The organism is Rhodococcus sp. IEGM 1318, from assembly GCF_033142465.1.
In the GTDB taxonomy this organism is placed as follows: domain Bacteria; phylum Actinomycetota; class Actinomycetes; order Mycobacteriales; family Mycobacteriaceae; genus Rhodococcus_F; species Rhodococcus_F qingshengii_B.
On sequence record NZ_JAWLSC010000011.1, the window covers coordinates 1 to 230,686 of the forward strand.

A 230,686-nucleotide genomic window follows, 5' to 3' on the forward strand; every position below is an offset into this window, starting at 1 on the left:
CCCCGGCCGTGTTGGCCGCGCGGGTGGGTGCGGGGAACCCGAACGTTTCGGCGTCCTCCCCCAGGCACGGCCCGGGGTGGGTGTGGTCGGCGTCGGCGGTGCCGTAGGGGTTGCCGCCGAGGGGGTCGGGGGTGGCGGGGTGGGGGGAGGGGGCGTCGCGGTGCGGGGCCGGCGTGGGGGGGGCGCGGGCTGGGGGTAGTGCGTGGGCGGGGGGGCGACCCCGCCGGGCCCGGGGGGGGGTGGGCCCCACAACCTCGGGGGTGGGCGCGTTTGTACCCCGCGGGGGTTAAACAACGGCGCACAGCAGCTAGTTGTTCGGCACATCCGCGACCTTGATGTCGAAGTTCGCACTTTCACCGTCAACGCTGGTCACGGTGGCTGTGACGTCGTATTCGGTGCCCTGCTCGGTCAGGATGCAGGTGATCGTCGCGCCGACTTCGGCGTCGAGGTTTTCCGGACACGTCACGTCGTCGGGTGGCTCGCCGATCTTCTCCGCGAGTTGAGTGGAGATCTGACTTGCGACTTCGGACTTGTCCACTTGCGGCGTCCCGACGCTTGCCGAGCAAGCTCCCGTGGCCAATGCCACCGAGAGCAAGACGATTCCCACTGTAGGCCTCTTTGTCATGTGAACTCCCAGGGTGCGCCGGTGCTCGATGCTGCCAACTCTGGGATTACCGCATTTGAGACTGTTCAACCGAATTGCTCGACGCAGTTTTGCGAGGTCAGCGTCGGCGGACCGTCAAGTTGAAGCCTTCGGGCATCAGGGTGAGCCGTTCGGCCACCTTCAGTTCGTAATCCGGATCGGCTTCGATCGTGTATTTCTGCAAGATGGTGCCCAATACGAGGACCGCTTCGTGAATAGCGAATTGTCTTCCGATGCAGGCACGTTCACCCGTTCCGAACGGCTTGTACACGTGTGCCGGCCTGGCCTTGATGTTGGCCGGCAGGAAACGATCCGGATCGAAAGCCTCGGGATCGTTGCCCCACACGGGATCGCGATGAAGTGACGGGATGAGCACGAGCATCCAATCGCCCTTCTTCATCGGATACTTCCCGACGAGCGTGGTGTCTTCGAGTGCCGCGCGGCCGTATGCCGGTGCTGTCGGCCACAGACGCAACGATTCGTCGAGGACGCGTCGCACGTATCGAAGTTTCGCGATCTTCTCGAAGGCGGGCTCCTCGCCCTCCCAGACCTTGTCGACCTCGGCTTGCGCCTTGGTCAGCACGTCAGGGTTTCGTGACAGGTAGTACAGCGCGAACGACAATGCGCCGGAGGTGGTTTCGTGTCCCGCGACGAGGAAGGTCACGACCTGATGGCGGATGTTCAGTTCGTCGATACGGTTGGGATCGTTTTCGCGTGCCGCCCGCAGCATCAGCTCGAGTAGGTCTTCCGGCCCCGGTTCGGTACTTGTCCGCCTGACGCGGATTACCTCGTCGACCACCTCGGCCATGTACGCCTTGCGGACCTCGTCACGTTGATCGGCGCGACGTGCGAGGACTCGACCCAGGGCAGTGGACTTCAAGAACGTCGTGCGTTGTGAATGGGAGAGAGCGCCGACCATCGCCTTGACGAATGGGTGCTGCTCTTCACGTTCGAAAGAGTCGAACGAGTAGCTGAATCCCGTGCGTCCGATGGTCTCCAACGTCAGCTTGGTCATGTCTGCGGAGACGTCGATGGGGGAGTCACTTTCACGACTGTCCCAATGGTCGACCAACTCGCCGGCCACGTCGAGCATGGTGCGGTGGTACGAGCGCATCGCAGTCTGGCTGAACGCCGGTGCCAGGAGATTGTGCGCCTTGCCCCAGTTGGGCTCGTGGTTGTACGCCGTGAACAGTCCGTCGCCGCCGATTCCGCGGAGCGCTTTGACCCCGGGTGCGAGGTGTTTCGCGAACCGGGACTCGTCGGACAGTTCTGCCACCATGTCCGCGCCCGAGGCGAAGACGAAGCGATTGCCCAGGACGTTTCTTTCGAAGATCGGGCCGAGTTCACGGCCGATGCTTACGGAGTTCTGCAGTGGCGTCCGGATATTGATCCCGAGGACGTCGCCTAGGACTGGCAGGCGCCACGCCGGATGCGGGATCCGAGCATCGGTCGTCGCCTCTGGAGTGGTGTCGACGCTCATGGTGTGTCCCCCGGGTGATATCGCTTACTGAATTGATGTCTAGTACGCAAAGTACGCCTTACTGAATCGGTGTCAAGTAGTAATCTGACTTGCCTATGGTCGCACCACGAAAACGCCTGGACCGAGAGCAGCGGCGCACGCAGTTGCTCGACATCGGCGCGCAACTTTTTGCCGATCGCTCGTACGAGGACGTGTGGATCGAAGAGGTTGCCGAGATTGCAGGCGTCTCGCGCGGGTTGATGTACCACTATTTTCCGACCAAGCGAGACTTCTTCTCCGCAATCGTCGAGCGCGAATCGCAACACCTGCTCGAGGTGACCGCGCCGGACGCGACGCTACCGGTGCGTGAACAGGTGGCGGCCGGGTTGGATGCTTACTTCGCGTACGTGAAGTCCCACAGCAGGGGAGTGCGCGCCATCAACGTCGGGACGCTCTCAGCAGAGGCCGGTATCCGAGCGATCGTCGAACGGGAACTCGAACAGCAACAGATTCGGATCCTCGACGCACTCGGATTCGAGGGCGAAGAAAGACAGATCGCCGCCGTCGCGGTGCGGGGATGGATCGCATTCGTCCGGGCCGTGTGTCTCGACTGGCTCGACCAACCTTCCATACCGCACGAGGATTTGAGGGTGATCTGTCTGCGGACCCTCTCCGGAGCGTTGGGCATCGACCTCGAAACGTGAAATGACGACCGCGCGGGAGCGGCCGGCATTTCTACGAATAAATCCGACTAGTCGAGCGTCGGATAGAGATCGTCCCAGCCCTTGACTACGTACATGTTGTTGTACATGGACCCGCAGTACGTACTGCCGTGCAGAACGGTGACGTTCCTGGCCTGCACAGCCGGAAGTCGTTGCCACAACTTATTGTCCGAGAGTTGATCGAAGGTGGTGTCACTGCTGTCGGTGACGGAAACCATGAACGCGTCGAAATCGCGAAGGCGATCCATCTCCTCGATGCTCAGTCGCCCCTGATTGACTGTAGAACAGACTCGCGAGGGTCTTTCCCGCGATCGCCGAAGCGTGTCGAGAGCGAATGCCGGTGATCAGAGCGTCGTAGTCGGTGATCAGGCGATCCGTGGTGGGTGCTCGACCCAGCCAATCGGAGAGGGCGCGTGAGATTCTCTCGCCACGTCTGCTTCGATTCGGTCGTCAGGACGGGAGCGATGGCTTGGAGCTTTGCAGCAGGCCAGTACTCGTTGTCGGCGTTGACGCAGATGATGAGATCGGGTGCCCAGTCCGAGGATCTGCCCCAGATTGGGCTTGTCGCTGAGGTATTCGGCCGATCCGTCGATGGGAACCCACTCAGTGGCGGGCGAGATGTTGTAGTTCCAGGGCTATGGCGAGGTCGGTGCGGGCGTCGACGGTCAAGACACGCTTGAGGTTTGTCGGTATGTCGTAAGTTCCCAACGGTGTGGTGACGGTGCGCATTTGAGCGTCGTCAGATGCACCCTAACCGTCGCTGGAACTGCAGGACGACAGAATCGTTGCTACTGCTGCCATCCCGGCTCCGATGCCGAATTGGCGCCGGGTCAGTGCGTTGACTAGCTCTTGCCAGGTGCGTTCGTCCAGCACGGTAGGTGTGGTGGTCAGCATTTTTCGATCCCCTTCGGTCTGAGTCCGTATCGATCGCAGGGTCGGCGATACCAGATCACCTATATCGAAAACCGCCTGATGTTAGTCGATTTCGGCCATTGTCCGTGGCTTCCGGGTGATCATTGCGCCGAAGGCGGCGGCGAGCGGGAACATCAGAACGCCGTACACCGCAGCCGGTACTGCCAATTGCACATTGTCGAGGAGGCTGACGGCTATGGTGATCGCCAACGTGCTGTTGTGGATGCCGATTTCCATGGAACTGGCGATGGCTTGTCGGTCCTCGATGCCGAGTATCCGGGGAACGACGTAGCCGACCGAAAGGCTCAGCAGACAGAACAACGCAGCGACGGCGCCGATGTCAACGAGATAGTCCGCGATGTTCTCGCGTTCGGATACAACCGTTCCGACAATCACCAGTGCCAGAACCACCGCAGATCCGATGCGGACGGGCTTGTCCATGCGCTCGGCAAAGGTGCTCGAGCGCAATCGAACCCACATTCCGAGGGCGACAGGAATCAGTACGACGGCAAAGACCTGAAGTACCTTCGTGAACTGCAGTCCGAGGGTGCCGTCCGCGTCTTCGGGTTCGAAGTAACCCAGCGCGAAGTTGGTGATCAGCGGAAGGGTCACCACCGCAATCACCGAATTGACCGCAGTCAGTGTCACATTGAGAGCAACATCGCCGCGGAACAGATGGCTGAACAGGTTTGCCGTCGTGCCGCCCGGTGATGCGGCGAGAAGCATCATGCCGACGGCGAGCAGTGGGTCGAGGTCGAACAACGTGACCAAGCCGAAGGCCGCGGCTGGGAGCAACAACAACTGGCAGATCAGGGCGATCGAAACGGCCTTCGGCGCTTTGGCCACGCGGGCAAAATCTCCGACCGTCAGGGAAAGCCCGAGGCCGAACATGATGATGGCGAGTGCGGCGGGTAGGCCGACGGAGGTGAGTGCAGAGTCCATGAGTTAGTGGCTACTTCCAGTCACTGGGGGAATTTCACTGAAACTACCGTGATGCCCGGATCTGCGTGGCAGTTTGGATACATTGGTGTATCGAACCGTGACGGCGTCGGTGAGCAGGGTTATCGTCGAATTATGTGCCGAAACATCACTGAACTTCGTGGACTCGAGCCTGCTGCTACGCCGGAGGAGATCGAGGCAGCCTCTCGCCAATACGTACGTAAGGTGAGCGGAGTAGCCAAGGTGTCCGACGCGAACCGAGACGCCTTCGAACAGGCGGTGCGTGAGGTGACCGAAACGACGACGCGCCTGCTCAGCGCCCTGCCGCCTCGTAGACAGCCACCTCAGACCGTCCCGCCGTTGCGTCGTCCGGAAGTGCAGGCTCGGATCGCTGCTCGTTCCTCCTGACCCGAGTGGATCTCACAGATATCGACGCATGGGACGTCGAACCGTTGGATCAGCTGTCAGCTGGGCTGGAGGGCGTTCTGGTCGCCCATCGTGTCCGCGACATCCGTCGACGGCTGGATGCGCTACGCAAAGAGGCCGTCGCCGACGACTTGCATATTCGTCAGGACGGAACCGTCTCTGCGGTTGCGCCCATCGCCGACGGTCACCCGCTCCACCTGCACGCCCGGTTGCTCGAGGTCGCAGTTCGAGAACTGATCGGTGAGGCGCTGCTGGTCAGCGCGGATCTTCATCATGCGTTGTCTCTGCGGTCTCAGGTCGGCACAGACCTCCGTGACAAAGCTGTGCGAGTGGGGGAGGAGTGGCGAGCGTTCAGCCCTGATCGGCAGCGTCAGATGTTGCGTCATGCACCCGGCCTGATCGCCAACCTCGACGGAATTCCTGCTGCGGTTCGCAGTCCCGTCAATCTCGATCGAATTCAATCGGAACGAGCACGGCTGCAGGACGATTCAGTCCGAATCTCGCAAGAACTTCACCGCGAGTTCTTCGGCGGCAGACTGAGTAACACGGGGGCGGGCCAGTGGTACGCCGAACGCAAACTCGAGGATTTGGACGCGCTCGACGAGTTGTTTCGCGCCGAGCCTTGTCGACGGTTACTGCTCATGGACATGCGCTCGGGTGAACGCGGCTTCGCTGCAATCGCGATCGGTGATCCGGATACCGCGGATCACATCTCCGTGACGATTCCCGGACTGAACACCAACGTCAAGGACTCGATGCGCGGAATGGTCGGCGAGGCAACACGATTACGAGCCGAGGCGATGCGCCAACTCGAACTGGCCGGTCGAAAGGAAAGCGTGGCCACCATCGCCTGGATCGGATACGACGCGCCACAGGTGATCGGGCCGGGAAAGTTCGACATCGGTCGGGCCAGCTTCGACGTCAGTCGATCGTCCAAAGCAGGCATAGCCGCCGACGCATTGGGCAGCTTCTTTCACGGTCTTCGTGCTGCGTCGGTCAACGAACGCGTCCACATCACAGCGCTGGGCCATTCCTACGGATCGCTCGCGACTTCTCTTGCGCTGCAGCGCGGAGCAAGCGCAGCAGTCGACGACGTGGTGTTCTACGGTTCACCCGGAGTGCGGGCCAAGGTGGAGTCAGACCTCGGTATCGCCGACCGTCATGTTTACGTCATGAAAGCGGAAGGTGACAGCATCGCGGGGTTCGGCCGTTTCGGCGGCGATCCCACGCGTACCGAGTTCCATCGGTTGTCCACGGCCGAAGGGTTCACCCCGGACGGAGTGAAGCACGAGCGGGCGTTCGGGCATGCGGAGTACGCGAGGACCGGGGACAACGGCGAACTGCGGATGTCGGGTTACAACCTCGCGGTTGTGGTTGCCGGACTTCCGGAGCTGGCCGTCATCGCCTGACCTGCTGCCTTACAGTGGCACTCATGCGCCTGAGGCACTCGGCCAGGGGGTTGGTCGTTGACGACCAGTCCCGTCTTTTGCTCTACCGATTCATCGCACCCGGGGGCGGGCTGACGGTCTGGTGTCCTCCGGGCGGAGGCTTGGAAGGAGACGAAACCCCGCCCGAGGCGCTCGCGCGCGAATTGGACGAGGAGATCGGCTTGCGTGACTACGGCGCCGCCACCCATGTGTGGCGTGAGGAGATCCATGATCTGACGATATTGCCGGGTTGGGACGGTGCGATCAACGACTACTTCCTCGTGCCGGTAGCGGCCGCATTCGAGCCCTGTGGGTCGTTGGGGCGCGAAGCGCTGGCCGCCGAGCTGGTCGAGCACTTCGAGTGGTGGAGCGTTGACCGCCTTCTGTCACACAATGGTCGAGAAGTGTTCGGGCCACGCGATTTACCCGACCGGTTTGCACGCCTGGTCAAGGATGGATCACCGAGTTCGCTGGAACAGTTTGTTCGGGCACCATGAGGGCCGCGAGGCATCGCCTTATTCGAGCATTTCGCCATCGAAACATGGCTAAACTGGGGTTATGGAGCACTACGTGCGCAAGGAGCCCATCCCGTACGCGTCTACGGCGGCGCCGGTCACTTCGGGCAGCCGGGTCCGACGGATGCTCCAACGATGGTGGATGCGGCTTCGTAGGTTGATGGGTGACAGCAAGGCCAGCCGGTACACCTCGCTCGCGCCGCGGCATCCTGATGGATCACGCACTGACGTAACTTCTTTCAACAGCAGTGGCAACGGAAGATAACTGTCGGTTGAAGTGCCGCTGCCCGGTGATCGTCGGATTCGACGAACACCGGGCAGCGACGCTTTACGTGAGCTGGAATCAGCGGAGGTACTGTCCGCAGACCGGCCACGCGCCGGCGCCCTGACCGGCGAGGACGTTTTCCGCGACGCGGACCTGTTCTGCCTGGCTGGCGTTGGCTGCACTGCCCGCTCCGCCGTAGGCCTCCCATGTGCTCTGGCTGAACTGGAGTCCGCCGTAGTAGCCGTTTCCGGTGTTCGCGGCCCAGTTGCCCGAAGATTCGCATTCTGCGACACCCGACCAGTCGTGGGTGGCTGCGGACGCGGTGCCGGCGCTCAGTCCGAGGGCTCCGGCTGCGAGGGCTCCGGCTGCGGCGACAGAGGCAAGGGCACGGGTAACGGTGGTCTTGGTCATTTGGGTAAATCCTCTCGAGTCACGCCGGCGGAGGACGGTGACCGTCTCAGCTCCGCTCCCACCACTAGGAAAGTTGTCGAATCCGAACCGCGGGGTGGGACTGGCGGTGGCGATTCGGTAATGCCCGGTTGATCGGGCTGTCACCAACCATAGGAGACGATTACGGATTGGTCACGGGTCGGCGTGTCGACACATGTTTGTGCAACAGAAATGCATCAAAGAGTGTTTTCCCAGGTCGTGCGGCGATATGTCACCTCGCTCGGCGTTACATAATCGAGATAGAGTGTGATGCAAGTCACCGATAAAGGGCCGTAAAGGCGTCGAAATGCAGCGAATGTGTCGCCCGATTGGCTCGCTTTGCCGACTTTTCGACCCCGGCTTTGGTCGCGCTGGAGCCCAAATCGAGGCTTGATGTGTTATCGACCGACCGACCCGGTTTACCTGTGGGGCAGCAGAATTGATACGAGTATCGCGTTGCCGGCTCTACGATCAGACGAGATTCTTGCTCGCCTTGATCCGACGACGGATGTCGTGCATCTGAATGGTGTTGCCGGCCTGACGGATGGAGCGTGGGATGAACCTGTTGACGAACGACACGAAGATGAAGAGGTGCTCGAATCGACGGCGGTCGTCTTCGGTCCACTCGAGGTCGAGTTGGTCGCGGTAGATCGGCGGAAGGAATCCGACCGTCAGGAACCGCAACAAGTTTCGGAACACCAGGCGTATCGGCCAGGCGATCATTTGTAGATTGACCAGGTCGATCAGATATTGCTTGGTGCGTTCGTCGATGACGACGCGTTCGCAACCGAGGTTCCAGTAGCGCTCGAAGTCTGCGCGGGTGGCCGGCCACATCTCTTCGGTGACCTGCAGTGTTGTTCCCAAAGTTGACGCGGACTGATAGAACGATTCCGCCTGCTCTTCGGACATCTTGCCGTGCAACAACTGATGGCTGTCTTCGAAACCGATGAACAGGCAAGCGGCAACCCATAATTGGAGTTCGCGATTGAAGGCGTTGTATTTGACCGGGCTGTTTGAATCCGACTGCACATGTCGGTGCACCGAGTTCACGGCCTCGCGGTAGGCCTTTCGCTCTTCCTCGTTGCCCAGGATCGCGACGGTGAGGTACTGCGTTGTGGTCCGTGCGCGCTTCCATGGATGCGCGGTCAGAGCACCCGATTCGACCTTGCTTTCCATGACGCCGCACGCCACCTCGGGCCAACCGAGTTGCAGGATGACGTTGGCAGCGGCTCCGGCGAACGACCAGAAATCGAGTGCGTCGGTGATGTGCGGGGGTTTGCGGGCCCACCGCTTACGCTCGGCCGTGATGGTGATGCGTGTCCGATCGGTGCGAAGCGACGACTCGGACCTTCCCGAATCCAGGTAGTGAGTGGGCATCGATCCTCCTCCGTGCGCGGTGAATTACTTGGTCTCGACGTTGCTCACGAGCCAGCGGTCGTCCGAACGAACCAACGACACGACCATCCGGTACTTCTGTGTATTACCCTCTGGCGCAGCAATGTTCTTGGCCTGCTGGTCGACGAAGACAAGCACCTTCGCCGACGAATCTTCCAGTGACTCGATGCCGACGTCTGTTGCCGTCGCACTCGCCTGACCTTGACCTCCAGCGACAACCTCGCGCAGTGAATCCACCATCGTTCGGTAGGTGCCGGCAAACTCGTCGGTCGACATCGAGGCGATGGTGTCCTTGTTGGCGTCCAAGTTCTGATAATCGAAGGAGGACATGATGGTCGAGTAGTCCCGCGCGGTGTCCAAAGCCTCCTGCCGCAGCGTGTCTTTCTGATTCGCCGAGTACATCTGGAATCCGAGCACCACCAATGCTGCGATCAGTGCTACCGCCAATAGCGAGATCAGTGCGTTGCGAGGCTCTTTCAGCCGACGAAAGAACGACGGGGGAGTCGGATGTTCGGCCACCTCGGTTTCTGCTTCGTCGAGGAGTGCGCTCTCACCGTGTGCCATTTCCCAGTCCTTCCAACATCAATCTCCAGTAGTTCAAGGCGTCGACTCCGGTCGGAATCAGAATCGGATCCGCGACGACCGGCGGACCGATCGGCGTGCCGGGGACCGTCGAGTTCTGCAATCCAAGGTCGTTCGGCCGCGGAGCATTCTGTGCTCCGCGTTGGACCAGGTCGTCGGCGGGTGGGCAGTACATCGCCAGACTCGGACTGGTGGGGGAGAGATCGCCTACCTCTCGTCTGGGGGTGTCGTAGTTGCACACCGGCCCCTGCGTGGCCACCAAGGCGAAATCAGCTCGATCGCCTTTGACGATGGATGCCAGCTTGGCGAGACCTTCGGGGATCGTGACGAGTCCGGTCTCCAGGGCATCCCTGCGGTCGGAGATGATCGGAGCGACCGTGACGAGATTGGCCAGCACCGCTCCGAAAGTGTTGTGGTACTTGTCGAACAACTGCTGGGCGCTACTGAGGGCGGCGGGTGAATGATCGGTGAGATAAATCAGTACCGGGGCGTTGGACTCGAGTTGTTCGGTGAAGTTCTTCGCTGCCGCCATTCCTCGGACGAACGAATCCGATTGTGTCGCCATGGAGTCCATCAGCCTGGAGGTTCGCGACAGCAGCGCGGCGAGTTCGGCCGACTGGTCGTTCAACTGCGCAGACATGATCCCGCCGTTGTCGATCATCGTCGCCAAGCTCGGGCCGAGCCCGTTGAACGAATTCCCCAGTTCGGTCCCGATGTCGCTGATCGCCTGCGGATCAATACCTTCCAGGACGCCGGACGCCTGAAGCATCAACTGGCTCATCTGAACTGGCTGCTGATCTGCGGGCATGGCGATCTCGCCGCCATCCCGAAGATACGGGCCGTGGTCTGTGTTGGGGTAGATGTCGACATTCTGAATTCCGGCTGCGGTCCCCATCGTCACCTTGGCGACGCTGTCGGTAGGTATCTCGGTGTTGTCGTTGAGCGAGAGTTCCACCCGAGCCGAGCGGGTGCCTGCGTCGAGTTCGACTTCACTCACTTTCCCCACCTGTACACCGCGATACGTGACGACTGTGCCCTTGGTCAGTCCGAAGGCGTCGGACATGTTGGCGTGCAGCCGGATTTGCCCACCAAAACCCTGAGGGCCGACCACGTAGACGATTCCGAAAGGGATGACCACAGCAGCGATCAGAGCGAACAGGACAAGTTGAACAAGCGCAAGGCGACTCAACGCGAACCTCCCTGAAGTAGATCGGTGAGAGTTCCCGCCGGTGCGATCGATTGTCCGGCCATACCGCCGGTCCAGAGCTTGTCGATTGTTCCCGGAATATCCAGGGCGCCGTCGAAAACGAGGTAGTCACCTTGGACTGCACTGGTGAAGTTCTCGAGCAACCCGTTCATGTTCGCCAGCGTCTGACCGATCTCCGAGTTGAACGAATCCAGAGTCCCCACAACGGTCGACGCATCGTGCAGCATCGTGTCCAGCCCGTTGGGTGAGGAATCGAGAATGGTGTTTGCGTTGGTGGCGAGCTGAACGGTCGAGTTCAAGAGGCTCGCAATCTGATCCTTCTGCCCGACGAGAATCGACACCACCTGTGGAACGGAATCGAGGTAGTTGTCGACGACTTCTTGTTGCCCGGCCAACTGCGAGGAGACCCGGGCAGCGAGGTCGACGGCCTCGTCGAACTCGCTTCGGTGACTGCTTGCCTCTGCCATGAGCGAGGTCAGGGTATCGGTCAGAGAACGCACTTCACCTGAGCGCCCGGAAAACGCGGTGTTCAGTTCGCGTACGACGGTATCGAGTTGATCGATGCCGCTCCCGGTCAGAACCGTACCGAGGGTGGCAAGTGCACTTTCGACCTGCGGACCGATCTCGGTGCGAGACTCCGGAATTGTATCGCCGTCGCTCAGCGTAGAACCGGACGGAACCTCTGGCAGCAGCAGCCGAATGAACGGGTTTCCCAGTGCGGACGGGAGTTCGACGGAGGCCTCGACGTTGTCCGGCAACTGCGTCGCAGCGTCCAGACTCAGTGTCACGTCGGCTCCGACGACGTCGGCTGACAGTGCGGATACTCGACCGATGACTTTCTGGCCGCTGCGGACGTCTGCTCCCAACACCAGGCCGTCAGCGCCGGCCAGTTGTAGCGACACGGTGTACGCGTCACCGTCGGCCGAACGACCCAGCGGAAGGTCCTGAATGCCTGCGCTGCAGCCGCCGAAGGCGAACACAGCCGCACAACCCATACCGATGATCGCGACGCCGGCGACTATCCGAACCGATTGCCTCGTCAATTGCCACCTCCGGGGACGGCGCCGCCGGAAATCGCGGAGGCGATGCCGAGCGGATCAGAAGTGCTGAGGGGGAAGGAAATCGGATTCGTGAATCCGGCACCGGTGCAGATGGGCAGCTTGTACGCGTCGCACAGTGGCTTGGCGACGGCGAACTGAGTCAGTGCAGTCGAGACATTGAGCCGAATGCGTCCGCGCTGATCAGGGCCGATAGTTTGGGAGAGGTTCTGCATCATCAACGGCACCAAGTCCATGAACTCGGCGAGGTCAGGTTGTTTGGCAGCCAGAGTGTCACCGAGAACTCGCACGTTGTCGGCTATGGCACCGACATCGTCGCCGTGAGTTGTCATGAAGCTGTTCAGTTGATCGAAGACGACCTGCAGATCCTGCAGCGGTTGGGAGATGTCCATGTTCTGGCTCGCCCACTGATCGCCCAGTTCGCCGAGGTCACCGACAAGCTCGTCCAAGCTGACCTGCCGTGTGTCCAACGCACCCATCAAGGTGTTGAGATTGTCGACAAGTGCACCGATGTCTTCCGACCGAGCGCCGACAACTCCGGTGGCCGTGCTGAGGTTGCGAATGGCTGTGTTGAATTGATCGCCCTGACCCTGCCACCCGGCGGCGCTGCGGCTCACTAGATCGCCGAGATTGCCACCGTCCCCGGCAAATGCGTCGGCCAAGCTGCTGACGCTTCCCATCAGCCCGTCGAAATCTATGGGGGAGTAGGCACGTTCGATCGGAATCTGGTCGCCGTCTTTGAGCGTCTCTCCGCCGGTGTAAGCCGGACCGAGTTCTATGTGGCGATCGCTGATCACCGACGGATTGAGGACATAGGCCGAGGCGTCGGCGGGCAAATCGACGGAGTTGGGCATCGACATCGCTACTCGAACAGATGTTCCGCGAGGTTCCACTGACGTGACCGTCCCGACGCCGACCCCGAGGACGGTGACCTTACTTCCCTCGTAAATCCCGCCGACGTAGCTGAAATCGGCGTAGACAGTCTTGGACTGATCGGTTCGTCCGAAGATGTACCAACCGGGCAGGGCGATCGCCAGGGTCACGACCAGCATGGCAGTGACGGCTTTTCGTGTATTCACTTGCAGCCCTCCATGATGCCGAGCGCGCAGAGCAGATTGTCCGGGATCACGGCTGCCGGGGCGTTGACGTCGGTCCAATTGCCGGTGCCGGTGGAGTCGGTGACCGAACGCAGAGCGGACGGAAGGCGAGTCAACAGCAGGTCGATTTGATCGGCGTTGTTCTTCAGCGTGGTGGTGACTGCGACGAGGTTGTCGGTCATCGCCCCGAACTCGTCCTGACGGTCTGTGAACGTCGTCGAGAGCTTCGAGATGATGATTGTCAGGTTGTCGACCAACTGAGTCAGCGCGTCCTTGCGGACGGCCAGAGTACGCACGATCGTCTGAGCATTGGCAGCAGTGCCGACTATCGAATCGGTTTGTGCCACCGCCATGTCCGACAGCTCGCGGGACATGGTGAGGATCTGGTCGATCTGTTCACCGTTCTGCGCGAAAGCTGCCGAGGCTCCGCTGATTCCGGCCAGAGCCCGCCCGACTTGATCGGAATCCGTTGGAATCACCTGCGAAAGGGTGTTCATCATGGACTCCATCGCCTGTAGGTCGACGCCGGAGGCCGCGTTGGTGGCGTCACTGCTGACGTCGTCGAGGCTGTACGGCACGGTTGTGTGGGAGAGCGGAATGACCCGCTCGTCGGAGTCGTCGACCACTCCGGCCGGCACGATCTCGAGGTAGCGCTTGCCCAGAACCGTCTTGAGCCTGACCGTCGCGGTGCTCTGGTTTCCCAATGGCTGATCCTTGTCCAGGCGGAAGTTGACGACCACGTGGTCGCCGGCAAGGTCGATCGAATCCACTCGGCCCGCGGGAACCCCGGCCACGTAAACCGGATCGGTGTCGGAAAGCCCGCTGGCATTTGCCAACTCCGCGGTGTATGCCGACGTGCGTACGTTGTACCAGAGTTTCGGAATGCCCAAGGCGGCGCCGAGTCCCACCACCAGAACGAAGATTCCGAGACTACCCAGGGTGAGAGCGGTGCCGCTACCGCTGCGACGGCGATCCCCTTTGAACAGGAAGAGCATGATGCCGACGAACACGTCGATCAGCTTGACCAAGAACATCATGAGCACACCGGCGAATATGTCGGACCGAAGATGTTGGCTTCCATGTCGCCTGCCTTCAGAGTGAAATTGCACAGATACAAGCTGATGAAACTTCCGTAACTTCCGATCCGGTTGGCGGCGTCCGCGAACTGGGGAAGGTTGGCGAGAAGTCTGTTGAACTCGTCGGTGCTCGCAATCCAACTCCCGGTGACACTTTCGAGTTGTTGCACGGTCTGACCGAATGCGCCGTTCGACCCGGCCATGATCTGAGCCAACGACGAGACAGTTCGGTTTCCCTGATCCAAGAGCGAGACCAGTTGATCGTTCTGCCCGACGACGGAAGTACTCAGACTGTTCAAACCGTCCAGCAGACCCACCAATTCGGGTTGACGCTCGTCGACGGAGGTGAGAAGAGTGTTCATGTTCGTGAGTAGTTGTGCGAAGACGTCCTGACGGTCGACCAGGCCGGAACTCATGGTCGCGATCTGGTCAAGCAGGGTGGTCATTGCCTGGCCCTGGCCGTTGAAGGTTTCGACAAAACTTCGTGTGAGCGTATTCACCTGCTCGGGTTGCAGCGCGGCGAACAACGGTTTGAACCCGTTCATCAGGGCCGTCAAGTTGATCGGCGGTGTTGTCTGCGCCAGCGGTATCGTGTCTCCTGGTTCGAGCTGTCGTGCGGATACCGTTGCCTCGCTGTCGTCCTGGGTCAGTGCCAGATATCGAGCACCGAGCATGTCGCCGTAGCGCACGGCGGCACGGACATCCGACTCGAGGGAATATTGCGACTCGATTTCGACGTCGACGATCGCCTTGCTCGTCCCGCCTCCGTTGTCGGCAAACGCAACCGAGTCCACGCGGCCGATACGCACACCCGACATGGTGACCGGGTTGCCCGGGTTGAGTCCTTCGACGTCGGTGAACTCGAACGAGTACGAATCAGTGCTTCCGCGAACCGGGACCGACAACGTGTTTGCCACGAACGAAGCACAGGCGACGCCGGTGATGCAGAAGAGTGACAACCGAATGACCTGGCCAGGACGAACCTTCACGGGACGGTCACCTCGTTACCTCTGACCATCGGCCCCAACATCAGTGTTGTCGCCGGGTTGGGGGCGTCCGACTGCTCCGGCGAGCCGCCGAGTAATTGATCTTCGAGGAAACGCAGGGTGGCGGCTTCGGCTTCGCCGCCAACGATTGGGGCACTGACGGGTTGTGAAGGCGTCAGGTTGGAGCCGGAACACTGTGCTCCGTACGAGTTCCCGTACTGCGGGCAATCATCACCTGTGTACGGGAGCGGTTCGGCGAACGTGGCAACTGCTGTGATGTCGAACTTTCCGGTGGCGAAGACTCGCGCACCGGAGGCGCCGAACGTGCTGGCATTGGCAAGAGTGGAACGCAGTCCCTCGGGATTTGCCGCGGTTGTTGCGAGTATCTTTCCGGCAGAATCGATCACGGTGATGATGTTGCTGTTGTTCTCTGCGACAAAATCGTCGACGGTGGCGGCGAAGACTGCGGCCGCGCCGATCGAGGTCTCGAGATTCGCTCTGTTGGCGACCATGCTGTTCGAGACCGATGTGGCGGCTGCCAAGGTATCGAGAATGTCGGGGGTTGCGCGGTCCAATGCGTCGATGACAGATCGGAATTCCGGAGTGGATTGCAGGAATTGGTGTGCAGCGGGAGCCAGTACTCCGGAAGCAGCACTGAGATTGTCTATCGTGGTGCCTATTTCGGCCCCGTTTCCGTCCAGGGCTTGGCCGAGAGCGGTCAGAGCCGTTTGAAGCTTCTCGGGTTGCATTGCTGTGAGGACTCCGACCAACTTGGTGTACACGTCATAGAGGGCGACCGCCTCGGGTCCGTCGTCCATGCGGATCTCGTCTCCGTCCGCGAGAGTTGTTCGGCCCTGCGGCGCCGGGTTGTCCACGAGTTGCATGTAGATGTCACCGAAGAACGTGCGCGGAACAACGCGAGCCATCACGTCGGCGGGAATCTTCGATGCATCCTCAGTCTGTATCTGTAGTTGCACCACGGATTCTGCGGTGCCTGATTCGATTTCGCCGATTCGGCCGATGTTGACCCCGTGATACCGGACCGGTGCCTCGCCGCTGATCAGGCCCGCCGTGGCTGGAACAGCCACGAATACGTCGGTGCTCTGCTCGAGGTTTCCGGATCCACGCAGCACCATAGTCACTGCCGCTACGACGGCCACCACGACGGCGATCGCGCCACGCAGTGCGTAGACGATCTTCGTGCGTGTAGTGAGTCTGTCCACGGTTCAGACGCCCATTCCCGGGATCTGGGGCACGAGGCCCCACAGCGCGAAAGTCATCAGTACGTCGAGGATTCCGATCGCGAGGATCGCAGTCCGGAGCGCGCGCCCGGCCGCTTGCCCGACGCCGGCTGGACCGCCGGATGCGTAGTAGCCGTACGCGCAGTGAACCAGCGCGACAACAGCGGCGAACACCACGGCCTTGAGGCCCGAGTACAGGAGATCCTGCGGCGAGATCGCCAGATGGAAGAAGTAGTCGTAGGTACCTGCCGACGCGCCGTTGAAGAACACGACGACCAGTCGGGTCGAGAGGTAGCTGGCCAAGAGTCCGATCATGTAGATCGGGATGACGCAGATCATGGCAGCGATCACCCGCGTACCGGCGAGGAACGGGATCGATCGGATCGCCATCGAGTCCAGGGCGTCGATCTCGTCGGAGATACGCATGGCCCCGATCTGGGCAGTGAAACCCGTTCCGACTTTGGCTGCCAACGCGATAGCGACGACAACAGGTGCAAGTTCGCGTGTGTTGGCAACCGCGGACAGCATGCCCGAGAGCGAAGTCATGCCGACAAGTTCGAGACCGCGATGTGTCTCCACACCCAGCATCATCGCGGCTGCAAGAGACATCGCGAACACGATGCCGATAGTGCCGCCGCCGGACAACAGCGAGTTCGTTCCGAAGCTGACTTCGCTGATCTGTCCGAGCACGTGTTTGCGGTACTTGGTGAGAGCAAAGGGGATCGAGGCGATGGTGCGGATGTAAAAGGTGACATGCTGACCGAGCGACACCAAGCCGTCGCCTGCGGTCCGCAACGGTCTGCCGGCCTGCCGCGCTCGGATCCGGAGATCGACGAGTGACATCAGAATTCACCGACTGCCGGCACGATCACGGTATACAGCGCGGACAACACAGTGTTCACGATGAAGACGAGCGCGAAAGCGATGACGACGGCTTCGTTGACTGCGTCGGCAACGCCGCGTGGGCCACCTTTTGCATGGAGACCTTTGAAGGTGGCGACCAAAGTCGAAGCGAGACCGAAGATCGCAGCCTTCACCAAGGCCATGACGAAGTCGGAAGATCGCCCGTACTGACTGAACGTTGCCATGAACGTTCCGGCCGGAAGGTGCTGGACGTAGATGTGGTACAGGTAGCACGCGATCACACCGCCGAAGGTGACCATCGAACAGAGTGCAAGGGAGACGATCACTGCTGCAACCAATCTCGGTGCGACCAGGCGCTCGATCACGTCGATGCCCATCACTTCCATGGCGTCGATCTCTTCCCGGATCTTTCGTGAACCCAAATCCGTGCAGATCGCCGATCCGGCGACACCGGCTATCATCAATGCGCACACCAATGCCGCGGCTTGACCGACGATGATGAAAGCCACGACTGCCCCGGAATAGCCACCAGCGCCGATCCTGCCTGCCAGTTCGCCGACCGACACGGCGATGAAGACACCGATCGGAATCATGAGAAGCAACGATGGGCCGGTGCTGACGCGGCCGATGAACAGGGTCTGAGTAACCGTCTCGTGCAACGAGAGTCGTCTGCGGAGGATTGCCGTGAACAGGCCGAAGATTGCCTGAACCGAGAATCCGATCAAATAGCCCCCCTGTAACGCTACGTCTCGTACCGGGCCCTTCGCGGCTGGTAGCTCGTACGTCATCTAATTGAATTCCTTTGCAGATCAACAGTGTTCGGCACGGAGTTCGAACTGTTCGAGCGCTGGCGGTCGAGCGAACTGCCTGTGAAGCATCTCACACATATATGTGTCCAAGCAAGCATTATGTGAACCGAAATTCTCGTCGGGTTGCCTGTAGTGTTGATCGAGTTTCCGCTTTTGACGTGGAAGTATCGGGACCGTTCATGTCACCACCCCGTGTATGTTTACGGATATTCCGAATCTGTCAGTCGGATTGCTTCGCGGCCGTAGGGACTGCGCTTCGAGCGGTGACACTACCCATTGTCGGCGGCTTCGGGCAACGTTTTGTTAACCGAAATTCTCGGTGAGGGGCTCGTTGGCTGGCGTCAGGGCGAAGTTGTATGTCGTGATCGAACGGCGTTTCACCAGCTGTTATCTGGCGGCAGAAACGCAATGTGCTGAAAAATGTGTGTGAATCCTCGGAATCATGCTTATGCTGATTCTCGTCTGCTGGACAGGCGGATCAAGGTACTTCGAGCGTGAAGGCTGGAGAGTGGGTAGACGGTGAGCCCGAGCGAGCAGTTCGTCGACGCGCAGTCGTCGAGTGGGATTGTTCGGCAGGCGAGGTCCGATTCCGTCAAGAGGCGCCCGAAGGATCGCAAGGCGCAGATCTCGGCAGCGGCGGCAATCGCGTTCAGTGAGCGCGGATATCCAGCTGTCAGTGTCGATGACATCGCGTCGGCTGTGGGTATTTCGGGTTCGGCGCTCTATCGGCACTTTCCGAACAAGTACGCGATGTTCCGCCACGCGGCGTTGGAGTTGACCGAAGCGCTCGCCAGTGCCCTGGACGTCGTCTCGGTTGCGCCTGCATCGACCGACGCGCAGCGGTTGCGCGAAGATCTGATTGCAGTGATAAGAACGACAATTCGCAATCGGCGTACGGCCGGAATCTATCGGTGGGAGAGCCGGTTTCTCGATGCCGCCGATCGGAAATCCGTTCGAGCGCAAGCCAGTGCGGTCAATCGCCGGGTAGCCCGGCATCTTTCGCGCTCCGATCCGGCAATGACGGCGCGTGAAAAGACCCTCGTCGTGGCAGCGATGTTCAGCGTGATCGGCAGCATCACCGTCCATAATCTCTTACTGCCCCAGCGGGTGATGGAGCAGGTTCTGCTCGAGGCGTGTCTGGCGATAGATCACGGCGAGGGCGCAACCACCGCGAGCCGCCTGGAGCAGTCCTCGTTGCCCAGAACGGTGACCACGAACAAACGCGAACGTCTGCTGCAGGAAGCCGTGCGACTCTTCGACTCTCGCGGGTATCACGACGTCAGCATCGAAGAGATCGCTGCGGCCGCCGGCTTGAACGCCTCCGGTATGTACCGCTACTTTCCCAGCAAGGCCGAGCTTCTCGGCGCCGTATTCTATCGAGCCGCAGATCGCTTGGACTTGGCTACTGCAGCGGTGTTCGATTCCGCTGACTCACACGAAGAAGCGCTCCGGTCATTGTCGGCGATGTACGTGGAATTGTCGTTCGCACAGCACGAATTGATGTCGGTCTACTTCTCCGAGATGAACAACCTTCTGCCGAGTCATCGAAGCGATCTGAAGAATCGCCAGAAGCTTTACGTGGTCGAATGGGCGCGGGTACTCCGCGAAATCCGGCCTGAACTGTCGGCGGTAGAGGCGAAGTTCGTGGTTCATGCTGCGCTCAACCTGGTTCCGGACGTCGGCCGCATGATGAAATTCGACGCTGCCGCGGAGAACGCGGCCAGGTTGCAGATGTTCATGTCGGCAGTACTGTTCGGCCGTCAGGCCGCCTCGACCGTGTCCACGCGCCGCGGGACATCGGCTTCCTGAAACGTGTCGGTGGGTGTGCGTAGTCTGGCCCACTATGAGCGAAGTCGTGTCACTGGCAGCTGCCCGTCGCATAGCGCTTGCCGCTCAGGGATTCGGCAAATCGCATCCCACGACGGTCACGCGTCGCAATCTGGTCGGCGTGATGGACCGGTTGCAGGTGCTGCAGATCGACTCGGTCAATGTCTTCGAGCGCAGTCACTACCTGCCGGTTTACGCTCGGTTGGGGGCGTACGACAAATCCAGACTCGATCAGCTCGCCTTCGCCCCCGGCTCGGGTTACCTCGAATACTGGGGCCACGAAGCTACGTTCCTGCCGGTGGACATGTGGCCGCTGTTCCGCTGGCGGATGGACCAGTTTCGCGCCAAGGCGTTGAGCGACAAGGGCGGATGGGCTTCCGATCGGAGTGTCTTCCTCGATTGGTTGCGGCAGGAGCTGCGCGACAACGGTCCGATGGCGGCGAGCGAGATCGAACACGAGGCGAACACACGACGCGGTCCGTGGTGGGGGTGGTCCGATGTGAAGGTCGGGCTCGAGACGCTGTTCCGTTGGGGCGAAGTGGTCTCGGCGGGGCGCGCTGGTTTCGAGCGTCGTTACGGCCTGGCCGAGCAGTTGCTTGAACCCGAGATACTCGACGCACGGGTCGAGCGGTCGGAGGCGATACGCGAGCTGGTGCTGCGGGGAGTGAGGGCACATGGTCTGGGCACACTCGACGACATCGCCGACTACTTTCGTCTGCCCAGCGCAGAAGCACGAACCGCGTTGCAGGAACTCGAAGAGGCCGGGAGTGTGCGCCGGGCATACGTCGACGGCTGGGAGCGTCGAGGTAAAGCACGGGAAGTGTGGATCGATCCACAAGCGAAGCGTCCCAGGTCCATCCGTGCGGAAGCGTTGTTATCCCCCTTCGATCCGGTAGTGTGGGCACGCGATCGAGCGTTGCGGCTCTTCGACTTTCACTACCGGATCGAGATCTACACTCCAGCCCACAAGCGAGTTCACGGGTACTACGTGCTCCCGGTCCTGATCGACGACAATATCTGTGCCCGAGTCGATCTGAAGAACGACCGTCAGAACCGTCGGCTGCTGGTGCGCGCCGCGTGGGCCGAACCCACCGCGGATGCCGACACTGCTCCCCGGTTGGCGGAACTCCTTCGCAGAACTGCCCATTGGCAGGGCTGCGAGACCATCGAGGTGGAGAACAAAGGCACGCTGTCTCGGGAGCTGTCCGCTGCCCTTGCGTGAGCCGTCGAGGCCGCGAGGGCGAGTGTCATTCGGGAACGGTTATGCGCCCGTCGACTGCGGCTCTGTTGATGGACTTTCTCAACTCGGAGCAGCTTCCGGATCGAATGCTCGTCGGTGCGACGTGTTCGCAGTACTCCAAACATGTGGTTCGAGAATCTGATCGCCACTGAGTCGACGTGTGATGCCAGCTGTTCTTCTCCACGAGGACGTACGTTCCACACCGCTCACAGTCCAGCGGTTCCATGGTCATTGCGGCGCTCCGGCAGCGGCCTTGCGTGCAAGGTTGTCCGCAACTTCCTGCTTCCACACCTCGACGGGTTTGCTTGTGTCCATTTCGAATTCGAAGCGATCGACCATCTCGGGCGTGACGTCGGCGACGTCGACGTAGAACTGTTCGTACCAGCGTCGTAGTTGATAGACCGGACCGTCCTCGGTGCAGAGCAGCGGGTTGTCGATGCGAGTCTTGTTCTTCCAGATCTCGATGTCCTGCTCGAACCCGACGCCGATGTAACCGATCATCGCGTCAACGGTTTGGTCCGCTATTCCGGCGGGAAGTTCGTCGGTCTTCTTGACGGTGATGCCGTACATCAGGACGAACTTGTTCGGGCTGATCGGGTAGTGGCAGTTGATCAAAACCGAATCCACCTTGAACGTTTCGTACTGGTACACCAGATCGTCGACCATGAAAGACGGCCCGTGATAGGCGGCCACCGAGAGGTTCGAGACCAACTTCGGCACGTCGGGGTCGGTCCAGGTCACGATGTCGTCGCGGTTGATGCCACTTTGCTCCTGGATCGCGACATGCCCTTCGAAGACGTTCTTGAAATAGGTGGGGAACGAGAAGTGCACGTAGAAGAAATGCGCCATGTCGACGACGTTGTCGACGATTTCTCGGCAGTTCGTATCGATGACTATCGACTTCCACACCCAATCGGTCCACTCGTGCTCCGCAGACTTGATGATCGGAATGGCGACCTCGGCAGGAGGCGGATTGCCTTCGGGGTCGTGCCAGACGAAGAGCAGGTCATCCTGTTCGAGCGTGGTCCAGGCGCGGGTTTTGGCAAGCGGAGGGACCCGCCGGGCATAGGGAATCGCCGTGCACTTTCCGTTGCCTCCCCAGCGCCAGTCGTGGAACGGGCACGCGATCGAATCTCCCTTGATCGTGCCCTGACTGAGATCTCCACCCATGTGCCGGCAGTACGCGTCGAGGACCTTCACCTCGCCCTGGCTGTCGGCGAATACGACAAGCTTGGTGCCGAAGGCCTCGATCGGATGTGGATTTCCGTCGTGAAAATCGTTCGCGAGCCCGAGGCAGTGCCAGCCGCGGGCAAACCGCTCAGGGGTAACGCCTTCGTCGATGACGCGGAATTCGTCGACTTCGCCCAGGTCCATTGTGGTCACAACGCCGTCCTCTGTTCAGGGGTCTGTCCGTGCCACTGTGGCGACGAGTGAGCTCAGGTTCAACGGGCGCAACCGGTGATCGGTATAGGTGCAGGTGGCAGTGACCAGGCGGGTTCGTCTCCCGCACGGTGGGAAATGCCCTGGCGGAGCGCGCCGACTGAGCCCAGATTGGCAGTCGGCAGCGAACACATCGCCCAGCGGTGCCCGCTCGACGGACGGATCACCGGAACGGAGACATCCATGTTGGTCGGACCGATCACCGAAGAGCCCATACCCATGTCAACTCTCGACAGACTGGCGATGGTGATGGATTGCTTTCGTGACACACCTCGACTGACGCTGGGGGAGGTGGCTCGTCGAACCGGAATTCCGCGGTCGTCCGTGCACAGGATGCTTCTGAAGCTTGTGAGAATGGACTGGCTTCGACGAGAAGGGCTCGAGTGCGAAGTAGGAGACAAGCTCGGTGACCTCGGGGCAATTTCGTTGTATCGAAACAAGTTCGAGAGAGTGGTGGTGCCGTTGTTGTACAACCTGCACCTCGTCACGGATCAGGCTGTCCATCTCGGAGTCCTCGAGGGAAGCAACGTGCGCTACGTCCAGAAGATCGGCAGCCGGGCGATACCCGAACTCCAGACAGGCGTCGGCACTCGAATTCCTGCACGGTCCTCGGCCATAGGCAAAGCGCTCTTGGCGGCGGGTCGCCGTTCGCCACTCGCGCAGCCTTCTGGAATTGCTCACCGTCAGCGCGGCGTCGTATTCGGCACGTGTACTTCGGGACTCGGCTGTATCGGAGTGCGGGTTGGTGCACTGGGAGGGGCCGAAGTCGGTCTGTCGATCAGTGGCCCACTGGTTCGAGGCAAGATCGACGATCGGCACGTTGCACCCGTGCAGATGGCCGCCGTGGCAATCTCCCAGTATTTCGAGGTGCCGGACCGTCGTCGCCGGCAGACCTGGTAGTGCCCCGCAACGCACAGAGTGCGCCTCCCTCGACTACGCGTAAAGCGCAGTGGGGGAGACGCACTCGGGCAAAGCTGTGTCAGCGAAGAGCTGCAAGCGCGTCGATACGCTTGGCCGCGTCCTCCATGATGTTCTCGATCAGTTCCTTGCAGCTAGGCAGATCGTTGATCATTCCGACAACCTGACCCGAGGCAAGCACGCCGGCCTCCGTGTTGCCCTCGACCAGACCGGCCTTCAGCAACATCGGAGTATTCGCTGCCATGATGATCTGCATCAGCGTGCGGTCGCCTGACCGTTTCATCGCGAGGCCGTCCTTGGCGAGCGTCGACCACTTCATACCCGTCATTGCCTTGAACTTGGTGGCGTTCTTGGCAGCAGCGATCAAACCGGTTGCATAGCTGGAACCTTCGAGGCTGTTGACCAGGTCGGTGTTGAGCACACGATGAGGCATGCCGTCGACCTTGCGTGAGACCGTCGTATCCGTCAGTCCTCGCTTGAGGTATTCCTGCTTGACGGAGTCCGGCACCGAAGAGTCGCTGGTGAGAAGGAATCGCGTCCCCATAGCGACACCGGCAGCGCCGTACGCCAACGCTGCGGCCAGCCCGCGGCCGTCGAAGAATCCGCCACCGGCGATGACCGGAATATCGACCGCGTCGAGAACCGAGGGGAGAAGCAATGTCGTTGCCACACCGCCGGTGTGACCACCACCTTCGCCGCCTTGGACGATGACGGCGTCCGCGCCCCAAGATGCAACCTTGACCGCATGCTTCGCGGCACCGATCGACGGTACGACGACGATGCCGTGGTCCTTGAGCTTGGCGATCAGTTCCTTCTTGGGAGCCAAGGCAAACGACGCGACCTTGACGCCCTCACGGATCAGCAGGTCCGCGCGCTGCGGCGCGTCGGTGGCGTCGGCACGCATGTTGACGCCGAACGGCTTGTCCGTGAGCTGCTTCGTCTTCTTGATCGCGTGCTCGAGCTCGTCGTACGTCATTGTGGCCGAAGCCAGAATGCCGAGACCACCTGCGTTAGCCGTCGCCGACGTCAGCGCGGGCCCGGAAACCCAGCCCATGCCGGTCTGCACGATCGGGTAGTCGACGCCGACCAGTTCGGTCAGTGCGGTCTTCAGGGTGGGTGTCATGCCGAGACCTCACGGTCCCGGAGGTTGCGCGGGTCGAGGGTCTCGCGGATGAGGTGGAGTTCTTCGGCGGTGGGGTCACGGGTGATACCGGCCTCGTCGAGTCCGGCAACCTCGAACGAGGTGTTCTCGGCGACCTCTTCTGCCGTGACGCCGGGGTGAAGACTCAACGCGCGGAACGTGTTTCCCGGACCGCCGAAGTCGAAGACCCCGAGGTTGGTGACGACGCGGGGTATGTTCAGGTACTTGTATGCGGGGTTCTCGGGATCGATCTGGTCGTATCCGACACCGCACACCACGTCGACCTTGTCGACGAATACTCGCTTGGAGTGCTTGGGGACGAAGTAGCTCGTCGCATGGTTGATGGTGTTACCCGGGGCGCCGCGCACACCGAACATCTGACGCTTTGGCTGTTGAAGCGGGCCGAAAGCGGAGAGGTTCTGGTTGCCGTGGCGATCGAGCTGATTGGCACCCATCACAACGTGGCGACGACCGGAAGCGACGACGTCGAACACCTTGCGGAAAGGCATCCAACCTTCGACGGGGCCCTTCGTTCCGACTGCCGGAGTGTCCTCGAGGATGAGGGCTTCACCGTCGGTGATGAGCAGGTCGGGTTCGGTGGTGAGCCGAGCCAGGCGAGCGCCGATGGTGGACGACGTCGACATCGGACTGGCCATGATTTCGCCTGCACCGGAGAAGATTTCAGCGCAAGCCAGAACTACGTACTCTGCGCGGGTGACGGTGGATTCGCTCATGACGCCTGCTCCTCTGCAAACTTCTTTACTGCGGCTTGGTAGTCCTCTTCGCTGCCGGAGAGGAAGGTGTCGACGAACGCCTGCCACGACTCGGGGGTCTTGGCGGCCTCGGCGTAATGACGCTGGAACTTCTCGTCACGGCCGTAGCTTTCGCCGGCCAACGTGAAGTGCGCACCGTTCGGGGCCTCGACGACGGCGTCGACCATCATGCGGTTGAGCAGAAGATTCTGCAGTGGAACGGATTTGACCAGTTCCTCGGTCTCGACGATGCGCTCGACCGAGACGTAACGCTTTTCGGCGGCCATGCAGTACAGGTCGTCGAAGTACGGGTCGACGCCGTTGTAGGCAGCATTGCCGTGCTTGTCACCGAGATTGAGGTGGACGAACGACGCATCGAGGTTGAGCGCAGGCATCGCGATCAAGGTCTCGGAACGGCCGTCGGCCTCGGGGTACGGGGAGGTGACGGTCTTGAGTTCGTCGCCCCAGAAGTTGCGGACGTCCGAGCCCAGGCCGGCGCGGATCGGGAGGAAGGGGAGACGGGCGGCAGCGGCTTCGAGGCCGCACTTGACCATTCCTTCGTCCATCTCGCGCACTTCGATCTCACCGGCGGTGCGCGCCTTGGCAAACCACGGATCGTAGAACGGCGCGGAGTCCAGGGACACGAAGCCGTAGTACGCCTTCTTGACCTTGCCGGCCGAGCACAGGAGTCCGAGATCCGGTCCGCCGTAAGTGACCACGGTCAGGTCCTTGATGTCCGAACGCAGAATTGCACGCACGAAGGCCATCGGCTTGCGGCGAGATCCCCAGCCGCCCAAGCCGATCGTCATTCCGCTGCGGAGTTCGCCGACTACCTCGTCGAGCGACTTCGTCTTGTCACGCTTGCTAGCCATGTTTTTCTCAGCCTTCCTTCTGGGTTGCGTTCTCGCGCGGCTTGCCGGTGGCGACGAACTCGTCGCGGTGCTCGTCGGACACACCGAGGAGGTTGAGTTCGAAGGTGTAGCCCTGCTCGAGGCGGTAGCTACCCTTGACGTCGACCGGGTCGATGCCGTTGATGGCTTCCTTGGCGCACCGGATAATGCGGGTGTCCTTCGCGGCGATCTTCGCGGCGATCTCGCGAGCGCACTCGTCGAGCTTCTCGCGCGGGACCACGTCGTAGACGCTGCCGAACTGCTTGAGTGTGTGGGCGTCGACGCTCTGCGCCGTGTAGTACAACGTGCGCATCATGTGTTGCGGCACCAGGCGCGAGAGGTGTGTGGCAGCGCCGAGTGCGCCACGGTCGACCTCGGGAAGGGAGAAGATCGCGTCGTCGGAAGCGACGATCACGTCCGCGTTCCCGACCAATCCGATGCCGCCGCCGACGCAGAATCCGTTGACCGCCACGACGACGGGGACAGCGCAGTCATAGACGGCAGCGAAGGCTGCGGCACAACCGCGGTTGGCGGCGACCAGTGCGTCGAATCCCTCGGTGGCCTGCATCTCCTTGATGTCGACGCCGGCGTTGAAGCCGCGTCCCTCGGCTCGCAGGATCACCACGTGCGTGTTGAGATCCTTGCCCGCGTCGAGGATGGCGTCGGCAAGCTCGAACCATCCCTTGGACGGGATTGCATTGACCGGCGCGTAGTCGATGGTGACCGTGGTGATGCCGGTTCCGTCGGAAGAGGTGCTGATGCCCATTTCGGGATTCCTTACGTCTGTGTACCAAACCAAGCGATTGCTTGGTAAGTTAGCACACAAGCGGAGCCGACAAGCCCGAGCAGAGTGCAATAGGAGACAAAAATGAGTGGATTGGTCGACGGACGCGTAGTCATCATCACCGGGGCAGGTCGAGGTATCGGACGTGCGCATGCGTTGGCGTTTGCTGCTGAGGGCGCCAAGGTCGTCGTCAACGACATTGGTGCGGGTGCCGACGGTTCCGAGACCGGCGAAAGTCCGGCCGAGCAGGTTGTCGCGGAGATCATCGCTGCGGGTGGCCAGGCAGTGGTCAACGGAGACGACGTCGCCGACTGGGCGGGTGCCGAAAATCTGATCAAGACCGCGATCGACACCTTCGGTGGTCTGGACGTACTCGTCAACAACGCAGGCTTCCTGCGTGACCGCATGCTCGTCGGCATGAGCGAAGGCGAGTGGGACGCGGTAATCCGTGTGCACCTCAAGGGGCATTTCGCGCCATTGCGTCACGCTGCTGCCTACTGGCGCGGCGAATCCAAGGCCGGCAAGACTGTGGACGCACGCATCATCAACACCAGTTCGGGTGCAGGACTGCAGGGTTCGATCGGCCAGGGCAACTACGCCGCGGCGAAGGCCGGCATCGCCGAGATGACCATCCAGGCCGCCGCCGAGCTCAAGAACTACGGCGTCAGTGTCAACGCGATCGCGCCTGCTGCGCGCACGCGCATGACCGTCGGTGCCGGCGGGGCGATGGCTGAGTCGATGGCGGCTCCAGAAGAGGGCTTCGACGCCATGGCTCCCGAGAACATCTCGCCGCTGGTCGTCTGGCTCGGAAGCACCGAGTCCAAGGACGTCACGGGCCGGGTATTCGAGGTAGAGGGCGGAAAGATCACCGTCGCGGAAGGCTGGCGTCACGGCCCGAGCGAGGACAAAGGTGACCGTTGGGACCCGAAGGAGATCGGGCCCGTCGTGGCAACGCTGTTGGAGAAGGCGGAGATTCCGACGCCGGTGTACGGGGCGTAGGGCCTTCGGCCCTGTGCGCCTTTTTGGTAGTGGGCACTACCGAAAAGGCGCACAGGGGCGTGCCGCCTACGCGGGCGCCCGAACCACCAATACAGTGCCGGGGAACTCTGCTGCGAGCTCGCGCCGGGAATGCTTCACGCAGGCGGTGCCGTACCCCTTCTTGCGGGACTCGGGTGCAATCCAGATCGCGACGTTGACCTCTTGGCCGTCGAGTTCGCCGAATACCAGGCCGACGCTCGTCGGGTTGTCGCCGGAGACGTCCTCGGCGACGAACCAGGCAGCGCTCTCGTCGTCGATGCGGCCGAGGCCACCTGTGCGCTCGGCTTCGATTCGATCCTCGCTCCACGGCTTGCCGTCTTCGTCGAGCTGCTCGCCCGAGCGAATCGTGAACAGCGACTTGTCTTCTGCGCTGTCGCTGAACGGACGCAGGCTGAAGTTCTGCCCACTGCTCGCGGGGCGATCAAGCGTCGTCCATTCGAGAGTTGCGTCGAGATTCTCCAGCTCGCCCTGGATGCGATCGCGTGCGGCCTTGGTGAGCGCACTGAACTTGAGGCTCAGAACTGCTTCGGCATTTGCTTCCGACGTGCCGAGGAGTTCCGCGACGGTGGTCAGTGCCTCCTGGTGGTCCTTGCTGTCGACCACTGCATCCAACACCTCGTGGCGACGCTCCAGCGCACGCACGAGTGCGGAAGTGATCTCGCGTCGGTCCAGGATTTGATCTTGAATATGCGTCGTCATATATGCGACTCCTTGCTGTGTTCGAGGCTCTGTCGAAACGCCGTGCGGACCGTACGAGTCAATAGTGCTCCAACTCGCCCGTTATGGCACGTGTTCAGCCTCCGGTGCGGCGAACGAGTCGTTCGTAGCGCTGGCGGGCAGCTTGAGTACTGCCGAGCCCGAGTCCGAAGGCAATGTCCTGCCAGGTCATGCCCCGTTCACGGGCAATTCCGAGGAACAGTGCTTCCAGCTGTTCCATTTCGGCTCGGGCCTTGGGAATCAGAGTCAACGCAGCCATGACGTCGGCGTCGTCGACTTCGGGTTCGTTCACCTCGGGTGTGTCGGTGCCGCCGGCAAGACGAGCCACGACGCGAACCGCGCCGTAGGGCTCGAGCATCTCCGGATGCGATTGCCGCGCGCGCTGGCTTTGGGTCGCGCCGTGGCGCTCGCTGATCCGAAAGAGTCCGGCGTACTCGCGATGTGAGCGTTCGCGGCCGGAATCGATCGGTCTGAACTGGTCATCGGTCATGAAACCAGGGTGGCACGAGCCCGGATCAATGTAAACGTTTTGTTGTAAACAAATTGTTTATTTTGTCAGTGGCTCACACACGATGACGGGAATGACGCGGTCCGTCCAGGCCTGATAGTTGTCGAAATCCGGATACATCGCGGTCAACTTCGGCCACAGCCGAGCGCGCTCGTCCTCGGTTGCAACGCGGGCTTTCATCGAGCGGATCCGAGACTTGATCTGCACCGTCACCACCGGATCCGCCTTGATGTTGAGGTACCACATCGGATTCTTCGGAAGACCGCCTTGCGACGCCACCAGAATCACGTCGTCGCCGTCCTCGAGGAACAGCAATGGACTGATTCGCTCCTCGCCGGATTTGCGACCGGTAGTGGTGAGCAGGCAGATCGGCAGCCCGCGTGGGAACGCGCTGCCGACCCGCCACTTGCTACCCAGCCTCCCGTCGGTGGCGCGATACATGGCGACGTTTGCCTTCGACATCCATTTGATGAACTTGACCGTCACCGGGGCGTCGAGTCCCTTGGGTTTTGCTGGGGGAGTAGTCATCTCAGATTCGCTCGATGATAGTTCCGGTGGCCAGCGCGCCGCCGGCGCACATCGTGATCAGAGCCGTCGAGCCGTTGCGACGCTCCAGTTCGTGCAGTGCGGTGGTGATCAGTCGAGAGCCCGTGCTGCCGACCGGATGGCCCAGAGCGAGTGCGCCGCCGTTGACGTTGACGTTGTCGAAGTCAGGTTCGTGGACCTGGGCCCAGGACAGTGCGACGGATGCGAATGCTTCGTTGATCTCGAACAGGTCGAGGTCGCCGATCTTCATTCCACTCTTCTCCAGAACGCGGCTGGTTGCCTGCACCGGTCCGTCGAGGTGGAACTCCGGTTCCGAGCCGACCAGGGCCTGAGCGATGATGCGGGCGCGTGGCTTCAATCCGAGCGCGCGAGCCTTGTCCTCGTCCATGAGCAGGACTGCGGCCGCACCGTCGGAGATCTGGGAAGACGTTCCGGCCGTGTGAATTCCGCCTTCGAGGACGGGCTTCAGCCGGGCAAGGGACTCGGCCGTCGTATCGCGCAGGCCCTGATCGCGATTGACGAGCTTGGTCTCGCCCGTGAGGTTTCCTTCCTTGTCGACCTGGGGCGCCGAGAGTTCGAGTACCTCTCGGTCGAAACGCCCTTCCTCCCAAGCCTGCTTGGCCAGTGCCTGCGAGCGGACACCGAGAGCTTCGACGTCGTCGCGAGTCAGTCCGCGTCGGCGCGCGATGCGTTCTGCAGCCTCGAACTGGTTGGGCATGTCGATGTCCCACGTAGCCGGCCGACGCGGTCCGGCCTGGTCACCCACGTTGGCGCCGAGGGGAACCTGGCTCATCGCTTCGATGCCGCAGGCGATGCCGGCATCGATGGCGCCGGTGGCGATCAGTCCGGCGATCAGATGGTTCGCCTGCTGGGCCGAACCGCACTGGCAGTCCACGGTCGTCGCCCCCGTCTGCCACGGCAGACCGGCGTGCAACCAAGCAGTGCGCGTGATGTTGTTGGACTGAGCGCCGGCCTGGGTGACGCAGCCGCCGATCACCTGCTCGATCAACAACGGGTCGATTCCCGACCGGTCGAGAACTCCCTTTTGTGCAGCTCCGAGGAGTTCGGCGGCGTGCAGACCGGCGAGCCAACCTCCGCGCTTGCCGATCGGTGTACGGACAGCCTCGACGATTACTGGTGTGCCCACAGCGGGCTCCTTTCCTTGTAGTGAAAAAGTAGAACAGGTTCTCTGCGGGAAGCAAGACCTGCCGACGTTTCCTTTCCTAGTAAGCAGGCTTGTGTTTCAATGAGAGTAGAACGTGTTACACATCACGGATCCCCATCACCCCTGTGATGAAAAGGCTTAGGGCAGGAGACATCAGTGGCACAGCCCGCATTCCCCGAGGGAATCGACTTCACGGACCCCGACATCTACGCGGAACGTATGCCGTTCGAGGAGTTCGCCGAACTCCGGAAGACGGCCCCCGTGTGGTGGAATCCGCAGCCCCCGGAAATCGGCGGATTCCAGGACGAGGGCTTCTGGGTGGTCACCCGTCATGAAGAGGTCAAGGAGGTCTCGCAGCGAAGCGACATCTTCTCGACTCACGAGAACACTGCGATTCCTCGCTTCGCTGACGACATCCCGCGTGAGAACGTCGAGATGCAGCGCTTCATCCTCATCAACAAGGACGCCCCGGAGCACACCAAGCTTCGCAAGCTGGTTTCGCGTGGATTCACCCCGCGAGCTATCAACAGCCTGCGCGAAGAACTGACCGAGCGCGCCGAAAAGATCGTCACGACTGCGGCTGCCGGTGGTGCCGGAGACTTCGTGGTTCAGGTCGCGTCCGAACTTCCGTTGCAGGCAATCGCCGAGCTTCTCGGTGTGCCGCAGGAAGATCGAATGAAGCTCTTCGACTGGTCCAACCAGATGACGTCGTACGACGACCCCGAGTTCGACATCGACCCGCAGGCAGCGTCGATGGAGATTCTGGGATACGCGTACCAGATGGCGGATCAGCGCAAGAAGTGTCCCGCCGATGACATCGTCACCAAGCTCATCGAAGCTGACATCGACGGAAATGAGCTCTCCCCAGAGGAATTCGGCTTCTTCGTGATTCTGCTTGCGGTCGCGGGTAACGAGACCACTCGTAATGCCATCACACACGGCATGGTTGCCTTCCTCGACAATCCCGACCAGTGGGAGCTGTACAAGAAGGAACGTCCGAAGACTGCGGCCGACGAGATCGTTCGTTGGGCCACCCCGGTGACGTCTTTCCAGCGCACCGCGCTCGAAGACACCGAACTCGGCGGACAGAAGATCAAGAAGGGCGATCGCGTCGTGATGATGTACGCGTCGGCCAACTTCGACGAAGACGTCTTCGAGAACCCCACGAAGTTCGACATCATGCGTGACCCCAACCCGCACCTCGGATTCGGTGGCACCGGTGCGCACTTCTGCATCGGCGCCAACCTGGCTCGTCTCGAAATCGATCTGATATTCAACGCGATCGCCGATCACCTACCCGACATCACCAGGCTCGGCGATCCCCGTCGCCTGCGCTCGGGCTGGCTCAACGGCATCAAAGAGTTTCAGGTTGATTACAAGACATCGGGCTGCCCGGTCAAACACTGATCCGGACATATACTGACCTGATAACCGGCGAGTAGGTTCTGTGTAGCTTTTCGGGAGTTGCCTCTGCACTCTCGAACACGCAGAACTACAGTAGACGTTCCGGGGGGCCACTAGTTGGCAACCTGGAACTGCGGCGGCGTCTGCGGGATCCCTCATCTCCCGTAGGCGCCGCCGTTTGTAGTTCAGCCGCCGTATGGTTTGGTGATCGCTTCGAGAAAGTGGCCCGACGGGTCGAGGAAGTAGACCCCACGCCCACCGTCGTTGGTGTTGAATCCGGTACTCGACTGGCGCGGATCGGCCCAGTGATCAAGTTTCAAGGCTTGTATGCGCTGGTAGATGCCGTCGAAGTCGTCTTCGGAGACGAGGAAAGCGTAGTGCTGAGACGGCACCTCCACGCCCTCTTCCACTTGCGCGAAGTCCAACGTCACGCCGTGATCGAGTTCCACGCCGAGAAAGTAGCCGGCTTCGACAGGGCCCGGTAGACCGAACATGTGAGTGAAGAACCACGCCGACTCTTGTCGGTCTTTTGCGGCGATGATGGTGTGATTGAACGAAATGGTCATAAGTGACCCCTTGCAGTACGACGCCTCCATGCCTGACGCAGTCCGTCATCGACACGCGACGTTGGAAACCAGGAAACCATTCCGAGGTTCTCGGTGCAAGTACCACTGCCGAATTCGATTGCGACGAGAGCGGCCCCGGTCACTGACCGGGGCCGCTCTCGTATTGGGGTTCTCAGGCTTTGCGTGCGGTCTTCATCGCGCGGTCCACTTCCCAGAATGCTCGAAGCGACGCGATCTTGCCGTCGTCGTTCACCCGGTAGACGAACACACCCTCGGCGTCGATGATCGAGCCGCCGATGGTCGTACGGATCTTGCCGATGTTGACGTTCTCGTTGCCGCACACCAGGGAATCGTCGATCAGAAATTCGAGCTTGTCCGCGTTGGCGATCGTCATGTCGTAGAACTTCGAGATCGCCTCGCGCCCGTGATGCCCCTTGCCGTCCGGGTCGAAGCCCGACGGCCCGACCGGATCCTCCACCCAACCGTCCTCGGCGAAGAGGTCCAGCCAGGCTTCCTTGTTCTTGCCACTCGCTGCGGCGCGCGAAGCGCTACCCGCGACGCGAGCGGGGTGTTCGTCAGTCATCGCGGCTCCTCAGTTGATGTACTGCTCGGCGAACTTGCGCATCGAATCTTGCTTTGCCTCCAGTGGGGCATCGAATCCGATTCCGTCGAAAACCCAAGGCACGGTGATGATGTCCGTGACACCGGCGTCTTCGAGTTCGGCGTAGCCGTCCTTGCCGAAACGATCGATGCATACCGTCTGGATTTCGAACGGCTCGTTCTCGCGGCCGTACTCGGCACGCAGTTCACGCAGTCGTGCGATGACACCGACCAGATCGTCGAACTTGATCATTGCCGACGTCCACCCGTCGCCGACGCGCGCAGCACGCTTGAGCGCCACCTCGGTGTGGCCGCCGACGTAGAACGGAACCGGCTTGGTGGGAGCCGGACTCATCTGCAGGCGATCGAAATCGAAGAACTCGCCGTGATACTCGACCATGCCGCCGCCCAGAATCAGTTTGAGGACGTCGATCATCTCGTCCACTCGGGCGCCGCGACGCTTGTACGGCGCGCCGCACCACTCGAACTCTTCCGGAGCCCAACCGATTCCGACACCGAAGCCGAAACGGTTGTTCGTCAGTGCCGCTACTGATCCGACCTGCCGCGCGAGCAGGACCGGATTGCGGCTACCGAGCTTGAGTACCTGGGTGTAGAACTCGATCTTCTCGGTCACCGCGCCCATCGCGGCCGCGGCGATCAGCGGATCGACCCAGGGGGTCTCGGCGTTCCACATCCGAGACCCGTCCGGGGTGTACGGGTAATCCGCCGCCTGCGTTTCCATGAAGAACAGTGAATCGGGGAGAGCGATCGACGAAAAGCCGCATTCCTCGGCCGTTTTGGCGATGCCGGCTAACTGGTCCAAGGGGTTCATGGCAACCCCGACGGTGTACTTCATCTTCGGCCTCTTCCTGATCGGCGTGTGTGCTGCTGTTACGTGGTGGGACGTTCGGAGCCGACGACCCACATCGAGAAGTACTGCGAGCCACCGCCGTAGGCATGGCCGAGGGCCTTGCGAGCATCGGCCACCTGGTGATCGCCGGCGCGGTGCATGACCTGCATCGCCGACTCGGCAAAACGGATCATGCCCGAGGCACCGATCGGGTTGGAGGAGAGAACACCACCCGAGGCATTGACCGGGAGCTTGCCGCCGATCGCGGTTTCGCCCGCCTCGGTCAGCTTCCAGCCCTGGCCTTCCTCCGCGAAGCCGAGGTTCTCGAGCCACATCGGCTCGAACCACGAGAACGGGACATAGATTTCGGCGCAGTCGATCTCGTTCAGCGGATCGGTGATTCCCGCTGACTTCCACAGTGCTGCTGCGGCGTCACGGCCGGCTTGCGGATTGACCTGATCGCGTCCGGCATAGAAGGTCGGCTCGGTGCGCATGGCGGTCGCGTGGATCCACGCGACCGAACGACCCTCGGCCTCGACCTGTGCGGCCGCTTCCTCGTTGCCGATCACCAAAGCGCACGCGCCGTCCGAGGACGGGCAGGTCTCGTCGTAGCGGATCGGGTCCCAGAGCATCTGAGATGCCTGCACCGATTCGAGAGTGATGTCCGGCTGCCGCAAGTGCGCATAGGGATTAAGGCTGCCGTTGAGTCGATCCTTCACCGCGACGAGGTAGCCGATGTGCTCCGGTGCGCCCGATCGCCGAATGTACGAACGGACGTGCGGGGCGAAGTACCCACCGGCACCGGCGCCGACGGGCATGTTGAACGGAACCGGTACGGACAGCGCCCACATTGCGTTCGACTCGGACTGCTTCTCCCAGGAAACTGTCAGAACCCGCTTGTGGACTCCGGATTTGACCAGGCTCGAGGCGACGATAGCCGTCGAACCGCCCACCGAGCCGGCTGTGTGAACACGCAGCAACGGCTTTCCGTTGGCGCCCAGTGCATCCGACATGGCGAGTTCGGGCATCATCGAACCCTCGAACAAGTCGGGGGCCTTTCCGATGACGACGGCGTCGATGTCGTCCCAGCCGACGTTGGCGTCGAGCATCGCGGCGTCGATGGCTTCACGGACCAAGCCCGCCATCGAGACGTCGTGGCGCTTTGCGACGTAGTGAGTTTGGCCGGTGCCGAGCACGGCCGTGAGTTGAGGCGTTCCGGCCATCAGTTCCGTCCCTCCAAGACTGCTACCAGGTTCTGCTGCAGCACAGGGCCGCTTGTTGCATGGGCCAGAGCGCGATTCGCCTGACCGTCGAAGATTGCCTTGGCGGCGTGGCCGATTCGTTCCAGACCACCGGCGAACAGTGGGTTGCCGCTGAGCGGACCGCCGGACGGGTTGATCGTGGTGGCGTCGGTCAGGCCGATCGCTTCCTTCAAGATCAATTCCTGGTGAGTGAACGGTGCGTGCAGTTCGGCGACGTCGATGTTGCCGACCTCGCCGCCCGTTGCCGCCTTGGCTGCCGACGTAGTGGACGGCGACGTGGTCAGGTCACGTGCACCCAGGTTGGGGGAGTCGATGCGATGCTCGAGTCCGGTGATCCACGCCGGCCGCTCGCAGAGATCGCGGGCGCGGTTACCCGAGGCCAGGACGATTGCTGCCGCGCCGTCGGTAATAGGCGCACAATCGTGTGCGCGCAACGGATCTGCGAGGAAGGGGCTGGCGAGAAGTGCCTCGATGTCGACCTCGCCCGCGAGCTGAGCCTTCGGATTGCTCAGCGCGTGACGACGGCTGCGAGCGGCAACCTCCGCCATGTCCTCTTGCGTCCACTTACCCGCGTCGAGTCCGAGCCGGGCTTGAAGTCCGGCGATCGAGACGGAGTCTGGCCACAGCGGCGTCACGAGGTACGGATCGAGTTGCATGGACAGGATCTTGCGCAGGTGCCCGGCGGAGGACTTGCCGAAGCCGTACACCAGCGCGGTCTCGACCTCGCCGGTCAAGATCTTGATCCACGCTTCGTAGAAGGCCCACGCAGCGTCCATCTCGACGTGAGATTCGTTGATGGGCGGGACTGCTCCGATTGAGTCTATGGCCGAGATGAAGGAAAATGCTCGCCCGGCCAGGTAATCGGAAGATCCGGAGCACCAGAAGCCGATGTCGGACTTGGTGATTCCCAGATCGCTGTAGAGCTGCTGGAAGCACGGGACGAGCATCTCGACACCGTTGGTGGTGCCGTTGGTTTCGCGGACGTGGGGTGCCTGAGCAAAGCCCACGACTGCGATGTCTGCAGAAGTCATTTCAGGAGCCTCACAGGTGGTGTTGGAAGGTGGAGTACTCGGCGTCGGGTTCACCTGTCGGCCGGAAGTATTCGATGTTCTCGAGGGTGTAACCCCACTCTTCGCGAGGCTTCCACTTGGCTTCGACACGCATGCCCATCCGTACGTCCGCGGCATCACATTCGAGAATCAAGTGCAGGAACGGAATATCGGCCCCGTCGAGGAGCACGTAGGCGGCCACGTAGGGCGGTTTGATTCGCTGCCCGAGGAACGGGACGTTGACGATGCAGAAGGTGGTGACAATTCCCTTGTCCGGCAGTTCGATCTGCTCGCTCGTCGGCTTCCCGTTGGTGGGATTCGCGCCGCGTGGTGGGATGTAGATCTTGTCTTCGGGTCCGCTGCGACCACCGATAAGCTTGCCTTCTGCGAGACCACGGAGGTAGAAGCTCTCCTCGGCCGAAGCGGAATGCATGAAGTGCAGGTCGACAGGCGTCGTGATCATGGTGACAGGATCGGCGCTGGAATCGACTGTCGCGATTCCGTTTTCGCTCTCACCTGGTTCGAAGCACTCGATGTCCTTGATCTGCCCGATCCGCTCCGACGCCCAGCGAGCACGAACCCGCAGGCCGGTGCTGATGTCGTCGGGGGAGTCGACGTCGACTGCGTGGAGCATCGACGTGTCCGCGCCGTCGAGCTTGATCAGGGCCCACGCGAAAGGCTTCGTCAGTGGTTGACCCTCGATGGGTTCGGGCATCCACGTCCAACTCACGACCGTTCCGCCGTCGGAGACCCCGGCGAAGTCGGTCAGTGGTTCGGCCGTGTCCGGATCGAATTCCGGTGGCGGCACGAAGACACGACCGTTCGACCCGCGTGCGCCGATCACCTTGCGATCACGCAGGGCAGTCACGAACGCGCCGATGGTCGGTCCCGTCGATCTGGTGTAGTCGAAATGGAGATTCAATGGTGCGCTCAGGGGCTTGTCGGCCACCCCGCTCTTTCCGATGGTCACAAGATCGAGTAGAACAGGTTCTAGAGATTGTGGCAAGAGTCACTTCTGATCACCGGCAATGTGGAGGCCTGCGATGAAGCTTGGGTTGCAACTCGGATACTGGGGCGCACAGCCGCCGGCAAACGCCCCGGAACTGATCGAGGCCGCAGAAGGCGCGGGATTCGACGCGGTCTTCGCGGCGGAGTCCTGGGGATCGGACGCATTCACCCCGCTCGCCTGGTGGGGATCTCGGACCGAGAACGTCCGGCTCGGTACTTCCGTCGTACAGATTTCGGCGCGAACACCGACCAGCTGTGCCATGCACGCGCTCACTCTCGATCACCTCAACGGTGGGCGAACGATCCTCGGGCTCGGCGTATCCGGACCGCAGGTCGTCGAAGGTTGGTACGGCCAGCCGTTCGAGAAGCCGCTCGCGCGCACCCGCGAATACGTTTCGATCGTGCGCCAGGTTCTCGCCCGTGAAGCGCCCGTCACCAGTCCCGGCCCCCACTACCCTCTGCCGTATGCGGGACCGGGCAGTTCGGGACTTGGCAAGCCGCTCAAGCCCATTACGCACCCGCTGCGTGCGGACATCCCGATCTGGCTCGGCGCTGAAGGGCCGAAGAACGTCGCGCTCGCTGGTGAAATCGCCGACGGCTGGCTGGCGATCTACTACACCCCGCGCCTGGCCCCGATGTACAACAAGTGGCTCGACGAAGGCTTTGCTCGAGCCGGGGCCCGTCGCAGTCGCGAAGACTTCGAGGTGGCCGCCACGTGCCAGGTCATCGTGACTGACGATCGCGCCGCTGCCATCGCCGCTCTCAAGCCGATGACCGCCCTCTACGTCGGCGGAATGGGCGCCCCGGAGTTGAACTTTCACGCGCAGGTCTACAAGCGGATGGGCTACGAGAAGGAGGTCGACGAGATCGGTCGCCTCTTCATGTCGGGTCGCAAGGACGAAGCTGCTGCCGTCGTCCCCGACGAGATGGTCACCGAGACCATGATCATCGGCAACGTCGACGAGGTGCGCGCAGACGTGAAGCGTTGGGAGGAAGCCGGAGTCACGATGCTGCTGGTGACTTGCCGCGACGCCGACCACGTGCATGAGCTCGCGGCCGCGGTGGGTGGTTGAGCGGGACCCCGCCTCTTTCGAGCGGGAGGCCCCCCTTTTTCGAGCGAACGGCACGTTCAGCGCATCTGAGGCGCTCAACGCGCCTTTCGCTCGCCGAAAGTTATCCACAAGGCCGCCAAAACCCCAGGTCGCCGCCGAAGCCCGCGCTGCTACTCGAGTCATGCTGCAACCATGCGGCGAGGAACGTGGGGCGATGATCTGGACGCGATCTACCGCGTCAGTCGAAGCGGAGTGATCCGAACGGCCGAGTTGGCGCGATTGGGCGTGTCAAACTCCGCCGTGCACAGCCGGTGTCGAGTGGGCGGACCCTGGCAGCGCATATTGCCAGGAGTCATCCTGCTCCGAAATGGTCAACCCACGCCACGTCAACGATCGATCGCTGCGCTCATGTTGTGCGGTGACGAGTCCCTGCTGACCGGGCGATCTGCCATGGCGGAGTACGGATATCGAACGCACTCCGGGGATGTGCAGGTGCTCATCCCCCTCGACCGTCGAGTTCAATCGGTTGGGTTCGTCACGGTGGAGCGCACTATTCGACTGCCCGAGCCGGAGATTCGCAACGGTCTGCGCTGTGCCCCGCTGCCGCGGGCGCTACTCGACGCTGCGAGGCGGTGCAAGTCCCTCGATCCCACACGGGCACTCATTGCCGAGGTCGTTCAGCGCGGCGACGTCTCGGTGCGCGAACTTGCGAAGGAACTCGAGGCGGGTAGCAGTCGGGGTTCCGCGCTACCTCGGGTCGTGTTGCGCGAAGTGAACGCGAACGTCCACTCGGTTCCGGAGGTTCACGCGCGAAAACTGTGGCAGCGGAGCGGACTGCCGGAAATGTTGTTCAACTATGAGATCCGGGATGCGAAGGGAGACTTCGTCGCAATTCCGGACGGATGGATCGATTCGGTTGCCTTCGCGTGGGACATCGACTCTTTGGAATGGCATGCCGCGCCGACGGACTACAAGCGCACGGTGGAACGCCGGACGCGTATGCAGAATGCGGGCATCATCGTGTTGCCGACGGTGCCCAGTGCACTGCGAACGGACCCTGATCGCGTGATCGAGGACCTTCGTGCGCACTACAGATTGGCGCAATCACGTCCCCGGCCGCAGGTGTTCGCGAGGTCGAGGTGGGCGAAAATGGACGAAACCGGCTGAGTGAAAGTGCCTTTCGGTGCACTGAAGGCGCCGAAAGGTACGTTCGCTCGAAAAGGGGGTGGGTTAGACGCCCTTGAACTGGGGCGCTCGCTTCTCTCCGAACGCCCGCGGGCCCTCCTTGGCGTCCGCGCTCATGAACACCTTCATGCCCAGCTGCGCGTCGATCTGGAAGGCCTCTTCCTCGTGCATGCCCTCGGTGTCGCGGATGGTCTTGAGAATCGCCTGCACGGCGAGGGGGCCGTTTGCACTGATCAGGTCCGCGAGCTCCAGCGCCTTGTCGAGGGCCTGACCGTCCGGGACGACGTGGCCGATGAGCCCGATCTCCTTGGCCTCCGGAGCCTTGATGTGACGGCCGGTGAGCAGGATGTCCGCTGCGATCGTGTACGGAATCTGGCGCACCAGACGCACCGCGGATCCGCCGAGTGGGAAGAGCCCCCACTTGGCTTCGGAGACGCCGAACTTGGCGCTCTCACCCGCGACACGGATGTCGGTTCCCTGCAGGATTTCGGTTCCGCCGGCGATGGCTGCACCCTCGACGGCGGCGATGAGCGGCTTGGTCAACCGGCGACCCTTGAGGAGGCCTTCGATCTTGGACATGTCGACGCCGCCGCCGGCGAAGGAATCTCCCGGCGGCTTGGCGGACATGTTCTTGAGGTCGGCGCCGGCGCAGAAGTCGCCGCCCGCCCCGGTGAGGATGGCGACGCGGATCTCGGGGTCGTTGTCGACCTGGTCCCAGGCATCGACCATGATCGCCATCATCTCGCCGGTGATGGCGTTCTTACGCTCGGGGCGGTTCATGGTCACGATGAGGACGTGACCGCGCTTCTCCACGAGGCAATGCGGCGCGGTTTCCGAAATGTCTGATTTTTCGGTCGTCGAAGTGGACACTGATGGCTCCTGGCAGGTCTGTGAGCTGGCTCTCAAATTGGGTCTTGCCAGAAACGGTAACACGTTCTACTTTGATCTCGTGGCCCTTAACATCGCAGACTTCGTAGAGCACGCAATCGACCTCGTTCCGGACCGCGTTGCGCTGGTCTCGGACAATCGCGAGTCGACTTATGCGCAGTTGGAGGACCGGGCGAATCGCCTCGGTCACTACCTGCGTGAACATGGCGTTCAACCGGGTGACAAGGTCGGTATTTACTGCCGGAACGTCATCGAGGCGATCGAGGCCATGGTCGCCGTTTTCAAAATCCGGGCGGTGATGGTCAACATCAACTACCGGTACGTCGAGAACGAGTTGCAGTACATCTTCGACAACTCCGACATGGTTGCGCTCATTCACGAGCGCCGCTACTCGGACAAGGTCGCGAACGTCCTGCCGAACACTCCCAAGGTCAAGTCCGTCATCGTGGTCGAGGACGGCACCGATCTGGACTTCAGCGCTTTCGGCATCGGCTACGAGGACGCGCTCGCACAGAGTTCGGGTGAGCGCGATTTCGAAGATCGCAGCAACGACGACATCTTCATGCTCTACACCGGTGGCACGACCGGTAGCCCCAAGGGCGTCATGTGGCGTCACGAGGACTGGTGGCGTGTGCTCGGCGGCGGCATCAACTTCGTCACCGGAGTCCCGGTCGAGGACGAGTACGAGATGGCGAAGGTCGGCGCTGCCAACCCGAGCATGATCCGCTACCCGATCCCCCCGATGATTCACGGCGGCTCCCAGTCGGCGGTGTTCCACAGCCTCTTCGGCGGCGGAACCTGTTTGATGCACCCGGAGTTCGACGCCCACGAGGTGTGGCAGAACATCGACAAGCACAAGGTCAACCTGATCTTCATCACGGGCGATGCAATGGGCCGCCCGATGCTCGACGCACTGATTGCCGGGAACCCGGAGACCGGTGAGCCGTACGATCTTTCGACGCTCTACGTGATGGCCAGCAGTGCTGCCCTCTTCTCGCCGAGCATCCAGGAGCAGTTCCTCGAACTGCTGCCCAACCGCCTGTTGACCGACTCCATCGGTGCGTCCGAGACCGGCTTCGGCGGACTGGCAGTATTGAGCAAGGGGCAGAAGCACACCGGCGGTCCGACGGTCAAGATCGACGCCTCCACAACGGTTCTCGACGACGACGGTAACGAGGTCGAGCCCGGTTCGGGCAAGCGCGGCATGCTCGCTCGCAGGGGCAACATCCCGCTCGGTTACTACAAGGACGAGGTCAAGACGGCCGAAACCTTCCGCACGATCAACGGTGTTCGTTACTCGATCCCCGGCGACTACGCGCAGGTCGAAGCCGACGGCACGGTCACGATGCTCGGCCGCGGTTCGGTGTCCATCAACAGCGGCGGCGAGAAGGTGTACCCGGAAGAGGTCGAGGGCGCTCTGAAGGCGCACCCGGACATCTTCGACGTGCTGGTGGTCGGTATCCCCGACGACCGGTTCGGTCAGCGAGTTGCCGCAGTGGTTCAGGTACGCGAAGGCACGTCGCCGACGCTGCACGACATCGCCACCGCAGCGCGCAAAGAGATTGCCGGATACAAGGTTCCGCGCAGCGTGTGGTTCGTGGACCAGATCAAGCGCAATCCGGCAGGCAAGCCCGACTACCGCTGGGCGAAAGCCGAGACGGAATCGCGCGAGGCTGACGATCACAACGGAAACGGCGCTCCTGTGGCGTCACCGGCAGAAAGCGTGGAAGCCTGATGCGTTCGGATCTCGCCGACAAGTTCGGCATCGAATACCCGATCTTCGGATTCACTCCTTCCGAGCACGTCGCGGCCGCCATCAGTCGCGCAGGCGGTCTGGGCGTTCTCGGTTGCGTCCGGTTCAACGACCCGGAAGAGCTCGAAGCCGCACTGACGTGGATGGACGAGAACACCGACGGTAAGCCGTACGGCGTCGACATCGTCATGCCGGCCAAGGTGCCGACCGAGGGCGGCGCCGTCGACCTCGACAAGCTGATTCCGGAGGAGCACCGCGCCTTCGTCAACCGCACGCTCGACGAACTGGGTGTGCCGCCGCTTTCCGACGACGTCGAGCATGCAACCGGCGTACTGGGATGGCTTCACTCGGTGGCGCGGTCACACGTCGATGTTGCTCTGGGACACCGGATCGCGTTGATTGCGAACGCGCTGGGATCGCCGCCGAAGGACGTCATCGATCAGGCGCACGAGAAGGGCGTGCCGGTAGCAGCGCTGGCCGGCGCCGTCGAGCATGCACGTCGTCACGTCGCGAACGGCGTCGACATCGTGATTGCTCAGGGCTACGAGGCCGGCGGTCACACCGGCGAGATTGCGTCGATGGTTCTGGTTCCGGAAATCGTTGATGCACTAGGTGATTCGGCTGCCGTGCTGGCTGCCGGCGGTATCGGCAGCGGCCGTCAGGTGGCTGCTGCACTCGCGCTCGGTGCGTCCGGAGTGTGGATGGGCTCGTACTGGCTCACCACGTCCGAATACAAACTCGGCAGTGCGTCGGGCGAAGGCCCGTCCGCTATTCAGCGTGCACTGTTGGGCGCGACGTCGGCCGACACCGTACGTTCGCGCATCTACTCGGGTAAGCCCGCTCGGTTGCTCAAGACCAAGTGGACGGAAGCCTGGTCGAACCCGGGAGCGCCGGCGCCCTTGCCGATGCCGCTGCAGAACCTACTGGTCAGTGATGCTCATCAGAGAATCGCTGCATCGGAGAACCCGGAAGTTGTGGCAATGCCCGTCGGTCAGATCGTGGGACGGATGAACGAGATCCGCCCGGTCGCCGAGGTCATGGCAGAGCTGGTGTCAGGGTTCGAGGACGCGCGAACCCGACTGGATTCGATGAAGTAGTAGATGACACGTGCGTATGCCCTCGGCCGAGTTTCGGTCGAGGGCATACGCCGTTTCAGCCGGCGAGGTCGTCGGGTCCGACGCTGTCCGACAACCATTCTCCGCGGCTGAGAACACCGTCGTCGCGGCGGCGTGCGATCACGAAAATGACCAGGGCGGCGGCGAGGACAACTGCGAGAACGCGCGAAGGCGTCAGATTCGGGTTCTTCATACCCGTAATTTTGCCGGAAGAACGGGCGCAATGGTGAGGCAGCGGAGCAAAATCACGGTGTTTCGGAACTGAGGTGCTGTGAAATTGCTGCGCTTCGGCAGCATGAAGGCCGGCGTTTCGCTCGCGTAGGCCACCGATGTGCACGTTGAGAGTGTGCGCCGCCTCGACTGGGCCCTGGCAGCGGTGTGCCCGGGATCGGTCCTCCAACTGCATCCACATGCGAGCGGGGTGATCGACGACGCGGCGGCATCACAGTTTCGGCTCACCGAGTTCTACGAGACGGTGTCGGCGCACAAACCGCTTGCTCAGCACTACTGAGATATTGGGACTAGACGGGCTCTCGCGTCTTTTCGAGTCCGAGTGCCATTTCGGGAGTGAGTAATTGGAAGTCGGATTCTCCGCGCCGTCGGATCCACACCGGGTCGGAGGTGTTCCAGCGTTCGGCGCTCTGCGTTCGAGTGACCACCTTGAACGTCGCCGTTCTCGGGAACTCACTGCACACTCGGATCAAGGTCGGCTTCTGCTTCGGCCCGAGTTCCGGCCGGGAATCGATGTATTCGGCGACGGCTACCGGGTCGAAGTTGTCGACATCGCCGACCGGAATCACCGACGCCATGACGCGGTCGCCGACGTCGCTGTCGGGGACTGCGTACACGGACACCTGCGCGAAGCCCGGGTAACCGACCAGGGAGCGTTCGATGGGTGCGGCGCCGATGTTCTCGCCGTCCACTCGCAGCCAACCGGAACTGCGCCCCGCGAAGTAGACGTAACCGTCGACGTCGGTGTACGCCAGATCGCCACTCCAGTACTGGCCGTTGCGCATTCGCTCGGCGTCGGCTTCCGGGTTCTTGTAGTACCCGGCAAACGTGCCTGGACCGGTGACATTGACCAGTTCACCAGTTGCCTCGTCGGCGTTGGTGATCCGGCCGTCGGCGTCGAAGACGGCAGGCGGGCAGGGTGCTCCGGTCTCGGGATCGAGGATCTTGACGCCGTCCGGGAGCAGTCCGAGGGCACCGGTCCGCGGAACCGGCGCGGCGGAGATCGAAATGCCGCCCTCGGTGGAACCGAATCCGTCGATGACGCGGGCGTCGAAACGTCGGACGAAGGTGGCGATGGCGGGAGCCGAACCCTCGTTGCCGTACATGATCTTCAAGGTGTTGTCCCGCTCGTTCGGCACCTCGGGGGTGGACGCGATGAAGGACAACGGCTTTCCGACGTAGTTGGAGTACGTGATTCCGTACTTGTGAACGTCGGGCAGAAAACCCGAAGCGGAGAACTTGCGTCGCATGGCAATTCCCGCACGAGCGTGCAGCGCGACCGTCCACGCCGCCATCATGGCGTTGGAATGGAACATGGGCATCGCCATGTAGACGACGTCGTCGGCGCCGAGCCCGAAACGATCGGCAAGCATGACTCCGGGAGAGGCCAACTTGTGGTGCGTGCACCGAACCGCTTTGGGATCACCGCTTGTTCCGGAAGTGAAAATGAGCATCAACAGATCGTCGGGCTGCGCCGTCGACGCGTAGGCCGGCGTATCGGCGAAGGGCGCCAACAACTCCGTCCAGGCCGGAGAATCCACGTTGATCACCCGGACATCGCGGAGATCGACGTCGTCGAGTAGGTGTGCCTGGTTGTTCTCGGTGAAGATCACCTGGCAGTCGGAGAGCGCAATGTCTCGCGCCAGTGCCGGTCCGCGCCTGGTCGTGTTCAGTCCGGCTGCAACCGAACCCGAGAACGATGCCGCGCCGAGCAGTAGTGAGAACTCGGGGACGTTCTCCATCAGAAGACCGAAATGCCTGGGGCTCGTTCGATCGAGCAGCGTGTCCAGCAGCGCTGCTCGATCGAACGAGCCTTGAACGTGCTCGCGCCAGGTGATGACCTGGTCCTCGAAACGGATACCGCGGTCGTCGATCTCGCTGACTCCGAGGAGTAGATCGGAAACAGTGGGGCTCTGACTCATAGCTGCATCATCATCGATTCGTCTCGGACCAGGTCATGGATTTCCACTCGGTGGGACGCACTCAGGCAGGAACTGCGGCAAGTACCTTGCCGAGCGCGCGAAGCTGATCTGTTGCGTTGCCGAGCAGGAACTCGTGATGCTTGGCCGCGAGGAAGTAGCGGTGAACCGGATGGTCCTCGTCCAGACCTACACCGCCGTGAACGTGAACCGCAGTGTGCCCGACGCGGTGTCCCGCATCTGCAGCCCAGAACTTGGCCGTCTGTACAGCGCCGTCGGACGGAAGTCCTTCGCTCAGACGCCACGCGGCAGCCCACAGAGTCAGACGAACGCCCTTGACGTCGATGTATCCGTCTGCGAGGCGCTGGGCCACGGCCTGGAAACTACCGATCGGACGACCGAACTGCACACGCTCGGTGGCATATTCGGCGGTCAGCTTCAACGCTTGATCGAGCACCCCGTACTGGTAGGCGCTCGAACCGAGCTGAATTCGCTCGACGATCCACGCCGCGATGTCCGATCCCTGGGCAACCGAGCCGAGAACACGATCGGCCGGGATCTGCACCGAATCGAATTCGACGAGACCCGCACTCGAGAAATCTGTGGTCGATTGCCTGGTAATGCTCACGCCCGCGTCCGACGGTTCGACGAGGAAGACCGCGACACCGTCCTCGGTGATGGCGGGGACGAGGAACAGATCTGCGAGCGGCGCACTGTCGACGGTGATCTTCGCGCCGTCGATGCGCCAACCGTCGGCGGTCTTCTCGGCACGCGTGACGGGGTGGGCCGGGTCGTCGTTGTATTCCTCGGCGAGGGCCGCGGTGAGTATCTTCTCGCCGGCGGCGGCAGCGCTCGCCCATTCGTCTCGCTGTTGGTCCGAGCCGAATTCCGCTATCGCTGCGGCGGATCCGACGATGGACGTCAAGAACGGAACGGCTGCAACACCGCGTCCGAGTTCGGCCAGGATGCTGCACTGCTCGAGGACACCGAATCCGTCTCCGCCGACCGACTCCGGAAGGGCCGCACCGAGGACGCCGGCCGAGGCCAGAGCGTTCCACAAGATGGCGTCGAAGCGGTCTTCCGCGGCGTCGAGTTCACGAAGGCGATCGTTGGTGACCAGTTCGGTGACGACGGATCGTGTCAGTCCGGACAGGTCCTGCTGGGCCTCGGTAAGGGTGAATTCCATGATCGTTGGTCCTTATCGCTTCGATGCGGGAAGCCGCAGAGCTGTCATGCCGATGATGTCGCGTTGCACTTCGTTGGTACCGCCGCCGAACGTCAGGATCAGCGAAGAACGATGCATGCGTTCGATGCGTCCGCGTAGAAGAGCGCCGGGGGAGTTCTGCCTGATCGTGGCGGAAGATCCCAGAATCTCCATGAGCAAGCGGTAAGCCTCGGTGGCGAATTCGGTACCGAACACCTTGTTGGCCGACGCCGCTTCGGGACCAGGAGCGTGATCGGTTGCGGAGGCGATTTCCCAGTTCATCAACTTCAGGTACTCGGCCTTGGCGTGCACACGCGCCAGATTGATCTGCACCCATTCCTGGTCGATCATGCGTCGGCCGTCGGGCAGCTTGGTGTTCTGTGCCCACTCGCGGACCTCACGCTGCGCGGTCAGAATCGGTCCGGCCGAGGTGAGGGCAACGCGCTCGTGGTTGAGCTGATTGGTGATCAGTGCCCAGCCGCCGTGTTCCTGACCCACAATCGACGACGCCGGGACGCGTACGTCCTGGTAGTAGGTGGCGCTGGTGTCGGGACCGGCCATGGTGTGAACCGGGGTGTAGGAGAAGCCTTCTGCCGTGGTGGGGACGATCAGCATGCTGATTCCCTTGTGCTTCTTGGCTTCCGGATCGGTTCGGCACGCCAACCACACGTAGTCGGCGTACTGGATCAGGCTGGTCCACATCTTCTGCCCGTTGACGACGTAATCGTCGCCGTCGCGGACGGCCGACGTGCGCAGTGACGCCAGGTCGGTACCGGCCTCGGGCTCGGAGTACCCGATCGCGAAGTGGAGCTCACCTCGGGAGATCTTGGGCAGGAAAAACGCCTTCTGCTCGTCCGTGCCGAAATGCATGATTGTGGGCGCTACGGAGTTGATCGTCAGGAACGGCACGGGCGCCCCGGCGATGGCAGCTTCGTCGGTGAAGATCAGCTGGTCCATCGCGGAGCGTTCCTGTCCGCCGTACTCTTTCGGCCAACCCAGGGTGAGCCAGCCGTCCTGGCCCATCTGCGCGACGACTTCGCGGTACACATTGCCTTCGCCGTACTCACCCGTCGTGGCGGCGAGTGCTTCACGCCGTTCGGGAGTCATGAGTTGTGCGAAGTAGGCACGCAACTCCTCCTGGAGCTGTTGCTGCTCAGGGGTGTAGGTGATGTGCATGGTTACCTCTCCATAGAGATACGAATCAAAGCGTCAACCATTCGATTGACACGGGTTCTATCGATGCGTACATCGGCGACAAGGGGCGCCTTCGCTGTGTCCAGCGGATCGTTCGACGTCCGTTCTCGGGACTTTTTCGAATCATTGCACACGACTGAAACAGGTTCTAGTGTTATCGCCAGGAACGGTGTGCGGCACAGCCCTGCGGCACTCGTTTCGTATCCGTGTTCGTGCCAGTAGTTGTGAGTAGAGAAGAGGAATCGCCATGGAGGTCAGGGTTGATCTGGACCGTTGCGAGGCAAACGGTGTGTGCGTCGGGATCGCCCCCGATATTTTCGACCTCGACGACAACGAGGAGCTCGTGATCAGTTCCGTACGTCCGCCGGAGGATCGCTGGGAAGATGTCCGTTCCGCGATCGCTCAGTGCCCGCGTGCGGCGCTGACCGAACATCCGTGACGATGGTTGCCCAAAACAAGAACACGTTCTAAAGTTGCGAACTCGTGGGTCACGGCAATCGAGCCGGGTAACTCGACACACGACCGCAAAGAACCGGGAGAGCGCTTCGATGAATGCTGTGAACAGCCCAGAAACCAGTCTCGAAGGCAAGGTCGCCATCGTGACCGGTGCCGGATCGGGGCTCGGAAAGTTCGAGGCCATCGGTCTGGCGAAGGCCGGTGCGTCGTTGGTCGTCAACGATCTGGCCCCGAACGAGGCCGTCGAAGCAACACTCGAGGAGATCCGGGGCCTCGGCGCCAAGGTCGAATTCGTGGCAGGCAACGTCGGTGAGCGTTCTACTGCCGACGCACTGATGGAAGCAGCGCAGGGGCAGTTCGGCAGTGTCGACATCGTCGTCAACAATGCCGGCGTCGTGCGTGACCGGATGCTGTTCAACATGTCCGACGAAGACTGGGATCTGGTACTCGAGGTTCACCTTCGAGGCCATTTCCTCTTGTGCCGCAACGCCGCTGCCTACTGGCGGGCGAAATCGAAGGAAGCCGGTGCGCCGGTGTACGGGCGCATCGTCAACACCTCTTCGGAGGCGGGCCTCCTCGGACCGGAAGGGCAGCCCAACTACGGCGCTGCAAAAGCCGGAATCACGGCGCTGACGTTGTCGGCCGCACGTGGGCTCTCGCGCTACGGCGTTCGTGCCAACGCGATCTGCCCGCGGGCGAGGACGTCGATGACCGAAGGCGTGTTCGGTGACGCACCGACCGACGGTATCGATCCGCTCTCACCCGAGCACGTGGCGTCGCTCGTTTCGTACCTGGCATCACCGGCGGCCGACGCCGTCAACGGTCAGGTATTCGTGGTGTACGGCCCGATGGTTGCGCTGATGGCGGCGCCCGTCGTCGAGCAGAGGTTCGACGCAGACGGCGATTCCTGGTCTCCGGAAGCGCTGTCCGCGGTGATGGGAGACTACTTCGCAGGCCGTGACCCGGCAAAGATGTTCTCGGCGTCAGCGGCCCTGCGAGCGCTGGGCTGATTGGTGCGTGCGACACGTAGGACCGTTGTTCATACTTAGGCGGGTCTACGTGTCCACTTCCTGGTAGAAATAGCGTGTTCACGAGTCGGTGAGCGCGGTAATTCGCCTGCGTTACGTAAAGAGACCAACGGTCTCGAAAAAACTGGACTGTGTTCCAATTTTGCATTCCTGTGAATGATGCGATATTCGATCGACGTGCCCGGACAAGGCTGTCGCGATAATGGGTCTCGATCCGACACCGAGAAGCGCTGATCATTCAAAAGTATTAACTTCCAGTATATTTCGGCGAAAATTCCACCGAAAAGGGATGCTTCCCATGGTCCGAATACTCGGGTTTCGGATCGGCGCCCTGAGGCTACTTCTTAGAGTTGGACACTTGTTTTTGACAGGTGAACACGTTCTAGTTAATATGACCTGAGTCACAAGCTGTCGGGGGCTGGACTATGAGAACAGACAGTACTGCGGCAACCAAGGACGAGGAGGGCGAATGGTAGACCTCGTCGAGGTGCCATTACGAGCGGTCGGTGGCTTCTTTCAGATGTCCGCCCAAACCTTGAGGGCAGTCTTCTCCCGCCCATTCCAGCGGCAAGAGTTCATCGATCAGGCCTGGTTCGTGGCCCGAGTCTCGATGGTGCCGACGGTGCTGGTCGCAATCCCGTTCACGGTGCTGGTCAGCTTCACCATCAACATTCTCTTGCGTGAGATCGGTGCAGCCGACCTCAGTGGTGCCGGAGCTGCCCTCGGTACCGTCACACAGGTCGGCCCCATTGTTACCGTGCTGATCGTCGCCGGCGCCGGCGCGACCGCCATCTGCGCGGACCTCTCGGCCCGAACCATTCGCGAAGAGATCGACGCGATGAAGGTGCTCGGTATCAATCCGATCCACCGGTTGGTCGTTCCCCGGGTGCTCGCGTCGACGGGAGTGGCGCTGCTCCTCAACGGACTTGTCTGCACCATCGGCATCCTCGGCGGTTTCGTCTTCTCCGTGTTCATCCAGGACGTGAACCCCGGCGCCTTCGTCAACGGCATCACGCTGCTCACCGGATTCGGTGAGCTCATGCTCTCCATGGTCAAAGCAGGACTGTTCGGCATGATCGCCGGCCTGGTTGCGGCCTACCTCGGACTCAACGTCAAGGGCGGCGCCAAGAGCGTCGGTGACGCGGTCAACCAGACCGTCGTGTTCGCGTTCATGGCGCTCTTCGTCGTCAACGTGCTCATCACGACCATCGGTATCAAGTTGACGGCCGGATGAGGCACACGGCAGCTGGAGAGATCGAAGTGGACAGAACGACAAACGACGGACGGGAGGAGATCTGATGGCGTTGGCCGCAGCGGGACGCTTCCCGCGCACACGTCGACAGATCGGATCGATCTCTCGCGGTATCGACAGCATCGGTGATCAAGCGCTGTTCTTCGCGAAGGCTCTCGGCCACGCTCCCAAAGCGCTGATGCGCTATCCGCGTGAAACTCTGCGACTGATCGCCGAGATCAGCATGGGTACAGGGGCGCTCGCCGTCATCGGTGGCACCGTCGTGATCGTCGGCTTCCTGACACTGTTCACCGGTGGAACCATCGCCGTTCAGGGCTACAGCTCGCTGGGCAACATCGGTGTGGAAGCACTGACGGGCTTCTTCGCCGCCTTCATCAACGTTCGCATCGCGGCGCCGGTCATCGCCGGAATCGGCCTCGCCGCGACCATCGGCGCCGGTTCCACCGCGCAGCTCGGTGCAATGCGTGTCTCGGAAGAGATCGACGCGCTGGAGACGATGGCGATCCCGTCGATTCCGTATCTGGTCAGCACCCGCGTCATGGCAGGCATGATCGCGATCATCCCGCTGTACTCACTGGCGGTGATCGCGTCGTTCGTCGCCAGCCGCTTTGCGACGGTGTTCCTCTACAACCAGTCCGGCGGCGTGTACGACCACTACTTCACGACCTTCCTGATACCCACGGACATACTGTGGTCGTTCGCCCAGGCGATAGTCATGGCCCTGGCCGTCATGCTGATCCACACCTACTACGGCTTCAACGCAACCGGTGGCCCGGTGGGCGTCGGCGTCGCGGTGGGTAACGCAGTGCGCGCCTCGTTGATCGCGGTCGTCACGGTCACCCTGCTCATCTCACTCGCCATCTACGGCGGGTCCGGCAACTTCAACCTGTCGGGATAGGCGGGCAAGCGATGACCGTACCCAGATGGCACAAGAAGTTGGCCGCAGCCGGCCTGGTCCTTGGACTCGTGGCGATCGTTGCCGTTGCCCTGACCATGTTCTCGGGTGGGTTCACCAAGAGCACGCCCATCACCGTGACGTCCACGCGTGCCGGCCTGGTCATGGAACCGAACGCCAAGGTGAAGCTGCGCGGAGTGCAGGTCGGCCGCGTCGAATCGATCTCACTCGTCGGCGACCAGGCAAACCTGAAGTTGGCGATGGATCCGGGCCAGATATCGAAGATTCCGTCGAACGCCCGGGTGGAAATCAAGACCACCACGGTGTTCGGTGCGAAGTACGTCAACATCGTGATTCCCGACGATGCCTCGACCCAGCCGATCCAAGAGGGCGCCGTCATCGCTTCGGACAGCGTCACCGTCGAATTCAACAGTGTCTTCGAACATCTTTCGGACGTACTCGCGAAGATCGAACCGGAAAAGCTCAACGCCACACTCGGCGCGATCTCCACCGCACTCAACGGACGCGGCGAGTCGCTGGGTGAGGTTCTCGAGCTCGGTGACACCTATCTGAAGAAGATGAATCCGGTTCTGCCGCAGCTCCAGGAAGACTTGGTCGGCGCCGCCGATGTCACCAACCTGTACGCCGACGTGGCACCGGATCTGATGCGCATCCTCGACAACGCCACCGCGACAAGCGGATCGATCGTGGCGGAGCAGGCAAACCTCGACCTGCTGTTGCTGAACGTCACCGGCCTCGCGGACACCGGCAACGCGTTGTTGACCGACAACGAGCAGAACCTGACCACCGCCCTCGACACTCTGACCGCGACGACGACCCTGCTCGACAAGTACTCGTCGGGTCTGACGTGCTTCATCGTCGGGTTGAACGACGGCCGGATCAAGTTCGAGCCACTGGCCGGCACCGGGGACAAAGCGGCACTGATGCTGAGTGCGAGCTTCATGTACGGCGCCGAGGCGTACCAGAACCCGCAATCTCTCCCCAAGGTCGCGGCCTCCGGTGGACCCAATTGTTATGGTCTGCCCGAATTCGATCCGAAGGTTGACGGGCATGCCCCGTTCGCAGTCACCAACACCGGCAACGTGCCTTTCGTTCCCAACACCGAACTGCGCGTAACCGTGCCGACCATTTTCCAGTATCTCTTCGGTGACTCCTACGAGCAGGAAGACGGGAAGTGATGAGACCGACCACGGTCAAGCTGCTGATTTTCACCGTCGTCATGGCGGTCATCTTCGCCGGACTGGCGATCGTCTTCAGTCAGGTGCGCTTCAGCAGCAGCAACGGATTTCACGCCACCTTCTCGGATGTATCGGGACTCAAGTCCGGCGACAAGGTACGTATCGCCGGTGTTCCGGTCGGGTCGGTGACCGGAGTGTCCATCGGTGACTCCAACCAGGCTGAGGTCGAGTTCGACGTCGACACCCAGTACTCGCTGATGAAGAGCACCAAAGCGACTGTGCGCTACGAGAACCTGGTGGGCGATCGCTACATGGAACTGCTCGAGGGCGCCGGTTCCACCGAGACGCTGCCGTCGGGCGGATCCATTCCGGTCGACCAGACCTCACCCGCTCTCGATCTTGACCTACTGCTCGGGGGGTTCAAGCCCCTGCTGCGCTCACTCGATCCCCAGCAGGTCAACGACCTCTCCGGGGCCTTGCTCCAGGTACTCCAAGGCCAGGGCGGAACGCTGGTTTCACTTCTGGGAAACACCAGTTCGTTCACCAATACGCTGGCGGACCGAGATCAGCTGATCGGGGACGTCATCACCAACCTCAACGACGTACTCGGCACGATCAACGACAAGGGTGATCAGTTCTCCACCACGATCGATCAGCTCCAGCAGTTGGTCAGCGGATTGGCGAAGGACAGTGGCCCGATCGGTAACTCGATCACCGAGATCGCAGGCGCGACCGGAGATCTCGCGTCGTTGCTGCAGGCGACACGTCCGGACATCCAGACCCTGATCGGAGAGACAAACCGAACGATGACGCAGCTGGACCTCGGCAAGGACGACATCAACACCGCTCTCGGTCGTCTGCCGTCCGACTACCGGAAGCTGATCCGAGTGGGCACGTACGGAGCGTTCTTCCAGTTCTATCTGTGCGCCAATACTTTCAAGTTCTCCGGACCTGACGGAACGACGATCATCTTGCCCACGGCAGTCCAGGACACGGGAAGGTGCGCAAAAGTCTCATGACCCCTACCCGTGAACGCAATCCGGTACAGATCGGTGTCATCGGTCTCGTCCTGGCGGTGGCAACCGTCGGTGCCACGCTTCAATACGATCAACTCCAGTTCATCAACGGCGGCATTCGCTACTCGGCGTACTTCCAAGATGCCGGCGGGCTGGTCGCCGGCGACAACGTGACCATGGCCGGCGTGAATGTCGGCAAGGTCAGCGACGTCGAACTCGACGACCAGAAGGTACTGGTCACTTTCACCGTTCAGGACGGTGTCGCCCTGGGCGAGCAGACAGCTGCCGACATCAAGACCAACACGGTTCTCGGGCGAAAGTCGTTGGCGGTACGGCCGGAAGGATCCGGACTGTTGCGTACGGATACGCCGATTCCGATCGAACGCACCAACTCCCCGTACTCGCTCAACGACGCGCTCGGCGACCTCGGGACCACGGTGTCCGAACTCGACACGGAACAGATCAACGATTCGCTCAACGCGATCTCGGACACGCTGGCCGATACTCCGCCGGAACTTCGCACCGCATTGGACGGAATGACGAGGCTCTCGCAGAGCATCAACTCGCGCGACGAAAGTCTGCTCCAATTGCTCTCGCGGGCCGAAGATGTCACCAAGATCCTCGCCGACAGAAGCGGTCAGATCGATTCGTTGCTGGTCGACGGCAACAAGCTGTTTGCCGAACTGAGCCTACGGCGTGACGCGATCAGCGAACTGATCGTCAACACCGGAGCAGTCTCACGCCAACTGTCAGCGCTGGTGCAGGAGAACGAGGCCCAGATGGGGCCGACTCTCGAGAAACTGAATTCCGTCGCCGAGGTGCTTCAGCAGAACAAGGACAACATCGCCGGGGCGCTCGACGGCCTCGGACCGTACATCACCGCGCTCGGTGAGACCGTGGCCAGCGGCCCGTTCTTCGATGCCTTCATCATCAACATTCTGCCGAGCAACTGGTGGAAGACCCTGGTGGACACCAGCGTTGCGCCCGAGCAGGTGCCGGGCGACCTGGAAGACTTCTTCCCCGGTCTTCCGCCGACGATCAGGGGGCCGGGAGAATGACCGAGACATTGGATTCACGGGACTCACAGGGCTCCACCAACTCGCGCAAGAAGTGGGTGCTGATCGGAGCGGGTGTGCTGGTCGCGCTGCTCGTGGCGGGTGCGGCCTACCTCTTCATCCCCGGCCTGGGCAAGACCAAGATCTCCGCGCACTTCGTCTCGACCACCGGTCTCTACGAGGGCGACGTCGTGCGAGTGCTCGGTGTCAACGTCGGCGAGGTGACCAAGATCGAACCGCGTGATCGAGACACCTACGTCGAGATGAAGATCGATTCGAGCGTGGACGTTCCGGCAGATGCCAAGGCGCTCATCGTTGCTCAAAGCCTGGTGTCCGCACGCTTCGTGCAATTGACCCCGGTGTACTCCGGCGGGGAACAGATGACCAACGGCGGCGAGATCCCGATCGAGCGCACCGCCGTACCGGTGGAGTGGGACGAGATCAAGACCGAGCTCACCAAACTGTCGGACGCACTCGGACCGGAAGGTCTGGACGATCAGGGCTCCCTCGGACGATTCATCGACACCGTGGGAACGAATCTCGACGGCAACGGCGAGTCCATTCGGTCGACGCTGCGCGAACTCTCGGCCACGATGCACACGCTGTCCGAAGGCCGGACCGATTTGTTCTCCACCATTCGGAACCTGCAGGCGTTCGTCACTGCATTGTCCTCGAGCAACGAGCAGATCGTGCAGTTCAGTGGTCATCTCGCTTCGGTGACAAGCGTTCTCGCGAGCAGTTCCGACGAGTTGGGCTCCGCACTCAGCGATCTTGACCTGGCTGTGGGCGACGTTCAGCGGTTCGTCAAGGACAACAGCGAGGGACTGAGCGAATCGGTCGCGCGTCTGGCCGATGCCACCCAGGTACTGACGGACAAGCGCCCCGAGATCGAGCAGGTTCTGCACTCCGGACCGACGTCGCTGGCCAACTTCTACCAGATCTACAAGCCGGCGCAGGGCAGCATGACCGGCGCAATTGCACTGAGTAACTTCAAGAATCCGATCCAGTGGATCTGCGGTTCCATCGAAGGCATCGACAGTGGTAACTCCCAGAACAGTGCCGATCTGTGCAAGCAATACCTCGGACCGGTGCTCAGCACGATGATCGGCAACTACCCCGGTTTCCTGTTCAACCCGGTCGCGGGCGTGCAGGCTTTCCCGGATCAGATCGTCTACACCGAGCCGGGATTGGAAGCGGCAAGTCAGAATCAGCCGGAAACCGTCGCAGGACCGATGTCAGGTGCTCCCATGACGAGTGTTCCCAAGGATCTCGCCGAACTCTTCAACATGGGCGGAGGGAACTGATGCGAGTAGCTCGCAAGACTACGGTTGCCGTGTTGGCCACGGCAGTGGCACTCGGCGCCAGCGGTTGTGAATGGAACGGTCTCAACTCTGTGCCGATGCCAGGAACTCAGGGCCGGGGCGAAGGCGCATACGAGGTCCAGATCGAGATGCCGAACGTGACTACGCTGTCGCAGAATTCGCCCGTCCGGGTGGATGACGTCGCAGTGGGAAGCGTCTCGAACATCGAGGTTCAAGGCTGGCACGCTCTGGTGACGGTGTCACTCAACCCCGAGGTTCAGTTGCCGGCCAATGCGACGGCAAAAATCGGTCAGACCAGCTTGCTCGGCTCACAGCACATCGAGTTGGCGCCGCCGGTCGGGGAGGAGCCCGAGGGCCGACTCGAAGCCGGTGACGTGATTCCGATCGAGCGGGCAGGCGCTTTCCCGACGACGGAACAGACGCTGTCGTCGCTGTCGGTGGTGCTCAACGGCGGCGGTCTCGCTCAGGTGCAAGACATCACGAAGGAACTCAACGCCGCTCTCGGTGGGCGCGAAGATTCCGTTCGCGACCTCCTGCCTCAGCTCGATCAGCTGGTCGGCAGCCTGGACAAGCAACGAGGCGACATCGTTTCGGCGATGGAGGGACTCGATCGACTGTCCTCGACGGTCGAGGCCCAGCGTGACACCCTGAACAAAGCACTCGAAGGAATTCCGCCGGCACTCGAGGTTCTTGTCGCTCAGCGTCAGGACATCACCAACGCCTTGACCTCACTCGGTGGTCTCAGCGAGGTGGCGAGTCGCGTCATCCAGGAGAGCGGTGACGATTTCGCGACCAATGTTCGAGCGCTGTCGCCGACTCTGAAAGCCTTGGCGGATTCGGGTAATGCCCTCACCCAGGTTCTCGGAGTCCTCTTGACGTTCCCGTTCCCACAGAACGGAATCGACAACGTCATTCGCGGTGACTACGCCAACCTGGCGATGACCATCGACATCTCGCTGCCCCGACTCGACGCGAACTTCCTCACCGGAACTCCGTTGGCCGGAACGCTCTCCGGACCGGAAGGCGTGTTGGGCAAGCAGGCGGGGCTGGCCGGACAGACCGGCAACCCGTTGAGCGATCCGCTCAAGCCTGCCGTACCGCCCGCACAGGCCCCTGCCGGACAGGCACCCGCAGACCAGGCTCCGGCGACGGATCCGAATACCATTCAGATTCCGGGACTCCCGCCGATCAACATTCCAGGACTTCCTCAGGGGGCACCGGCACCATGATGCTCACAAAGTTCGTCCGCATCCAGCTCACCATCTTCGCCGTCTTGACGGTCGTCGGATTGATCGTGATGGCCACCCAGTACGTGCGTGTTCCCGCGATGGTCGGTATCGGCCGATACGACGTCACCGTCGAATTGCCCGCCACCGGTGGACTGTACAAGAACTCGAACGTCACCTACCGCGGTCAGACCATCGGCGTCGTGAACGCGGTGGAGTTGTCGGAGACGGGCGTGAATGCGCGTCTCTCCCTCGAGAGCGGCGTCAAGGTGCCCTCGGACGTCGACGCAGCAGTCAAGAGCGTGTCGGCGATCGGCGAGCAGTTTGTCGATCTGATTCCGCACACCGACAGTTCCGGTTCGATCGTGGTGGACGGTCATCTCGAGAACGGATCGGTGATTCCCGAAGACCGAACCAGCATCCCGCAGGATGTCGGCGCGATGCTCGACCAGGCAGATATGTTGCTGCAGAGCATTTCCGACACCAAACTCAAGACCGTCATCGACGAATCCTTCAAGGCGTTCAACGGTGCCGGCCCGGATCTGCAGAAGCTGATCGACTCGGCTCGGCTGTTCGTCGAGGAAGCGAACAACAATTCCGACGCGACCAAGACGCTGATCGAGCAGGCCGGTCCGCTCCTGGACACTCAGGTGGTCAGCAGCGACGCCATCCGTTCCTGGACAAGCAATCTGGTGACGTTCACCGACCAGCTCCGAGCCAGCGACCCAGATCTGCGTGCCATCATCCAGAAGGGGCCGGCTGCAGCAGCGGAGGCGAATACACTCCTGCAAGACTTGCAGCCGACATTGCCGATTCTTCTGGCGAACCTGGTGTCCGTCGGACAGGTCGGCGTGATCTACAACAACGCGATTGAGCAGATTCTGGTCATCTACCCGCCACTGGCCGCTGCGCTGGTCACGGTGGCCGGCTCCGGTCCGGCTGCGGACGGTGCGCTGGTGGACTTCCACATGGAGGTCAACGACCCGCCGCCGTGCACAACGGGATTCCTGCCCGGAGACCAGTGGCGCAGTCCGAAGGACGAATCACCGATCGAGACGCCGTCAGACCTCTTCTGTCAGGTTGCCCAGGATTCGCCGATCGCGGTGCGCGGCGCGAGAAACCTTCCCTGCGAGGAGTATCCGGGACGTCGTGCGCCGACGGTCGAGCAGTGCCGTTCCGGCTACGTACCGATGGGCACCAACCCGCAATCCGGGCCTCCGGAACCGATAACCGCGACCCCGAGCTCGTACACGTCGACGCCTTCGGTCTCGGCGCGTCGGTACGATCCGATTACAGGCAAGTACATCGGGCCGGACGGAAGGACGTACTCGCAACCGAACCTCGGTGGCGGCGACGTCAGTCTCGAACAGTTCATGAAGGGTCAGCAGGGTTGATGACAGACGAAGATCCACAGGCCGGGCAGCGGGTGCGCCGTCGCGCTTCGCGCAGCGCCGGACCCACGGGTGCGGATGCAGACGCTGCCGCGGTAGTAGTGCCCACCGAAAAGAAGCCGGCCGAACAGGAGACAGCCGAACAGAAGCCGGCTGAACAGAAGCCGGCTGAACAGAAGACAGCCGAACAGAAGCCGGCTGAACAGAAGTCGGCGGTCCCAGTTTCTCTGGGCAAGACCGACACTCCACCTGAGAAGGTCGTCAGCAGTGGCTCGGAAACCGCCACGGCCGGCGAAACTTTCACCACGCCTGCTCGTTCGAAGCCCAAGGCCGGGCTGGTAGTCGGGATCGCCGTTGCTTCGGTGATCGCCATTGCTCTTGCTGCCCTGACAGTGTTTCTCCTCGTCGATCGAAACAAGGCGTCCAATGCCGACGAGGACCGAGCGCGCTACGTGGCCGGAGCCCGGACCACCGCACTGAATCTGACGACCCTGCATGCGGATACAGCGGCCGCCGACCTCGACAAGTTCCTCGCCGGCACCACCGACGAGTTCAAGTCGCAGTTCGACGGTCGTAAGGATTCGTTTGTCGACGTCCTCGGGCAGGCCGGAGTTCAGACCGACGGTGAGGTGCTCGAGGCCGGGTTCGAGAAGTCAGACGGCGATTGCGGGACTTCCCTTGTCGCGGTGCGAGCAATGCAGAAGAACGGTGACGAAGCGCCCGCCGAACGCAACTACCGACTCCGAATCACCATGTGCGACGTCGACGGGCAGTTACTTGCCTCGAATGTGGAGTTTGTGCCATGACCCCAGAAGAAGTCCCAGAGACGGCCAAGCAGAAGACCGAGGCCACCGGGGTTTCGCCGAATCCCAAGCGCGTCTCACCGCTCGCCATCGTTCTGTGTGTGATCAGTGCAGTGGCCATCGCGTTGGCGGCAGTGTCGGCGTATCTCTACTTCGGCCCGGACGGAACGCGTGACACCGCAGCAATCGATCAGACCAGAGACGAAGTGGCGCAGGCTTCTTCCGATCAGGCGGTAGCGATGTTCCAGTACGACTACAACAACGTCGACCAGCAGTTGCATGCGGCCACAGATGGTTTGACGGGTGATTTCCAGGGCACGTTCACCAATCTGATCGAATCGGTGATCATTCCTGGCGCCAAGGAAAAGTCGCTGACCGTTCAGGTGGTCGTGCAGGGCGCCGCGGTTCTCGACGCCGAGGCCGACAGTGCGACGACGATGCTGTTCCTCAATCAGATCACCACGTCTTCGGAGTCGCCCGAAGCCGTTGCCAGTGGCAGTCGCGTCAAGATGAGTCTGGAGAAGCAGGACGGGCGTTGGCTCGTGAACAACGTCCAACCCTTCTGATCAAACACACGCCGGACGTGAAACAGGCTGGAGCCGAGGAGTTTTAATCTCCTCGGCTTCAGCCTGTTGCATGCTTGACCTCAGTGCTCTCCAGATTCGGCCGGGGCGATCAGCGCCGGGCCTGCTGCGCCGCCGTGCGCGAGAGCGTCGAGGAACGAACGTGCCCAGCGGTCGACGTCGTGCGTCAGGACCTGACGACGCAACGCGCGCATGTGGCGTCGGCCGTCCTCTCGCGGTTGATTGAGGGCCTTCTCCATCGAATCCTTGACGTCGTCGAGGTCGTGAGGATTGCACAGGAATGCCTGGCGGAGTTCTGCTGCAGCACCGGTGAATTCGCTGAGCAGCAATGCGCCACCCAGATCACTGCGGCAGGCGACGTATTCCTTCGCGACCAGGTTCATGCCGTCGCGAAGCGGCGTGACCAGCATGAGGTCGGCAGCGACGAAGAACGCGACGAGTTCGTCGCGTGGGATCGGCCGATGGATGTAATGGACGACGGGGCGGCCGACTTCGCTGAACTCGCCGTTGATTCGGGAGACCTTCTGCTCGATGTCTCCGCGCATCTGTACGTAGCTTTCGACGCGTTCGCGGCTCGGGGTCGCCAACTGCACCATGACGGTGTCGGCGGGATCGATGCGCTTCTCCATGAGAAGTTCGTGGAGGGCGGCGAGCCTGACGTCGATGCCCTTGGTGTAGTCGAGGCGGTCGACACCCAGCATGATGTGCTTGGGGTTTCCGAGTTCTTTGCGAATCTGCTTGGCGCGGTCCCGAATTGCCTTGGTGCGTGAGAGTTCGTCGAGCTTGCCGGAATCGATGGAGATGGGGAAGGCGCCGACGCGGACGCTGCGGAAACCTACTTGCACCACACCGAGTTTGGAACGCACGCCGACGGTTCCGCGTGAAGTCTGCTGCCCGGCAAGGCGTCTCGCCAGGAAAAGGAAGTTCTGTGCGCCGCCGGGAAGATGGAAGCCGATGAGGTCGGCGCCCAGGAGACCTTCGACGATCTCGGTGCGCCACGGCATCTGCATGAACAGCTCGACCGGGGGAAACGGAATGTGCAGGAAGAAACCGATGGTGAGGTCGGGGCGAAGCATCCGCAGCATCTTCGGTACCAACTGCAGCTGGTAGTCCTGGATCCAGACGGTCGCGCCCTGTGCCGCTGCCTTGGAAGTGGCTTCGGCGAACCGCCGGTTCACCTCGACGTAGGCGTTCCACCATTCGCGGTGATACTCGGGTTTGACGATGACGTCGTGATAGAGCGGCCAGAGGGTGGCGTTGGAGAATCCCTCGTAGTACTCGTTGATCTCCTCGGCGCTCAGCGGCACGGGGTAGAGCTCGAGTCCGTCTTCGACGATCGGGTCTAGGTCTGCGTCTGGGACGCCGGCCCAGCCCACCCAGGCGCCCTGATTGCTGCGCAGGATCGGCTCGAGGGCGGTGACCAGTCCACCGGGGCTTCTCTTCCAACGGGTGGTGCCGTCGGGAAGTCGTTCCAAGTCGACGGGCAGGCGGTTAGCTACGACGACGAACTCGGCCTGCCCGGACACGGTGTCACCGGTCGAAGAAGCAGGTGCGCTGTCAGAAAGGGTTGAACTGGTCGAATCCGGACTGACAGGCACGTGGTTCCTTCTCGGTCGGTGAGGGAAAGATTCAGTCGAGCTTGGCGGCGGGGGAGATACCGAGCATCGAGAGCAGCATCCTGCACTCGTCGGCATCTTCCGCGTAGGCAGCGACAACGCGCTGCGCCATGCGCGCTGTTTCCTCGGCGACGGTCTCGATTTCCTCGTCCGCGATCTCGGTTTCCACGGTCGTGTTCTCAGCCATCATGTTCCTCTCGTGCTTGCCTGCACGGCGCAAGCAATGATTCTTACTCGCGACTCTATGAGAACTGGGCGTGTCGACGCTAGTTGCTCATGTATTAGGGTCGACTTACTTATCTGCGTACTTAACTTTATCGCTTCCATCGATGCTTGGAGTTCCATGAGTTCGACCCCCTCGAGTGTGACCGTCGACTCGGACGAGCCGGAGAGTGGCAAACACAGCGGTGCTGCGATTTTGCGACGCGTCCTGGTCCGCAACCGTGGCCCACTCACTATCGGCACGGCCCTGGTCTGTCTGCACCAACTCACCGAGACTGCGGTGCCGATCTCCATCGGTGTGATCATCGACCGTGCAGTGGAGACTTCGGACACCACGGCCTTGATCGTCTCGATCCTCGGTCTCGCGGCTCTGTTTCTCGTTCTGACGGCCGCGTGGCGTTTCGGCGCCCGGTTCATCGTCACCGCGATGCAGCAGGAGGCTCATCGTCTCCGGCTCGAGGTGGCGCACCGCGTCCTCGACCCGCGTGGGGTGCGTACTGATCTGCGATCGGGTGAATTGCTGACGGTTTCCACCTCGGACGCCGAGCAGACTTCGTGGATCGCCGACATCGTCCCGCGCGCCGCGGCGGCCCTGACCGCTGCGGTGGCGTCGGCGGTGGCGTTGGTGTGGATCGATCTGTGGCTGGGACTGGCCGTTCTGATCGGTACTCCGGTCATTCTCGGTCTGCTGCAACTGGCGGCGCCGCTCATCACGTCGCGGGCCTCCGGTCAGCAGGCGTCGATCGCTCGGGCGTCGGCGATGGCTACGGATCTGGTCAGTGGACTGCGTCCGCTGCGCGGTATCGGGGGCGAGAAGACCGCGTCGGCGCGCTACCGTACGGTCAGCCGTCAGGCGCTCGCTTCGACGATCGGCACGGCGAAGGCAACCGGTATCTACACCGGCGTTGCCGCGACCATCAGTGCGTTGCTCGCCGTCGGTGTTGCCGGATTCGCGGGATACTTCGCGTTGCAGGGCCGGATCACGGTCGGTGAACTGATCACCGTGGTGGGGCTTGCGCAGTTCATCATCGAACCACTCGGATTACTCGCGTCGATTCCCGGATACTTCGCGGTGGCGCGCGCGTCGTCGGATCGTCTGGCACTGGTCTTGGACGCGGAGCCGTTACGGGGAGCGGGTTCGCAGACCGAGCTCGAAGGTACCGACCTGACCCTCGACGCCGTCGAGTACAAATCCCTCAAGGGCATCGATCTGCACCTGCCTGCCGGAGAACTGCTGGGCGTCGTGGCTTATCAACCGCAGGACGCCGACGCTCTTGTCGCTGTCCTGTCCGGTCAGCTGGCGCAGGACGCGTATCGCGGAGTGGTTCGGGTGGGCGGAATCAGCCTGTCCGACATGGACTTGCGATTGGCACGCCGCACGGTGCTGGTGGAGCCGCACATCACCGATCTGTTCTCCGGATCGCTCGCGTCGAACGTGACCGCGGGCGCCGGTGATGCTGCTGCTCTCGACATCCAGAGCGCTCTGGTGGCGTCGGCAGCGGCGGATGTCGTCGACGCACATCCAGACGGTCTCGACCTCGAAGTGACCGATCGGGGCGCGAGTTTGTCGGGAGGCCAGCGGCAACGCGTCGCCCTCGCGCGCGCCTTGGTGGCACAGGCACCCGTAATGGTCCTGCACGATCCGACGACGGCGGTAGACGCGGTGACCGAGGCGTCGATCGCCGAAGGAATCGCTGAACTGCGGCACGAGGGTGCCGGAGGCATCCACACGACGGTATTGATCACCAGCAGCCCGGCCTTGCTGGCCGTGACGGATCGAGTGATCGTGTTGAACGACGGAGTGATCGCCTCGACGGGCACACATTCCGAACTCTCTCGCGGCGACGCGAACTACCGAGGAGCGGTGCTGCGGTGACGGCCACGGACAGGACAACCGATATGCCGGCGGCGGAGAAGGTGACCGAGCGCGAGTTGTTGCCGATCGCGAGTGGTCGCCAGACCTGGAAGTGGTTGCGGGCAGCGCTGGCCGAATACCGGATGCAGAGCCTGCTGGTCCTGATCGTCGCGGCTTCGGCGTCGGCGATGGCATTGGTGCCGATATACGTCTTCGGTGTCCTGGTCGACCGGGTCCGGGACAACGCGCCCACGTCGACGATCGTCGGGGTGGTCGTGATCATCGCCGCCGCAGCAGTCGTCGGCGGTGTGTTCACCGGTGTGGCCGCCTATCTGATCAAGCGACTCGGTGAGACGATCCTGGCGGACCTGCGTGAGCGAACCGTGGACCGGGCATTGAGCCTGCCGATCCAGACCGTCGAGAAGGTCGGCAAGGGCGATCTGCTCTCACGCGTCGGCGACGACGTGTCGGTGATCGCGAAGGCTGTGTCCGACGTGGTTCCCGGCATGATCGCGGCGGTTCTGCTCGTGGCTCTGAGCATGGTGACCATGCTGGGACTTGACTGGCGGCTCGGCCTCGCCGGAATGGTCGCGCTGCCGATGTACGCGCTGGCACTCAAGTGGTACCTGCCACGATCAGCTCCCGTTTACGCTGCCGAGCGGGTAGCGATGGGCGCTCGTTCACAAGCGCTGATCAGCAGTCTCCAGGGGGCCAAGACTGTCCGCGCGTACAGCCTCGAGAAGGAACATCTGGGTCAGATCGATGCAGCGTCGGCAAAAGCGCGTGATCTGGCCGTCGGAGTGTTCGGCCTGTTCACGAGATTCGCCGGGCGCGGTAACCGCGCCGAATTCGTGGGCCTGTCCATGATCCTCGTCGTCGGATTCCTGCTGGTTCGTGAGGACGTCGTGACAGTCGGTCAGACAACGACGGCTGCGCTGCTGTTCCATCGCCTGTTCAACCCGATCGGCTCGCTGCTCTACACCTTCGACGAAGTGCAGTCCGCCGGCGCCAGCCTCGCGAGATTGGTCGGCGTTGTCGAGATCCCCGAAACGGAAGGTTCGACGGATACGGGTTCCGTTCCGACCGACGGCTCCCTTCATCTGGACGACATCCGGCACGGCTACGACGGTGGCCATGAGGTACTCCACGGAGTGACGCTCAGCCTGCGAGCGGGGGAGCGGGTGGCGCTCGTCGGTTCGACCGGAGCCGGAAAGACGACGCTTGCTGCGATCGCCGCCGGTTCGATCACTCCGACGTCGGGGCGGGTGTCGATCGGCGGCGTCCCGCTTTCCGACCTCGATGACCTACGACGCCACATCGCGATCGTGAGTCAGGAGGTCCACGTCTTTGCCGGACCCCTGATCGAGGATCTGAGATTGGCCGCTCCCGAATCCTCGGACGAGGACGTAGCCGCTGCGCTGCGGACCGTCGGCGCGTACGAGTGGGTTGATGCTCTCGACGAGGGAATGCTGACCGTCGTGGGCGAGGGCGGGCACGAGATGACGGCGGCGCAGGCACAGCAGTTGGCCTTGGCGAGACTGGTATTGGCCGACCCTGCCGTCGCTGTACTGGACGAAGCGACAGCGGAGGCGGGCAGCGCCGGAGCGCGGGAACTGGAAGCGACTGCCGAAGCCGCTACCGATGGCCGCACCACTCTGGTTGTCGCACACCGGCTTACCCAAGCCGCGGGCGCCGACCGAGTGATCGTGCTCGAACACGGGCAGATCGTAGAAGAAGGCCCGCACCGCGAACTGGTGTCCGCGGGCGGGCGTTACGCGCAACTGTGGGCGGCCTGGGAGGGTCGCGACTGAGGGCGTTCAGACGATCAGGTGAGGTACCCGCCGCCGTGGGGGAAGAACTCGGCGGCGGTGTACTCGCTGCCGTCGTCGAGTCGGATGCGCTCGATCCGCAGTCCCTTGTTCTTGCCCGACCACGCGTCGGGGCCCGCGACGATCACCATGCCGTCGTCTTCCTGGATGAACACTCGGCCGGGGGTTCCGCCGTAGTGCCCGCGTGAGACGGACGCCTTCAGGATGCGGATGCGCTGGCCTTTGAACTCCGCGAAAGCGTTGGGGTACGGATCGGACTGTGCCCGGACGAAACGCTCGATGACCTCGGCCGGCCAGGACCAGTCGACGTGGCTGTCCTGCGGTGCACGCTTGTGGAAGAAGGTGGCCTGCGAGCGGTCTTGCGGCGTCCAGTCGGTCCGCCCGGAGGCGATCAGATCCAGGGCGTCGAGTGTGATGGGGCCGATCATGTCGATCGTGCGGTGGAACAGATCGGTGACGGTGTCCGCGGGGCCGACCGTCGTCGATCGCTGCAGGACGATGTCGCCCGCGTCGAGTTCCTCGTCCATCAGGTGCGCCGTGAGGCCGACTTCTTCTTCACCGTTGATCAAGGCCCAGATGAGCGGGGAGAAGCCCGTGTACTTGGGCAGCAGCGAATCGTGGATGTTGAGGGTGCCGTACTTGGGTGCGTCGAAGACCTCCGCGGGCAGCCAGGTGCGCCAATTGTTGGCGACGATGATGTCGGGAGCAGCTTCGGCCAGCGCGGCCTTGAAGGCGTCGTCAGGCTTGTTCGCCACGTGAACGGGTACACCGTTCTCGGACGCCAGATCTGCAACCGAGTCCGCCCACATCTGTTCGTAGACGTGTTCGCTCTTCGGGTGTGTGATTGCCAGTACGACCTCGTGATCGGAGTCGATCAAGGCCTGCAGGGTACGGTGGCCCCAGGTTTGGTATCCGAGCGTAGCGACTCTCAACGGGGGTCCTCCTGGACGAGCATGGGCTGGGGTTGGCGGTCACACGACCGCCCATCAGCTTAGGCTATCCAACCAAAATTGTTGATCATACGTACGAGGAGGAAGGCTGACATGACGGTCGCCACAATCAACGGAATCCCCATCAATTACCAGGTCAAGGGTGATGGAGATCTGGTGGTGCTCATCATGGGGACCGGTAGCCCCGGCCGCGTCTGGGATCTGCACCAGACTCCGGCATTGGTGGCCGCCGGCTATCGCGTCGCCACCTTCGACAACCGCGGAATCGCCCCGTCGGGTGAGAGCCTCGGCGGCATCACGATGTCCGACATGGTTGCGGACACCGCCGGGCTGATCGAGCATCTCGGCGGCGGCCCGGCCCATGTCATCGGCACCTCGATGGGCGCCCGGGTCGCGCAGGAACTGACGCTCGCCAGGCCGGATCTGGTTCGCAAAGCAGTGTTCCTCGCCGGCCACGCTCGGATGGATCATTTCCAACAGGTCCTGACCGAGGGTGAGCGCCAGTTGTTCGACAGCGGCGTCGCCCTGCCGGCCAAGTACCGTGCCGCAGTGACGGCAGTGATGAACCTCTCGCCGGCCACGCTGGCCGACGATCACTCCGCGCGTGACTGGATGGACATCTTCGAGTTCACCGGCGGCGCAACGTCACCGGGTGTTCGCGCACAGCTCGGCATGGACCGCGCTTTCGATCGACGTAACGAGTACAAGTCGATCATGCGCCCGTGCCTGTCCGTCGCTTTCGCCGACGACCGCATGATCCCGCCTTACCTCTCCCGCGAGGTGGCGGACTGTATCGCGACGGCGTCGTACGAGGAGATTCCCGACGCCGGGCACTACGGATACCTCGAGCGTCCGGAGGCCGTGAACAAGGTGCTGATCGACTTCCTGGCGAAGTAGTTCTTTCGTAGTTCTTTCGCACACGAGAAAGGGCCTGACCCGCTACCTGCGGGTCAGGCCCTTCCTCTTGTTTCATGCCAGTGCCAGGAACAGCTTCTCGAGTTCGGCCTCGGTCATCGGTTCCTGACCTTCGGCGCTTTCGCCGGTGAGGCATTCACGCAGCCCCGACGCGACGATCTTGAACCCTGCTCGGTCCAGCGCTTTGGACACGGCTGCGAGCTGCGTGACGACGTCCTTGCAGTCGCGGCCGTTCTCGATCATCGAGATGACCCCGGCAAGTTGGCCGTGAGCGCGCCGCAGTCTGTTCAATACGAGCGAAATGCTCTCTTCGTCGCCGGTCATGGTGGCCCCTTCTCGAGTGTTCGTACTGCGACCGAGGGTACCCCTGGGGGCATGTCAGTGTTTGATCCAGTGCTCGATCCGACTGTGGTGTCAGATGATCGAGGTGACTGCCGCGCGCAACTTGACGGCTGCGTCGGCCGCCACGGACTCCAGGCCTGGTTCGTCGGAAACCTGAACCATGAGAGCGGGATTCATCGCTTCGACGAAGAACGAGTTCTCGGTAGTCGTATCTTCGCGGACGACGACGTTGCACGGCAACAGGAGGCCGATCTGACGATCCACCGAGACTGCCCGATGGGCCAATGGCGGATTGCAGGCACCCAGGATCAGGTACTTTTCCATGTCCTCGTCCAGCTTCGCCTTGAGTGTTGCCTGCATGTCGATCTCGGTCAGGATCCCGAAGCCCTGCTCGGCGAGCGCGGCACGCGTGCGGGTGACGACCTCGTCGAAAGTTCCGGTGACCTTGGTTGCAATCGCGATCGGTTCTGTGGGAGTTGTCATTGCCCGCTCCTCGTTGTGGCTGTCGGTGTCGTTGCTGTCGATGTCGCTGCCATCGATTTCTCTTGCCTTCATCATACCCCTGGGGGTATGAATACAACAGTGATGTCGGGTACACGGTCAGCCATGCGAGAAGCTGATCTTCGGCAGGATGCGTCGTAGCCATGCTGGTGCCCACCAGGCTGCCCGGCCGGTGAGACGCAGGAGTGCTGGCAGGAGCACCAAGCGCACGAGCACTGCGTCCAGGAGCACAGCTACACCGAGGATGATCCCCATTTCCTTGGGCGGCAACGGGTCTGCGAGCGCGAAAGTGAAGAAGACCGCAACCATCACCGCTGCCGCCGCCGCGATGACCCGACCCGAATGCGCGAGGCCGTCGATGTGTGCGATCTCGGGGTCACCTGTCCGTTCGTAGTGCTCCTTGGCGCTCGAGAGCAGGAAGACGGTGTAGTCCATCGCGATGGCAAAGATCATGGCGAAGAAGAAGACCGGACCCCATCCGTTCAGAAATCCCTGGGGATCGAAACCGAGCAGACCGGATCCGTGACCGTCCTGGAAGATCAGCTTCGCGATTCCGAACGCGGCCCCAGTGGACAGTAGGCTGACCAGCGTGCCGATCAAGGCGATCAGAGGTGCCTGAAGAGCGATCAGCAGCAACAGGAATCCGAGCGTCAGTATCACGACCACGACGATGGGCAGGTAGTCGTTCAACGCCTGCTGAAGGTCGAGATTTTCGGCCGGAGCGCCGCCGACGAGTGCTGATTCCGGCAGCTGCGACCGAAGGTCCGCAAGGATGGTTTCCATCGCAGGATCCGACGGGTCGACAGTGGGAACTGCTTGCAGCATAACCAGATCGGATCCGTCGGCTGCTTGCTGCGCCGGCGTGACCATGGCCACGCCGTCAACGTTCATGGCAACACGCGAGGTGTCTGCTGCATCGTCTGTGGACGTGACGATCTGCAACATTCCGGGAGCGCCGTCACCGAATTGCTGCTGCACCAGTTCGTAGCCCTGGCGAACCGGGGCGTCCTCGGGAACCACGGCGATGGAGGGCATTGCCACCTTCAGCCCGAAGACCGGAACGACGAGTGCGATCAGGATGAGCAGGGCGCCGACGCCGAAAGGCCACGGGTACTTGTGCAGCAGCGACGCCCAGGTTGCGAACATCGGGGAGCGGTGCTGCTGGCGCTTTGCGTACGGTAGCGAACCGCCGTTGACCTTGGCGCCGATCCTGCCGAGCACGGCGGGTAGCAGGGTGAGGGTTGCGGCGAGAACGAAGATCACGGCGAGCATGATGCCGACAGCCATCGTCCGTACGGCGGGGGCCGGAACGAGAAGAACCGCAGACAGGCTGACCAGAACTGTGAGGCCGGAGAGGACGATTGCTTTGCCGGCGGTGTCCATCGTCTGGGCCACGGCGGCCCGCGGATCCGGATCGGTTCGCAGTGCTTCTCGGAACCTGGCGACGAGGAAGAGTGCGTAGTCGATACCGAGCGCGAGGGCGAACATCATCGCGAAGTTCATGGCCCACACGGAAATCGGCGTGATCTCGTTGAGGATCACGAGCCCGCCCGCCGAAGCGACCAGGCCCGCAAGGGTCAGCAGCAGCGGGAGTCCCGCGGCAACCAGGGAGCCGAAGGCCAACACCATGATCGCGAGAGTGACGGGCCACGACATCATTTCGGCCTTGATCATCGCTTCGTGATTGGCCTTGTTGAAATCGCTCCACAACGCCGACGCGCCGGTGGGGTACACCTCGATCGTGTCCGTGGACAGTGCCGTGAGTTTCTTGCCGAGTTCGTCTACCGCGCGCACCATGTCGTCGGTATTCGCATTGGCGCCCGCGATCATGATGCCGGTATGTCCGTCCGGGCTGATGGTCATGCCGGGCTGTGGGACGATCACTTCGCCGAAACGAGGGTCCGCGGCAAACAGTTCGGTTGCCGCGGCCAGTGTCTGCTGCATCGACGGATCGGCGATGTCCAGAGAATTCGAGTGAACGACCACCTGCACTGCGGCGGAGGAGTTTCCGCCGAAATGCTGCTCGGCCAACTCGCGAACCTGCACCGACTCGGATCCGTTTGCCTGCCAACCAGCTCCTGCCAAGGATGTGAAGGCACTCGGCGCTGCGGCGCCGAGTGCAACCAGCGCGATCAACCAGACGCCGACGACGAGACGGGTGTGCGCCGCCATCGATCGACCGAGTCGCGCGAGTATGCCGTCGGTTCGGGCGGGTGGGTCCGCGGTGACAGTTCTGGTCGCTGACATCTTCACTCCTGATACGGGTGGGGGTATTCCTGACCGTCACTTCTATACCCCTAGGGGTATCTGTTTGTCACTTTTGAAGGTTCTCTATGCTGCTGGGGGCACCGTCTGATCAATGACGGTGGAACGAACTTCGGTGATACGGATATGGGGAGAGCGATCGTGGACGCACACGACTGGGACGAGCGATACCGAGCGGTGACGGAGCCATGGGGAGTGGACCCGGCGGGAACCGTCGCAACAAGAATTGCCGACCTGAGGCCGGGTACCGCGATCGATCTGGCCTGCGGCGACGGCCGTCACGCGCGGTGGATGGCCGGGCAGGGTTGGTCGGTGACCGCGGTTGACTACTCGTCGGTGGCGATCGATCTGGCACGGGCGAGTGACCGGGACAAGGCCGTCGACTGGCGGGTCGGAGATGCGACCACGTGGCAACCGGAAGGTTCGGTCGACCTGGTGTTGGTCAGCTTCCTTCACCTCGAGGTCGACGAGTTGGCCGAAACGCTGAAGCGCGTCGGGCAATGGTTGACTCCAGGCGGACGCGTCCTCTATCTGGGGCATTCCATCGAGAACTTCCACCGTGGTGTGGGCGGCCCACCCGAACCGACCATTCTGCCCGGTATTTCCGATCTCGCCCGCGCAGCGGAGGGATCGAGGGTCTACGCTCTCGAACATGTCGTTCGGCCGCAGGACGGCAGGACGGCAATCGACGTTCTGCTCGAATTCGGTCCGTGGGACCAGGTCTGACCAGGCGGAGAGCGCGCCTTCACGTTCCTGGGTAGCCTACCCTAAACTGGCGAGGGTGTTCGTCGTTCGATGAGCATGAACGACGATGATCGGATTCTCGATGTCTGACCACTCTCAGGTAGCTCACCCAGCGGTATCGGGCGGTGCCGATCTGGATGCAGCGCTCCCGGCGACGGCCGCTCAGCGTGAGGTGTGGGTTGCTCAGAACGTCGATCCGAGCAGTCCGGTGTACAACATCGGACTTGTCGTCGAGGTCGACGGGACGATCGACGTCGACCGCGCGGCAGCGGCGATCAAGGCCTCTGTCGGACGTGTCGAAGCGCTGTTCGTGCACTTTCGGGTGGATGCCGACAACAGGCTGATTCAGGTGCCGATTCCGGAGGCGCGCTGGGAAGTGGAAGTACTCGACCTTCGGGGCGAGCCGAATCCCGATTCGGCTGCGCAATTGTGGATGGACACCGACATGGCTCGGGTCTTCGGGGCGGACGATCTGCTCTTCCGTCAGACACTTCTGCTGACCGCTGACGACCGAGTCATCTGGTACCAGCGCTATCACCACAGTGTGGTCGACGGGTACGGCATCTCGCTCATCGTCGCCGACGTCGCCGAACGATACGACGATCCGAATCTCGAGACTTCTGCGCCGCTATGGCCACTCGATGCGGTGGTTGCGGCCGATCTGGAATATCGAAACTCTCCACGGTTCCTGCTCGACCGTCAGTACTGGGTGGAGCGAGTTGAAGCAGGACCGGAAGCGACGCGGATTCTGCATGGGCAGGTCGATGATTCGCTGCCGCCGATCTCGGCGATGCTCACGCTCGATGCCGATCGTGCAGCACAGCTCTATCGCTATGCGGGTGAGGCCGGGATTCGACGAACTCGCCTGCCCATGGCCGCGCTGATCGCGTACATTGCACGCGCTACCGGACAACACGACGTTGTCGTCTCGGTACCGATGGCCGCTCGAGTGGGCCGCGACATGCGTCGCACTCCCTCGATGGCGTCGACGATTCTGCCGCTGAGTATTCGAGTCGAGCGCTCGGAAACCATCGGTCAGTTGGCAACTCGTCTCGACACCGCCCTGATCTCGATTCTCAAGCACGGTCGGTACCGGGGCGAGGATCTCGCTCGCGACATTCGGACGATCGATCCCGACCGCCAGGTCTTCGGTCCCGGCATCAACTCGATGATGTTCGAGCACACTCTCACCTTCGGCGGTTGCCCGGTGCGCGTGCGTAATTCGGTAACGGGGCGGGTCGGCGACCTGGAACTGAGTGTGCGCGGCGGTCAGGACGGGGAGCCGATCGAAATCGACGTCCGCGCGCCGGCCGGATTCGACCGCGAACTGGCTGATCACACCGCCAGAATCGAACAGTTCCTCGATCGGTTCGTGGCCGAGTCGCAGCTTCCGGTCTCGGCACTCGACCCCATGGCTCCGGCCGAGCGAGAACTCGTGCTCCACGGGTGGAACGACACTGCAGAGCCGCAGCCCGTCACGACGGTGCCGGATTTGTTGCGCAGCAGCTTCTCTGCCGACCGGGGCGCTGTCGCCGTGGTCGACGGCGACGTCCGGCTGACATACGGCGAACTCGAATCTCGGGTATCGCAGCTCGCCGCGCACCTGGTCTCTCGCGGTGTGGAAACCGAAACCTTTGTGGCGATCGGGCTTCCGAGATCCGCCGAGATGGTGGTGGGGTTGTTGGCCGTCATGTGCGCTGGTGGCGCCTTCGTGCCACTGGATCCGTCGTGGCCCGCAGAGCGCCGCGAATCGGTACTCGCCGATGCCGGTGCCACACTGGTGCTCACCTCCGACGGTGCCGACGACTCCGTTCCGGTCGATCTCTCCGCGTGGGCGTACGAGGACGGGCCTTCGTGCCTGTCCGAGGTCATGACACCCGACGTTCGTATTCACGGTGCCCAACTGGCGTACGTCATCTTCACGTCCGGTTCAACCGGTCGTCCAAAGGGCGCCATGATCCGCCACGAGGCAATCTGTGCAAGGTTGCTGTGGCAGCGGGAGCGGATTCTCGGGTTCGGGTCCGGCGATGCTTCGCTGTTCAAAGCTCCACTCTCGTTCGATATCTCGATCAACGAGATCCTGCTCCCGCTTGTATCCGGCGGTCGATTGGTGATCGCGAAGCCCGAGGGGGAACGCGACCCGCAATACCTGCTCGACCTTATCGCCGGAGAATCGGTCACCTTCGTCTACCTGGTTTCGTCGATGCTCGACATCCTTCTGGACCTGGCGAACGGGAGCGATCAGCTCGATTCGGTGAAGCATGTGTGGTGCGGCGGTGAGGTTCTCACGCCTGAACTCTTCGATCGGTTCCGCGCCCAACTGTCCACGACGCTGTATCACGGCTACGGGCCGGCGGAAGCGACCATCGGTGTCTCCCATGTGATCTACCGCGAAGACGCGGAACGAATCGTCACATCCATCGGGCGCCCGAACCCCAACACTCGCCTGTACGTGTTGGACGGCGACCTGCAGCCGGTTCCGGTCGGCACGGGCGGCGAACTCTACGCGGCGGGCTTCCTGCTGGGACGCGGATACGTGGGTGCGACGGCATTGACCGCGTCTCGTTTTGTCGCGGATCCCTTTGTTTCCGGCGATCTGGCCGGATCCCGGATGTATCGCACCGGTGACTTGGCCAGATGGACCGCAGACGGCACCCTCGACTTCCTCGGACGCACGGACAACCAGGTGAAGATCCGTGGCATGCGTCTCGAACTCGAGGATGTCGAAGCCGCCGTGATCTCGCACCCCGGAGTGCGTCACGTGGCAGTTCTGGTGCGTCAAGCACCCACAGGCGCAAAGTATCTCGCCGCCTACGTGAGTGCAGCGTCGGGGACGAACCTCGCAATCGACTCGCGGGACATTCGCGAGTGGGCGGCGAGCAAGCTGCCCGACTACATGGTCCCGACCACCGTCACCGTCCTCGCGGAGTTTCCGCTCACGGCCAACGGCAAGCTCGATCGCCGCGCACTTCCCGAGCCCGATCTCGCCGAACTGAGTGCGCATGTCGCCGCGAGAAACGAAGTCGAACAACAATTCTGCACGTTGATCGCGTCGGCTGTCGGCCTCGATTCGGTCGGCGTGACCGACGACTTCTTTGCACTGGGCGGCGACAGCATCGTCGCGATCTCACTCGTGACCGCGGCTCGTGCTGCCGGTTTGTCGATCAGTCCTCGCGAGGTGTTCCAACTGCGCACCGCCGAGGCTATGGCGCGTGCCCAGTCCGGCCGAACGACTGAGATCGTCGACCACGCGGACCAACCGATCGGCCACGTAGCCACGACGCCGATTGCCGCCAGGGCCCTCGGGACGCCGGATGTAGTACGAACCTTCCACCAGCGAGCGCTGATTCAGACCCCGTCAGCCTTGACTGCCGAGCATGTCCAGGCGGCGCTCGACGCCCTGGTGGCGCGCCACGATGCACTTCGTGCGACGTTGACTTCCGAAGGAACGCTGCTTGTTCCGGAGACAAACGACGCGGCTGTGGTCTTCGAGACCTGCGCACTACCGGCGCCACTTGAAGAATGCGGAGTGTTGATCCTCGCCGAGACCGAGCGAGCTGTCGGCCGTCTGAATCCGGCCGGCGGCACGATGGTCAGCGCTGTTCTGTTCCGCCCTGTGACCGGTCCCGGACGGCTGTTGCTTGTCATCCACCACGCGGTGGTCGACGGCGTCTCGTGGCGCATCATCCTCGAGGACCTCGCGCGCGCCGGCATCGCAGCGATGAATGGCGACGAACCCGCACTCGCTCCGGTCGGCACGTCGGTGCGAAGGTACGCCGAACTCGTCTCGGAGGCGGTCGGAGCCGGGCGACTGGACTCGGAAATCGAGTTCTGGGACTCGGTGACGTCCGCACAAGGGGCATCTCTCGGCCGTCGGGCACTCGACCCGGCAGTTGACCTCGCGCGCACCGCTGCGGCGCGATCGATCACCCTACCTCCAGAATTTGCAGATCGGTTGTTGGGCAGTGTCCCACGGGCGTTCGGGGCCGATGTGAGCGAAGTGCTGGTCACCGCACTTGCCGTGGCGCTGACCCGTTGGAGCGGGGCCGGATTGGTGACGATCGACCTGGAAGGGCACGGACGCGACGAAGGCATCGTTCGCGGCGACGGCGCTGCGCATGTGGACCTGACACGAACTGTCGGTTGGTTCACCACGGTGTTCCCGGTTGCGCTCGAGATCGGTACAGCCGCTGCGGATCTCGACGCGACCGACGATCTGGCGGGGGTTCTCAAGAGCGTCAAGGAGCAACTTCGACGGGTCCCGAACGCCGGCTTCGGGTACGGAGCATTGCGATACCTCGGCAGCTCGGATCAGTTGGGTAGCGTCGCAGCGCCTGAGGTAGTGCTCAACTATCTGGGACGCACTGCCGCAGCGGAGGGGGACTGGTTCCCGGTGTCGGTGGACGGTGCTGCCGATCCGTCCATGCCGTTGGGACACGCGTTGTCTGTCGACGTCGTAGCCGAGGACGCCGCCGGTGGGCCACGACTGCGAGCCACCCTGACCTGGGCGTCGAACATCTTCCTGCGTAGCGACATCGACAGGTTTGCGCGGCTGTGGCTGGACTCGCTCAAGGCCGTGTCCGGGCTTGCAGCCTTTGGCGGAGCCACACCCTCGGACTACCCTCTGGTGGCGCTCACTCAGGCAGATGTGGACGAGTTGCCGAAGGCTGAAGAGATTCTCCCACTCACTCCGCTGCAGGAAGGGATCTATTTCCATTCGGCGTTTGCAGATCCGGGGGCGGATCAGTATGTCGTGCAACAGGTTGTGGAGCTGTCCGGAGCGGTGGACAGTGCGGCGCTGCACCGTGCGCTGCAATCCGTCGTCGATCGGCATGAGGCACTGCGCACCGGATTTTCAGTCCTGGGTGACGGCCGGGTGGTGCAGGTGGTGCACCCGAGCGTCGTCGTGGAGATGGCAGTAGTCGAGGTGGCCGGCGCCGATGTGGATGAACTGCTCTCCGCCGACCGTGCGCGTGGGTTCGACCTCGCGCAACCGCCACTCGTCCGTTACACGCTTGTCCGTGTATCTTCGGAGAAGTACCTTCTGCTGCAGTCGATTCACCACGCGGTTGCAGACGGATGGTCGGTCCCGGTGATGCTGCGGGAACTGATGGCGTTGTACGGCGTCGGAGATTCCGGCGTCGTGCTCCCGAGTCCGGCGCCGTACCGCAGCTATCTCGAATGGCTGGCCGGTCACGATCACGAGACGTCGGCCGCAGTCTGGGAGAAAGCGCTGAACTCTCCCGGTCCCGCCATCGAACTACCCGCCCCGAGCACCGGCAGCAGCGGGATTCACGCTACCCGAGTCGAACTGACCGACAGCGATACTCGTGCACTGACGACCAACGGACGCTCACACGGCCTTACGCTGAGCACACTTGTGCATGGCGCCTGGGGATTGGTTCTCGGCCGAATGGCCGGCCGAACGGACGTGCTGTTCGGCTCGACCGTATCGGGGCGCGGCGGCGACTTACCCGGTATCGAGACCATGGTGGGCTTGTTCATCAACACAGTGCCGGCCCGATTGCGCTTCGACCCGGCAGAGCCTGCCTCGCAAGCACTTTCTCGTTGGCAGAATGAACAGTCGGAGCTACTCGACCATCAGTACGTGGGGCTGCCCGAACTGCGACGGACCGGCGGACTGGAGCAGAACTTCGAATCGCTGGTCGTGTTCGAGAACTATCCCCTCGGTGACACGGCAATCGCTGATCCGACAGATTCTTTGCGACTGACGGGAATTCGATTCGACGAGCGACCGGCCTACCCACTGACGCTGATCGTCGTTCCAGGCGATCGGTTGGCGTTGGAGCTGAAGTACGACGCCGCTCAGGTGGACGGCAACGCTGCGCAGGCGCTGGCCGAAGCTCTTGCAGTCGTGCTCGCAGAGCTTTCCCGCGATCTCGAACAGGTGATCGGCCGGATCGCGCTGGCACCCGCCCAGCCGGGGAGTGTCGGTATGGTCTTGGACCAGCCGCGTGCAACGCTGACCGAGCTGCTGCGGGATCAGGCTGAGCGTGCGCCCGAAGCCACCGCTGTGATCTTCCGCGACGAGGTATTGACCTACGCTGAACTTCACTCTCGCGCCGATCGTTTTGCGCGTCTGTTGCGCGAACGGGGCGTCGGACGCGAATCGTTGGTGGCCGTTGCCCTGCCGCGCTCGATCGAATTGATGGTCGCGATACTCGGCATCGGAAAGGCCGGGGGAGCATACGTTCCCCTCGACACCGGCTACCCGGCGGAGCGGCTGACGTACATGCTGGGTGACGCCGATCCTGTGTGCGTCGTGGTGTCGGAAGATTCTTCACTCGATTCGGGTTCGGTTCCGCGGGTGACGGTATCGGAGTCGGCGCAGTTCCCCGCCGATCCGCTGAGTGTCCCAGGATCGCCCGCGGATGCCGCGTACATGATTTACACCTCGGGTTCGACCGGTCGTCCCAAAGGCGTTGTGGTCACCAACGAGGGTGTGGTCAACCGATTGCTCTGGGCACAGCAGATACGTCCGCTGGACGTCTCCGACCGGATGCTCCAGAAGACCCCGTCGAGTTTCGACGTCTCCGTTCCCGAATTCTTCTGGCCGTTCCTGGTGGGGGCAACTCTCGTGATGGCCGAGCCGGACGGGCACAAGGACCCTGGCTATCTGTCCGACGTCATCGTCGAACATTCCGTGACCCGAGTGCATTTTGTTCCGTCGATGCTTGAAGTGTTTCTCGCGGAGCCGAAAGCAGCACTGTGCTCTTCGCTCGAGATCGTCAACTGCAGCGGTGAGGCGCTGCCCGTTCACGTTGCACGCAAGGTAGCCGAGATCCTGCCGAATACTCTGGTGGACAACCTCTACGGCCCCACCGAGGCTGCCGTCGACGTCAGTTGGCAGCCGTCGGTGCAGGAAACTCCGGCCGATGCCGTCAGCGTCCCGATCGGCGTACCCGCCGCCAACACCGGACTGTTCGTTCTCGATCCGTACCTGCAGAACGTCCCGGCCGGTGCCACCGGTGAGCTGTACCTGGCGGGGCCACAACTGGCGCGTGGTTACCACGGACGTGGGGGACTGACCTCCGAAAGATTCGTGGCGAACCCGTACGGACATGCAGGCTCGCGGATGTACCGGACCGGTGACATCGTGTGTTGGAATGCCGACGGCGTTCTCGAGTATCTCGGCCGTGTCGACGAGCAGGTGAAGGTTCGTGGATTCCGAATCGAACTCGGCGAAATCGAAGCGCAATTGGCGCTGTGCCCCGGAGTCACGGCAAGTGCCGTGATCGTCCGAACCGACGGTCCGAGCAACCGCGCACAAGTGGTCGCCTACCTGGTCGGAGATGCTGATGATGTTGCGGTTCGAGCTCAGTTGTTGTCAGTGCTACCGGAGTTCATGGTGCCCAGCGCCTTCGTGCGGCTCGAGTCACTGCCGCTGAGCCCGAGTGGCAAGCTCGACCGAAAAGCGCTACCTGCACCGGATTTCGCGGCACAGATAGGCGAAACGGTGGGAGGTGTCTCTTCAGGTGTTGCAGACCTCCTCGCCGGGCATTTCGCGACGGTTCTCGGCCTGCCTCGAGTCGGGGTGCGCGACGACTTCTTCACTCTAGGCGGCGACAGTATCCTGGCGATCCGACTGGTCAACCTGGCTCGTCGTGATTCGGTAGTACTGACCCCGCGTCAGATCTTCGAATTGCGCACTCCTGTTGCGATCGCCGCAGCAGTGGGTGATGTTGTCACTTCGGATGCCACCGTCACGGCCGACATCGGCGTGGGTGAGCTGGTTCCGCTGCCTGTGGTTCACCGCTTGTCCGAATGGGCGGGTGGTACCGATCGCTTCAACCAGGCAGTTCTGATCCACTCTCCGGCAACATCTCTCGAATCGATCACCGACGCATTGCAAGCCGTGCTCGATCACCACGACGGACTCCGCCAAACCTTGATCCGTCATGACCGCGGCATGTGGTCGGCACGGGTCGAGGAACCCGGTAGTGTCCGGGCAGCGGACGTCGTCGAACGAGTCGACGCTCGGGGGCTGGGCAATTCCGAGTTGCGAACGCTCATTGCGGAGCACTCGGAAGCAGCGACCCGCCGATTGGATCCGTCTGCAGGGCGGATGATCTCGGTGGTCTGGTTCGATTGTGGCGCTGAGAATCTGGGCCGACTCGCGATAGTGGCACACCACCTGGTCGTGGATGGAGTTTCTTGGGCGACCTTGCTCGAGGATCTCGCGATGGCCTGGGTGGCAGTCGAAGCCGGAGAGCCTACCGCACTGGATGCCGTCGGAACTTCGCTGCGTACCTTCTCCCGTACGGTGGCCGAACACGCATACAGCGCTCATCGATTTGCCGAACTCGATCACTGGTTGACCGTGACCGCTCCGGGCGCGCAGTTGATACCCGGTGTCGAGGGCTATGCCGTTGTATCCGGAGGTTCGAGGCGCACGGTCACGGTTGACGGAGCAATCTCCGAGGCGGCACTTGGATCGGTTGCGGCACTGGTGGGTGCCGAAGGAACTGATGTTCTGTTGGCCGCGTTGGCGATGTCCGTCGATCGCTGGCGGCGTTCTACCGGCCGCAGTGAGCGCGAACTTCTGGTCGATCTGGAAAGGCACGGCCGCGAGGAATTGGTACCGGGAACCGATCTGTCGCGAACAGTCGGCTGGTTCACCACCATCGCGCCTATGCGACTGCACGCCGGAACCGATCCGGTAGCCACACTGCGCGAGGTGAAGGAGAGCCTGCGAAGTGCGCCCGACGGCGGCATCGGCTACGGGATGTTGCGGTACGTGAATGCCCGCACGGCAACGACATTGGCGGGGCGCTCCGAATCTCAGATCCTGTTCAATTATCTCGGACGTACGACGACAGCTGGATCGACAGCATGGTCCCTGGCCGCCGAATCCGAAGCCATGTCCACCGATCCCGACGCAGACATGGGAGGCCCGTACCGGCTGATCGTCAATGTCGTCAGTGTGGATTCGGAGCTTCGCGCCGACTTCGCCTGGGCAAGTGAAGATTTGTCCGAGGAGGACGCGCAGTCACTCTCCGACGGCTGGGTTTCGGCCCTCGGCGATCTGGCGGCTGCGGCCGCGCGTCACGCCGGGCCTCCCATTCTGACCCCGTCCGATGTGACGTTGCTCGACCTGAGTCAGACCGAGATCGACGCGATCGCCGATGCGAGTCCGGCAGGTGTCAGCAGCATCCTCCCGCTCTCACCCTTGCAGGAGGGCCTGTACTTCCAGGCGGGATACTCAGGCAGCAGTGACAGCGCTGGCGGGGACATCTACACGGCTCAGTTCTCGATGGACTTCGGGCACACGCTCGACGTAGACAGGTTGACTGCGGCCGCCCGGACACTTCAACGACGAAATCCCACCCTGCGTGCGGGATTCGTGAGCGAAGGCCTGAACGAGCCGGTGCAGTTCTTCAGTGCGGGACTCGACGTTCCGGTTGCCGTCCACGATCTCCGTGAACTGGACGACTCGACTGCTCGTGAGCGCGCCGACGGCATTGCTGCCCAAGACAGAGTGACTCCATTCGACCTGACCGCGCCGCCGCTGTGGCGTATGAGTGTGCTGCATCTGCCCGGCGGCCAGGATCGTCTGGTGATCAACAGGCAGTTCCTGCTGTGGGACGGCTGGTCCAACGGCCTTGTCGTCAGTCAGCTTCTGGCGCTTTACGATACCGGCGGTGACGACAGCGCATTCAGCGAACCCGAGGGGTCGTTCGAGACGTACCTCGCCTGGTTGGCCGGCCGCGACGGAGCTGCCGCCGACGAGGCGTGGCGCGGAGCGCTGGCAGGACTCGAGGAGCCGACGCTTGTTGCCGTGGCGGCGCCAGGCGCCGAACGTCAGCTTCCAGATCGCCGTGATGTGGTTCTGTCGGAATCGCTTTCGCGTGCATTGCGTGAGCGCGCTGCCGCGTCCGGGGTTACGTTCAACACGGTACTGAATGCAGCGTTGGCCCTGGTGCTGGCGTCGGCCACCGGTCGACCGGACGTCGTCTTCGGCTCCACCGTTGCCGGAAGGCCTCCCGAAGTGCCGGGAATCGACACCGTGGTGGGCATGTTCCTCAACACGGTTCCCGTTCGGCTGCAATTGAATCCGAACGAGAGCGTCGAGGGGCTGTTGCGTCGCACGCAGGCGGGTCGTCTCTCGCTGATGCCGTACGACTATCTCGGCTTGGCCTCGATCCAACGTGTTTCCGAGCATCGTCAACTGTTCGACGTGCTGATAGTCCTGCAGAACTTCGTGGACGAGAAGCAAGTAGACGCGCTCAATGCCGCCCACGACGTCAGCGGCAGCGACAGCATCGATCACACGCACTATCCGCTGACCGTCGTGGTCACACCGGGCACCACCGTCAACGTCAAGTTCGAGTTCCATCCACATCTGGTGACGGCACGTCGAGCCGAGGACCTGCTCGGTCACTTCGTCGACCTGCTGCGGAGTTGGTCGCAGGACATGACAGGTTCGGTCGTTGCGACACCGGTTCCCGCAGTGGCACAACAGACGCAGGGCCGAGAGTTGCCGGACCGCACCATTGCCGACCTGTTCGAAGAGGTGGCGTCGACGCAACCGAACGACACGGCACTCGTGTTCGGGAAGCGCCGGATGACCTACGCCGATCTCGACGGCGAGATCAACCGGATGGCGCGGTTGCTGATCAACTGCGGTGCCGGCCCGGAAAAGATTGTCGCTCTTGGCCTACCACGTTCGGTGGACATGGTCGTCGCGCTCTTCGCGGTATTGCGCACGGGTGCTGCCTACCTACCCCTCGAACTCGACCATCCGGCCGAACGGTTGGCCGTGATGATCGACGACGCGGATCCTGTCGTGTTGCTGACAACCGTTGCCGCCTCACCGAGGTTCGAAGGTGCGGACGTCCGCACTATCGTGATCGACGAACCCGATACAGCAGCAAGGAGACTGACGATCTCGGCGCGGGCACTCTCCGCGTCGGAACTCGGAGCATTCGCCCCGGGGACACCGCATCGACTCGACCACCCCGCGTACGTCATCTACACCTCCGGTTCGACCGGCAAGCCCAAGGGCGTGGTCACCGGTTACCGCGGCCTGACGAACATGCAGTTCAACCACCGCGAGGCGATCTTCGAACCGGTGATCGCCGCGGCGGGCCGACGCCTGCGGATCGCGCACACCGTGTCCTTCGCCTTCGACATGTCATGGGAGGAACTTCTGTGGCTCGTGGAAGGCCACGAGGTGCACATCTGCGACGAGGACCTGCGTCGTGATGCCGAGGCGTTGGTTGCGTACTGCGACGCACAGGACATCGACGTCGTCAACGTGACGCCGACCTACGCGACGCACCTGATCGACAGCGGACTTCTCGACGACGGTGTGGGACAACACCGTCCGCCGCTTGTCCTGCTCGGGGGTGAAGCCGTTCCGGATTCGGTGTGGAACCGGCTGCGCGACACCGAAGGAACCGTGGGCTACAACCTCTACGGACCGACGGAATACACGATCAACACTCTCGGCGGCGGAACGTCCGACAGCGACACCCCGACCGTCGGAAAGCCGATCTGGAACACCACCGCGCACATTCTCGACAGCTGGCTGCGACCGGTCCCCGACGGAGTTGCCGGCGAACTGTACATTGCCGGAGCCGGTTTGGCTCGCGGCTACCTCGGACGCTTCGCGCTCACGTCCGAGCGCTTCGTCGCCGATCCGGCTGGGACCGGAGAACGTATGTACCGCACCGGTGACTTGGTGCGGCGACGCGGTGACGGCAACCTTGACTTCCTCGGCCGCACCGACGATCAGGTGAAGATCAGAGGTCACCGGATCGAGCCGAGCGAAATCGTCTCCGTTCTCGAATCCGACGAACACGTGCGGCAAGCAGCGGTGGTGGTCGACGTCGGGGCGGGTGGAGTCAAGAGACTCGTCGGCTACGTGACACCGATGCGCCTCGGCGTCGCGCACGACTACCGCGCGCGAGCTCGGGTTCTCCTGCCCGACTACATGGTTCCGGCCGTGGTCGTCGAGGTGGAGACATTGCCGATGACCGTCAACGGAAAGCTCGACGTCAAGGCGCTACCCACGGCCGATTCGGTGCTGGGGGAGCGCAGTGGGGTAGCGATCGCGCCCCGAAACCATACGGAAGAGGTCCTCTGCGAACTCTTCTCCGACGTGCTGGACGTCGACGGTATCGGTGTCGACGACAACTTCTTCGACCTCGGTGGTCACTCGCTTCTGGCCACCAAACTGATCAGTCGAGCTCGGATCGCCATTCCCAACGCTCTGACCATGCGTGATCTCTTCGAAGCACCGACGGTCGCGGAACTCGCGGAACGTATTGCGGCCGAGCAGGGATCGACGCGACCGGTGCTGGTCGCGAAGCCGCGACCGGACCACCTCCCCCTTTCTGCCGCTCAACAGCGATTGTGGCTGATCGGACAGATGGAGGAGAACTCCGCGGCCTACAACTTCCCGATCGTGCTCCGCTTGGACGGTGCACTGGACGCGGACGTCTTCGCCGCGGCGCTGGACGATGTGGTCGAACGACACGAATCCTTGCGTACGGTGTTCCGGTTGGTCGACGGAACGCCGGAACAGATAATTCTCGAATCGGCGACGGTTCCGGTCGAGACAGTTCATTCAGGAGAAGCCGGCGTCGCCGGTGAGGTTGCAGCGGCGGTGGGCCGTCCGTTCGACCTTGCGAACGAGATTCCGATTCGCGCCCGTCTGATCCGAGTCGACGGTGCCGTAATCGTCGTGATCGTCCTGCATCACATCACAACGGACGAATGGTCCGATCGACCGTTCCTTCGGGATCTGATGTCTGCCTACTCCTCTCGGATTCAGGGCGAGGAGCCAGCTTTCGAACCACTTCCGGTGCAGTACGCGGATTACACCCTGTGGCAAAGGGAATTACTCGGCAGCGCCGACGATCCGTCGAGCGTCCTGAGCACGCAGTTGGACTTCTGGGCGAAGAGTTTGGACGGCGCCCCCGAAGAACTGTTGCTTCCCGCCGATCGGAGTCGACCAGCCAGACCGAGTTTCTCCGGTGGGGCAGTGGTGACACGGTTGGGCATGGAGACAACTGCTGCATTGCGGAATCTGGCGCGCGAGAGCCAGAGTTCGATGTTCATGGTCCTGCACGCGGCGTCGGCGGCGTTGCTGACTGCGCTCGGAGCGGGTGAGGACCTTCCCCTCGGCGCTCCGGTAGCCGGACGTAGTGAACAGGGGCTCGACGACTTGGTCGGCTTCTTCGTCAATACCATTGTGCTGCGCACGGATACGTCGGGTAACCCGACGTTCCGGGAGTTGGTGGATCGCGTTCGGGAGGGAGATCTCGAGGCCTTCGCCAACGCCGACGTTCCGTTCGAAACTGTGGTGGAACGCCTCAATCCGTCGCGCACCCTGGCACGCAACCCGCTGTTCCAGGTCATGGTCGGCTATCACAGCCGCGAGGAGACGGGCGGGGATCCGTTCGAACTCGAGGAGTACACGGCCAAGTTCGATCTGGTGTTCAACTTCACCGAGTACCTGGGCGACGAAGGCTGCATCGACGTCCGGCTCGAATACGGCAGTGACCTCTTCGATCGCGAAACCGCACAGCGAATTTCGAACCGATTGGAATCGGTGATCTCTGCAGTCGTGGAATCGGCCGACATCGAGATCGGTGACATCGACATCTTCTTGCCAGGCGAACTCGAACAGGTTGTCACCGCGTTCAACGACACCGCCGTCGACGTGCCGGAAGAGACGTTCTACGACGCTTTCGCGCGTGGAGTCGCTGCTACGCCCGAGGCGATTGCGGTGCGCGACGAAGCGGGGCAGGCCACGTACCACGAACTCTCCGAGCAGTGTGATCGGATAGCCGGTGTGCTGTATCGGCGCGGGGTCTCGGTCGAAGACGTGGTGGGACTTGCCGTCCCGCGCTCGGTGGAGATGGTCGCGTCGGTCCTCGCCGTGCTCAAGCTGGGGGCAGCGTATCTACCCCTGGATTTGAGTCACCCGAGCGAGCGCATCACGTACATGCTCACCGATTCTCGCGCCTCGGTACTGCTGTCCACCTCCGAGGAGAGTTCTCGAATCGAGGATGTGGTCGGCGTCGAGCGAATCCTCCTGGACGATCCGCTGATCCGCGCAGAACTGGACGAGGCATCGATCGTGGAAACTCCCCGGCCACCAGTTGGCGTCAGCCACGCTGCCTACGTCATCTACACCTCGGGTTCGACCGGCAAGCCGAAGGGAGCCGTGCTGTCCCACGACGGTATTCCGAGTCTTGTTGCCACAGCTGAGGTTCGGATGCGACTGGTACCGGGTTCGGTGGTGATGCAGTTCGCTTCGGTCGGCTTCGACGTCGCGGTATTCGAGCTGGCGATGGCTCTGTGCACGAGCAGCACCCTGGTGATCGTGCCGCAGAGCGCCCGGGTTGCCGGCCCGGCGCTGACCGATTTCATGACGAACAATCGTGTCACCCACGCGATCATCCCGCCCTCGTTGCTGGCAGCCCTGCCGGCAGGATGTGAAGTACCGCAAGGCTGCACCGTGTTGGTCGGAACCGAGACGGTACCGCCGGAGCTGATCGGGCGATGGGCAGAGCGGCTGAATTTGCTTGCCGCGTACGGACTCACCGAAGCCACGGTGAACAACACACTGTGGCAGGCGGAGCCAGGTTGGAACGGCGCCGTGCCCATCGGAATCCCCGACCCCAACGAACAGGCGTACGTGCTCGACGATCAACTGCGTCCGGTTCCGCCGGGGGTATCCGGCGAGCTGTACATCGCGGGCCGCGGCCTGGCCAGAGGGTACCTGGGCCGATTCGATCTGACGGCACAGAGATTCATCGCAGATCCCTTCGGCGCGGGCGATCGCATGTACCGCACCGGGGACCGCGCGCGGTGGCGTTCGGACGGGAACATCGACTTCCTCGGCCGCGTGGACGATCAGGTCAAGATACGTGGTTTCCGAATCGAGTTGGGTGAAATCATCGGAGCTCTCAGTGCCCATCCGTCGGTGAAGCAGGCGACGGTCGTCGCGGATCGGCAGGGCGAAATCACGCGCCTGGTCGGGTACGTGTCACCGGAACCCGGTGTTGTCGTCGACACGACGGCAGTACGGAACCTCGCGGCAGTGTCGTTGCCCGACTACATGGTTCCGACCATGGTTGTCGCCCTTGACGGTCCGCTGCCGTTGACGCCCAACGGAAAGCTCGACCGCAAGGCGCTGCCCGCCCCGGACTGGTCGGAGCTGGCGGGTGATGTTGCTCCTCGCACCGCAGTGGAGTCCACGGTCGCGGCTGCCTTCGCGGAGATACTGCAACTCCCGAGCGTCGGAGTCCACGACAGTTTCTTCGAACTCGGTGGGCATTCGATGGCATCGATGAAACTGGTCGGTCGCATTCGCGAAGCGTTCGGCGTGGACGTCAGTATCCGAGACGTATTCGACGCGCCGAGTGTTGCGGAGTTGGCGGCCGTCGTTGCGCGTTCGGAAGGTGGGCGCCCGATCCTGGCGCCGGCGGTGAAACGTCCGGAGACGATGGGTCTGTCTGCGCCGCAACGTCGTCAGTGGGAGTTGTTCCGCGCGGCAGGCGAGCACCCGCAAGCAAGCCACGCTCTGGCGCTGAACCTGAGATCGAAGATCGATCCGGAAATTCTCGGACACGCTTTGGACGATGTGACGTCGCGGCACGAACCCCTGCGGACCACCTTCGTCGAGGTCGACGGCATCGTCGTGGCAAGAGAATCGGTGCGACCGACTGTCGATGTGGTCGATGTCGGCACCGGGGACGTTGGCCGAGTGGTGTTCGAACTGGCTCAACTTCCGATGGATCTGCGTGAACAATCGCCGTTGCGGGTGCATCTGGTGCTCGGTGAAGACGGCTCTCGGACACTGCTTCTCGTCATGCACTACATCGCTGTCGACGAGTGGTCCGTTGTGCCCTTGCTGGGAGATCTGGTCTCGGCTTATGCAGCCAGGTCGCAGGGAGATCAACCGATCTGGGACGAGTTGGCGTTGACGTACGCCGACTACACCGTGTGGTCCGACGAACTGTTGGGAGACCCCCTGGACGGCACCAGCCGTGCGTCGAAGCAACTTGCGTATTGGCAGGATGTGCTCGACGGAATACCGACCAGTGTGAATCTTCCGTTGCCGGAGGGTGACTCGGAGCCTCGAGGTGACGTGGTCGCTGTCGACATCGACGCGGATCTGCATGCCGTGATCGACGCTCTGGCTGCGCGCACCGGCACGAGCATGTTCATGGTCCTGCAGGCCGCACTGGCCAGCGTCCTCACGGAGGCTGGAGCGGGTACCGATCTTCCCATCGGTTCATTGGTTGCGGGCAGGTCGGATCCCCGTCTCGAACCGATGATCGGATCATTCTTCAATGTTGTTCTCCTACGCACGGATACGTCCGGTAGTCCGACGTTTGCAGAATTGCTGGCTCGCATCCGGGAAAGCAATCTGGAAGCGCTGAGCAATCAGGACGTCTCATATGTGTATGTCGAGCAGGCACTGGGTAATCCGGCGTCGATGAGACCTCAGGTGATGGTGATCCATCACCAAGAGGCCGATTTGGACGGGCTCGGCGACTTCGGTTCTCTCGTACCGATTCCGGTGGGTGTGCCCGATGCGGATGTGACGTTGAGTTTTTACGAGCCGGTCGGCGAAGGGCCAGTTTTTGCAACTCTCGGGTTCCGTGCCGACCTCGTCGATGCGGGCGCGGTCCGTGAATGGGCAGGTCAGCTGGTCGACGTGATCGAGGCTGCGGCACTCGTCGAAGGCGATGACGTGAGCGAGGTGGCGAAACTATGACATACGTCGCATCCCTCCGCGGGGTCGACCGCTATACGAGCGCTCACGGTGTTGATACCCTCACCTCATTAAGGGTAGCCTTTGCTACTTACTTCGGGACATCGATTGGCGGCCGTACCAGGTCGTCCCGTCGGGGATGGACTACCTGTAATGAGTGAATCACCGAGAGACTCCAGCGCCGAACCCGCAATGGTCGACATCGTCGGCGTCGGGTTCGGTCCGGCCAATCTTGCGTTGGCCATCGCTGTCGAAGAACACAATGCAAATTGTGCAGCCGTTGATCGGGTGAACGCGCGGTTCTTCGAGAAGCAGTCTCAGTTCGCGTGGCATCCCGGGATGCTGCTCGACGGTGCCACGATGCAGATCGCGTTTCCGAAGGACCTGGTGACGTTCCGCAACCCGCAGAGTGGATACAGCTTCTTCTCGTATCTGTTCGAGCAGGGGCGACTGGTCGACTTCGTCAACCACCAGACCTTCTTTCCCACGCGCCACGAGTTCAACGACTACCTGTGCTGGGCGGCTCGGCGAGTCGACGCGGACGTGCAGTTCGGTACAACCGTCGACGGGGTCGAGGGCATCAGGAACTCCGACGGCGTGGTCGATCGCTTTGCGGTTCGCACAGCCGACGGTGAAACGGTGATCGCGCGCAACATCGTCGTCGGCGCCGGACTGAAAGAGCGGATCCCGGAGTGGGCTACGCCGTCGTCCCGGTGCTTCCACAATCACCAGTTCCTCTTCCACCTCGAAGCAATGCCTGAGCCCGTGCACAACAGGTTCGTTGTTCTCGGCGCCGGTCAGAGTGCCGCGGAGATCGTCGACTACCTGCACGCGAACTACCCGAACGCCGAAGTCCACAGTGTTTTTGCCCGCTACGGCTACAGCCCGGCAGACGACAGCCCCTACGCAAATCGCATCTTCGATCCCGAAGCCGTCGATCAACTGCACGGCGCCGACGCCGCGGAACGACGTCGACTTCTCGATTTGCACCGCAGTACCAATTACTCTGTCGTCGACATCGAACTGATCAACAAGCTCTATGCCACCGAATACCAGGAGATGGTCCGCGGCCCGCGGCGACTGTTCATGCGTCGGGCCTCGGAGATCACGAGTGCCGTGGAGGCCGAATCCGGCATCGAACTGGCTGTCCGTAGCAATCTCGACGGCTTGACGGACACGCTGTCGTGCGACGCACTCATTCTGGCCACGGGTTTCACCCCGGCACCGCTGGGCGATTTGTTGGGTGAACTCGTGCCGGATTCGTCCGTTCCGCGTAACGTCAGTCGGGATTATCGACTGGCTGTAACGGAGGACGTGACAGGCGGTATCTATCTGCAGGGTGGGACAGAACAGACTCACGGATTGACGTCGTCGCTGCTGTCGAACGTGGCAGTGCGGGCGGGGGAGATTCTGGCGTCGGTACTGAGCCACCAGAACCGAGCTGGTGCGCTTGCTAGTCTGGGCGCACAAGACACGTACGTAACGAGTGAGGCGAGATGAGCACTAACCCTTTCGATGACGAAGACGGCCGCTTCTACGTGCTGGTGAACGACGAGGACCAGCACTCGCTGTGGCCCACGTTTTCCGAGGTCCCCGCTGGCTGGCGCGTGGTGTTCGGTGAAGACAGTCGCAAGGCGTGCCTCGAATACGTCGAGGCGAACTGGACCGACATGCGTCCGAAGAGCCTGCGCGAAGCCATGGAAGCCGATCAGGCTGCCGGCGGAAAGCACGCAGTCGAGAGCTGATTCTCTCACCGCTCGGAAACTTCCGAGTGAACAGAAAAGAGCTGGGCACCGTCAGGTGCCCAGCTCTTTCTGCTTGAACGACGCTTACTTCTCGGTGACGGGAACTCGACGCCTGCGCTTGCGGACCATCGGTCGACGTAGCGAGTCCACGCGCATCAGGATTCGTGGACGACGCAGCGTCCGCGCTCCCCATTCGCCGAGGGTAACGCCCGCGGCCAGGGCGCAGCCGATACCGAAGGCCGACAGCAAGGCGGTCAAACCGATCAGTACCTGGTCGTTGAGCAGCGCGTACAGGCCTCGGTACAGCGAAAGGCCGGGGAGCAGCGGAGTGATGCCTGCGACCGCGACAACCAGCGGAGGCGTCAGGGCGCGGCGAGCCATCAGGCCACCGGCAAGACCGACGACTGTCGCTGCGATCGCGGCCGCGATCACGGGGCCGACGTCGAGTGTCTGCACGAAGATCGACACACCACTGCCTGCCGCACCGCCCAGGAACGCCGCGGTGAGTGCACGACGCTCCGCGTAGCAGGCGAGTGCGTAGAAGACTGACGCACATGCGCCGGAGAGCATGAGGATCGGCAACTGGGTGATGGTCGATACTTCGACGTTGATCGGTGGAAGCGTCGAACCCAGCATCCCGGTCATTCGCAACGAGATTGCGACACCCGCGATGATGCCGCCCGTCATCATCACCACTTCGAAGAATCGCGCGACAGCTGTAATGGGGGCGCCCATGATCGCGTCCTGGACCGAGCCAACCAACGACAGCCCGGACAGCAGGACAACCACACCGGCCGCAATGACCAGTGAAGGCCGGATGCTGATCCCCAACTGATCCTGAAATGTATAGAGCGTGGCGGCGGGCGCAGCCGCGATGAGACCACCGACCACTTGCTGGAAGAAGAACGGCAACCCGAACCGGTTCAGCACACGGTTGACGCGGTCGATCACCATCGTCGTCAAGAACGCGACTGTGGCAACGAGGAACCCACCCCCCAGCAGGACTGAGACCGAAGCCGCCATCGCCGCCCAGGCCATGGTCGCGGTCCACCGGTTGTACGGGTGCGGCGCCGTCGTGATGGCTGTGAGAGCGTCGTGTGCTTGGTCCGGGGTGATCGCCTCACGGCGGATGCGACGCGTCAGACGGTCGACAGCCGCCAGTCGTGTGAAGTCCATCGACCGGTAGTGGACGATGCGCATCGTGCTCGCCGGCGGCCGCGTCGGACCGCGATAGGCAGAGAGCACAATCGAGTTGTAAGTGACGTCGACGTCACACTGGGCAAGGCCGTACGTGGCGGCGATGAACTGCACCTGCTCAGCGGTGTCCATGGCTGCGGTTCCGGATGCGAGGAGGACTTCGCCCACCCGAACCGCGAGGTCCAGGACCTCCGCGACGACGGCGTCGTCTGTCAGGTCGATCGGTTGAAGCGGCGCGGGAGCCGACGTGACCGTGTCGACGGTGGCTTGCCGGTTTCCCGTCAGGCGTGTGAGTACTTCGGTGAATTTCGCCATCAGGGGGCGGAGTGGGAGTTGCGCATGGGGCCCACGCTATCTAACGTGACCCGGGCGCGGCCACCGTGACGGCTTGGATATGATGGCTCCGCAAAGTCAGTCGCGGCAACGCGTCGGCCTTCGCCTCCTTAGCTCAGTGGTAGAGCACTCGCCTTGTAAGCGAAAGGTCGTCGGTTCAATCCCGACAGGAGGCTCCGAAATTAGAGGCACTCACCGAAAATATGGTGGGTGCCTCTGTGTTTGCTCAGGTGCTGTGTTTGCCAGGTCTCTCGGCCGCCTGTCAGGTTCAGTTGGTCTCAGGCTTGTTCGAAGCCTGGCGCGGGTCGATCACGCCGTCGATGTACTGCTGGGCAATTACTCGCAGTTTGACATTGCTGCGCTGCGAGTCCTGGATGAGGATGCGGAAGGCGCCGTCGGCGTCGACGCGGTGGGTGCCCATGATGATGCCTTTGGCTTGTTCGATGACGCCTCTCGATTCGAGTGCACGCTCGAGGTCCATCGCGTGTTTTCTGGCGATGTCGAGGCGCTGCGAGCTGTGCAGCGCGTAGGCCGAGGTGACCGCGAACAGTTGGAGCAATGCCACGTCTGCGCCGGTGAAACCCCGGAGGTCGTGACTGTAGAGATTGAGGGTCCCCAGCGGGCGATCTCTACCGGGTAACGGCATCGACAAGAAACTGACGGCACCGACTACCTTTGCCGCGCTTGCGAATTGAGGCCACCGGCTGTGGGCTTCGCTGGCATGTGCACGGACAACCGTGCCCGTGCGTGACGACGTCACGCACGGTCCGTAGTCCAGTCGGAATTGAATTGAGTCGACGGTGCGAACAAGTTGGTGGGTGGCGGCCACGGTTCGGAACGTCGCATCCGAACCGCCGACGGTAATTCCGGCCATGTCGGCGTCGGCGATGAGGTCGACGGCGTGTTTGCAGACCTGTTCGAGGAATTGCTCTGCCTGGGCATGTGGATCGAGGTGCGCATAGAGCGATTGAAAGGCGTCCGAGGCGGCGTCCAGGCTGTCCTGCGACGCGGAATTTCGGCCCCCGGTGGGGCCGCGGTGTTCTGCTCTGGCAATGCGCGGCGCCGTCATTGTCTCAACCACCTTTCCCCATCACGTCGCAGGCATGTCCGATTCGTCTCATTGTTGCACCGGACTAACTGTTGTGCACTCTGTTTCGGTGGACAAGTGTCTGATGGGCCGGACGGTTATGCGGGGTGGGCTACGTATGCCCAATCGTGATGTTTGATTCGGCCATCAGTGGGTAGTGTGCCAAATTCGGAATTATGTTGTGCTGCAACAGTTAACGTGAAAACTGCGACCGAGGTACAAGTTTTCTCCGCAATGGCGCGCAGGTCGCGAACTTGGCCTATTGTCAGCGCCAGCGCACAATCTTGTACGCGTAACCCGTAGACAGTGAAGGGGATACGACGATGAATGGACTGATCGCGGCTCTGAACAGTGGCATGACGGTCGGCTTGGCCAACACGATCCTGACTTTCGGCGGAATCATCATCAATCTCAATATCGTGATCAACAACTGACCGCGTAATCGGCGAGTAACCGTTTGTTATGCCGATTCGATCGGAAGGTCCGGCCCTGGGCGATCGCTTCGGCTCTTGAGCCATCGATTGGGAAGCTTGCCGGCCAGTTCTCCGAGCGGACCGACTGCAGCACTGAGGATTCCGACTGTTTCCTGAAGCACCTCGATGCTCGCGCTCATACGCTCGAGGTTGGGAGCCAGCGAAGTCAAGGTGTCGGACAGTGCAACGATCTGGTCAAGCGGGCCGCCTTCGGCGATGAGCCGTTCGAAGGCACCGTTCTCCGCCAAGAGTGTTTCGAGGATGCCGTTCTCGGCCAGTGCGCGATCGATGACGCCGTCCTTGGCAGTCAGGCGTTCGACGGCACCGTCCTGTGCTGTCAGGCGCTCCAGTGGGCCGTCCTCGGCCATCATTCGGTCGAGGAGTCCGTCCGGGGCGAGCAACCGCTCCAAAGCGCCGTTCTCGGCGAGCACTCGATCCAACGGTCCGCCCGGGGCTAGAAGTCTTTCGAGTGGTCCGCCGGGAGCGAGTAGTCGTTCGAGTGTGCCGTCGGGTGCAGTCAGTTTGTCGACCGGACCGCCAGGTGAGAGCAGTCGGTCGAGCGGCCCACCGGGGGCCAAGGCCTGGCCGATGGGCCGATCGTCTGCAGTCAGCGATGACAACTGCTGGATCATCTGCATGGGTCCGCGGGGGCTTGCCAGGGTGGCAGCGCCCGCCGTGACGGCACCGGTATTACTGACGGCGATACGAACTGTCGTCACCGTCAGCTCGGCGATCCCCAAACTGATCTCTGCGGCTGCAATGCCCGCACGTAGGGGAAGCGTGAGCATCTCCAGCAGTTTCATGCGTTAACTGTAACCGGTAACACACAAGCACTCACCTGGATCGCCGGTCAGTGAAGGACCTTCAGGCCGACGACACAACCGACGATTCCCAGGATCAGCAGAATCTTGACGATCGACGTGGACTCCGCGCCGGTGACCATCGCATATCCGACGGTCAGGGCGGCGCCGATGCCGACCCAGACCGCGTACGCAGTCCCGATGGGAAGGGTGCGCATTGCATACGCGAGGCCCGCCATACTGACGATCAGACCGAGGATGAAGACGACGGTGGGGGACATTTTGCTGAATCCGTCGGACTTACCGAGTGCGGTAGCCCAGACAGCTTCGAATAGTCCGGAAATGACGAGCACGATCCATGCCATGGTGAACAACTCCCAAGGCACCGTCTTTTCGCTGGCCGGGTACGGTGCGCTCGTCCGGATGTCGTCGTTGACCAACCAACCATAGCAACAGAATTCTGCGCTACGACCTGATCAGGTGGCGATTTAGGTCACCACCGCCGGTCGAACCCGCTTCAGATGGATGCTCGTCATGGCCACCACGATCGTCGCCGTTGCAGCGAGAACAGCCAGAGGAATCGGCGTATTCACCGTGACAGGGCCGTGTTCGACGAGTGGACCGTTCGACCACCCGAATTCCTGCGCGGTCGGCTCCAAGAAGGTCGCTGAAACCGAGAACAGCGTAAGACTGAAGGGCAGTACCGCCCCGCTCGAGACTGCCCCGACGGCAACAGGCAGGCAAGACGTGACGGCCAGTCCCAACGCCAGCGGTAGAACAACGACGTACGAAAGCGTGGTCAGGGGGCTGTTTGACAATCCTGATAGTGCGGTCACGCCAAGGAGTCCCAGTCCGAGTTGGGGCATCGGTCTTTTCCAGCCGACGACGACGCCGAGTGCCAAGGCAGCAGCGCCCGCGAGCACCGCCCAAGTCCAGTCGGAGGAAAATCGGGTCGTGCAGACCGAAACCGCGCTGACTGCCAGTCCGACGAGTATGAAACGGCCGTCGTGTGGCGACGAGTGCTAAGCCAGCGCGACCGTTACGGCAACCGCGATCACCACTGCAGTCACCCAGGACCCATGTGATGTCGACGTCGAGCCCAACCACGCATACAGGGCCGTGAATGCCAGGGGCAGAACAACTCCCAGCGTCACCAGGCGCGTATCGACGTCGCCCGGCTCCTGATTTGGCCGTGCGACTGAAGCGACTCCGCCCACGAGAAGAGTTGCAGCGAGCAGAATCCAGACGGGAACCGTGGATGGTACGGGGTAGGCATCGCCTGGAAGGGTGAGTGACCATCGGGCGACGCGATCGCGCCACAAGTCCGCGGCGCCGAAGTACAGGGTCGTCGTGATCACCCCGAGTGCGAGAGCGATTTGTGCTCCGCGGTGCCCGTTCGTCGGAAATGCCGCCGCCGCGAGGAAAGCGCCGGCCCCGATTGCATTCACAGTCACCGACATTTGGGCGGAGATCGAAACGAATGTTGGTAGCGCGATGGCGAGGGCGCCAACTGCAGCGAAGACACTCGCGAATCCGCCACGTCCCCAGCGATGCAGTAGCGCAACGCCGACCGCCGCAACCAGTGCGGCGGTTGCTCCCGCCCATTGCGGCGTGATCACCACCGAGGTGAGGCCGTCGTCGGAGAATGAGAAGTCGTCGACTCTTGACTCGGTCACTGCGTACGCAGCGACCACACCGCCGACCAGCGCAGACGACACGGGGCCGTAAAGCCGAACCCATTGAACGTGGCTACGTTGCTGCATCATTGGTCGCATTTTCGCACAACTCTCCGATGCGACTGACCGTCACATCGCCGTGCGGATCCATCCAAACCGGCTCGCCATCATGAAGTCGAGGACTTAGCAGATGGCGTCCTCGACTGGGCCACTGGACGAAGTCGTAGCCGGCCAAGTTTGTCTGAACTATGTCGGCAACCCACACCGTGGCCTCTGCGAATGAAGTATTCATCGACAGAGCATCGAAGTAGCTGAATCCGCTGATGTCACGTGCGCCCTGCCAGCCGATCGTGACGTTGTAGTCGCTGTTGATCGAGAATTCCCAGATCAGACGATCGACAACAACTTCAGGTCCGAATCGCAGGCAGCGCAGATCTTGGGCAACAGCCGCGAGGGCTTGTGCCCAAGACTCCGGCGGCATGAAGCCGGGACCCTCTCCGGGATCGGAGTTATTGGTGAACAGAGGAATACGCCACGTCAAGCAGTCCCTGTTCCACGATGGAGGTAGTGACATGCCGCTTCCTTCCGGTTCGTGGACCTGCATCCCAGCTTTTCACCTGCACTCAGCTTTTCACCTGCACTCAGCCGTTCACAGGAAGCTCCCAGGGAACGTACAGCGAGAATCCAGTGGCAGGAGAGAAGATAGTTCTCGTGACCGACAAGACCCCTGAAGCTCGCATCCTCGTAGTCGACGACGAACCCACCATCGTGGAGTTGCTCTCTGTGAGCCTCCGGTTCCAGGGCTTCGAGGTGGCAACTGCATCGAGCGGTGCCCAAGGCATGGACGTCGCACGGACCTTCCGCCCTGACGCAATCGTTCTCGACGTCATGATGCCCGGGATGGACGGGTTCGGTCTGCTCCGACGCCTCCGCGCCGACGGTGTTGACGCGCCGGTCCTGTTTCTGACCGCGAAGGATTCGCTCGACGACAAGATCAGCGGCCTGACGCTCGGCGCGGACGACTACGTGACCAAGCCGTTCAGCCTCGAAGAGGTCGTGACGAGGTTGCGGGTCATCCTGCGCCGCTCCGGCCGCGGTGTCGCGCCGGAGCAGTCGCCGCGGGTGAAGTTCGCCGACATCGAACTCGACGACGACACTCGCGAGGTCTGGAAGAAGGGCGAATTGGTTGCGCTCTCGCCCACCGAGTTCACATTGCTCCGATACTTCATGGTCAACGCCGGGACGGTTCTCAGTAAGCCTCGGATTCTCGACCATGTCTGGAACTACGACTTCGGTGGGGAGGTCGGAGTTGTCGAGTCCTACGTGTCCTACCTGCGTCGCAAGGTGGATACGGGGGAGACGCCGCTGATTCACACGTTGCGTGGGGTCGGCTACGTGATGCGTGAACCGCGGCAATGATCGCCGCCGCGGAAAACGAGCAACTGCCGAAAAGAGGTCGTTTCCGTCTCAATTCACTGCCGCTGCGCTTCACCCTGGTTGCGGCCTTGCTGGTGTTGGCGGCGCTTGGTTTGTTGGCGTCGGGCGTAGCGGTCACTTCGGCGCTCGAGAATTCGCTGACCCAGCGAACCGACAAAACGCTGTACGAAGCGGTCGACGGTTGGGCAAAGCCGCACACCAGAGATCTACAGCCGCCCAGTGACGTCGGCCCGGGCACCCGCCCACCCAGCCCCTTCTTCGTTCGGACAGTTACCCCGGACGGGCGGGTGATCGTCCTGAACGACAAGTCGACGACCACCGAACCCGACCTGTCGAAAGATTTCACCGGCGGCCCGATCACCGTCGGATCGAGCGATGGTTCGGACGTGAACTGGCGAGTGCTCACGACGGTCCGCGACGGCACGACGACGACTATCGGTGTGCGACTGACGGATAACGAGCAGACCGTCGACGACTTGGTCGGTCTGCAACTCGGTATCGGTCTGGTTGTCCTGATAATCCTCGGCGGCGGAGCGTATTTCGTGGTTCGTCGGAGCCTGCGTCCCCTGGTCGAGGTGGAGGAAACCGCCGCTGCCATTGCCGCCGGCGACCTTCATCGACGAGTTCCGGAGCGTGACGACCGCACCGAAGTCGGCCGATTGTCGGTGGCACTCAACGGAATGCTCGCGCAGATTCAACACGCATTTGCCGCGACCGAGGCTTCGGAGGAATCAGCACGGCGTTCCGAGGAGAAGATGCGTAGATTTGTCGGCGACGCGAGCCACGAGTTGCGCACACCCTTGACGACTATCCGCGGATTTGCCGAGTTGTATCGCCAAGGGGCGATGACGGATACGGAAACGCTGATGAACCGGATCGAGGGCGAGGCGTCGAGGATGGGCCTTCTGGTCGAGGACCTACTCATGCTGGCCAGACTCGACGAACAGCGACCGCTCGAGAACAAGCCGGTGGATCTGCTTGCAGTTGCGGCAGATTCGGTGCAGGCAGCGCGAGCGATCGCACCGGATCGAACCGTCAAACTTCAGATGACCGGCGGCCCAGGGTTACCCGAGGTGCACGGCGACGAGGCCAGACTGCGTCAGGTAGTCGCCAATCTGGTGGGCAACGCGATCAAACACACGCCGCCGGATGCACAGGTCACAATTTGCGTCGGTACGACCGAGAACTCCGCGGTGGTCGAGGTTTCGGATACCGGTCAGGGTTTGAGTGAAGAGGATGCCGCGCGGATCTTCGAGCGTTTTTACCGCGCCGACACCTCTCGCACCCGTGAGACCGGGGGCGCCGGTCTCGGCCTGTCCATTGTCTCGGCTTTGGTTGCCGCGCACGACGGAACCGTCAGTGTCGAGACGTCCCTCGGGCAGGGGACGACGTTCCGCGTCGAATTGCCGCGTGACCCGAAGGACGACTGAGGCCCGGATTACCGCACACGTTTCTCAGAAGTAGGTGCGAACCGTACCGACGACGCGGTAATCCGAATCGACCTCGGGAATCAGTGACCACTTGTCGAACGTGGTACAGGGATGCGAGATTCCGCAACCGAGCAGATCGCCGACGGTCACGTCGAAGTCAGCCGGAACGTCGACGTACGCGTGTTGGTCGTTGAGCGCGGTGATGGTCAGTTCTCGCGCTGATCGGTTGGATCCGTCGCGTCGGCGCCACAGGACTATGGGAAAGCCTGCGTCGGAACCGACATCGCGGCGGCCGAAGCCCAGGATCGCCCGTCCGGGTTCAGGTATGGAGAGCACTACGCCCCAGACCTCTGCGGCTCCCTGCAGAGTTCGCGGACCGTCCGCCCACGGCGAAGTTTCGGCATAGAGACCGTGATCATGGGTGATATAGCAACCGCTGCGCAGCACGACGCGTACACCGTTGTCGAGTGCCCATCGGCCGGCCAGCTCACGTACAACCAGATCGTGAAACGCACTGCCGCCGAAAGTGACCAGTGGCCTGGGAGCCTTCGCGGAGTTGTTCTCGAACAGGTTCTCGGCCACACAGATTTCCGTGAACACTCGCGCGGATTTGAGATACGAATCGACGGAGATACGGCGGGCTGCTACCGAGGCTCCGGGCATCATGCCCTCGAACCCCTCGACTCCGGTGAGAATCAACGAAGGTGCCTGCGATGCTGCGCGTGCGACGTCGAGTGCTTGCTCGACAGTGCGAGCGCCCGCGCGTCCGCTGTCGTAGCCGAGTTCGACGAGAACCCGGATACGGCTGGCCGGTGAGACTTTCGCGATCAACTGTTCCATCAGGCGGACGCTCTCGACCGAGTCTACGAGGGTGGTGACGAAGAAATCGGGGTCGGTGGCCTGGGCGTCGCAGATCCACCGAATGCCGGCGGGATCGAGAACCTGGCTGGCGATGATGATCGTGTCCACACCGAACTCACGCAGAATGCGTGCCTGCGCAACGGTTGCCGCCGTCATCGCCCAAGCCCCGGCGTCGAGTTGCCGACGAACCAGTTCGGGGCTCATCGTGGTCTTCGCGTGGGGCGCCAGATCCACGTCGTGATCGGAGCAGAACTGCGCCATGAGGTCGACATTGTGCGCGATCGCTGCACGGTTGAGTGTCATCACGGGTAGCAGGAGGTTGCCGTCGAGTGCAGAGATCCCCAACGGCTCGAGGTCGGAACCGTCGCGACCTTCGAGGTCGGTGCCGAATGCCTTGTGCTGCCAACCGATCGGGAGGGTCGCGAAATCCGTCATGGCATCGATTGTGCCGTTGATTGCAGACGAAGTGTTCATGTGTGGTGACTTTCTGTCAGAACTATGCAGGTCAGAATGAGATCCGGTTACGAGCGGCGTACCGGGCGACCGGGCAACGCGTCCTCGACCACGACACCGCCTTCGACGACGGGTACTCCGCCGACCAGCACGCGGCTGATTCCGGTGGAGGGACGGGTGCCGTCGATGTAGGTGGCGTTGTCGGTGATCTGCTCGGGGTCGAAAACGAGGATGTCCGCGTCGCTACCGGGGCTGATCCGACCTTTCGCCGCCATCGATGGAACCGACTCCTCCAGAATCTGCGCGGGGATCAACGAGCAGCGCGCGATGATCTCCGACAGCGACAGCAGTTGACGCTCGCGGTACAGCGTACGAATCGCACGTGCATAGGTACCGGCGCCGCGGGGATGGCCGAGTGCCTTCTCCGGCAACGGCCACTGCAATGCGTCGGAAGACGAACGGCCAGGCCAGGTCAGTGGCATCGCGTCGCTCGCGATGGCGGCGCGGTCGAAAGTCATCGCCCTTTCGAGGAACTCGCGCTGCACGGTGTCGTTCTCGTCGAGGAACTCCACCAGCACCAGTCCACCGGGGTCGGTTGCCCGAAGATGTTCGAGCTGTTTGCGGTCCGCGATACGTTCGCCGGTGGGTACGAATGTCAACGATCGTGGTGTCAGATTCATCAGGTGCAGCTTGTCGGGATCGAGAAACGCAGCTCCGACGGCTGTCGACCCGGAACCGTACGGATACGCCTCCGTCGTGACGCGCGATCCGGCAGCCTGAACCTGCGCCACCACCGACAGTGCATGGTCGACGTGCATTCCCGAGGTGCTGTTGACATGGCAGTAGTGCATGTGTGCGCCGGTTTCGGCTGCTGCACGGGCGATTTCGACGGCGCCGTCCACCGGACTCGACGGATCGGCCGAGATGAGCGGGCGCGCATGAGTGTAGGTGGGGACACCGGCGCGGGCCGCGAGATCCGCCACCTGCAAGTACTCGGTCGGATCGGATTTCGGGGCGTACCCGACCACCACGCCGATGCCGAGAGCGCCTGCGGCCAGATCGTTTTCGAGAAGTTCGAGAATGTGTGCACGCTGGGAGGCAGAGGGCTCGCCCTGCCAGCTCGGGGAACCGAGATGGTGCAGGAGCGTTCTGATGTCGCCGTCTGGATCGGCTCCCGAGAGTTCGATCATTCGGGCGTGAGCCCACGACGTCGCGTAGCCGTAGTTGATCGGGCGGCCCTCGGCGCCGGCCCGCGCATATGCCTTCGCAACAGGAATGACGCCGGCTTCCAGTTCGAGGGCCGTCGTGACTCCGTCCAATGCCTGAAGTCGCTGCTCGGCGATTTCCTGTCCGTGGCTGTGCAGGTCGATGAATCCGGGGCAGATGACCTGACCGGTCACGTCGATCGTCTGCCGGGCTTCGATCGTGTCGTGACCCCAAGCCGAGACTTTGCCGCCGGTGATCGCGATGTTGCGAACCTCGTCGGTCCCCGATGCGGGATCGACGACGCGGCCGCCGGTGAACACGATGTCGTGGACCTGCATCAGAGTTGCACTCCTGTCGTTGGTCGAACCGCCTGGCCCGGCGAATGTCCCGATGGTTTCACGGCCGGGGTATCGGATTCTGGTGTGAACGTCCCAAATGGAGGCCGACTCACCGTTCGACCGGACAAGAAACGGATGCCGTCGAGTGTGAAGGTGAAAGCGAAGCTACCAATTCATCCGATTGAGATTGATGGAGGACAGGAATGCACGTCTATATTTCGGTGGACATGGAGGGTATCGCGGGTATCGCGACGCTCGATCAGACGATCCGCGGCGGTGGCGGCTACCACCGTGCGCAGATGCTCATGACCGCCGAGACCAACGCTGCGATCGCCGGTGCGTTCGACGCCGGTGCGACGAGCGTCCTGGTCAACGACAGCCACGGAACGATGGACAACCTGCTTCACGCCGACCTGGATCCACGGGCGCGCCTGATCTTCGGCTCACCCAAGATGCAATGCATGGCCGAAGGAATGACGTCGGATCACGACGTAGCCCTGTTTGTCGGCTATCACGCACCAGCTGGTGGACCCGGCGTCCTGGCGCACACGTTCTCGAGTTTGTTCGCCGACGTCCGCCTCGACGGCAAGTCCGTCTCCGAGACCGACGTCAACACCCTCTACGCTGCCACCCAGGGCGTTCCCGTCGGCCTGGTAACGGGTGACGACATCATCTGTGGCTTGGTGGATGCGGCCTCGCCGACAACCGAGACCGTCGAGGTCAAGAAGGCACACGGATGGTCGGCAACCAATTCGCTGCCGCCGTCGCTCGCGTGCGAGCAGATCCGAGCAGGCGCCGAGCGTGCAGTGCGCAAGGCCGACACACTGAAGCCGGTCGAGCTGCGTGACGAATGGACTCTCGAGATCGTTCACCCCACCACTACGGGAGCTGAACTCGCCGAAGCTGTTCCCGGCTCGCGACGGACTTCGGATCGCACGATTTCGCACACACTCGGTAGCGTCGACGACATTCTCGGTCTGATCACTGTCAATGCTCGGCTCGCAGCCGCAGGCGTCTCGACAATCGTGGCAGTCGCCAATCGCACGTAATGCGGTAACGACTCGATCTCGAAATGCCGCCGACACCGTGTGTGTCGGCGGCATTTGTCATCTGTTGGGGCAGAACATGTTCCGATCGACCAAACGTTGCTTCGGGTATTGGTGAAACGGACCAATACGGCAGACGTGTTCGCTGTCACACTTCATCAGTCTTTTCAATGTTCTAGTCCATGCGGCACAAGACAATTCGGGAGGCTTGATGAAGGCGGAACGCGTCAGAGTGGAAGAATCATCGCGGGGGAGCGGCGGTTCGGTTCGAAATATGATGGACAACAAGTCGATTCGGCGCACGACAACCGTAACGGTTGGACTGCTCAGTACCATCTGGTTGATCGACATGGTCGATCGCGTCATGATCGGTCTTGCGCTTCCGATGATCGGCGACGAATTCTCGCTCAGCAGTACGCAGTTGGGTGGTGTGGTCTCGGTCTTCGCGATCTTCTACATGCTCGGGCAGGTTCCCGGCGGAATGTTGGCTGATCGCTTCGGACCCAGGCCACTGTTGATCGTTGCGTTGATCCTGTGGTCGGTGTTCACCGCGTTGACAGGGTTCGCGTGGGGGCTCATTTCGCTGATGGTCATGCGTGCGATGTTCGGCGTAAGCCAGGGGCTCTTTCCGGCTGCGTCGTTCAAGGCTTTGGCTGAGCGGACGCGTCCGAAAACCAGAGCGACCGCGATGGGTTTCATGCTCGGCGCCAACAACCTCGGCCCCGGCGTTGCACCGCTGATCATCGCACCGGTCCTCATGGCTGTTGGGTGGCGTGACGCGTTCTGGCTGGTGGCGATCGTCGGCGCTGTGATCGGCACGGTGGTGTGGTTGGTGCTGCCGGCACCGTTGGACACGGAAATCTCGGAAGATCCGGAGGCTGCGCTGCAACCTCTGGCGAGCGAGCACTCTCGCGCCGCGGTGTTCAAGTCCGCGTCGGTGTGGAAGTTCGCAATTCTGTTCTGTCTGGCCAACATGTCCGCGTACGGGCTGATGACCTGGGTGCCGAGTTATCTGCTCAACGACAAGGGACTCTCGCTGATCGACACGGGAATCTTTGCCGCGATCCCCTTCATCGTCACGGCGCTGGCCACGATTCTGGGCGGGCGATTGGTGGACAAGTACTTCCACGACCGGGCCCGGATTCTTCTGGTTCCGTGTATGGCCACGTCGGCAGTCCTGTTGTTCCTGATGACCACCGCCGACACCGTCGCGATGTTCACGTTCTACGAGACCTTGGCTCTGGGCATCAGCGGTCTGTGTTCGATGTCGATCTTCGCGATGCCGTTGAGGGCACTTCCCGCCGAATTCCTCGGTTCCGGAATGGGTTTGATCAACGGTTGTGGTCAGTTCGCCGGTTTCATCACGCCGCTCGTGATGGGATGGATGGTGGACCAGTTCTCGTACATGGCTGCATTCGGAGTCCTGGTCGGAGCGACGAGCGCTGCCGCTTTGGTGGCCATGATCGTTCCGCAGACCCCGGCGAAATTCTGAGAAGGAGAACGAAGATGTCGGCAACGGACGGCACACGAAAGATCGAAGACGACGTCGTGACCGATTTTTCCGAAAAGATGAGTTACGGGGCCTACCTCGGACTCGATACGCTCCTGGATTCGCAGCATCCGGTGAGCGAGCCGGAGCACCACGACGAACTCTTGTTCATCATTCAGCACCAGACCAGTGAGTTGTGGCTCAAGCTGTTTCTCCACGAGATACGGGCGGCCAGAGCAGCTATAGCTGCCGACGACATCCGGGTCGCTTTCAAGCGCATCGCACGCGTCAAACACATCCAGGCCACTCTGACCGAGCAGTGGTCGGTGTTGGCGACACTGACGCCGGCGGAGTATGCGGAGTTCAGGGGCGTTCTCGGTAACTCGTCTGGGTTCCAGTCGTACCAGTACCGCGCCGTGGAATTCGTGCTCGGAAACAAGAACGCGGGCATGCTGAAGGTGTTCGAATCGGATCCGTCTGCCCACCAATTGTTGGAAACCTTGCTCGGGGAACCGACGCTGTACGACGAGTTCTGGCGGTACTTGTCCAGACAGGGCTACGACGTTCCGGCGTCGGCTCTCGAACGAGACGTCAGTGCGCCCTACGTGTGCAACGACGAGTTGATTCCGCTGGTCAAGGCAATCTACGAGAACGTCGAGCAGCACTGGACGGCGTACGAGGCATTCGAAGAGTTGGTCGACCTCGAGGAAAGCTTCCAGTTGTGGCGGTTCCGGCACCTTCGGACAGTGCTGCGGGTGATCGGCATGAAGAAGGGGACCGGCGGATCGAGTGGTGGTGCCGGGTTCCTGCAACGTGCGTTGGAGTTGAGCTTCTTCCCCGAGCTGTTAGCCGCCCGAACCGAGATCGGAACCTGACATACCTGCTTCACGAAACCCAGCTGCTCATTACACGCAGCTGTTCGTGGCACACGACGAATCCCGGCCCGAAGGACAGGAGTCTTGGACAAGATCCGACAGGGTCGCTTCGACCAAGCTGAACTTGCGAAGTTGCAAGTCGGTGACAGGAGAGCGTCGGAGTGGACAAGAAGACAATGGTGGCGGACCTGGCGGCGCTTGTAACCGCCGAGTCGCCCAGTTCCGACCTCAGCGCAGTCGACGCGTGTGCGGACGTGGTGGCCGAGATCGGCGAACGCCATCTCGGGGGCGCACCGGAACGTATTCGAATCGACGGTCGTCAGCACTTGCGTTGGTCCTTCGGCACGGAGCCGAAGGTGATGCTCCTGGGCCATTTCGACACTGTCTGGCCGCTCGGAACGCTCGCGGAGTTGCCCTGGTCCGTCACCGACAACATCGCCACCGGACCCGGAGTCTTCGACATGAAGGCCGGCATCGTCCAGCTCTTCCATGCGCTCGCGTCGCTTCCGTCGCTCGACGGCGTGGTTGTGCTCCTCAATTCCGACGAGGAGATCGGCTCCCCGACCTCGCGCGCACTGATCGAGGAGCAAGCTCGTCAGGTCGACGCGGTGCTGGTACTTGAAGCCGCCGCCGACGGCGCAGTGAAGACCGCGCGCAAGGGTATGTCGCTGTACTGCGTCGACATCGAGGGACGCGCTGCACACGCCGGACTCGAACCGGAGCGAGGCGTGAACGCTGTAGTGGAGCTCGCACATCAGATTCAGGCCGTGGTGGAGCTCGCGGACCCGGCGGCGGGGACGTCGGTGGTTCCGTCGGTGATCAGTGGCGGAACCACCACCAATACCGTGGCAGCGCAGGCACAACTGTGGTGTGACGTTCGAATGTGGTCGGCGAAGGAACAGGAACGCATCGATCGTTCGATCCGCGCGCTGGTACCGGTGCTGGCCGAAAGTCGAATTTCGGTGACCGGGGGACCCAACCGTGGGCCACTGGAATCCGCGTCGTCGGAGAAGCTCTACTTTCTCGCTCATCAGGTCAGCAGCGAGAGCGGGTTGGGGATGCTGCGCGACTGCGCCGTCGGCGGTGCCTCGGACGGAAACTTCACCGCTGCAGTCGGAACCCCGACGTTGGACGGCCTCGGTGCCGTCGGCGGTGGGGCCCATGCAGCCACAGAACACGTAGAGATTGATCAGATGGTCCCGCGCGCCACGTTGTTGGCCGGTCTGGTGACTCGAGTCCTGGAGGGAGGACTGTGACGATGACGTCGCCGAACAATGTCCAACGCAAGATTGCTCAACCAGTGGGAGGTGTTTCGCCTTCGCGGATGCGTCAGGCGATCAGCCAAGCCGAACAGGCCGCTCTGCTTGCGTGTGTGACCATCGAAACCGTCACCGGGCATGCCGAGTTGGAACAGGTATTCGGTCTGTTCGAAAAGGTATGGCAGCCGGAGAGCGGAAATCCGCCCGTACACCGGGACATGATGAAAGCGCTTTCGCACTCCGGTAATTACGTAGCCGGTGCTTTTCGTGGCGGAGACCTGATCGGTGGCTCGGTTGCCTTCTTCGAAGAGCCACAACATCGTTCGTTGCATTCGCACATCACGGGGATTCTCCCGAACGTGCAGAACGGGCACATTGGTTTGGCGTTGAAACTGTTCCAGCGGGCGTGGGCACTGGAACGGGGAATTCTCCACGTGCGGTGGACTTTCGACCCGCTCGTCGCGCGCAATGCCTATTTCAACGTCTCGAAACTCGGTGCGTTTCCGGTCCAGTATCTGCCGCGTTTCTACGCGCCGATGAACGACAGCCTCAACGGCGGCGCAGACAGCGACCGGTTGTTGATCGACTGGGAGATCGGTAGCAGCAAGGTTTCCGACGTCGTCGCCGGTTCGGGAGAAGTCCCGACTCCCGAGTCATTGGGGGCGAGCGAACTGCTGTCCGTCTCCGAAGCCGGCCTGCCCGTGTTGAAGTCGACGAAGAATCGTTTCGTCACGGTGGCTACGCCGAATGACGTCTACACACTGCGTAAGTCGGACCCGGTGGCGGCGAACGATTGGCGGCTGGCCGTCCGCGAAACTCTCGGGGGCGTGCTCTCCGAGAACGGAGTGGTTCTCGCCGTCACCAGAACTGGAAAGTACGTGCTTGACCGTGCGCCGGGAACACAGGTCGGCAGAACAACAGCGGAGGCCACATCGTGAAGATCGACGGAGTTGAATTGCGCCGGGCGGCAATGCCGTTGAAGGCGCCGTTCCGAACCTCGTTCGGCACGGAGACCACCAAGGACGTGTTGTTCGTCAAGGTAGTCACCTCGGAGTCGGAGGGCTGGGGCGAGTGCGTAGCGATGTCCGAGCCTCGCTACTGCTCCGAATACACGGACGGCGCCGCCGAAGTCCTTCGCAAGTTCCTGATCCCGTCTCTGGGGGAACTCACCGATCCCGACGTGCACGCACTGAGCGCGACGATGGAACAGTTCGCCGGACACCCTATGGCCAAAGCTGCCCTGGAAACCGCCTTCCTCGACGCTGAACTGCGCGCCGCCGGGACGAGCATGTCCTCGTATCTCGGCGCAGTGGTCGATCGGGTACCCGCAGGTGTTTCGGTGGGTATCAAGAATTCGATCGACGAACTGCTCGAGGAGGTGGGCGGCTTCCTCGACGCTGGATACCTACGCATCAAACTGAAAATCGAACCGGGCTGGGACATCGAGCCGGTTCGCGCAGTCCGCGAGCGGTTCGGCGACAACGTACTCCTCCAGGTCGACGCGAACACCGCGTACACCTTGGCTGACGCGCGCCATCTCCAGCGGCTCGACGACTTCGATCTCCTGCTGATCGAGCAGCCGCTTCCCGAAGAAGAACTGCGCGGCCATGCCAGGTTGGCCGAGATGATGCGGACGCCCGTCTGCCTGGACGAGTCGATCACCTCCGCAAAGGTCACCGCCGACGCGCTGGCCATCGGTGCGTGCAGCGTGGTGAACATCAAACCGGGACGTGTCGGCGGCTATCTTGAATCGCGTCGTATCCACGACGTCTGCAAGGCCAACGGTATTGCGGTGTGGTGCGGCGGAATGCTCGAGACCGGAATCGGCCGGGCCGCCAACGTCGCTCTTGCCGCGCTCCCTGGATTTGTCCTACCAGGCGATACGTCGGCTTCCGACCGGTACTTCGCCGAAGACATCACCGAGCCGTTCGTACTCGACGACAGTTACGTGAAGGTTCCGGAAGGGCCGGGTATCGGCGTCGAACCGATCCCTGACCTGCTCGAAGCCATTACCACCTCAGTCGATTGGATCGGCATGGATCCGCTTTGACGAATCACTATGACACACTTCGTTCACAGGACGAAGGAGTGATAGACGTGGGCACCGTACGACCTCGCATCAGTTTGGTGCGGCTTCTCGAAGACGTGGGAACTACGGTGCTGAATCCGGTTGTCGGTGACCCGGATGCGGTCCAGGAGATCGCCTCGGTGGTCATTCACGATCCTGACGACGACTCACCCTCGACGCCCGACTCCATGGTGCTGCTGGTCGGAATCACCGGCGGTGAACGTATCGCGGAGTCCGTCGCCGGCCTGGCCGAGCGCGGAGTGCGCGTGGTGGTCGCGCGAGTGACCACCGAAGTCAGTGACGCCGATCGAGAATCCATCATGTCCTCTGGCGTCGTCGTATTGACGTTGGCCCGCGGAGTTTCGTGGGTTCAGCTGACAAGCCTGCTTCATTCGGTGCTCTCGGCCCGAAACGAAGTCGGGCACATCCATTCACGCGGAGGTGGACCGGCCGGCGATCTGTTCGCCTTCGCCAACGCCGTGAGCGCGCTCTTGGATGCCCCTATCACGATCGAGGACCGAAGCTCAAGGGTCATCGCCTTCTCCGGACGCCAGGAAGAAGGAGACGGTCCACGTATCGCGACCGTTCTGGAGCGGCAAGTTCCTGACCAGTACATTCGAGTGCTCGAAGAGGCAGGGGTCTTCGACCGGCTCTATCGCAGCGACGATCCGGTGTGGGTGTCGGCGGAGACTCTCGGTACAAAAATGGGACGTATCGCCGTGTCCATCCGAGCCGGCGACGAATTCCTCGGCTCGATGTGGGTGGCAACCGGTGAGCCGATGTCCGAGGACCGGATGCGTGCACTGCGCGATTCGGCCGGGTTGATCGCGCTGCAGATGTTGCGGTTGCGCGGCGGCGCCGACGCCGAGCGTCGACTGCGCGCAGACCTGATCGCGACCCTTCTCGACGGTGGGTCCGGTGCGGTCGACGCGATGAATCGCCTCGGCCTCGGGACCGGTCCTGCACTCGTGATGGCCTTGGGTCGTAGGTCTTTCGAGGGATCGTCGAAGCCGGACGATGCCGCCCACGTGGTGCGGCTGACCGACGCTCTGGCCATGCACCTAGGCGCGGTCCACTCGCAGTCGGCGGCTGCATTGGTCAACGGAACCGGCTACGCGGTGCTGTCTGTGCGAGGGCACTCCCCGGCAGAAGCCGAGCTGCAGGCGTTCCGTGTGGCCTCGGATTTCCTGGACCGCACCGGAGCGTCCGGCGACACGATCATCGGGATCGGCCGGGTCGTGACCAGACCGGCTCAGTTGAGCCGATCGAAGCGCGATGCCGAACATGCCCTCGAAGTGTTGTTGGCGGGACGAGCGTCGGGCAGCGTCGCCACTTTCAGCAGCGTCCACGTCGACGCCATTCTGTTGGAGATCGCGTCGGAAGCTGCGGCCGAAGGATTCTCGGACCTCGGGCCCATCGAGGCGATCGCCAGCCATGACGCTGCCCATGCGACCTCGTTCGTCGACACCCTCGATGCGTGGCTCAACGCCTTCGGCGACGTCGGTGACGCCGCGGCCTCATTGCACGTGCACCCCAACACCTTTCGGTATCGACTCAGCAAGTTGAAGGGTATGGCCGCGTTGGATCTCGACGATCCCAACGTTCGCTTCCGGTTGATGGTGCATCTTCGTCTGCGCGGTCCACGCTAGTTCGAAAGCCGAAAAATGCGGGTCGCGCTGGTTTCTCGGCGCGACCCGCATTTTTATCGGTGGGTTCCGGTCAGTTGTTGCGAAGTGCTTCGATTGCGATGCGTCCGACGGTTCCGATCGAGGCGTCGATCTTCGGGGCACGATGAGTGAGTGCGTGGGACTTGGTGAAGACACCGACGGCATAACGCTTACCGTCCGGGTACGCCACGACGCCGGCTTCGTTTCGTACCAGTCCCAATGTCCCGGTCTTGGCAGCGACGGTGACCTCGTCGGGGAAACCAGATGAAAGGCGGTGTGGCCAGACCTGCTTGCTCATGATCGTTCGGACCTCTTCGCAGGCCGACGCGGGGCCGGCTTCGTCCCTCCAGATTGCAGCCAGCAACATTGTGATCTCACGAGGAGTGCTGGAGTTGGAGCGGGCCGGATCCATGACGGAAATCGTCCGGAGAATTTCGATCGGAGGCATTTCAAGCAAGGTGCCCTTGTCGACTCCGAGGTCGTCGTAGACCGATTTGAACAAACCGCGGCAGTCGCGGACCAAGTTGGTCTTCTCCACACCGAGCCCACGCAGCGTTGCGACGATGTTGTCGAGTCCGAGACGCTCGAACAAGAAATCCGTGGCGGCGTTGTCGCTGAAGCTCATCATGAGCAGAGCGAGGTCTCGCCAGCTGGCGGTGACATCGTCGGCGCAGCCGCCGATACCGATGCCGCCGGAGCGGAACTCGGCGGTCACCGTGGCGTGCTCGGTCGGATCAAGGGTGCCTGCCGCTACTTCACGGGCGTACTGGAGTACGACAGGAATCTTGAACACGGAGGCGAGGATGACACCTTCGTCAGCACCGTAGCCGAACTCTTCGCCGGAATCGATGTCGCGTGCGTGGACGAACGCATCGGTCTTCGCTTCGGCCAGTACAGCAGCGATCTCCTGCTTTGCGCTCTCAACGTACGTGGCAGTTTCGGTCATTCGAGAAGCCCTTCGTCGGTATCCGTATATCTGGGTTATTCGTGGATTCGACGATAATGAGTCGACGACGGGGGGTCTTGTACGAATCGACGAAGCTGACCGGAAGGTTCGGTGCGGATATGCCGAATCATCCGAGCGTCGGGGTGTTCCAGATCAGGAAGCGTATGTTTCGAGCCGGCAGCGGACAAGGCTGTCGACATCGCCGCGGCGCTTGTCGGAGACGACGCCGGCCAGCAGGAGAGTGAACAACTCGTCGATGCGGTCGTCCAAATCGCTTCGCCTGGTGAGCACGTTCGAAACTAGTTGAACGCCGGTGAATGCCGAGATCGCCACGCGGCCCACCGATTCCGGCTCCACGTCGTCACGTATATCGCCTTCGCGTTTCGCGGCCTCGGCCAGTTTTCGAAGCTCGCGGATCCACGCGAGGTACGGACCTTGCGAACCGTCAGCAGAGGCCAATTCGAGGGTAAGTCGGACTCCCGCACGAACAATCGGGTCCGCGACAAGCTGGCGGCCCATCTCGTGGCACACCATAACGAGCTGTTCCAGTGCCGGTGCGCCCGTGGCTGCAACTGCGGTGAAGGCGGTGATCGAGATCTGGTGCTGTTCTTCGATGACAGCTTGAGCCAATTCGTCTTTGGACGAGAAGTGGAAATAGACCGCGCCCTTGGTCATCTGCGCCGCGGACACGATGTCGTTCATACTCGTGCTGCCGTACCCCGTGACTTCGAACCGATCGGCAGCGCCACGAAGAATCTGACGCCGACTGATCTTGGCACGTTCCTGCATTGCTCCCTTGTCCTCCGACTGTTAACACGTGAACTAGTTTTAGGGCCCTAGGTCCCGGACCAGCGCCCCACGGTAGCAGCGAAACTCGTGCTCGCGCGACAGCGCGAAACGGACTGTTCGGTGTGCAATCGCAGGTCACGGTCGGTAGGAGCGAAAAATGCGACCGCCGCAACCTCCGTTGGAGGCTGCGGCGGGGAGTCCAGTTATCGGCCAGCGAAATTCGGTCAAAGGTACGCGATCAACGAGTCGGAACTGTTGCCTCGAAGCCGAGGTCGCGTAGTGCCGACTTGAGTTTGGTCTGTGCCTCGTCGAGAGATTCGGGTGACGGCGAAGTGTCGGCGCCACTGATGTCGAAGTTCCCCATGTCGTATGCGGGGAAGACGTGAACGTGAAGATGCGGAACTTCCAGACCTGCGATGAGGAGACCGGCCCGCGGCGCGTCGAACGCCTTCCTCACAGCCTGACCCAGGGTGCGGGCAACAGCGGTGACCTTGGCAAAGAGTTCAGGATCTACGTCCTGCCACTGATCGACCTCGGCTCGCGGTACGACAAGTACGTGACCTTGCGTTACCGGTGCGATGGTCAGGAACGCGACAACGTCGTCGTCCTCCCACACGAAACGTCCTGGTAGATCCCCGTTGATGATGGCGCTGAAGACTGAAGGCATACCCCGAGGTTAGCCCGCGTCCGGTTGCCAGGAAACTCCCAGGCTGGACGCAGGTTCGTCGGAGCAGGCCCGACAAATCTAGGACGCATGACGACAGAAGCCATGCAGACCGCGGGCAGCACGGACGCAGGGGAGCTCTCCGCGACGACTGTAGTGCTGGACGTGGTCGTCCCGGTATACAACGAAGAGGCGGGCCTCGAGACGTGCGTGCGTCGCTTACGCCATCATTTACGCACGCAGGTGCCATTTTCTGCGCGAATTACCATCGCGGACAACGCCAGCGTCGACGGCACCTTGGTGCTCGCACGTTCCCTCGCCGAAGAGTTCGACGATGTCCGGGTCGTGCACCTGGATGCGAAGGGCCGTGGTCGAGCACTTCGGCAGGTGTGGAGCGATTCCGACGCGGACGTGGTCGCGTACATGGACGTCGACCTCTCGACCGATCTCAACGCCCTGATGCCGTTGATTGCTCCGCTGCTCTCCGGACACTCGGACATCGCCATCGGGTCCCGGTTGGCACGTTCGTCCCGCGTGGTCCGTGGCCCCAAGCGTGAGTTTATCTCGCGTAGTTACAACCTCATCCTCCGAGGCGCGCTCCATGCTCGCTTCACCGACGCCCAGTGCGGTTTCAAAGCCATGCGCGTCGACGTTGCGCGGCAACTACTTCCGCTGGTGGAGGACACCGGATGGTTCTTCGACACCGAATTGCTGGTGCTGGCCGAGCGTGCCGGAATGCGAATTCACGAGGTTCCTGTCGACTGGGTAGACGACCCGGACAGCCGGGTAGACATCGTCGCCACGGCAGTCGCCGACCTCAAAGGTGTGGTTCGCGTCGGGCGAGCACTCTCGACCGGCTCACTCCCACTGGCCGAGCTCAGGGCGAGTTTCGGCCGTGAACCGTTGGTTCCGGGTGTTCCGCGAGGCATGGTCGGTCAACTCTCACGCTTCGCCGTGGTGGGAGTCATTTCTACGCTTGCGTACGCGCTGCTCTATCTCGCACTGCACTCGATTATGGGTGCGCAGTGGGCCAATGCCGTCGCATTACTGGTGACCGCGGTGTTCAACACCGCCGCCAATCGAGCCTTCACCTTCGGGATCCGGGGCTCGGAAGGATCCGCCCGGCACCAGATGCAGGGCCTGCTCGTGTTCGGGTTCGGGTTGCTGCTCACCAGCGGATCGTTGTTCGTGCTCGACGTTGTGGCGCACGATGCGTCCAAACACGTCGAGCTTGCTGTACTCGTCATTGCCAATCTTGTTGCCACAGTGAGTCGATTCATCGCACTGCGCTGGGTGTTTCGCACCGCACAACCCGTAGGAGCTGATCGATGACCGCCACTGCAGAAGGATCAGCCGCGTCGGTGCCGGCGCCGGAACCGCAGCGTGAGGTGCGCTGGGAGCCGTGGGCGCTCGGAGTGCTGTTGGTGGGCACCGGAGTTGCCTACATCTGGGGCTTGGGTGCATCCGGATGGGCCAACTCGTTCTATGCCGCTGCGGTACAGGCAGGTTCGGTGTCGTGGAAGGCCTTCTTCTTCGGCTCTTCGGACGCTGCGAACTCGATCACCGTCGACAAGCCGCCGATGTCCCTGTGGTTGATGTCGCTGTCAGTTCGCATCTTCGGACTCAACTCCTGGGCGATGTTAGTGCCGCAGGCGCTGCTCGGTGTCGGATCGGTGGCACTGTTGTGGGGAACGGTTCGACGGTACTTCGGGGCTGCCGCCGGACTACTCGCCGGTTTGGTGCTGGCTCTCACTCCCGTAGCGGCGCTGATGTTCCGGTTCAACAACCCGGATGCCATGCTGGTACTCCTGATGATCGCAGCAGTGTGGGCGATGATGCGCGCCGTGCAGGACGGCCGAACCCGCTGGCTCGTGTTGGTCGGTGTCTTCTGCGGATTCGGTTTCCTGACTAAGCAATTGCAGGTCATGTTGGTGGTGCCGCCACTGGCACTCACCTATCTGATCGCCGGACCGCCGAAACTGGGTAAGCGGGTACTTCAACTGTTCGCTGCACTGGGCGGCCTGATCGTCTCCGCCGGATGGTGGTTGGCAATCGTCGAACTGTGGCCGGCCGACTCACGTCCATGGATCGGTGGTTCGCAGAACAATTCGATTCTCGAACTGACGCTCGGCTACAACGGGCTCGGACGCTTGAGCGGCAACGAGACCGGGAGCGTCGGCGGCGGTGGAATGCGCGGTCCTGGTGATGCTGCGACCGGCGCCGCTGCGGGGGGCTTCCCGGGAATGGGCGAGGCAACGGGTGGTATGGCGCCAGGGGGTATGCCAGCAGGGGGTATGCCAGCGGGGGGTATGGCTCCAGGTGGTGGGGCCGGTGGCGGCATATGGGGGAGTACCGGCATTACGCGCCTGTTCGAATCTGCCCAGGGCGGGCAGATTGCCTGGTTGATTCCTGCCGCACTGATACTTCTGGTGGCGGGAATCGTGCTGCGAGGCAAGGCTCCGCGCGTCGACACACAGCGCGCCTCGTTCATCGTCTGGGGACTGTGGCTGTTGGTGACCGGACTGACCTTCAGTTTCATGGCGGGAATCTTCCACGCCTACTACACCGTTGCGCTGGCGCCAGCGATCGCCGCGCTGCTCGGTTCAGGATCCGTAGTGGCGTGGCGTCATCGCGACGTCCTCTGGGTTCGCATCATTCTGGCGGTGTCCTTTGCCGCAACCGTCGCGATGGCGTGGGTACTGCTCGGGCGTTCGCCGTCATTCGTACCGTGGCTCCGGTGGGCCATTTTGGTAGTCGGCATCGTCGCTGCCGTGGCAGTGCTGATTCCGGCGGTGTCGAGAGGTCGACTGGCCGTGGCAGTGATTCTCGCGGCGATCTTCACCGGCTTGGCGGGTCCGACTGCCTACGCGATCGACACGATCAACACTCCGCATACCGGCTCCATAGTTTCGGCCGGACCGAGCGTCGAAGGTGGAATGGGTGGACCAGGCGGTGGCCGCGGAGGATTCGGAGGATTCGGCGGCACGGCTGATGGCGGTAACCGTCGGACGGACGGAACGCCACCTGCAGGAATGGGCCAGATGCCCGGTGGTGCAATAGCTCCGGGCACCACCACATCGACCACCGATGGAACGCGAGGGGCAATGGGTGGCGGTGCCGCCGGTGGTCTACTGCAGGGCAGCACACCGGGAGCAGCGGTCGTGTCCACACTCGAAGAGAACTCCGACCAGTTCACGTGGGTCGCCGCGGCAATCGGGTCCAACAGCGCCTCGGGTTATCAGCTTGCGACGCAGTCACCGGTCATGGCTATCGGAGGGTTCAACGGGAGCGATCCGTCCCCGACGCTCGCGCAGTTCCAACAGTACGTGGCAGAGGGCAAAATTCACTTCTTCATCGCCGGCGGCGGGATGGGTGGCGGTATGAACGCCGAAGGCACCGCTACCGCTATCTCGACGTGGGTGACCGAAAACTTCACCGCCACAACGGTGGACGGGGTGACCCTCTACGACTTGACGGTTGCAGGCTGACCCAGCAAGAACGCACGCCAGGTCCGCATCGGAGGAGCACTTCCGATGCGGACCTGGCCGTGTTCTGTTGTGCCTGAGAAGCTGTTCTCAGGTTTTGAATGTGGTGTTCGCCGGCCTGGGATGCTGCCCGGGGTCGATCGAGGGTGGCGGGATGAACCAGGGTTTGTTGTCGACGCCGATTCGGATTTCCCATTTTCCGACGAACCCCGTTTTCCGGTGCATCAGCCGGTGATGCGAGCGGCACAGCAGGACAAGGTTGTTCATCACCGTAGGGCCGCCGTTAGCCCAGTGCCTAATGTGGTGCGCATCAGTCCACGCCGGAACACACGAACAACCCGGGAACGCGCAGCCCTTGTCTCGGGCGATCAGGGCGACTCGTTGTTCGGCGGTGACCAGACGTTTTCCTGGTTTCGCATCGAGCGGTGCGCCGTGGTCGTCGAGCAGGACAGTGGAGAGGAAACAATCGCACCCGAGGAATCTGGTCTGCGAGACCGACAGTGGTCCGAGCCATGGCATGTGCCCAACATCGAGATCTGACAGGTCCAGATCGGGTGAGTCTTCGTCGTCCACGTCAGAAGGCGCCGCGGCGCAATCGCGGTGCTCGGCCAGATCGCGGGCGTTGATGTGCACGTTCACGTGCGGGCGTTGTCCGCCGTCGGTACCGGTGTTGGCGCAGTCGAGGTAGCGGCGGATCAGTTCGGTGAACCCGTCCGCGGTTCGCTTCGCCGCGGACCGGGCGTCGGGGGTTCCGTCCGGTGCTGGGGTGGGCATCGTCAGATTCGACAGGGCGGAGAGCAGCATTTCTCCGGTGAGGGCGTCGAAATCTCCGCGGACCACCACCCGACCGTTCAAGGTCGAGGCGATCCGGAGCTCGTTGCGATCGACGTCTTCGGCGGGCGGAATCTCATCGGATTCGAACAACCGCTCCAACGTCGCGATAACGTTCCGCACCTTCGTTGTCGTCGCTTCCACTCCCGAGGCGGCAGCCAACAACAAATCGATGCACTTCGGTAATGCCTCCTCCGGCATCCCCTTCGGTGATGATTCACAGAACGCCACGATCAACACCGCATGATCGAACGAGCAATCCCCACAATCAAATCTCGCTGCCACTGCCGGAAACGGCCGCAACGCCGCACCGAGGGCGGCGATCTTCTTCCCGTCCCGAACCTGCAACATCGTGTTGGCCGCCAACCACGCACCGACACCGCGACTGGCAATCACCTGATCATCGGAACGCAACGAGAGTTCGTCCACGACCGCCACCCGCACGGCGTCCAGGCGCAGAATCTCCGCACTCGCCGACACCGCAGCCTCTCGCAACTCAGCAGCAGAAAACCGCCACAGACGTCCGCGTAACCCCACCGCAGAACCAGACACCACGTCCGACAATAAGACAGTCATTGAATCCCCCGATCCCCTACACGGAGCATAATCGAACATGCGTTCGAGTCAAGTGCTAATTCGTATGGGCTGGGGTGTGTTGCCGAAGGTGACTGATGAGACTGGTGTGGTCGCGGGCTCTCGAGTTGATGAGAGACTGAACCGTGCCTGATCGACCTGAGATTGTCTGTATTTGCGGCTCTGCCCGATTCGCTGAAGAGATGCGGGAGGTGAACCGCGATCTGACGTTCGCAGGCGTCATCGTCGTCGCGCCGGGTGAAGCAGGCGAGGCGATCTCTGTCGAGCAGAAGGCACTGCTCGACGCGCTTCACTTGCGCAAGATCGACCTGGCCGATCAGGTTCTGGTTGTCAACCCAGGCGGATACATCGGCGAGTCCACGCGCCGAGAGGTCGCGTATGCGCGCGCCAGCGGCAAACCAGTGTCGTTCACGGTGCCGTGTGATCAGTAAGCGCCTCTTTGGTGCAGGCGGCAATGAAGATCTCAGGCCGAGTCGAAATTCTTGTAGATCGTGACCCAACTCCTGAACCCCTCCAGCGCTTCGCGCCACAGGGCTCCCGTCCGAAACCGACCCGCAGTCGCCTCGAGTACCGTGCGCCGCTCTACCGGCGGTTGACCGGTTGCCTTCACCTTCGGGAACAACGGACCGATCACAGCCCACGCTTCATCCGAATCGCATCACGCGACATGCATTAACACTCGCCCGCGAACTGCCGGATCAGGTTTAACAACACGCCCTAAGTGCGAACGCCGTCGAGGTCGTGGACCACGTCGCAGCAGGCGTCGAGTAATTCGCGATCATGGCTGATAAGTAATACGCCGACGTCGGTTTCAGCGGCGCGACTCTCGATCAACCGAATGAGCGCGGCCGTCGTGGCGGCGTCGAGCATCGCCGTCGCCTCGTCGCAGATGAGGTATTTCGGTTGTTGCGCCAGCGATCTCGCTAGGCAGGCTCGCTGTAGTTGGCCGTCGCTGACCTGGTGGGGTCTACGAGAGAGGAGGTCTGGTGTGAGGCCGACTTCTGCTGCCAGTGCGACCACATCAATTGTGCTGCCGGCAATATCGCCGGGTTGACCGATGATCGAGGCGAGCGTCTGCCGTGGGTCGGTTGATGCACGGGGCGACTGAAACAGCATGGACACCGTGCCGCGCAGTGCCGTGGGTACCGAGAATTTGGTACCCACAACGGGTGATCCGTCGATCCGCACTTCGCCTGACCACGGTGCGTCCAGTGAGGCGAGAATCCTTGCAAGTGTTGATTTTCCGGTGCCCGAAGGGCCGGTCAGGCCGATCAGCTTTCCCGTCGGAATCTCGAGGGAGATGTTCTCGAGCACCGGTCTGTTTCGGTGGTAACCACTGGTGATTCCCAATGCCTGCAGACTCATGTCAGCCCACCTTCCGCAATGTTCGGTACGTGCGTTCGCCGAGGGTTACCAACTCGGTCGGTCCACCGGACTGTTTCGACTCCGGGCGTCGTAGGTGATAGACGCACTCGTCGGGGAGATCGGTCAGTTGCGGTGGCGAGCCGGGGATCGGATTCAAACCGCGGGAAGGTAAGGCGCCGAGTAGGTCTCGGGTGTAGTCGTGGAGTGGATCCTGGAATACCAGAGTAGCCGGACCGGTTTCCATGATGCGTGATGCGTACATGACGGCAAGTCGATCCGCGACGCCGCTGCGGGTGAGTGATGCCAGGTCGTGGGTGATGAGCAGGACTGCCGCCCCGGCGTCCGCGCACTCGCGAAGCAGGCTCATGACGTGGTCGGTGAGTTCGCGGTCGAGGTTGGCAGTGGGTTCGTCAGCCACGATCACCGATGGATTCCCGGCCAATGCACCGGCAATGGCGACGCGTTGCGCCATGCCACCCGACAGTTCGTGCGGGTAGCAGTCCAGAGCCGAGGGCTCGAGTCCGACGCGAAGCGCCAAGCCGTCACAGGTGTGATCGCTGCCGAGCGCGTCGATGGTTTCTTGCAGTTGCGATCTCGCAGTTCGAACAGGGGTGAGATGTGTTGCGGCAGATTGCGGAACGAGCGCAGCATGTCGCCCCCGGAACGCGGTGCCGGAGAAGACGTCGATCTCCTGATCGGGGGTGCCAACGGTGACCGCTCCAGTTCGAGAAGCTTTCGGCGGCAACATGTTCATGACCGAGGTGGCGACGATCGACTTGCCACACCCGGATTCGCCGACGAGTGCGGTCACCGTGCCGGCCGGAACGGAGAGGTCTATGTCGCTCGCAGCGTGGACTACGGATCCTCCGGGTAGAGGGATCCTGACGGTGAGGGATTCGATGCGCAGGCCGTGGTTCACAGTCGCAACTCCGAAGGTCGAGGGGGCGTGAGCATCGACCGCAGGGCCGAACCGGCGACTGCAACTGCGACGGTGGCGATCACGAGGACTGCGGCGGGGAATACCAGCGTCCACCAACCGCCGAGGAGCAGAGAACTGCGTGCCTCTTCGAGAAGCGTTCCTAGACTGGGCTTGTGTGGGGGAAGGCCGAAACCCAGGAAGGACAAGGTAGATTCGTGCCAGACGGCGTGGGGTAGGAGGAGAACAACCGCGATCAAGGCCTGCGGCGCCGTCGCCGGCACGAGGTGGCGCATGATCACGTGACGCCGACTTGCCCCCGCGAGAATGGCGGCGTCGATGTACGGTCGTTCGCGCAGACTCAAGATCTCGGAGCGGATGATCCGGGCCACTTGGGTCCAGTGGGTCAGTGCGATCGAAAGCACGATGGCGGCAATGCTTCCGCGAAACATTGCGACGATGACGATGCCGAGCAACAGGTGGGGGAGTGCGTTGACGGCATCGGTGCCGCGCATGACGAACCTGTCCACCCAGCCGCCGACCAGGCCGGCCGTGGTACCGACGGCGACGCCGATCACCGTGGCGAGAAGCGCGCAGGCGAGTGCGATGAGTAGTGAGGTTCGAATGCCTGCAGCTATACGCACGAACAGATCTCGGCCCGCCGAGTCGGTTCCGAACGGGTGATCGAACGACGGAGCCAGGCGAGCCGCCGAGAAGTCTGTGACTCGGTCGTCGACGTCGGCCAACCATGGGACCATCGCTGCGTACAGCGCAACGAGGATCAGCACGCCGAGGGCGATCTTGAAGCGTCGTTCAGCCATCGGTACTCACTCTCGGGTCGAGTACTGCAACCAGGACGTCGGCAAGTAGTGAGCCGAGCATGACCGTCAATGTCGTACCGACGGTGAGGAACGCGAGCAGAGCCATGTCGAGGTCGCGGGCAGAGGAAACGATGGCGCCGGCGATCCCCGGCCAACTGAAGACCTCTTCCACCAGCACTGCCCCGACTATCAGTTCGGGCAACCGCACGCCGACGATGTTCACGAAAGGTGCCAGTGACGTCGGCAGTATGTGGCGCTTCGTAATGGTCGGCGTAGGAATTCCGCGCGCTACTGCGCCCGCGACAAACCCTTCGCCTTTCGAGCCCACGACGGATTCTCGGACGGCGAGGAGGAGCCACGGCATCTGCGAAATGGCGAGCACCGTCACCGGTAGGATCAAGTGTCGGATGACCTGTCCCGGTGTGGGATCGGCACCCCCATCGGTCAGTCCGGCGACCGGGAGCCAGCCAAGAGTCAAAGCGAAGAGCGCGATGGCCCCCAGCGACAAGACAAACGGCGGAAGTCCCTGTACGACGACGCTCAGCCCGGACACGATCTTGTCCAGGAACCCTCCACTGCGGATTCCGGCGAGAACACCGAGTGCCAGCGAGGCGAGAATCGCGATGATGAGTGAGATGCCGACCAGCAGCAGGGTCCACGGCAGACGTTCGGAGATAACCTGGGCAACAGGCTGATTGAACGATCTGGAAATTCCGAGATCACCGGTGAGCACACCCTGAAGCCAATTCCAGTACGTGCTGTACCAGGGGTTGTCGAAACCCATCTGGTCGGCGATCAACGCTTTGTCCGCGTCGCTGGTCGTCATGTATCGCGTGCCGAGATAGCCGACCAGTGGATCGAACGGTGAAATCGACGCGGCGGCAAAGAGTCCCGCGGACACCACAGCGATCACGGGCACGATGAACAACACCCGCCGACCGACCATCGTGAGGATGGCCTTTCGGCGGGAGTTGTCACGGTGGCCCCGCGACGGCGGCGCGTCTGCCCGAACGTCGACCGCTGTCATTGCCCTCGGGCCCACGTCTGCAGTGACCACCACGGACCCCAGGTCACACCGTGTGAGTGTGGCTCGAGTACCGGTCCGGACATCTGCCAGTCGGAATCCTTCGATACGTACGTATGGTCGAGGAAGACGAGGATGACAAATCCGGGATCCTCGACGTACGCCTGCTGAACGTCGCGATACGCGGCGTCACGCGTTGCCTGATCCAGGCTGCGGCGTCCTACTTCCAAGCCTGCGTCGACTGCTGGATTGGAGTAGTCGCTGGCGTTGTCGTAGATGCTGCCGACCCCGGGTGCGATGTACTTCGAGTTCAGCGCGTCGTACGCCTGTGTGTCAGGGTCGAAAGGTTCGTCGCCGCCGCCGAGAAGCGTCGAATCCTGGTTGATGCGAGGGTCTATGCGGTCCCAGGAGAGAGCTTCGAGGTCCACCTCGATGCCGACGGCGAGAGCGTCGGAGGCAAATGCCTGAGCGAGATCACGTCGGACGGTGTCGACGGAGTTGTACATGATCGTGAACTGCGCGCGCCGGCCGTCCTTCGAACGGATTCCGTCGGCACCTTCGATCCAGCCGGCCTCGGTCAGAATTCGCTCGGCCTCGGCCGGGTCGTAGGCGAAGGTCGCATTCGGGTTGTACGAGTCGCCGTAGACCTCGGGGATCGGAGTGGCCGCAACTCTGCCGTGTCCGCCTAGGACGTTGTCGATCATCGACTGGCGATTGGCGGCGAGGTTGAGCGCCATACGCACGGCTTTGTCGCCCGCCACGGGATTGTTCGTGGGGAGTGAGAGGCCGCGCCAGTCTGCCGACTGATGGGCTGTCACCGACATGTTTTCTTTGCCCGAGAACGTATTGGCAAGCAACGGAGGAAGATTGGTTCCGTCGATCTCACCGGACACCATACGTTGGGCGCGGGTGTTGTCATCGGGAACGTAGAGGAGAGTCAGCTTCTTGATCTCCGGCGCGCCGTCCCAGTAGTTCTCGTTCGCCACGAAGACCGCTCGATCCGGTGAGAGGTCGACGAGTGTGTACGGACCGGTACCGACGGGCGCGGTGTTCAACGGCGATTCGGCGGCCAGTCCGGGTGTCGCGAGCGACTCCGACGGAACCATGCCGATCAGCATCTTCGTCAGCAACGGCGCATACGAGTAGGCGAGGCGAAACTCGACTGTGCTGTCGTCGACGGCCACGACATCGCTGATCATGTCGTACGACGACCGCGCTTCCGAGGCGGAAGCGGGATCGAGGATCGCCTTGTACGTGGCAACCACGTCGGCGGCATCGAAGGTCGATCCGTCGGAGAAGGTGACCCCGTCACGGAGTTTGACCGTCCAGACTGTCGCGTCGGCGTTGGCCGTCGGCATCTCTGCCGCCAAAGACGGCTCGAACCCAGGCATGCCTGTGCCTCCGGTGAGCCGGACGAGACCGTCGTACATCTTGGCTTCGCCGGCAGCGCCGAAGCCTGCGACCGGGTTGTAGCCGCCCAGTTCGTAGCCGTCGGCCAAGACGAGGCCGTCGTTATTGCCCGAAGAGTTGGTGCCGGTCGGGCTACTGCACGACGTGATCAGAAGTGCGCCGATTGCGGCGGTTGCGGTGAGCGTCAGAACGCCTGGTTTGTGGAGTTTCACGGGTGTCCTTTCCTCGGTGGACAGATGTCCGAAAACATCTGTTCACCTATTCAGGTATTCATATGATCTCATCTCGAAACGGATATTTCGCACAAAGGACGAACCCTGCGACCTTGGCGCCACCCGTAGCACTCCGAGAGCGCCGTTACCGCAGGCCGTAGTCTGTTCCCCGTGCGCGTACTAGTAATCGGCTCCGGAGCCCGTGAACATGCCCTCCTTCTCTCTCTTGCTCGCGATCCAGGTGTCACGGCCCTGATCTGCGCGCCTGGCAATGCCGGGATCGCAAAAATCGCCGAGCAGCACCCCGTCGACGTTGCCTCGGGTGACGCGGTTACCGCGCTGGCCAAGCAAGTCGAGGCCGATCTCGTCGTCATCGGACCTGAGGTTCCCCTGGTTCTCGGTGTCGCAGATGCAGTGCGCGCAGCAGGTATCGCCTGCTTCGGGCCGTCGGCCGACGCCGCGCGCATCGAGGGCTCGAAGGCTTTCGCCAAGGACGTGATGGCTGTCGCCGGCGTCAAGACCGCACACAGCGAGATCGTCGACAATCCGGCGAAGCTTGACGACGCGCTCGACCGCTTCGGACCGAACTGGGTGGTCAAGGACGACGGACTGGCTGCAGGCAAGGGTGTTGTCGTCACGACGGATCGTCTCGCCGCGCGGGATCACGCCGCTGAACTGCTCGAGACCGGACACCCGGTTCTCCTCGAGTCCTTCCTCGACGGTCCGGAAGTTTCGCTCTTCTGCCTCGTCGACGGCGAAACCGTGATCCCGCTCCTCCCGGCGCAGGACCACAAGCGCGTCGGCGACGGAGATTCCGGACCCAACACCGGCGGCATGGGCGCGTACACACCGTTGCCGTGGCTGCCTGACGAGATGGTCACGCAGATCGTCGACGACGTGGTCAAGCCCGTCGCTGCCGAGTTGGTGGCGCGCGGTAGCAGCTTCTCCGGCCTTCTCTACGCTGGTCTGGCGATCGGCGTCGACGGCCCGGCCGTGGTCGAATTCAACTGCCGGTTCGGTGACCCCGAAACTCAGGCTGTACTTGCTCTCCTCGAAACGCCGCTGGGCGGTCTACTCAATGCAGCCTCGACCGGAACTCTCGATTCGGTCGGTCCGTTGCAGTGGCGCGACGGTTCCGCCGTCACGGTCGTGATTGCTGCCGAGAACTACCCGGCAACCCCGCGTACCGGTGACGTGATCACCGGAGCCGACGCCGACGGAGTCCTGCACGCCGGTACCAAGAAGCGTGAAGACGGAGCCGTCGTCTCGGCCGGTGGACGTGTGCTGAGTGTTGTCGGAGTGGGCAAGGATCTGACCGAAGCTCGTGACGACGCCTACGCAAAGATTGCCGACGTCAAGCTTCCCGGCGGTCATTTCCGCAAGGACATCGGACTCGGCGCCGTCGAAGGTCGCATCTCAATTCCCTGACTCGTTCTTTCGGAGGGCCGGTGAACTTTCTGTTCATCGGCCCTTTTCATGGAAAATCAACGGTTCCTTGAAGTTACCCACGAGTATGGACTTCTCGTTCGGTTTCTCCCGGTATATCTCAGCGCGGGGGTCACGGAAAGAGAAGGGCACACTTGAGTATTCGCGCTGGATCCAACGAACGGCACGCACGTACCAATTCCACGCTCTCGCGTAGAAACTTCTTGGCAGCAACAGGATTAGCTGTGGGCGCCGCTGCACTCTCGTCCTCGTGGACTACGGCGGCCGCGGCGCCCAGGCGAGCATTGAACGACGGAGACCGTGTCCCCGCGCTTGTGATCGGGAGCGGATACGGCGGGGCCGTTGCGGCACTTCGGTTGACGCAGGCCGGCATCGACACACACATGGTCGAGATGGGGAAGTCGTGGACCACACCAGGGTCCGATGGCAAGATCTTCTGCCCGATGCTTTCGCCCGACGGTCGATCCTTCTGGCTCAGAGACCGTACAGTTCAACCGGTTTCGCACTTCTCCGGCGGCTCTGTGGACAAGAACATCAGCCGCTACGTCGGTGTTCTCGACGCCGAGGATTTCGGCGGGATCAAGGTCTACCAAGGCCGAGGGGTCGGCGGTGGGTCGCTGGTCAACGGCGGCATGGCCGTCACACCCAAGCGCAACTACTTCGAAGAGATCCTGCCAGGGGTCGATTCCAACGAGATGTACTCGACGTATTTCCCGCGCGCGAACGCTGCGCTCGGAGTCAACAACATCGACCCGGCTTGGTTCGAATCGACCGAGTACTACAAGTTCGCGCGGACCGGGCGAAAAACAGCTGAGAGATCCGGTTACACAACAACGTTCGTGCCGAATGTCTACGACTTCAACTACATGAAGCAGGAAGCTGCCGGCCAGGTCACCAAGTCCGCCCTGGTCAGTGAGGTCATCTACGGGAACAACGCGGGAAAGAAGTCTCTGGACAAGACGTACCTCGCTGCGGCATCCGCCACCGGCAAGCTCACCATTTCAGCTCTGCACGTCGTGACCTCGGTAGCCCCGGCCGCGACCGGCGGTGGCTATCAAGTGGTGATGAATCAGATCAACGAGCAGGGCAACACCGTCGGCACCAAGACGGTGACGGCGGACAAAGTCTTCTTCGCGGCCGGCAGTATCGGCACCAGTAAGCTCCTGGTCGCGATGAAAGCACAAGGGCAGCTGGCGAATTTGCCGGGTGCTGTTGGACAGGAATGGGGTCACAACGGCAACGTGATGGTGGGGCGCGCCAATCACATGTGGGACGCCACCGGCGCGAAGCAGTCGGCGATCCCCGTGATGGGTATCGACAACTGGGCTGACGCATCCGCACCTGTCTTCGCGGAAATCGCACCCTTCCCAGCCGGTACCGAACTGTGGGTCAGCCTGTACTTGGCGATTGCCAAGAATCCGCAACGCGCTCAGTTCCAATTCAACTCGGCAACAGGCAAAGTCGGTTTGAACTGGCAGCGCTCGCAGAACCAGCCGTCGATCGACATGGCGAAGAAACTCTTCGACAAAATCAACAAAAAGGAAGGCACGATCTACCGGACCGACCTCTTCGGTCCGGTGCAGACATGGGGCGATCAGTTGACGTACCACCCCCTCGGCGGTTGCGTGCTGGGCAAGGCGACCGACAGCTACGGTCGCCTGCCGGAGTACCCGGGTCTGTACGTCATGGACGGATCCCTCGTTCCGGGCAATGTCGGAGTCAATCCGTTTGTCACCATCACCGCTCTGGCCGAACGGAATATCGAGAACATCATTGCGAACGACATGAACTAGAGCGACAACTCGCGGTCAGGTGCGGTGGGATCAACTTCTGCCGCACCTGTTCGGCGTGGGCAGCGGTTACAGTCACCTGGACAGACGACGCTCGATCCAGGGATGTAGACGTGAGGCGGACAAAATCCGAGATCGACGGTGATTGGCTCCGGTGGGGCGTGCCGTCGAACGACGAGTTGGTGGTATCCGAACACGAATTGGACGACGAGCCCGAAGATTTGGTTCTGTGGGGTGGTGCGTCGAGTGCTGATCAACCGGTGACCTGGGAAACCCACGCACACCGATCGAACGAGATTCTGTTCCCTCGTTCCGGCATAGTGGTTGTACGCTCAGGCGCTCAGATGTGGACTTTGCTGCCGGGCAGAGGTCTGTGGATACCGGCACTGGTTCGGCACTCGGTGCGCGTTGCCGCGGGTGCGCAATTCTTGACCGTGTATTGCGCTGTAGGGCAGGGACCTTCGCTCGGTGATCACCCGGTTGCGGTGCACGGCACGCCGCTTCTGTACGAGTTGTTTCTGCATCTGAGTGCTCGCGACATGTCGGACGATGCGAGGCGCCGCGCCGAGCAAGTATTCTTCGACCTCGTTGTTCACGGCGACGAGCGCGGAGCGATGAAGATTCCCGATTCGGGGCCGGTCGGCCGGATTGCGCGCGACCTGTTGTCCCAACCGGACGATCCACGCAGTTTCGAAGACTGGGCGAACGAGATCGGTGTCAGTACCAGCACTTTGGCTCGTCGATTCAAAGTGGATGCCGGCGTCAGTTTCGGCCAGTGGCGCGTACTGCTTCGGATGAACGTGGCGATGTCCCTGCTCGGCCAAGGCATTGCGGTGGCCGATGTGGCAGAGCAGATCGGATACTCGACGCCCAGTAGTTTCGTCGCCGCCTTCAAGCAGTCCACCGGTGTCACGCCGACGGCATTTCGAAAGAACGCGGACCGCTGATCGAATTTCGACATTCTTTGACAAAACTCCGCGATTGCGTCAACTCCTGATCCGCTCTACCGTTAGCCATGTAGGCGAGGCTTACTTTACTTTCCGGGTTCGGGTTTCTCCCGAAACCCGCTCGACAGCATGGGGCAGAAGTGATCGATTTTGTTGCGCCGCGTTCCCAACGCGGTAGCAGGGCCATCTTCATGGCTGTGGCAGTGGCACTTTCGACGGTACTGGCAGCGTGTGGCACCTCGACGACCGACACGAAGTCCGACGGTGAAGCGTGGACGTATGTTGATGCGCGTGGGCAGCAGATTTCGCTCGACAAGGTCCCTGAACGAATTGTGGCGACGGCGGACACCGCGCCGGTGCTACTCGAATACGGCGTCATTCCGGTCGGCATCATCGGATTCTCCAGGCTCGACGAATCCACGTTGAATGCATTCGACTTCAGCGGAATTGCCCATGTCAGCGAGATTGACACAGATATCAGCGCCGAGAAACTCCTGGCAGTGGACCCGGATCTCGTCATCGACATCTGGAGTTCGTACAACGGCGGGAACTTCGGCAGCATCTGGGGTGACAATATCGCTCGCGTCGAAGAGGTTGCTCCCATTGCCGGCGTCAAGATCACCGACGGGGCGCAAGCGGCGCTGGACAGCTTCAGTTCGTTGGTCCAGGGTATCGGCGGCACCGACACCTCGCCGGTCTACGCGGCGAAACGGGAAGAGTTGAGTGCGCTCGGTGACCGAGTGCGTGACTTGGCTACTTCGCGGTCGAATATCTCTGTTGCATACGTGATTCCGTTGGAGTCGAGCCTTGACTACGCGGTGCCGGGATGGACTCCGCTCGGAAGTATTCTCGAAATGATGGGCGTCGAATTCGCCAAGCTCGACAGCGAGGACGGTTTCTGGGCGTCGGCGAGTTGGGAAGAGCCGGGCGTCTTTCCGGCTGATCTCCTCCTGATTCCGCCGACTTGGTCGGATGCACCGGAGCTCAATTCGCCGACTTTCACCAGGCTTCCGGCTGTGGTTTCGGGACAGATTGCGCCGGTCGAACTTCGTACGGGGTACAGCCTGACGGGCATCACGGAGCAGATGAAGCGTTTTGCCGACGTCTACGAGAAGAGCGGGAAAGTCACCTGAGCAGTGTCACCGCGGCGCGTGATCTCGCAATGATCGATTGACCCGGTCGAGGATGCCGATGGCAGCGGTCAGCGTGTCGAGGTCACCCTCGTCGAGGGATGCCAGTTCTTCGGCGAGGACGCCGACGCGTAGTTCGGACCGACGGTCCCGTCGCGCGCTTCGTTCGTCCTTCACGTAAAGCGTGCTCACTCGCCCGTCCGTGGGATCGGGCCGTCGCTCGATCAGGTCTTTGTCGGAGAGTGTGCGCACCAGTGTGCTGACGGTGTTCGGGCGTCTGGAGAGTCGATCGGCGACAGCCCCGATGCGAGTGCCCGGATGGTGCGCAACATCGTGAAGTACTTCGGATTGTGCCTCTGGCAAAGTCGCGTCGGTGCCTGATGCGTCCATGTATTCGCGCAGCGCTCGACGTAATTCGAAGGCCGCAGCGATGAGTGATCTCGATGCTTCTTCTGTGGTGGGCACGCGAGTGGAGTAGCGATCGATCCCGTGTGATTCACGCTCTGAAACTGTATCTGACACAGATATAGTTTACAGTTCTTAGAAGGGTAGGGTGACCTAACCATGACGGAGGACGAATCTGTCAAACATCGCGACGTACGGGACACGATCATGAATTTTCCAAAGACATCACGCAGTGCCCTGCTGATCGGCGCACTGGCCTTGGTGGCGACTCTCAGCGGCTGCTCGAGTGAGGACGCCTCGACCGCAGATGCTGAGATCCGAGCGTCGGCGCCGACGGACTCTGCGTTTGTCGCTCCGCGAGAAGTCCCGGCCGGCATGGGGAGCGGGAAGTCGGACGGCGAATTTCCCCGCACCGTCTCACACTTCGAAGGGGACACCACGATCGAATCACGGCCGGAGAAGGTTGTGGTGATCTCGACCGGACAGGCCGATGCGCTCCTGTCGCTCGGTGTCGTGCCAGCAGGTTCTACGCGTGGTGACGGTGCGGACCTGGTGCCGCCGTACCTGTCGGCCGCATACCCCGAATTCCGAACTCAGCTAGGTGATGTCGTCGACGCAGGTGGGCGCTTCACGCCGAATTACGAAGCGATCGTCAAGCTCGACCCCGACCTGATCTTGATGAATGTCGCAGGGAAGGATGCCGATTCGCTGTACGACCAGCTTTCGGCGATCGCACCCACCGTGGCAACGCAGGGGACCGGCGTCAACTGGAAGCAGGACTTCCTGCTCGTTGCGGACGGAATAGGCAAGACAGAGCAGGCGACGGCATTACTGGATACCTTCAACGCGGATGCCGCAGCCCTGGGTGCTTCCCTCTCGTCGCCGCCGACGGTGTCGTTCAGCCGCCAGAACGGAAATCGGCTGCGCATCTTCGGTATTCCTTCGTTTACCGGCAGTATCGCCCAGGACGCCGGCCTGACGCGTCCGGAGTCGCAGCAATTCGACGACACCTCCCGAGACATCAGTGAGGAAGAGTTGAACGTGGCGGACGCTGATTGGATCTTCTACGGGGTGCAGGGTGGGGACCCGGTGACGTTGACGAACGCGCCGTTGTGGGCGCAGTTACGTGGTGTGGTTGCCAACCACGCCGTTGCTGTCGACGATGACGTCTTCTACCTCAATACCGGACCGACTGCGGCTCGTGAAGTGCTGAAGGTTCTGCAGAGCACACTGCAGCAGTAGTTGATTCGGCTTGGATGGGGGTGCCGAGGAACCGGAAGACGGCGCCGCCCACAGTGACCGCGAGTGTCGCGAGAACGGCTCCGGCGATGACGTCGGTGAGCCAGTGAGCTCCCAAGTAGAGGCGAGTGAGCGCGACGACGACGGTGACCGTCACGGCGAGGAGCATCAGAAGGCGTTTGACGGCCGGTGTTCGGTCGAGGCTCACAACGAGAACCGCGATGCCGAACAGCGCTCCTGTGCCGGTCACGTGACCGGACGGGAACGAGTGGCCGGTCTCGAGAAGTACTTGGATATTGGTCGGCGGACGTTCGCGACTGACTAGTGCCTTGATGACTGTGCTGGCAACCGCTGCACCGCCAACGGTTCCGATCACGATCAAGCCTGGGACTACCGAACGCGCTCGCCACGAGATGAGCACCCCGCAGGTGATCCCGAGCAATGCGGTGGCGACAGGACTGCCGAGATCTGTGACTGCGGCTGCGATCTGGTCCAGGGCGCCGCTCCGATGATCGACCATCCAGTTGGTCACCGGCCCGTCGAAGCTCGTCAACCACCCGTTTCGATATACCTGGATCGACAGCGTCACCAGGGCAAGCACGAGTCCGCACGTGCGGAGGACTGTAGACCGAACGCTGGAAGCTCGGTAGATCGAACCGAACGTGAACAGTGCTGCGGCTACCACGATTGCGGCAACCGCAATTTCCGCGGTAGTGCTTTCGGTCAGGACTTCGGTGACCACGTTTCGCACGGTCGACACAGTTGCAGGCATGAATGCAGTGTGACGATCCGAAGCTGAAGAAACGCTGAACGGAACTCGGTCATGGGCCAACCGTCTGCTCTACTGGGTGCATCCGAACAACTGTGTGTCGACGAAACGGGGCCGGTGATGCGAGTACTGGTGGTCGAAGACGAAGTGCGCCTGGCCGAGACGATCCGGCGGGGACTCGTGGCCGAGGGGTTCGTGACCGCCGTAGAACTCAACGGGGACGACGGATTCGCGACTGCCTGCAATGACGAATTCGACGTGATAGTTCTCGACATCATGTTGCCGGGAAAGCATGGATACGACATCGTGCGGGACCTACGCGCCCGGGAGATCTGGACGCCGATCCTGATGCTGTCGGCGAAGGACGGCGAATACGACCTCGCTGACGCTTTCGACCTTGGTGCCGACGACTATCTGGTCAAGCCCTTTTCGTTTGTCGTCCTCCTTGCGCGGCTGCGCGCTCTGGTGCGGCGCGGAGCTCCGCAACGTCCGGCGATACTCGAAATAGGAGACCTGTCCCTCGACCCCGCCAAACATCAGGTGAGGCGAGCGGGAAGCGAATTGACCCTGACGCCGCGTGAGTACAGCGTTCTCGAGTTTCTGATGCGCAACAACGGAGTTGTGGTCACCAAGAGCGAGATCGTCCGCTCCGTCTGGGACCGCAACTACGAAGGTGATGAGAACATCGTCGAGGTCTATATCGGTTACCTACGTAAGAAGGTCGACCTGCCGTTCGGAACTCACAGCATCGAAACCGTCCGAGGCGTCGGGTACCGCTTTGTCGGGACTGCCTGATCTTCAGTCGTTCGGTACCGGAATTGTCACCTCGAATCGACTTCCGCCGCACACTCTCTCGCTGACGGCGATGGTTCCGTGATGCGCCGCCACGATTTCCGACGCGATGGCGAGTCCAAGTCCGGACCCACCCCCTTGTCTCGACCGTGGTTGGTCCAGGCGGACAAAGCGTCCGAAGATTCGTTCGCGTTCTGCTGCAGGGATTCCGGGCCCGTCGTCCTCGATCACGATGTGGGCTTCGTGGCCGGCTTCGGTGCACTCGAGATGCACGAGGGTCTCGGCGTGCCGCACTGCGTTGTCGACCAGGTTGCGCACCATTCTCGTCAACGCTCGGGGGTCTCCGGAGACACGAACCGGAGCCACGGCAGCGGTGACCTTGACCTCGGAGAAACCGTCGATCCTCTTCTTCTCGGCGAACAAGATGTCGTCGAGGTCGACATCGACGGAGGTACCGATCTTTTCGAGTTCGCTTTCGTCCGAGCGCGCGAGGATCAACAGATCCTCGATCAGCTGCCGCATGCGACGCGCCTCGGGCAGTAGTGCGTCCTCGATCAACGCGTCGTCGAGGAGATCTGGGCGGTGGTGTGCCAGTTCGAGAGCCGTCGTGATCGTGGACAGCGGACTACGTAATTCGTGTGAGGCATCGCTGACAAATCGTTGCTGGGCCAGTGCACCTTCGTCGAGGCGTGCAAGCATGTCGTTCATTGTTGTTGCCAGCCGGGCTATCTCGTCGTTCCCGGCCGGGACGGGTACTCGTTCACCCTGTCGACCACTCGAAATCGAGGCCACCCGAGCGCGTATGCGTTCGACGGGAGCGAGGGCCGAACCGACCAGGCGGTAGGTGGCAAATGCGGCCAGCGCCAGAACCAGGGGGCCGACGATGGCCAGCAGAACGGCAACGGTGATGACAACGGTTTCAACCGGTTCGCGGTCGGCACCGACGAAGACGGTGACCGGTCCGGCCGGCGTCTGAGCGCCGCGTCCGATCAGCCAGTAGTCCTCGTTGTCCGACTCTTTCACCCGTCCGAAGGTGTCCGACTCGTCAGGGCCGAGAAGCTGTTCGGACAGGAGGCCACTCTCGGTTCCGGGAGATTGGGCGACTATTCGGTGATCGGCGTCGACGATCTGTACGATTCCGATCTGACTGTCTGTGGACAGAAGCGAGGGGTCGAGATCGGCCGGGTTCTTTCCGTTGAGCTGCTGGACCAACTGCGTGGCGCGAGCTTCGGAGCTGTTCAATGCGGACAGATGCAGGGAGTTCGCCAGTACGAAAACCAGTGCAAGCCCGGCGATCACCAGGCAGAAGGCGATCACGAGCGTCGATGCCACGGTCGAACGGGCACGTACGCTCCACCGAGACGGGTGCAGAATCGACTCGCCGATGAAGTTCATGGCGTCCAGTCTGTACCTTCGCGGCTGTGCATTGACGAAGACGGGTGACGCGGTCCCGTAAATCGGACCGCGTCACCCGACTACAGGATCAAGCCACTCGCTTGGCGGTTCGGCCGCCGAATTCGAGCATCACGGCGCGTCCGGTGTCGTCGGTGACAAAGCGCCCCAGCGTCCGCGTGGTGTCGGCGCGCGCAGCGAAGTCGAGGTCGTTGACGAAGGCGATCGGGATCGCCGGCGGCCAAACGATGTCCTCGTATTCGCCGAGGTCCTGCGCGCTGCCCATTCGGACGCCGATTCCCTCGTCACCGGGCGCGACGGTCATGGTCAGGTTGCCGGCCTGGTACTTGCCCAGGACGGCATCGACGGCCGACGGAGCGGGTTCGACCACGTCGAGAGATACCGGAGCGGGCAGTTCCGCGAGGTTGGCCATGCACCAGTCGACGATCTTCTTGCCGATTCCGCCGCCGAGTGCGTTGGTCAGCACGGTGACGGCGAAGTTCTTCTCGGGCACCGTCAAGAACTCGGAGACCTGGAGATTGCTCACATTTCCGCCGTGCCGCACTACCTGGGTGGTTCCGTACCGAGTCAGCAGCCAGCCGATGCCGACCTCCTCGAACATCATCGCTGCGGGACGTTGCGGCTTCTGCATCAGCAACCGGGTGGACTCGTCGAGCGGCTGTCCCTCACCGGGGTGTTCGCCCGAGAGTGCGTAGCGTGCCCAGACGAGCTGATCGCGCACCGAGGACCACATTCCGCCGCAGGGCGTCATGCCGCGGTCAAGCCCAGTCTCGTTGGATACGAACGGCTCACCGTCGCGAATGTAGTGGCCGAGTGCAAACCGGTGAGTCATCACGTCCCAGGGCAGGAACGCCGAGTTCTTCATGTCGAGTGGGTCCAGAACGCGCTGCTTGACCAACTCTTCGAAGGTCAGTCCGCTGATCTTGGCTACGACGTATCCGGCGAGAACGAATCCGGAGTTGCTGTAGGAGAAGACTTCTCCGACGGGAAATTCCTGTCGTAGTTCTTTCAGTCGTGAAATCGAGCGGCCCAGGGCGTCTTCGCCCCAACCGGCCGAGAGGCTGGCGTCGCCGGTGAATCCGCCGGTGTGGGTGAGGAGATGGCGCATCGTGACTGTGCGGGTGGCTGCGTCGTCGGCGAGGGTCAGTTCGGGGACGTACTCGGCCAGCGGCGTGTCGAGATCGAGAAGACCGTCCTCGACCAGTGCCATCGCGGCAGTTGCAGCAAAGACCTTTGTGGTGGAGCCGATCATGAACATCGTCTTGTCGGTGACCGGGAGCTGGGTTTCGATGCTCTCGATGCCGCTGGTGACGACGATGTCCTTGTCGCCATGCACAATTCCGACCGAGACGCCGGGGATGTTCGCCTCGAGCCTCCACTGATCGACGAGTTCTTGAAGCTGTTCTTGCATCTTTGATTCCTCGAGTTCGCTGGCGTTCTGTGTATCCGTCATCGTATGTGTATCGGTCGTCGTCACGCGTTAACCCGTGGTAGGAAGCGGAATCCGACGTACACGCCGTCGCGGTGCGGCCGTACCGTCGTCCAACCGGCGGCCCCGGATTGACGGGTGGTCCAGGTCCCCGGGATCTGCGACGGTACGAGAGTAGCTACCGTTGCAGGCTTCTTCGGAGCTGTTTCGTCTTCCTCGGGATTCGGGATGACGTCGCCGATGACGGTGATCACGGCTTCGTCAGTGGACTCTCCACGACGGAACTCGATTGCTATTCCGCCCGAGCTGTACTTACCCAGGACCGAATCCGGAATCGACTCCGCACTCGCGGGGTTCGGGGCGAGGGCTTGCGGAAGTTCGAGTCCGACCAACGCGGCCGCGGCTTCGGTGAAGAGATCGCGGTAAAGACCGTCTGCTTTGCCGCCGCTGGTCAGCAGCGCGATTGCGACATTGTGGCGGGGGAAGATACGCAGATATGCGTGCTGTCCGATGGTGCTACCGTCGTGCCCGAAAATCTCTTCGCCCGACCAGGTTTCGTGGAACCAACCCAGACCCCAGCCGGATTTGTCCGGGAACAGATCGCTGATGTCGATTTCGGGTGTGCGCATCGCGGCGGCTGATTTTTCCGACACGATCCGTACGCCGTCGACGCTCTGTCCTTCGAGAAGACCGAGTTCCGCGAACGTGAGTAGATCTCCGATGCTGGCAGTGATGCAGCCGGCGGGCCCCATCGAGCGCGTGATCGGCCAGACGGGCATCACGACGGAGTTCCCCGTATGACCTGCTGCCACAGAGTATCTCGGAGCATCTCCGGTCAACGTGAGTGTGTGCGCGAGGCCGAGCGGATCGATGATCCGCTCCTTGAGGATGTCGTCCCAGATTCCTCCGCGGAGAACCTCGACGATACGAGCTGCAAGGACGTACGCGGAGTTCGAGTACGCGAAGCCGTCCTCGAGTGGATGAACCTGACGGAAGTCACGCAGGCCCTCGACGTAGCGTTCGACGACGTCGTCGCCGCGACCCTTGTCGATGAACAGGTCACCGTCGATTCCGTTGCGATGGTTCAGAAGTGCGCGAACCGTGATGCGGGCAGCTGTTTCCTCGTCCTGCAGTGCGAAGTCGGGCAGGATCGACCGGACGGTCGCGTCCAGGTCGAGTAAGCCTTCGTCGACCAGCTGCATGACCAGCATCGCGGTCCACACCTTGGTGATGGATCCGATCTGGAACAGGGAGTCGGTGGATACCTCGACCCCGGTGTCTGCATTGATCACGCCGGAAGCCACCGTCGTACGGGTGATTTCCTTGCCGCTGGAATCGAGTGTGAGAATTCCGAATTGAGCTCCGGTGACGCCGTAACGCTCACAGAGTACGTCGAGTGAACGCTTCCATGCATCGGCTCCGGCAGACGCGTTGGCCAGGCCGGTCTTGGGTAGCTTCGCGGAGGTGTATCGCTTCACCCACTCGATGAGCCTTGTGCTGTAGTCGATTCGGTGTGAGATCGAGCCGTTGACGAGGAAACCGTGGCTTGCGCCGGGATACGCCACCATTCGGGTCGGGACGTGCTGCTGGCGCAGCGCGGCGAACCAGGCCTCGGCCTGACCTAGCGGGCACCGCTCGTCCGACTTTCCGTGCAGGATCAGCGTCGGAGTCACCACGTTCTTCACGGCGGCGAGGGGCGAGGCAGCCAGGAGCCCCGCGGAGTTCTCGGGGACCGTCGTTCCGGTGGCCAGTGAGGCGAGGTGCGGACCGAAATCGCAAACCCCGGCCATGGCGTTGAAATCGCAGATCAGCCCGCCGGCCACCGCCGCGGCAAAGCGATCGGTCTGAGAGGTGAGGTGGCAGGTGCTGTATCCGCCGTAGCTGTACCCGGTGATCGCCAGTCGGTTCCCGTCGACAAGTCCTTCGGCGACAAGAGCGTCGATCGGCTCGAGGAAGTCAGCTTGGTCCGAGGTGCCCCAGGCGCCGTTGACGGCGTACATGAAGTCCTCGCCGTACCCGTCCGATCCACGTGGATTGAGGGTCAGGATGCGCCAACCCTGCGCTGCGAGAACCTGGTGGGCGGGGTGATAGGTGTCGGCAACGCCAGTCCATGCGTTGTGCGGCCCGCCGTGAATGTCGAGCAGAAGTGGTGCAGCGCCATCGGTTTCGGGAGCGGACAGCAACCAACCGTGCACGGTACGGCCGTCGGAGATGGTGAATTCGCGTTCCTCGGCGGCAAACAGGGTCACCTCGGGAAGTGCTTCTGCGGTGAAGCTTGTCAGCGTGGTGACGGCGCCGCTGTCCAGGTCGACGAGCGCGACCTCACCGAAGGACTGCTGTGTGGTGACGATGACGGAGGCGACGCGCGCGTCACGGGCAACGGAGAGCGCCGCGACGACCTCGTTGGGATTGGCGACGAGGGAGCGGGAGGTGCCGGTTTCGATGTCGACGGCGTACAGATGCGTCCATCCGCGATCGCGCAGGCAGAACACGATCTCGTCGCCGGTGTTCGACAGTGCCGGTGTGCCACCGGGGTAACCGGGCGCGCCGGGCATCACGTTGCGATCGAGATGAGCGGTAAGGGTGACGTCGACCGGTGTCTCGATTGGGCCGGGGGCGGACAGACGGATCAGGTCTGCAGTTCCGATACGGACCTCGGGAGTGCCGATGGCGACAACCGAATCTCCGTTCGGGTGCCAGAGCGTCGAGCCCTGCACCCCGGTGGCGTGACCGAGTTGCTGCGGCGGAACCGACAGATCGTCGACGAGGATTCGGTAGGCGCTGAACGTGAGGTTCAGATCGCTGTCCGGTTCCAGATTCGCGGTGAAGGCGAGAGCCTTGCCGTCCGGTGACCAGGACGGAACGTCTGCATTCCAATCACCGTCGGTGAGCCGTCGAACTGCCTTCGTCTCCAGTTCGACGGTGTGCAGGTGGCGCCGGAAGGTTCCGAGCCAACCGGCACCGTCCACCTTGTATCCGAGTCGGTCGGTGACGATGGGCGCATTCGGATCGGTGGAGTCCGAACGCGAGACCACGGCGGCGAATGCAATGGCTTTTCCGTTCGGGCTCCAGGTCGCTGCGCCGGCACCGAGGGGGAGTGATGCTGCTGTGGTGAGGGTTTCGGCCTCGCCGCCGGCGAGCGGGATCAGGTGCAACTGCGCGGAGTCGCCGACCTTGCGGAGGAAGGCGATCGAGGTTCCATCCGGAGAGAACCGAGGGGCCGAATCGGCAGGTCCGGCAGTGAGGCGACGAGCCTGGGAATCGCGGGACACTGCCCAGAGCGATGTATTTGCCTTTCCGGCAACTATTTCCGAGCGAACGAAGACGACCACGGTGCCGTCGGGAGAGATTGCGGTTTCAGTGGGTGTGACCACACGGTGGAGGTCGTCGAGAACAAATGGACGGTCAGTCATGTAGATCCTTCGAATCGGAGAAATAGATGCAGACGTAAAGCTTTGTCTTCCGGCTTATTTCAGAACGCGGATGCCAGGGCCGGCCAGGGTGCCGCCAACCGGTGCATACAGGGCCGTCGCGCCGTTGAAGAACATGAAGTTCGGCGACGTGGACACCGGAATGACGTCAGACGAGGTGAACAGTGCTTGTTCCGCTTCCTTCCAAACCGAGCAGGATTCCTGCCCGGGCAGAACCGAGGCCTTCGCCGCCAGTTCGGTGTACTTCGGATTGTCGATCGATGCGAAGTTGACACCCGACGGTGGGGTGGGGCCGGCGAAGTACGGAACGAAGATGCTGGGGGTGTCGCTCTGGACGGTCAGTCCGATCGAGATCGACCATGACGTCAGGTCTTTCGCCGCGAATGTGTTGGAGATGATGAAGTTGTTGTCACCACCGCGGAGCTCTACCTTCGCGCCGAGCTCCTGCCACTGCTTCATTGCGTATTCTGCTGCTGCAGAGGTGGTGTCGCGGTAGTTGGCAAAGATGACCGTCAATTGCAGCGCTTGACCGTCCTTGGTCAGGACACCGTCGGATCCGGGCTTCCAACCGGCGTCCGCGAGAGTCTTCTTCGCCGCGGCCATGTCGAACTTCGGAACTACACCGGTGACGCTGTCGAAGTCGCATGCCCGCGGATCGACTACTGCCAGTGCCGTAGCGCGTGAGCCTTTGCCACCGGTGTTGATGTCCGTGTAATCGTCGAGGTCGATCGCCTGTACGAGTGCGGTGCGTACCGCCTGGTCGTTGGTGGGGAGAGCCGCATTGTGGTTGAAGATGAACTGTCCGCTCAGGGTGTTGGACGTCATCGATTCAAGGCCGGAAGCTTCCACACGTTCGATATCCGCGCCGGCAACCGGGGCCGCGTTGACCGTTCCGGTGAGGACCAGATTCGCCGTCGTCGCGGCGTCGGTCACGACCTTGATCGTGACCGTCTCGGGCACTCCGAGCGTGTCCGACGTGGTTTCGCCGTTCGGCCCCCAGTTGTATCCGTCGCGGCGTTCGAGCGTGACGTGATCGTTGGCCACTACTTCGGTGATCTTGAACAGTCCGGTTCCGTTGCTGCTGCCTCGAACACTGGCAGGGTCGTCGAGCGCTGCCTGGCACGCCAGCTTGAGAGCGCCGATGCGCTCGAGGAGGAAGGGCGCGGGTTCCGTTGTCTTGATCGTGAGCTCGTCACCATCAGCGGTTGCTACCGCAGTTTCGGGTACGGATGCTCCCAACCACGGCGAGCCGTTGGTCTTGTCGACGACCCAGTTGATGTTGTTCGCCGCTGTCTGGGCGGTGAAGGTCGTGCCGTCTTCACACGTGATCCCCTTCTTGAGGGTGAAGTTCAGCGAAGTTTCGTTCTCGCTCCATTTTTCGGCCAGATACTGGCCCGCTGCGCGGGTTTTGGGGTCGATGGCCAACAACGAGTCGTTGGTATAGCTGTTGATCGCCTGCGTGGCAGTCAGATTGGTGATCAGAGGATGAAGGTTGCCGGGGTCGGTGTTCACGATCGTCGTGAAGCTGCCGTCCTTGGCGTAATCGCCGGAAGAATCCCCGCCAGGATCAGAGGAGCTTCCGCATGAGGCAACCGTGAGAACGCCGATCGTGACCAGAGCCGCGGTGGGCACTGAGCGAGCTTTCATCTGATGCACCTTTTGATCGAAGGAAGTCGTTGATCAATGTTGCGCGAGTGACGTGGCCCAGGTCTCGTTGAATCGACTCATGCTGAGTGCCTGAATCTGTCGGATCGTCACAATGGGTGGTCTTCGTTTCTTGCCGCAACACGGTTCGACTACCGTCGGAGTGTGCGCTCAGAATCTCGTCGATCAGATATCCAGACCTTCCATGTCATGGATGTATGGAAGGCCGCGACCGAACGTCAGCGGACACACGGTGACGTTCTGACGTTGGCTGCCGGTCAACCGTCGACGCCCGCTCCCGCGCCGGTGTTGCGCGCGACGCGAGAGATTCTCGGCACTGAACTACTCGGATACACCGAGACTTTCGGGATCCTGCCGCTGCGCGAAGCTATTGCGCGCTACCACAGTGAGCGCTCGGGAATCTCCGTCGACGCCGAAGACGTGGTGGTGACGACCGGTTCGTCCGGGGCGTTCACCTTGCTCTTCCTGGCCGCGTTCGATGAGGGGGACACCGTGGTGGTTGCTCGTCCCGGATATCCCGCGTACCGCAACACCCTTGCCGCGCTCGGCTGCAACGTCGTCGAACTCGACTGTGGGCCGGCAACTCGATACCAGCCGACGGTGGAAATGCTCGAGGCGTTGCCGGCGCCGCCTGCCGGTCTGATCGTCGCCAGCCCCGCAAATCCGACGGGCACGGTGATCTCGCCCGAGGAGCTCGCTGCATTGGCGACGTGGTGCGAGCAGCACGGCACTCTCCTGATCTCGGACGAGATCTACCACGGCATCGGATACGGCGATCAGCACACGTCGAGCGCCTGGGAGACCTCGCGCGAGTCCGTTGTGATCGGATCGGTGTCCAAGTACTTTTCGATGACCGGTTGGCGGCTCGGCTGGATGTTGGTGCCGGCCTACCTGCGGCGCCCGCTGCAGAGACTCGCGTCGAACATGACGGTGTGTCCGCCCGCGATCTCGCAGTACGCCGCGATCGAGGCGTTCTCGGACGAGGCGAAGGTCGAGTTGGACGGGCACGTTCAGCGGTACGCAGTCAATCGTGAACTGCTGTTGACCGGACTGCCGAAACTGGGCATCACGGAGTTGGCTCCTGCTGACGGCGCGTTCTACGTCTACGCGGATATCGGCCATCTGTGTGGTGACGAGGGCGCCACCGCTTGGTGTGCGCGGTTGCTGACAGATACCGGGGTCGCGTTGGCACCCGGAATCGATTTCGACACCGTCCACGGAAACCGGATGGTCAGACTTTCGTTCGCGGGTGCGACAGCCGACATCCAGGAGGCGCTGATTCGCCTCGAGAAGTGGCTCGGGTAACAAACAGCAGGGTCTTCGAGCTGTTTCGCCATGCGGAGGTGCCCTCTGCTGGCACGATGTCGTGGTGTCTTCTGCAGCTACGCCCAAGGGCGAACGACGTCGCCAAGCTCTGGTGGCGTCCGCTGCTGAACTATTGCTGGAAGGCGGGTTCGACGCCGTTCGTCACCGAGCGGTGGCAACCAGGGCCGACCTTCCACTGGCTTCGACGACGTACTACTTCGACTCACTAGACGATCTGATCGCGTGCGCCGTCGAGCTCAACGGCAACGCCGACATGGAAGCGATGCGCGCCAGAGTGGCTGCGGTGACCCAACGTCGGAGGGGCGCCGAATCAACCGTCGAACTGTTGGTCGAACTGCTGCTCGGCGACGAAGAGAAGCGTCCGGAGAGCCGCGAGCGTTTGATCTCGCGCTACGAACGATTCGTCGCGTGTGCCCGTCATCCCGCGCTTCGTGACGTGCAGTTGCGCCTACGCGCCCAGCTCGACGACCTGTTGACCGATGCGCTTCGACGCTCGGGCCGGTCGGCTCCCGAGGGGCAACTGCGTCGTCTCGTCGCGATGGTCGACGGCGCGATGATCACGGCTCTGGGGGAGTACGACCCGGACCCACGGGGGTTGGCCAGGGGAATGCTCTTGGAATCGATCGACGTGATGGCGCCGCCGGTCTAGCTCGGTCACTATCGGGGGTAACAGCACTGCTTGGCCCCCGTTAGACTGAGGCCTCGTGAGCCGCATCCCGAATGTCCTTGCCAACCGATACGCCAGCCCCGAGCTTGTTGCTCTGTGGTCTCCCGAGTACAAGATCGTGCTCGAGCGTCAATTGTGGGTGGCGGTGTTGCGTGCGCAGGCAGAGTTGGGCATCGACATTCCGGCCGACGCCATCGACGACTACGAGCGCGTCATCGACAACGTCGACCTCGAGTCCATCGCAGACCGCGAGCGGGTCACCCGCCACGACGTGAAGGCGCGCATCGAGGAATTCAATGCACTCGCCGGTCACGAGCAGGTCCACAAGGGCATGACCAGCCGTGACCTCACCGAGAACGTCGAGCAGCTGCAGATCGTGCGTTCTCTCGAACACGTCTACAGCCACGGCATCGCCGTCGCCGCCCGCCTGGGTGAGCGCGCTGCCGAGTACTCGTCCATCGTGATGGCCGGTCGCTCACACAACGTCGCAGCTCAGGCCACCACCTTGGGTAAGCGTTTCGCTTCCGCCGCCGACGAGCTGCTCGTCGCGCTGACGCGTCTGCGCCAGCTGATCGACCGCTACCCGCTGCGCGGGATCAAGGGTCCGATGGGTACTGCTCAGGACATGCTCGATCTGCTCGACGGCGATGCGGCCAAGCTCGATCAGCTCGAAGCGAAGGTCGCCGAGCACCTCGGATTCGCGCACGTTCTGACCAGCGTCGGCCAGGTGTACCCGCGTTCTCTCGATCACGACGTCATCTCCGCGCTCGTCCAGGTCGGCGCGGGACCGTCGTCGTTTGCACACACGATCCGCCTGATGGCCGGCCACGAGCTGGTCACCGAAGGTTTCCAGCCCGGCCAGGTCGGCAGCTCGGCGATGCCACACAAGATGAACACCCGCTCGTGCGAGCGCGTCAACGGACTACAGGTGATCCTGCGCGGATACGGCTCCATGGCAGCCGAGCTCGCGGGTGCACAGTGGAACGAGGGCGACGTCTTCTGCTCCGTCGTGCGTCGCGTCGCTCTGCCGGACGCGTTCTTCGCGATCGACGGCATGTTCGAGACCTTCCTGACCGTGCTGATCGAGATGGGTGCCTACCCGGCCGTCATCGAGAAGGAACTGACGCGGTACCTGCCGTTCCTCGCCACGACGCGCGTACTGATGGCTGCCGTGCGCGCCGGCGTCGGACGCGAGACCGCACACGAGGCGATCAAGGAGAACGCCGTCGCAGTTGCACTCGCGATGCGTGAAGAGGGCAAGGAGCCCGATCTGCTCGATCGCCTCGCCGCCGACGACCGTCTGCCGCTCGACCGCGCTGCACTCGACGAGGCTCTGGCCGACAAGGCAGCCTTTGTCGGCGCCGCATCGGCTCAGGTCGATGCCGTTGTCGCCGAGGTCCGGAAACTTGTCGACGCCCATCCCGAAGCTGCGGCGTACGCGCCGTCGCCGATTCTGTAAGGGCTACGCCCCCGTGCGCCTTTCTGGTAGTCACCACTACCGAAAGGCGCACAGGGGCGGAGACCATGAACTGCATCTTCTGTTCCATCATCGCCGGTGAGGCCGAGGCCAGTGTCGTCTACGACGACGCGAATGTCCTTGCCTTCATGGATATTCGGCCGTTCACGTCCGGTCATCTCCTGGTCGTGCCCAAGCGTCACGCGAGCGGATTGTCCGCGCTCGATGCCGACGACGGTGCCAGGATCTTTGCCGTCGCACAGAAGATCGCCGCGGCGATGCGTACTGGGCCTCTCCCCATCGACGGAGTGAATCTGCATCTCTCCGACGGAGCTGTTGCGGGGCAGGAAGTCTTCCATGTTCATCTGCACGTCATCCCTCGAAATCGCGGTGACGGTTTCGGCCTGCGTGCACTACCTCGCACGCCCAGTCGGGCAATTCTCGACAGCACGGCTGCTGTCATTCGCGGCGCACTGAACTAGCGGCACCGGCCTGGTTTACGGACGGCCGATCAGTTCGACAACGGAGTTCAGAAGGGCACTGCGCCAGCACAACCAATCGTGGCCGCCGTCGAAGATCCGATACGACACTTGTGCCCCGGCGGCCTCCAACGCCTGGGCGACCGCTGCGCTGTGCCCGACCATGTCGGACTCGTGCCTACCTACTTCGAGGACAACGCGTAAACCGTCCGGCACGCCGTCGCGCTCGATGCGTGCGGCTATGTCTCCACCCGGCGGACCGTCCTCGCCGCGCTTCAAACCGGTTGGCCACCAGAATGAACCGGACCCGCTGGCGACCAGCGCGAAGTGTTCGGGAAACTCGAGTGCTGCGAACATCGAGGCCAGTCCGCCGAAGCTCTGCCCCGAGACCACGGTTCGCGTTCGATCAGACGAAAAGGGTGCGACGGCGCGTACTTGCGGAAGCAGTTCGTGGACGACTGCGCTCCAGTATTCGCGGTTGCACGGCAATTCTTGCGAACGGCGTTGATTGTCAACGGAATCGACGGCCAGCAGAACGCAGGATTTCAGCTTGCCGGTCTGGACCGCACGATCGAAGGCGGCACCCGCGGGCATGACCTCGGCCCAGTGGCGCCCGTCGAGAAGTATCACGAGTGGGCGTTCTTCGAGCGGTGTCAGCCCGTCGTCCACGGTCTCGTAGATCCACACCGGGCGTTCAACACCCAATGTCGAACTGTCCCAGGTGAGCTGTGCCGAATTCCTGAAAACCGGAGCATCCCAACCGAACTGGTCCGGCGCCATGGGCATCTCGGCGACGGAGCGTCTTGTGTCCACGCCCGCGGAGAGCGGATTGAGTGGGTCGGCGATTCGGTGTTCGAGCAGCCCCAACCAGCGGGTGCGGCGGGTCGAGTCTTCCTTGCCTACTCCTGGATAGTCGAACTCGTCGACTACGGACTTCGATACCGGGATGATGCTGTAACTACTGCGCCAGGTGTTCGAGACGTCGGCAGAGTAGAACCACACCGGACTGTCACCGATCCGCTGCATCACACTGAGTTGTTCTGCGTGATGGTCGGTCAGCGAATTTGCATCCAGATAGACGCGCTCGACCTCAGTCTCTTCGGGCTGACGCCAGAGGAAGGTGACTCGAACAGTCTGTGTATCAACATTTTCGATAATCGGCGTGCCTTGTTGCACTATCCGATTCCAGGACGTCTCGATGTCGGGCGAAGTCGCAAGGGAAGTGGACAGTTCAGTCACCGCCTGAGTTAGCATGAGCACAGCCTAACCTAATTTGATGGGCTTTTGAATTCGAGGAGTGGTCCGCCAGTGGGCGTCACAATGAAAAGATCACGCACCCTGAAGGTGCTCTCCGCAGTCTTGGTAGCAGGGTTCGCCCTCGCCGGATGTAGTTCTGCGGATGCCGATAGTGATGCTGATTCAGCTGCATCGCAGGGTAATTGGCCACGAACCGTGGAATCGCCGAAGGGGTTGATGGAGATAGCGTCGAAGCCGGAGCGGATCGTCTCGACCAGTGTGACGCTGACAGGCACGCTGTTGTCGATCGACGCTCCGGTGGTGGCTACCGCATCGACGGGACCGAACACCGACGTATCGGACGCCCAGGGGTTGTTCACACAGTGGGGCGACATTGCTCGAGAACGTGGACTCGCGGTGCTGCCGATGGGCGGTGCGAACGCAGAATCCGTTCTGGCGCAGAACCCGGACCTCATCGTCGTCTCGGCGACTGGAGGTGACTCCGTCGTCGATCTGTACGAACAGTTCACGGCCATCGCGCCGACAATTGTGGTGGACTACGGCGGAAGTAGTTGGCAGGAAGTCGCCGCAGTGCTGGGTAAGGCGACCGGCCTCGAAGACAACGCCGCGGCGACGGTCGCGAGATTCGACAGTGCGGTAGAGGCTGCCAAGGCCAAGATCACGCTTCCACCGCAGCCGACCACTGCCCTGGTCTACTACGAGGACGGCAGCGGTGCCAACATCTGGACGCACGAGTCCGGGCAGGCGAAGTTGCTCACGGCGATGGGTTTCACGGTCGCTGACATTCCCAAGTCTGCGAAGAGCAGTGAATCGATGGGTAAGCGTAAGGACATCATCCAGGTCTCGGCCGAGAATCTCTACGACGGAATCGCGGGCAATACCCTGATCTTGGTCAGCGCCGACGACGGCGCGGTGAAGGCGGTCGAGGGACTTCCCCTGTTGGCTCAGCATCCGGCGATTCGTGATCACCATGTCTATGCCGTGGGGCTCGATACCTTCCGTCTCGACTACTACAGCGCAACCAATATGGTGAACCGGTTGGTCGAACAGTTCAGCTGATCCGTAAGTACTAGTACTTCCACTCCGAATTAGTCCTTTGGTAGGACCCGAGAATCGAACATTCCCTTCACATTCGTCGAATGTGTGACCAAGTGGTGCGGGCATGCCACCATGAACGTCAATCATCGGATGCGGAATGGGGAGTGGATGTTCGACTCGGCTGGTCAGAATGCCCCGGGGCAAGTCCTGGCATCGCGAGGCTGGGGACGTTTCAGCCTGAACAACCCGGCTACTGCGGCCGTGATCGTCGGTCTGTTGAGTGTGCCCTGGGTGTTCGGCCTCGCCAGTCTCAAGTCGGAATCCGAGACGAGCAATCAAGTACTGAGCGATCCGGCAACCGTTGTCGGCATTATGTGTTTCCTGACGGTGTTGACTGTTGTGGCGTGTGCGCGCCGTCGGTACCCGATCGCGTACTACCTTCTGACGTTGGCAGGATCCGGCGGGTTGATGCTCTTCCTCGGCAGTCGATCGCTCGGGGCCACACCGCTATTCTGGTTCGCGATCATGGCAGTGTCCATCCGGGTGACAGGCATGCGCCTGGTCGGACTGCTGGTCCTCGGAATGGCGATGGACGTGATCATGGCGATGTACACCACCGAACGGGACGGGCTGACGGTCGCCGAGGTTCAGGTGGGGGAGTTGCCCCACCTGTTCCTCGAGCCGGCAGCGAACACCGTCACGAGTTTTCTGGTCATCGGCGCCATGGGAAAGATCGTCGCGCGTCTGCGAAAGCAAGCAGCGGAGAACAGCCAGGCAGTAGCGGATCTGCACCGGGACCGCGAACGCAAGATCGCGAATGCCGTTGTCGCCGAACGGCAGGACATGGCACGTGAGTTGCACGACGTCGCGGCTCACCACATGACCGGCATGATCATCCAGGCGCGTGCCGCCGACAAGTTCTTCTCGAGCAATCCCGAACAAGCGCAAGCCCTGCTGGGCGGCGTCATCGAGCAGGGGCAGCGGGCCCTCAACAGCTTGCGGCAGATCGTGGGGATCCTTCGCCTGGGTGAGGAAGACCCCGATTTCCCGACACCCATGGTCTCCGACATCGACGAGTTGGTGGATGACTGCAGGCGCACCATCTCGTCGATCTCGTTGGAGAAAGTCGGCCGCTTCGACGACTTGGACAGCGGAGTTCAGTTGACCTGCTACCGCATCGTGCAGGAAGCGTTGTCGAACGTCCTTCGCCATGCGCCGGGCAGTGAGTCGAAGGTGCGTCTGAGCCGAGAAGCCGGCGCGGTGCGGGTGCGGGTGATCAATACTCTCGGAAGTTCCCGCCCGGCCTCCGACGGGCAAAACCTCGGAATTGTGGGAATGCGCGAACGCGCGACGCTCATGGGTGGTCAACTGGACGCTGGACCGAATTCGGAAGGTGAGTGGGCTGTGCAGGCACTGGTGCCGGTGAACGGGAGGATCAACGCATGATCGATGTCCTTATTGCGGACGACCAGCAGGTGGTACGGCAGGGGTTCGAGCTGTTTCTCTCCGGACACCCCGAGATTCGCGTCGTCGGGCATGCCAAGACGGGAGTCGAGGCGTACGAGCAGGTGCGTGCACTGCGTCCGGATGTCGTACTGATGGATATCCGCATGCCACACGGCGACGGGTTGACTGCGACCAGGGAGGTTCTCGCCGAGTTTCCGGCGACCCGCGTTATCGTGATCACCACGTTCGATCTCGACGAGTACGTTTTCGAGGCGCTCGACAGCGGCGCCGCAGGGTTCTTGCTCAAAGACGCCGATCCCGAAGAGCTCTCGTCGGCAGTGTTGACCGTGGCCGAGGGTGGCTCGGTGCTCTCTCCGAGATTGACGTCGAGACTGATCGTGGAGTTCGCGCGGCGCAAGCCGGCACCGATGTCCACGGCGCGCTCCGGATCGGATCACGGTCTCAGTGCGCGTGAAATGGATGTGGTGCAACTTCTGGCACAAGGCTTGGGAAACAACGACATCGCGGATTCTCTCAGCCTCGAGCAGAGCACGGTGAAGTCGCACATCAGCAACATCTGCAAGAAGCTACAGGTGCGAACCCGTGTGCAGATCGTCATCTGGGCGTACCGAAACAACGTGATCGCCGTATCGCGCTGACGCACGGGACGCTGCCGCCCCATCCGGCACGGCACGGGCAGAGAAGTACACGTGCCCCGGGTTCGGCCCCTCGTCGAACCCGGGGCATCTGTGTCGCTCAGCCCAGCAGCTTGGCTTTGAGCGTCATGACGGTCACTGGGCTCAGGCCCAGGCCCTCGGTCAGATAGCGATCGACCGACCCGTAGGTCTGGTCCAACTGGGCGAGGCCGGCATCGAGATAGCTTGCCTCGACACCCAATAGAGGCTCCATGTTGACGGCCATCTGCTCGCCCAAGCTAGCCGCGATGCCCGCGCGTGTGGCCTTCATGCCTTCGGCGGTGTACTCGTTGGTCAGCAGGTAGTCGTTCACGATCACCGAGCGGTCGACGCCGGCGATGCTCAGCAGCAGAAAGGACGTCCAGCCGGTGCGGTCCTTACCTGCAGTGCAGTGGAAGACCTGTGCACCTTCAGTTTCCGCGAGGCCGGTCAGCAACTGCGCGAACCCGGCCCGCTCCGTAGTTCCGGTGACGAAGGCGCGGTTCATGTCCTGCATCATCGATCGTGAGTCCTCGGGGGACTTGATCTTCGCGACCATCTCGGCGATGTTCCCGGACAGGATCGGAATGTTCTCGTACGCAACCCCGTCGGGCAGGACGTCTGGCTTGCTGGCGATCTCGGGTGCCGTTCGCAGATCGTAAACCTTTGTCAGTCCGAGCTTTTCGAGAACGCTCATGTCATCGCCCTTGGGCGTGATCGCGTTCGCGCGGTAGAAGACTCCCTTGCTTACGGGCATACCGAAAGTTCCCGAGTATCCGGCGCCGGTGCCCGCGACATCGCGGAAGTTGTCGATCCCGTTCAGCCGCGGGGCATCTGGAGTTTGATCGGCACTGCCGAAGCTGCTGGAGCCTAGATCCAGTGAGCCGAATTGTGGAGCCGATGGGACAGGTTCGGCGTGTGCGATCGAGGCGCCGAAACCGGTGATGAGAAAGCTACTGGTCAAGGCAATGGCCGCGGCAGACCGTAGTGAGTAGGTGCGCGTGGATCGGGACATGTCTGAGCCCTTCGTCGAGCGGTGAGAGTGGCGAGTCGATGAGGTATCGCGAAGGCAAGGTAGCGAGTTCGAGTGCCCGATTCGAGAAGAATCTTGCTTTGCTCCCTCTCAGTGGGAGGCGTATTGCGCAGGCTCGCTCGCTTACCGAGTAGTGCGCCGTGCGTTTTCGCCTGACTGCATCGGAAGGGGGTTCATTCCTCGGGACCTGTGTTTGTGTAAACACCCCGTGCGCTGATATTGGTTAGCCTCACCAAATTAATTCCGGTGCAGTTCCGGTTCGTCCAGATGGAGTTCAACATGCGGGTTCAAGGTCTGTCGCGGGTTCGCCGCGCAGTGGTGATCGGTGCAGCAGCCGCGTTGGCAGTAGGCGTCGCCGGATGCAGCAACTCCGAGGAGGCGTCGACCGAATCTTCGACGACGGCCGCGAGCTCGCAGACCCGTGTCTTCGAGGCGCAGAACGGATCCATCGAGATCCCGAGCGATCCGCAGCGGATCGTGGCCTGCGGATACGCGGTTCTGCCGTTGATCCAGGCAGGAGCAAATCTGGCTGCGGTGTGCGAGTGGACCCGTGAACTCGGCAACATGGACGACAAAACCAAGGCCGCTTACGAAGCCCTGCCGAAGGTCGCACCCGATGGCAACGTCTCCCAGCTCAACTACGAGGGAATCGTCGCTGCCGAGCCTGATCTGATCATCATGGGTGTTCCCGCTCGCGTCGAGAGCCAGTTGGACATGGCTCAGCTCAAGGCTGCTGCTCCGGTCGTCTTCCTGGGGCCGACGGTTCCCGCTGATTGGCGCGTGTTGGGTGAGAAGTTCGCCGACGCCGCCAATGTTTCCGACACCTACGGTGAGTTCAAGGGCGAGTACGACGCTCGCACCACCGAATTGACCGCGAAGTACAAGGACAAGCTCGGCTCGCTCACCTTCGGAGGCGTGTGCAACGTCTGCAAGCCCGAGGCTGGGACGTTCTCCCGCGAGTACGCGTCTTCGTACACAACCAATCTCTTCGACGGACTCGGCCTGCAGTTCCTCGGCACCCCTGCTGACCCTGCTGACATCCACAACGAACAGGTATCCATCGAGAAGATCGGCGAGAATCTCGGAAATGTCGACGTGATCGTCTACGGCCTCAACGCCGACGGCTCGATGTCTCCGCAGCTTCAGGAACTGGTCGATTCCGAGCTGTGGAAGGAACTGCCCGCAGTGAAGGCCGGCAACGTCGTCCAGGTTCGGCATTCGTTGGCAGCGACCTATCAGACGGCTCTTCTGACGCTGGATTCGATCGACGAGGGCCTGTCGAAGCTGCCCGCAAACCGGTAGTTCATCGACTGTGACAGTGGCCTCTCGCCCAGTGGCGAGGGGCCACCTGCATATCCGGGTGAACAGGGCGGACAGCTCTCCGAACGGCGAGGACGCTTACCAGTCCCGGCTACCGGGGTTCTGTACGAACTGCGAACGCCCGATAGGGTGACCGGGTGCGTCCTACACTTGATTCCTACACTCATCTGGCCGGTGGCAAGGTCCGTGACCTTTACACGATCGACGACGAGCATCTGCTGCTTGTCGCGAGTGATCGGATCTCGGCCTATGACCACGTGCTCAGCACACCGATCCCGGACAAGGGCCGCGTTCTCACCGCGATGAGCGTGTTCTTCTTCAACGTCCTCGGTGGCACCAACCATCTGGCCGGCGAGCCCGACGACGATCGCATCCCGGAAGAGGTGCTCGGCCGGGCTCTCGTCGTGCGCTCCCTCGACATGGTTCCCGTCGAATGCGTCGTCCGTGGCTTCCTCACCGGCTCCGGCCTGGTCGACTACAACAACACCGGCGCAGTGTGCGGCGTCGCATTGCCCGAGGGCCTTGTCGAGGCGTCGCGGCTGCCCGACCCGATCTTCACCCCGGCGTCCAAGGCGGCTCTCGGCGATCACGACGAGAACATCAGCTTCGAGCAGGTGGTGGAGAAGGTCGGCCTGAAGCTGGCCGTGCAGCTTCGCGAGGACACTCTCGACGTTTACGCCCGCGCCTCCAACTTCGCAGCCGATCGCGGAATCATTCTCGCGGACACCAAGCTCGAATTCGGTCTCGACTCCGCTGGAAACCTCGTGCTCGCCGACGAGGTGCTCACCCCCGACTCGTCCCGCTACTGGCCCCTCGAAGGTTACGAGGCAGGCAAGGTGCAGCCCAGCTTCGACAAGCAGTTCGTCCGCGACTGGCTCACGAGCCCCGAATCCGGTTGGGATCGAAGCTCGGACACGACACCGCCGCCGTTGCCGCAGGAAATCGTCGATGCGACTCGCGCACGCTACATCGAGGCGTACGAACGCATTTCCGGGTTGTCCTTCGACGATTGGGTCGGTCCCAGCGCATGAGCCTCGTCCCGCCGGTCGCAAAGAAGGTCCCTGTCGAACGTACCCATCACGGACACACGTTCGTCGATGACTACGAGTGGCTGCGGGACAAGGACAATGCCGAGGTAGTCGCGTACCTCGAAGCCGAGAACGCGTACACCGACGAGCAGACAGCCGCTCTCGAGCCGTTGCGCGAGAAGATCTTCCAGGAGATCAAATCGCGGACGCAGGAAACCGACATGTCGGTACCCACACGCATGGGCAAGTGGTGGTACTACTCACGCAGCGTGGAAGGCAAGTCGTACACCGTCCAGTGCCGGTGCCCCATTGCCGGTGAGGACGACTGGACTCCGCCCAACCTGACGCCTGGCGTAGAGCTGGCCGGCGAGCAGATCCTCATGGACGGCAATGTCGAAGCCGAAGGGCACGAGTTCTTTTCACTCGGCGCGTTCTCCATCAGCGAGGACGGCACGTTGCTCGCGTACTCGGTCGACATCGTCGGCGACGAGCGATACACCTTGCGGTTCAAGAACCTCGAGACCGGCGAAATGCTCGCCGACGAGATTCCCGACACCGCACCCGGCGCCACCTGGGCGATCGATCACAGTCACGTCTTCTACATGACCGTCGACGACTCCTGGCGTCCGGACACCGTATGGCGTCATAAGCTGGGAACGCCGCAGAGCCAAGATGTTTCGGTCTTCCACGAGCCCGACGAGCGCTACTGGGTCTCCGTGGGTTCGACTCGCAGCGAGAAGTACCTGATGATCTGGGTCGGGTCCAAGGTGACCAGCGAAGGCTGGATGCTGGAATCGGCGAATCCGGAAGGCGACTTCCGCGTCATCATCCCGCGTCGCGAAGGCGTCGAGTACGGGGCCGAACACGCGGTGATCGGGGGAGAGGACCGCTTCCTCATCCTCCACAACGACGTCGTGGACGGAGTCAAGGCCGAGAACTTCGTGTTGGTGGAAGCTCCGGTATCGGATCCGACGAACATGACGACGCTGATCGAGCACAGCGCCGACGTTCGTCTGGAAGAAGCCGAAGCCTTTGCCGGACACCTTGTCCTGAGCTACCGCCGCGAGGCTCTCACTCGGGTTGCCGTGTGGCCGTTGACCGCTGACGGCTACGGCGAACGTCACGAGATCGACTTCGACGAGGAACTCTTCAGCATCGGGATGGGGTCCAACCCGGAATGGGCGCAGCCCACTATCCGGCTCGGCTTCACGTCCTTCATCACTCCCGGGCAGGTGTACGACTACTACGTCGCCGGTGGTGAACTGGCACTGCGTAAGTCGCAGCCTGTTCTCGGTGACTTCGATGCGAGTAATTACGAGCAGCGCCGCGACTGGGCTGTGGGCGACGACGGCACCCGCATTCCGCTCTCGATCGTGAGGCGCGTTGGTGCCCCCGAAGGTCCCGCACCGTTGTTGTTGTACGGCTACGGCTCCTACGAGGCGAGCATCGACCCGTCGTTCTCGGTTGCCCGGCTGTCGTTGCTCGATCGCGGTGTCGTTTTCGTGGTTGCACACGTGCGCGGCGGCGGCGAGATGGGCCGTCACTGGTACGAAAACGGTAAGACGCTCACGAAGAAAAACACCTTCACCGATTTTGTCTCTTGCGCAAAGCATTTGATCGACACCGGTGTCACAGCCGCTGATCGTATGGTTGCCGACGGCGGTAGTGCGGGTGGATTGCTGATGGGGGCTGTCGCCAACCTCGCTCCGGAACTGTTTGCCGGCATTCTCGCCAACGTTCCGTTTGTCGACCCGCTGACGTCGATTCTCGATCCGTCATTGCCGTTGACGGTCATCGAGTGGGACGAATGGGGAGACCCGCTGCACAACAAGGACGTCTACGACTACATGCGCTCGTACAGCCCGTACGAGAATGTGGAAGCCAAGGACTATCCCGCCATTCTTGCGATCACGAGCATCAACGACACCCGTGTTCTGTACGTGGAGCCGGCCAAGTGGGTCGCAAAACTGCGCGCCACGAAGACCGGTGACGCTCCGCTACTTCTCAAGACCGAGATGAGCGCCGGACACGGCGGTGTCAGCGGTCGTTACGAGAAGTGGAAAGAGGTCGCGTTCGAGTTCGCCTGGGTGCTGGACACCGTGGGCGCGAACTAGCCCGGTGTCAATCTGGTTCTGTGTCAATCAGGTTCTTCGGTAACGAACCTGAGGGCGCCCAGCGCGCCCGTACTCGGTCTCCCGGGTGAGCATGCCGTCGTCTGCCAGCTTTTCCAGGTAGCGCCAGGCTGTCACCCGGGACACGCCGACCGATGCTGCCACCTCTGCGGCGGTCACGGGTCCCTCCGAATCCCGGACAGACGCTGCGACGAGTCCGAGCGTTTGAGGCGCAAAGCCTTTCGGCGCCGCTGCTCGATCGTCGGACGTTCGTAGTGCGGACATCGCTCGGTCGATGTCGTGCTGGCTGACCGCAGACTCTCCAGCGGGAAGTGCTGCACGATATTCGAGGTAGCGCTCGAGCTTGTCGCGGAATGCTGCAAAAGTGAACGGCTTGAGAAGATAGAGGACGATCCCGCGAGCCACGGCGCTTCGAACCACCTCCAGATCGCGCGCCGAGGTAACCGCGATGATGTCCGGACTGGGGCGCAACCCGCCGAGGGCGGAAGCCACGTCGAGACCGCTGGCGTCGGGCAACCCGATGTCGAGCAGGACCAGGTCGATGGGCTGGTCGGTGGCGTTGGCCGCCGTAACTGCACGCACGGCGGCGTTCCCGGAATGAACCACGCCGTGGACCACGAATTCCGGCACTCGCTCGACGTAGGAACGGTGTGCCTGCGCGATCAACGGTTCGTCGTCGACTATCAGTACACGAATCATCGCGGTGCTTCCGCCTCGCGCAGCGGGATACGGACGACCAGCATGGAGCCCATCGCCGGTTCGCTGGTGAGCGTGCCGCCGTGCCGTTTCACCACTTGCGAGACGAGCGCGAGACCGAGTCCGCGAGAGCCGGATTTTGTGGAGTAGCCACGGCCCTTGGCCTTTTCGAGTGCTTCGGGTGTCATTCCCGGGCCGCTGTCGGCGACGGCAACAACCATCATCGAATCCTCTTCCATTACCGTCACTTCCACCCACGGAGACTCGCTCGCGCGCGATGCGTCAATAGCATTGTCCACGAGATTGCCGACCAGCGTGACCAACTCGCGTGCATTGAGCGAAGGAACCGGACCGAGCGCGGTGTCTTCCGTGATGGTCAGGTCGACCCCACGCTCGGTCGCTTCGCTCATTTTTCCGAGCAGTAGTGCGGCCAGCGCCGGCTCGTGGACCGCATTCATCAGACGATCTATCAGCTGTTGGGACACCCGCAATTCATTGGTGGCGAAGGCCACTGCGTCTTCGTTTCGCCCCAACTCGACCATCGTGATGATCGTGTGCAGACGATTTGCACTTTCGTGGGCTTGCGATCGAAGCGACTCGGCAAAACTACGTACCGAATCCAATTCCCCGAGCACGTTCTGCAGTTCGGTGTGATCGCGAATTGTCAGCACGGTGCCAATTCTGTTGCCCTCCCACTCAACCGGGTGTTGGTTGACCACCAGCACACGCTTGTCGGTGAGGTGCACTTGGTCCTTGGCGGGCGATGCGTCGTCGACTCGCAAGGTCTCGGGGATGGATGAAAGTGGCACGGGCCCGTCCGGTAGATCGAGGAGGCGACGTGCTTCGTCGTTGACGATATCCACTCGCGCATCCTTGCTTCGGCCTCGCCCGATCACCACCAAGCCCTCACCGATGCTGTGCAGGACGGCGTCGTGGTGTTCGTACATGGTGCGGAGTTCATCCGGCGCCATTCCCAGGGTCTGTCGCCTGATACGCCGACTCACCAGAAGCGAACTCAAGAGCGCGGCAAGAAGACCGCCGCCGGCAACGAACAGGATGACCGGAACACTTTGGGCGAACTGCTTGCTGATCTGTTCGCGGGTGACACCGGCAGACACCAGACCTACCAGGGTTCCGCCGGAATCGTAGACAGGAGTGACGGCGCGGATCGACGGCCCCAGCGACCCGGCGTACGTTTCCGTGAAGGTCGCGCCGGCGAGTGCGCGGTCGATGTTCCCGGTGAACAGTTGGCCGATCAGTTCCGGGCTCGTGTGTGTGAACCGAGTGCGATCCGGCGCCATCACCACGATGAAATCGACGCCGGTTGCCTGTCGGATTTTCTCGGTCTGTGGTTGCAGAATCGCAGTCGGGTCCGGACTCGTCAGGGCTGCCGCCGTCGAATCCGACAGGGCGAGAGTCTGCGCTATCGAGCTGACCTGACGACGGATCGCGTCATCGCTGTCGCGGCGTTCGTCGACAACCGCGAGCGCGGCCCCCACGCCGATGACCAGCGCCAACAATGCCAATTGCAGGATCAGGATCTGCCTGGCAACGCTCATACGTCGGCCGGTCTTTCGTTCGACCATCGAGCGCCTCCTGAACGTAATGAACACAAACTTCCGGGCCCACCTGTTTGCAACAAGAATTCTCCACGACTCGAAGTGATCCCGATCACTTCACAGATATCCGATCCAAAGGACACCCCATGAGCAGCACGGCAACAGGGACAGTAGACGGTTCCCCACAGCCCGAGGGCACCAAGGCAAAGCGCGACAAGACGCATTGGCTCTACATGAGCGTCATCGTGGCGGTCATCGGCGGCATCCTCGTCGGTTGGCTCGCACCCGAGTTCGGTAAGTCCGTCGGTGTGCTCGGAACGTTGTTCGTCAGCCTGATCAAGATGATGATCAGCCCGGTCATCTTCTGCACCATCGTGCTCGGCATCGGCTCGGTTCGAGCTGCGGCCAAGGTCGGCAAGGTCGGCGGCCTCGCGCTCGCCTACTTCATCGGGATGTCCACCATCGCACTCGCGATCGGCCTGGGCGTCGGCAACCTGCTCAACCCGGGCAGCGGCCTGAACATCACGCCCAACGCGGCCTCGGTGGCCAAGCTTGCAGATCAGGCCCACAGCGCCGGCGGCACCTGGGACTTCATCGCGTCTATCATTCCGACGTCGATGCTGTCCTCCCTCACAGCCGGAAGCGTGCTGCAGACTCTGTTCGTCGCCCTTCTGGTCGGTTTCGCGATCCAGTCGCTCGGCAAGTCGGGTGAACCGATTCTCAAGGCCGTCGGATACATCCAGAAGCTCGTGTTCAAGATCCTGACGATGATTCTCTGGCTCGCCCCGATCGGTGCTTTCGGTGCCATCGCCAGCGTCGTCGGCCAGACCGGGTTGAACGCCGTCGTCCAGCTCGGAACCCTGATGATCGGCTTCTACCTGACCTGCCTGATCTTCGTCTTCGGTGTTCTCGGAACGCTACTGCGCGCCGTCACCGGATTCAACATCTTCAAGCTGGTCAAGTACTTGGCCCGTGAGTACCTGCTCATCTTCGCCACCTCGTCCTCCGAATCGGCACTGCCGCGTCTGATCGCCAAGATGGAGCACGTGGGCGTCGAGCGCACCACGGTCGGCATCGTCGTTCCCACCGGCTACTCGTTCAACCTCGACGGCACCGCGATCTACCTGACGATGGCGTCGATCTTCATCGCCGACGCCATGGGACAGCCGCTCGCCTTCGGTGAACAGCTCTCGCTGCTGGTGTTCATGATCATCGCCTCCAAGGGTGCTGCCGGAGTCAGTGGCGCCGGTCTGGCCACACTGGCCGGCGGACTGCAGAGCCATCGCCCCGAGCTTCTCGACGGCGTCGGACTCATCGTCGGAATCGACCGCTTCATGTCGGAAGCGCGAGCGATCACCAACTTCTCGGGCAATGCGGTCGCGACTCTCCTGATCGGCGCATGGACCAAGACGATCGACAAGGAACGCGTCGTCGAGGTGCTCGACGGGAAGATTCCGTTCAACGAGGCAACGATGCTCGACGACGAGGACGAGGAAGAGCAGCACAAACTCGAAACGGCTCCGACCGGCACCAAGCAGTCATTTGTGAGCCATCACTAGATCCGTCCGCTCTGCTGAACGTTTGACCGCACAGCAGGTGCGGAACCCGATCTACGATCAGTGATCCTGGTCGTAACGATGAAAGAGACCGCCGCACCAAACGTGCGACGGTCTCTTTTTGTTCGTGGGTGCTATGTGTACCAGGACGGTTCGGGAATCTCGCCGGTCAGATAGCGGCTACCGACTTCACGGCGCTTGTACGCGAGCGGATCGTGAAGGGTATGCGTCCGGATGTTGCGCCAGTAGATGTCCAGGCCCACGTCGTTGGACGTGGCTCGGGCACCGGTCAGTTCGAAGATCTTGTTGCTGATCTCCAAGGACACGTCGGCGGCGCGAAGTTTTGCGGCCGCGATGCGTACGGCAAGATCGCCGCGAGCCTGCTCGGTGAGGTTTTCGCGAGCGTCGTGGAGCACGGCGTCGGCCTCTCGGCTGACCTGATCCACGAAGGCCTCCGCTGCCCACAGCTTGGATTGCAAGTCGCCGTAGCCCTCACGGAGGTACCACTCGTCCGTTGCGATTTCGCGGTTGTCGCCGCCGTACGGCCATGGACGCGTACGGGTTCGGGTGTACTCGGCCGCAGTGTCCAGTGCGCCACGGGCGATCCCGAGGTAGAAGTTCGCGAACACGATCTCGATCGCCGGGAAGTTCAGGGTGTTGTAGACCAGAGGTTGGAATTCCTTGTCGACAAAGCCTGCCGCGCTTGCCCAGTCGACCTCGACGTCGTTGATCTCGACACTGCCGGAATCGGTGAGGCGCTGCCCGAGGTTGTCCCAGTCTCCGCGGAAGACTATGCCGTCCTGAGCAGTCGGCACGATCGCGAACACATGCGTCGCAGTTCCGTCGATGATTCCCTCGAGCACCGTCAGGTCGGTGACTCGGCCGCCGGTGGAAAACGACTTCACACCGTTGAACACCAGGGTGTCGCCGCGGTCCACGACGGTGAGGTCGATGTCTCGAGGATTCACCGCACCGCCGAAGAAGAATCGATTGCTCGTGTACAGCTCCTCGACATCGGAGATCTGCGGATCGGTACCGACCAATCTGGCTGCCCACGCCCACAGGTAGTGATACCCGAGCAGTTGTCCGATGGAGCCGTCTGCGCGCGCGATCTCCCGAACCACTTTGTAGGCGGTCTCCCATCGCTGCCCACCGCCGCCGAACTCGACCGGGCCCAGGAGCGTCACCAGACCACTGTCCTTGAGCAGCTGGACTTCTCGGAACGGTGGTTCGCCGGCTCGGTCGCGGGCGAGTGCGTCGGCGGCAAGGATGTTGCTCACCTCGCGTGCGCGGTCGATCCAACCCTCGGATGTGTCGGGAACGCCGACGAAGACTTCGGTTTCACTGGTCACGGTCATGCCGGTACATCCTTTTCAGTCGGTGCAGTCCCGATGGCCCACACGTAAATCGGTTCGGTTCCGTTGATTTCGTAGTCGCCGACAACTTTGGATTTGAAGACGACCGGGTTGTGGCTGGCGACGGTGCGGGCGTTGCGCCAGAATCGATCGAGATCGAGGTCCCGGCTCACTCCGGAAGCGCCGAGCGCGTCGAAGATCTTGGCCGTGGCCGGCACGACGAGTCCGATCGAGGCGACCTGGCCTCGCCCCGAATCGATTTCGGCCGCAATGTTGGCCGCCTTCTCTTCCTCCGGCGACCCGGAGAACGCGGCTTCGTAAGCCCATTGGGACGACTGCGCGGCGTGCAGTGCAACGGACTCGGCTGCAAAGGCGGCAGAGGACACTTCGCCGACCACTTGCTGGATCTGTGAATCTTGCGCATACCTTGGAGCGTTGCCGTGGCTGAAGGTGCGAGTGCGAGCGGCAACTCGGCGAGAAATCTCGGTTGTCGCAGCCTTGGCGATGCCGGCGAGAGTGGCGAGATGGAACAGTTGGTAGAACGCGGTCTGGTATTTGAATCGCGTCGAGAAGTCGAAGATGTTCTCCGGCTGGACAATCGCATTCTCGTAGATGGACGAGCCGGATCCTGTCGTCTGCTGGCCGAAGCCGTTCCAGTCGTCGCTGTGCGTGACACCAGGTTGCCTCGCCTCGACCGCGGCAATCACGAATGCGCCCGTGTCGGTGCGCTGCGAGTACAGGTCGATCCAGTCGGCGAAGATCGAACCTGTGCTGTAGAACTTGGCCCCGTTCGCCAGGAAATGATCGGCATCCGGTGCCGGCGAGACCTTGGTGTTGGCTTCGCCCAATGCAACGTCGCCGATCTCGGTCCACGCGTTTCCGACCAGCTGTCCCTCTGCAAAGCGTCGGAGCCAGGTGTCACGTTCAGGTCCGGGGTCGGCGACCAGTCGGTCTTCGACAAACGCGAAATGACCGCGCAGTGCCTGGGTGATGTTGGAATCGGCACTTGACAGTTCGACCAACAAGCGAATCAGCTGAGGGATGCTCGCGCCGGATCCACCGTGTGTCGTCGGCACCCGAACGGCGCCGAAGCCTGCTTTCTTGAGTGCGTCGATCTGTTGGAAGGGAAGGACATGATCGCGTTCGCGTTCCACGACGCTTTGTGCGATGTCCGCAAAGATCGGACGGAATTTCTCTGCCAGCGATTCGTAGTCGACCTCACTCTTGATCGGATCTGCAGACCGGGAAACGGCATTCGGCGTCAGTGCGGTGGTCATGGGAAGAATGCAAGCCGTAATCACCAGGGGCGTCGAGCCTTCATCGCGACCTGATTCGAAGTGTTGTCAGTCCGCGCAAATCTCGGTTCGATGGCCTGCCGGGCAGTCGCAGCGGAAATCGAGTGGTCAGTGCGGTTGCTCGAGAAGGTGCTCGACGGTCCATCCGCTCCATTCGACCGTTCCTCCGGAACCACAATCGTGTCGGAACGGTTGCCCTGGAGAGCCGGGGCATACGACCACGCGAAAGTCTCTCGCTCCCAACCGAAGGTCGACAGTCGTGCGTACTCCGTCGACCCTCTCGGTGACACTCTCGAGTGCATCCGTTGCGACGATGTCGGTGGCGCGCCGGACAGCGTGCTCGGCGGCCTGAGCGGCCTGAGACAGCGCTGCCCGGCCGCGCAGGTGCGTCATGGACAGTTCTCCATTCAGGTACTTCTCGGCTGCATCTATCGCTGAGTTGCCGTCCAGTCGGCTGAAATAGACTGCGGCGGGCCACGCAATCATGTTGGCGGCGAAACGATCTCCACCGATGTGACTGCACTCCCACACGTCCGCGAGCTGGGCCGCGTCCAGTGCCGCTACAACCGGACGGCCGAGTTCGGCGCAGCACGCATCTTTTTTCCCATGTGTGCAGACTCCGAAGAGCGGTTCCGTGCGGGAGCAGCCGAAGGCGGGCTCCACTCCGGTGGCCATCGATTCGAACGGTAGTGCCGACAGGTCCTCGTATCGGTCCACCGACCCTTCCCGCATCCAGTGGCGCGTGCCGTCCGTCCACGCGAGTACACACGTCGGGGTGAGGACTCGGCGGATGCGGGGCCGCCGGATCACCACGAGGCGGATACGGCCCTGCGCTGCGTAGATCTTTTCGGTGAGCGCGACGGGGAGAACGTCGTCGGGGGCGGACGCCGGCCAGGGCCCGGGGTGCTCGATCAACACCCACAGATGTGTCATTCCGGCGCGACCGACCATAGGTTCGCCGGCGGCCGAGGACTGCCGTGTACAGGCGTGAGGGCGCCGACTGGTTTGAGGATTGGCGACGAATTCCGGAAAGCACTGCATAGGTGCCTTCCCCACGGCACCGTCGCTGTGGCAGGGGAGGGAAGACACGAAAAGGCTCCAGTTTCGTAGGTTAGGCTCACCAGACTATTGGATGGTGAATCCTTTGCTCAGCCGTGGTGAATGCGCGTGGCTGTGGCGGTCGGAAGCAGTCGGTGACAGGAGTGTGTGAATGAAGCGCAGTAACTCGCGTACGAGGTACGTGCTGGGTGGTTTTGTCCTCGCTGTCATCGTGGCAACGACGACTGCTTGTGGCGGTGACGATCTTCATGACCCTGGGATGCAGCCCGACGCCGTGCACGCGGTCACCCACGCCCGCGGAACTACCGACGTACCGATGGATCCGCAGCGAGTTGTCGTGCTCGAGCCGGTTCAGCTCGACACGTCGGTAGCGCTGGGCGTGATTCCCGTGGGCACCGCGGTACTCAGCGAGACGGCCGGGGTTCCGGCGTACCTCGGTGAGAAGGCCGCGGAGATCGAGATGGTCGGCACCGTCGCGGCACCGAACCTCGAGAAGATCGTCGCACTGAGCCCGGACCTGATCATCGGAACGGAATCGCGGCACGGTGATCTGTACGAGCAGCTCGCTGCCATCGCGCCGACCGTCTACATGGCGACCCAGACCGATCCGTGGCAGGACAACGTCCAGTTCGTCGCAGCGGCGTTGAACAAGACCGATCAGGCAGGCGAACTGCTCGGTGACTACACGGCACGCTGCGAGGAAGTGGCGAGCAAGCACAGTACCGAGGGCAAGACCGCTCAGCTCATCCGCCCACGCGACGACGTTCTGACGCTGTACGGACCCACGTCGTTTGCCGGAAGCACACTCGAATGCGCTGGGCTCACCATTCCCGCACGCGACTGGGAGAACTCGATCTCCGTCGACCTCTCCCCGGAATTCGTCTCCGGATCGAGCGCCGATCTCATCCTGGTCACGTCCGTGAATCCGGCCGATTCCGGCACGATGCCGAAGGCCGTGGCGGACAACGCCGGATTCTTCCCGAACCCACATCTTGTGGACATGTCGTACTGGATCACCGGCGTCGGACCGCTCGGCGGTCTCACCGTTCTGGGCGACCTCGATCGCATTCTCGGAGCGTCGAATTAGCGGTGCGCGAAGTACGCGAAGTAGCAGTGTGCGAGACAGTCGCTAAGTTGGAACCTATGACAACTCCAGTACAGAACATCGCGATCAACACTCTCGGTGGCGTGCCCACCTCGTTGGGTGAATACGACGGCCGTGCCGTGCTCGTGGTCAACGTCGCATCCAAGTGTGGACTGACCCCGCAGTACTCGGCTCTCGAGAAGCTGGCCAGTGAATACGCGGACCGCGGTCTGACCGTGATCGGTATCCCGTGCAACCAGTTCATGGGCCAGGAACCGGGCACCGCCGAAGAGATCGAGACGTTCTGCTCCACCACCTACGGCGTCACGTTCCCGCTTCTGGAGAAGATCGAGGTGAACGGCGAAAACCAGCATCCGCTGTACGCCGAACTCACCAAGGCCGCCGACGCCGAAGGCGCTGCCGGCGACATCCAGTGGAACTTCGAGAAGTTCCTGATCGGACCGGACGGCACCGTCGTCAACCGATTCCGTCCGCGGACCGAGCCTGACGCACCCGAGGTTGTGGCCGCGATCGAAGCTGCGCTTCCCAAGAACTAGTAGCTGCGCTTCTCGAGAACTAGTAGCCCGTTGCTGGAAACTGCCGCCGGATGATCATCCGGCGGCAGTGTGCTGTTCACCCACAGCTGCCACTATCGGAGTATGTCCGCAGAACTGATCGTGTCGGTATCCGGAATCAGAGACGAGACATGCTATCTCGCTGCCGGCTTCGCTGACGAGATGGACGCTCGAGGTGTCCGTTTGTCGCTCCTGGTGGCGCCGCGACTGAAGGACAAGTATCGACTGGCCGACGACGCGGTGACGACGGCTTGGCTGCGTGAGCGTCGTGAGCACGGCGACGCCATCGTTCTGCACGGCTACGACCAGGCAGCGACCAAGCGTCGTCGGGCCGAGTTCGCCACCTTGTCGAAGCACGAAGCAAAACTGCGACTACTCGCTGCGGATCGAGTTCTCGAGCATGCCGGCCTTCGGACCCGGGTGTTCGCGCCGCCGCGCTGGGTGGCGTCGCCCGGTGCCATGTCGGTGTTGCCGGAGACGGGTTTTCGCACGATGGCAGGCCTCGGGGCCGTGCACGATCTGACCCGTGGCACCTTGCAACGGGGACGGGTTTTCGGTATCGGCGAGGGCTTCAAGGCCGAGCCGTGGTGGTGTCGCGCATTGGTTCTCGGAGCCGGGCGCGCCGCCAAGCGTGGGGGACTGGTCCGATTGTCGATCACGGCCAAGCAGTTGGGAAACGAGGGCCCGAGGCAGGCAGTTCTCGACGCCGTCGACCTTGCTCTCTTTCACGAAGCCACCTCGCAGGTGTATCGGTGGAACTCCCCGTCTCAGGAACTTGGCGCAGCCTGAAATCTGCCGACGGCAACTTTTCGATAGCTGCGAGTCGGCGTCGGCCGGATCCGCTACACACTCACCGACACAGCAGGTGGGACGAGCACCGGCTGGATCATCGACGATGTGAGTGCGTGAAGGATTGAATCAGGCGACCTCGACGCTCGACTCCTCGTCGAGGACGCGGAACTCCGTGCCGTCGGCAGCCATTTCCGAGTAGCGGCCGTAGAAAATACCGGCGGCTTCGTCGCGGATGATCGCTTGATGGATGGGAACCGCGACACGCGGCGCCACCGCGCGGAGGTAGTCGATGGCCTCGGAAATCTTGAGCCACGGCGCGGCGGCAGGAAGGGCAAGGACGTCGACCGTCTGTTCGGGAACGAAGAGGGAATCGCCGGGATGCATGAACTGCGCCGGGTTGGTCGCGTCGCCGAGGAGGAACGCGGTGTTGTCGATCATCGGTAGGTCCGGATGGATGATCGCGTGCTCTCCGCCGGTTCCGGTCACCTCGACGTTGCCGATGCTGAAATGGTCACCGGGCCGGACTCCGGTCCAGCGCCCACCGAGCTTTTCAGCCGTCTGGGGATCGCTGTAGAGCACGGCGTCGGGGTTCGCTTCGGCCAGTTCGGGCAGGCGCGCCGGGTCGGCGTGATCGGGGTGTTGATGTGTCACGAGGATGGCGTCGAGGCCGGTGATGCCTTCGAATCCGTGCGAGAAGTTGCCGGGATCGAAGAGGATCTTCGAGCCGTTCAACTCCACGAGCACACAGGAATGGCCGAAATGTGTCAGTCGCATGATTTCGAGTATGCGCCGACGCGGGAGGGCTCGCTGGCGAGTCCCACAGGTGTTGGCCGTCACGCCCCGATCACTCGATGCGAACCATCTCGGGTGCGCCCGGTAAACTGGCCATCACCCGAGCGTTTCACTCCGGGTTCGCGCACTAGTACCGAGGAGCAGCACGTGGCCCGTGTCGTCGTCGAAGTCATGCCCAAGGCCGAGATTCTCGACCCCCAGGGACAGGCAATTGTCGGGGCACTGTCTCGCCTGGGCTTTGCAGGAGTATCCGATGTCCGTCAGGGCAAGCGGTTCGAGTTGGAGATCGACGGCAGTGTCGAAGACGCCGAACTCGAGAAGATCGCCGAAGGCCTGCTGGCCAACACGGTGATCGAGGATTGGACCGTCAGGCGAGTCGAGGCATGAGCGCACGTATCGGGGTTATCACGTTCCCGGGCACGCTCGACGACATCGACGCTGCTCGGGCCGTCAACCTGGCTGGCGGTGAAGCTGTCGAGCTCTGGCACGGCGATGCAGACCTCAAGGGTGTCGACGCGGTCGTCGTCCCCGGCGGATTCTCCTACGGCGACTACCTTCGCTGCGGCGCGATCGCACGTTTTGCTCCCGCGATGGGCAAGGTCGTCGAAGCAGCCAAGGGCGGCATGCCGGTCCTCGGCATCTGCAACGGTTTCCAGATCCTTTGCGAAGCCGGTCTGCTCCCCGGTGCTCTGACCCGTAACCAGGGTCTGCACTTCATCTGCCGCGACGAGTGGTTGACGGTCGAAGCCAACAACACGGCGTGGTCCTCACGCTACGAGGCCGGCGCCCAGATCCTCATCCCGCTCAAGTCGGGTGAAGGTCGCTTCCAGGCTTCCGAAAAGGTCCTCGACGAACTCGAGGGCGAAGGCCGCGTCGTCTTCCGCTACTCGGAGGAGAACCCCAACGGCTCGCAGCGTCGTATCGCCGGTATCTCCTCGGCCAACGGCCGCGTCGTTGGTCTGATGCCGCACCCCGAGCACGCCACCGAGGCTCTCACCGGCCCCAGTGACGACGGACTCGGCTTGTTCTACTCGGCACTCGACGCGATCGTCACTGCCTGATCGCCTGCTGACTTTCACGACTGAACGCCGACCGGAAATCCGGTCGGCGTTCAGTCGTTTGTGGAGGTGTCCCGGTGCCTGGGGATTACTGGCTGTAGGAGCTGAGGAAGTTGCCGAGGCGCTCGAGGGCGGTCGTGAGGTCATCGGTGTTCGGCAGAGTCACCAGTCGGAAGTGATCCGGCTCGATCCAATTGAACGCGCGGCCGTGACTGACAAGAATCTTCTCCGATTCCAGTAGATCGAGAACGAATCTCTCGTCGTCGACGATGCCGAACTTGTCGACGTCGAGCTTCGGGAACAGGTACAGCGCCCCGTCGGCCTGCTGGCAACTGATCCCGTCGATGCTGTTGAGCGTGCTGTGCGCGAGATCGCGCTGGGCCGTCAGCCGGCCTTGTGGAAGCAACAGGTCCTCGATGGACTGGCGTCCGCCGAGTGCGGTCTGGATCGCGTGCTGCGCCGGCACGTTGGCACACATACGCATGTTGGCCAGCAGTTTGATGCCTTCGATGAAGCTCGACGCCCGTTCGAGTGGTCCGGTGATGGCCAGCCATCCGGCTCGGAATCCGCAGACGCGATAGGCCTTGGACAGTCCCGAATACGTCAGACACAGGACATCTCGCCCGGTCATCGTCGCAAGGTTTGTCATGGATCGGCCGTCGTAGACGATCTTTTCGTAGATTTCGTCTGCGAAGAGCATCAGATCGTGTTTGCGCGCAAGGTCCACGAACCGTTGCAGTACCTCCGTCGAGTAGACGGCGCCCGTCGGATTGTTGGGATTGATGACGACAATCCCTCGGGTGCGCGGCGTGATCCGAGCTTCCAGATCGTCGAAGTCCGGTGCCCAGCCTTGGCTCTCATCGGTGAGGTAGTGGACGGGCGTGCCGCCGGCAAGTGAAACCGAAGCCGTCCACAAGGGATAGTCGGGAGCGGGAATCAGGATCTCGTCCTCTGGATTGCAGAGGGCCTGCATCGTCAGGGTGATCAGTTCGGACACACCGTTTCCGAGATAGATTTCGTCGACGGTGACGTCGGTGATACCCCGCGTCTGGTAGTACTGGACCACCGCAGTGCGCGCCGAATACAGTCCGCGAGAATCGCAATACCCCTGCGCGGTAGGGAGATTGCGGATCATGGCCATCATGATTTCGTCCGGAGCTTCGAACCCGAAGGGGGCCGGATTGCCGACGTTGAGTCGCAGGATCGTGTGTCCCTGATCCTCGAGTTCTTCGGTCTTGTCGAGAATTCGCCCTCTGATGTCGTACCTGACATTCTCGAGCTTGCGGGCCTGATCGATGGGTGTGTTCACGCGGTTACGTACCTCTCCGGTTCGGGTGGGCGAGTTGTATTTCTGACGAGAAGGGCGCCTCAGGGTTCAGCTCTGGAAACGGGCACAAATTCGCGATAGCGCTAGCCTTGAGCGGAGAGTAGCGCTACCATGATTCGACATGTCCAATGATAGCAGTTCGAGGATTGTCGCAGCTTTGCGCGAGTGGATCGCCACGGCTCCTCCAGGCGCGAAGCTTCCGTCCACTCGGTCGCTCGTCAGCACGCACGGGGCGAGTCCGGTCACTGTGCAGAAGGCGCTGCGAACACTGGTATCTCAGGGGGTTGTGGAGGCTCGTCCCGGTGTGGGGACCTTCGTACGCGCCGCCCGCGTCGTTCGACCCAATGATTACGGGTGGCAGACGGCGGCGCTCGGATCGCCGAACCATCGTCTGCAGTTGCCTATTGCGTTGCAGTCCACCTCCAACGACGTGATCGCGCTGCACTCCGGCTATCCGGCCCGAGAGCTGTTGCCGGAAGGACTGGTTCGTGCAGCCTTCACCAGGGCGACGCGAACCGACGCAGTCTTCAATCGGCCCCTCGCTGCCGGGCTTCCGGAACTGCAATCCTGGTTTGCCTCCGAATTGGGTTCCGCCACTCCCGCCGGGATCACTCCGCCGGGGCCGAACGACGTGGTTGTACTTCCCGGCAGTCAGGGTGGACTTGCGACGTCCTTCCGTGCTCTGGTGGGGGAGGGGCGTCCGTTGCTCATGGAATCGCCGACGTACTGGGGTGCGATCCTCGCTGCCGCCCAGGCCGGTGTCACGGTCATTCCGATCTCCAGTGGTGCCAACGGTCCTGATCCTGAAGAGCTTTCGCGTGCATTCGAACAGACCGGTGCCCGCGCGTTCTACGCACAACCGAGTTTCGCGAGTCCGACGGGGGCGCTGTGGTCGCCGACGTTGGCTGACAAGGTGCTCGAGACCGTCCGTCGGCACGGCGCCTTCCTGATCGAGGACAGTTCGGCGCTCGATTTCGGCATCACCGCCGATCCCAGCCCTATTGCTGCTCGAGACGACAGCGGACACGTTGTCTACCTCCGTGCGCTGACCAAGAGTGTGTCCCCATCGGTGCGAGTTGCCGGCTTGATCGCTCGGGGACCGGCTTACGAGCGGATTCTTGCTGATACACAAGCAGATTCGATGTACGTCAGCGGAATGCTGCAGGCAGTTGCCCTCGACGTCGTTACCCAACCGGCCTGGCGAACGCACCTGCGCAGGCTTCGTCACCAACTCGAGGCCAGACGCGACCTCCTCGTGTCGAGTCTGCGCGAGCATGCGCCGGACGCTCACCTCGACGCCGTACCGCAAGGTGGACTCAACCTCTGGCTTCGGCTTCCGGACACCACGAATCTCGAACGCGTCGTGCAGGACTGCCGGTCGGCCGGCGTCATCGTCGGGGCCGGAGACGATTGGTTCCCGGCAGAACCGACCGGAAAGTTCCTGCGGCTCAACTACGCCGGTCCGACCCCGGGCGAATTCCCCGACGCCGCCCGGATTATCGGCGGAGCAATCACACAACATATGTAGAACTCACCGCCTTGGGTTGACCTGAACTGCCATTGAGGTTTTATCGTCGTGTCCATGACCAATCAGCCAATGCAGCCACCGGCGAATCAGCCGATCGGATTCTGGACCGCACGCGCAGGCGAAGCGATTCGGGCACGCACGCGCGGGGCACTCGAAGCAATCGGCGTGACTCAGCCGCAATGGTGGGCCCTGCACCAACTTTCGCTGCACCCTGAAGGGATGGAGCGCGCTGTCCTCCTGCGGACGATCGGTCCGAACGAATCAACTGACGTAATCGACGACGCCGTCGACTCTGCCCTCGAACTGGGGTGGGCGCGTGAAGATGGGACTGTCCTTCGCCCTACTGATGCGGGCTCCGAGCAGTTCGATCGCGCCGCGCGGGTACAGCAGATGTTGCAGGAGGAACGGATGCAGGGAATCAGCGAAGAGGAATTTGTCACCACCATCACTGTCCTGCAGCGAACCATCACGAACGTGGGCGGCGACGCCTGGCACTGGTAGCACTCATTTTCTCGGCCCGCTGCCGGGTAGAGCGGACTCGATCAATTCGACGGCACGGGACACACCGCCCGCCGCTGCGAGTTCTTTTGCCAACTCTGCACTGCGTCGGCGGAACTCGTCCGAGCTCACCCGAGTCAGCGACTCACGAAGCTCTGCTGCCGTCACGGTAGCGCCGTCGACGCGAACCGCGACACCGGCGTCGACGAGGGAGTCGGCGTTGCCGAACTGATCGACGGCTTGTGGCACCGCGATCATGGGTGTGCCGGTCACGAGTCCCTCACTGGATCCGCCCATACCCGCGTGGGTCACGAACGCGTCCGCCTGCTGCAGAATCGCGAACTGCGGTACCCATCGGTGTATTTCGACGTTGTCGGGCAATGGTCCGAGATCTGAGATCTGCACCCGTTTACCGATCTGGAGGACGACGTGCCAGCCGGCAATCTCGCCGAAAGCCTCGACGCAGGTGCGGTAGAAATCCGGATGATCGGTGAAGGCGGATCCCAGTGAAATCAACAAAATCTTGCGTTCGGGATCCGGGTTCACCCAGGGTTGATTGCTCGGTTCCAGTGCGGGGCCGACAAATGTGTAGACGTCGCGGTTCACGCGATCGGCGTTGGGCTGCATCGATTCTGCGATCAGAACGATTGCACGCGGTGGGCGTCCGGTGAAGTCGCGCGGATCGACCTCGACGCCTTCGCTGCGGAAGAACCGGGCCTCCCGATCGAGCAGGTCGACGCCTCTCGGATCGGAACGAATCTCGTCGTACATAGGCGCGGCGTCGGCTTCGTAACCGTCCCAGGCAACGTACGTCGGCGACAACTGGATGATGGGAACATTCCACTGCTGAGCCAGTATTCGCGCGGGGATCCCGGCGATGTCGTAGAGAAAGAGGTCGGGACGGTCGTCGTCGTAGATTCGGCGCAGTTGCGGCAGCATCGACTCGTAGTCGTCCTGGAAAATCGTCAACTGATCGATCAGATCCCCGTCCCAACTCTTCTCCGGTTCGGCGCCGTCAGGGGAAGGGACGAGGCTGGGCAGCGTGGAGACATACGGCGCGAATTCGGCCCCGGTCGCCTCGATGATCTCACGCATCGACTCGTCGTTGGCATAGGTGACGCGGTGACCGGCGGCGACGAGACGCGCGATGATCGCCAGGCTCGGATTGACGTGGCCCGGTGCCGGAATGCTCACCATGGCGATATGTCTGCGGGTCATCGATCACTCCTGCGGTCTGACTGTTGTCGAATAACAACTGTTCTGGAACAACTCCGGATACCGGACCGAGACTATCCACCAGGATGGGTAACGGCATCTGATTATTGCCGGGGGAAGTACCGTGCACTCTCGAGTAGGACTACGCATCCGAGTGTTGCGGCGAAAGGCCAGACTTCGACGCATGAGCGCACCGACAACACCTTCGAAGACCACTGCAGCCTTCTATCTGCAGGCCGGAATCGCCTTTGCCGTCAGTTTTGTCGGCACCCTACTCGGAATTGCCTATCTTCCGATCGATGCGTGGCAACGCGGATTTCTCGGAATGTCCTTGCTGTTCTTGGTCACCAGCACGTTCACGTTGGCCAAGGTGATTCGTGATCAGCAGGAGGCGTCCACAGTCAGAGTTCGAGTGGACGAGGCCCGACTCGAGAAGTTGATCGCCGAGCACGATCCATTCAAGGCAGCCGCCTGAGTCCCATCGGCACAGTGAGGACGAGCGTGCTGCCGAGCGGATGCTCGTTGCGGCGGGCCGTCAGGTTGCCGCCATGCGCCAGCGCGAGGCTCCTCGCAATTGTTAGTCCCAAACCGGAGCCGTCGGAACGATCACCACGATGAAAACGGTCGAAGACGGATTCGAGTTGGTCTGCGGGAATTCCGTCACCAGTATCGGTGACGGACAGCGAGAGGCGATCGCCTTCCCGTGCGAGTGTCACTGTCACCGAACCTCCGGTTGGAGTGTGCCGCAACGCGTTTTCGAGCAGGTTGGCGAGGATCTGTTCGATTCGTTGGCGATCGACCTCGGCCGTGACCGGTTGCGGAGGTAGCGCGGTCGTCAACCCGACGCCACGGTCGGCAAAACGTGGCCCTGCTGCTGCCGTTGCGCTGGCGACGATGTCGTCGAGATTCTCGGTGCGGCGATCGAGTTCGAGAGCGTGTTCGTCGGCAGCGGAGACGTCCGCCAGATCGCACGACAGCCGACGCAGACGTTCGAGTTGATCGCGCATCACCGACCACGACGAAGGATCTGTCGGCACGACTCCGTCCTCGATTCCGTCCACGTACGCAGCCAAAGTCGATACCGGAGTGCGCAATTCGTGGGCAAGGTCGGCAAGCAGTCGTTTGCGGACCCGGTCCGAACGATCAAGGCGTGCAGCCATGTCGGCGAATGCGGTTTCGAGACGCGTGAAATCGGCATCTACGTCGGACCTGCCGATAGTCACGTCGAAGTTCCCGTCGGCGACGCTTTGCGCCGCCTCTGCCAGCGTTGTGATCGGTGCCGTGATGCGTCGGACGATGTAGACCGCGGCGATGCCTGCGCCCACCAGTGCGACCGCGATCCCGCACAACAGTGCAATGGTCATGGTCTGAGCGAATGCTTCTTCGGTGTGGGTGCGCACATTCGAGTCTTCGATGCCGGCCATCATGAGGTGGTTGTGAAAGAGCGGGGCAGCGACGGCGATGGCAACGGCGGCGATGACGAGGCAGGAGACGAACAGGACGACAAGCTGCGCGAGCAGCAGTTTTCCGCGTAGCCCGAGTTTGTTCATGACGACCTTGTTCATGACGACCTCAATGAGTATCCGACGCCTCTGACGGTTCTGATGAACCGCGGATCGGTCGCGTCGTCGCCGAGTTTGCGGCGTAGTGCACGGACATGGACGTCGACGATGTGCTGGTCCCCGAACCAGGACGACCCCCACACCGAGGCGATGATCTCGGCCCGACTCCAGGCCGCGTCGGGTCGGGATGCGAGCGCGGACAACAGGGTGAACTCGGTGGGGGTGAGATCGACCGGGTTGTCGTCGACACGGACCGTGCGGGCCAGGACGTCGATGTCGAGTCCGGGAGGTGTAGGCAGCGCTTTCGGCAGCAAACTCGACGCGCGTGGCCGTCTGAGTAGAGCTTTCACGCGTGCAACCAACTCGCGGGGGCCGAAGGGTTTGACCACGTAGTCATCAGCGCCGGCCGCCAGGCCCGTCACTTTGTCCGACTCTTCACCGCGGGCGGAGAGCATCAGGATGTACGCATCCGAGAAGGTTCGGATTCGTCGGCAGACTTCCATGCCGTCGAAGCCTGGGAGCATCAGATCGAGCACTATCAGCGCGGGCTCGAATTCACGCATCGAACGTACTGCGCTCGGCCCGTCGTGGGCGAGGCGCACGGTGAATCCTTCGCGTGTCAGATAGTTGGCGACAACTTTAGCGAGGGCAGTCTCGTCGTCGACGACAAGAACACGCCCCGGTTCCTCACCCGGTCGTAGTTCGGCGCTCATCAAACCGAGGTTAGTCGACTGCGTGTCTGCACTGCTGTCGCGTGGTGGTTTCCGCTCGACTGTGAAGATTCGATGAAGGAAGCCTGTTTGGGCCGGATATCGGGCTTCGAGACGGATTTTCGTCGGTAACGTGGCAACTGTGCATTTGCAGAATCGTGATCAAATCAATTGTGGTGCAGTGCATATCGAACAGAATCAATTCTCGGGAGTGAAAACATGTCTTTGACGGTCAGGAAGAGCGCCGCGCGGTTCGTTTCGGTTGTGGCAGCGGCAGCACTGTTGATTGCCGGATGCTCGGACAACTCCGGGGAGAGCGTTAACCATTCTTCTGAAACAACCAGTGTCGCAGCACAGTCGGAGATTCCTGCGGGTGTCAATGCTGCTGACATCGAGTTTCTCGAAGGGATGTACCCGCATCACGCGCAGGCATTGGATATGGCCAGAATGGTCGACGGTCGAACCGACAATGCCGAACTTCTCTCTCTTGCAACGCAGATAGAGGCAGCGCAAGGCCCGGAAATGGCTCAGATGACGGAATTGCTGACGAAGTGGGGACGCCCCGATCCTTCGTCGAGTTCGATGGAGGGCATGGATGATTCGGCGCACGCGGGACACGGCGTCGGGATGGCCGAGATGCCGGGCATGATGTCGGCCGACGACATGACCGCCCTCACCGACGCCAGTGGCGCGGAGTTCGACAAGTTGTGGCTGACAATGATGATCGAGCACCACAAGGGCGCCATCACCATGTCCCAGACCGAACTCGACAACGGGCTCGATCCGTCGGCGGAGAAGATGGCAGAAGCGATCATTGCAGGTCAGCAGGCGGAAATCACTCAGATGGAAGCGATGTTGAAGGGGAGTTGAACGGTTGACGTTGGCCGCGTGGCCTTGCCTGACGGTGTGGCTCTGTGGCGGGTCGACGGTCCTGCATGTAGTGCGTGTGACGAGAAGGTGATCGGCGCATTGGCATTGGCATTGGCCGACGAGATTCGCCCCGGAATCAGCATTGGCCGTCGACGCCCTCCACGCTCGCGGGTGTACGCGTGGCCACGGTCACCGGAGACGCGGAGGCCGTGGCCAATTCGCTTGTCCGCAGACTCGGGATCGACGAGGTCTTCGCCGAGGTGCTTCCGCAGGACAAGGGAGCGCAGGTATCTCGGCTTCAGGGTGCGGGCTACCGCGCGGCGATGGTCGGTGCCGGAACCGACGTGGCGATCGCGTCAGCGGGAGTTGTTCTGGCCAGCGATGATCCGCGTTCGGTGAGCTCGGTCATCGAGCTGTCCCGCGCCACCTACCGGAAGATGGTTCAGAACCTTTGGTGAGCAGCGGGATACAACGCGATCTCGGTTCCCCTCGCTACGGGAGTGCTGGCGCCCGTCGGGTTCGTGCTGCCGATGGAGGTCGGAGCAATCCTGATGTTGGTATCCACCGGTGACGGCGCTCGAGTCGAGAGTGCTCACACCGCAGTAGTGAGCGGATGAAGGCGGACTACTGTCGGCTCAGGAACGGAACGAGCGCACGCAGCACAGCTTCGGAGTCCGCGACTGCGCTCGCGTGGTCAGCCCCCTCGATCACAGTCAAGGCACTGTCCGGGATCAGCGACGCGAGATGCTCGGTATCCGGCAGGCGCTCGCGATCTCTCGATCCGACGAACAACAACGCCGGCGTGGTGATCCGTTGAAGCACGGCGTCGTCGATGCCCTGCTCCTTCTCGGCCCGGCGCATGTAGGCCGCGAGTGCGAGGGCATCGTTGATTCGAAAGGCAGTCGCAGTCTGAGGATCCACCGGTTTGCCGCGCCTCGCGCCCCAACCGGTCAGAAATCCTTCGATACCGCCGCTTTCGAGTGCGTCGATGCAGCCCGGGAAGAACAATGCGTCGAACGCCCCCGTCATCGGCCGGCTACTACCGCCCCCGACGGTAAGCGATCGCACCCGTTCGGAGTGCTCGACAGTCAGCGACATCACCGAGCGCCCGCCGAACGAGTACCCGAGGACGTGTGCCGGTTCGAACGGAGACTCCGTATCGAGGATCTCCAGGAGATCGCCGACCACCAGATCCATTGCATACGAATCGGAGTCGTGTGGTTTGTCACTGCGTCCGTGACCCCGCATGTCGACGAGGATCAGACGATACTGTTCCTGGAGCGCCTTGACGTACCCGAAGCCGCGCCAGATGGAGCGCGACAACGCTGTGCCGTGCACCATCAACAGGGGTGGGCCATCGCCCACGATCTGATAGGTGATTCGCGCACCGTCCACCGGATTTCTCACGTCGTGCAACACCCGTCCAGTATGGGTGCCGGTTACTACGCACGTGAACTCGAGTGGTAGTCCGGAGCCATTCCGACGGATGCCGTGAACTTTCACGAACAGTCGAGCAATCAGTTCGGCCTCTCTCCGAGTTACCGGTCGCTGCCCGGCGGGGCAGTACCCACTGTTCCAAGCAGTGCATCGGTGAAGGGATCTGCCGTGCTGACGCCTGCGACTATGCCCCGAAGCAGAGCCTCGAAATCAGTGGCAACGAGGGTGACCTCCTCGAACTCCGGCTCTCCCCCACGGACAACCTGACCGTCCGGTGCGAGCGCCAAGTACTCGTACCCATTGCGTACCGACAGCAGAACCGGAAGGTGCGTGGACCAGAAGGCGTTGATCGCCGTGCGCTCAGCCGGCCCGGAAGCGACCGCCAGGCTCTCGTGCCGGAACGTATTCCAGGGAAACGCCTCATCGCTGACGCCAACTCCACCGGCATAGTTCTCCGCCGAGAGAAACCACACCTGGTCGTCGGAACTGGCAAGTGCGGAGAACGAACTCGCCCACACGATGAGTTGATCACAAACGCCGACCAGCGGCCGCGGAACTGGCGCAGAGGCCGATCGAGTAGGTTCTTCGCGAACCCAACCTGCGATCGACAGCGCAGCGGTGGCGTCGAGGTGAAGGCACATCGCCCCACGATAGGCCAGACCGTCTCGCACCGTTAGCGACAACCGTCGGCCTACTCGGGATCGATGTCCTGAATACCATTCTCGTCCATGCTGATCCACCGGGTTATACCGATGTCGTGCAGGAATGGTAGATCGTGACTCACCACCACCATGGCGCCGCGGAAATCGGAAAGTGCCTGCGTGAGGTGGGCGAGACTCGGTAGGTCCAGGTTGTTGGTCGGCTCGTCGAGAAGAAGTAACTGGGGCGCGGGTTCGGCCAGAAGGATTGTGGCTAACGCCGCGCGCAATCGTTCACCGCCGGAGAGCGCAGATGCCAACACATCGGAATCCGTTCCCCGGAAAAGGAACCGTGCCAACTGCCCGCGAATTTCCTCGGGCGTCGCGTGTGGCGCTGCCAAAGCGACGTTGTCTGCCACCGAGAGATCCTCGTCGAACACGTCGAGACGTTGGGGGAGCGCACGAGAGGCTACAAACGGAGTCGACGCAGCGAGTGCATCGAGCAACGTTGTCTTGCCGATTCCGTTGCGTCCCACTATCGCAATGCGCTCCGGCCCGGTGATCTGCAGCGATACCACTTGGCCGCTCTGCAACGTCACGTCGTCGAGCCGCGCAACCTGCTGCCCCGGATGAACCTGTGTAGCAGGAAGGTCCAGACGAATCTCTCGATCGTCTCGAAGGAGTTCCTCTGCCTCCGACAGGGCAGACTTGGCGTCGTCCACCTTCCCGATATGGTTGAGGGCCAGCTTTCCGGCCGAAACTTGGGCCTGGCGTTTTCGTGCCTGCGCGATAATCAGTGGCACCCGCTTGTTCTCGAACATCTTCTGCCCATAGCGTTTACGTCGGTCAAGTTTTGTTCGAGCGTCGATCAGCTCGCGGCTCTGCTTCGCCAGATCGGCTTTGGCGTCGCGAACGGTGGCGAGTGCGTTTTCCTGCTCAGCGGTCACGACCTCCTGGTAGTGCGAGTAGTTGCCGCCGAACACGCGTAGATCCCCTCGACGTAGTTCGACCGTGTACTCCGCGGTGTCGAGCAGTTCCCGGTCGTGGCTGACGATCAGTACGGTTCCCGGAAACTGTTGGACTGCAGCATGAACTCGTGATCTAGCGTCGCGGTCCAGGTTGTTGGTCGGCTCGTCCAGGAGCAGCACCTGTGGATTCCTCAGCAGCGTTGCGGTCAGCCCGAGTAGGACGGTCTCTCCGCCGGAGAGGGTGCCGACGGTTCGGCCCAGTGCCGCCGTATCCGGGACTACCTTCTCGAGGCCGAGTCGATGCAAGGTGGAGAGAGCGCTCTCCTCGATATCCCAGTTGTTGTCCACGAGCGCAAAATCGGATTCGGAGCCGTCGCCGGTTTCGATGCGGTGCAATGCGTTTCGGAGTTCGTGGATACCGAGGATGTCGTCCACGCGAACGCTCGGATCGAGTGTGATGTCCTGACGGAGGTAGCCGACCTCGCCGGAAGCGGTCACGGATCCGGATTCCGGTGAGAGCTCTCCTACGATCAATCGCAGCAGAGTCGACTTTCCCGATCCATTAAGTCCGACGAGACCGACACGGCCACTGGGGAATACAAAATTGGTGCGGGAAAAGACTGATTCGCCGTCCGGCCAGGTGAAGGTGAGATCCGAAAGCGACAGAGAAGAATGGGATTGGGTCATGAGTACTCCAGAGGGTGCTTGGACTGTGCGCCCGGCTCAGCAATTGCTGATGGGTGCGAGTGCCTTCGCGTGATGAACCTCTAGAGGAGCAACGGCCCGTTTCCTGTTCTGTCGGGAATGATTCTTGTTTCAGGTTAGAGCACTCGAACGATCCCGCGCAATCGAATTATCGTGTGCTGTCGGTCTCGTCAGTGTTCGTGCTCAGATCTTCGGCCCTTCAGATTTTCGGACCCTCGGATCTCAGATCGTCGACCTTCGACATCGCTTCTCGTAGCTCGGTGAGCCACTGTTCGCTGTGCTTGCCCGCCAACCGGACTGTCCACATGAGTGCATCCGCGCGCGAACGAGCAACACCCGCGTCCACCAGAGTGTCGAGAACCTTGCGTTCGGGCTGACGTAGTCGTGTCATCACCGGAACTGCGAGATGTGTGAACAGGACGGTCTTTTCGTCGAGGCGTACGCCCCAGGCGACCTTGCGTCCGTAGCGAGCCTCGGCCTCGTCGGCGATGCGCATCCGGTCGGCGCGCGTGGTTTCGCGAAAGCGCGAGATCCTTCCGTCCGTGGCTGCCTCGCCACCGTCGACTGCCGGGAGCTCACCGATCACGACGATTTCTTCGCGGTCGACCTGGATGTCGGCGGTGCCGGTGAACCATTCGTCGGGAAGTCGACCGGCAAACCAGTCGGCCGCATCACTTGCGTCGGGAACCGATGCTTGTTGCCAACCTCCGGGACGGCCGAACCTGCGGTCGCCGGAGCCTTGTGAGTTCTTCATGGCGTTCTCCTCGGAAAGCTGGTGGAGTCTGATGTGCTTTGTTGCTAGCACTGATTACATGATTACACCGATAGTCGAACCGGCGCCACAAATTCGGGCATGATCGGAGTCGTGCGCCTTTCACACGCTCGTCAGAGCTTCCGAACTTTCCGTCGTCCCGTGGCTGCCGTGGCTCTGGGGGTATTGGCCGCAGGATCGGTAGTTGCCTGCAGTTCTGGCCCTGACCAGCCGAAATCAGTGGCAGAGGAGTTCGCCTCCGCGCTCACGTCGGATGACGTGCAAGCGGCGGCAGCCCTCACCACCGACCCGGCGGCGGCGTCGACTGCGATTTCGGCCCTGATCGAAGGACTGGGCAAGGACGAGGGAACGTTCACCGTTTCCGACGCCGCCGAGTCCGGAGATTCCGCAGGGACATTCACGCTCGATGCGGCGTGGAAGTTCGGCGAAGGTCAGGACTGGAACTACTCGACGCAGGGAAACGCGTCGAAAAGCGGTGACAACTGGCTGATCCAGTGGGACCCGGCGTTGCTCGCTCCGGACCTGACCGCCTCGACCACGCTGCGCTACACACCCACGACAGGCGCGCCGCCGTCGGTGCTGGACGCGGCGGGTCAGCCGATCATGGAGCAGCAGGTGGTGACGCTGGTCAATCTGGATTCCGCTGCGGTTCCTCCGGTGGACACGGCAGCCGTGGCCGCCCTGCTCTCGCCCGTCGCGCCGACGATCACGGCGACATCGCTCAGCGGCGACCTTGCGTCGGCGACCGGGAAGCCGGTCACCGCAATCACTTTGCGTGCCGAGGATCTTGCACCCATCGAAGAGCGGTTGGCGGCGATTCCCGGAGTGAGCTTGGCGCCGCAAGCGCGGTTGCTCTCGGTGGACAAAACTTTGGCGTCGCCGACGTTCAGTGGGCTGTCCGATCTGTGGCAGGAGGGGCAGGACAAATCCGCAGGCTGGGCGGTGCAGCAGGTGAAGCAGAACGGAACCGTGACCACCGTCGCCGGCCAAGACGGGCCCGTTGCTCCGAATATCGCGACGACCATCGACCGACCGCTGCAACTCGCGGCCGAGAACGCACTGGCCGGGGTGACGCAACAGGCGGCGATCGTTGCGCTGCAGCCGTCGACCGGAGCGGTGTTGGCGGTGGCCCAGAATGCCCCCGCAGACGCGCAGGGCCCGATCGCGTTGACCGGCCTGTACCCACCGGGTTCGACGTTCAAGACAGTGACGACGTCCGCGGCCCTGCAAGCCGGCGTCGCTACACCGGACACTGTTCTGCCGTGCCCGGGTACCGAGAACATCGAAGGGCGTCAGATACCCAACGACGACGAGTTCGACCTCGGATCGGTCCCGCTGCACACCGCATTCGCGAAGTCGTGCAACACCACCATGGCGAGGATGGCCGTCGGTCTGCCTGCGGATGCCCTGCACAATGCGGGATTGCAGTTCGGGCTCGGCGTCGACTACGTGACCCCCGGGCTCACGACGGTGACGGGTAACGTCCCCGACGCGAACACCCCCGCCGAACGCGTCGAGTCCGCGATCGGCCAGGGCACCGTGACCGCCACGCCTTTCGGGATGGCTCTGGTGGCGGCCTCGATCGCCAACGGAACGACGCCGGCGCCGATGTTGGTCAAGGGACAGCCCGGCGTGGCGGATCAGACCGTTGCACCCGCTCCCGCAGAGGTGACCGAACAGTTGCGGGTGATGATGCGCGAGACCGTCACGGGCGGTACGGCGACGTCGTTGCAGGACATCTCAGGGCTTCTCGGCAAGACCGGCACTGCCGAAACCGAGGGCGGCCCAGCGCATGGGTGGTTTGTCGGAATCAAGGGAGATCTCGCATTTGCGGTATTCGTCGCGGGCGCGGACAGCTCTTCGCCTGCAGTGCAGGTAGCGGGCACTTTTCTGCGCTGAAACCTGTTTTCCGTTGCAGTTGGATCACACCGTCGTAGCTCAACCGTGACACGTTCGTAGGCATCCCGTGCTTGTTACTCGTGTGACAGAAGTAAAGAGTTACATGCATGGGGCCCGGAGGACAGCACAACCGTCGTGGAAAATATGTCGTTGCGTCGATAACTGCTGTCGTTCTGACAGTGGCGCTCGCGTCGTGTGTCATCGGTGGAGAGAAGAAATCCGATGCCGCCTCGGTGGTGGAGGACTTCGTCACCGCCCTCAACAACCACGACGCCGAAGCCGCCGCGGCGCTCACGTCGTACCCCAACGCGGCGCGGCCGTCGATCCAGCAGATGTTCGACGGGCTGGCCGCGAAGTCCTCCGACTTCGACGTCGCTCAAGTCATGGATCTGGGGAGCGACTCCGGACTCTTCACCCTCGACGCCTCCTGGAACTTCGGCGAAGGCAAGGACTGGAGCTACCAGTCGCAGGGTGAGGTTCGCGATCTGTCCGTCGGCTGGCGTGTGTCCTGGGACCCGTCGGTCCTCGTCCCCGACCTCGGCAACGGTCGCACCGTCTCGTACACCCGTACGGACGCAGCGCCGCCGAAGGTCGTCGACAACACCGGCACCCTGCTCATGAACGAGCAGACCATCAACGCGATCACTCTCGACCCGGCCACCATGCCGGATCCCGTCGACACCACTCGTCGCCTTGCCACAGTCCTCGAACCTGTCGCCCCGTTGGTCACCTCGGAGTCGATGCTGGCCGACCTCGCCGCCAACCCCGGCAAGCCCGTCACCGCCGTACTGCTCCGCGATCCCGACTACGCCTACCTGGAAAGCGATTTTGCGATCCCCGGCGTCGTCGTGGTCAAGACACCCAAGCTGATCGCCTCCGACCGTCGTATCAACTCACCGTTGCTTGATCCGCTGCGGACCGTGTGGCAGGCCAATCGCGACGCCACCGCCGGCTGGGCGGTCAACCTGGTCGAGCCCAACGGGTTCCCGATCAAGCAAGCCGGCTTTCAGGGACCTCCCGGCCCCGACGTTGCCGCGACCCTCGACTCGCACACTCAACTTGCCGCGATCGAAGCCGTCGTCAGTGCGGGTACTCCTGCCGCCATCGTCGCGATCCGCCCGTCGGATGGCGCCATTCTGGCTGCAGCACAGAACAATCAGGCCATCGAACAAGGGCCCATCGCCTTTACCGGGTTGCGCCCGGCCGGCGGCGCACTCGATCTGGTCCGTCTCGCATCGTCGATGCAGAACGGCGTCGACCCCGGAGCGGTGTCAGCCGAGCAGTTGGCCGACACCGGGCAGCAACTCGGACTCGGCAACGGCTTCCACATTCAGGGACTCGAACAGCAGACGGCAGTGCTGGCCGCGAACCGCCCCGGCGTGGACCAGGCGATGAACAACGTCATGGCAAACAAGACGTCCAACAACTCGGGTGCGCCGACGGTGACTCCATTCGGGATGGCGATGCTGGCGGCGTCGATCGCCCGCGGTAGCGCCCCGCTTCCGATGATGGTCTTCGGGCAACCAGCTACCGCCGACGTCGCCCCGACGGCATTGCCCGGCGACGTGAACAATCGTCTGCGCGACGCCATGCGAGGGGCCGGCGGATTGGCCGGGTACCCGGACATGATGGCGGCCGGTGCAGCGAGCGGTGACGATCGCTGGTTCTACGGATCACGCGGAGACTTCGCGTTCGCAGTGTTCGTCGCAGACGCAGACGGCGGCGATCGAGCAATGCAGATGACGGACAAGCTCTTCCAGGAACTCGGCAAGCCTGCCGACAAGTAGTACCGGGCACCGCGAGTAGATTCCTGGTTCGTGAACCTGCTCGATTTCCTATTCCTCGTCGTAGCGGGATTCTTCAGCGGTCTTGTCGGTTTTGTCACCGGTCTTGCATCGATCGTCTCGTATCCGGCGTTGCTGAGCGTCGGGCTCTCACCGGTCAGCGCGAACATGACCAATACCGTCGCGTTGGTGGCCGTCGGCGTCGGAGCATTGGCGAACTCGTCACGCGAAGTTGCCGACACTGGTCCGAAACTTGTTCGCTGGGCTCTCTATTCGGCAGCCGGTGGCATCGTCGGTGCCCTGATTCTATGGCTGGCACCGGAAGGTTCTTTCGAATCCGTCGTGCCCGCGATGGTTGTGTTCGCCTCGCTCGCGCTGCTGCTGCAACCGAAGATTCGTGAGCTGGCCGGCGGCGGTGACCGTCCCGGAATCTACTCGGCAGCACTGTTTGCCGTTGCGGTCTACGGTGGCTATTTCGGCGCCGGTGCCGGCGTCATCTTCCTGGCCGCGACGCTCATCCTGACCTCCGAAACGGTCTGGCGGGCAACGATCCTGAAGAGCTTCTTTCTCGGCATCGCCAATCTTGTGGCCGCGCTCATCTTCGCCTTCTCCGGACAGGTGCACTGGGTGGCCGCGTTGGCGATGGCGCTCGGCGCGTTGGCCGGAGGCTGGTGTGGGCCACCCGTCGTCAGGAAAATCCCGCCATCGGTACTGCGTGTGGCAGTAGCGATAGCGGGATTCGTGCTGGCTTTGTGGTTGTGGGTGAAGTGAGACTGTCTAATTCACGCCCTGCATCAGCTTCTTGATCCATGGCGAGGCAAGTGCAAGGATCACTCCGATTCCGATCGACGAGAGACCGATGATCAGGAAGAACGGGCGACTGTCGTCGATGTCGAAGTAGCCGGCCAAGGTCCCCGCCATCGAAGAACCCAAAGCAACGGACAGGAAGAACAACGCGACCATCTGGGTGTGGAAATGCTCGGGCGCGAGTTTGGTTGCAAGGGAAAGGCCGACGGGGGAGAGGAAGAGCTCTGCGAAGGTGAAGAGCAGAAGCACTCCGGCAAGACCGAGCAGCGGTGCGCTGTTCGGTCCGCCGCCGGTGATCGGGATGAATGCCAGGAACGCCAGACCCATCGTGCCGGTACCGAGCGCGAATTTGATCGGCGACGACGGCTGACGGTCACCGAGTTTGGTCCACATGGCTGCAAACACACCGGCAAAGATGATGATGAAGACCGGGTTGATCGACTGCACCCACGTCGGCGGGAAGTCCCAGCCGAAGAGATTGCGGTCCAGGAGTTTGTCGGAAATCACCGGCACGGTGGTGAACTGCTGCTGAAACAGCGACCAGAAGGCCGCGCTCGCAATGAACATCGGGATGAACGCAAAGACCCGACTGCGTTCGACCTTGGTCACCTTCTTACTGGTGAGCATGAGGAGGAAGTAACCGACCGACGCGACGATCGTGAGTCCGACAACGACGTCGGACATGTTGTCGGCCGTGATCAAACCGGTGATGGAGGCGATCGCGACCACGACGATCGCAGCAATGCCGATCCCGATGTAGAGAGCGCGCTTGTCCGCGGGCAACGGGTTGCCGGGTTCGGCACCGATTCCGTGAAGATGCTTGCGGCCCAGCGTGTACTGGATCAAACCGAGCGCCATACCGACGGCGGCGAGAGCAAAACCGGCGTGGAATCCCCAGGCGTCCTGAACAGCACCGGTGAGCAGCGGACCGACAAGTCCGCCGATATTGATGCCCATGTAGAAGATGGAGAATCCGGCGTCGCGGCGGACATCCGTTTCGGAATAGAGATCTCCGACCAGTGAGGTCGCATTGGCCTTGAGGCCACCACTGCCGAAGGCAACCATGACCAGGCCGACACCCACACCCCACATACCGGGGAGAACCGACAGTGCGATGTGGCCGGCCATCACCAGCGAAGCGCTGTAGAAGAGGGTGCGCTCGGAGCCGAGAAGTCGGTCGGCCACCCACGCGCCGAGAATCGTCGACAGGTAGACGGTGCCGCCGTACGCGCCGACGATGCTGGTTGCTGCCGCCTGGCTGATGCCGAGACCGCCGTCACTGACGCTGTAGTACAGGTAGTAGATGAGGATGCCTTGCATCCCGTAGAAGGAGAATCTCTCCCACATCTCGACGCCGAACAGGTTCGCCAGCGCAAAGGGCTGGCCGAAGAACCCCCGGTCTTCTTTCTCGCTACGTTCGACGGGCTCCGTAGTGTTGCTCATCCGAAAAGTGTCCTACGTCCTCGGGCATTTCGGGTGGTTCCGAGCCGTGGAATTTGGTTACGACTTGGTGCGAATCCTCGCCACCAGCGGAGCGAGTGCACGCCAGCCGAGCAGGAACGCGGCGAGGACCAGCGTCGCGACGACAATGAAGCTGAACTGCGTACCCTGGCCACTCAACACTCGCAGGATCATGCCGATGACGACGGTGGAGAGCCAAACGACAATGCCGGTGGGGAGCAGGAGAACGGCGTTGAACTTGTCGCGGTACAGCGCGAACGTGGCAGCCCATCCGATCGCCAGGCCGGTCAGGAACGGCCAGGATGTCTTCGCCAGACCGGCGAGCGCATTGGCTTCTTCGTGGGTACGGCGCCCTATCGCGCAGAAGATAATGACAAGAATGGCGTCGATCAGCAGGAATGGTGCGTACTTCTTCACGCTCACACCATACGACTGTGCGCCTTTATCAACCGCGGGCGGTTGATAAAGGCGCACAGTGCCGTTAAGCCTGGAGGCCGGCTTCGATCTCGAGGGTGATCGTGATCTTGTCGCCGACAACTGCTCCGCCGCCTTCGAGGGGCATCTCGATGGAGATGTCGAAGTCCTTGCGGTTGATGACGGTGGTGGCTTCGAAACCGGCGACGGGGCCCTGGCCCATGCCCGGGTTGACGCCGTTGAACTCGAGGTTCAGCTCGACCTCGCGGGTGACGCCGTGGAGCGTGAAGTCGCCGGCGAGGACGAAGTCGCTGCCCTTGGAACGCACTGCGGTGGACTTGAAGGTTGCCTTCGGGAACTTCTCGACGTCGAAGAAGTCAGCGGACTTGATGTGGCCGTCGCGCTGCTCGTTCTTGGTGTTGATGGAGTCCACGGAAATCTCGGCCTCGACGGCCGGGGTTCCGTCTTCGGCAACGGTGATCGTTCCCGAGAACTCGTCGAATGTTCCACGAACCTTGGAAACCATGAGGTGGCGAACCGAGAATCCGACGGTGGAGTGGACGGTGTCGATGACCCAGGTTCCGGCGGTCAATGTGGGCAAGGTTGCGGTGGTCATGGAAGCTCCTGAATAAGTAGTTGAATGTTCAAGTTCTTGTAGCTTCAACTATGGACCCCTGGAAATCCTTCCGCAAGATCATGTGATCTGCATCACAGCGCGTGTGCTTGCGGCATAGACCGCGTGAAGCGCCGACGCTGTCACCGACTGATGCACCGCAATGCCCCAGCGTCCTTCTCCGTTCACCACACACTCTGCGATGGTGACTGCCGAATTTGCACTGCCGGAAGACTCCGGGTTGCGGGGCAGTGAATGCTGGGTGAGCGAGACGACCTCGACGGCCGAGCCCTGTTCGGTCAGGATTTTGCTCAATGCCTCGACCGGCCCGGACGCGCTGGCCGCGGCGGTGGCCTCGCGCCCGTCACGATCGATGGCAACGAACAACTGATCACCGTCGGCAGTGTGTTCCAGCGAGTACCGACGCACTCCTCCGTTGTACCCGTACTCGCGCAGCAGCAGGTTCCACAGCTGATCGGCAGTCATTTCGGTGCCCGAGTCGTCGGTCTCGAGTTGCACCCGCGAGGCGAAGTCGATCTGCAGACGCCGGGGGAGTTCGACTCCGTACTCGGTCTGCACCAGATAAGCGATTCCGCCCTTGCCCGACTGGCTGTTCACACGAATCACCGCCTGGTAGTCGCGGCCGACGTCGGCGGGGTCGATCGGCAGGTAGGGGACTGCCCACGGCGCCGATCCCGGATCGACGCCCGCAGACTCCGCGCTCTCGTAGTGATGGGCGAAACCCTTCTTGATCGCATCCTGGTGGGTGCCGGAAAATGCCGTGTACACGAGATCGCCGCCGTACGGGTGACGCTCGTGGACGGGAATTCGGTTGCAGTACTCCACTGTTCGACGGATTTTGTCGATGTCGGAGAAGTCGATTTCCGGATCGACGCCTTGTGCATGCAGATTCAGCCCCAGTGTGACCAGGTCGACGTTGCCCGTGCGCTCGCCGTTGCCGAACAGGCATCCCTCGACGCGCTGCGCACCGGCCAGCACTGCCAGTTCGGCGCATGCAACTCCGGTGCCGCGGTCGTTGTGCGGGTGGACTGAGAGGATCACCGAATCGCGTCGGGCCAGGTTCTGGTGCATGTATTCGATCTGATCGGCATAGATGTTGGGGGTGGCGATTTCGACTGTGGCAGGCAGGTTGTGAATGACCGGGCGATCGGGACTGGCGTCCCAGAGTTCGGTGAGACTGTTGCATACCTGCAGGATGTAGTCGGGCTCGGTGAGGTTGAAGACCTCGGGGGAGAACTCGAATCGCCATCCGTCGTGGCCTTCGCCGCCGCGAGCCACATCTTGAGCGGCGCGGAAAATCATGTCGTGCAGCTCTTCTCGCTCCTTGCCGAGAACCACGTTTCGCCACGTCGGCGCCGTCGCCGTGTACATGTGGACGACCGCGTTCGGCAGTCCCTCTATCGATTGGTACGTCCGCTCGATCAAATCCGTACGCGCGGCAGTGAATACGACGATGGTGACGTCGTCGGGAACGAGATCGAATCGCACCAGGTCTCGAACGAAATCGAAATCGGTCTGGCTCGCGGAGGGGTAGCCGACCTCGATTTCCTTGTAGCCGATCGCCACCATCAGTTCGAACATTCGACGCTTGCGCTCGGGGTCCATCGGTTCTGCGAGGGCTTGGTTGCCGTCACGCAGATCGACGGGCACCCACAGGGGCGCCTCGGAGGTGCGATTAGCCGGCCAGGTTCGGTCGAAAGTCGGAATGTCGACGCGGTCCCAAGCTGCACGATAGCGCTCGGACGGCATGGGTGAGCGCTTCTGGTTGTTCCAGCGGTTGGCGCGGGTTGTACTCATCTTCGGTTTCTCCTGCGGTCGAGTCGAGAGACCGGCATGGCGAAACCCCGCGGAGGGGTGCCGGTCTTTCAGGCCCCGCCGCGGCAGTCGAGAAGGAGTGCTCCTGTAGCCATGCGGGCTACACTAGAACGAAATTACTTATCAGACAACCTGAGGAGTTCACGTGTCACCGATCGTCGAGCGTCGGTTGCTCACCGACCAGGCCGCGGAGCTGCTGCGAGCGCGGATCGTGAGCGGTGAATGGGAAGTCGGCGCCAAACTTCCAGGTGAAACCACTCTTGCGGCGCAGTTGGGTATCGGTCGGTCCACCATCAGGGAAGCGGTGCGGACCCTCGCCGGCCTTGGCATGCTCGAATCGCGACAGGGTGCCGGCGTCTTCCTACGGAGTACGACACCCCCGGATCAGTGGCCGCGCGTGCTCGAAGCCGAGGCGATTCTTCATGTCGTAGAGGTGCGAAACGCGGTCGAGATCGAAGCGGCTCGGCTGGCGGCGCAGCGGCGCGATGCCGTCGACGTCGCGGCTCTGAGGCAAGCGTTGGACGGTAGAACTGCTGCCGCCCATTCCGGGGACGCAGCCTTCGTCGACGCTGACATCGCGGTCCACCGGGCGGTGGTGGATGCGGCACACAATCCCGTGCTGTCGGAACTCTTCGAGACTTTTGTGCCGCGTCTGCGGGCCGCACTGATCGAGTTGATAGCGGTTCTGGATCTGCATCCACACAGTCAGCCGGATGCGGACGAGCATCGAATGTTGGCGGACGCCATCGAAGCCGGTGACGCGGAAGCAGCGGTACGGATCAGCCGGGCACATCTCGACGACATGGCGGCAGCGTTGCGACGCTAGACGCCGGGTTGTTCTCGACGTTCGAACTCGAGATCCATCGCGAGGTCTTCGTGGTGAGTGGCGCGGAAAGTGATCAAGAAGACGATCCAACCGACGACAGCGACCATAACGAGGCTGACCATCCGATACACCAACACCGACGCGAATACCTGAGCTCCGCTGACCCCGGCGAACGTCAGCGCTGCGATCAGGGCCGTATCCACGTAGCCCAGCCCACCGGGAAAAAACGGAATACTGCCGACTGCTTTGGCGGCGGTAAAGGCAATCAGGAGCCCAGCGAAGGAGGGTTCCGCGCCTACCGCCCAGCATGCGAAACCCAAACAAGCTACATCTGCGACGCGATGGATGGCAGACCACCCGAATGCTATGACCGAGTCGGTGCGGCTGAGCTCGACCGAATCCAGTTGCTTCAGGATCTCGGACCAGCGTCGCATCCCATAGCTGAGCGGATTCTTGCGAATTCGGTTGTATCGGGCCAGGACTCGATGTCCTATCCGCTCGATACTGCCAGGATTCTGGGCGATGTACCGAAGCCCCAGAAAGAGGAGCCCCATGCCGATGATCGAAATCGTCAGCGTTACCGGGCTGACCTTGGTACCGAATGCTATTGCGCCCGCGGCACCCAGCAGTGCCAAGGTGACAGCAGCGATCACCCCACAAACAGCCAACTGCCAGGACGCGACAACCGGTGTCGCACCCCACTTTCGAGTCTGCTTGTACGTGAACGTAGTGGAGAAGACTTGGCCGGCAGGTAGCGTCAGCGCCATCGCTGTGCTGGCGTAAATGACCGAAAGGTTCTTGACGTGACCGGCGACTACTCCGGCGGCATTGAGAAGACGTTGTTGAACGGATGCGTATCCGCTGAGCGACACTGCTTGAGCCGCCACGCAGGCAGCCACCCAACCCCAGTGAATCTCGGTGAGCGCTTGCCAGTACTCGTTGAGTCGGGGCCACAGGATGGTGCCCTCGACTATCAGAAGAGCGATCAGCGCCACCCCGAGCAGCCACTTCAGCCACCAGAAGCGCCCTCTGGCCCGACTGGTCTCGGCCACGGGCGGGCGTGGTCGTCTCAGTCGCCGTGGGGTGTTTCCAGGCTGAGCCATCGACTCACCCTAACCAATTTGATCCGGATCGACCTCTGGATACTTTTCGGGCCACGCCAGATGCGTCAGTCGTCGGCGTCCACGCAGTTGAACTTGCTCTCCGAGTTCCCACTCGGCCTGTTCCTCTTCGTCGGCGAAATACAGCGCGCTCGTCGACGCCAGCACTCGGCTGGGCCGAAGCTTCGCGAGCTCGGTGAGCCGCGAAGCTTCGTTGACCGGATCACCGATCACGGTGTACTCGAAACGTTCGGCAGCACCGATGTTGCCGGCGACCGCGAGCCCCGCACTCACGCCGATACCGACGTCGAGGCCGGTGATGTCGTTGAGTTTGAACCGCAGCTCTCGGGCCGCAGCGAGGGCTGCCGTCGGAGCGTCGGGTCGATCGAGTGGTGCACCGAAGATGGCGAGCGCCGCATCTCCCATGAATTTGTTGACAAAACCGTGGTGACGATCGATGACGTCGACGACCACACGGAAGAACTCGTTGAGCAGCTCGACCACTTCGCCCGGCGGGCGCTCGGCCGCGGCACCGGTGGATCCGACCATGTCGACGAACAGCACTGCCACGAATCGAGTTTCGCCGCCCAGTTCGGTACCGAACTTCAACGCGCGCCGGGCCACGTCCTCGCCGACGTGCTGACCGAACAGCTCACGTAGTAGGCGACGCTCGTCGGACTCTTTCATCATGCGGTTGAAGCCGACCTGCAGTCGGCCGATCTCACTGCCGTCGAACACCTCGACGCGTACGTCGGTGGCGCCGCGCTGCACCCGCTCGATGGCCCGACGTAGTTGGCGGATGGGATCGGAGATCTGAGTAGCCGTCAGCATCGACAGCGCAAAGGCCTGCACGATCGCCATGATCGAGATGAGAAGGATCGCCCACGCGAGTGAGTCGGGGGAGAACTCGAGATTGGTCGTGAGCTGCGTCGAGCACAGCAAGATGATGCCTGCGACGGGCATCAGCGTGCCGAGACCCCAGGTCATCGCCAGCCGAGTTCCGACGCCAGGCGCCATGGTCCGATCGAATTCGCCCTCGCTCAAGGCCTGGGCAGCGACCGGACGCAAAATGCGCTCCCCGAGCATGTACGTGAACCCGAAGGTCGTTGTCGCAGCCATGCACACCGTCACGATCACGGCGATCGCGAGTCCGGGCATCTCGGTGATGGTCAGGAACACGAAGATAATGCCGCCCAAGATCCACAGCACCAGGTGGACGATGGCCTGGCGAAGCGGCGCGTGGAGTGCCGCCATCTGCTCTGACCTCGTCGGTGGTCCCCCGCGCAGCCGCCAACGAATGACCGACTTCAACATCATGGCCGCTGCCGTCAGACTGACGGCACCGGCGAACGCGAGGTACACGCCGAAGATCGCGAAGTTGCGGACCCGGTCGGCAACAATCGCGTCGGACTCCTGGATCGGCACGCCGTATCGCACGAATGCAAAGACCAGTACCGCGCCGATCAGGTTCGCCGCGAGCATGGAAAGCATATAGAGGGGCCACCGGCTGCGGATGGTCACCGCTATTGCTCTGTATGAGGCCCGCACAGGGTTCAATTTAGCTGGCAGAGGTCGAAGTGTTGGTACGCGCGTCCGATTATTCGTCCGCTCACCTGTGTCGGCCGGGCCGGTTAGGCTCGCGATGTGAACGCAAACAGGGGGCGTGCGGAGCGAGCTTCGAGGATGAACAAACCCATATCCGCCGACGCTCGGGCAGTGCATCCGGGTGTGCGCATCGCGGCGGAATGGTCGTGGCGCCTCATTGTGATCTTCGCTGGACTGTTGGTTCTCGGGTATGTCGTTCTACGTCTCGAAACCGTGCTCATCCCAGTGGGGCTGGCTCTGTTGGCATCGGCTCTGTTGATTCCGGTGGTTGATCGGCTGCAGGTGTGGGGTGTTCCTCGTTCGGCAGCCGTCATTGTCGTGTTGCTTGGCTCGATCGGGCTGGTCGCGGGAATCATGACGTTTGTCGTCGAGCAGTTCATCGACGGGTTGCCGCAGCTCACCGACCAATTCACGGCTAGCGTCACGCAGATTCAGAACTGGCTCACCAGCGGACCGTTGCACTTCAGTGAGGATCAGATCCGCCAAGCGGGTGATTCGGTCGTCAAGTCGGTGCAATCCAATCGTGAGTCTCTGACCAGCGGTGCCTTGACCACGGCGACGGTCATCGGTGAGATCTTCACCGGGGCTTTGCTGACGCTGTTCACTCTCATCTTCTTCCTCTACGGCGGTGATCAGATCTGGCAGTTCGTCACCCGGATCGTCCCCACCGAGGCTCGTCGTCGCGTACGGATCGCCGGTTCCGCAGGTTTCGGGTCGCTGATCGGCTACGTGCGCGCCACGGTCGCGGTTGCCGCCGCCGACGCGATCGGTATCGGTGCCGGCCTGGCGATCCTCGGGGTGCCACTCGCCCTGCCGCTGGCGTCGTTGGTGTTCATCGGCGCGTTCATCCCGATCGTCGGTGCATTTCTGACCGGTTTTGTCGCTGTGCTGGTGGCTCTGGTCACGAAGGGTTTTCTGACTGCTCTGATCGTCCTCGGCATCATCATCGGGGTCATGCAGCTCGAAGCGCACGTGATGCAACCGCTGTTGCTGGGGCGCGCCGTCCGCTTGCATCCGCTGGCAGTCGTTCTCGCCATTACAACGGGCATCGTCCTCGCCGGAATCGTCGGCGGGCTCTTGGCTGTTCCGATCGTCGCAGTCCTCAACACCGCTATTCGTTCTCTCCTCGCCGACGACCCGGACATCGCGTACGCCGAACTGCACGTCGAAGATCCGGAGACCCCACTGTTCCCCGCCGAACCCGACGAGCCGCGCGCCCAGCCTCGCATCGTGAACCCCACTCCTCCCGATGACTGAGCCCACCCGCCGTCGTCGGCTGCACTATCAGCCGACCGTTCGCGAGGCGTCGGGCGTCGACACCGACCCGGATGCCCCGCTGTGGCGGGCGGCGCAGGCATTTCGCCTCATCACGCTGGTGTACGCGATCAGCTACCAGTTCGCCTCGGCCTCCGACTACGCCAACACTCGGCTCAGCTGGTTCTTTGTCGCTCTGATGGCAGTGTGGTCCGGGGTGTCGGCACTGCTGCTCGGAACCTCCGGTGCGTTGTTCGGTAAGAAGCTGCCGAGGTACCAGGTAGTGATCGCCGATCAGGTGGTCGTCATCTTGCTGATGGCGTCGACGAGGCTGGTCTCCGACCACGAGTGGTATCAGAATCACCAGACGCTCCCCACCACGCTGTGGGCCACCAACGCCGTCATCTCCGCGGCAATTCTCGGCGGGCCGTGGCTCGGCATGGCGTCCGGAGTTGTCATCTCGGCGGCCAGCGCAATCATCCGCGACCAGGTCAACCTGGACCTCTGGCGCGATGCGACGGCTCCCGTGCTCGTATCGGTCGGCCTGGCGTTGGGCTTGGCCACCACAACTGCTCGGCGCTCGCATCGACAACTCGAACAAGCCGTACGTCTGGCGGCGGCCACCGAAGAGCGCGAACGTTTGGCACGCGAAGTGCACGACGGCGTTCTTCAGGTGCTGGCAATGGTCCGTCGGCGAGGAGCGGCACTCGGCGGCGAAGCAGCTGAACTGGCCGCGCTGGCAGGCGAGCAGGAGGTCGCGTTGAGAATGCTGATTTCCGAGCAGGTTTCGGGCGCCGCGGCAGATGTCGGCGGACAGACAGTGGATCTGTGTCCACTGCTGACCACGCAGGCCAGCACGTCGGTGTCGGTGTCGACGCCCGCGCACCCGGTCGTGATCGAGCGCGATCGAGCCATCGAACTGGCAGCCATCGTCGACAATGCTCTGTCCAATGTCGGGCTGCACGCCGGGCCCGCGGCGAAGGCATACGTGTTGCTCGAAGATTTGCCGGACGAGGTGATCGTCAGCGTCCGCGACGACGGCGTCGGAATCCCCGAGGGTCGCTTGGCGCAGGCCGAAGCCGAAGGCCGCATGGGAGTATCGAAGTCCATTCTCGGTCGAGTGCAAGTGCTCGGCGGCACTGCAGTCCTGCAAACCGGGCCGGGGGAGGGCACCGAATGGGAAATCAACGTTCCGAAGGGGAAGAGTGAGCGTGGCTGAAGAACAGGGCGAGGATCCGGTGACGGTGATGGTCGTCGACGATCACCCGATGTGGCGCGACGGTGTCTCCCGGGACCTCGAAGCTGCCGGCTTCACCGTGAGCGCCACGGCGGAGGGTGTCGAGAGTGCGCGCCGCCGCGCCGCCGCCGTGCAACCGGCGGTGGTTCTGATGGACATGAACCTGCCGGACGGAAACGGTGCCGACGCCACCACCGCAGTGCTCGAGGTTTCGCCGAAGAGCAAGGTACTCGTGCTTTCGGCCTCCGCAGAGCGTGACGATGTCCTCGATGCGGTCAAAGCCGGAGCGTCGGGCTACCTGGTCAAGAGTGCTTCGGTAGCGGAACTGCTCGAGGCCGTGCGAGCGACTTTCGACGGACAAGCCGTCTTCACACCCGGCCTCGCCGGATTGGTGCTCGGTGAGTACCGCCGCATGTCGACGGCACCGGCCGACGATCGCGCGCCCGAGTTGCCTCGGCTCACCGACCGTGAGACTGAAGTGCTCCGCCTTGTCGCCAAGGGACTGAGCGCAAAACAGATCGCCACGAGGCTCTCGCTCAGCCACCGGACCGTCGAAAACCATGTGCAGGCAACGCTTCGGAAGCTTCAGTTGGCCAATCGCGTCGAGCTCACTCGATACGCAATAGAACAAGGCCTCGAATAACGTTTATCCTGGAAATCATGGAGGCCAGGAATCTACGCGTATCCGATGCCGAACGAGAGCATGTCGGCGAGCTGCTGCAGAAAGCTGTCGGTCAAGGGATGCTCTCGCTCGGTGAGTTCACCGAGCGCATGGACACGGCCTTGGCCGCGAAGACGCGAGGTGAACTCAACTCGGTTCTCGCCGATCTTCCGGGCATCACACTGATCTCCGACTACGACCCGCCCGCGTATCCCAATTCGGGTCAGCCGATGTACCAAGGCCAGCCCTACCCGGCGCCGACCTACCAACCCCAACCGCCGCCGGTTCACCCGAACCCGCCCTACCGCGCTCCGGTCGGGGCTCCGGTTGTCGGTGCCTACGGCGCGGCAAATGCGGCCGTGATCCGTGGACGAATGGCGACGGTGACGCGGAACGGCGCATGGATCGTTCCTCCAGCCGTCGTGGTCGATACCAGAATGTCCAGTGTGACCATCGATTTCACGCGTGCAGTGATGCAGACGCAGGTCGTGAACATCTCGATCGACGACTACGCCAGTTCGATTTCACTGATCGTTCCCGAAGAGGCGACGGTGGACATGAACGGTGTCGAGGCAGTCGGGGGAAGCGCGTCCAACAAGGTTCGCTCCGGTCCGCAGATGGGGCCGCTGCACCTGGTGGTTCACGGCAAAGTGCGATTCGGCAGTGTCACCGCGAAGCATCCCTTCGGTACCACGATCCGAAAGATGTTCGGCTCCTGACCTTTCAGTGATACGCGCGGGTCAACATCTCGGCGACGCACACGGGCTTGTCACCGTGTTCTCGTTCGAACGTCTGCGTCACCGTGATCTGGACGCCGCCGCTTATCGGTTCGACTTTGCTCAACGTCGCACGCATGCGGACATGAGAGCCAACCGGTAGCGGAGCAGGCAACCTGACCTTGTCGAATCCACAGTTGAGGGCAAACGCAAAACCCTCGAGCGAGAACATCGCGTACGAGAACTTGGGGCCGAGTGAGAGCGTGTAGTTGCCGTGCGCGATCGTTCCGCCGAATGGTGACTCATTCGCGCGATCCACATCGACGTGAATCCACTGATCGTCGCCGGTGACCCGGGCGAACTCGTCGATGGACTCCTGGGTGACCTCGTGCCAGTCGCTGACGCCCAACTCCTGGTTCAGGTTGGCGGTGAGGTCTTCTGCTCCGGTGAGTACGAGCATGGATCTTCCTTTCAAGGTTGGGATAGCGAGTTGCTTGGGATTCAGTGACTGTCGATGCCGAATCCCACACCGTGCGTCTGTGCGATCTCGGCGGTGGCCACGAGATCGAATTCGATCCCGAAATCTGCTTCCACCCGCGCTGCAACCGATTCGGCTGCGGCACCTGCTTCGGCCAGTAGTTTCGGCATCAGTTCGAACAGGTCTTCCATCCCTCCAGGCGTGATTATTTCGAGAATCCGGGCTGGAGCGTCGTCGGGATTCCACACTGCGTGCCACTGGCCACGCGGTTTGAAGATCATGGCGCCGGTCTCCGCGTAGACGACCTCGTCTCCGACCATCACTGCGACGCGGCCACTTTGAACCACCGTGTACTCGTCTTCCCGGCTGTGGCGATGGACCGGCGAGGTCATCGAATGCGGAGCGATGCGGTGTTGTACAAGAGAGAATCCTCCCTCGGTTTGTTTGCTTCGAACCATCATCCGGACGCCGGTGGCCGCGAGAGTCCCGGCGAGATCTACGTCCGGCCCGAGGACGGTCGTCGTGGTGTGGTTTGTGGAATCCGGTGACATCGATTTGGTCCTTTGTCGTCGTGAGCGTCGTTGGCCGCGCTCCGGTTTCGATTCTCGAATCATGTACCAATCGGTCTAGTGATGCAAGGTTTTGGAGATTTATGCACTTCAAGTGTTGTTGATATGTGTACTGATCGGTATGTTGAACTTATGTCTACGAGGGATTTGTTGGTCGATGCCGCTGCCGACTTGTTGCAGCGGAAGGGGTACGCGGGAACGGGTGTGTCGGAAGTGCTCTCGGCGAGCTCGACCACCAAGGGGTCTTTGTACTTTCACTTTCCCGGTGGCAAGGAAGAACTCGCAGGCGAGGCTCTGAGGCGACGCGGTGAGGCAATGGCCGATTTCATCCGGCATCTGCTGGAGAGCTCACCCGATGCCGCCACCGCGATCTCGGCATTCGCCGCCGCACTGGCTGCGCGTTTGTCGGATTCGGATTACGAACGTGGATGCGCCCTGGCTACGGCAACACTGGATGCCGCAACCGAATCCGAGGTCATCCGTGGCGCTTGTGCGGACGGATACAACTCGTGGCTTGTGTTGTTGGCTCAGCGCCTCGAAGCCGACGGCTGGTCTCGCGAGGACGCAGAGTCCGAGGCTGTTCTCGCTCTGTCTGCACTCGAGGGTGCGCTGGTGCTCGCTCGTGCGCGTCAGGATCCCGCTCCGCTTCACACTTCGGGTCGGCTTCTGTCCGAACGATTGCGGAACGCAGCACCTCGGCGATAGTGGGCGATAGTGCCCTGTCAGTCGAGGGTGCTGTCAGTCGAATACGAGAAGTCCCCACGCTGATCGAGTAGTACTACTCATCTGATCGGTTCGGCCGAACAGCAAGCTCATATTCATGACTACACCGAGCTCTCCCGCCGTCGATCCGCGATTGGTGACAGCCCTCTCGGCCGAGTGCGACAGCATCGGCCGACAACTGCGTCACATGTGCCAGAACCTGTCGATACTGCAGACTCAGCTGGTCTCGACCACCGTGCCTGCGCCCGCGCCGGTAGTTCCGGCGCCGGTAGCTTCTGCTCCCATAGTTCCCATGGCTCCGGTACAGCCGATGCAGCAAGTCCGCCCTCAGCAGAGCGTGCCCGCGTGGCAGCCGCCGACGTATCCGGTTGCGGCACCTCGCCAGCCCTGGTGGCAACGCGACGGCGTCATCAGTCGACTCCTGGCCGCGGCCGGTGTTGCCGTCACGCTGATCGGCGTCGTGATGCTGCTGGTACTTGCAGCGCAGGCCGGATTCTTCGGACCGCCGCTGCGGGTGCTCGGTGGTGCACTCCTTTCCGGCGCCTTGGTATTTGCCGGGGTGCGGGTCCACGGACGCCCAGGGGGCAAAGTGGGGGCAATTGCCCTGACTGCCACCGGTTTCGCAGGGATGTACCTCGACGTCGTCGCAGCCTCCGTTCTCTACGGTTGGGTGACGACACCGCTCGCGGTGGTGATTGCCTTCGGAATTGCCGCCGCCGGCGTTGCCCTCGCCGTGAAATGGGAATCCGAATCACTGGCGCTCATGATCGTTCTCGGCGCTGCGGTGCTCGCTCCTGTACTGACGTCGGGAATATCGTTGACCCTCATCGGTTTCCTGTTCGCGATCCAATCGGCGACGTTCTCCGCCCAGCTCGGTCGTGACTGGAAGTACCTGGGGATGGCGCGCACCGTACCGGTGGTTCTCGCACTGCTCGTAGCGATAACGTCGGAGTCCATCTTCAACGAATCCGGTAACAGTGCAGTGCAATTGGTGATCAGTGCCGGCGTGGTTGCCGTAGTGGGCGCCGGCTGCGCGATGGCTGTGCAGTGGACGGGTTCGCCCTCGCGCGGCGGAGTTGCAGGGGCGTGGTCCACCGCTACCTTTGTTGTCTCGACCCTTCCGCTGATGAGCGTCGGCGCCGTGCTCGGGCGTACCGAATCCGCTGTGCTGTACGGAATTGCAGCGGTCCTCCTGCTTTCCGCCGGAGCGTCCGCAAAGCCTTTGCCGACGCAACTGCGATTCGGACTGGGCGCAACCGGAGCCCTCGCATTGTTGCTCTCCTGCTTCTCCGGGGCGACGGAATCCCTGGTCGTGCCGCTGATCCTCACGGCCGGGATGATCTTCCTCGGAGTCTCGCTGTATGCGGGTTCGCGCTTCGTCTTCGCCCTCGGAACCGCCTTTGCGGCAATCGGATCGATCGGATACCTCACGACGGTTCCGCCGGAAGCGTTGACGACCGCCCGTGCCGCATCCATGCAACTCGGTGCGATCACGGCGCTCTCGAGCCTGACGGCGATAGGCGCCCTGGTGATGCTGGTCTGGGCGATTCACCGACTGAAGTTGATCGCCGATTCAAACGCAGCGGTCTTGTGGGCAGTCGCAGGGTTCGGTGTCCTCTACGCGGTGACGTGCGCGCTCGTCTCGTCCGGCGTCGAAATCTTCGACAGTGGAACCGGATTCGTCGTCGGGCATAGCGTCGCAACCATCGTCTGGATGCTTGCCGCCACGTCAGCGCTGGTGCTCGGATTGAACAACCGTCAGCATGCTCGCGTCCTGCTCGGAGCCGGGCTTGCTCTCACCAGCGCAGCAGTGGCAAAGCTGTTCCTCTTCGACCTGGCCACACTCAGTGGGCTGGTGCGCAGCGTTGCCTTCCTGGTGGTCGGCTTGCTGCTCCTGCTGGTCGGGACACGTTACGCACGAGCCTTTGCCAAGCAGGAGCAGGAGCAGGTCAGCTTCGCTTCTGGCGAGCGATGAGCTCGCTCACGCTGATGGCGCCTGCGTCGTCAGGTCGGTGCCTGCCGGTGGCGTTGTCGTCGCCGTCATGGGTGGCGTCCGAAACTCGGGGCTCGTTGGCAGACGAAGGCGCATCCGTGAAAACCCCGTTACGACGCTCCGGAGCGGTCGGTGGAAGCGGCGACTGGGGGGTCGCCTCCACCGAGGTCGGGGCCGAGCCGTTGGTCACGGAGCCGTTTGTTGCAGAGCCGGTGGCAGCACCGTTCCGGCTCGAGCCGTTGGTACCTGAACCGTTGCTACCTGAACCGTTGGTACCTGAAGCGCTGCTAGCCGAACCGTTTGTACGCGAAGGCGTCCGGACCACCGGCAGCGGTCGTGAGGCCGGGGGAGTCTGTTCCCGAGCCCGCAGGTCCGACAACCAGCTTTCGATGGGACGCTCGGCCGGCGCAGCGGGCGTGGGGTTCCTGCGCTTGTCGGTGGTGTTCGGTTGCGGTCGGTACGAAGGATTGGGGACCGGTGCCTCGATCAAGTTCTGGGGCGCGCTGGCTGCACTCCCGATATCGAGACGACGTCGCGGTGCCGGCTTCTCCGCGGCAGGTGCATCCGTGTTCGGTGCCTTGATCGCCATCTCGCTGAGCGGAATGGGCTCGGTGAGAGGATCGGGAACACGAGGTCCGCTTTCCGGCTGTACAGCCGGGGCAGGCGGCGGCATGACCCGAGACGTTGCTTCGATCTTGCGCGGTTGCCCCGGTCCGGCGATCGCACCGACAGGCGCGATCTGCGGGACGTTCGCGAGCACAAGCTCGTTGTCGAGGATCGGTTCACCCAGCCCGATCTTCTGCTGGATCCGCTTCATCCAGGCCGGAGCCCACCAGCAGTCGTCGCCGAGCAGTTTCATGGTCGCGGGGACCAGGAACATTCGGATCAGTGTGGCGTCGATGATCAGCGCAGAGATCATGCCGTAGGAGATGTACTTCATCATCACCAGATCGGACAGGCCGAATGCGCCGGTGACCACGATCAGGATCAGTGCGGCAGCGGTGATGATTCGGCCGGTATGTGCCGTGCCGATTCGGATGGATTCGGTAGTACTCGCGCCCTGCGCTCGCGCTTCGACCATGCGGGAGAGCAGGAACACTTCGTAGTCGGTGGACAGGCCGTAGACGATCGCGATGATCAGCACCAGGACGGGAGACATGATCGGTCCCGGTGTGAAGTTCAACAGACCGGAACCGTGCCCGTCGATGAAGATCCAGGTCAGGATTCCGAGCGTCGAACCCAGTCCCAGGGCGCTCATCAACGCAGCCTTGATGGGCAGGACAAGTGAACCGAACGTCAAGAACATCAGCAGGGTCGTCAGCAAGATGACGGACACGACCATCAGCGGCAGACGGTCGAGCAATGCGTCGACGCTGTCCTGCTCGATGGCCGGAGTACCGCCGACCAGCACAGTTGTGCCCTCGGGCCAGTCCGCAGATCGCAGATAGTCGATGGTGGGACGTGCCTCGTTGCGCTCGGTCAGACCGGCTTTGAGGACGTTGACACCGTCCTTGGTCGCAACTTCCGGGGTGAACTTCTCGACCAGGCCCGGCGCAGCGTTTGCGGTCTTGGAAATTTGACCGAGAGTGGTGTTGTCGGCGCCCTGGATGACGAGTCGGACGGGTTCGGTGCGATTGCCCGGGAAGAGTTCGTCGAACTGCGCCTGCGCGACACGAGTGGGGCTGTCCGGGGGCAGGTACGTCTCGTTGATACCGCCGAACTTGATCCCCGTCAGCGGGATGATCATCAGCAGTAGAGCCGCGACGATCGGGACCGCAACCTTGAGCGGATGCTGCATGACCCAGCGTGTCAGCTTGCCCCAGAAACCATTCTCGATTTCCTCGTTGGTCTTGGTCTGGCGCAGCTTCTTGAAGGTCAGCGCGTCGATCCGCTTGCCGAGAATGCCGAGAATCGCGGGAAGAATCGTGATGGACGAGATCGCGGCAAGCATGACAGCAGCGATGGCGCCGTAGGCCACCGATTTGAGGAAGCCCTGCGGGAACAACAGCAGACCGCCGAGGCTGACGGCAACCATGGTCGCCGAGAACATGACCGTTCTACCTGCCGTCATGACCGTTCGGCGTACTGCGGTCGGGGTGTCGTACCCCTCGGCTATCTCTTCTCGGAAACGGCTGACGATGAACAATCCGTAGTCGATCGCGAGGCCCAGACCGACCAGAGAGACCACGGGCGCGACAAAGGCGTTGACCTCGGTGAAGTTGGTGATCAGTCGAATGATGCCGTTGGCGCCGATGACGGTCAGACCGCCGACGATCAACGGGAGCGCGGCAGCGACCACGCCACCGAAGACGAAGAACAGCAGTACACCGACAGCGGGAATCGCGAGCATTTCCATGCGCTTGATGTCGTTGGCCATCGTGTCGTTGAGCGAATTCGCGACAGGTTGCAGGCCGGCGAGTTGCACGTCGACACCGTCGATGTAGAACTGCGACTCGACGTCGCGGAAGTTGTTGGACACCGCGGTGTCGTTGTCGCCGGCGATCGCGATGCTGGTGACCGCGTGTTGCTTGGTCTTGTCCGCCAGCGCCGCCACCGAGAGACCGTTGTCGACCTTGAAGTACGAGCCGTTGATCTTCGTGATCTGGTCGGGGTTGTCGGCAACGAGCCGCTGCAGGTTGTCGATGACCTTCGCTTGGAACTCGGGGTCGTCGACGGTCTTGCCCGCCGGCGCTGTGTACAGCGCCAGAACGTCACCCGTCGTGCTGCGTCCGAACGTGCCGTCAGCGAGTTTTGCAGCCTCTACCGATTCCGACCCTGGATCGTCCCAACCGCTCTGGCTGAGATGATCCTGCAGGCTCAGGCCGTACGCAGCGAGCCCGAGGAGCCCCGCCACCATGACAGCGATGACGGTGAAGCGGGCTCGATAGACGATGCTTCCCCAGCTGGCGAACACTGATCAACTCCTACTCGGCAACACTTTTTCGCCCGATGAGCAGGGCAGAAAGCGGTCGGAACGGCTGCAACCAGGCGCCCTCGTCGGGCAGGGTGTCCAGGCTTACCCGTGGCAGAGGCTCACGGAAGACACCCGGGATGTCCTCGAGATCGACGAAATCCAAGATATCGGACGAGACAGCCCAGCTGGCGTGTTCGCGGAACCCGAGAACCTGGACCGGGATGCCGGTTGCTGCGATGTCCTCGAGAGGTTCGCGGAACGCTTGGCCGTCGGCAGACGCGACCATGATTCCGGCGAGGCCCTCGCCGTACCGGAGCGCGATGTGCTCGAGCATGTCCGAATCGACATCGCTGTCTTCATCGACCTTCGGCTTGGCGAACACCGCGAAACCCACGTTACGCAAGGCTTCGACCCAAGGACGGACGACGTCGGCGCTGCCGGAGGCGATGTTGGTGAAGACCGTCGCTTCGGGCTCGAGCGTGCCACTGTTCTGTGCGGACAGTTCGGCGGTGCGGGAGAGCAGCCAGCGGCCCAGTGCGTCGAATCGTGGCCGGTAGGCGGCGGTTGGCCGGCCACCGAGGATGGCGCCGAGGCCCATGTCGAGGTTAGGGGCGTCCCAGACCAGAAGCACCCGCTTGGGGTGGCGGGAGTCACGACCGAAGTCGAGAGGAGATTCCGACGACGTCACGTCGTCGGATAGCTGTTCGCTGACGCTCATGCTCTGATCTTCCCCCATATAAGCTCGGTGATTGCACTTCCGACCTTATGGGCTTTGTCCTCGAACTTGGTGACGGGACGCTCGTGGGTCATCGGAGACTCCCAGTCGAGTGCCGTCAGCAGCGGCTCGGCATTGCCGGCTTCTTCGATCCATTCGGCATACTCGGCATGATCAGTTGCCACGTGCAGGACTCCGCCGGGCTTGAGGCGGTTGGCGATCAGCGCGAACGTCGGTCCCTGCAGGAGGCGACGCTTGTGGTGGCGGGCTTTGGGCCACGGATCCGGGAAGAACACCCGGACGCCCGTCAGGGACTCGGGGGCGACCATGTTCTCGAGCACGTCCATCGCGTCACCGCGTAGTACGCGGACGTTGGGAATCTCTTCGCGTTCGACCTGCTGGAGAAGCTGCGCGAGCCCCGGGCGGTACACCTCGATCGCGACCAGGTTCACGTGCGGTTCTGCCTTGGCCATAGCGGACGTCGCGGTGCCGGTACCCGAACCGATCTCGATGATCAGGGGTGCTTCGCGTCCGAACCAGGCGTTCGCGTCGAGCGGTGTGTCCGAGACGTCGGCGCCGATGAGCGGCCACTGACGGTCCCAAGCCTGCTGCTGTGCGTCGGTCAGCGCACCCCGGCGAGAGCGAAAGCTGGTCACTCTCGGATGGAGACGGGACCCCTTGGCGTGGTCCGTCTGCCCCGTGTCAGGGGTCTGCGGTGCATGCTGATCGGCTTCGTTCACGAACCCATTGTCACGCATGGCCCCCGTTTAGCGCAGACGGGTCTGAAGTTTGAGTTGAGACTTTCCACGGAAAGTCCTGAATCCGCCGACTTCGGACAGTCGGCGAAAGGGCGGTGTCACCTGCCGTCCTTGCCGAGAACCTGACAGAATCTCACCGACACGATGGGGACGTGGGGTGGGGATGAACACAGGATTTGCATGCAGCAATTGGTCACGAATGTTGCCCGCAGAATCGCTCGACGACGCCTGCGCGGAGCCGATCGACCGGCTGCGCGCTCTGGCATACCGGCTGGCGTCGATCGATTCGGGAGCCGCAGAGGCGGTTCACTCCGTGCTCGGATCGCTGACCGCACCGCTCGAGTTGGTGGTCGCGGGACGAGCAGGGGTGGGGCGGTCGTCGTTGGCCCGGGTCCTGGGGCGCGATCAGCGGTTCTCGCGCAGAGTTGTCGGTGCACCGGTTGTGGTGACCGAGTCGCGGGCGTTCGACGTCCCTGGAACGTCGAACCCTGATCTGGGTCATCGTTGCGTTGTCTACGTGGTGGTCGACGCGGTCCGCGAAGTCGACCGCCGAGCGATCGCCCGAGTCTCGGATCAGGCGGTGGTCGCTGCAAACAAGGCCGACCTGTTCGGACCGCGCTGGGACGAGGCGCTGGGACGGGCCGCGGAAATCTCGGAGACCGTCGGCGTGCACACGGTTCCGGTGGAGACGCTGACCGGACGCGGCGTCGAAGAGTTGTTCGCGGCTCTCGGACCTGTCCTGGAGGCGCAGTGGTGGGGCCGGGTCGATCAGATCGGTCCAGCGCTGACGCGATCTGCCTCGCGCAGCACTGCGGGCAGGGACGAGATCGAGTTGTATCTGAGTTCGGACTCCGCAGTGTTGTTCGGCGCCGCGGCGGCGATGATGAGTCCCGAAATTCGAGGTCTGTGTCAAGGCGAACCTCCCGATCCTCGGACGGCTGACGGCGCGGGCACGTGCAGTCGGTGGTGGGGCGAGCTCGTCGACGAGTCGGAAGAGGCTCCACAACAAAGGATTTCACTGATTCGCCGCGGGTATGTGCGTCGATGGGCGCAGCTCGGGGGCGATCGCTCTGCTCCGGCGGTGACCGATGAATAGCGTTTCGGTACTTCCGGATTCGATTCTGCGTGTGGTGCAACGATGGAACCCGTCCTCCGATCCGGGTCGCCTCGTCGGTGGTGAATCATCCAGTGGCACTCGCATTTACGTCGTCGGGCCACAGAGATGTGGTCGGGAAGACATCGTGCAGATGTTCCGTGCTTCGGGCGAGTGTTCGATCGTGGCACGTGAGGTGGACGCCGACGTCGTACTTCTGGTCGTCGATGCTGCCAGCGTGATCGGTCGCGAGGATCTTCTTCTGCTCGACGACGCAGCAGAAAGCGGAACGCCGGTGGTGGTGGCGTTGACCCGCGTTGACGTCTACCGAGACTGGCAGGCTGTGCGCCGGCGTGATGTCGAGGTTCTTTCCTCTCACTGCACCGCTTTTGCCCAGGCATCGATCGTTCCGATTGTGCCTGGTCAGGAGCAGACGCTCGTTGCCGTCGTGAGCCAGGTGGCACGTGAGAGGCAGGCGGGTGACTCGGATTCCGGCGTCATAGCGCAGACGCGCCGGATGATCGAGGTGGAGATCCGGAATCTGCGTGACAGCGTTCCGGGTGCTGAACTGCGGGCCGAGCGATCGCGACTGCTGGCAGATCGTGACGGTCGGCGAGGCGAACGACTGGTGCAGGTGCGAAGCCGACTGCAACGAGCGCGTGGGGATCTGTCACAACAAATCGCCGAAGCAACCCGGGCGACGGTCGCAGGGGCACGTGGCTGGGTCGACACGGCCTCGCGAGCCGAATTGGGCAGCGTACCGATGCGGTTGCAGCACGAGGTCGACCATCACACGCGGGTAATCGATGCCGCGATGGCGGCAGCTGTCGAGGTGGCGGGTGCGACCGGATACATGCCTTCCCCACGGATTCCGGAGGACCCGCCGGGCCGTCAGCGCGGAAACGAGGACCGGGTGACAATTCTTGTCGGCGCGTCCGCGGGTCTCGGCCTCGGCCGTATCGCGGTGACTCCGCTGGAGATGATTCCGGCATTGGAGTTCGCGAGTATCCCCGTGACGTTGGTTCTGGGTGGCGCCGCGGCCTGGTGGTTGGCGCGAACTCGCGGGCTGATAGCGGATCGCGCCCACTGCAGGTCGTGGATCGTCGAATCGATGTCGACGGTTCGCGCACAGTGGGAGCAGCGAGTCCAGAGCGTTCTGCTCGAGGCCGAGGCGGATCTGGGAGCGGCGATCATGGCGGAGAGCCGCGAGCAGTTGGCGTCGGCGCAGGCCCGAATCGCGGAGATCGACGGCGAACTTCGTGAGCTTGCCGCGGCCAGATCGGGTCAACTGACGTCGTGCGAGCGCGATCTCGCCGTATTGAACGCGGCCTTCTGACATTCCTCGAATTGAGGGTTGTTCACAGGGCCGCAATTTCACCCACGTCTGATCGTCGGAGTCTGGTAATACTGAGCGCACGGTTTCGGTAGGGGTTGCCGAAGCAGTAGGTCACCATCCAGCAGGGGGAGTAATGGACGCATTTCTGATCACGCCCGGACACATCGACGGGCACGAAGCCGAACCACTCGATCCGGGACGTATCGAGCCTGAGACTTTCGGGCCTTCGTCGGGACCGGTCGATGCCGGCGACCTGACTTTCGACGCCTTCGACCTGGACGGTGACGGAACGGTTGACAGCCGTGTCGTCCACTCCGACGACGCCGTCGTGATCGTGTCCGATTTCGATCGCGACGGTAGCGCCGATCGCCTCACGATGATCGAGTCGGACGGCGACTACTCGGCCTGGGAATGCCGTCGAGACGACGAAGGCTCCCTCGTGTGGCAGAAAATCGATGCCGGAGCGCTCTGAAAAGCTTCCGTTTATGTGCTCTGAGCGCCGGGTAGGCCCCTGAACACACCAACTGAATCGTTTCTGTGACATTTCTGACCGCACCCGATTACCTGCAGGTGAACAGCCAGCGTTAACCTCAATACATAGGACACCCGGCGTCCGTGAAATCCACGTGAGTGGATGACGCGGCTGGACCCCGTCGAGAGGGGGACACCGGGATCGACTGGTATCGGGGCGCTGCAGTTCGCATCCGGTGTCACAAGAACCCGGTTCCGGCTCACCCCAGGAGAGTTTGATGACCTCAGCGACCATTCCCGGTCTCAATGGAACTGACGGCACGCCCCCCACGGAGCACAAGGAACTGCTTGCATGGGTGCAAGAGGTTGCCGAACTCACCCAGCCTGACCGCGTCGTCTTCGCAGACGGCTCGGACGAAGAATGGGACCGACTGACCACGAAGTTGGTCGAGGCAGGAACCTTCACCCGCCTCAACGACGAGAAGAAGCCGAACTCTTTCCTCGGCAACTCCGATCCGTCCGATGTCGCGCGAGTTGAATCGCGTACGTACATCTGCTCGAAGGAAGAAATCGACGCAGGTCCCACCAACAACTGGATGGATCCGGCGGAGATGCGCACCCTCATGGGTGACCTGTACCGCGGTTGCATGCGTGGACGCACCATGTACGTCGTGCCGTTCTGCATGGGCCCCCTCGACGCCGAGGACCCGAAGTTGGGCGTCGAGCTCACCGATTCCGAGTACGTCGTCGTCTCCATGCGCGTCATGACCCGCATGGGCGGCAAGGTTCTCGACAAGCTCGGCACCGACGGATTCTTCGTCAAGGCGCTGCACTCGCTGGGCGCTCCGCTGGCCGATGGCCAGGAAGATGTCGCGTGGCCGTGCAACGACACCAAGTACATCACTCACTTCCCCGAGGATCGTGAGATCTGGAGCTTCGGTTCCGGCTACGGCGGAAACGCTCTCCTGGGTAAGAAGTGCTACTCGCTGCGTATCGCTTCGGCAATGGCGCACGACGAGGGCTGGCTGGCCGAGCACATGCTCATCCTCAAGCTGATCTCGCCCGAGGACAAGGCCTACTACATCGCGGCGGCATTCCCCTCCGCTTGTGGCAAGACCAACCTCGCGATGATCCAGCCGACCATTCCCGGATGGCGCGCCGAGACCCTCGGTGACGACATCGCCTGGATGCGTTTCGGTGAGGACGGACAGCTCTACGCCGTCAACCCGGAATTCGGTTTCTTCGGCGTGGCTCCCGGCACCAACTGGTCGTCGAACCCCAACGCCATGCGCACCATCGACCAGGGCAACACGGTCTTCACCAACGTCGCTCTGACCGACGACGGTGACGTCTGGTGGGAGGGCCTCGAAGGCGACCCGCAGCACCTGATCGACTGGAAGGGCAACGAGTGGACGCCCGAGTCGGGCACCCATGCGGCTCATCCCAACTCGCGTTACTGCACCCCGATGTCGCAGTGCCCGATCATGGCTCCCGAGTGGGACGACCCGAAGGGCGTGCCGATCTCGGCAATCCTTTTCGGTGGACGCCGCAAGACGACGGTTCCGCTGGTCACTGAGGCTCGCGACTGGCAGCACGGCGTCTTCATGGGTGCGACGGTCGGCTCCGAGCAGACCGCAGCAGCCGAAGGCCAGGTCGGTACGGTGCGCCGCGATCCGATGGCGATGCTGCCGTTCCTCGGCTACAACGTCGGTGACTACTTCCAGCACTGGATCGACCTCGGCAAGTCCGCGGACGCGTCCAAGCTCCCCAAGGTCTTCTACGTCAACTGGTTCCGCCGCGGCGACGACGGACGCTTCCTGTGGCCAGGCTTCGGCGAGAACTCTCGTGTCCTGAAGTGGATCGTCGAGCGCATCGAGCACAAGGCTGCCGGCATCGACACTCCGATCGGCGTCGTTCCCACCGGATCGGCACTCGACATCGAAGGCTTGGACGTGTCGGACGCCGACATCACCGAGGCCCTCGCGGTCAACATCGACGAGTGGAAGGCCGAGATCCCGCTCATCGAGGAGTGGTTCGACTTCGTCGGCGAGAAGCTGCCGACCGGCATTCGTGACGAGTTCGAAGCTCTGAAGCAGCGGTTGGCCTGATAAACCGCCCCCGTATGTAGTGGCCTGATGCCGCATTGGTTCAATTTGATGAACCGATGCGGCATCGGTCGTCTGTATGCCCTTGCCTGTAGCCGTAATGCAGTTCAGCCGTAAAGCAGTGATCAGCGAGCGGGTCGACACACTCGATCCTCAGGAGGACCAGATATGAGCGGGATCTACAACAACGTGACCGAATTGGTCGGGCGCACCCCGATCGTGCGGCTCAACCGTCTGACCGAGGGCCTGGACGCACAGGTTGCCGTCAAGCTCGAGTTCTACAACCCGGCCAACAGCGTCAAGGACCGGATCGGCGTGGCAATCATCGATGCCGCCGAGAAGTCGGGTGCACTCAAGCCCGGTGGCACCATCGTCGAGGGCACCAGTGGTAACACCGGTATCGCCCTTGCCATGGTCGGTGCTGCCCGCGGCTACAAGGTCATCCTGACCATGCCCGAGACCATGTCCACCGAGCGTCGCGTGATGCTGCGTGCTTACGGCGCCGAGATCGTCCTGACCCCGGGCTCCGAGGGCATGGCCGGTGCGGTCGCCAAGGCCAAGGAAATCGTCGAGCAGACCGAGAACGCCGTCTCGGCCAGCCAGTTCGCTAACCCGGCCAACCCGGCCATCCACGAGGCCACGACGGGCGAAGAGGTCTGGGCCGACACCGACGGCGCCGTCGACATCTTCGTGTCCGGCATCGGCACCGGCGGCACCATCACCGGCGTCGGACGCACCCTTCGCAAGTACAAGCCCGAGGTCAAGATCGTCGGTGTCGAGCCCATCGACTCGCCGATCCTCAACGGTGGCCAGCCCGGCCCCCACAAGATCCAGGGAATCGGCGCGAACTTCGTGCCCGACGTTCTCGATCGCGAGATCTACGACGAGATCATCGACGTCTCGTTCCCCGATTCCATCGAGGTCGCTCGCGCACTCGGCACCAAGGAAGGCATCCTGGGCGGCATCTCGTCCGGAGCCATCGTCTGGGCAGCACTCGAGCTGGCGAAGCGTCCGGAAAACGCCGGCAAGCTGATCGTGGCTGTCGTGTGCGACTTCGGCGAGCGTTACATCTCCACCCCGCTGTTCGAACACATCCGGGACTGAGACTTGTGAGTATCCTCGGGACAATTCGCGAGGACCTGCAGGCTGCGCGCGGTCAGGATCCTGCCGCGCGCAGCAATGTTGAGAACGCGCTCGTTTATTCAGGGCTGCATGCCATTTGGGCACATCGGGTTGCGCATCGTATGTGGTCCTTCCCTGCGCTACGCGGCCCGGCGCGAGTGCTCTCGCAGCTGACACGCTTCGTCACCGGCATCGAGATTCATCCCGGTGCCACCATCGGTCGACGGTTCTTCATCGACCACGGCATGGGCGTCGTGATCGGGGAGACAGCCGAAGTCGGTAACGACGTGATGCTCTATCACGGCGTCACTCTCGGTGGCCGCTCGCTCGAGCAGGTCAAGCGCCACCCGACTCTGGGTGACCGGGTCACAGTCGGCGCTGGTGCCAAGATCCTCGGACCTGTCGTCATCGGTGAAGGTAGCGCTATCGGCGCCAATGCCGTTGTCACCAGGGATGTTCCGGCCGAATCCATCGCGACGGGTATCCCAGCGGTGGCGCGGCCACGGACCACCAAGGAAAAACTGGTGGACCCGAACAGTTACATCGATCCTGCGATGTACATCTGAAGCACTCCATCTTCGATGGCCACCCTCGTGTAGACGGCGGGTGGCCATCGGCGTCTGTTCAGGCTCGCGTCAGGTGCCACCCGCGACGTCCCAGTACGACGGCCGTCGCAGCGCCCAATGCTGCTCCGATCAGGGGATAGCAAGCGAGAATTAGCCACTGGGGCGAGTTGTCTGGAAGCGCCATGTAGGAGATGTCCAGGCTCGACTCGTAGTCGCGACTCATCTGCACACCCCGGATCGGTTCGTAGGCACCCTGATAGACGATGGTCTTGTCTTGACTGGTCATCACGTCGATCAGACTGCCCACCAGGGGAATTCCCCCGACGACAAATCCCAGAACCGCCAGAATCACGATCAGTTTGCGCATCGCCCGAGCCTATCGCCCGGCCGGAAGTTCAGACTGTGATCGACGGTTCTTCGGGGGTCGAGAGGGTCAGGATCGCTCGCACGACGCGGGGACTCTGCTCGAGTGAGCGTTCGAGTTCGCGCAACGTGTGGGCCACTCGGGATTCCGCGTAGTCACCGACCAGATCGACGCTGGCCACCAGGTACACCTGCCGTGGCCCGAGGTATTCCATGCGTAGGAACGTGATTCGGTTGATTTCGGGTAGTTGGGTGAGAGCCTCGACGGCTGCTGCCCGCAGCGTCGGTGAGGCCTCTTCGCCGACCAGGAATCGGCGGTTGCGATCGATCAGGATGATCGCGATGACTCCGAGAAGTATGCCGACGAAGATGGAGCCGAGGGCGTCGGGGATCGGCGATCCGGTGATCTGGTGCAATAGAACACCGACGAACGCGATGACCAAACCGATAAGTGCCGCAGCGTCTTCGGCGAACACGGCCCGGGTCGTCGGGTCGGATGTGTTGAGCGCCTGGGCCATGACGTCGCGGTTCACGGCGGACGCTTCGGTTCGGAGTTGTTTGTACGCCTGCCGGAACGAGATGCCTTCGAGGATGAACGAGACGCCGAGGACTGCGTAGGCGACACCGAAGTCGGTGGCCGGTTCGGAATGGAACAGTTCCTGGATGCCGTGGGTGATCGACACACCTGCGCCGAGCGCAAAAAGTCCGAGGGCGGCGAACATCGACCAGATGTAGGCCTCCCGGCCGTACCCGAGTGGCTGATCTCGGTCGGGAACCCTTTTCGAGCGGCGGTTCGCGATCAGCAGCAGCACTTCGTTGCCGGTATCGGCCCAGGAGTGGGTGGCCTCGGCGACCATCGAGGCAGATCCGGTGACGATGGCGGCCGCGGTCTTGGCCCCGGCGATCAGTGCGTTCGCCGCAAACGCCAGTACGACTGTCGTGGTGCTCTCGTCGCCGTTTCCCGTCGGCTCGGCCTTGGGTTCGATACTCACGAACTTCAGGCTAGGCGGGTGACGACGGTTTCGTGTGGTGACGCTCGGCGACGGAGCGCAGCAGTGTGTCGACGGCGTCGTGGAACTGCGTCAGGCCCGGCTCTTCGACGGGAAAGTGCCCGCACCCGTTCAGCATCACGGATTCGGTGGGGGCGTTGATGCGGTGGAGGAACTGCAGACTCAGTTCGGGCGGTGTCCATCGGTCGTCGGCCGGGTGGGTGAGCAGGACGGGCGTCGTCCGAAATGATTCGGGCGCGGTGTGCTCGAACGAGAAGTAGCTGCTGAGGAATCCGAGTGGCACCCGAACACCGCCACCGCGCGGATCGGTTGCGCACAGCGTCGCAAGTTCACGGTTACTGCTCATGTTCGCGACGTCTGCGACCCAACGTATGGGCACGCGGATGCGGCCCACCAGACTTTCGGTGCGCCGCATCAGGGGAGCGCCGTAGACACCCATCGGGCCGAACCGCGCCGCGGCGGCCCTGGCTGACGGATTCGAGGGATCGAGCAGACAGGTAGCGACGACAGCGTCGGCCAGACCGGTCCGCGCGGCTACCTCGTAGGCCAGCAGACCGCCGATGCTGGCTCCCAGCAGTACCAGCGGCCGATCATCGGCTGCCTTCTCGGCCCGGACGAGATCGCAGAGGAGATCGACCCACTGCTCGTACCGGATGCCGGCGGGATCGGCTACGACGGTGTCGCCGTACAGCGGAAGATCGGGAAAGAGGACTTCGGCACCGAGTTTCACGCCGATCCCGGCGAACGGCCACAACGCGCCTGAGTAGCCGCCGGCGCCGTGGATGCCGAGAACACGAACCGGCGCGTCTGGAACCACTGCCCGCGCGACGTGGACGGTGTTGCCGTTCCACTCCCACCACGTCGGGGTCGGCTCCGGCATGTGGGCGGTGTACCGGTCGGGCATAAACTTCGAGTAATCGGCGCTGGTCACCTACACAATTCTCGGTACCGGCGTCGCGGCTGACAACTCGCATCGGAGGACCGTGTCGACTCGGCGGAAAAGGCCCTCCCAACAGCGCTCGAGGGCTACCTACGACGCGATCTTGGAGGCGGCTACTCGCGTTTTCGCGTCGGAGGGCATGGCGGCGACCACCAACCGGATCGCTGACGAGGCAGGGGTGTCGGTGGGCTCGCTCTACCAGTATTTCGGCGACAAGTACGAGATCCTCTCGGAGTTGGCGAACCGTCACGTGAGTGCTGCGCGGGAGAGTTTTGCGGTCTGCCTTGCCTACATCGTCGAGCGCGAACTCTCCCTGGACGAGGCCGTCCGGGTGTTGGTGGAGTGCGCGGTCGAAGTGAACAGTAAGCCGCGAGAGTTCTTTCACCTGCTCTACGATCAGGTTCCGCGTACGCGTGAGCTCATCGAGCAGGTCGAAGGAATGAATCAGCAACTGGTACTAAGTTTTTCGGTGTACTTGCAGAGCCGCGGTTTCAGCGCGGACGATGCGTTGTTGACGTCGCGGCTGACTGTGACTGCTGTGGACAGTCAGGTGCATCGGGTAGTGCTGGAATCGGATTCACCCGAAGAACTTCGAGTGCGAACGGAAGCCGTCGTGCGGCATACGAGATCGATGATCGCGTCTGCCCAGAACTTGCAGTGAAAACAGAGAACCCGCTGAGCGCGACGTGCGCTCAGCGGGTTCTGTTGTCCTGTCTCAGGAACCGAACGGAAGGGTTCCCGGCGGGATCTGGTATCCACTGCTGCCGACGGAGGCGCTGCCCCAGAGTGCGAGGAAAGCGTTGATGGCGTTGGTGAGCATATGAATGTCCTTTGTGAGATGACTGATTCGTTTTCGACGGTACCGGGTGGATCTGTGGATTCGCTGGGAGTTGGCACCCATTTCACGGGGCTGGCACCCGTTCCGGCAGGTCGGAACGGGTGCCAACTGTCAGCAAAGGGTGCCAACTCCCGGGTGGGTCAGCCCACGTAGCCGGGCGGCATGAGTACGGACTTGGTCTCGCAGAAGGCTTCGAGGCCCTCGGGTCCGTTCTCGCGGCCGATACCGGAGTTCTTGTACCCGCCGAACGGTGATCCGGGATCGAAGGCGTACCAGTTGATCGCGTAGGTACCCGTGCGGATCTGCGCGGCAACTTCGAGGCCGTGATCGATGTCGGTGGTCCACACCGATCCGGCGAGGCCGTAATCCGAATCGTTGGCGATCTTGATGGCCTCGTCCTCGGAGTCGTACGGAATCACCGAGAGAACGGGTCCGAAGATCTCCTCGCGTGCGATGGTCATCGAATTGTCGACGTCGGCGAAGATCGTCGGCTCGACGTACCAGCCCTTGTCCAGGCCGGCGGGACGTCCACCACCGAGTACGACGCGTGCGCCTTCTTCCTTGCCCTTGGCGATGTAGCCCTCGACGCGCTCGCGCTGCTTCTCGGAGATCAGCGGGCCGAGTTGTGCTGCGGGATCGGACGGATCGCCGACGGTCATGAAGCCTGCAGCGGTCTTCATTCCCTCGATGACCTCGTCGTAACGCGAACGGGGAGCGAGGATTCGGGTCTGAGCGACACAGGCCTGGCCGGTGTTCATCAGGCCGGACATGACGAGCATCGGCATTCCGGCGGCGATGTCGGCGTCCTCGAGGATGATCGCGGCGGACTTGCCACCCAGTTCGAGGGAGCAGCGCTTGAGGTTCTGCGCGGCGATGGCACCGATCTTGCGGCCGACGGCACTGGATCCGGTGAAGGTGATCTTGTCGATGCCCGCATGAGAGACCAGGTATTCGCCGGTCTCGGCTCCGCCGGGGAGTACCGAGATGACGCCTTCGGGAACACCTGCCTCGGTGAAGATCTCGGCGATCACGTGGACGGAGAGAGGGGATTCGGGCGCGGGCTTGAGCAGTACGGTGCAGCCGGCGAGCAGTGCGGGTGCCAGCTTGTTGATCGCCAGGAACAGCGGGACGTTCCAGGCCAGCACGGCGGCGACGACGCCGACGGGCTCACGGGTCACCTTGGTCTGCCCGAATGCGCCGGTGCGCTTCTCTTCCCACGCGAACTTGTCGGCCAGCTCGGCGTAGTAGCCCAGCGTCGCCATCGACGGGGTCTGCTGCATCATGCCGACCATGGCGGGCGGCTGGCCCATCTCGTTGGAGATGAGCTGGTTGATTTCCGCGCTGCGCTCTTCGATCAGCTTGGCGGCCTTGGCGAGGATCGCGCCGCGCTCGGCGGGGGTGGTGCGTGTCCACGGTCCCTCGAACGCCGCGCGGGCTGCGGACACGGCCGCGTCGATGTCTACCGGTGCTGCGATGGGACAGCTGCCGACGCGCTCCTCCGTTGCGGGAGAGAACACTTCGAGTACCTGGTCGGTGGCCGGGGCCACCCATGCTCCACCGATGTAGAGCTTGTCGTAGTCAGTCATCAATTCATTCCTCGGTGTTGTCGGTCGCCGCGAGGGCATACGCGTCGTCTGCCTGTGCGGTGTCGGTGAAACTGGTGAATCCGTATTTCTCGTGCGGTCCGATGGCGGCTACCTCGAAAAGGCCGGTGCCGGTATGGGTATTCGTGCCTTCGGTGAGCGTGAAGGACGCGAGGTTGTCGACGGGGGAGAACATGCGTTGGAACGGTTCGATCTCGTGGACCTTGTGGCGCAGTCCCTGTACGACGAGTTCGCCCTGCCACATTCCGTGACGCCAGTCCTGTTCGAGCCCGTAGCCGGTGCCGATTCCGATGTAGTTGGCCAGCAACAGTTCGCAGGTGACGGTGAGGACTTCACCGCCTGGCCGGTGAAAGGTGATGGTCGCTCCGGTGACGTCGCGGGTGTCGGGGCAGAACGTCAGTTCGTGTTCGGGCCGGCCGAGCCATTCGTTGTCCCTGGCTTCGTCCGGCCACACTCGCATGGCTTCTTCGACGATGCGCCTGCCCTGCTCGTCTTCCTGCATGATCACCGAGATCGTGAACTCGTCGAACTGCATGACCGCGTAGATCCAGAAGAAGTTCTGGATTCCGTCGACGGCGCGTCTGCCTTGCGGTTCGGCTTCTCCGACCGGACGCACACCCCACGAGCGGTCGCGGTTACCTCGCCATGTCTTCGGGTCGATCGCGAACTTGTCCCCGTCGACGATGAGCGATCCGGTCCACGTGCCGGTCTGCAGGAAGCGTGAGGTGTCGAACGTGACTCGTTCGAGTTGACGGCGAAAGTGCTTGGGCTCGAGCGCCGCCGGGATGGTGGCATCGAAGGTGATGTCGAAGGAGAGATCGTATTCGCTGCCCGCTTCGAGGACGACGCGGAGCTTCTGAAGTCCTTCCATCACTTCGATGCGCAAAGGTCCGACGGTGGTGTCGGTACGGTCGGCGCCCAGCGCCTTCGACATGCGAGCAACGATGTGGTCGTCACCGCGGCGAAGCACAGCGAATGCGTCCATGACGCCGAGGTTGGGGTACTGGCCGAGTCCGACGATGAGGAACACGTCGGGGGATTCGGTGGGGTAGCAGTTGAAGTAGTAGCGGTCGTAGAAGTTTCGATCCGAGGTGGCTACGTGACGGATCGGTTCGGCGATCTGGTGAACGGGATAGTCGTCCATCGGTGAGAGCATGTCAGGTGAGCCTCTCCCAGTAGGTACCGTCCAGCATGGCGGCCAGCGAAGCGCGGTGCATGATCATGTCGTCAGGGTCTTCGGGTCGCTGCGACTGTCCGAAAGCTATGGCGCGGGCCTGGATTCGCCACATGATCACCGCCTGGCGAAGTGCAGCGTACGTAACGTAGAACTCCAGATCGTGTGGGGTGCGGCCGGTGATCTCGGCGTAGGTCTGCGCGAGATCCGGCAGTCTCAGGAAGTCGGGAAGGCCGGGTAGGTTCGCCAGGCCGGCGATGTCCTCGAAGAACCTGTGCAGGAATGCCATCCAGCCCAGATCCATCTCCCGCGGGCCGAGAGTTGCCATTTCCCAGTCGAGTACGGCTACCGGCGCGAAGTCCTGGTACATGACGTTGCCGATGCGCGAGTCGCCCCAACAGAGCACCGCCGGAGAATCGTCCGCGGGATTGTTCTCCTCGATCCAGTCGAGGGCACGTTCGATGAGCGGTGATCTGACGCCGTCGGAAACCACCCACTCGTAGTACGCGCGCTGCTCGGCGATGTGCGCCGTGAATGCTTCTCGTGCAGTCGGTCCCGAATTGGGGAGTCGGAGGAAGTCGAAACGCTCACAAGGCTTGTCGATGTCATGCAATTGAGCCAGGACGTCGACCGAGCTGCGCTGGAGGGTCTTTCGTTGCTCGGGGGACGCTTCGGTGACCCACGATCCGAAGTTGTACGGCATGACGTCAGGTGGCACCTCGCCGGAGATGCGTTCCATCACGAAGAACGGCGCACCCAACGCGTCCGGGTCGGATTCGGACCAGTACACCGCAGGCACGGGCACCGCCGAGTGCTCGCGCACCTGTGCCATGGTGCGGAACTGGGATTCGAGGTCGTACGTCGGAAAGACCGGCATGGTCGATTCCGTCGGCGCTACCCGGGCGACCAAGGGATGATGATCGCCGTCCCAGGTGGCGTCGAAGAGAATGGTTTCGCTGGACATGCCGTTGGCTGCGGGCAAGGTGACGTCGGCGACGGTCACGGTCGATCCGGGCGGCACCTTTCCCGCCATCCACCGTTCCAGTCGTTCACGGAGGTCTTCGGTGTCGCGGAGGGAATCACTCGGTCGGGCGACCTGGGCGTGATGCTCGGCTTCTTCTGTCGAAGAAACGGTCGAGGCAACGTCAGATGAGGAAGCGTCTGGGCTCACGGTCACCTCCTTCCCATAGGTGTCACGCGCAGTGCCCGTAACGGTGTGAGTCAGAACACTAAAACACGTTACAGAAATTGGGAACAGGTGGCACCCGTTTAGTGGGACTCCCTGCGGATTTATCAGAGAAGAACGCGTGTCAGATCGCGGCGGTGAACGAGAGCAGACCTGCGCCGGTCAGAGTTCCGGCGCCACCCAGCTCGGCGGGAACGATCCGGAGCCCGGCGATAAAGGACAAACGGGCATGTCGGGCAGCCGCGTCGAGCATCGGTTGCCACAGCGGTGCACCCGACTGTGCGAAACCGCCGCCGATCACCGCGCGGTCCACGTCCAGGAGGGCGGCCGCAGAGGCGATGGCACCACCGAGCGCCGTTCCTGCGCGGCGAAGTGCGTCCACGGCGATCGTGTCCCCGCTGTCTGCGCTCTCGGCGAGCTGACGGCCCGTGGTACCCGTCCACCCCTGGCTACGAGCCCATCGCACCGCGGCGGGTCCACTTGCCACCGTCTCGAGGCAGCCGACGCCCCCGCAACTGCACGGTTCGGAAGAGCCTGGAACGACGAGGTGGCCGATGTGGCCCGCGTTGCCGGTTCGACCTCGCGCAATCTCTCCGCCGAGGACAATTCCGCCGCCGATTCCCGTCGAGACGACCAGGCTCAGGAGGTTCGGGGTTCCGCGTCCGGCGCCGTGGTGGAACTCCGCCAGGGCCGCTGCCGCCCCGTCCATGGCGAGGGCGGTTCCGGCGTCGGGAAAGAGGTTGCGGACGCCCGCTACCAGCTCGAATCCCTGTGCCCACTCGGTGATGTTGATGGGAGCGACGACGCCGGCGACGGTGTCCACCGGCCCGGCACACGCGATGCCCACACCGTCGACGGCGCGGCCGTCGGCGACTCGCTCGAGTAGCGCTGCGCACGCTCCCCACGGGCTGGTCTGCGGCGTCGGCACGCTGTCGAACACGGGAACACGGCCATCCTCGGATACGATGCCGGCAGCCATCTTGGTACCACCGATGTCGAGTGCGAGGCGCATGCCGCTATCTCTTTTCGAGAACCACGACGAGGTTGCTCACCAGGAACTCCCGCAGACCGGGGACTCGGACCATCCACCACGCCCACGACGGGTGGTAACGGGGGATCGCGGCGAGCAACGTTCCCTGGCCGGTTCCACGGGCCCAGCGTAAGCCGTCGGTGGCGCCGACTTTGAACAACGACACCCCGAATCTGTTCTTCGGTTCGCGTCCGGTCTTGCGGAGGTACCGCTTGGCCGCGTACTCGCCGCCCAGCGCGTGCCACGGCCCGGTTTCGTGGCCGCCGAACGGACCCCACCACAGGGTGTACGAGAGAACCATCAAGCCGCCGGGCTTGGTCACGCGCAGCATTTCCTCCGCCATCAGCCAGGGCTCACTGACATGTTCGGCGACGTTGGAGGAGAAGCAGATGTCCACGGACGAGTCCAGGAACGGCAGCGCCAAACCGGATCCACGCACCGCGCCTCCTACTTTCAGACCTGCCGCATGCATCTCCGAGGGATCGGGCTCGACGGGAATGTAGCGGGCACCGGCGGCCTGGAAGACCTCCGCGAAATAGCCCGGCCCGCCGCCCACGTCGAGGACGATGAGACCGTCGAGGGATCGTCCGGTGTGGCCTTCGTGCAGGTCCGAGATCAATTCGACGGAGTCGCGTGCGAGCGCACCGTAGAAGACGTCGGGTGCGGTCTGCTCGTGGCGGAAGTCGCTGAGCAGGCCGAACGAGCGTTTCAGGGTTGCCCGTCGGCCGAAAATGCGGGTCACTGCGGGCTTGGTCACGGGTAGCAACTTTAGCCACTGGGGTTCCCGGTCCACGAACACCGTCAGGAGCGCGGCAATACGGACGCTCGAACAGTTAGGGTGTTCGGCAGGGTTACCGGCCGGTCAGGCGGGGCATCCCGCAGGATCGCCCGAATCGGGGTGACCACCGACCAACTCAGGGAGTAACGCACGTGCGCGAGGTTCTGTTGCTCTGCTGGCGCGATACCGGGCATCCCCAGGGCGGTGGAAGCGAGCGTTACCTCGAGCAGGTCGGATCACAGTTGGCCGAGCGCGGTATCAAGGTGACGCTGCGGACGGCGTCGTATCCCGGGGCGCCCGCGTCGGAGGTTAGAGACGGCATCACCATCAGCCGGGCCGGTGGACGTTTCAGCGTGTACCCCCGCGCTCTGGCTGCCATTGCCGCCGGACGTCTGGGTTTCGGATCGCTCAAGGGCATTCGCCCCGACGCGGTGATCGACACCCAGAACGGCATCCCCTTCTTCTCGAAGACCGTGGCGGGTGCGCCGGTCACGCTTCTGGTCCATCACTGCCATCGTGAACAATGGCCGGTGGCAGGCAAGCTCGTCGGCCGGATCGGCTGGTGGGTCGAATCGCGATTGTCGCCGCGCACCCATCGACGTAGTCAGTATCTGACGGTGTCGCTTCCTTCGGCCGAAGAATTGGTGGACCTCGGTGTCGAGCGCGAACGAATTGCCGTGGTGCGCAACGGTGCCGATCGGCTCCCCGTCGGCGTCGACGCGGGTGGATCGATCACCAGGGCCGAGCGTCCCACCATCTCGGTTCTCTCACGACTGGTGCCGCACAAGCAGATCGAGGACGCGCTCGAGGCCGTCGCAGCTCTGCGTCCGACGCTTCCAGGCATCCATCTCGACGTCATCGGTGGTGGTTGGTGGGAGCAGAACCTGCGAGATCGGGCCGCCGAGTTGGGGATCGGTGACGCCGTCTCGTTCTACGGTCACGTCGACGAGGCCCGTAAACATGAACTCCTTGCGCAGTCGTGGATTCATCTCATGCCTTCACGGAAGGAAGGGTGGGGCCTGGCGGTCATCGAGGCTGCGCAGCACGGTGTTCCGACGATCGGCTACCGCAGTTCCAAAGGTCTGACCGACTCGATCGTCGACGGAGTGACCGGGCTGTTGGTCGGCGGTGAGCACGCCGGCGACGGCGACATCGCCGATCTGACGCAGGCGGCAGGCACCCTGCTCCGCGACCACGAACTCCGCACGGTGCTCGGTGAGAAAGCTCGCGTGTGGTCCGGCGAGTTCTCCTGGGAGCAGACCGGCACCGGAGTGCTCGAGGTGCTGACCGCACACAAGGACGGTCGGTGGGTCTCAGGACTGGCCGCGCCGCGCGAGTCGAATTCGGTTCTGGTTCAGTCCGACTGAGATCAGCGCGATCACGCCCATCAGTATCCAGGCGAGATGCGCAACTATGACGGACGTTCGGGCACCGGTCGACGCTTCCTGCGCGGCAACATCTCCCGGTACCCGGTAGAGCTCGAGATCGTTGTCGGCGAAGACCTGTTCCAAGCCGTCGAGTGTCGCTGCCGCCTTGCCCAACTGGCCTGGTGTCCTGCGCTCGATCAGTACCCATCCGACTCCGAGATCGGCCAGCTGCGTAGGACTCCCGCCGGCAAGCAGCAGATCCTCGACCTGGGTGGCCCGGGTTCCCTCGCCGCCGACCGCACCACCGGCAACCACCAGCTGGCCGGTCTGCAGCACGTCGAGGGGTAGGAAGCGTGGTGCTGGATCGAGTACCGGCGCATCACCGCTGTAGGGGAAGGCACGGAACATCCCGGCGGGAAGCACTGCAACGTCACCGGTTTCGTCTCGTAGTTGCTCGGCCACCACGGTCCAGGACCCGGGATAGTGCACGGGCTTCAACGCGCCGCCGACGCCCCACACCAGATCCGGTAGCGCCACGATCGTCACCACGACGGCGGCGATCGAGAATGTCGGGCGGGGAAGGGAGAACCGATTGCCCGCCCACATCACCGCGGCGGCGGCAGCGAGTGCGTAGAACGGTACGGCCAGCGCGACCCACTTCTGGGCGTCACGCAGTAGACCGGCGCCGGTGAACACCTCGACCGACCATCGGCCGACGTCGAGACCCCAGGGAGTGGCGCCCAGGGTCGGAGCGAGCACCGCAAACAGTGCCAGCGCGCCGAGTCCACTGACAACGGGGTTCCGGCGTCGGCGCCATAGAGCGGGCACACCGGCAAACACCACGACAAGCAGAAGAACTGTTCCGACCAACGCGAAGAGTGTTGTGCGAGTAGACGGTACCGCTGCCGAGTTCCAGATACCGCCGAGCCCGGCGAGGCTGCCGAGCGTCGCGAGTCCCGGTTCTGCTCGGGCGGCAAAGGCGGCGACTCCCGCCGGATCGGAACCGTCGCCTGCTGCTCCGGATACGAAGGTGGCGACCAACCACGGCGAGGCGGCGACGAGGAACAGCCCGATAGTGCCGCAGACACGCCGCATGGCCGAGGTTCGGCCTCCTGGGGTGGCTACCACCACCAGCGCGGCCGTCAGAGCGAGCAGGGCGCCGGTAGGTGTCAGGCCCGCGAATGCCAGTGACGCGGCCAACGCCCACCACGATCCGGGCGTTGCTCGGCGAACTCCGATTCCGGCACACACAATCCACGGCAGTGCGGCATATCCGGTTAGCAGACTCCAATGTCCTTGCAGTAGACGCTCGGCCACATACGGGTTCCAGAGCATCACCGTCGACCCGACGAGTTGTGGACCGAGACCGGCAGTCGGCAGCAGAACGGCAACCATGCGCGCCGCGCCCCAACCGGCGAGCCAGAGCGCCACGAGCAGGATGAACTTGACCACCAGTCCGCCGTCGATCACGGTGCTCAACGCTGCGATCAGCGCGTCCTGGGGAACAGCGCGGGCTGCGGCGTCGGTGAGTCCGAGGGCGGAGTCGGTCAGGTACGAGCGCGGCGTGCTGACGGCGTCGCGCAGCAGGAGGTAGCCGGGGCCGAGCAGTGGTCCGAGGATCAACAGTGCCAGCGCCAGGCTGTACGCCGTAGGCAGGTAACGGCGGTATCCGGCTTGCACTGTCATGACGCGCACGATACGTGGTGCATCATTACTGCCATGCCTCGCCAACCGCTCGATCGCGCCGCCGCGGCCGGGGTCGGCATGGTTTTGGTGGGATCGATGACGGCCAATGTCGCGTCGTACCTGTTGGCATGGTTGGCCAGCCGATGGTTGGGGCCGGTCGGCTACGGAGAGTTCGCGAGTCTGCTTGCCGCCCAGTTGGTACTTGCGGTTCCAGCATTGGCGTTGCAGACGGTGGTGGCTCGCGAGGCGGTGCGCGGCAAGAGCACAGATGCGTTGCGGTCGTTGGGGTATCGATGCACGGCGATTGTCGCTGTCCTCGCGGTGGCGCTGGCTCCGGCGATGGCCTGGCTGCTCGACACCGGAATCGTGGCGGCGTTCTCGGCCTTGGTGACTGCGCCCATGTTGGTTCTGCTGGCCACGGAGCAGGGGTTGTTGCAGGGGCACGGTCGATTCGGCACTCTCAGCGCGGTACTTGCCGGCGCCGGAGTAATGAAAGTTCTTCCGGCGGTGATCGTTCTGGCATTCGGCGGCGGAGCAGGTGCGGCATTGGTCGCGGGCGCGGCCGGAACCGCGTTGCTGGTGGCGATAGTTCGCGTGGTCGACCGAACCGTCTCGGTGAGCGAGGACCGGCCGGTGCGTATCGGCGTCGTCTCCGTGCTCGCGGCGTCGCAGGTTCAGCTCGCGCTTATCGCGTTGTCTTCGCTGGATCTGCTGATCGTCCGCGTCGTTCTCAGCGAAAACGACGCCGGTGTCTACGCACTCGGCGCCGTTGCGACGAAGGTGGCGTTCTGGCTGCCACAGGCAGTGGGCGTCGTGCTGTACCCGAAGATGGCGAATCCGGCGCACTCGGCGCAAGCGGTTCGCTCGGCGTTGGCGGTGCTCTTCGGTATCGGCGCCGTCTTGGTTCTGGGGGCGGCGGTGGCCGGCCCACTGGTGCCGATGCTCGTGGGCGACGCGTACGCCGCCGTGGCTCCGATGCTGTGGGCCTTCGCCCTGCACGGTGCAGCGCTGGCGGTACTCCAGGGTGCTTTGCTGTCCGCAATCGCGTCAGAACGCACACGAGTGGCCCTTCTGGCATGGGCAGGGCTGGCTGTGGAGGCGACGGTCATGCTGGTGTGGGCGAAGACGCCGGGAGAGTTGATCGGTGTCGCCGTCGTGGTTGCGTCGACGACGGCGTTGGCGGTGTCCGTCGCCGCAGTGCGAAGCGCCGACCGCGCCGGGCCGGCACCTCGCAGCGGCGTCAGTTCTCCAGACGCGTGAACAGATCGTCGAAGTAGTCGAGCGTACGCATCGCGGTGTAGACGGATCCGTAGTTGATGTTTCCGCCCGTGTAGACGACGTTGTCGCCTCGAACTGCGCGGATACGGTTCCACATCGCACGGTCTTCGCTGACGGGATCCACGCCGGGCGCGGTGGTGACGATCATTCCGTCGGCCGAGTCGAGGGCAGTCACCAGATTTTCGGTGGAGATCTCCTTCTGTCCCTCGACTGGCCACTGGAGTCGCACGCCGAGGTCTTCGGCAACCTGCGTCGAGATGCCCTTGCGGTTGACGCCGTTGACCTTCTGGTTCACGTAGTTCAGCAGCACAACCTGCTTGCTCGCCAAGCTCTGGGCGTGGCGTTCCTTCAATCCGGCTGCTCTGTCCTCGTACGCTCCGATGATCTGACGGACGTCGGGGTTCTCGGTGCGCCCCAGCCAGTTCGCCAACTGATCGATGTTCTCGCGCCACGGACGCGTGAAGTCCATCGGAAGCACAGGCGCTGTCCGGCTCAACTGCTGCAGCGGCCACATGTCGGAGGCCTCACCGATGTCGGTGCAGATGATCAGGTCCGGTTCCAGCGCGAGAATTGCCTCGACGTTGACCGGTGCCTCGAACACCTGCGCCGCGGGATCAGCCGGAACCCACGGCTCGGCGGCGTCGAAGCTGTACGCGATGACAGGAAGGCCCATCGCGACGGCCGGTTCGAGGTCGAGCCGGGAGTCGATGGCGACGACGCGCTTCGGAGTGACCGGAATGTCGTAGGTTCCGAGAGAGGTCGTGACCGTGCGCATCCCGGATGCATCGCCTTCGGTCCCGGCGGATCGTGCGCAACCGGCGGCGAACAGCCCAGAAAATGCTGCCGTGCCGACCACGAATCTCCGTCGCGTCAGATCGCTGACACAGATGTGCGACCCCAGAACTGTTGATGCGGGCATGTGGCTCCTCGTGCTCGGGGTGATCTGGACTTCCAGAAAACGCTAAGCCCGTGACTGTGCGGAGGGAACGACCCGTCGCGCCAATCCGTACGCCGATCCGGCAACAACATCCCGAAACGCAGCAAAGCGCCCCTTCCGTGTGGAAGGGGCGCTCTACTTACTGTCTGAATCAGTCCTTGCGCAGATCCGGACGCGGGATCACCTGAGTGTCGTCCGAGGTCCAGTCGTGCTCACCCGGAGCCGGCTCGGGCGAGCCCTGGCCGCTGGGATTCTGGTTCGTTCCGCCGTGTGCAGCGCGGGCCGGAGTTCCGCCCTTGCCGCCGCGAAGGCCGAGGAAGATACCGGCGATCAGCGCGATGACGCCGAGCACACCTGCCACGATCGGGACGGTGCGGCCGAACAGCGAGAGCTTGTCCATGCCGTCACGCGCCTGCTGGACCTGGTACTCGATGGTCGCTTCGTCGAAGGGCAGGGTGACCTTGAGAACCTCGACGTCGACGGCATCCTTGTTGCGTCCGTAGTACTGGTGCAACTGCTCCTGGCCCTTGACGACAACGCCGGTCTTGGGCTCGACCCACAGGTCACGGACGTTGGTGTACCAACGTGTCATCGTGATCGGAGTAGCGCCACCGGGAACGCCCCAGGTGTCGGCCGGCAGGCTCAGCTTGTTGGTGGGGGAGTTGACGACCTTCGACAGGTCGACGGGATCGATCGTCTGCTGGAAGTGGTACACCTTCAGACCGTTGATCTCGGTCTCTTCGACGAAGTCGATGTCCTTCGTGGCGCGAGCGTTCAGGTCGAAGTAGGGGTAGCTCTTCTGTTCCGTATTGAACGGGAACTTGTACTGCAGACCGTCGCGGGAAACTTCTTCGGCGGGCTGGTCGCTGGAGGTCTGGACGGTTCCGACCGGATCGTTGGTCGGCATCGAGCTGACGCGATCGAGCGTGACACGGTCCAGGGTTGCGGTCAGCAGCCCGGTGTCGCCCTGCTTGTCGGTACGACGGACTGTCTGGCCGGCTTCGACGGTGATGATGTCGGCGTCGGACGGGTCCTGCGTGGTGACGTAGCGCTGAGCGACGATCGGCACGTTGGTGTCGACCTGTGCCTTTCCGCCGAGGAGGGCCGCCGAGTTGAGGACGCTACCGTTGCCCGTGGCGACGGTGGTCACCTCGAGGTCGAGTGGCGTCTTCTCCAGCTTGCCTACCGTGTAGGTAGGAATGAGGATGGCGATGGCCAAAAGGAAGGCACCGAGGCCCACCAGAATGCAAGGAAGTATCCGGCTCGGCCCTGAGCGTTCCGCCATGCTGTGACTCCTAACCCGTTAAGTCTTTCGAGGTTCCCCAACCGGCACAATATGAGCTGCGCAGATGGCATGGGGCCCCCGATGGACACCATGTGTGGCAGAACACTAACAGTCCACCGGCCCGGTTTGTCGCATGAGGGCATGAATTGGCCAGGCATTTTGTTGCGAGTCCCTGGTGGTTTCTCTCAATCGGCCTGGGGTGCACACTTATCCGTGATGATCAGTTCCACGAATTCCTCTCAGACGGTCCCGCCACAGGCTCGGGGCTTCGTTCCAGCATTGGACGGTATGCGTGGATTGGCCGCGCTCGGCGTCCTCGTCACCCATGTTGCGTTTCAGACGGGTGAAGCGCAGTCCGGGGCGATCGGGCGCGCGTTCGGCCGACTCGATCTCGCCGTAGCGGTGTTCTTTGCCTTGTCCGGATTTCTGCTGTGGCGCCCCCACTCGGCAAAGGCTCGCGGAATCGGGCAGCCGCAGTCGACCGTCCGGTACTGGATCTCCCGCGCGACGCGCATTCTGCCGGCGTACTGGGTGGCAGTGGTCCTGATCTTGCTGTTCCTGCCCGGCGCAGGCGGGGGCTACCAAGTGTGGTTGGCGAATCTCGGGTTGGCGCAGGTGTTCGTGCCGTTGACACTCACCGAGGGGCTCACACAGATGTGGAGCCTGTCGGTCGAGGTGGCGTTCTACCTCCTGTTGCCGTTGTTCGCTTTCCTGATGGCGCGACTACGTGGCAACTTGGCCCGGTTCCGGCTGCCGCTTCTGCTCGGGGTGTCGGTCTTGGCCTTGACGTGGGCATTCATTCCGATTCCGACACCAGACGCTATCCACCACGACAACTGGTTGCCGGGCTACCTGCCGTGGTTCGGCGCAGGCATGGTGCTGGCCGAGCTGGCAGTGGGCCCGTCGACATGGGTGCATCGCCTCGCGCACCGTCGGGTACTCCTGACTTTTGTTGCGTTTGTCGCCTTCGTTCTCTCGTGCACCGATCTGGCCGGGCCCGAAGGTCTGGTGCGGCCTGAGCCGTGGCAGTACGCGATCAAGATTGCACTCGGTGCGATCATCAGCTTCTCGTTGATCGCGCCCCTGGTTCTGCGCGATCAATCGCAGCATCGGTTCCTGGCCAGTCCTTTGGCGCTGGCAATCGGACGCTGGTCCTACGGCCTGTTCATCTGGCACCTGGCCGTACTGAACGCTGTGTTCCCCGTATTCGGCATAGTTCCGTTCTCGGGCAGCTTCTTCTACGTCCTGGCCCTCACGGTCGTCCTGAGCGTCGCTGTGGCCTCGGCCAGTTACGCCTTGGTGGAGGAACCGGCGCGCGTCGCGGTCACGCGGTGGGAGAAGCGCCGCCACATCGGTGAACCGGCAAAGGGCAACGCGGCCAACCCGGTCACGACCAAGGCCACCAACATCGAGAACTGAATCGCGAACGAATCGCCCACATAGCCGCCCGGTGCCCGCCACGGTCCCGTCGAGAGCAGCGTGATGCCGATCATCGCCGCCACGCCGGCAGTGCCGACCAGGATTCGTGCGGTTCGAGTCGGGCCGAAGAATCGCAGCGCGGCGAGCCCGAGGATCGAGCAGACAACCGCGATCGCCGCTCCCACTCCGCCTCCGATGACGGTGGCCGCCACGAGCACGCCCACCCATCCCGCCGCGACGCTGCGCCACGGTCGGGGCGGTGTGAGGGGCTTGGACACTCGGCGAGCGGGGACAAAAGCTGCGAACAGCAGCGGGATCAGCAACACGAGTCCGCCGAAGATGCCGAGGCGGTACCAACTGTCACTGGGGAAGTCGATGGTGACGGTTCCCGCGGTGCCTGCCGGCACGATCCAGCCCTGCTGCCATCCGTTCACGACCACCGGCGTCAGTTCGGAACCGTCCGGCGCCGTGGCGATCCAACCGATGCTGGTGCTCTCGGGATTGACGATCAGCTGATCGGTGGACGAGTTCGTGACGGTGAGTTCGCGGTGATTCGCCGTCCACGCGGTCGATTCGAGCGGTGTATTCCGTTGTGCGGGTGATGGATCGAAAGCCGTCAGGTGGAGGTTGTCGACCGAGAACGCTGGGCCGGGTTCGACGACCACCTCGGGCTGTCCCGCCGGCAAGGGTGTCGAGGCGTTCGGGCTGCACACACGCGCCTCGACCGGTGCGCCGGTGCGAAGTTGGACCGCCGTCGCTGTGATCGAGGTGGGGAACTGCTGTCCGGGAACCGAAATGGTCGGGCCGTCACCACAGGGGACGGTGACGGTGCGGTTGTCGAATGAGTCTGGGCCCTGCACGCCGGAACCGGCGATCGGTGTCCCGTCTGCGCCGACGACGCCGACCTCGGCGAGGCCGGTGGGCTGCGCTTGGGCGAAGCCGAGCGCCGTCTGATCGAGGACGGGCTCCCAATCGGTGACGCTGAGGACGATCTTGTCGGTGACGTAGGGGGAGAGGGTAACTCGACTGGTTCGAGGCGTTTCGTCTTCGAGGTCGGGCAGCTCTCGAACCTGCGGTCCGTTGCCGAGGTTCACCGCGACGCTGGTCGGCAGCGAGGGCAGGGTGCCAAGTCCTCGTGTGATGTCCAGGCCGGTGACCAGGGTGGGTTCGGGAAGATTGAGAGTCAGCGTCGGTTTCGGGCCGCCCGGTTCGGTGGTGCTCTGCGGCGCCGACCATGTGGTGCGTGGGTCGCCGTCGGTGGCAGCGAAGGCAGATCCGCGTGTGTCGCCGATGTCGCTCGAACCCGAAGCCGTGATTCGGCCTGGGACGGAAAGCAGATCTTCGAGGGCGTTGCCCTGACGCGCTCGGACAGTCAGTGTCGGTGCAACGACTGTGTTTTCGGGCACCGTGAGCGTGCGCTGGAAACGGCTCGGCTCTTCGGGTATGGCCATGAATGCATTGCTGCACCGCACGCGGTCCGTCGAGTCGGCGCACGCGTTGCGGCCGGGGAACTCCTGGCTCAGGTTCCAAGCGTTCACGGATGCGTCCGCCGGCGTACTCGGCAGGACCGTGTCGAAACGGATCGGGACGGTCTTCGGCGCGCTGCGATCGGAGAAGTCTTCGACGGAGAGTTCGCTGATGCCGAACTGTGTTCCAGGCGATCCGTTTTCGGTGTGAGTCGCTGTGACGCGTACCCACGGAGTGTTCCCGCCCGGGATCGAGACGGTGATGGGCTCACCGGGACGTTCCACCTTCACCGCCGTGCTGCCGTTCGGTGTCGAGACTTCGAGCCATTTAACGGGAGCTCCGATTGCCGCGGCACTGGTGGTCAGATGAAGCAACCCACTGGAAATCGGTGTGTCGAAGTCGATCTGCAACCACTGGCCCAGTGCACGCTCGATGCCGTTGCTGAACCAGCCGGTGGCCGGGTCACCGTCGACCGTCGATGCCGGACTGCTCGACGGTGAAGTACCGCCCAGCTGGGTGGCGTCGGAGGCTGCGCTGGAAACGGTGATCGAGGCGCCGCTCCAACGGCCTTCCACGAGAGGCGTGTTCGCTACCGGGTAGTCGGGCACCAGATTGTAGGTACGACGAGCGTCGTCGGGCGTGCGCAGGGCGGAACTGTGGTTGTCGACCTGACCGAAATCGGTTTCCCGATCGCGAGGTGTGTCGGTGACGGAGACAGAATCGACGGGCAGTCCCGCAGCTTCGGCGTCGGCGGCAAGAATCATCGGGCCGGTCCCCGGGATCAGCCCGCTTTCGTGAAGGCGCACAGCAGATTCCGGCCCGCCTTGAACGCGCGGAACCTGGTTCAGGTCGACGGAGTACGGTCCACTGACCGCCGGGGTGCCGTCGGGCGGGGTGACCTCGAAGATCTCGATGGCCGGGTAACCGGGACGCAGATCGCTGTCAGCGACCAGCCCTTCGATCGGTTCGGGGCTGTCGTCGTCACCGAAGTGGGCAACTCGCTCGATCCCCGGCGAGCCTTCGACCGCCTGGTGCACGAGTATCGGCCTGGCCGAGCGCGACGTTTCGCCGTCGAGGTCGTTGCGCATCACCAGATAGTGGATGCCCTGCCCCAGCAAGGTCTGCGCGAGGCCGTCCGACGGACGTCCGTCGGCGATCAGACGTTGCACCGAATCGAGTGCTCGGATGGCGCCGGGCGGGGTCAGCGGGACCGAGTCACGCACCGCCCACGGCGTACTCGCCAACGCTTGGAGCGGTTCGTCACGCGTCAGGCCCCAGACCTGGCTGCCGAAGGGCGCTCCCGGGACGACCAGGGCACGTTCGGCTTCCGATCCGGGGGAGGTGTTGTCCTCGAGCCACTGCGCTGCTTCGTTCCAGTACGAGGGAACGTCCGGATACGCACCGCGGGGAGCGAGCTTTCCCGTCCAGGCCAAGGCCGTCGAGAGGGTGAGGGCAACGAGGATCAGGCTGGTCAGTGCGACCATCGGTTCGCGCTCGGGATGGGCGAACGCGCGGCGCCATCGGGCGAGTGGAACCGATCCCGGCAGCGGCACTTTGGCCAGCAGGTGTGCGAGTCCGAGCACCAGCGGTAGACGGACCAGCGGCTCGAGCTTGTGGACGTTGCGCAGCGGAGCGCCCGCCGAGTCGAGGAACAGACGTACCGACTCCGATACCGGCGAGCTGAGTTCACCTACGTACCCCGCGGCCAGACCGGTGATACCGACGAACAGGATGAGCGTCAGCCGGCCGCGAGCGGGCATGGACCGCATGCAGAGCCCGGCGAGTCCGGCAGCGGCAACCAGTCCGGTGGCGACAACTGCTGCCGGCTGGGTGACCAGAACGGCGCCGGCAATGCGTTCGGGGGAGACGAACGGGGTCCAACTGTCCGTGCCGCGAAGAATCTCCGCCAACGACGCCCACTGAGTGGTGACACCGGCGGACTCGATGTAGTCCAGGAACGGTGGGCTGATCTTGCCGAGCAGCAGTAGCGGCACGATCCACCACAGGGTGCCGAGAGCGACGAACAGGGCCCACCAGGCGGTGAACGTCAGCCACGTTCGGTTGGGTTTGTGCGAGAGCCACCAGATGATCGCGACAAGGCAGGCCGCGGCGGTGGCGACGGCATTGATCGAACCCATGAGAGCGACGGCGAGGGCGGATTGTGCAGCCAAACGCCTCAACCCCCGTGAGTGGTTAGGGAGTCCAGGGACTCCTTTTCCACGCACAGGGCCGAAGGCCAAAACCACCGGCAACAACACCCACGGCGCCAACATCATCGGCAGGGTTTCCGAGGAAATCGAACCGAGCGTGGTCAGCACGCGGGGAGAAAGCACAAAGGCAACCGCTGCGATGACGCGTGAACTACGACTACCGATACCGAGAGCCTCGGCAACGCGGATGATGCCCCAGAAACCCGCGATCAGGAGCAGCGCCCACCAGATGCGCTGGGTGATCCACGGTGGAACATTCGCCAACTCGCCGAGCGCGAAGAACGGCCCGTGCGGAAAGAAATATCCGTAGGCCTGGTTCTGAACCTGGCCGAGCGGGGCCTGACTACTCCACTGATGCGACGCGCGTTCGAGAAAACCGAACGGATTCTGCGTCAAGTCGTACTTGGTGTCAGCGGTGATCAGACCCGGCGATTGCAGAAAAGTGAGAAGAAACGCTACGACGGAGGCGCCGAACAGCCACCGCTTCGACAGGGGCTCTGCCGACGGGGCGGTGTCTACCGAAGACACCGCCCCGTCGGCGGAAGAACGGGAACTCGCGAGGCCTGCGCTCTCAGCGGCTGCCGTACTCAACCTGGTTCAGCACGGAAGAATCTGCGTTTCCGCTGCGGTCGATCTCGGGACGAGTGTTGTCCGACGCGGCGGCCGTGACACCGAAGATGACGCCGGCACCCAGAACGGCACCGATGACAGCGCTGGCCACACCGGGGACAAGGAACTTCGTCATCGCGGATCTCCCAATTGGTCGTTAGTCGGTCGTTCGCGGTCGGACGGACTTACCGGCCCGTACGAACTGCTCGGGTCAAGGTATCACCCGCACTCGAGAATCCGGACGATTACCCTCGTGACGTGCTGGTCAGTCGAGGGTTTCGGCACCGAGCGCGGTCAACAGAGTGCGCAGTTTCGTAGATGTCTCGTCGAGTTCGTCCTGCGGATCCGATTCGGCGACAATTCCACCACCCGCGCTGGCCCAGGCGTTACGGCCGTCTGCACTGATCTCGGCGCAGCGGATGGCAACCACCCAATCGCCGTCGCCGGCGTCGTCGCACCAGCCGACGGCGCCACCGTAGAAACGGCGTGGCTCTTCGGTCTCGCGGATGACTTTCAGTGCCGCGTCAGTGGGTGTTCCGCACAGCGCCGGCGTCGGATGCAGGGCGATAGCGAGGTCGAGCGCAGTTGTGTCGTCTCGCAGCGTGCCGCGGATCGGGCTGGCCAAGTGCCAAACCTCGTGGGTATTGGTCAGCTCGGGTATCGCCGGTACCGACAATTCACTGCACATCGGTTGCAAGATCGCGCGGATCCATGAGGTCACGAAGGCGTGCTCGGCCAGGTTCTTCGTCGAATGCAGAAGGCTCTCGCCTGCCTCGCGGTCTTGATCGGCGTCAGCGGACCGCTTTGCGGTCCCTGCCAACGGGCGACAAGTCACGACGCGCCCGCGTCGACTGACCAACACCTCGGGTGTTGCGCCGACCAGGCCGTGGCCCTCGAATTCGGCTCCCGCCGCAGAGAGGTCGACGGCAAAGGTGTTGGCCACGGGATTGAGCGCCGCCATGCGTGCGGCGAGCGCAGCCGGGGAGATCGGGGTCTGCGTCCGAAGCTCCACAGTGCGAGCCGCGACAACTTTGTCGACCTCTCCGCTGCGGAGGCGTCCGATCAACTT

General features: G+C 62.6%; 198 protein-coding genes, 1 tRNA gene, 5 pseudogenes and 1 riboswitch (1 of these 205 cut by a window edge). Of the genes and pseudogenes, 94 read left to right on the forward strand and 110 right to left on the reverse strand.

The genetic code is table 11. From position 1 onward, the window contains the following. Positions 1 to 307: 307 nt before the first annotated feature. Both R4P65_RS23390 and R4P65_RS23395 read right to left on the reverse strand, forming a co-directional pair. Positions 308 to 625: a DUF4333 domain-containing protein gene (locus R4P65_RS23390; RefSeq protein ID WP_317828312.1), complete on the reverse strand. Its 318-nt coding sequence runs from the start codon at positions 623 to 625 to the stop codon at positions 308 to 310. A 97-nt stretch (positions 626 to 722) separates the two neighbouring features. Then, complete coding sequence (locus R4P65_RS23395) at positions 723 to 2,123, reverse strand: cytochrome P450 (RefSeq protein WP_317828313.1); 1,401 nt, start codon at positions 2,121 to 2,123, stop codon at positions 723 to 725. A gap of 95 nt (positions 2,124 to 2,218) precedes the next feature. On the opposite strand from R4P65_RS23395, the gene R4P65_RS23400 reads away from it, so the two are divergent. Continuing rightward, a complete protein-coding gene (locus R4P65_RS23400; RefSeq protein ID WP_230814841.1) occupies positions 2,219 to 2,806 on the forward strand; it encodes a TetR/AcrR family transcriptional regulator in 588 nt (195 codons plus the stop codon). Positions 2,807 to 2,853: 47 nt separating this feature from the next. On the opposite strand, the gene R4P65_RS23405 is transcribed toward R4P65_RS23400, so the two are convergent. From R4P65_RS23405 to R4P65_RS23420, 4 genes are all read right to left on the reverse strand, one after another. Continuing rightward, entirely contained in the window at positions 2,854 to 3,072 is a 219-nt protein-coding gene (locus R4P65_RS23405) for a hypothetical protein (RefSeq protein WP_317828314.1), read from the reverse strand. Positions 3,073 to 3,427: 355 nt separating this feature from the next. Further along, positions 3,428 to 3,553, reverse strand: a complete 126-nt coding sequence (locus R4P65_RS23410) for a hypothetical protein (protein WP_317828315.1) — start codon at positions 3,551 to 3,553, stop codon at positions 3,428 to 3,430. Between the two features lie 21 nt (positions 3,554 to 3,574). Continuing rightward, the gene (locus R4P65_RS23415; RefSeq protein WP_317828316.1) at positions 3,575 to 3,718 is read right to left on the reverse strand and encodes a hypothetical protein; all 144 of its coding nucleotides are present in this window, start codon (positions 3,716 to 3,718) and stop codon (positions 3,575 to 3,577) included. 81 nt (positions 3,719 to 3,799) lie between these two features. After that, the gene (locus tag R4P65_RS23420; RefSeq protein WP_317828317.1) at positions 3,800 to 4,678 is read right to left on the reverse strand and encodes a bile acid:sodium symporter family protein; all 879 of its coding nucleotides are present in this window, start codon (positions 4,676 to 4,678) and stop codon (positions 3,800 to 3,802) included. Between the two features lie 132 nt (positions 4,679 to 4,810). On the opposite strand from R4P65_RS23420, the gene R4P65_RS23425 reads away from it, so the two are divergent. From R4P65_RS23425 to R4P65_RS23435, 3 genes are read left to right on the forward strand one after another with little or no spacing between them, the layout of a single operon-like run. Further along, a complete protein-coding gene (locus tag R4P65_RS23425) occupies positions 4,811 to 5,083 on the forward strand; it encodes a DUF2277 domain-containing protein (RefSeq protein ID WP_230814845.1) in 273 nt (90 codons plus the stop codon). 5 nt (positions 5,084 to 5,088) lie between these two features. After that, complete coding sequence (locus R4P65_RS23430; protein ID WP_317828318.1) at positions 5,089 to 6,510, forward strand: alpha/beta hydrolase; 1,422 nt, start codon at positions 5,089 to 5,091, stop codon at positions 6,508 to 6,510. A gap of 23 nt (positions 6,511 to 6,533) precedes the next feature. After that, positions 6,534 to 7,025, forward strand: a complete 492-nt coding sequence (locus R4P65_RS23435; protein ID WP_317828319.1) for an NUDIX domain-containing protein — start codon at positions 6,534 to 6,536, stop codon at positions 7,023 to 7,025. Between the two features lie 367 nt (positions 7,026 to 7,392). Here R4P65_RS23435 and R4P65_RS23440 read toward each other — a convergent pair. The 11 genes and pseudogenes from R4P65_RS23440 to R4P65_RS23490 form a co-directional block, all read right to left on the reverse strand. Beyond that, positions 7,393 to 7,719, reverse strand: a pseudogene (locus R4P65_RS23440) (transglycosylase family protein); the annotation flags it as partial. Positions 7,720 to 8,208: 489 nt separating this feature from the next. Further along, a complete protein-coding gene (locus tag R4P65_RS23445) occupies positions 8,209 to 9,114 on the reverse strand; it encodes an oxygenase MpaB family protein (RefSeq protein WP_317828320.1) in 906 nt (301 codons plus the stop codon). A gap of 24 nt (positions 9,115 to 9,138) precedes the next feature. Next, on the reverse strand, positions 9,139 to 9,696 hold the full coding sequence (locus R4P65_RS23450) for a mce associated protein mas1a (protein ID WP_317828321.1): 558 nt from the start codon (positions 9,694 to 9,696) through the stop codon (positions 9,139 to 9,141). Next, on the reverse strand, positions 9,683 to 10,903 hold the full coding sequence (locus tag R4P65_RS23455; protein WP_317828322.1) for an MlaD family protein: 1,221 nt from the start codon (positions 10,901 to 10,903) through the stop codon (positions 9,683 to 9,685). The genes R4P65_RS23450 and R4P65_RS23455 overlap by 14 nt, the downstream gene beginning before the upstream one ends. Then, the gene (locus tag R4P65_RS23460; protein WP_317828323.1) at positions 10,900 to 11,964 is read right to left on the reverse strand and encodes an MCE family protein; all 1,065 of its coding nucleotides are present in this window, start codon (positions 11,962 to 11,964) and stop codon (positions 10,900 to 10,902) included. Before R4P65_RS23460 ends, R4P65_RS23455 begins: the two co-directional genes overlap by 4 nt. Next, positions 11,961 to 13,058, reverse strand: a complete 1,098-nt coding sequence (locus R4P65_RS23465; protein ID WP_317828324.1) for an MCE family protein — start codon at positions 13,056 to 13,058, stop codon at positions 11,961 to 11,963. The genes R4P65_RS23460 and R4P65_RS23465 overlap by 4 nt, the downstream gene beginning before the upstream one ends. Next, the gene (locus R4P65_RS23470) at positions 13,055 to 14,110 is read right to left on the reverse strand and encodes an MCE family protein (RefSeq protein ID WP_317828489.1); all 1,056 of its coding nucleotides are present in this window, start codon (positions 14,108 to 14,110) and stop codon (positions 13,055 to 13,057) included. The genes R4P65_RS23465 and R4P65_RS23470 overlap by 4 nt, the downstream gene beginning before the upstream one ends. Further along, entirely contained in the window at positions 14,110 to 15,141 is a 1,032-nt protein-coding gene (locus R4P65_RS23475; RefSeq protein ID WP_317828325.1) for an MCE family protein, read from the reverse strand. The genes R4P65_RS23470 and R4P65_RS23475 overlap by 1 nt, the downstream gene beginning before the upstream one ends. Further along, positions 15,138 to 16,361, reverse strand: a complete 1,224-nt coding sequence (locus tag R4P65_RS23480) for an MCE family protein (RefSeq protein ID WP_317828326.1) — start codon at positions 16,359 to 16,361, stop codon at positions 15,138 to 15,140. The genes R4P65_RS23475 and R4P65_RS23480 overlap by 4 nt, the downstream gene beginning before the upstream one ends. Before the next feature lie 3 nt (positions 16,362 to 16,364). After that, positions 16,365 to 17,222, reverse strand: coding sequence for an ABC transporter permease (locus R4P65_RS23485; RefSeq protein WP_317828327.1), 858 nt, complete (start codon positions 17,220 to 17,222; stop codon positions 16,365 to 16,367). Further along, the gene (locus R4P65_RS23490; protein ID WP_317828328.1) at positions 17,222 to 18,031 is read right to left on the reverse strand and encodes an ABC transporter permease; all 810 of its coding nucleotides are present in this window, start codon (positions 18,029 to 18,031) and stop codon (positions 17,222 to 17,224) included. The genes R4P65_RS23485 and R4P65_RS23490 overlap by 1 nt, the downstream gene beginning before the upstream one ends. 540 nt (positions 18,032 to 18,571) lie before the next feature. Here R4P65_RS23490 and R4P65_RS23495 point away from each other — a divergent pair. Both R4P65_RS23495 and R4P65_RS23500 read left to right on the forward strand, forming a co-directional pair. Continuing rightward, the gene (locus R4P65_RS23495) at positions 18,572 to 19,861 is read left to right on the forward strand and encodes a TetR/AcrR family transcriptional regulator (RefSeq protein WP_235172253.1); all 1,290 of its coding nucleotides are present in this window, start codon (positions 18,572 to 18,574) and stop codon (positions 19,859 to 19,861) included. A gap of 34 nt (positions 19,862 to 19,895) precedes the next feature. Then, complete coding sequence (locus R4P65_RS23500) at positions 19,896 to 21,101, forward strand: winged helix-turn-helix domain-containing protein (RefSeq protein WP_317828329.1); 1,206 nt, start codon at positions 19,896 to 19,898, stop codon at positions 21,099 to 21,101. A gap of 246 nt (positions 21,102 to 21,347) precedes the next feature. Here the strand turns inward: R4P65_RS23500 and R4P65_RS23505 are convergent, their stop codons facing one another. Then, on the reverse strand, positions 21,348 to 22,493 hold the full coding sequence (locus tag R4P65_RS23505) for a Rieske 2Fe-2S domain-containing protein (protein ID WP_317828490.1): 1,146 nt from the start codon (positions 22,491 to 22,493) through the stop codon (positions 21,348 to 21,350). A 68-nt stretch (positions 22,494 to 22,561) separates the two neighbouring features. After that, the gene (locus tag R4P65_RS23510; RefSeq protein ID WP_185564883.1) at positions 22,562 to 22,828 is read right to left on the reverse strand and encodes a hypothetical protein; all 267 of its coding nucleotides are present in this window, start codon (positions 22,826 to 22,828) and stop codon (positions 22,562 to 22,564) included. Here R4P65_RS23510 and R4P65_RS23515 point away from each other — a divergent pair. Together R4P65_RS23515 and R4P65_RS23520 are read left to right on the forward strand one after the other, a co-directional pair. Then, positions 22,809 to 22,874, forward strand: a pseudogene (locus R4P65_RS23515) (hypothetical protein); the annotation flags it as partial. The gene R4P65_RS23510 and the pseudogene R4P65_RS23515 sit on opposite strands and share 20 nt — an antisense overlap. Positions 22,875 to 22,913: 39 nt before the next feature. Then, positions 22,914 to 23,459, forward strand: coding sequence for an IclR family transcriptional regulator (locus tag R4P65_RS23520; RefSeq protein WP_317828496.1), 546 nt, complete (start codon positions 22,914 to 22,916; stop codon positions 23,457 to 23,459). A 79-nt stretch (positions 23,460 to 23,538) separates the two neighbouring features. Here the strand turns inward: R4P65_RS23520 and R4P65_RS23525 are convergent, their stop codons facing one another. The 4 genes from R4P65_RS23525 to echA20 are packed head-to-tail and all read right to left on the reverse strand — an operon-like array spanning position 23,539 to position 27,026. After that, positions 23,539 to 24,600: an NAD(P)H-dependent flavin oxidoreductase gene (locus R4P65_RS23525; protein WP_317828330.1), complete on the reverse strand. Its 1,062-nt coding sequence runs from the start codon at positions 24,598 to 24,600 to the stop codon at positions 23,539 to 23,541. Then, complete coding sequence (locus tag R4P65_RS23530) at positions 24,597 to 25,352, reverse strand: CoA-transferase (protein ID WP_317828331.1); 756 nt, start codon at positions 25,350 to 25,352, stop codon at positions 24,597 to 24,599. The genes R4P65_RS23525 and R4P65_RS23530 overlap by 4 nt, the downstream gene beginning before the upstream one ends. Further along, on the reverse strand, positions 25,349 to 26,242 hold the full coding sequence (gene ipdA, locus R4P65_RS23535; RefSeq protein ID WP_317828332.1) for a cholesterol ring-cleaving hydrolase subunit IpdA: 894 nt from the start codon (positions 26,240 to 26,242) through the stop codon (positions 25,349 to 25,351). The genes R4P65_RS23530 and ipdA overlap by 4 nt, the downstream gene beginning before the upstream one ends. Before the next feature lie 7 nt (positions 26,243 to 26,249). Next, on the reverse strand, positions 26,250 to 27,026 hold the full coding sequence (echA20, locus tag R4P65_RS23540; RefSeq protein ID WP_003945611.1) for a (7aS)-7a-methyl-1,5-dioxo-2,3,5,6,7,7a-hexahydro-1H-indene-carboxyl-CoA hydrolase: 777 nt from the start codon (positions 27,024 to 27,026) through the stop codon (positions 26,250 to 26,252). Between the two features lie 102 nt (positions 27,027 to 27,128). Here echA20 and R4P65_RS23545 point away from each other — a divergent pair, with 102 nt between their 5' ends. Further along, entirely contained in the window at positions 27,129 to 28,043 is a 915-nt protein-coding gene (locus R4P65_RS23545) for an SDR family oxidoreductase (protein ID WP_317828333.1), read from the forward strand. A gap of 66 nt (positions 28,044 to 28,109) precedes the next feature. On the opposite strand, the gene R4P65_RS23550 is transcribed toward R4P65_RS23545, so the two are convergent. The 4 genes from R4P65_RS23550 to R4P65_RS23565 all read right to left on the reverse strand — a co-directional run bounded on the left by R4P65_RS23550 (position 28,110) and on the right by R4P65_RS23565 (position 31,000). After that, positions 28,110 to 28,781: a GNAT family N-acetyltransferase gene (locus tag R4P65_RS23550; protein ID WP_230814865.1), complete on the reverse strand. Its 672-nt coding sequence runs from the start codon at positions 28,779 to 28,781 to the stop codon at positions 28,110 to 28,112. A gap of 94 nt (positions 28,782 to 28,875) precedes the next feature. Beyond that, on the reverse strand, positions 28,876 to 29,289 hold the full coding sequence (locus tag R4P65_RS23555; RefSeq protein ID WP_230814866.1) for a DNA-binding protein: 414 nt from the start codon (positions 29,287 to 29,289) through the stop codon (positions 28,876 to 28,878). Between the two features lie 57 nt (positions 29,290 to 29,346). Further along, complete coding sequence (locus R4P65_RS23560) at positions 29,347 to 29,835, reverse strand: nitroreductase family deazaflavin-dependent oxidoreductase (protein ID WP_317828334.1); 489 nt, start codon at positions 29,833 to 29,835, stop codon at positions 29,347 to 29,349. Position 29,836: 1 nt separating this feature from the next. After that, the gene (locus R4P65_RS23565; protein ID WP_230814868.1) at positions 29,837 to 31,000 is read right to left on the reverse strand and encodes a steroid 3-ketoacyl-CoA thiolase; all 1,164 of its coding nucleotides are present in this window, start codon (positions 30,998 to 31,000) and stop codon (positions 29,837 to 29,839) included. A 174-nt stretch (positions 31,001 to 31,174) separates the two neighbouring features. Here R4P65_RS23565 and R4P65_RS23570 point away from each other — a divergent pair, with 174 nt between their 5' ends. Beyond that, positions 31,175 to 32,425, forward strand: a complete 1,251-nt coding sequence (locus R4P65_RS23570; RefSeq protein ID WP_211921484.1) for a cytochrome P450 — start codon at positions 31,175 to 31,177, stop codon at positions 32,423 to 32,425. A 182-nt stretch (positions 32,426 to 32,607) separates the two neighbouring features. Here the strand turns inward: R4P65_RS23570 and R4P65_RS23575 are convergent, their stop codons facing one another. The 6 genes from R4P65_RS23575 to R4P65_RS23600 all read right to left on the reverse strand — a co-directional run bounded on the left by R4P65_RS23575 (position 32,608) and on the right by R4P65_RS23600 (position 37,719). Further along, positions 32,608 to 33,018, reverse strand: coding sequence for a VOC family protein (locus R4P65_RS23575; protein ID WP_374228013.1), 411 nt, complete (start codon positions 33,016 to 33,018; stop codon positions 32,608 to 32,610). A gap of 142 nt (positions 33,019 to 33,160) precedes the next feature. Next, the gene (locus tag R4P65_RS23580; protein WP_317828335.1) at positions 33,161 to 33,571 is read right to left on the reverse strand and encodes a nuclear transport factor 2 family protein; all 411 of its coding nucleotides are present in this window, start codon (positions 33,569 to 33,571) and stop codon (positions 33,161 to 33,163) included. Positions 33,572 to 33,580: 9 nt separating this feature from the next. After that, the gene (locus R4P65_RS23585) at positions 33,581 to 34,444 is read right to left on the reverse strand and encodes a TIGR03619 family F420-dependent LLM class oxidoreductase (RefSeq protein ID WP_019746978.1); all 864 of its coding nucleotides are present in this window, start codon (positions 34,442 to 34,444) and stop codon (positions 33,581 to 33,583) included. 35 nt (positions 34,445 to 34,479) lie between these two features. Then, the gene (locus tag R4P65_RS23590; RefSeq protein ID WP_317828336.1) at positions 34,480 to 35,661 is read right to left on the reverse strand and encodes a thiolase domain-containing protein; all 1,182 of its coding nucleotides are present in this window, start codon (positions 35,659 to 35,661) and stop codon (positions 34,480 to 34,482) included. Next, positions 35,661 to 36,731, reverse strand: a complete 1,071-nt coding sequence (locus R4P65_RS23595) for a thiolase domain-containing protein (protein WP_003945801.1) — start codon at positions 36,729 to 36,731, stop codon at positions 35,661 to 35,663. Before R4P65_RS23595 ends, R4P65_RS23590 begins: the two co-directional genes overlap by 1 nt. A 10-nt stretch (positions 36,732 to 36,741) precedes the next feature. Then, the gene (locus R4P65_RS23600; RefSeq protein ID WP_317828337.1) at positions 36,742 to 37,719 is read right to left on the reverse strand and encodes a Zn-ribbon domain-containing OB-fold protein; all 978 of its coding nucleotides are present in this window, start codon (positions 37,717 to 37,719) and stop codon (positions 36,742 to 36,744) included. Between the two features lie 73 nt (positions 37,720 to 37,792). On the opposite strand from R4P65_RS23600, the gene R4P65_RS23605 reads away from it, so the two are divergent. After that, complete coding sequence (locus R4P65_RS23605) at positions 37,793 to 38,830, forward strand: LLM class F420-dependent oxidoreductase (RefSeq protein WP_317828338.1); 1,038 nt, start codon at positions 37,793 to 37,795, stop codon at positions 38,828 to 38,830. Between the two features lie 171 nt (positions 38,831 to 39,001). Then, complete coding sequence (locus R4P65_RS23610; protein ID WP_317828339.1) at positions 39,002 to 39,976, forward strand: hypothetical protein; 975 nt, start codon at positions 39,002 to 39,004, stop codon at positions 39,974 to 39,976. Positions 39,977 to 40,039: 63 nt separating this feature from the next. On the opposite strand, the gene R4P65_RS23615 is transcribed toward R4P65_RS23610, so the two are convergent. Beyond that, the gene (locus R4P65_RS23615) at positions 40,040 to 40,864 is read right to left on the reverse strand and encodes a crotonase/enoyl-CoA hydratase family protein (RefSeq protein WP_007734275.1); all 825 of its coding nucleotides are present in this window, start codon (positions 40,862 to 40,864) and stop codon (positions 40,040 to 40,042) included. Positions 40,865 to 40,943: 79 nt separating this feature from the next. Between R4P65_RS23615 and R4P65_RS23620 the strand changes: the two genes are divergently transcribed. Both R4P65_RS23620 and R4P65_RS23625 read left to right on the forward strand, forming a co-directional pair. Next, positions 40,944 to 42,617, forward strand: coding sequence for an acyl-CoA synthetase (locus R4P65_RS23620; protein WP_317828340.1), 1,674 nt, complete (start codon positions 40,944 to 40,946; stop codon positions 42,615 to 42,617). Next, a complete protein-coding gene (locus R4P65_RS23625; protein ID WP_317828341.1) occupies positions 42,617 to 43,732 on the forward strand; it encodes a nitronate monooxygenase family protein in 1,116 nt (371 codons plus the stop codon). The genes R4P65_RS23620 and R4P65_RS23625 overlap by 1 nt, the downstream gene beginning before the upstream one ends. Positions 43,733 to 43,787: 55 nt before the next feature. Here the strand turns inward: R4P65_RS23625 and R4P65_RS23630 are convergent, their stop codons facing one another. Continuing rightward, complete coding sequence (locus R4P65_RS23630; protein WP_230814877.1) at positions 43,788 to 43,943, reverse strand: hypothetical protein; 156 nt, start codon at positions 43,941 to 43,943, stop codon at positions 43,788 to 43,790. A 138-nt stretch (positions 43,944 to 44,081) separates the two neighbouring features. Between R4P65_RS23630 and R4P65_RS23635 the strand changes: the two genes are divergently transcribed. Next, positions 44,082 to 44,261, forward strand: a complete 180-nt coding sequence (locus R4P65_RS23635) for a hypothetical protein (protein WP_317828342.1) — start codon at positions 44,082 to 44,084, stop codon at positions 44,259 to 44,261. A gap of 10 nt (positions 44,262 to 44,271) precedes the next feature. On the opposite strand, the gene R4P65_RS23640 is transcribed toward R4P65_RS23635, so the two are convergent. The 3 genes from R4P65_RS23640 to R4P65_RS23650 all read right to left on the reverse strand — a co-directional run bounded on the left by R4P65_RS23640 (position 44,272) and on the right by R4P65_RS23650 (position 48,280). Beyond that, entirely contained in the window at positions 44,272 to 45,903 is a 1,632-nt protein-coding gene (locus tag R4P65_RS23640; protein WP_317828343.1) for a long-chain-fatty-acid--CoA ligase, read from the reverse strand. Positions 45,904 to 45,964: 61 nt separating this feature from the next. Then, complete coding sequence (locus R4P65_RS23645) at positions 45,965 to 47,086, reverse strand: acyl-CoA dehydrogenase family protein (protein ID WP_317828344.1); 1,122 nt, start codon at positions 47,084 to 47,086, stop codon at positions 45,965 to 45,967. Positions 47,087 to 47,098: 12 nt separating this feature from the next. After that, positions 47,099 to 48,280: an acyl-CoA dehydrogenase family protein gene (locus R4P65_RS23650; RefSeq protein WP_230814881.1), complete on the reverse strand. Its 1,182-nt coding sequence runs from the start codon at positions 48,278 to 48,280 to the stop codon at positions 47,099 to 47,101. 265 nt (positions 48,281 to 48,545) lie between these two features. Here R4P65_RS23650 and R4P65_RS23655 point away from each other — a divergent pair, with 265 nt between their 5' ends. From R4P65_RS23655 to R4P65_RS23710, 12 genes are all read left to right on the forward strand, one after another. Further along, positions 48,546 to 48,737 carry a ferredoxin gene (locus R4P65_RS23655; RefSeq protein ID WP_007734330.1) on the forward strand — a complete coding sequence of 64 codons (192 nt, stop codon included), beginning with the start codon at positions 48,546 to 48,548 and terminating at the stop codon, positions 48,735 to 48,737. Positions 48,738 to 48,846: 109 nt separating this feature from the next. Beyond that, the gene (locus tag R4P65_RS23660) at positions 48,847 to 49,764 is read left to right on the forward strand and encodes a 3-oxoacyl-ACP reductase (protein ID WP_230814882.1); all 918 of its coding nucleotides are present in this window, start codon (positions 48,847 to 48,849) and stop codon (positions 49,762 to 49,764) included. Between the two features lie 487 nt (positions 49,765 to 50,251). Further along, the gene (locus tag R4P65_RS23665) at positions 50,252 to 51,016 is read left to right on the forward strand and encodes an MlaE family ABC transporter permease (RefSeq protein WP_003945687.1); all 765 of its coding nucleotides are present in this window, start codon (positions 50,252 to 50,254) and stop codon (positions 51,014 to 51,016) included. A 64-nt stretch (positions 51,017 to 51,080) separates the two neighbouring features. Continuing rightward, entirely contained in the window at positions 51,081 to 51,932 is an 852-nt protein-coding gene (locus R4P65_RS23670) for an MlaE family ABC transporter permease (RefSeq protein ID WP_283307006.1), read from the forward strand. A gap of 11 nt (positions 51,933 to 51,943) precedes the next feature. Beyond that, positions 51,944 to 53,128, forward strand: coding sequence for an MCE family protein (locus tag R4P65_RS23675; RefSeq protein WP_317828345.1), 1,185 nt, complete (start codon positions 51,944 to 51,946; stop codon positions 53,126 to 53,128). Further along, on the forward strand, positions 53,128 to 54,147 hold the full coding sequence (locus R4P65_RS23680) for an MCE family protein (protein ID WP_283307096.1): 1,020 nt from the start codon (positions 53,128 to 53,130) through the stop codon (positions 54,145 to 54,147). The genes R4P65_RS23675 and R4P65_RS23680 overlap by 1 nt, the downstream gene beginning before the upstream one ends. Continuing rightward, on the forward strand, positions 54,144 to 55,202 hold the full coding sequence (locus tag R4P65_RS23685) for an MCE family protein (RefSeq protein WP_317828346.1): 1,059 nt from the start codon (positions 54,144 to 54,146) through the stop codon (positions 55,200 to 55,202). Before R4P65_RS23680 ends, R4P65_RS23685 begins: the two co-directional genes overlap by 4 nt. Next, a complete protein-coding gene (locus R4P65_RS23690) occupies positions 55,199 to 56,503 on the forward strand; it encodes an MCE family protein (RefSeq protein ID WP_317828347.1) in 1,305 nt (434 codons plus the stop codon). Before R4P65_RS23685 ends, R4P65_RS23690 begins: the two co-directional genes overlap by 4 nt. Beyond that, a complete protein-coding gene (locus tag R4P65_RS23695; protein ID WP_317828348.1) occupies positions 56,503 to 57,750 on the forward strand; it encodes an MCE family protein in 1,248 nt (415 codons plus the stop codon). Before R4P65_RS23690 ends, R4P65_RS23695 begins: the two co-directional genes overlap by 1 nt. Next, on the forward strand, positions 57,747 to 59,141 hold the full coding sequence (locus R4P65_RS23700; RefSeq protein ID WP_317828349.1) for an MlaD family protein: 1,395 nt from the start codon (positions 57,747 to 57,749) through the stop codon (positions 59,139 to 59,141). The genes R4P65_RS23695 and R4P65_RS23700 overlap by 4 nt, the downstream gene beginning before the upstream one ends. Beyond that, positions 59,141 to 59,944 carry a hypothetical protein gene (locus tag R4P65_RS23705; protein WP_317828350.1) on the forward strand — a complete coding sequence of 268 codons (804 nt, stop codon included), beginning with the start codon at positions 59,141 to 59,143 and terminating at the stop codon, positions 59,942 to 59,944. The genes R4P65_RS23700 and R4P65_RS23705 overlap by 1 nt, the downstream gene beginning before the upstream one ends. Further along, on the forward strand, positions 59,941 to 60,507 hold the full coding sequence (locus R4P65_RS23710; protein WP_317828351.1) for a twin-arginine translocation pathway signal: 567 nt from the start codon (positions 59,941 to 59,943) through the stop codon (positions 60,505 to 60,507). Before R4P65_RS23705 ends, R4P65_RS23710 begins: the two co-directional genes overlap by 4 nt. 80 nt (positions 60,508 to 60,587) lie before the next feature. Here the strand turns inward: R4P65_RS23710 and R4P65_RS23715 are convergent, their stop codons facing one another. Then, positions 60,588 to 62,051 carry a trehalose-6-phosphate synthase gene (locus R4P65_RS23715; protein WP_230815097.1) on the reverse strand — a complete coding sequence of 488 codons (1,464 nt, stop codon included), beginning with the start codon at positions 62,049 to 62,051 and terminating at the stop codon, positions 60,588 to 60,590. Between the two features lie 103 nt (positions 62,052 to 62,154). Next, positions 62,155 to 62,328, reverse strand: a complete 174-nt coding sequence (locus R4P65_RS23720) for a hypothetical protein (protein ID WP_214886961.1) — start codon at positions 62,326 to 62,328, stop codon at positions 62,155 to 62,157. Positions 62,329 to 62,484: 156 nt separating this feature from the next. On the opposite strand from R4P65_RS23720, the gene R4P65_RS23725 reads away from it, so the two are divergent. After that, complete coding sequence (locus R4P65_RS23725) at positions 62,485 to 64,239, forward strand: ABC transporter ATP-binding protein (RefSeq protein WP_317828352.1); 1,755 nt, start codon at positions 62,485 to 62,487, stop codon at positions 64,237 to 64,239. Positions 64,240 to 64,262: 23 nt separating this feature from the next. Next, positions 64,263 to 66,029, forward strand: coding sequence for an ABC transporter ATP-binding protein (locus tag R4P65_RS23730; protein ID WP_317828491.1), 1,767 nt, complete (start codon positions 64,263 to 64,265; stop codon positions 66,027 to 66,029). A gap of 14 nt (positions 66,030 to 66,043) precedes the next feature. On the opposite strand, the gene R4P65_RS23735 is transcribed toward R4P65_RS23730, so the two are convergent. After that, a complete protein-coding gene (locus R4P65_RS23735; RefSeq protein WP_317828353.1) occupies positions 66,044 to 66,979 on the reverse strand; it encodes a methionyl-tRNA formyltransferase in 936 nt (311 codons plus the stop codon). A 111-nt stretch (positions 66,980 to 67,090) separates the two neighbouring features. Here R4P65_RS23735 and R4P65_RS23740 point away from each other — a divergent pair, with 111 nt between their 5' ends. Further along, a complete protein-coding gene (locus R4P65_RS23740) occupies positions 67,091 to 67,894 on the forward strand; it encodes an alpha/beta hydrolase (protein ID WP_317828354.1) in 804 nt (267 codons plus the stop codon). Between the two features lie 72 nt (positions 67,895 to 67,966). Here the strand turns inward: R4P65_RS23740 and R4P65_RS23745 are convergent, their stop codons facing one another. From R4P65_RS23745 to R4P65_RS23755, 3 genes are all read right to left on the reverse strand, one after another. After that, on the reverse strand, positions 67,967 to 68,236 hold the full coding sequence (locus R4P65_RS23745; protein ID WP_230814895.1) for a metal-sensitive transcriptional regulator: 270 nt from the start codon (positions 68,234 to 68,236) through the stop codon (positions 67,967 to 67,969). A 90-nt stretch (positions 68,237 to 68,326) separates the two neighbouring features. Then, positions 68,327 to 68,737, reverse strand: coding sequence for a DUF302 domain-containing protein (locus R4P65_RS23750; protein ID WP_317828355.1), 411 nt, complete (start codon positions 68,735 to 68,737; stop codon positions 68,327 to 68,329). A gap of 117 nt (positions 68,738 to 68,854) precedes the next feature. Next, on the reverse strand, positions 68,855 to 71,002 hold the full coding sequence (locus R4P65_RS23755) for an MMPL family transporter (RefSeq protein WP_317828356.1): 2,148 nt from the start codon (positions 71,000 to 71,002) through the stop codon (positions 68,855 to 68,857). Between the two features lie 159 nt (positions 71,003 to 71,161). Here R4P65_RS23755 and R4P65_RS23760 point away from each other — a divergent pair, with 159 nt between their 5' ends. From R4P65_RS23760 to R4P65_RS23775, 4 genes are all read left to right on the forward strand, one after another. Beyond that, entirely contained in the window at positions 71,162 to 71,746 is a 585-nt protein-coding gene (locus R4P65_RS23760) for a class I SAM-dependent methyltransferase (RefSeq protein ID WP_317828357.1), read from the forward strand. 100 nt (positions 71,747 to 71,846) lie between these two features. Then, a complete protein-coding gene (locus R4P65_RS23765; protein ID WP_317828358.1) occupies positions 71,847 to 88,523 on the forward strand; it encodes a non-ribosomal peptide synthetase in 16,677 nt (5,558 codons plus the stop codon). A gap of 150 nt (positions 88,524 to 88,673) precedes the next feature. Further along, positions 88,674 to 90,020, forward strand: a complete 1,347-nt coding sequence (locus R4P65_RS23770; protein WP_317828359.1) for a lysine N(6)-hydroxylase/L-ornithine N(5)-oxygenase family protein — start codon at positions 88,674 to 88,676, stop codon at positions 90,018 to 90,020. Beyond that, a complete protein-coding gene (locus R4P65_RS23775) occupies positions 90,017 to 90,265 on the forward strand; it encodes an MbtH family protein (protein WP_003945538.1) in 249 nt (82 codons plus the stop codon). Before R4P65_RS23770 ends, R4P65_RS23775 begins: the two co-directional genes overlap by 4 nt. Positions 90,266 to 90,349: 84 nt before the next feature. Here R4P65_RS23775 and R4P65_RS23780 read toward each other — a convergent pair whose 3' ends face one another. Further along, positions 90,350 to 91,777: a threonine/serine exporter ThrE family protein gene (locus tag R4P65_RS23780; protein WP_007734361.1), complete on the reverse strand. Its 1,428-nt coding sequence runs from the start codon at positions 91,775 to 91,777 to the stop codon at positions 90,350 to 90,352. A 122-nt stretch (positions 91,778 to 91,899) separates the two neighbouring features. Between R4P65_RS23780 and R4P65_RS23785 the strand changes: the two genes are divergently transcribed. Next, positions 91,900 to 91,971, forward strand: a tRNA-Thr gene (locus R4P65_RS23785). 92 nt (positions 91,972 to 92,063) lie between these two features. On the opposite strand, the gene R4P65_RS23790 is transcribed toward R4P65_RS23785, so the two are convergent. The 6 genes from R4P65_RS23790 to R4P65_RS23815 all read right to left on the reverse strand — a co-directional run bounded on the left by R4P65_RS23790 (position 92,064) and on the right by R4P65_RS23815 (position 96,405). Further along, entirely contained in the window at positions 92,064 to 92,864 is an 801-nt protein-coding gene (locus R4P65_RS23790) for a GAF and ANTAR domain-containing protein (protein ID WP_317828360.1), read from the reverse strand. Positions 92,865 to 93,342: 478 nt separating this feature from the next. After that, positions 93,343 to 94,158 carry an ABC transporter gene (locus R4P65_RS23795; protein WP_230814902.1) on the reverse strand — a complete coding sequence of 272 codons (816 nt, stop codon included), beginning with the start codon at positions 94,156 to 94,158 and terminating at the stop codon, positions 93,343 to 93,345. A 47-nt stretch (positions 94,159 to 94,205) separates the two neighbouring features. Continuing rightward, entirely contained in the window at positions 94,206 to 94,520 is a 315-nt protein-coding gene (locus tag R4P65_RS23800) for a DMT family transporter (RefSeq protein ID WP_230815099.1), read from the reverse strand. A gap of 14 nt (positions 94,521 to 94,534) precedes the next feature. Further along, a riboswitch (guanidine-III (ykkC-III) riboswitch) is annotated at positions 94,535 to 94,597 on the reverse strand. 46 nt (positions 94,598 to 94,643) lie between these two features. After that, positions 94,644 to 95,078 (reverse strand): hypothetical protein, encoded by a 435-nt coding sequence (locus R4P65_RS23805; RefSeq protein WP_317828361.1) that lies wholly within the window; start codon positions 95,076 to 95,078, stop codon positions 94,644 to 94,646. A gap of 99 nt (positions 95,079 to 95,177) precedes the next feature. Next, complete coding sequence (locus R4P65_RS23810) at positions 95,178 to 95,921, reverse strand: hypothetical protein (RefSeq protein WP_317828362.1); 744 nt, start codon at positions 95,919 to 95,921, stop codon at positions 95,178 to 95,180. Further along, complete coding sequence (locus R4P65_RS23815) at positions 95,905 to 96,405, reverse strand: hypothetical protein (protein ID WP_317828363.1); 501 nt, start codon at positions 96,403 to 96,405, stop codon at positions 95,905 to 95,907. The genes R4P65_RS23810 and R4P65_RS23815 overlap by 17 nt, the downstream gene beginning before the upstream one ends. 137 nt (positions 96,406 to 96,542) lie before the next feature. Here R4P65_RS23815 and R4P65_RS23820 point away from each other — a divergent pair, with 137 nt between their 5' ends. Next, on the forward strand, positions 96,543 to 97,250 hold the full coding sequence (locus R4P65_RS23820) for a response regulator transcription factor (protein WP_317828364.1): 708 nt from the start codon (positions 96,543 to 96,545) through the stop codon (positions 97,248 to 97,250). Continuing rightward, positions 97,247 to 98,698, forward strand: coding sequence for a HAMP domain-containing sensor histidine kinase (locus R4P65_RS23825; RefSeq protein ID WP_317828365.1), 1,452 nt, complete (start codon positions 97,247 to 97,249; stop codon positions 98,696 to 98,698). Before R4P65_RS23820 ends, R4P65_RS23825 begins: the two co-directional genes overlap by 4 nt. A 24-nt stretch (positions 98,699 to 98,722) precedes the next feature. Here the strand turns inward: R4P65_RS23825 and R4P65_RS23830 are convergent, their stop codons facing one another. After that, positions 98,723 to 99,994: an alanine racemase gene (locus tag R4P65_RS23830; protein ID WP_317828366.1), complete on the reverse strand. Its 1,272-nt coding sequence runs from the start codon at positions 99,992 to 99,994 to the stop codon at positions 98,723 to 98,725. A gap of 86 nt (positions 99,995 to 100,080) precedes the next feature. Continuing rightward, the gene (locus tag R4P65_RS23835; protein WP_317828367.1) at positions 100,081 to 101,556 is read right to left on the reverse strand and encodes an amidohydrolase family protein; all 1,476 of its coding nucleotides are present in this window, start codon (positions 101,554 to 101,556) and stop codon (positions 100,081 to 100,083) included. Positions 101,557 to 101,759: 203 nt separating this feature from the next. Between R4P65_RS23835 and R4P65_RS23840 the strand changes: the two genes are divergently transcribed. From R4P65_RS23840 to R4P65_RS23870, 7 genes are all read left to right on the forward strand, one after another. Then, on the forward strand, positions 101,760 to 102,605 hold the full coding sequence (locus R4P65_RS23840) for a M55 family metallopeptidase (RefSeq protein ID WP_230814909.1): 846 nt from the start codon (positions 101,760 to 101,762) through the stop codon (positions 102,603 to 102,605). Positions 102,606 to 102,876: 271 nt separating this feature from the next. After that, a complete protein-coding gene (locus R4P65_RS23845) occupies positions 102,877 to 104,094 on the forward strand; it encodes an MFS transporter (RefSeq protein ID WP_317828368.1) in 1,218 nt (405 codons plus the stop codon). A 14-nt stretch (positions 104,095 to 104,108) separates the two neighbouring features. Continuing rightward, positions 104,109 to 104,966, forward strand: coding sequence for a tryptophan 2,3-dioxygenase (locus R4P65_RS23850; RefSeq protein WP_317828369.1), 858 nt, complete (start codon positions 104,109 to 104,111; stop codon positions 104,964 to 104,966). A gap of 161 nt (positions 104,967 to 105,127) precedes the next feature. Then, positions 105,128 to 106,222 (forward strand): M20 family metallopeptidase, encoded by a 1,095-nt coding sequence (locus R4P65_RS23855; RefSeq protein WP_317828370.1) that lies wholly within the window; start codon positions 105,128 to 105,130, stop codon positions 106,220 to 106,222. 2 nt (positions 106,223 to 106,224) lie between these two features. Beyond that, positions 106,225 to 107,163, forward strand: coding sequence for a GNAT family N-acetyltransferase (locus R4P65_RS23860; RefSeq protein ID WP_317828371.1), 939 nt, complete (start codon positions 106,225 to 106,227; stop codon positions 107,161 to 107,163). Beyond that, on the forward strand, positions 107,160 to 108,275 hold the full coding sequence (menC, locus tag R4P65_RS23865; RefSeq protein ID WP_317828372.1) for an o-succinylbenzoate synthase: 1,116 nt from the start codon (positions 107,160 to 107,162) through the stop codon (positions 108,273 to 108,275). Before R4P65_RS23860 ends, menC begins: the two co-directional genes overlap by 4 nt. A 47-nt stretch (positions 108,276 to 108,322) precedes the next feature. Then, entirely contained in the window at positions 108,323 to 109,942 is a 1,620-nt protein-coding gene (locus tag R4P65_RS23870) for a PucR family transcriptional regulator (protein WP_317828373.1), read from the forward strand. A 70-nt stretch (positions 109,943 to 110,012) separates the two neighbouring features. Here R4P65_RS23870 and R4P65_RS23875 read toward each other — a convergent pair whose 3' ends face one another. From R4P65_RS23875 to R4P65_RS23885, 3 genes are all read right to left on the reverse strand, one after another. Beyond that, complete coding sequence (locus R4P65_RS23875; protein WP_317828374.1) at positions 110,013 to 110,906, reverse strand: serine hydrolase; 894 nt, start codon at positions 110,904 to 110,906, stop codon at positions 110,013 to 110,015. A gap of 153 nt (positions 110,907 to 111,059) precedes the next feature. Then, positions 111,060 to 111,695, reverse strand: a complete 636-nt coding sequence (locus R4P65_RS23880) for a ScbR family autoregulator-binding transcription factor (RefSeq protein ID WP_317828375.1) — start codon at positions 111,693 to 111,695, stop codon at positions 111,060 to 111,062. A gap of 238 nt (positions 111,696 to 111,933) precedes the next feature. Next, complete coding sequence (locus tag R4P65_RS23885; protein ID WP_230814918.1) at positions 111,934 to 112,362, reverse strand: HIT family protein; 429 nt, start codon at positions 112,360 to 112,362, stop codon at positions 111,934 to 111,936. Positions 112,363 to 112,449: 87 nt separating this feature from the next. Between R4P65_RS23885 and R4P65_RS23890 the strand changes: the two genes are divergently transcribed. After that, the gene (locus R4P65_RS23890) at positions 112,450 to 113,691 is read left to right on the forward strand and encodes a glycosyltransferase (RefSeq protein ID WP_411742584.1); all 1,242 of its coding nucleotides are present in this window, start codon (positions 112,450 to 112,452) and stop codon (positions 113,689 to 113,691) included. Next, positions 113,688 to 115,847, forward strand: coding sequence for a glycosyltransferase family 39 protein (locus R4P65_RS23895; RefSeq protein WP_317828376.1), 2,160 nt, complete (start codon positions 113,688 to 113,690; stop codon positions 115,845 to 115,847). The genes R4P65_RS23890 and R4P65_RS23895 overlap by 4 nt, the downstream gene beginning before the upstream one ends. An 87-nt stretch (positions 115,848 to 115,934) precedes the next feature. On the opposite strand, the gene R4P65_RS23900 is transcribed toward R4P65_RS23895, so the two are convergent. Continuing rightward, positions 115,935 to 117,251 carry an HNH endonuclease signature motif containing protein gene (locus R4P65_RS23900; protein ID WP_317828377.1) on the reverse strand — a complete coding sequence of 439 codons (1,317 nt, stop codon included), beginning with the start codon at positions 117,249 to 117,251 and terminating at the stop codon, positions 115,935 to 115,937. A gap of 209 nt (positions 117,252 to 117,460) precedes the next feature. Between R4P65_RS23900 and R4P65_RS23905 the strand changes: the two genes are divergently transcribed. After that, positions 117,461 to 117,700 (forward strand): hypothetical protein, encoded by a 240-nt coding sequence (locus tag R4P65_RS23905; protein WP_317828378.1) that lies wholly within the window; start codon positions 117,461 to 117,463, stop codon positions 117,698 to 117,700. A 32-nt stretch (positions 117,701 to 117,732) separates the two neighbouring features. Here the strand turns inward: R4P65_RS23905 and R4P65_RS33205 are convergent. The 6 genes and pseudogenes from R4P65_RS33205 to R4P65_RS23930 all read right to left on the reverse strand — a co-directional run. Further along, positions 117,733 to 117,909: pseudogene (locus tag R4P65_RS33205) on the reverse strand (transposase); the annotation flags it as partial. Positions 117,910 to 117,986: 77 nt separating this feature from the next. Further along, the gene (locus R4P65_RS23910) at positions 117,987 to 118,634 is read right to left on the reverse strand and encodes an ABC transporter ATP-binding protein (RefSeq protein ID WP_317828379.1); all 648 of its coding nucleotides are present in this window, start codon (positions 118,632 to 118,634) and stop codon (positions 117,987 to 117,989) included. 1 nt (position 118,635) lies between these two features. Beyond that, positions 118,636 to 119,553: an ABC transporter ATP-binding protein gene (locus tag R4P65_RS23915; RefSeq protein ID WP_317828380.1), complete on the reverse strand. Its 918-nt coding sequence runs from the start codon at positions 119,551 to 119,553 to the stop codon at positions 118,636 to 118,638. Further along, positions 119,550 to 120,371 (reverse strand): ABC transporter permease, encoded by an 822-nt coding sequence (locus R4P65_RS23920; RefSeq protein ID WP_317828381.1) that lies wholly within the window; start codon positions 120,369 to 120,371, stop codon positions 119,550 to 119,552. Before R4P65_RS23920 ends, R4P65_RS23915 begins: the two co-directional genes overlap by 4 nt. Beyond that, the gene (locus tag R4P65_RS23925; RefSeq protein WP_317828382.1) at positions 120,364 to 121,398 is read right to left on the reverse strand and encodes an ABC transporter permease; all 1,035 of its coding nucleotides are present in this window, start codon (positions 121,396 to 121,398) and stop codon (positions 120,364 to 120,366) included. The genes R4P65_RS23920 and R4P65_RS23925 overlap by 8 nt, the downstream gene beginning before the upstream one ends. Continuing rightward, on the reverse strand, positions 121,395 to 123,017 hold the full coding sequence (locus R4P65_RS23930) for an ABC transporter substrate-binding protein (RefSeq protein WP_317828383.1): 1,623 nt from the start codon (positions 123,015 to 123,017) through the stop codon (positions 121,395 to 121,397). The genes R4P65_RS23925 and R4P65_RS23930 overlap by 4 nt, the downstream gene beginning before the upstream one ends. Positions 123,018 to 123,188: 171 nt before the next feature. On the opposite strand from R4P65_RS23930, the gene purD reads away from it, so the two are divergent. The 4 genes from purD to R4P65_RS23950 all read left to right on the forward strand — a co-directional run bounded on the left by purD (position 123,189) and on the right by R4P65_RS23950 (position 128,333). Then, the gene (gene purD / locus R4P65_RS23935; protein WP_317828384.1) at positions 123,189 to 124,445 is read left to right on the forward strand and encodes a phosphoribosylamine--glycine ligase; all 1,257 of its coding nucleotides are present in this window, start codon (positions 123,189 to 123,191) and stop codon (positions 124,443 to 124,445) included. Positions 124,446 to 124,687: 242 nt separating this feature from the next. Continuing rightward, entirely contained in the window at positions 124,688 to 126,256 is a 1,569-nt protein-coding gene (locus R4P65_RS23940; RefSeq protein ID WP_230815101.1) for a GMC oxidoreductase, read from the forward strand. A 110-nt stretch (positions 126,257 to 126,366) separates the two neighbouring features. Further along, positions 126,367 to 127,200 carry an AraC family transcriptional regulator gene (locus tag R4P65_RS23945; RefSeq protein ID WP_317828385.1) on the forward strand — a complete coding sequence of 278 codons (834 nt, stop codon included), beginning with the start codon at positions 126,367 to 126,369 and terminating at the stop codon, positions 127,198 to 127,200. 191 nt (positions 127,201 to 127,391) lie between these two features. Then, complete coding sequence (locus R4P65_RS23950; protein WP_317828386.1) at positions 127,392 to 128,333, forward strand: ABC transporter substrate-binding protein; 942 nt, start codon at positions 127,392 to 127,394, stop codon at positions 128,331 to 128,333. Positions 128,334 to 128,339: 6 nt separating this feature from the next. Here the strand turns inward: R4P65_RS23950 and R4P65_RS23955 are convergent, their stop codons facing one another. Continuing rightward, complete coding sequence (locus R4P65_RS23955; protein WP_317828387.1) at positions 128,340 to 128,795, reverse strand: MarR family winged helix-turn-helix transcriptional regulator; 456 nt, start codon at positions 128,793 to 128,795, stop codon at positions 128,340 to 128,342. A gap of 147 nt (positions 128,796 to 128,942) precedes the next feature. Between R4P65_RS23955 and R4P65_RS23960 the strand changes: the two genes are divergently transcribed. Next, the gene (locus tag R4P65_RS23960; RefSeq protein WP_317828388.1) at positions 128,943 to 129,977 is read left to right on the forward strand and encodes an ABC transporter substrate-binding protein; all 1,035 of its coding nucleotides are present in this window, start codon (positions 128,943 to 128,945) and stop codon (positions 129,975 to 129,977) included. Here the strand turns inward: R4P65_RS23960 and R4P65_RS23965 are convergent. Continuing rightward, on the reverse strand, positions 129,913 to 130,746 hold the full coding sequence (locus R4P65_RS23965) for a phosphatase PAP2 family protein (protein ID WP_317828389.1): 834 nt from the start codon (positions 130,744 to 130,746) through the stop codon (positions 129,913 to 129,915). The two genes, R4P65_RS23960 and R4P65_RS23965, sit on opposite strands and share 65 nt — an antisense overlap. Positions 130,747 to 130,863: 117 nt before the next feature. Between R4P65_RS23965 and R4P65_RS23970 the strand changes: the two genes are divergently transcribed. Beyond that, positions 130,864 to 131,538, forward strand: coding sequence for a response regulator transcription factor (locus R4P65_RS23970; RefSeq protein WP_317828493.1), 675 nt, complete (start codon positions 130,864 to 130,866; stop codon positions 131,536 to 131,538). 3 nt (positions 131,539 to 131,541) lie between these two features. Here the strand turns inward: R4P65_RS23970 and R4P65_RS23975 are convergent, their stop codons facing one another. The 4 genes from R4P65_RS23975 to R4P65_RS23990 all read right to left on the reverse strand — a co-directional run bounded on the left by R4P65_RS23975 (position 131,542) and on the right by R4P65_RS23990 (position 139,455). Next, entirely contained in the window at positions 131,542 to 132,930 is a 1,389-nt protein-coding gene (locus R4P65_RS23975) for a sensor histidine kinase (protein WP_317828390.1), read from the reverse strand. A gap of 88 nt (positions 132,931 to 133,018) precedes the next feature. After that, positions 133,019 to 134,401 carry a serine hydrolase domain-containing protein gene (locus R4P65_RS23980; RefSeq protein WP_317828391.1) on the reverse strand — a complete coding sequence of 461 codons (1,383 nt, stop codon included), beginning with the start codon at positions 134,399 to 134,401 and terminating at the stop codon, positions 133,019 to 133,021. Positions 134,402 to 134,421: 20 nt separating this feature from the next. Next, positions 134,422 to 137,790, reverse strand: coding sequence for a serine hydrolase (locus R4P65_RS23985; protein ID WP_317828392.1), 3,369 nt, complete (start codon positions 137,788 to 137,790; stop codon positions 134,422 to 134,424). Between the two features lie 54 nt (positions 137,791 to 137,844). Beyond that, positions 137,845 to 139,455, reverse strand: a complete 1,611-nt coding sequence (locus tag R4P65_RS23990) for an ABC transporter substrate-binding protein (RefSeq protein WP_317828393.1) — start codon at positions 139,453 to 139,455, stop codon at positions 137,845 to 137,847. Between the two features lie 162 nt (positions 139,456 to 139,617). On the opposite strand from R4P65_RS23990, the gene R4P65_RS23995 reads away from it, so the two are divergent. From R4P65_RS23995 to R4P65_RS24010, 4 genes are all read left to right on the forward strand, one after another. Next, positions 139,618 to 140,778 carry a pyridoxal phosphate-dependent aminotransferase gene (locus R4P65_RS23995; RefSeq protein WP_230814936.1) on the forward strand — a complete coding sequence of 387 codons (1,161 nt, stop codon included), beginning with the start codon at positions 139,618 to 139,620 and terminating at the stop codon, positions 140,776 to 140,778. 64 nt (positions 140,779 to 140,842) lie between these two features. Then, complete coding sequence (locus tag R4P65_RS24000; RefSeq protein WP_003945736.1) at positions 140,843 to 141,448, forward strand: TetR/AcrR family transcriptional regulator; 606 nt, start codon at positions 140,843 to 140,845, stop codon at positions 141,446 to 141,448. 55 nt (positions 141,449 to 141,503) lie between these two features. Continuing rightward, the gene (gene purB, locus R4P65_RS24005; protein WP_317828394.1) at positions 141,504 to 142,925 is read left to right on the forward strand and encodes an adenylosuccinate lyase; all 1,422 of its coding nucleotides are present in this window, start codon (positions 141,504 to 141,506) and stop codon (positions 142,923 to 142,925) included. Between the two features lie 65 nt (positions 142,926 to 142,990). Beyond that, positions 142,991 to 143,404, forward strand: coding sequence for an HIT family protein (locus R4P65_RS24010; protein ID WP_317828395.1), 414 nt, complete (start codon positions 142,991 to 142,993; stop codon positions 143,402 to 143,404). A 15-nt stretch (positions 143,405 to 143,419) separates the two neighbouring features. On the opposite strand, the gene fes is transcribed toward R4P65_RS24010, so the two are convergent. Then, the gene (gene fes / locus R4P65_RS24015; protein WP_317828396.1) at positions 143,420 to 144,655 is read right to left on the reverse strand and encodes an enterochelin esterase; all 1,236 of its coding nucleotides are present in this window, start codon (positions 144,653 to 144,655) and stop codon (positions 143,420 to 143,422) included. A 54-nt stretch (positions 144,656 to 144,709) separates the two neighbouring features. On the opposite strand from fes, the gene fepB reads away from it, so the two are divergent. From fepB to R4P65_RS24030, 3 genes are all read left to right on the forward strand, one after another. Next, the gene (fepB, locus tag R4P65_RS24020) at positions 144,710 to 145,717 is read left to right on the forward strand and encodes a Fe2+-enterobactin ABC transporter substrate-binding protein (protein WP_317828397.1); all 1,008 of its coding nucleotides are present in this window, start codon (positions 144,710 to 144,712) and stop codon (positions 145,715 to 145,717) included. A gap of 147 nt (positions 145,718 to 145,864) precedes the next feature. Then, the gene (locus R4P65_RS24025) at positions 145,865 to 147,142 is read left to right on the forward strand and encodes a sensor histidine kinase (protein ID WP_230814941.1); all 1,278 of its coding nucleotides are present in this window, start codon (positions 145,865 to 145,867) and stop codon (positions 147,140 to 147,142) included. Continuing rightward, positions 147,139 to 147,801 carry a response regulator transcription factor gene (locus R4P65_RS24030; protein WP_317828398.1) on the forward strand — a complete coding sequence of 221 codons (663 nt, stop codon included), beginning with the start codon at positions 147,139 to 147,141 and terminating at the stop codon, positions 147,799 to 147,801. Before R4P65_RS24025 ends, R4P65_RS24030 begins: the two co-directional genes overlap by 4 nt. 97 nt (positions 147,802 to 147,898) lie before the next feature. Here the strand turns inward: R4P65_RS24030 and R4P65_RS24035 are convergent, their stop codons facing one another. Beyond that, on the reverse strand, positions 147,899 to 148,831 hold the full coding sequence (locus R4P65_RS24035; protein WP_317828399.1) for a tyrosine-protein phosphatase: 933 nt from the start codon (positions 148,829 to 148,831) through the stop codon (positions 147,899 to 147,901). Between the two features lie 285 nt (positions 148,832 to 149,116). On the opposite strand from R4P65_RS24035, the gene R4P65_RS24040 reads away from it, so the two are divergent. The 3 genes from R4P65_RS24040 (at position 149,117) to R4P65_RS24050 (ending at position 153,311) form a co-directional block, all read left to right on the forward strand. Then, on the forward strand, positions 149,117 to 150,151 hold the full coding sequence (locus tag R4P65_RS24040) for an ABC transporter substrate-binding protein (RefSeq protein ID WP_317828494.1): 1,035 nt from the start codon (positions 149,117 to 149,119) through the stop codon (positions 150,149 to 150,151). Between the two features lie 155 nt (positions 150,152 to 150,306). Further along, entirely contained in the window at positions 150,307 to 151,200 is an 894-nt protein-coding gene (locus R4P65_RS24045) for a phosphoribosylaminoimidazolesuccinocarboxamide synthase (RefSeq protein ID WP_050655449.1), read from the forward strand. Further along, positions 151,197 to 153,311 (forward strand): S9 family peptidase, encoded by a 2,115-nt coding sequence (locus R4P65_RS24050; RefSeq protein ID WP_317828400.1) that lies wholly within the window; start codon positions 151,197 to 151,199, stop codon positions 153,309 to 153,311. The genes R4P65_RS24045 and R4P65_RS24050 overlap by 4 nt, the downstream gene beginning before the upstream one ends. Positions 153,312 to 153,338: 27 nt before the next feature. On the opposite strand, the gene R4P65_RS24055 is transcribed toward R4P65_RS24050, so the two are convergent. Both R4P65_RS24055 and R4P65_RS24060 read right to left on the reverse strand, forming a co-directional pair. After that, positions 153,339 to 154,028, reverse strand: coding sequence for a response regulator (locus R4P65_RS24055; RefSeq protein ID WP_230814945.1), 690 nt, complete (start codon positions 154,026 to 154,028; stop codon positions 153,339 to 153,341). Next, entirely contained in the window at positions 154,025 to 155,611 is a 1,587-nt protein-coding gene (locus R4P65_RS24060) for a sensor histidine kinase (protein ID WP_317828401.1), read from the reverse strand. Before R4P65_RS24060 ends, R4P65_RS24055 begins: the two co-directional genes overlap by 4 nt. 119 nt (positions 155,612 to 155,730) lie before the next feature. Here R4P65_RS24060 and R4P65_RS24065 point away from each other — a divergent pair, with 119 nt between their 5' ends. After that, positions 155,731 to 157,143 (forward strand): cation:dicarboxylate symporter family transporter, encoded by a 1,413-nt coding sequence (locus R4P65_RS24065; RefSeq protein ID WP_317828402.1) that lies wholly within the window; start codon positions 155,731 to 155,733, stop codon positions 157,141 to 157,143. Between the two features lie 131 nt (positions 157,144 to 157,274). Here R4P65_RS24065 and R4P65_RS24070 read toward each other — a convergent pair whose 3' ends face one another. From R4P65_RS24070 to R4P65_RS24080, 3 genes are all read right to left on the reverse strand, one after another. Further along, entirely contained in the window at positions 157,275 to 158,498 is a 1,224-nt protein-coding gene (locus tag R4P65_RS24070) for an acyl-CoA dehydrogenase family protein (protein ID WP_317828403.1), read from the reverse strand. Then, complete coding sequence (locus R4P65_RS24075) at positions 158,495 to 159,772, reverse strand: acyl-CoA dehydrogenase family protein (RefSeq protein WP_317828404.1); 1,278 nt, start codon at positions 159,770 to 159,772, stop codon at positions 158,495 to 158,497. Before R4P65_RS24075 ends, R4P65_RS24070 begins: the two co-directional genes overlap by 4 nt. 126 nt (positions 159,773 to 159,898) lie before the next feature. After that, entirely contained in the window at positions 159,899 to 160,723 is an 825-nt protein-coding gene (locus tag R4P65_RS24080; protein WP_317828405.1) for a sucrase ferredoxin, read from the reverse strand. Positions 160,724 to 161,000: 277 nt separating this feature from the next. On the opposite strand from R4P65_RS24080, the gene R4P65_RS24085 reads away from it, so the two are divergent. The 3 genes from R4P65_RS24085 to R4P65_RS24095 all read left to right on the forward strand — a co-directional run bounded on the left by R4P65_RS24085 (position 161,001) and on the right by R4P65_RS24095 (position 163,297). Further along, positions 161,001 to 161,936 (forward strand): iron-siderophore ABC transporter substrate-binding protein, encoded by a 936-nt coding sequence (locus R4P65_RS24085; RefSeq protein ID WP_317828406.1) that lies wholly within the window; start codon positions 161,001 to 161,003, stop codon positions 161,934 to 161,936. Between the two features lie 56 nt (positions 161,937 to 161,992). Further along, entirely contained in the window at positions 161,993 to 162,490 is a 498-nt protein-coding gene (locus R4P65_RS24090; RefSeq protein ID WP_003945816.1) for a glutathione peroxidase, read from the forward strand. Positions 162,491 to 162,592: 102 nt separating this feature from the next. Further along, positions 162,593 to 163,297, forward strand: coding sequence for a DUF2334 domain-containing protein (locus R4P65_RS24095; RefSeq protein ID WP_019747074.1), 705 nt, complete (start codon positions 162,593 to 162,595; stop codon positions 163,295 to 163,297). Between the two features lie 129 nt (positions 163,298 to 163,426). Here R4P65_RS24095 and R4P65_RS24100 read toward each other — a convergent pair whose 3' ends face one another. Next, positions 163,427 to 164,074, reverse strand: coding sequence for an MBL fold metallo-hydrolase (locus tag R4P65_RS24100; RefSeq protein ID WP_317828407.1), 648 nt, complete (start codon positions 164,072 to 164,074; stop codon positions 163,427 to 163,429). A 165-nt stretch (positions 164,075 to 164,239) separates the two neighbouring features. On the opposite strand from R4P65_RS24100, the gene purS reads away from it, so the two are divergent. Next, the gene (gene purS / locus R4P65_RS24105; protein ID WP_003945817.1) at positions 164,240 to 164,479 is read left to right on the forward strand and encodes a phosphoribosylformylglycinamidine synthase subunit PurS; all 240 of its coding nucleotides are present in this window, start codon (positions 164,240 to 164,242) and stop codon (positions 164,477 to 164,479) included. Continuing rightward, the gene (gene purQ, locus R4P65_RS24110) at positions 164,476 to 165,153 is read left to right on the forward strand and encodes a phosphoribosylformylglycinamidine synthase subunit PurQ (RefSeq protein ID WP_050655460.1); all 678 of its coding nucleotides are present in this window, start codon (positions 164,476 to 164,478) and stop codon (positions 165,151 to 165,153) included. Before purS ends, purQ begins: the two co-directional genes overlap by 4 nt. A gap of 85 nt (positions 165,154 to 165,238) precedes the next feature. Here purQ and R4P65_RS24115 read toward each other — a convergent pair whose 3' ends face one another. Continuing rightward, positions 165,239 to 166,459 (reverse strand): pyridoxal phosphate-dependent aminotransferase, encoded by a 1,221-nt coding sequence (locus R4P65_RS24115; protein ID WP_317828408.1) that lies wholly within the window; start codon positions 166,457 to 166,459, stop codon positions 165,239 to 165,241. 139 nt (positions 166,460 to 166,598) lie between these two features. On the opposite strand from R4P65_RS24115, the gene R4P65_RS24120 reads away from it, so the two are divergent. Then, entirely contained in the window at positions 166,599 to 168,005 is a 1,407-nt protein-coding gene (locus R4P65_RS24120) for a PLP-dependent aminotransferase family protein (RefSeq protein ID WP_317828409.1), read from the forward strand. A gap of 54 nt (positions 168,006 to 168,059) precedes the next feature. After that, positions 168,060 to 168,506, forward strand: coding sequence for a MarR family winged helix-turn-helix transcriptional regulator (locus tag R4P65_RS24125; protein WP_317828410.1), 447 nt, complete (start codon positions 168,060 to 168,062; stop codon positions 168,504 to 168,506). A 3-nt stretch (positions 168,507 to 168,509) separates the two neighbouring features. On the opposite strand, the gene R4P65_RS24130 is transcribed toward R4P65_RS24125, so the two are convergent. Then, on the reverse strand, positions 168,510 to 169,721 hold the full coding sequence (locus R4P65_RS24130; RefSeq protein ID WP_317828411.1) for a macrolide family glycosyltransferase: 1,212 nt from the start codon (positions 169,719 to 169,721) through the stop codon (positions 168,510 to 168,512). Between the two features lie 181 nt (positions 169,722 to 169,902). Here R4P65_RS24130 and R4P65_RS24135 point away from each other — a divergent pair, with 181 nt between their 5' ends. Further along, the gene (locus R4P65_RS24135) at positions 169,903 to 170,193 is read left to right on the forward strand and encodes a YiaA/YiaB family inner membrane protein (RefSeq protein ID WP_054800678.1); all 291 of its coding nucleotides are present in this window, start codon (positions 169,903 to 169,905) and stop codon (positions 170,191 to 170,193) included. Here R4P65_RS24135 and R4P65_RS24140 read toward each other — a convergent pair. Then, positions 170,177 to 171,283: a sensor histidine kinase gene (locus R4P65_RS24140; RefSeq protein WP_317828412.1), complete on the reverse strand. Its 1,107-nt coding sequence runs from the start codon at positions 171,281 to 171,283 to the stop codon at positions 170,177 to 170,179. The genes R4P65_RS24135 and R4P65_RS24140 overlap by 17 nt on opposite strands. Beyond that, positions 171,280 to 171,993 (reverse strand): response regulator transcription factor, encoded by a 714-nt coding sequence (locus R4P65_RS24145; protein WP_317828413.1) that lies wholly within the window; start codon positions 171,991 to 171,993, stop codon positions 171,280 to 171,282. The genes R4P65_RS24140 and R4P65_RS24145 overlap by 4 nt, the downstream gene beginning before the upstream one ends. 216 nt (positions 171,994 to 172,209) lie before the next feature. On the opposite strand from R4P65_RS24145, the gene R4P65_RS24150 reads away from it, so the two are divergent. Both R4P65_RS24150 and R4P65_RS24155 read left to right on the forward strand, forming a co-directional pair. Beyond that, positions 172,210 to 172,860, forward strand: coding sequence for a DUF305 domain-containing protein (locus tag R4P65_RS24150; RefSeq protein WP_317828414.1), 651 nt, complete (start codon positions 172,210 to 172,212; stop codon positions 172,858 to 172,860). After that, positions 172,850 to 173,426: pseudogene (locus R4P65_RS24155) on the forward strand (HAD-IC family P-type ATPase); the annotation flags it as partial. The gene R4P65_RS24150 and the pseudogene R4P65_RS24155, both read left to right, overlap by 11 nt. A gap of 58 nt (positions 173,427 to 173,484) precedes the next feature. Here R4P65_RS24155 and R4P65_RS24160 read toward each other — a convergent pair. The 4 genes from R4P65_RS24160 to R4P65_RS24175 form a co-directional block, all read right to left on the reverse strand. Beyond that, entirely contained in the window at positions 173,485 to 174,255 is a 771-nt protein-coding gene (locus tag R4P65_RS24160) for an alpha/beta fold hydrolase (RefSeq protein WP_230815104.1), read from the reverse strand. 143 nt (positions 174,256 to 174,398) lie between these two features. After that, positions 174,399 to 174,938: a hypothetical protein gene (locus R4P65_RS24165; protein ID WP_317828415.1), complete on the reverse strand. Its 540-nt coding sequence runs from the start codon at positions 174,936 to 174,938 to the stop codon at positions 174,399 to 174,401. Positions 174,939 to 174,988: 50 nt separating this feature from the next. Next, positions 174,989 to 176,590 carry an ABC-F family ATP-binding cassette domain-containing protein gene (locus tag R4P65_RS24170; RefSeq protein ID WP_317828416.1) on the reverse strand — a complete coding sequence of 534 codons (1,602 nt, stop codon included), beginning with the start codon at positions 176,588 to 176,590 and terminating at the stop codon, positions 174,989 to 174,991. A gap of 217 nt (positions 176,591 to 176,807) precedes the next feature. Then, positions 176,808 to 177,362: a hypothetical protein gene (locus R4P65_RS24175; protein WP_317828417.1), complete on the reverse strand. Its 555-nt coding sequence runs from the start codon at positions 177,360 to 177,362 to the stop codon at positions 176,808 to 176,810. 99 nt (positions 177,363 to 177,461) lie between these two features. Here R4P65_RS24175 and R4P65_RS24180 point away from each other — a divergent pair, with 99 nt between their 5' ends. The 3 genes from R4P65_RS24180 to R4P65_RS24190 all read left to right on the forward strand — a co-directional run bounded on the left by R4P65_RS24180 (position 177,462) and on the right by R4P65_RS24190 (position 181,834). Then, complete coding sequence (locus R4P65_RS24180; protein ID WP_317828418.1) at positions 177,462 to 179,279, forward strand: penicillin-binding transpeptidase domain-containing protein; 1,818 nt, start codon at positions 177,462 to 177,464, stop codon at positions 179,277 to 179,279. Between the two features lie 107 nt (positions 179,280 to 179,386). Beyond that, on the forward strand, positions 179,387 to 181,066 hold the full coding sequence (locus tag R4P65_RS24185; RefSeq protein WP_317828419.1) for an NTF2-like N-terminal transpeptidase domain-containing protein: 1,680 nt from the start codon (positions 179,387 to 179,389) through the stop codon (positions 181,064 to 181,066). Positions 181,067 to 181,096: 30 nt separating this feature from the next. After that, positions 181,097 to 181,834: a sulfite exporter TauE/SafE family protein gene (locus R4P65_RS24190; RefSeq protein ID WP_317828420.1), complete on the forward strand. Its 738-nt coding sequence runs from the start codon at positions 181,097 to 181,099 to the stop codon at positions 181,832 to 181,834. Between the two features lie 6 nt (positions 181,835 to 181,840). Here R4P65_RS24190 and R4P65_RS24195 read toward each other — a convergent pair whose 3' ends face one another. The 4 genes from R4P65_RS24195 to R4P65_RS24210 all read right to left on the reverse strand — a co-directional run bounded on the left by R4P65_RS24195 (position 181,841) and on the right by R4P65_RS24210 (position 186,176). Continuing rightward, on the reverse strand, positions 181,841 to 183,313 hold the full coding sequence (locus tag R4P65_RS24195) for a peptide MFS transporter (RefSeq protein WP_230814968.1): 1,473 nt from the start codon (positions 183,311 to 183,313) through the stop codon (positions 181,841 to 181,843). A 57-nt stretch (positions 183,314 to 183,370) separates the two neighbouring features. Further along, positions 183,371 to 183,748, reverse strand: coding sequence for a DUF3054 domain-containing protein (locus tag R4P65_RS24200; protein ID WP_317828421.1), 378 nt, complete (start codon positions 183,746 to 183,748; stop codon positions 183,371 to 183,373). 64 nt (positions 183,749 to 183,812) lie between these two features. Next, entirely contained in the window at positions 183,813 to 184,361 is a 549-nt protein-coding gene (locus R4P65_RS24205; RefSeq protein ID WP_019747097.1) for a YceI family protein, read from the reverse strand. 78 nt (positions 184,362 to 184,439) lie between these two features. Continuing rightward, positions 184,440 to 186,176, reverse strand: a complete 1,737-nt coding sequence (locus R4P65_RS24210; protein ID WP_317828422.1) for a 2-isopropylmalate synthase — start codon at positions 186,174 to 186,176, stop codon at positions 184,440 to 184,442. Between the two features lie 163 nt (positions 186,177 to 186,339). On the opposite strand from R4P65_RS24210, the gene R4P65_RS24215 reads away from it, so the two are divergent. Beyond that, positions 186,340 to 187,020: a FadR/GntR family transcriptional regulator gene (locus R4P65_RS24215; protein WP_317828423.1), complete on the forward strand. Its 681-nt coding sequence runs from the start codon at positions 186,340 to 186,342 to the stop codon at positions 187,018 to 187,020. On the opposite strand, the gene R4P65_RS24220 is transcribed toward R4P65_RS24215, so the two are convergent. Together R4P65_RS24220 and R4P65_RS24225 are read right to left on the reverse strand one after the other, a co-directional pair. Next, positions 187,017 to 188,123, reverse strand: coding sequence for a YbhN family protein (locus R4P65_RS24220; RefSeq protein ID WP_317828424.1), 1,107 nt, complete (start codon positions 188,121 to 188,123; stop codon positions 187,017 to 187,019). The genes R4P65_RS24215 and R4P65_RS24220 overlap by 4 nt on opposite strands. A gap of 9 nt (positions 188,124 to 188,132) precedes the next feature. Next, the gene (locus R4P65_RS24225) at positions 188,133 to 189,611 is read right to left on the reverse strand and encodes an adenylate/guanylate cyclase domain-containing protein (RefSeq protein ID WP_021343017.1); all 1,479 of its coding nucleotides are present in this window, start codon (positions 189,609 to 189,611) and stop codon (positions 188,133 to 188,135) included. Between the two features lie 192 nt (positions 189,612 to 189,803). Between R4P65_RS24225 and R4P65_RS24230 the strand changes: the two genes are divergently transcribed. From R4P65_RS24230 to R4P65_RS24245, 4 genes are read left to right on the forward strand one after another with little or no spacing between them, the layout of a single operon-like run. After that, positions 189,804 to 190,982 (forward strand): AI-2E family transporter, encoded by a 1,179-nt coding sequence (locus tag R4P65_RS24230; protein ID WP_317828425.1) that lies wholly within the window; start codon positions 189,804 to 189,806, stop codon positions 190,980 to 190,982. After that, complete coding sequence (macS, locus tag R4P65_RS24235; protein ID WP_317828426.1) at positions 190,975 to 192,198, forward strand: MacS family sensor histidine kinase; 1,224 nt, start codon at positions 190,975 to 190,977, stop codon at positions 192,196 to 192,198. The genes R4P65_RS24230 and macS overlap by 8 nt, the downstream gene beginning before the upstream one ends. Before the next feature lie 28 nt (positions 192,199 to 192,226). After that, entirely contained in the window at positions 192,227 to 192,859 is a 633-nt protein-coding gene (locus R4P65_RS24240; protein ID WP_047269712.1) for a response regulator, read from the forward strand. Positions 192,860 to 192,876: 17 nt separating this feature from the next. Further along, positions 192,877 to 193,596, forward strand: a complete 720-nt coding sequence (locus R4P65_RS24245; protein ID WP_317828428.1) for a DUF1707 domain-containing protein — start codon at positions 192,877 to 192,879, stop codon at positions 193,594 to 193,596. A 4-nt stretch (positions 193,597 to 193,600) separates the two neighbouring features. Here R4P65_RS24245 and R4P65_RS24250 read toward each other — a convergent pair whose 3' ends face one another. Both R4P65_RS24250 and R4P65_RS24255 read right to left on the reverse strand, forming a co-directional pair. Then, complete coding sequence (locus R4P65_RS24250; RefSeq protein WP_317828429.1) at positions 193,601 to 194,053, reverse strand: MaoC family dehydratase; 453 nt, start codon at positions 194,051 to 194,053, stop codon at positions 193,601 to 193,603. A gap of 41 nt (positions 194,054 to 194,094) precedes the next feature. Then, the gene (locus R4P65_RS24255; protein ID WP_317828430.1) at positions 194,095 to 194,622 is read right to left on the reverse strand and encodes a cupin domain-containing protein; all 528 of its coding nucleotides are present in this window, start codon (positions 194,620 to 194,622) and stop codon (positions 194,095 to 194,097) included. A gap of 150 nt (positions 194,623 to 194,772) precedes the next feature. Here R4P65_RS24255 and R4P65_RS24260 point away from each other — a divergent pair, with 150 nt between their 5' ends. Together R4P65_RS24260 and R4P65_RS24265 are read left to right on the forward strand one after the other, a co-directional pair. After that, positions 194,773 to 195,345, forward strand: coding sequence for a helix-turn-helix domain-containing protein (locus R4P65_RS24260; RefSeq protein WP_317828431.1), 573 nt, complete (start codon positions 194,773 to 194,775; stop codon positions 195,343 to 195,345). A gap of 115 nt (positions 195,346 to 195,460) precedes the next feature. Further along, positions 195,461 to 197,338, forward strand: a complete 1,878-nt coding sequence (locus R4P65_RS24265; protein WP_317828432.1) for a DUF2339 domain-containing protein — start codon at positions 195,461 to 195,463, stop codon at positions 197,336 to 197,338. Here the strand turns inward: R4P65_RS24265 and R4P65_RS24270 are convergent. The 3 genes from R4P65_RS24270 to trmB are packed head-to-tail and all read right to left on the reverse strand — an operon-like array spanning position 197,313 to position 201,743. Continuing rightward, the gene (locus R4P65_RS24270) at positions 197,313 to 200,270 is read right to left on the reverse strand and encodes an MMPL family transporter (RefSeq protein WP_317828433.1); all 2,958 of its coding nucleotides are present in this window, start codon (positions 200,268 to 200,270) and stop codon (positions 197,313 to 197,315) included. The genes R4P65_RS24265 and R4P65_RS24270 overlap by 26 nt on opposite strands. A 10-nt stretch (positions 200,271 to 200,280) precedes the next feature. Next, complete coding sequence (locus R4P65_RS24275) at positions 200,281 to 200,988, reverse strand: NYN domain-containing protein (RefSeq protein WP_003945733.1); 708 nt, start codon at positions 200,986 to 200,988, stop codon at positions 200,281 to 200,283. Next, a complete protein-coding gene (trmB, locus tag R4P65_RS24280; RefSeq protein ID WP_230814981.1) occupies positions 200,985 to 201,743 on the reverse strand; it encodes a tRNA (guanosine(46)-N7)-methyltransferase TrmB in 759 nt (252 codons plus the stop codon). Before trmB ends, R4P65_RS24275 begins: the two co-directional genes overlap by 4 nt. A gap of 199 nt (positions 201,744 to 201,942) precedes the next feature. On the opposite strand from trmB, the gene R4P65_RS24285 reads away from it, so the two are divergent. The 6 genes from R4P65_RS24285 to epsC all read left to right on the forward strand — a co-directional run bounded on the left by R4P65_RS24285 (position 201,943) and on the right by epsC (position 208,436). Next, positions 201,943 to 202,839, forward strand: a complete 897-nt coding sequence (locus R4P65_RS24285; RefSeq protein ID WP_317828434.1) for a hypothetical protein — start codon at positions 201,943 to 201,945, stop codon at positions 202,837 to 202,839. Beyond that, positions 202,832 to 204,172 carry a hypothetical protein gene (locus R4P65_RS24290; RefSeq protein ID WP_317828435.1) on the forward strand — a complete coding sequence of 447 codons (1,341 nt, stop codon included), beginning with the start codon at positions 202,832 to 202,834 and terminating at the stop codon, positions 204,170 to 204,172. Before R4P65_RS24285 ends, R4P65_RS24290 begins: the two co-directional genes overlap by 8 nt. Positions 204,173 to 204,305: 133 nt before the next feature. Continuing rightward, positions 204,306 to 204,644 (forward strand): DUF6802 family protein, encoded by a 339-nt coding sequence (locus tag R4P65_RS24295; RefSeq protein ID WP_230814984.1) that lies wholly within the window; start codon positions 204,306 to 204,308, stop codon positions 204,642 to 204,644. 277 nt (positions 204,645 to 204,921) lie between these two features. Continuing rightward, complete coding sequence (locus R4P65_RS24300) at positions 204,922 to 206,751, forward strand: phosphoenolpyruvate carboxykinase (GTP) (protein ID WP_317828436.1); 1,830 nt, start codon at positions 204,922 to 204,924, stop codon at positions 206,749 to 206,751. A 165-nt stretch (positions 206,752 to 206,916) separates the two neighbouring features. Beyond that, positions 206,917 to 207,852, forward strand: a complete 936-nt coding sequence (gene cysK, locus R4P65_RS24305; RefSeq protein ID WP_003945916.1) for a cysteine synthase A — start codon at positions 206,917 to 206,919, stop codon at positions 207,850 to 207,852. Between the two features lie 5 nt (positions 207,853 to 207,857). Continuing rightward, positions 207,858 to 208,436 carry a serine O-acetyltransferase EpsC gene (gene epsC, locus R4P65_RS24310; RefSeq protein WP_317828437.1) on the forward strand — a complete coding sequence of 193 codons (579 nt, stop codon included), beginning with the start codon at positions 207,858 to 207,860 and terminating at the stop codon, positions 208,434 to 208,436. A gap of 58 nt (positions 208,437 to 208,494) precedes the next feature. On the opposite strand, the gene R4P65_RS24315 is transcribed toward epsC, so the two are convergent. The 3 genes from R4P65_RS24315 to R4P65_RS24325 are packed head-to-tail and all read right to left on the reverse strand — an operon-like array spanning position 208,495 to position 210,740. After that, entirely contained in the window at positions 208,495 to 208,803 is a 309-nt protein-coding gene (locus tag R4P65_RS24315; protein ID WP_317828438.1) for a hypothetical protein, read from the reverse strand. A gap of 28 nt (positions 208,804 to 208,831) precedes the next feature. Beyond that, the gene (locus tag R4P65_RS24320) at positions 208,832 to 209,791 is read right to left on the reverse strand and encodes a cation diffusion facilitator family transporter (RefSeq protein WP_133727633.1); all 960 of its coding nucleotides are present in this window, start codon (positions 209,789 to 209,791) and stop codon (positions 208,832 to 208,834) included. A 10-nt stretch (positions 209,792 to 209,801) separates the two neighbouring features. Next, entirely contained in the window at positions 209,802 to 210,740 is a 939-nt protein-coding gene (locus tag R4P65_RS24325) for an alpha/beta hydrolase (RefSeq protein WP_317828439.1), read from the reverse strand. 148 nt (positions 210,741 to 210,888) lie between these two features. On the opposite strand from R4P65_RS24325, the gene R4P65_RS24330 reads away from it, so the two are divergent. Beyond that, entirely contained in the window at positions 210,889 to 211,410 is a 522-nt protein-coding gene (locus R4P65_RS24330) for a TetR/AcrR family transcriptional regulator (protein WP_411742585.1), read from the forward strand. A gap of 317 nt (positions 211,411 to 211,727) precedes the next feature. Here the strand turns inward: R4P65_RS24330 and R4P65_RS24335 are convergent, their stop codons facing one another. From R4P65_RS24335 to R4P65_RS24355, 5 genes are all read right to left on the reverse strand, one after another. Beyond that, complete coding sequence (locus R4P65_RS24335) at positions 211,728 to 213,173, reverse strand: aldehyde dehydrogenase (protein ID WP_317828441.1); 1,446 nt, start codon at positions 213,171 to 213,173, stop codon at positions 211,728 to 211,730. Positions 213,174 to 213,177: 4 nt separating this feature from the next. Next, positions 213,178 to 214,347, reverse strand: coding sequence for a hypothetical protein (locus R4P65_RS24340; protein WP_317828442.1), 1,170 nt, complete (start codon positions 214,345 to 214,347; stop codon positions 213,178 to 213,180). 1 nt (position 214,348) lies between these two features. Continuing rightward, a complete protein-coding gene (locus tag R4P65_RS24345; RefSeq protein ID WP_317828443.1) occupies positions 214,349 to 215,536 on the reverse strand; it encodes a phosphotransferase family protein in 1,188 nt (395 codons plus the stop codon). A gap of 139 nt (positions 215,537 to 215,675) precedes the next feature. Next, the gene (locus R4P65_RS24350; RefSeq protein WP_317828444.1) at positions 215,676 to 216,563 is read right to left on the reverse strand and encodes an ROK family protein; all 888 of its coding nucleotides are present in this window, start codon (positions 216,561 to 216,563) and stop codon (positions 215,676 to 215,678) included. Positions 216,564 to 216,567: 4 nt separating this feature from the next. Further along, on the reverse strand, positions 216,568 to 217,338 hold the full coding sequence (locus R4P65_RS24355; protein WP_317828445.1) for a class I SAM-dependent methyltransferase: 771 nt from the start codon (positions 217,336 to 217,338) through the stop codon (positions 216,568 to 216,570). Between the two features lie 173 nt (positions 217,339 to 217,511). Here R4P65_RS24355 and R4P65_RS24360 point away from each other — a divergent pair, with 173 nt between their 5' ends. Beyond that, entirely contained in the window at positions 217,512 to 218,726 is a 1,215-nt protein-coding gene (locus tag R4P65_RS24360; protein WP_075832338.1) for a glycosyltransferase family 4 protein, read from the forward strand. On the opposite strand, the gene R4P65_RS24365 is transcribed toward R4P65_RS24360, so the two are convergent. After that, complete coding sequence (locus R4P65_RS24365; RefSeq protein WP_317828446.1) at positions 218,673 to 220,412, reverse strand: hypothetical protein; 1,740 nt, start codon at positions 220,410 to 220,412, stop codon at positions 218,673 to 218,675. The two genes, R4P65_RS24360 and R4P65_RS24365, sit on opposite strands and share 54 nt — an antisense overlap. A gap of 33 nt (positions 220,413 to 220,445) precedes the next feature. On the opposite strand from R4P65_RS24365, the gene R4P65_RS24370 reads away from it, so the two are divergent. Continuing rightward, entirely contained in the window at positions 220,446 to 221,672 is a 1,227-nt protein-coding gene (locus tag R4P65_RS24370; protein WP_317828447.1) for a polysaccharide biosynthesis protein, read from the forward strand. On the opposite strand, the gene R4P65_RS24375 is transcribed toward R4P65_RS24370, so the two are convergent. Both R4P65_RS24375 and R4P65_RS24380 read right to left on the reverse strand, forming a co-directional pair. After that, complete coding sequence (locus R4P65_RS24375) at positions 221,653 to 222,609, reverse strand: ABC transporter substrate-binding protein (protein ID WP_317828448.1); 957 nt, start codon at positions 222,607 to 222,609, stop codon at positions 221,653 to 221,655. The two genes, R4P65_RS24370 and R4P65_RS24375, sit on opposite strands and share 20 nt — an antisense overlap. A 169-nt stretch (positions 222,610 to 222,778) precedes the next feature. Next, positions 222,779 to 223,912 carry a DUF3068 domain-containing protein gene (locus R4P65_RS24380; protein ID WP_317828449.1) on the reverse strand — a complete coding sequence of 378 codons (1,134 nt, stop codon included), beginning with the start codon at positions 223,910 to 223,912 and terminating at the stop codon, positions 222,779 to 222,781. A gap of 216 nt (positions 223,913 to 224,128) precedes the next feature. Here R4P65_RS24380 and R4P65_RS24385 point away from each other — a divergent pair. After that, a pseudogene (locus R4P65_RS24385) lies at positions 224,129 to 225,178 on the forward strand (acyltransferase family protein); the annotation flags it as partial. 23 nt (positions 225,179 to 225,201) lie between these two features. Here R4P65_RS24385 and R4P65_RS24390 read toward each other — a convergent pair. The 3 genes from R4P65_RS24390 to R4P65_RS24400 form a co-directional block, all read right to left on the reverse strand. After that, positions 225,202 to 229,536, reverse strand: a complete 4,335-nt coding sequence (locus R4P65_RS24390) for an alpha-(1->3)-arabinofuranosyltransferase (RefSeq protein WP_317828450.1) — start codon at positions 229,534 to 229,536, stop codon at positions 225,202 to 225,204. A 43-nt stretch (positions 229,537 to 229,579) separates the two neighbouring features. Further along, positions 229,580 to 229,753 (reverse strand): DUF2613 domain-containing protein, encoded by a 174-nt coding sequence (locus tag R4P65_RS24395; protein ID WP_003945488.1) that lies wholly within the window; start codon positions 229,751 to 229,753, stop codon positions 229,580 to 229,582. Positions 229,754 to 229,882: 129 nt separating this feature from the next. Further along, positions 229,883 to 230,686, reverse strand: partial view of an isochorismate synthase gene (locus R4P65_RS24400; protein WP_317828451.1) — the 3' portion only. It continues 285 nt past the right edge of the window; 804 of the gene's 1,089 nt are visible here — the last part of the coding sequence; the start codon falls outside the window, past its right edge — the gene reads right to left on this strand; it ends in the stop codon at positions 229,883 to 229,885.

What these genes read in the sequence shown, in the direction of transcription:
- R4P65_RS23980 (WP_317828391.1), bottom strand. Translation starts at nt 134,401, where the DNA reads ATGACGGATACACAGAACGCCAGCGAACTCGAGGAATCAAAGATGCAA.
- R4P65_RS24335 (WP_317828441.1), bottom strand. Translation starts at nt 213,173, where the DNA reads ATGACTGACTACGACAAGCTCTACATCGGTGGAGCATGGGTGGCCCCG.
- R4P65_RS23445 (WP_317828320.1), bottom strand. Translation starts at nt 9,114, where the DNA reads ATGCCCACTCACTACCTGGATTCGGGAAGGTCCGAGTCGTCGCTTCGC.
- R4P65_RS24135 (WP_054800678.1), top strand. Translation starts at nt 169,903, where the DNA reads ATGAGCGCACCGACAACACCTTCGAAGACCACTGCAGCCTTCTATCTG.
- R4P65_RS23690 (WP_317828347.1), top strand. Translation starts at nt 55,199, where the DNA reads ATGACCGAGACATTGGATTCACGGGACTCACAGGGCTCCACCAACTCG.
- R4P65_RS24220 (WP_317828424.1), bottom strand. Translation starts at nt 188,123, where the DNA reads ATGGCTCAGCCTGGAAACACCCCACGGCGACTGAGACGACCACGCCCG.
- R4P65_RS24225 (WP_021343017.1), bottom strand. Translation starts at nt 189,611, where the DNA reads ATGCTTTCCATGCTCGCGGCGAACCTGATCGGCGCGGTACTGGTCTTT.
- R4P65_RS23575 (WP_374228013.1), bottom strand. Translation starts at nt 33,018, where the DNA reads ATGGAGGCGTCGTACTGCAAGGGGTCACTTATGACCATTTCGTTCAAT.
- R4P65_RS24245 (WP_317828428.1), top strand. Translation starts at nt 192,877, where the DNA reads ATGGAGGCCAGGAATCTACGCGTATCCGATGCCGAACGAGAGCATGTC.
- R4P65_RS23925 (WP_317828382.1), bottom strand. Translation starts at nt 121,398, where the DNA reads ATGACAGCGGTCGACGTTCGGGCAGACGCGCCGCCGTCGCGGGGCCAC.
- R4P65_RS23985 (WP_317828392.1), bottom strand. Translation starts at nt 137,790, where the DNA reads ATGACTGACCGTCCATTTGTTCTCGACGACCTCCACCGTGTGGTCACA.
- R4P65_RS23860 (WP_317828371.1), top strand. Translation starts at nt 106,225, where the DNA reads ATGACGTCGCCGAACAATGTCCAACGCAAGATTGCTCAACCAGTGGGA.
- R4P65_RS23590 (WP_317828336.1), bottom strand. Translation starts at nt 35,661, where the DNA reads ATGGCCGGAACGCCTCAACTCACGGCCGTGCTCGGCACCGGCCAAACT.
- R4P65_RS24375 (WP_317828448.1), bottom strand. Translation starts at nt 222,609, where the DNA reads ATGCCCGCATCAACAGTTCTGGGGTCGCACATCTGTGTCAGCGATCTG.
- R4P65_RS24065 (WP_317828402.1), top strand. Translation starts at nt 155,731, where the DNA reads ATGAGCAGCACGGCAACAGGGACAGTAGACGGTTCCCCACAGCCCGAG.
- R4P65_RS24050 (WP_317828400.1), top strand. Translation starts at nt 151,197, where the DNA reads ATGAGCCTCGTCCCGCCGGTCGCAAAGAAGGTCCCTGTCGAACGTACC.
- R4P65_RS23750 (WP_317828355.1), bottom strand. Translation starts at nt 68,737, where the DNA reads ATGACAACTCCCACAGAACCGATCGCGATTGCAACCAAGGTCACCGGA.
- R4P65_RS24170 (WP_317828416.1), bottom strand. Translation starts at nt 176,590, where the DNA reads ATGACCCAATCCCATTCTTCTCTGTCGCTTTCGGATCTCACCTTCACC.
- R4P65_RS23555 (WP_230814866.1), bottom strand. Translation starts at nt 29,289, where the DNA reads ATGACCGATGACCAGTTCAGACCGATCGATTCCGGCCGCGAACGCTCA.
- R4P65_RS24060 (WP_317828401.1), bottom strand. Translation starts at nt 155,611, where the DNA reads ATGGTCGAACGAAAGACCGGCCGACGTATGAGCGTTGCCAGGCAGATC.
- R4P65_RS23710 (WP_317828351.1), top strand. Translation starts at nt 59,941, where the DNA reads ATGACCCCAGAAGAAGTCCCAGAGACGGCCAAGCAGAAGACCGAGGCC.
- R4P65_RS24175 (WP_317828417.1), bottom strand. Translation starts at nt 177,362, where the DNA reads ATGAAGAACTCACAAGGCTCCGGCGACCGCAGGTTCGGCCGTCCCGGA.
- R4P65_RS23585 (WP_019746978.1), bottom strand. Translation starts at nt 34,444, where the DNA reads ATGAAGTACACCGTCGGGGTTGCCATGAACCCCTTGGACCAGTTAGCC.
- R4P65_RS24370 (WP_317828447.1), top strand. Translation starts at nt 220,446, where the DNA reads ATGCCTCGCCAACCGCTCGATCGCGCCGCCGCGGCCGGGGTCGGCATG.
- R4P65_RS24085 (WP_317828406.1), top strand. Translation starts at nt 161,001, where the DNA reads ATGAAGCGCAGTAACTCGCGTACGAGGTACGTGCTGGGTGGTTTTGTC.
- R4P65_RS24010 (WP_317828395.1), top strand. Translation starts at nt 142,991, where the DNA reads ATGAACTGCATCTTCTGTTCCATCATCGCCGGTGAGGCCGAGGCCAGT.
- R4P65_RS24330 (WP_411742585.1), top strand. Translation starts at nt 210,889, where the DNA reads ATGGCGGCGACCACCAACCGGATCGCTGACGAGGCAGGGGTGTCGGTG.
- R4P65_RS24165 (WP_317828415.1), bottom strand. Translation starts at nt 174,938, where the DNA reads ATGTGCCTTCACCTCGACGCCACCGCTGCGCTGTCGATCGCAGGTTGG.
- R4P65_RS24035 (WP_317828399.1), bottom strand. Translation starts at nt 148,831, where the DNA reads ATGTCCCGATCCACGCGCACCTACTCACTACGGTCTGCCGCGGCCATT.
- R4P65_RS23790 (WP_317828360.1), bottom strand. Translation starts at nt 92,864, where the DNA reads ATGACGGCGCCGCGCATTGCCAGAGCAGAACACCGCGGCCCCACCGGG.
- R4P65_RS23875 (WP_317828374.1), bottom strand. Translation starts at nt 110,906, where the DNA reads ATGACCGAAACTGCCACGTACGTTGAGAGCGCAAAGCAGGAGATCGCT.
- R4P65_RS24265 (WP_317828432.1), top strand. Translation starts at nt 195,461, where the DNA reads ATGACTACACCGAGCTCTCCCGCCGTCGATCCGCGATTGGTGACAGCC.
- R4P65_RS24025 (WP_230814941.1), top strand. Translation starts at nt 145,865, where the DNA reads ATGTTCGACTCGGCTGGTCAGAATGCCCCGGGGCAAGTCCTGGCATCG.
- R4P65_RS23975 (WP_317828390.1), bottom strand. Translation starts at nt 132,930, where the DNA reads ATGAACTTCATCGGCGAGTCGATTCTGCACCCGTCTCGGTGGAGCGTA.
- R4P65_RS23890 (WP_411742584.1), top strand. Translation starts at nt 112,450, where the DNA reads ATGACGACAGAAGCCATGCAGACCGCGGGCAGCACGGACGCAGGGGAG.
- R4P65_RS23550 (WP_230814865.1), bottom strand. Translation starts at nt 28,781, where the DNA reads ATGACGACGCATATTCAAGATCAAATCCTGGACCGACGCGAGATCACT.
- R4P65_RS23425 (WP_230814845.1), top strand. Translation starts at nt 4,811, where the DNA reads ATGTGCCGAAACATCACTGAACTTCGTGGACTCGAGCCTGCTGCTACG.
- R4P65_RS23545 (WP_317828333.1), top strand. Translation starts at nt 27,129, where the DNA reads ATGAGTGGATTGGTCGACGGACGCGTAGTCATCATCACCGGGGCAGGT.
- R4P65_RS24070 (WP_317828403.1), bottom strand. Translation starts at nt 158,498, where the DNA reads ATGACCGTGACCAGTGAAACCGAAGTCTTCGTCGGCGTTCCCGACACA.
- R4P65_RS23650 (WP_230814881.1), bottom strand. Translation starts at nt 48,280, where the DNA reads ATGCACATCACCTACACCCCTGAGCAGCAACAGCTCCAGGAGGAGTTG.
- R4P65_RS24075 (WP_317828404.1), bottom strand. Translation starts at nt 159,772, where the DNA reads ATGACCACCGCACTGACGCCGAATGCCGTTTCCCGGTCTGCAGATCCG.
- R4P65_RS24145 (WP_317828413.1), bottom strand. Translation starts at nt 171,993, where the DNA reads ATGAGCGCCGAACTACGACCGGGTGAGGAACCGGGGCGTGTTCTTGTC.
- R4P65_RS23420 (WP_317828317.1), bottom strand. Translation starts at nt 4,678, where the DNA reads ATGGACTCTGCACTCACCTCCGTCGGCCTACCCGCCGCACTCGCCATC.
- R4P65_RS23800 (WP_230815099.1), bottom strand. Translation starts at nt 94,520, where the DNA reads ATGGCATGGATCGTGCTCGTCATTTCCGGACTATTCGAAGCTGTCTGG.
- R4P65_RS23655 (WP_007734330.1), top strand. Translation starts at nt 48,546, where the DNA reads ATGGAGGTCAGGGTTGATCTGGACCGTTGCGAGGCAAACGGTGTGTGC.
- fes (WP_317828396.1), bottom strand. Translation starts at nt 144,655, where the DNA reads ATGCTAACTCAGGCGGTGACTGAACTGTCCACTTCCCTTGCGACTTCG.
- R4P65_RS24140 (WP_317828412.1), bottom strand. Translation starts at nt 171,283, where the DNA reads ATGAACAAGGTCGTCATGAACAAACTCGGGCTACGCGGAAAACTGCTG.
- R4P65_RS23970 (WP_317828493.1), top strand. Translation starts at nt 130,864, where the DNA reads ATGCGAGTACTGGTGGTCGAAGACGAAGTGCGCCTGGCCGAGACGATC.
- R4P65_RS23910 (WP_317828379.1), bottom strand. Translation starts at nt 118,634, where the DNA reads ATGAGTCTGCAGGCATTGGGAATCACCAGTGGTTACCACCGAAACAGA.
- R4P65_RS23835 (WP_317828367.1), bottom strand. Translation starts at nt 101,556, where the DNA reads ATGCAGGTCCACGACATCGTGTTCACCGGCGGCCGCGTCGTCGATCCC.
- R4P65_RS24205 (WP_019747097.1), bottom strand. Translation starts at nt 184,361, where the DNA reads ATGACCACCGCAACCTTGCCCACATTGACCGCCGGAACCTGGGTCATC.
- echA20 (WP_003945611.1), bottom strand. Translation starts at nt 27,026, where the DNA reads ATGGGCATCAGCACCTCTTCCGACGGAACCGGCATCACCACGGTCACC.
- cysK (WP_003945916.1), top strand. Translation starts at nt 206,917, where the DNA reads ATGAGCGGGATCTACAACAACGTGACCGAATTGGTCGGGCGCACCCCG.
- R4P65_RS24275 (WP_003945733.1), bottom strand. Translation starts at nt 200,988, where the DNA reads ATGAGCGTCAGCGAACAGCTATCCGACGACGTGACGTCGTCGGAATCT.
- R4P65_RS24290 (WP_317828435.1), top strand. Translation starts at nt 202,832, where the DNA reads ATGAATAGCGTTTCGGTACTTCCGGATTCGATTCTGCGTGTGGTGCAA.
- R4P65_RS23490 (WP_317828328.1), bottom strand. Translation starts at nt 18,031, where the DNA reads ATGACGTACGAGCTACCAGCCGCGAAGGGCCCGGTACGAGACGTAGCG.
- R4P65_RS23815 (WP_317828363.1), bottom strand. Translation starts at nt 96,405, where the DNA reads ATGTCACTACCTCCATCGTGGAACAGGGACTGCTTGACGTGGCGTATT.
- R4P65_RS23850 (WP_317828369.1), top strand. Translation starts at nt 104,109, where the DNA reads ATGTCGGCAACGGACGGCACACGAAAGATCGAAGACGACGTCGTGACC.
- R4P65_RS23675 (WP_317828345.1), top strand. Translation starts at nt 51,944, where the DNA reads ATGACCGTACCCAGATGGCACAAGAAGTTGGCCGCAGCCGGCCTGGTC.
- R4P65_RS23950 (WP_317828386.1), top strand. Translation starts at nt 127,392, where the DNA reads ATGGCTGTGGCAGTGGCACTTTCGACGGTACTGGCAGCGTGTGGCACC.
- R4P65_RS23485 (WP_317828327.1), bottom strand. Translation starts at nt 17,222, where the DNA reads ATGTCACTCGTCGATCTCCGGATCCGAGCGCGGCAGGCCGGCAGACCG.
- R4P65_RS24365 (WP_317828446.1), bottom strand. Translation starts at nt 220,412, where the DNA reads ATGACAGTGCAAGCCGGATACCGCCGTTACCTGCCTACGGCGTACAGC.
- R4P65_RS24030 (WP_317828398.1), top strand. Translation starts at nt 147,139, where the DNA reads ATGATCGATGTCCTTATTGCGGACGACCAGCAGGTGGTACGGCAGGGG.
- R4P65_RS23780 (WP_007734361.1), bottom strand. Translation starts at nt 91,777, where the DNA reads ATGGCGAAATTCACCGAAGTACTCACACGCCTGACGGGAAACCGGCAA.
- R4P65_RS24395 (WP_003945488.1), bottom strand. Translation starts at nt 229,753, where the DNA reads ATGACGAAGTTCCTTGTCCCCGGTGTGGCCAGCGCTGTCATCGGTGCC.
- R4P65_RS23895 (WP_317828376.1), top strand. Translation starts at nt 113,688, where the DNA reads ATGACCGCCACTGCAGAAGGATCAGCCGCGTCGGTGCCGGCGCCGGAA.
- R4P65_RS23765 (WP_317828358.1), top strand. Translation starts at nt 71,847, where the DNA reads ATGTCTGACCACTCTCAGGTAGCTCACCCAGCGGTATCGGGCGGTGCC.
- R4P65_RS23775 (WP_003945538.1), top strand. Translation starts at nt 90,017, where the DNA reads ATGAGCACTAACCCTTTCGATGACGAAGACGGCCGCTTCTACGTGCTG.
- R4P65_RS23500 (WP_317828329.1), top strand. Translation starts at nt 19,896, where the DNA reads ATGAGCGAAGTCGTGTCACTGGCAGCTGCCCGTCGCATAGCGCTTGCC.
- R4P65_RS23525 (WP_317828330.1), bottom strand. Translation starts at nt 24,600, where the DNA reads ATGACACCCACCCTGAAGACCGCACTGACCGAACTGGTCGGCGTCGAC.
- R4P65_RS24150 (WP_317828414.1), top strand. Translation starts at nt 172,210, where the DNA reads ATGTCTTTGACGGTCAGGAAGAGCGCCGCGCGGTTCGTTTCGGTTGTG.
- R4P65_RS24300 (WP_317828436.1), top strand. Translation starts at nt 204,922, where the DNA reads ATGACCTCAGCGACCATTCCCGGTCTCAATGGAACTGACGGCACGCCC.
- R4P65_RS24380 (WP_317828449.1), bottom strand. Translation starts at nt 223,912, where the DNA reads ATGGCGGAACGCTCAGGGCCGAGCCGGATACTTCCTTGCATTCTGGTG.
- R4P65_RS24080 (WP_317828405.1), bottom strand. Translation starts at nt 160,723, where the DNA reads ATGACACATCTGTGGGTGTTGATCGAGCACCCCGGGCCCTGGCCGGCG.
- R4P65_RS23530 (WP_317828331.1), bottom strand. Translation starts at nt 25,352, where the DNA reads ATGAGCGAATCCACCGTCACCCGCGCAGAGTACGTAGTTCTGGCTTGC.
- R4P65_RS23755 (WP_317828356.1), bottom strand. Translation starts at nt 71,002, where the DNA reads ATGTCAGCGACCAGAACTGTCACCGCGGACCCACCCGCCCGAACCGAC.
- R4P65_RS24055 (WP_230814945.1), bottom strand. Translation starts at nt 154,028, where the DNA reads ATGATTCGTGTACTGATAGTCGACGACGAACCGTTGATCGCGCAGGCA.
- R4P65_RS23840 (WP_230814909.1), top strand. Translation starts at nt 101,760, where the DNA reads ATGCACGTCTATATTTCGGTGGACATGGAGGGTATCGCGGGTATCGCG.
- R4P65_RS23725 (WP_317828352.1), top strand. Translation starts at nt 62,485, where the DNA reads ATGAGTTCGACCCCCTCGAGTGTGACCGTCGACTCGGACGAGCCGGAG.
- R4P65_RS23610 (WP_317828339.1), top strand. Translation starts at nt 39,002, where the DNA reads ATGCGGCGAGGAACGTGGGGCGATGATCTGGACGCGATCTACCGCGTC.
- R4P65_RS23685 (WP_317828346.1), top strand. Translation starts at nt 54,144, where the DNA reads ATGACCCCTACCCGTGAACGCAATCCGGTACAGATCGGTGTCATCGGT.
- R4P65_RS23595 (WP_003945801.1), bottom strand. Translation starts at nt 36,731, where the DNA reads ATGACTTCTGCAGACATCGCAGTCGTGGGCTTTGCTCAGGCACCCCAC.
- R4P65_RS23795 (WP_230814902.1), bottom strand. Translation starts at nt 94,158, where the DNA reads ATGAAACTGCTGGAGATGCTCACGCTTCCCCTACGTGCGGGCATTGCA.
- R4P65_RS23520 (WP_317828496.1), top strand. Translation starts at nt 22,914, where the DNA reads ATGGACTGGCTTCGACGAGAAGGGCTCGAGTGCGAAGTAGGAGACAAG.
- R4P65_RS24350 (WP_317828444.1), bottom strand. Translation starts at nt 216,563, where the DNA reads ATGCGCCTCGCACTCGACATCGGTGGTACCAAGATGGCTGCCGGCATC.
- R4P65_RS23830 (WP_317828366.1), bottom strand. Translation starts at nt 99,994, where the DNA reads ATGACGGATTTCGCGACCCTCCCGATCGGTTGGCAGCACAAGGCATTC.
- R4P65_RS23695 (WP_317828348.1), top strand. Translation starts at nt 56,503, where the DNA reads ATGCGAGTAGCTCGCAAGACTACGGTTGCCGTGTTGGCCACGGCAGTG.
- R4P65_RS23845 (WP_317828368.1), top strand. Translation starts at nt 102,877, where the DNA reads ATGATGGACAACAAGTCGATTCGGCGCACGACAACCGTAACGGTTGGA.
- R4P65_RS23410 (WP_317828315.1), bottom strand. Translation starts at nt 3,553, where the DNA reads ATGCGCACCGTCACCACACCGTTGGGAACTTACGACATACCGACAAAC.
- R4P65_RS23450 (WP_317828321.1), bottom strand. Translation starts at nt 9,696, where the DNA reads ATGGCACACGGTGAGAGCGCACTCCTCGACGAAGCAGAAACCGAGGTG.
- ipdA (WP_317828332.1), bottom strand. Translation starts at nt 26,242, where the DNA reads ATGGCTAGCAAGCGTGACAAGACGAAGTCGCTCGACGAGGTAGTCGGC.
- R4P65_RS23400 (WP_230814841.1), top strand. Translation starts at nt 2,219, where the DNA reads ATGGTCGCACCACGAAAACGCCTGGACCGAGAGCAGCGGCGCACGCAG.
- R4P65_RS23885 (WP_230814918.1), bottom strand. Translation starts at nt 112,362, where the DNA reads ATGCCTTCAGTCTTCAGCGCCATCATCAACGGGGATCTACCAGGACGT.
- R4P65_RS23390 (WP_317828312.1), bottom strand. Translation starts at nt 625, where the DNA reads ATGACAAAGAGGCCTACAGTGGGAATCGTCTTGCTCTCGGTGGCATTG.
- R4P65_RS24250 (WP_317828429.1), bottom strand. Translation starts at nt 194,053, where the DNA reads ATGCTCGTACTCACCGGAGCAGAAGACCTCACCGCCAACCTGAACCAG.
- R4P65_RS23505 (WP_317828490.1), bottom strand. Translation starts at nt 22,493, where the DNA reads ATGGACCTGGGCGAAGTCGACGAATTCCGCGTCATCGACGAAGGCGTT.
- R4P65_RS23825 (WP_317828365.1), top strand. Translation starts at nt 97,247, where the DNA reads ATGATCGCCGCCGCGGAAAACGAGCAACTGCCGAAAAGAGGTCGTTTC.
- R4P65_RS23415 (WP_317828316.1), bottom strand. Translation starts at nt 3,718, where the DNA reads ATGCTGACCACCACACCTACCGTGCTGGACGAACGCACCTGGCAAGAG.
- R4P65_RS23660 (WP_230814882.1), top strand. Translation starts at nt 48,847, where the DNA reads ATGAATGCTGTGAACAGCCCAGAAACCAGTCTCGAAGGCAAGGTCGCC.
- R4P65_RS24260 (WP_317828431.1), top strand. Translation starts at nt 194,773, where the DNA reads ATGTCTACGAGGGATTTGTTGGTCGATGCCGCTGCCGACTTGTTGCAG.
- R4P65_RS24120 (WP_317828409.1), top strand. Translation starts at nt 166,599, where the DNA reads ATGTCCAATGATAGCAGTTCGAGGATTGTCGCAGCTTTGCGCGAGTGG.
- R4P65_RS24100 (WP_317828407.1), bottom strand. Translation starts at nt 164,074, where the DNA reads ATGCGACTGACACATTTCGGCCATTCCTGTGTGCTCGTGGAGTTGAAC.
- R4P65_RS23435 (WP_317828319.1), top strand. Translation starts at nt 6,534, where the DNA reads ATGCGCCTGAGGCACTCGGCCAGGGGGTTGGTCGTTGACGACCAGTCC.
- R4P65_RS24230 (WP_317828425.1), top strand. Translation starts at nt 189,804, where the DNA reads ATGAACAAACCCATATCCGCCGACGCTCGGGCAGTGCATCCGGGTGTG.
- R4P65_RS24185 (WP_317828419.1), top strand. Translation starts at nt 179,387, where the DNA reads ATGGGGCCCGGAGGACAGCACAACCGTCGTGGAAAATATGTCGTTGCG.
- R4P65_RS23770 (WP_317828359.1), top strand. Translation starts at nt 88,674, where the DNA reads ATGAGTGAATCACCGAGAGACTCCAGCGCCGAACCCGCAATGGTCGAC.
- R4P65_RS23720 (WP_214886961.1), bottom strand. Translation starts at nt 62,328, where the DNA reads ATGGCTGAGAACACGACCGTGGAAACCGAGATCGCGGACGAGGAAATC.
- R4P65_RS23700 (WP_317828349.1), top strand. Translation starts at nt 57,747, where the DNA reads ATGATGCTCACAAAGTTCGTCCGCATCCAGCTCACCATCTTCGCCGTC.
- R4P65_RS23665 (WP_003945687.1), top strand. Translation starts at nt 50,252, where the DNA reads ATGGTAGACCTCGTCGAGGTGCCATTACGAGCGGTCGGTGGCTTCTTT.
- R4P65_RS24295 (WP_230814984.1), top strand. Translation starts at nt 204,306, where the DNA reads ATGGACGCATTTCTGATCACGCCCGGACACATCGACGGGCACGAAGCC.
- R4P65_RS23645 (WP_317828344.1), bottom strand. Translation starts at nt 47,086, where the DNA reads ATGGAATTCACCCTTACCGAGGCCCAGCAGGACCTGTCCGGACTGACA.
- R4P65_RS23605 (WP_317828338.1), top strand. Translation starts at nt 37,793, where the DNA reads ATGAAGCTTGGGTTGCAACTCGGATACTGGGGCGCACAGCCGCCGGCA.
- R4P65_RS23880 (WP_317828375.1), bottom strand. Translation starts at nt 111,695, where the DNA reads ATGCAGGAACGTGCCAAGATCAGTCGGCGTCAGATTCTTCGTGGCGCT.
- R4P65_RS24125 (WP_317828410.1), top strand. Translation starts at nt 168,060, where the DNA reads ATGACCAATCAGCCAATGCAGCCACCGGCGAATCAGCCGATCGGATTC.
- R4P65_RS24255 (WP_317828430.1), bottom strand. Translation starts at nt 194,622, where the DNA reads ATGTCACCGGATTCCACAAACCACACCACGACGACCGTCCTCGGGCCG.
- R4P65_RS24040 (WP_317828494.1), top strand. Translation starts at nt 149,117, where the DNA reads ATGGAGTTCAACATGCGGGTTCAAGGTCTGTCGCGGGTTCGCCGCGCA.
- R4P65_RS23965 (WP_317828389.1), bottom strand. Translation starts at nt 130,746, where the DNA reads ATGCCTGCAACTGTGTCGACCGTGCGAAACGTGGTCACCGAAGTCCTG.
- R4P65_RS23670 (WP_283307006.1), top strand. Translation starts at nt 51,081, where the DNA reads ATGGCGTTGGCCGCAGCGGGACGCTTCCCGCGCACACGTCGACAGATC.
- R4P65_RS23405 (WP_317828314.1), bottom strand. Translation starts at nt 3,072, where the DNA reads ATGGATCGCCTTCGCGATTTCGACGCGTTCATGGTTTCCGTCACCGAC.
- R4P65_RS24210 (WP_317828422.1), bottom strand. Translation starts at nt 186,176, where the DNA reads ATGAGTACAACCCGCGCCAACCGCTGGAACAACCAGAAGCGCTCACCC.
- trmB (WP_230814981.1), bottom strand. Translation starts at nt 201,743, where the DNA reads ATGCGTGACAATGGGTTCGTGAACGAAGCCGATCAGCATGCACCGCAG.
- R4P65_RS23580 (WP_317828335.1), bottom strand. Translation starts at nt 33,571, where the DNA reads ATGACTGACGAACACCCCGCTCGCGTCGCGGGTAGCGCTTCGCGCGCC.
- R4P65_RS24095 (WP_019747074.1), top strand. Translation starts at nt 162,593, where the DNA reads ATGTCCGCAGAACTGATCGTGTCGGTATCCGGAATCAGAGACGAGACA.
- R4P65_RS24285 (WP_317828434.1), top strand. Translation starts at nt 201,943, where the DNA reads ATGTTGCCCGCAGAATCGCTCGACGACGCCTGCGCGGAGCCGATCGAC.
- R4P65_RS23730 (WP_317828491.1), top strand. Translation starts at nt 64,263, where the DNA reads ATGCCGGCGGCGGAGAAGGTGACCGAGCGCGAGTTGTTGCCGATCGCG.
- R4P65_RS23630 (WP_230814877.1), bottom strand. Translation starts at nt 43,943, where the DNA reads ATGAAGAACCCGAATCTGACGCCTTCGCGCGTTCTCGCAGTTGTCCTC.
- R4P65_RS24240 (WP_047269712.1), top strand. Translation starts at nt 192,227, where the DNA reads ATGGTCGTCGACGATCACCCGATGTGGCGCGACGGTGTCTCCCGGGAC.
- R4P65_RS23990 (WP_317828393.1), bottom strand. Translation starts at nt 139,455, where the DNA reads ATGAAAGCTCGCTCAGTGCCCACCGCGGCTCTGGTCACGATCGGCGTT.
- R4P65_RS23900 (WP_317828377.1), bottom strand. Translation starts at nt 117,251, where the DNA reads ATGACTGTCTTATTGTCGGACGTGGTGTCTGGTTCTGCGGTGGGGTTA.
- R4P65_RS24315 (WP_317828438.1), bottom strand. Translation starts at nt 208,803, where the DNA reads ATGCGCAAACTGATCGTGATTCTGGCGGTTCTGGGATTTGTCGTCGGG.
- R4P65_RS23740 (WP_317828354.1), top strand. Translation starts at nt 67,091, where the DNA reads ATGACGGTCGCCACAATCAACGGAATCCCCATCAATTACCAGGTCAAG.
- R4P65_RS24130 (WP_317828411.1), bottom strand. Translation starts at nt 169,721, where the DNA reads ATGACCCGCAGACATATCGCCATGGTGAGCATTCCGGCACCGGGCCAC.
- R4P65_RS23810 (WP_317828362.1), bottom strand. Translation starts at nt 95,921, where the DNA reads ATGATGCAGCAACGTAGCCACGTTCAATGGGTTCGGCTTTACGGCCCC.
- R4P65_RS24180 (WP_317828418.1), top strand. Translation starts at nt 177,462, where the DNA reads ATGATCGGAGTCGTGCGCCTTTCACACGCTCGTCAGAGCTTCCGAACT.
- R4P65_RS23640 (WP_317828343.1), bottom strand. Translation starts at nt 45,903, where the DNA reads ATGAGTCAGAGCCCCACTGTTTCCGATCTACTCCTCGGAGTCAGCGAG.
- R4P65_RS24195 (WP_230814968.1), bottom strand. Translation starts at nt 183,313, where the DNA reads ATGAGCAACACTACGGAGCCCGTCGAACGTAGCGAGAAAGAAGACCGG.
- R4P65_RS23395 (WP_317828313.1), bottom strand. Translation starts at nt 2,123, where the DNA reads ATGAGCGTCGACACCACTCCAGAGGCGACGACCGATGCTCGGATCCCG.
- R4P65_RS24340 (WP_317828442.1), bottom strand. Translation starts at nt 214,347, where the DNA reads ATGCTCTCACCGATGGACGACTATCCCGTTCACCAGATCGCCGAACCG.
- macS (WP_317828426.1), top strand. Translation starts at nt 190,975, where the DNA reads ATGACTGAGCCCACCCGCCGTCGTCGGCTGCACTATCAGCCGACCGTT.
- R4P65_RS23745 (WP_230814895.1), bottom strand. Translation starts at nt 68,236, where the DNA reads ATGACCGGCGACGAAGAGAGCATTTCGCTCGTATTGAACAGACTGCGG.
- R4P65_RS23920 (WP_317828381.1), bottom strand. Translation starts at nt 120,371, where the DNA reads ATGGCTGAACGACGCTTCAAGATCGCCCTCGGCGTGCTGATCCTCGTT.
- R4P65_RS23625 (WP_317828341.1), top strand. Translation starts at nt 42,617, where the DNA reads ATGCGTTCGGATCTCGCCGACAAGTTCGGCATCGAATACCCGATCTTC.
- purQ (WP_050655460.1), top strand. Translation starts at nt 164,476, where the DNA reads ATGAGCGCACGTATCGGGGTTATCACGTTCCCGGGCACGCTCGACGAC.
- R4P65_RS23560 (WP_317828334.1), bottom strand. Translation starts at nt 29,835, where the DNA reads ATGACTACTCCCCCAGCAAAACCCAAGGGACTCGACGCCCCGGTGACG.
- R4P65_RS23680 (WP_283307096.1), top strand. Translation starts at nt 53,128, where the DNA reads ATGAGACCGACCACGGTCAAGCTGCTGATTTTCACCGTCGTCATGGCG.
- R4P65_RS23705 (WP_317828350.1), top strand. Translation starts at nt 59,141, where the DNA reads ATGACAGACGAAGATCCACAGGCCGGGCAGCGGGTGCGCCGTCGCGCT.
- R4P65_RS23960 (WP_317828388.1), top strand. Translation starts at nt 128,943, where the DNA reads ATGAATTTTCCAAAGACATCACGCAGTGCCCTGCTGATCGGCGCACTG.
- R4P65_RS23470 (WP_317828489.1), bottom strand. Translation starts at nt 14,110, where the DNA reads ATGTTCTTGGTCAAGCTGATCGACGTGTTCGTCGGCATCATGCTCTTC.
- R4P65_RS24090 (WP_003945816.1), top strand. Translation starts at nt 161,993, where the DNA reads ATGACAACTCCAGTACAGAACATCGCGATCAACACTCTCGGTGGCGTG.